The following is a 230,686-nucleotide window of genomic DNA, read 5'->3' on the forward strand; positions in this document are numbered from 1 at the left end:
GCTTCAAAATGTAAAAAATACCAACCTTCCTCCGAAAGAAAAGCTAGACCTTTTTATCGATAAACATCTCTCTATTGTTCTTAAAAACCGCGATGTAACGCACATTTACTCCAACGAATGGAAACATTTGGAAGAGCGTTTGGGTGAGTTTAAAGAGCTCAGAAAAAACTACCAACAGGAAGTGGAACAGTTTATTGCTGAAATTTACACTGCAGAAAATTGGGAACTAAAATCTCCAGCTTTTACCACAAGATTCATTCTTCACACATTAAACAACTCCTATTTTTGGTTCAAAAGAAATATAGAATCTACGGAAGAAATTAATGATGAGATTAAAGAAAAGTTGTTGTATGGCTTATTGGGAAAAACGAAGTAAAAAATTAGGCGTCATTGCGAGCAAAGCGAAGCAATCCGTTGAAAACAATTCTAATTATCTAAAAGACTCCTTAGTACCTCACAATGACAATTATTTTTTCGGTTTTGCACTCATATAAAACGTTAATTTTCCGCCATTCATCAATTCCGAATGTTTTAAGGTAAAGTTTTTAATTTCTTTTCCGTTCAAAAGTACTTTTTGTACATAAACATTCTTTGGACTTTGATTAATTGCTTCAATTTCGAAGGATTTTCCGTTTTCTAAATTCAAAACAGCACTGTCAATCGCCGGACTTCCAATTGCGTAGTCTTCAGAACCCGGAGCAACCGGATAAAAACCAAGCGAACTTAAAATATACCAAGCGCTCATTTGTCCGGCATCGTCATTTCCGCCCAATCCATCGGGAGTTGCTTTGTATTGCATTTCTAAAATCCTTCTAATCTGCGCCTGAGTTTTCCAAGGTTGTCCCGCCCAATTGTACAAATACGCAACGTGATGTGCAGGTTCGTTTCCGTGAACGTAACCTCCGATAATTCCTTCTCGCGTAATATCTTCTGTGTCGGCAAAAAACTCGTCTGGTAAATGCATTGTAAACAGTTGGTCTAATTTTGAAGCGAATTTCTTTTTACCGCCCATCAAAGCAATCAGCTCATCCGGATTTTGAGGTACAAAAAATGTGTAATTCCATGAATTTCCTTCAATAAAACCTTGTCCGTGAGTACTCAATTCATTAAAATCTTTTTTAAAAGTACCATCGGCCAATTTTGGTCGCATAAAACCAATGTTTTTATCAAAATTGTTCTTCCAATTTTCAGAACGTTTAATGAATTGATTGTAAATTTCTGTTTCACCTAAAAATTTTGCCAATTGCGCAATCGCCCAATCGTCATAAGCGTATTCCAAAGTATTAGAAACCGAAATTCCGCTTTTCTCAGCAGGAATATATCCTAAATCTATATATTGCCCAATTCCTTCGTAAGACCTTTTGTTGGCAGTTTCTACGCAGGCTTTCAAGGCTTCTTTCGCATCACCTTGATAATTTCCCTTAATGATCGCATCAGCAACTACACTTACGCTGTGATAGCCACTCATACACCAATTATCGTTCGCATAATGCGACCAAATCGGCAACATTTTCATGGAAAACTGATGGTAATGAGCCATCATCGATTGCACCATATCGCCGTTTCTTTTAGGCTGAATAATATTAAAGAAAGGATGCAACGCACGATACGTATCCCAAAGCGAAAACGTGGTATAATTGGTAAAACCTTCAGCTTTATGAGTGTTTTGGTCTAAACCTTTATACTCCCCATTCACATCCGTGTATGTTGTGGGATTGATGAACGTGTGATACATCGCAGTATAAAAGTTCGTTTTCTCTGTTTCAGAACCTTTGATGACGATTTTATTGAGCTCTTTATTCCAGTTTTCCTGGGTTTGATTTTTTACTTGGTCGAAAGATAAATTTCCAACTTCTGTTTCTAAATTCTCCAAAGCATTTGCCTGACTTACCGGTGAAATTGCCAACTTCACTTCAATTGCTTCGTTTTGATGGGTATCAAAGTCGAAATACATTTTCAAGTTTTTCCCTGCGATTTCTGGAAAGTTTTTTGTTTGGTCGAATTTTCTCCAAAAACCTCCGTAAACTTGTTTTCCATCAAAGTTTTTCTGCCCGTAAGACTTAAATGGTTTCGAAAATTTCATCGCAAAATAAATCGTTCTGGTTCTTGCCCAACCATTCGTTTGTCTGTAACCAGTGATGGTGTTTCCGTTTTCTACACGAACGTAAGTCCAAACATTTTTCCCGTCATAATTGTAAATTCCAGCCATCAAATCCAAAATAATATGCGCTTGATTAGACTCCGGAAAAGTATAACGATGCACTCCTACTCTTGTGGAAGAAGTGAGTTCTGCTAAAATATTATAATCGTCAAGCTTTACTTTGTAATAGCCAGCTTCTGCTTTTTCATTTTGATGCGAAAATCGGCTTCTGTAACCACTTTCGGGATTTGTAGCCGTTCCAGGATTCAATTGTAATTTTCCAACCGTAGGCATCACCAAAAAATCACCCAAATCTGAATGACCAGTCCCGCTGAAATGTGTAGAACTAAAACCTACAATCGTTTTATCTTCATAGCGATATCCTGCACAATATTTGTAAACCTCACCATTGTATTTCCCATTAAGTTCATAAGAAATAGAATCTGTTTCCGGACTAAGCTGCACCGCACCAAAAGGAGCCGTTGCTCCAGGATATGTGTGTCCCATTTTTTCTGTTCCGATTAACGGATTTACATATTGAATGAGCCTTTCTGATTTTTGAGCTTTTGTCTGTAAACTAAAAACTAAAAAAAAAGAAAATGCTAAAAATCCTGGTTTTTTCATGAAACTTATTCTTGAATCGTAAATTTAAAAATTATGCAGATAAATTATTTTTGGTAAATCGTAATGGTACAAGAAAGTCAAAATCTCGTTTCAACAATTAACCTTAAAAAATCATTTCTCCGAAAAACGAAAACCAATCCCATGAATATTTTCAATGGCAACATTGGTTTCATCGGCGAAAACTTTCCTCAATCTCGAGATGAAAACATCCAAACTTCTTCCCATAAAATAATCGTCGTCGCCCCAAAGTGCTTTCAGAATATCTTGTCTTTTCAGTATCACGTTTTTATGTTGAGAAAAGTAAAAAAGCAGGTCAGATTCGCGCTGAGTAAGAGTTATCACAGTTCCGGAAAAGTTTAATGTAAAATTTTTCGGGTCGAAATTATACTTTCCCACTTTATAGATTTGCGGTAAAGTTTCGGTCTTTTTAGAACGTTTTAAAAACACTTCAATCTTTAGTATCAATTCTTCAACGCTGAAAGGTTTTACCAAATAATCGTCTGCGCCAATTTTCAAACCTTTGATGCGGTCTTCTTTCAACGCTTTTGCAGATGTAAAGATGATTGGAATTTCTGTATTGAGGTTTCTAATTTGCTCGGCAAGCTCAAAACCGTTCACTTCAGGCATCATAATATCGAGAAGGCAAATATCGAAATCTTTAGTTTTAAAAGCTTCAAACGCAGATTTTCCGTCAGAAAAATGTTCTATTTCATAATAATTTTCAAGACTGTCTTGGATGAGAAATGCAATAGTCTCATCGTCTTCAGCATATAAAATTCTAGATTTCGCCATTACTTATCGTCTATTTATGGTAAGTCGGAATAAAAATAGTAGTTGTAATCCCTTTTTCCTTATTATTTTCTACTGAAATTTTCCAATGATGCTCTTTCACCACTTTTTTTACGTAAAACAATCCCAAACCAAAACCGTTTGCCTCGCTTTTATCGCTATTTACTCTGTAAAATTTATCGAAAATATACGGAATATTTTTGTGCGGAATTCCCATCCCATTATCCTCAAACTTTAAAGATAAACCTTTTGAATCTTTTGTAGTGTAAATCTTGATGTGCGGATTTTTCTCACAATATTTTATGGAATTATCGAGCAAATTATACACAACATTTGTAAAGTGAAATTCATCTGCAGAAATTGAAATATCTTCAATTTCGTTATCAATTTTCAAATTTTCATTTTTTTGAACGAAAGCAGAAACAATATCTTCAATAAAAGGTTTAAGCTCTATTTTCTGTAGGTTTAAATACAATCCGGCCGCATCGTTTTTAGCAATGTTTAGAATTTTTTCGATGTGATTGTTTAATTTTAAACCTTGTGTGGTAATAATGGAAGTATATTTCTGCAGTTTTGGATTTTGCTGAACCGTTTCTTGTTTGTTCAACGCTTCTGAAGCCAGTAAAATAGACGATAAAGGCGTTTTGAACTCGTGTGTCATATTATTGATAAAATCCCTTTGCAATTCTGAGAATTTTTTCTGTTGAATAATCGTATAAATTGAATATACATACACCAAAAGTATCACAATTAAAGCAAAAGTAAGAAGATACCAAAACCTCAACGAACTGATTAGATACGTGGTTTTATCAGGAAAACGAATCGAAAAATAATACGTTAGATTCTTATGCTTCGGGAAATTTATTTTTTTATTTTCTGTTTCCTTGCTTTCGGGAGTAATGTATTTTCCGTACAGCATTTTGTCGCTATGGCAATTGTAAACAGCGTAAACATAATTGGTATTTATTTGAAATCGTGTAAATTCTGTTTTTAAATAATGCTCTAAAACCGCGGGATGAAATTCATTGTTAATATTCACCACGTAATAATCATTCGCAATATTCTGAATAGGGCTTTGTGTATAAGAACCTTCTTTTCCAGAAAGTTTTTCTACCACTTCCAACAGCGCAATATTTACTTTTTGATTAAACTTTTTATCTTCAAGATTATATGCCTGTTTCGTCCATAAAAGCTGTGCAATTAGGATTCCGATAATGGCAACCAAGCCAAGACTGATGATGATATTAAGTTTTTTAATTTCCATTTTCAAAAGCAATATTATCCAAAATTATCGTCATTTACATCCTATTAACAACTCATTAACAAATCTTTGAAACTGATTAACAAATAATAAAAAAAACCTCATTACATTTGCTATAACAAAATACAAGTTTCACATTCTTGTTGTTTTAATATTAACATTTAAAAAATATTTATGAAAAAATTAAAAATCTCTACTCTTGTGGCAGTTTTAGCGTTCTCTGCTTTTAATGCTGAAATTCTGCCGGTTGCCAACAATGCAATCGTAAAAGTAATTGCAGATGCAATTAAATGGAAATCTGAAACGATTGATGTAGGAAACATCCCACAAGGAACTCCAAAATTAATCAAATTTGAGTTTACGAATGTTTCTAAAACTCCAATAATTATAGAAAATGTAGCGCCTTCTTGCGGATGTACTACAGCAGATTATACAAAAACTCCTATTGCTCCAGGTAAAAAAGGTTTTGTTTCTGCAAGCTACAACGCTGCAAATGCAGGAGCTTTCGTAAAAACAGTAAACGTAACTACAAGCGACAGCAAAACGCCTAAAACGCTTTCTTTCAAAGGAACAGTAGTTGCGAAATAATATTTCATATATATAAAAGTGGAAACAGTTCTGTACATCGTTGCAGAGCTGTTTTTTTTTGTTTAAAACTCCGCTTAGCAACAAAAAGTATTTATAACATTATTTATTAAAAGAAAATAAACCCCATCCTTCTAATATTTATTAATTTTAAGAAAAATAAAATATATGAATCTCTATACACAACCCATGTTGCGTGAAGATGCTTTAAAAGGAAAAGTAGCCATCGTTACCGGAGGCGGAAGCGGCCTTGGAAAAGCCATGACAAAATATTTTCTGGAATTAGGAGCTAATGTTGTTATCACTTCTAGAAATTTAGAAAAATTGCAAGGAACTGCAAAAGAATTAGAAGAACAGACTGGCGGAAAAGTACTTTGCGTCGCTTGCGATGTAAGAAATTGGGACGAAGTGGAAGCTATGAAAGAAGCAACGCTGAAAGAATTTGGTAAAATTGATATTCTCCTCAACAATGCGGCAGGGAACTTCATCTCTCCAACCGAAAGATTAACACATTCTGCTTTCGATTCAATTTTAGATATTGTTTTAAAAGGCACAAAAAACTGCACACTATCCATCGGTAAACATTGGATTGATTCTAAAACTCCAGGAACTGTTCTAAACATTGTAACTACATATTCTTGGACAGGTTCTGCCTATGTTGTTCCTTCCGCTTGTGCAAAAGCTGGTGTTTTAGCCATGACGAGAAGTTTAGCTGTAGAATGGGCAAAATACGGAATCCGTTTCAACGCCATCGCACCTGGACCGTTCCCAACAAAAGGAGCATGGGACAGATTGCTTCCGGGAGATTTGCAGGAAAAATTCGACATGAGAAAAAAAGTTCCTTTAAGAAGAGTTGGTGAACATCAGGAGTTAGCGAATCTTGCGGCTTATTTGGTTTCAGATTATTCAGCTTACATGAATGGTGAAGTTGTTACCATCGATGGTGGAGAATGGTTGCAAGGCGCAGGAGAATTTAATATGCTGGAAGATATTCCTCAAGAAATGTGGGATGCTCTGGAAGCTATGATTAAAGCTAAAAAATCGAATTAAAAACGTATTCAATAAATAAATCCCGATTTCTGTAACGATTTCGGGATTTTTTGTACTTATCTATTTTTACATTTGTAAATATTTGTTTATTTAAAACCTTTTCCTAATGAATTTTAAATTCCCAACAAAAATTTTTGTAGCTGCAGTTTTCGCAGTTTCAGCACAGTTTTCAGCACAGGAAACACCTAAAGAATCTCCAAAATACGATTACGTTGAAGCTTTCAAGCCTTTCTTTTACCCACAAACAGGTACAGAAACAAGGTCGGCAAGCGGACAACCCGGTCATGCATATTGGCAAAACTCTGCAGATTATAAGCTTGATGTAAGTTTAAACGACAAAACCAACGAACTTACAGGAACAGCAGAAATTACGTACACCAACAACAGCCCAGACCAATTGAGTTTTCTTTGGCTGCAACTAGACCAAAACCTTTTCGCTAAAGATTCTAGAGGAAATGCAGTAGTTCCCTTATCTGGAAGCAGAAACGGTGCACACGGAGAAGTTTTTGAAGGTGGTTACAAAATAAAATCTGTTTCTTACGATGGCAAACCTGTAAAATACACAATTAGCGATACGAGAATGCAGATTGATCTTCCGCAAAACCTTTCAGCGAAGGGAGGAAAAGCGAAAATTAAAGTAGAATATTCTTTCGTTTCTCCGAAATACGGATCAGATCGTATGGGAATTCAGGAAACCAAAAACGGAAACATCTACACTTTGGCACAATGGTATCCAAGAATGTGTGTTTATGACGATGTAATGGGCTGGAACACGCTTCCTTACATTGGCGCATCAGAATTTTATCTTGAGTATGGAGATATTACAGCCAACATAACAGTTCCTGCAAACCATTATGTAGTAGCTTCTGGAGAGCTTTTAAATGCAAAAGAAGTGTATTCAAAAGAAGAAAACAACCGTTGGGAACAAGCAAAAAATTCAGACAAAACTGTAATGATCAGAAATGAATCTGAAATTAAAAACGGAACGGCAACAGGAACAAAAACTTGGAAATTTAAAATTAATCAAACTCGAGATTTTGCATGGGCTTCCTCTCCTGCATTTATCTTAGACGCAGCAAGAATTAACCTTCCTAGCGGAAAAAAATCTTTAGCAATCTCTGCTTATCCTGCAGAAAGTGCGGGTAACAACGCTTGGGGAAGATCTACAGAATACACCAAAGCTTCGATAGAACATTATTCTAAGCAATGGTACGAATACACTTATCCTGCAGCAACCAACGTAGCCGGAAACGAAGGAGGAATGGAATATCCTGGAATTGTTTTCTGCCACATGGATTCTAAAGGAGAAAGTCTTTGGGGCGTTACAGACCACGAATTTGGCCACAACTGGTTTCCAATGATTGTAGGTTCAAACGAAAGACTTTTTGCTTGGATGGATGAAGGATTCAACACTTTTATTAACGACCTTTCTACACAAGCCTTCAACAACGGAGAATATTATCAAAAACAAAATGTTTCGCAAGCCGGAGCTTTCTTAATGAGTGATAGTATGGAGCCAATTATGGTAGGACCAGACAACATGAAAGAAAGAAGCATTGGTATTCTTGCGTATTATAAACCAGGAATGGGTCTTGGTATTTTGCGTGAATCTATTTTAGGTCCAGAAAAATTCGATAAAGCTTTTAGAACATATATCAAGAGATGGGCTTTCAAACATCCAACTCCTTGGGATTTCTTCCATACGATGGAAAATGTTTCGGGTGAAGAACTTAATTGGTTCTGGAGAGGCTGGTTTATGAACAAATGGAAAATTGACCAAAGCGTAAAAACAGTAAAATATGTAAACGGAGATCCTAAAAATGGTGCTCAAATTACGGTTGAAAACTTAGGACAACTCCCAATGCCTACAACGGTTCAAATTAAATTTAAAGATGGAAGCAGCGACACGGCAAAAATCCCTGTTGAAGTTTGGAAGAGAAATACAGAGTGGACATTCAAGGTAAATTCAACTAAAGAAATAGGTGAAGTAAAACTTGATCCAAACGGGCAAATTCCTGACGTGAATTTGAAAAACAATTCTTGGTCTTCTGCACAAGCTGCACCTGCTGAAAAAATTGATATTAAAGATTTTACAGGAACTTTCGGAAGCAAAGAAATCCCTTTAAAAATTACAATGATGGAAAAAGACAAGAAACTTTTTGCGCAAGCAACAGGACAAGAAGCTTTTCCGTTGGAGTATTTGGGAGACAACAAATTTAATTTTGAAATGGCAGATATTATCATTGTTTTTGCTAAAGACAAAAAATCTTTCACGATTACTCAAGGTGGGAAAGATATTAAATTTACCAAAGAATAATTTTCACAAAATATAGAAACGAAACTCCGGGAAATCCGGAGTTTTTTTTGTGCCAAATTTTAAATTTAATGTTTAAATAATTTATTTTAAATCGATGATTTCGCCACGAAGTTCTATTTTTGTGTGAAATAAGAAATATGAAATCAATCCTAACGATACTGAGTGTTCTGATCTGTGCACTTAGCTTTTCACAAGATTTAAAAGTGATGTCTTTCAACATTCGTTTATCTGTGGAGTCTGATAAAGACAACGCTTGGCCCAAAAGAAAAGACGAAGCTTTGGCTCTTTTAGAATATTATCATCCTGATTTTTTTGGTGTTCAAGAAGCACTTCCTGAGCAAATGAAAGATATAAAAACCGGACTAAAAAACTACGATTTTGTAGGTGTTGGAAGAGATGATGGAAAAGAAAAAGGCGAGTTTTCTGCAATTTTCTACGATACACAAAAACTTAAAATCGTAAAATCTGGAACTTTTTGGCTTTCTGAAACACCCGAAAAACCCTCAAAAGGTTGGGACGCTGCTCTGAACAGAATCTGTACGTACGCCATTTTCAAGGATGTAAAATCTAAGAAAGAATTTCTTGCCATGAACATTCATTTTGATCATGTTGGAAATGTTGCCAGAGTAAAATCTTCAGAATTGATTTTACAAAAAGCGAAAGAATTGAACCCGAAAAATCTTCCGCTAGTTTTAACAGGAGATTTCAACCTTACTGAAGATTCAGAACCAGTAAAAATTCTTTCTAAAAACTTAAAAGACACTTATTATCATTCTGAAAAACCGCATTACGGTCCAAAAGGAACGTTCACAGGATTTAATGTAAATGAAATTCCTCAAAATAGAATTGATTATATTTTCGTTAAAGATTTTAAGATTAAATCTCATCGCCACATAAACGACAGAAGAGAGAATCTTCTTTATCCTTCGGATCATTTCCCTGTTTTATCAGAGGTTAGTTTTTAAAATAAAAAGTTGCCGATTGGCAACTTTTTTATGATTCAGCGAAACCGTTTTTCAGGGCAAACAAAGCAAGACCTACTCTGGTTTTCAAATCAAACTTTTCACACAGAGCATCTCGATAACTTTCTACCGTTCTTGGGCTGCAACCCATTTCGAGAGCAATTTCTTTATAACTAAGTTCTGTGGTTGTATACGTTAAGAATTCCCTTTCACGCTCAGAAACCTTAATAGCTTTCTCTTCTTTTTCCTCTCCGTTGATATTTGATAAAATAATTTTCGAAGCCCAATCTGGGTAAAAAAAGCCGTCGTTCACTAATTTTGAAAGAGCAATTTCTAAATCTTTAGGATGCGTATTTTTAAGAAGATAACCTTTTGCTCCGTTTTTAATCATTTTAATCACACTTTGGTCGTCTCCCTGCATACTCAGCGCCATTACTTTTATTTGCGGATACTTTTCTGTGAGCCATTTTACGGTTTCAAATCCGTCCATAATCGGCATACTAATATCGAGAAGAATAATCTCCGGAAGCCTTCTGTTGGCTCCAAATTTATCCATCAAATCTTTGCCATTCTCTGCGCAATAAATTACCTCAAAATCTTTGAAATTATCAATAATCCCTTCAAGTGCTTTTGCAATAAGAAGGTGATCGTCTACAAGAACAATTGTTTTTTTCATGGCTATTTTTTTAAAACAATTTTAAGCGAAGTTCCAACATTTTTTTCACTTGTCAAAGCAAAATCAGCTCCGATAATCTGTGCGCGGTTTTTCATATTCACCAAACCTATACCGTTTGATTGAACTTCTTTCAAGTCAAAACCTTTACCATCGTCTTTTATTTCTAAATCCCAAACTATGTTGTCGTCAGATTTTAAAGCTATTACAATGTTTTTGCATTCAGAATGTTTCATACTGTTTTGAATAAACTCCTGAATAATTCTCAGCAGAACACTTTTGTGCTCGAATGTAAGATCTTCATCAACAAAATCATGCGAAAAAGAAACTTTACATTTCTTTAAAGTATTGGCTAAAGAAACTTCTTCTTCGATGAGATTTATAATTCCGTAATGATTAATTTTATTATTGGTAAGAGTCTTAGAGAGACTTCTCAAATCCTCAATTGAATGATTAATGATCTGCGAAACCTGTTCGATTCTGTCCGTTCCGTCTGGAACTTTATTTTCATGCAAAAGCTGTTGTGTGTACAAACTTACCAAAGTTAATTTTTGCCCAATATTATCGTGCAGTTCTCGCCCAATCTGTTTCATGGTCGACTCTTGAATTTCAAGTTGCGTTGCTAACAATTCTTTTTGATGAATTTCATTTTTAATTTGAATTTCAGCAAGATATTCTTTTTTCCTTTGCTTGTACTTTCTGATATACACCATAATCGCCACAATAAACCCCAAAAAGAATATATTGAATAAGATAACGATTAATAAGAGCTCTGATTTTTCCATGCTTCAATACTGTGTTTTCCTAAGATAAAAGAAATTGCAAATAAAATATACATTACAATCGCTGAAATTTTAAAATAAAGAAAATAAATATCAAAAAGATCGTGATACTCTACAAAAACGCTCCAAAAAGAGAACAAAGGTAAAGTCCCGATATAGAAAACAGTAACTCCCCAATTAATGTAAAACATTTTATTATTACTAAAATTGAGAATATCAGAAGAATTTACCTGTTTAATGTATTCCAAAACCACTAAATACAGTAAAAATAAAGCGCCCAAAGTGTAGTTTAAAGAAAAAACAATCTTTCTGTTGCTAAAAAAAAGCTCGTTGGGTATAAACGAAAGGATGTACAATCCCGTAAAAATAAAAAACAGTTTAGGTTTGTTCAATGATTTTACAGCATACAACCAGTAGAAAAAAATAAATTCTGCAGGTATAACGATGTAATTGAAAAACATTGCTTTATACTTAGACGGGAAAATATTTCTGTCGCCAATAGTTTCAGACAAAAAAATAAAAATAAGATAAATTGCAAAGTATACCCAATACGTTTTTTTTATTTTGTTGAAATAAACGATCGAAACGAATGCAGCAAGTGCTTCACTTCCATACATTATCTTTCCAAAAATTTCATGCAATTGCTCCATATCGATTCAAATATTAATATAATTCTCCTTGCGGCTTGTCTGGTGGCGAAAGTGTTCCGTGGTTTTGTGCAAGAACTGCCTGTGTAGACAAAGCAAATCTAGCAGTAGCAGAACTTCCTCCTAAATGAAAATCTTGGTTGTAAGTTTCACCATCTTCAGTATTTTCTCTTTTAGTAGGAATCATTACCAAAGTATGTCTTTTTTTATACTCTTCGGGAACAATTCCGTCTGGTAGATTATCGGGATAGGCCCCAAAGTACATCCTCACGCCCAAATCAGCATCTGTAAGTTCAGGATTATCTAATTTGGCTTGGTTTTCAACTTCAGCAATAAAATTTTTAAGCGTAGGAAGATCAAACCATATAGATCGAGCATCTTCAAAACCTAGATTCTCTGTCGAAAATTTAAATTGATTATCTCGATATTCTGCAATAATTGATTGTATAAAATCAATTCCTAGAGTACTTACACTCCCCTTACCTATTGAATTAAAGTCTGTTCCCATAATGCGATTAGTTTTATTATACAAATATCAAAAATATTAAGGATATCTTACATCGTATTTTCCCTAAAAGTTTCTCCGTATTTTTACGGATACTTTTTGCAGAAAAAAAAAGCCCCGAAAACGAAGAGTTTCGAGGCTTTTTTATTTTTAAAAAATTTACTTACGCATTTGCATCTGGTACAAATTGTCTTGTTGCCAATTCTTGATCAAACAGATACAAAGCTGATGGATTATCACAAACCATCTTAATTTTTGTAACATACTGAGAGGCACTTGCTTCTTCTTCCACCTGCTCATTAATGAACCATTGCATGAAAGATGTTGTAGCAAAATCGCCTTCTTCATTTGCATTTTTAACGATATTGAAGATGCTTCTTGTTACTTTCTTTTCGTGCTCTAGTGCTTTTTCGAAAATCTCTGTTGCCGTTTCAAACTGATGTGGAGGTTTTGCAATTTCACCAATGATAATTTCGCCACCAACATCGTTTAAATAATCAAACATTTTATCGGCATGCATTAATTCTTCTTTGCTTTGAACTCTGAAATAATTAGCAATCCCGTCCAAATCTCTTGCAGAAAACCAAGCCGACATTGAAAGATAATATTGAGCCGCATATTGCTCATGAGCAATCTGCTCGTTTATTAATTGTGCTATTTTTTCGCTGACCATAATTTTAAATTTATCTCCAAATTTAAGGAATAAAGCCCGCTTTCTCAAGTTTTTGAAAAAATTTAGCTTTAGATTAGTTAAAAATAGGTGTTTTTTGTTTGTCTTTTGATTTCGGCGGCGGCTTTGCCGCCGCCGAAATCAAAAGACAAATAAAAGGAGCGAGAAAAATTTTCTCGCTCCTACCACACATTAAAAAATCAAATTATGAACTCGTTATTTTGTTGGCTCTACAGCCGTTTGCATTGGTTTGTGATGTGGTCTATCGCCACCATTTTTTCTTCCCTGCATCTCTTGTCTTCGTTGCTCCATTTTAGCTTTTCTATCCGCTTGCCATTTTGTGTATTGATCCGGACTTAAAATAGATTTCATCTCATTATCCATCTCCTCTCTTTTTGCTTTCATCTCTTCCATTCTAGCCATTCTGTCCTGCTTGTTTTTTTCGAAATCGGCTCTCATTTCAGCTTTTTTCTTTTCATGAAGAGCCTGAATTTTCGTCATTTGATCTTTTGAAAGATTCAAATCTTTTTGCATTTGTGCTAAATTTTCCTGCTCTCTTTCTTGCATTTTTTGTTGCATTTCAGCTCTTTTAGCTTGCTTTTGTTCTGGAGTAGGTGTTTGCTGAGCCATTGCTAAAGTTCCAAATCCCACTAATGCTATTGATAAAATTAATCTTTTCATTTTATAAATGTTTAATTGTTTGTTTTCTATTTTTTTGATTCATATTTTATTCAAAAGTTAAAAACGAAATTCATAAAATATGTTAAATTTAATTGAGAAATATTCAATCATTTAAAAATAAAAAAAGAGAGTAGATAATAATATCCACTCTCTACACCACTCAATATAATATACGAAATCTAATTTCCTGCTAATCTCGTTCTAAAGCCACCACTTCTTTCGCTACCAGAATTTCCATTTCCAGAATTCCCAGAATTTTGTCTTTGCTCTCCTCCATTTCTAAAACCTCCATTTGAACCTGAAGACTGTTCGTTTCTTCCACCTCCATAATTTTGAGTTCTTGGCTGGCTACTTTCATTTCTAAAGCCTCCATTACTTCTTGGCTGATTTGTAGATGTCTCGTTTCTAAAACCACCGTTACTTCTTGGCTGGTTTGCAGATGTCTCATTTCGGAATCCGCCATTGTTTCTCGGTTGAGACGCAGTATCATTTCTAAAACCACCATTGTTTCTTGGCTGGCTTGTAGAAGCATTATCTCTGAATCCTCCGTTATTTCTTGGTTGGCTACCAGAATTATTATCTCTAAATCCTCCATTGTTTCTTGGCTGATTTCCTGCTGTATTATTTCTGAAACCTGTACCTCTCACTACATTTAAAGTAGGATTTGTATTTCTTCTAAATTCAACACGATTTACTCTGTACGTATTGATGTTGATGTTTCTATACTGAGGTCTGCAAGTATATCTTGGCGCATAATACGTTCTTCTGTAGTTTTGGAAATATACAATTGGTGTATATCCTTGGTAATAACTATTTTGGAACACTACAAAAATTCTTGGGCCCATAATTCTCTCTAAAGCATAGAATCTGTCGTAGTACCATCTATCTGGATTGTATCTGTAGAAGTTGTTCCATGCAGAGAAACTGGTGTATAGATTATTCAAATAAAGAATTTGGTCTATTTGCCATCTTGTTAATCTATTTTGCGCAAAGAAAACATTCCAGTTGATATTGATAATCGAATTTCTGTAATCGCTGTAATAACTTTGATAATAGTTTTGTGGATAATAATCTTGCGGATAATTATAATAATAATCGTCTGGGAAATAATTCTCGTCATCGTCATCACTATAATACCCATCAGAATAGCCTCCATTACCATACCCATTATTTCCATAACCGTTATTCCCGTATCCATAATCTGGATATTGCTGCGCCATTGTTAAAGTTGCAAAGCCCAAAGCAAATCCCAAAAATATTTTTTTCATTTCTATAATCATTAATTGGTTAATTAAAATTAGAATCTCTTAATTCTATCTTTTTGATATAGGAAAAAAAAAGAAGTTAAATCTTATGATATAACTTCTTTCTATTTCACTTTAACTAACTGACAATCAATTGTTAAATTTACAACCTCCCGCTATCTTTTACCCATTTTTTTACTTTATCATTAAAGCGTTCCTGGTTATTCAGTTCTTCCAAACCGATGTGCATTCTGTATCTCCAATAATGCGGAAACACAGCAGGATTATTAATTCTTTCATTATCAATTTTAGGATTAGAAAGATTTTGTTCCGTTGCCAAAAACTCCTGGATTGGGAAAATTGCCAACATCGCTTCGTTGTACAAATGCTGCTTCATAATAATTTCAGCTAAATACGGTTCAAGATTTTCAGGAGCTTTTCCGTACTGATTCAATTGCTGATTAAAATATTTCTGAGTAAGATTTGTATCTTCTTTCCACCATTGTCTTAGCGTAGAACTGTCGTGTGAAGAAGCTGTTACTACATTCATATATCCAGCTTTATTCGGGTTGTAAAAAGGAATATTTTCCGATGGCATTCTTTGTACTTTTAAAGCTACGATTGCCAAATCATCCATCACAGTGGGTACACAATCTGGAACAAGCCCTAAATCTTCCCCGCAAATCAACATTTCTGTTGCATTAAGAATTACAGGAAGTTTTTCCATAGCCTTTTCTGCCCACAACTGATCTTGTCTTTTAAAGAAATAATCGTGATACAAATCGTAAATCACTCTTTTTTCCCAATCCGACAAAAACTCATAAGATTCAGTTTTATACACATTAAATCTTGGATGATACACCGTTTCACCTTCTCTTTCTTCCGTTAAAAACAAAACATTTGCACATAGCGAAATCAATTGTTCCCCTATAATTGGATCGGGCTTCTTTTTAAAATAATCTGTCAATTTTCTTTGAGAATCAAATTCAGGTTTGAAAGAGTAGGTTCCGTTTTCATTTTTAATTAAATATGATAGAGCTTTCGAACTATTTTCACCAAAATACGACCATAAAATCTTATCGTTGATGAAAGGCTTACAATATCTATCAAAATCAAAAGGAAGTTGCCTTGCTTTAAATTCTCCTTCCGTAATCGGAACCGCCGGATAAAAATACCCTAAAATACCTTGAGTAGCAGAAATCGGCATTCTCCAAATTCTGAAAAAACCAAGAATATGGTCTATTCTCATCGCATCAAAATACTGTTCTAAAGCTTTAAAACGATTCTTCCACCATTGATAGCCATCTTTCTTCATCGCTTCCCAATTATACGTTGGAAACTCCCAGTTTTGCCCCAACTCAGTAAATTGATCAGGTGGTGCACCGGCTTGGAAATCCATTCCGAAAAGTTCAGGTTCTGTCCATGCTTCTACCGAATAACGATAAATTCCGATTGGCAAATCTCCTTTTACAGAAATTCCTAAACCATGCATATAATCTACTGCGTCTTTCAATTGCTTATGAAGCTGAAACTGAACCCAAGAATGCAACATTACCGCTTCAAAATCTTTATTTTTTGCTGTAAACAGTTGTGCAATTTTACCTGCGATAAATTTTTTATGTGTTTTCCAATCTCCAAAATTGGGAGTTTTATATTTATCTCTCAAGACACAAAATGCAGCATAAGGAAGGAGCCAGTCTTCATTATCTTTAATGAATTTTTTGAAGTTTCTGTCTTTAAGAATTTTCTCTTTTTCAGCTTCGTAAATTGCGGTAATAAATTTCCATTTACCTGAAATCATTTTTTCGTAATCAATCAATTCAAGAGCATTAAGAGCTTCTTTTTCTGTTTGATATTCTTTAACTAAATTCTTCGGCAAAGAATAATCCAGTTTTTCAACCGAAAGATATTGCGGATGCAAAGCGTAAACAGAAACCGCTGCATAAGGATAAGAATCTGTCCAAGAATAATTTGCCGTTGTATCGTTAATTGGAAGAATCTGAATAATTCCAAGGCCTGTTTTTTGGTTCCAATCGGCTAGTTTTTTCAAATCAGGAAATTCACCTACTCCAAACCCATCTTCGGTTCTCAACGAAAACACAGGAACCGCAACACCTGCATCATGATACATTTGATATCCTTTAAATTTAAAATAATGGTCTGAAACCACATGCAGAATATCTTTATTAGGATTTGGGTAAACCAAGCGGTTATTGCCAGTTTCTACATCAATAATTCGTTCTTGTTTTGCATCGTAAATGCAATATTTGTATTCCACAGGATAATTTTCAGGAATTTCCACAGAAATTTCCCAAACTCCAAAACCCGTTTGAGAAAGTATTAAAGCTTTTTCATAATCCCAATTCCCTAAAGAATCTGAACTTCCAAACAAAGCAATTTTCCAATCTGGATGATAGATTGGAGCTTCAATTTTAAAAAGATGGGTGTGTTTTTTTAGAATACTATTTTTCTCTGGCTTAAAACCTGTAAGTTTATTTTTAAGAATTTTATTGGTAAGATAATTTTCGGGGAAGTTTTTTTTGTTCCAAACATCGGTAATTACGAATTCTTTATAGTTGTGTGGAAAAGAAAGTTCATGCCCCACTTCTTCCTCTACAACAACTTCGCTTTCCGTATTTTTAACTAAATATTGGTATGCAATCTCTTTCGAAAAATAATCTACTTCGGCTTTCCATACTCCAAATTCTGCTGGTTCCATCGGGTAATCGTGTTTTTCATTCCCTTCACCAGAAACAGATACAAATAATTTCTCTCCCTGTTTTGTAATATATCTTACATTAAAATATAATTTCATCTGCTATATTTTTGGATAAAAATAGTGTTTTCTTACTGAAAATTAATCTAATTAGCATCAATTATTCATTAAAAAAAGCTTGTCGGCTAAAACCGACAAGCTTCCTTATATAAAATGGCAAAATTTATTTCTATTTTGTTTTTAAAATCTTTTTAGTGGTAATTACTTTTCCAGAATTATCAGAAACACTTACCAAATAAGCTCCTTGAGAAAGATTGGTAAGCTCCATTCTTTCATTAAGATTTCCGTCTTTTACAGAAAGTTTTTGGCTTAAAACATTTTTACCCGAAAGGTCAAAAATATCAACTTTTACATTTCCTTTTAGTTTGGTTTGGTTCAGATTTACGTAAATAAAGTTTTCATCAACTCTTGTTGGGTAAATTTCTGCGGCTATTACCGGAATTTCAGCTGAAGTTCTATCATTCAGAAAATATTTACTTGCTAAATCATAAATATGAAGATTTGTTTCTGCGCCTAATTGTTTTGCTTCAAGACTTTCAAAATTCACTTCATACAAAGAACTTCCTTTTGCACTTCCCACCACAATTTTTCCTTTTGAATTTACAGCCGCTCCATTCACTGAATAGTTTTCCGGCAAACCTGAAATTTTTCCTAGAAAATAAGCTTCCATCGTTTTTGGCGAAACTTTAAAGACATTTCCCGAAGCAGAAAATACATAGAAATTTCCTTCTGCATCGGCGATCATATCTCCTCCAAAACCAGTTTCTAAAGCCGTGAAAGAATTTTTACCATTAGAAGCCGCATCTTTTACAATTCCTAAATCTACAACGCTGTATTGCCCATTGTTTTTTGAAATTTGCAAAAACTGAGTTCCCGAATTATTCATTGCGTAGAAACTTCCGTCGTGCCCCAAAGTCATTCTGGTAATATGAGAATTAATATCGCAAGAAGTTACTCTCGCCACATTATTTTCAACTAAAGTAATTTGCTTCGTTTTCTGATTTAAAACATAAATATTAGACGAAAACATAGGCATATACAGCAAATTTTCTTGCGATAAATCTGTTGCTAAAGCAGCCAAATTCACTGCTTGAGAATGCACTAATGAATTTTTATCTTCTGAAATTTTTTGTCTTGAATTTTGCGAAAAAACTTCTGCAGAAGAAGCATTAGTAAAGATTTGAGTGCCTGAACTTCCATCAATATTCATCGCGCGAAAATCGTTGAATTCAATTTTCTGAGAATCTTTTCCCGCCAAAGCAAAAAAATCTTGCTGAGCAGAAACACCGATTGAACCGAAAAGCACAACCAAAGAGAATAAATGTTTTTTCATAGTTAAATATTTTATTATGACTAAGTTAAGGAAATTTTGAATTGGAAAATTATTTTTGATTAAAAAATAATTCCCGCAGACTTTATAGATGTAGACAGATATTTTTCAATCTGTAAAACCTATAAAATCTGCGGGAGATTTATTTTAGATTAAATATTTCTTAGTTTAAAACATAAGAAGTTCCGTCTCTTCCGTCTTTAAGCTCGATTCCTTCAGCCAATAATCTGTCTCTGATTTGGTCTGAAAGTTCAAAGTTCTTAGATTTTCTTGCCTGATTTCTCAATTCAATTAAAACCTGTAACGTTTGGTCTAGCTTTTCATTATTATTTTCCTCAATATTTTGAAGTCCTAAAACATCAAAAACCAAAGCATTTAAAGTAGATTTTAAATCTTCTAAATCTTCAGCAGAAATTACGTCTTTACCATCTTTTAAAGCAAAAATAAATTTCACCGCTTCAAATAAATGAGCGATTAAAACCGGAGAATTGAAATCATCCGTTAAAGCATCGTATGCTTTCGTTTTCCATTCTGAAAAATTAAATTCAGAAGTTTTTGAGTTATCTGCTTCAATTGAATTTAGAACTTTCAACGCTTCCATCAAGCGGATAAATCCTTTTTCGCTGGCAATCATCGCGTCATTAGAAATATCTAAAACACTTCTATAATGCGCCTGCAAAAAGCAAAAACGCACAATTGAAGGATGGAAAGGTTTTTCGAAGAAATCGTTTTCACCAGAAACCAATTGCATTGGCAAAATGTAGTTTCCTGTAGATTTACTCATACGTTGCGAGTTCATCGTCAACATATTGGCGTGCATCCAATAATTTACTGGTGAAGCATTATTGCAAGCTTTTCCTTGAGCAATTTCGCATTCGTGGTGAGGAAATTTAAGGTCCATTCCGCCTCCGTGAATGTCAAAAGTTTCACCTAAATATTTAGTGCTCATTGCTGTACATTCTAAATGCCATCCCGGGAAACCTTCTCCCCAAGGCGAATTCCAACGCATAATGTGAGCCGGAGAAGCTTTTTTCCACAAAGCAAAATCTTGTGGATTTTTCTTTTCACCCTGTCCGTCTAAATCTCTTGTGTTGGCAAAAAGTTCTTCGATATTACGTTTTGAAAGTTCGCCGTAGTTTAATCCTCTCGCATTGTACTCCAACACATCGAAATAAACAGAACCGTTGCTTTCGTAAGCAAAACCTTTCTCAATTAATTTTTGAGTAAGCTCAATTTGCTCTACGATATGACCAGTTGCAGTAGGTTCAATATTCGGAGGAAGAAGATTAAACAAATCCAAAACCTTATGAAAATCTACCGTATATTTTTGTACGATCTCCATGGGTTCTAGCTTTTCGAGACGTGTTTGTTTTACGAATCTGTCGTTATTTACATCGCCATCGTCGGTAAGGTGTCCTGCGTCTGTAATATTTCTAACGTAGCGAACCTTATATCCTAAATGTTTTAAACTTCTGTAAATAAAATCAAAAGAAAGGAAAGTTCTTACATTCCCCAAATGCACATTGCTGTAAACAGTGGGACCACAAACGTACATTCCGACGTTTCCTTCTAAGATTGGGGTAAATATTTGTTTTTCGCCTGCAAGCGAATTGTATATTTTTAATTGCATTATTTATAAATGATAATTGATGATTGATAAATGATTTTTTTAAATTATTTCAAGACAAAACAGCCACAACAAATAATTGTTGTGATAAAAATTTGGCTTGAAATTTTTCTAAATTTTATCATTTTAATAATCTAATTTCGCATGACTTCCCACATAATGAAGAAATTCCTGTCTTGTAATTGGGTTGGTTCTGAAAATTCCGCTCAATTCAGCTGTGATGGTTGAACTTGCGGTGTCTTTAATGCCTCTACAATTTACGCAAAGATGTTTTGCATCGATAATACAGGCTACATTTTCAGTTCCTAAAGCTTCTCTTAAAGCATCAACAATTTGCATCGTCAATCTTTCCTGAACTTGTGGTCTTTTCGCGTAATAATCAACAATTCTGTTAATTTTAGACAAACCAATCACTTCACCATTTGAAATATAGGCAACATGCGCTCTTCCAATAATCGGCAAAAAGTGATGTTCGCAGAAAGAGTAAACGGTAATATCTTTTTCCACCAACATTTGGCGGTATTTATATTTATTTGAAAAAGTAGAAATTCCGGGTTTATTCTCAGGAAGAAGACCTCCGAAAATTTCGTTTACATACATTTTTGCCACTCTTTTCGGAGAATCTTTCAGAGAATCATCGGTCATATCCAAACCAAGAGTCTCCATAATTTCCGCAAAAAGCCCTGTAATTTTCTCTATTTTTTCCTCTGGTGATTTTTCAAAAGCATCATCTCTAATAGGCGTATGTTCTTTTCCTGTGAAAATATCATCGTCGTTATCGGTAAAATCAACCATTTTTATTATTTTGCAACAAAAATACGGATAAAATCCGTTTGTCAATTTCAAATCAGCTCAAAAAAAACAGCTTTTAACCTAATGAGTGTAAATTCTATAATAACCTTTGAAAAAGTAGTACAAGAAAATCAAAAAAATGAATTTCTTGAGTTTCCCGCCAGACTTTATAAGGACGATCGGAATTACATAAGACCTTTAAACAAAGACATTGAAGATATTTTTGATGTTAAAAAAAATAAATTCTTCAAAACGGGAGAATGCGAAAGGTTTATCTTTAAAAAAGATGGAAAAACCGTAGGAAAAGTAGCTGTTTTTGTAAATCAGAAATACAAACAAGAGCAACCAACAGGCGGAATTGGTTTTTTTGACAGCATCAACAGCCAAGAAGTTGCCAATTTTATTTTCGACCATTGTAAAAACTGGCTTCAAGAAAGAGGAATGGAAGCGATGGACGGCCCTATTAATTTTGGCGAGAGAGATAAATTTTGGGGATTACTTACCGAAGGCTTTATTGAACCTTTGTATAATATGAACTATAATTTCCCTTATTATACTGAGCTTTTCGAAAATTATGGTTTTCAGGTGTACTTTAATCAGCTTTGCTTTAGCAGACCTGTTTTTGGAGAGGTTTCAAGAGTTTTTACCGTGTTTTATGAAAAACATAAGCGAAATCCTGCGATTACAGCGAAACCTATGAAAAAGAACAATCTCGACAAATTTGCGAAAGATTTTACCGAGGTTTACAATAAAGCTTGGGCATCTCATGGTGGCGGAAAACAAATGGAAGAAGCGAAGGCGAAAAAAATGTTTCAAAGTATGAAGCCTATTATCAACGATCATATTTCCTGGTTCGTCTACGAAAATGATAAACCTATTGCGATGTGGCTGAATATTCCCGACCTGAACCAATGGTTTAAACATCTCGACGGAAAGTTTGGATTGTGGCAAAAATTGAAATTTCTTTGGGTAAAAAAGTTTCATAAAAATGAAAAAATGATTGGTCTTGTTTTCGGCGTCGTTCCGGAATGGCAAAGAAAGGGAATCGATGGATACATGATTTGGGAAGGGACGCAACACCTAAGAAAACACACCGATTTTACGATGACAGAACTGCAATGGATTGGCGATTTCAACCCAAAAATGGTTAAAATTGCTGAGAATTTGAACACCACTGTTACCAGAAAATTGGCAACGTACCGCTATTTATTCGATAGAACAAAAGAGTTTAAAAGACATCCTATTTTATAGGGTTCGGGAGTTTGAGGGTTTCGGCGGCGGCTTCGCCGCCGCCGAAACCCTCAAACATTTACTACAAAAAAGCTTTGCCGTCGGCAAAGCTTTTTTGATATTTAAACAAGAAAATTAAAACAATTCTCCTGCTACTTTTTTAATATTATCACTTTTCCCCATCGAGTAAAAGTGCAGAACAGGAACTCCAAAATCCAGCAATTCTCGGCATTGATTGATTGCCCATTCAATTCCGATTTGTTTTACAGCTTCGTTGTTTTTTGCTTTTTCTACCTCAGAAATTAATTCTTCGGGTAAATCAATTTTAAAAATCTGAGGTAAAACTTTCAAATGTTTTTTGGTCGCAATCGGCTTTATTCCCGGAATAATAGGAACTGTGATTCCCATTTCGCGTGCTTTTTTCACAAATTCGATATACTTTTTATTGTCGAAAAACATTTGCGTTACAATGTAATCTGCACCTGCATCTACTTTTTGTTTCAGCCATTTCAGGTCGTAGTTCATGGATGGTGCTTCCATGTGTTTTTCGGGATAACCGGCAACACCGATGCAAAATTTGTTGTGTTCATCACAAACCTCATCTTGATTATGAAGATATTTCCCTCTTCCTAAATCATTGATTTGATGCACCAAATCCATCGCACTTGCATGACCGCCATTTGTCGGTTCAAAATATTGATGACCTTTCATTGCATCGCCTCGCAAAGCCATCACATTATCTATCCCAAGATACATACAGTCTACCAAAAGATATTCTGTTTCTTCTTTGGTAAAACCTCCGCAAAGCAAATGCGGAACCGTATCTACATTATATTTATGCTGAATTGCCGCACAAATTCCCAAAGTTCCGGGACGCATTCTTGTGATTCGGCGCTCCATTAATCCATTTCCTTTGTCGATATAAACATACTCTTCTCGAGAAGTTGTTACATCAATAAAAGGAGGTTTAAACTCCATTAAAGGGTCTATATTGGTGTATAAATCTTCAATCCCGATTCCCTTTTGTGGAGGAACAACTTCGAGTGAAAATAAGGTTTTGCCGTTGGCGTTTTTTATATGGTCGGTGATTTTCATTTATTTTTTATATAGTGAGGTTTGTTTTAATCTGATTTTCAGCGATTTTATAATCTTATTAATTATTCTTTAACTAAATTTTCGTTGGTTATTTTTAAAACTTCTCCTATCCCAATTGTTTTTGACCCTTCTATAAATTTAAACTTAAGCCCTTCATATAGTTTTTTTTCAAAAAATTGAGGTGACAACATGGTAATTTCAGCTTCAACAGTTTCACCGGGACATACCCATTCTTTATCAATAAAATTTTGTCTTCCGGAAGTTGTTATTTTTTCAAAATCAAAAGATAGTTGTGGTCTGTAACCTGATTTTGCAGTAGAAGAACGCCCACCTTCATCAAAGGTTTTAAACTTTAACAATGCTATAAAATCAAAGCCTTCATTCATATCCCATCCGCTAAATTTGGAGACAACCATTTTTTTGCTTCCTGCAGAGAAATCCCTTTTCTTTCGGAGTAGTCTTTCAATTGGTCTTCTGCAATTTTTCCTAAACCGAAATATTTTGCGTGCGGACTTCCAAAATAATATCCAGAAACCGATGCGGTTGGGAACATGGCTAAACTTTCCGTTAAATACACTCCAATATTTTCTTCCACTTTTAATAAGTCCCAAATCGCATGTTTTTCCAAATGGTCTGGACAAGCCGGATAACCCGGAGCCGGACGAATTCCTTTGTATTTTTCAGCAATTAATTCTTCGTTGGTCAAATTTTCTTGGTTGGCGTAACCCCAATATTCAGTTCTGATTTTTTTATGTAAAAACTCTGCGTAGGCTTCCGCAAAACGGTCTGCTAAAGCTTTTACCATAATCGCGTTGTAATCGTCGTTGGCTTTTTCGTATTCTTGCGCCAATTCATCTGTTCCAAAACCCGTGGTAACGCAGAATGCGCCCATATAATCGGTTTTCCCAGAGCTTTGAGGTGCAATAAAATCACTTAATGCTAAATAATCTTTTCCTTTTGAACGTTGAGCCTGTTGTCTTAAAGTGATGAATTTTACCTTTTGCTCATTATTTTCATCGAAAATTAAAATATCATCTGTTTCGGTAGAATTCGCTTTAAAAATTCCGAAAATAGCTTTTGCAGTTAATAGTTTTTCATCTAAAATTCTCTTTAAAACGACTTGCGCATCTTTGAACAATTCTTTTGCTTGCGCACCCACAACCTCATCTTCCAAAATGTTTGGATATTTACCATGCAAATCCCAACTTCTGAAAAACGGCGACCAATCGATAAAAGGAAGCAATTCGTTCAAATCCTGATTTTCAACTATGGTAATTCCTAATTGATTGGGTGTGAAGATTTCTTCGTTTTCCCAATCAATGGTAAACTTGTCTTTTCTGGCTTCTTCAAGAGAAACATATTCTTTATCGACCTGTCTGTTCAGGAATTTTTCTCTAAAATCTGAATAGTCATTTTTTAAATCCGAAACATATTCTTTATTTCTGTCGCCCAACAAAGAACTCACCACATTTACCGCTCTGGAAGCATCGTTCACGTGAACTACGGCATTTTTATATTTTAAATCGATTTTCACAGCGGTATGTGCTTTTGAAGTTGTTGCACCACCAATTAACAAAGGAAAATCTAAATTTTGTCTTTCCAATTCTGAAGCGATGTACACCATCTCGTCTAAACTTGGCGTAATCAAACCGCTTAATCCGATAACATCTACTTTTTCTTCAATTGCAGTTTGGATAATTTTTTCGGCAGGAACCATCACTCCCAAATCTACAATTTCGTAATTGTTACAACCCAAAACTACGCTCACAATGTTTTTTCCGATGTCGTGAACGTCGCCTTTTACAGTTGCCATTAATATTTTTCCGTTGGCAGGTTTTGAACCGTCTTTTTCAGCTTCAATGAAGGGTTGTAAATAAGCTACTGCTTTTTTCATTACCCTTGCCGATTTTACCACTTGCGGAAGGAACATTTTTCCGCTTCCGAAAAGATCACCTACAACGCCCATTCCTGTCATCAAATTAATTTCAATAACATGTAATGGTTTTGCAGCCTGTTGCCTTGCTTCTTCTACATCTTCTTCAATAAAACGGTCGATTCCTTTCACTAAAGCATGGGTAATTCTATCCTGCAAAGGATGATTTCTCCATTCTAAATCTTCAACTTTTTCTTTTTTTACCGATTTATGTTTTTCAGAATACTCAAGAAGTCTTTCTGTAGCATCGTCTCTCTTGTCTAAAATTACATCTTCAACGAGCTCTAAAAGTTCTTTATTAATTTCATCATAAACTTCCAACATGGCTGGATTTACGATTCCCATATTCATTCCCGCTTGAATAGCGTGATACAAGAAAACAGAGTGCATCGCTTCTCTCACGGTATCATTTCCTCTAAAAGAGAAAGAAACGTTGGAAACACCACCACTCACAGAAGCATACGGAAGATTTTGGCGTACCCATCTTGTCGCTTCAATGAAGTCGATTGCATTCCTGCGATGTTCTTCCATCCCTGTTGCAACCGGGAAAATATTTAAATCGAAAATAATATCTTCTGCAGGGAAACGAAGTTTCTCGGTAAGGATTTTATAACTTCTTTCGCAGATTTCTAATCTTCTTTCGTACGTATCGGCTTGTCCGACCTCATCAAACGCCATCACGATTACCGCTGCACCATATCTTTTGATGGCTTTTGCTTGTTTTATGAACTCTTCTTCACCCCCTTTTAAGCTGATGGAATTTACGACACATTTCCCTTGTGCGACTTGTAAACCAGCTTCAAGAATCTCCCATTTTGAGGAATCAATCATCAAAGGAATTCTTGCAATATCTGGTTCGGAAGCAATTAAATTTAAAAATTTAACCATAGAAGCCTTTCCATCGATGAGCCCATCATCGAAGTTTACATCAAGAATCTGCGCGCCACCTTCAACCTGATGACGTGCAATATCGAGCGCTTCAGAAAATTTCTCTTCTTTTATTAAACGTAAAAACTTTTTAGATCCGGCAACATTGGTTCTTTCACCAACGTTGATAAAATTTGATTCCGGAGTAATAATCAGAGGTTCAAGCCCTGATAATTTTAAATATTTCATTTTTATTTAATGTAACAATTTATCAATCTAACAGTTTATCAATATGTTAAATTGATTTGTTTTAATTTTAATATGTAAATTTTACTTAAGAAATATTCTTTTTCAAATTAATTATATATTCGTCTATTCTTCTAAAATAAAGTATGCGTTGTTCGCATTTTGTTTCAGTAAATCGACATGTTTGCCTAAAGCAGTAAACAGAGGAAATCTTTTATACCCCAGATTGTGTTCTTTGGCAAAATTTTCAATCTCCTCCGTAATTTCATTATAATACATATAACTGTAGTTCGGAAATAAATGATGGGCAACATGGAAGTTGAAATTCCCCAAAACATTTCTTACAAACCAATTATTTTCTGATAAATCGTTGGTTACTTCCAACTGATGTCTAATCCAGCTAAACGGAAGACCGTTTTTTTCGTCCAGTTTAGGAAAAGCATTATCTGGAAGCGGATGCAAAGGCAACAACACAAAAAGTGCGAAAATACTTGCTGCAATTACCTGCAAAAACCAAGCTCCCAAAGCCAAACCAATAGAAACCTTAAAGAACAAAACCGGAACAGCAATTTGGTAGAAAAAGTAAAACAGTTTATAAGCCACCATTTTTATTTTTTCTTTCACAGGAATAGCGCCTTGAGTTTTTAGAATCACTCTATTGTTATCAAAAAAATCTCTAAAATCTCGGATAAACATCCAATTGAACAAGTATAAAGGATAAACCAAAAAGAAAAATCTATGTTGATGTTTCTGAATTCCCTTCGCTTTAATCCAAGGAATTATTAAAAGTAAACCGCTCTGCTCAATATCGGTATCCCAACCGTCCACATTCGGGTAAGCGTGGTGAGATGCGATATGTCTTTTTTTCCAGATGTAAGAATTGGCTCCTACAAAATCGAAAATCTGCAAAACAATACTGTTGAGTCTTTTACTTTTAAAAATATTGTTGTGCGCAGCTTCATGAATCAGGTTAAGATAAATCAATACCAAAGAAATTCCCATGAAAATAAAACTCGTGATATAAACCCATGTTTTATCGGCATTCAGCAAAGCCAATGCATACATTCCAAAATAGATCAAAGGCAAAATAACTGCTTTGATCTGAATATAGACATCTCTGTTTTGCGGAAGCGCTTCTACTCGTTGGTTCACTCTTTTTCTTAGTTCGTTAAATAGTTTTGCGTCTTCAGGATTTTTAAGGTAAATCGGTTTTTCCATAAAATTAATGTTTTGATGTACTTAAAGATAGTATTTTATCGTCTAAATTTAAATTTTCACCAAACAAAAATCATACAAAATTGTTCACTTTTCTTGGCTTATAATTTTTCACCAATTCGGCAATCGCTTTGATGTGTTCAGGCGTTGTACCACAACATCCACCGATAATATTAATCAATCCTTTTTCGGCATATTCTTTAATCTGACTTGCCATTGCTTCCGGACTTTCATCGTACTGCCCAAAAGCATTGGGTAAACCTGCGTTGGGATAAGCAGAAACATGGAATTCTGAATTATGCGCTAAAGTTTCCAAATAAGGTGTTAATTGATTCGCTCCTAAAGCACAGTTGAAACCTACGCTCAATAAATTCAAATGAGAAACAGAAATTAAAAATGCTTCTGCAGTTTGTCCGCTCAACGTTCTACCGGAAGCATCGGTAATTGTTCCCGAAACCATAATCGGAATTTGAATTCCTCTTTCGTCTTGAATTTCGTCAATTGCAAACAAAGCGGCTTTGGCATTCAATGTATCGAAAATAGTTTCCACTAAAAGAATATCCGAACCGCCGTCTAACAACGCTTCACATTGTTGTTTGTAAGCAATTCTTAATTCATCAAACGTGATGGCTCTGTAACCAGGGTCGTTCACATCTGGGCTTAAACTTGCCGTTCTGTTTGTTGGACCAATTGACCCCGCAACAAATCTTGGTTTTGAAGGATTGGCAGCCGTAAATTCGTCGCAAACTTTTCTGGCAATTTTTGCAGATTCATAGTTTAGTTCGTACACCAACTCTTCCATGTGATAGTCTGCCATCGCAATCGTAGTTCCGGAAAATGTATTGGTTTCCAAAATATCTGCACCAGCTTCTAAGTATTTTCTATGAACTTCTTCTATTGCATGAGGTTGCGTTAAGGAAAGTAAATCGTTGTTTCCTTTCACGGGATGTTCCCAGTCTTTGAAACGCTCACCACGATAATCTTCTTCTTCGAATTTGTATCGTTGAAGCATCGTTCCCATTGCTCCGTCGAGAATTAAAATTCTTTCGGATAGTGCTTTGTATAATTGTTCTGAATTTTTCATATTGTTTAATATTTTATTTTGCAAAGCCCTGAAAGGGCTTTATCATTAGCTTTGGGTAGAACCCAATGAATAAATTCTGTTCTATGAGGGAGCCCTGAAAGGGCGACATCACTAATCCCAAACATATTCTTCCTTATATTCAACATCATATTTTTTCAAAAAAGCTCTATATTCTTCCTGAAAATTTTTCAATTCATGATGTTTTTCCTGATTTCGGATATAAGTTTTTACAACCTCTATTTCTGCAGGATTTACTGAAAATGCTCCGTATCCACTTTGCCAATAAAAATTAGAAAATTTTCCATCTTTAGTTTTAATCCATTTTGAAGATGATGATTTAATTTCTTCTAATAATTTAATTAAAGTTATCTTCTTTGAAAGTAAACATAAAATATGTACATGGTCTTTATACCCTCCAACTTGAAGAGGATTACATTCCAAATTTTTACAAACACCACCTAAATAATTAAAGAGTTCATCTTTAATATCATCTGTAATTAATGGCACTCTATTTTTTGTACTAAAAATTAAATGAACATAAATTTTACTTAAAGACTGAGACATAATTATTGTTTTAAATTTCAACTAAAATATATTGATTTCGCCCTTTCAGGGCTTCATCACTCCATTCTAACTTCACCTACGGCTTCACCGCAGGCTTTTGATTTTGCCCTTTCAGGGCAAACCAAATTTACTCCAACGCTTGTTTCAAATCTGCAATAATATCTTCCACATTTTCCAAACCTACGGAACAACGAACCAAACCTGCGGTAATGCCTACTTCGTTTCTTTCGTCATCAGAAAGCTTAGAATGCGTTGTAGAAGCGGGATGCGTAACAATTGTTCTGGTATCTCCGAGATTTGCAGAAAGTGAACACATTTTAATTTTATCTAAAAATTTTCTACCACCATCAATTCCGCCCTTGATTTCGAAAGCAACAATATTTCCGCCGGCTTTCATTTGTTTTTTAGCGATTTCATAACTTGGATGAGAAGGTAAAAACGGATATTTTACCAATTCTACATTCGGATGATTTTCTAAAAACTCGGCAACTTTTAAGGCATTTTCACAATGTTTATCTACTCTAATCGCCAAAGTTTCTAAACTTTTAGACAAAACCCAAGCGTTGAAAGGCGACATTGCAGGTCCCGTATTTCTTGCGAAAAGATAAATATCACGAATTAAATCTGCTTTCCCTACTGCTACTCCACCTAAAACACGACCTTGCCCGTCGATTAATTTGGTAGCTGAATGTACAACGATATCCGCTCCGTATTTAATAGGCTGCTGCAAATAAGGTGTTGCAAAACAGTTGTCTACAATGAATATTAAATTATGTTTCTTCGCAATTTGTCCGAAAAATTCTAAATCTAAAACCTCAATCGCAGGATTTGTCGGCGTTTCTAAATACAATATTTTTGTATTGGGCTGAATATATTTTTCAACATTTTCAGAGTCTTCTGCTTTGAAGTAAGTGGTTTCGATATTCCATTTCGGGAAATATTTGGTAAACAAAGTATGGGTAGAACCAAAAACCGACTGACAACTTACCACATGATCTCCCGCATTAAGCAAAGTTGCCAATGTAGAATAAATTGCCGCCATTCCCGTCGCAAAGGCATAACCCGCTTCTGCACCTTCCATTTTCGCAATTTTATCGGTAAACTCGGTTACATTCGGGTTTGAAAAACGGCTGTATAAATTTTTGTCTTTTTCTTCCGCAAAACTCGCTCTCATATCTTCTGCATCCTGAAAAATAAAACTGGATGTTAAATACAAAGGTGTTGAATGCTCATCAAACTGCGTTCTTTCAGTTTGAGTTCTTATCGCAAAAGTTTCAAAATTATCCATATTATTTAATTTATCAATCTAGCAATTTACCAATGTACCAATCATCATTTTCAATCTTAAAAATCATTGGTAAACTGTTATATTGTTTCATTGCTACATTGTTATATTGTTACATTAATTATTTCGTAGCGCTGATTCTTAAAATGTCTCCAAAAACTCCTCTTGCGGTAACCTGAGCTCCAGCTCCGGCTCCCATAATGACGATTGGGTTTTCGCCATAACTTTCGGTATAAATTTCAAAAATAGAATCAGAACCTTTTAGCTGTCCTAAAGCTGAATTGGCAGGAACTGAAATCAGTTTTACATCCAATTCACCTTTGTCTTTTTGTAAATCTCCATGCAAATCTCCTACATATCTTAAAACATGCTCTTCTGCTTGGTTTTCTTTGATTTTTTGATATTCATCATCCAATTCTTCCAATCTCGAAAGGAATTCTGATTTTGAAACCGAAAGCAAAGCTTCAGGAACCAAATTCTGAATGTTAATATCTTCAAACTCATTAATTAAATCTAATTCTCTTGCCAAAATCAGCAATTTTCTTGCAACGTCGTTACCAGAAAGGTCTTCTCTCGGGTCTGGTTCTGTATAGCCTTTTTCTAAAGCTTCGTTGATGATGGTTGAAAACCTCTCGTCTCTCAAAGAAAAGTTATTAAAAACATAACTTAACGTTCCTGAAAACACCCCTTTAATTCTAGTAATATTTTCTCCAGAAAGGTGAAGCAATTTAATTGTATCAATTAACGGTAAACCTGCTCCAACATTGGTTTCGTACAGATATTGTTTTTTATTTTTCTCTAAAGATTTACGCAAATTTCTGTATTGTGAAATCGATAAAGTATTATAAATTTTGTTAGAAGAAACCACATCGAAACCGTTTTCTACAAAGGCATCATAATGTTTTACAAAATCTTTGCTCGCCGTATTATCTACCATTACAAGATTCTCTAGGTGATGCTCTTTTGCATATTTTATCAATGCATCAACGTTGGAATCTACTTGAGAATAATTCATTTTTTGTCTCCAATCGCTCCCGAAACCGCCTTTATTTAAAGCCATTTTCTTTGAGTTTGCGATAGCAACAATTTTCAGTTCAAGTCTTTTTCTTGTTAAAATATCGTGCGCTGAATCTAAAATCTGTTCAATTAAAGTTCCACCCACATTTCCATGACCAATTAATGCTAAATGCACCACTTTTGGTTTACCGAAAATCTCAGTTTCAACAATATTTTTTGCAATTTCGGTCTGGCTTTCCATCACAACGATATTTACTCTTCCTGCCGATGCAATTTGATTTAACAAAAGCGGGAAAATTTTATTTCGCTGTAATTCAGATAGAATTTTACTGTAATTTTCCGATACAAAGCCGATTACGGCAACATTATTTACACTATAAATGTTGCTTACAATAGCGTTTTCTTTTTCTATTTTAAATTCTTCAGAAAGAACTCTTACCGCATCTTGCGCATCTTTTTCGTCTACCAAAACCGAGATTCCGTTTTCAATCGCTTGCTGAGAAATTACTCCCACGCTAATTCCTTCGTCATTTAATCTTTTAAAAATTCTGGAATCAATCCCGATTTGGCCAAGAAAATCTTTGCCTTCAAAATTTACCAGTGCTTTGCTTTGATAGATGTTTATTGTTTCTGTCGTCATTTTATTTCAGAATAGATTTTATGATATTATTTAATTGTTCGTACTCCATTAAAAAGGCATCGTGCCCATGAATTGATTGGATTTCGTGATAAAACACATTTTGTTTTTCCTCTTTTAGCCTTTTACAGCACATTCGAATTTCCGACGGAGGAAAGAAAAGATCTGTATCTACAGAGATAAGATGAATTTCGGCATGAATATTTTTCAAATGTTGCTCATCTGCTGAAAGATTCATCAACAAATGATTCATCAATCGATATGACTTTAAACTAAATCTTTCGTTTAAAGCTTTACCATGATAAATTAGCCAATCTTCAGACTCTAATCGTTGTTTTTCTGTATTGTATTTTGTTTGAAATCTGTCGTTTAAGGATTCCGGAGTACGATAACACAACATGGCATGAATTCTCGCTTTTTGCAAAGGCTCATCTTCTTGATTCAACAAAAATTTCTGAACCAGACATTGTGCGTGAAGCCAGTCGTGTGTTTTAAAATCACAGGCAATAGGAACGAAAATTTTGGCAAGAGAAGTTTGTTTCGCCAACATTTCCCAAGCAATTCCGCCACCTAAAGAACCTCCGATTACGGCATACAAGTTTTTAATCTGAAGAAAATCTAACCCTTTTAAAAAGATATTTGCTATATCTGAAGCGGTAAAATCTTCATAATTTTCAATAAAAAAGTTGTCGTAGCCGTTTCCGGGAATATTGAAACACAGAACCGTATAATGATTAGTATCAATTACCTGATTTTCACCGATTAATTTCTTCCACCATCCATTTTCGCCAGAAACTTCAGAATTTCCAGTTAATGCATGATTGATTAAAATAATGGGTGCTGTAAACAATTCTTTCCCGAAAAGCTGATAGCTTAACGAGATTTGATATTCTTTACCTCCATCGGTTTGATACGAAAAATTAATATGTTTAAGTTCTGTTTTCAATTCTATTATTTTAATACAATTGAAAATGCCACAGGAAATGGCTGAAAGAACTTCAGTAAGTTATCTGTCCAAAAATAAATTTGGTAGAACGTAGCACCTTCATTGCGCAATGCAAAGGGTTGCTAAGGTTTCATAGGGTCTAATCCCTCAACCTTTCTTGATAACATTTTCAATATTTGAATGAACGAGTGGTGCAAAGATATATCTTTTCTTTTAATTATTAAAATAAAAAAAATTAACATTAAATTTTCCCTTACAATAAGCTTTTCAGAGGGTTATTAAGAATTATTCAGACCTGAAAAATTGTTTTTCATGCTCAAAAAAATTAAATTCGTAGAGAAAATGAAGCTATATGAACGTCGAAAAAGATAGATTAAACAACCAAGATTGGAAAGATTGGGGTCCTTATGTGAGCAACAGACAATGGGGAAATGTACGTGAAGATTACAGTCCCGACGGTAATGCCTGGAACTTCACCAACCACAATTCTGCAGAAAGCTACGCTTATCGTTGGGGCGAAGAAGGAATCGCCGGAATTTCTGATCGTAAGCAGCTTCTGTGCTTTGCACTTTCCTTCTGGAATGGCAAAGATAAAATGGTAAAAGAGCGTTTTTTCGGTCTAAGTAATCCGCAAGGAAACCACGGTGAAGATGTAAAAGAACTTTTTTACTACCTCGATAATACGCCTACGCACAGCTACATGAAAATGCTGTACAAATATCCTATTAATGCTTTTCCTTATGATGAATTGGTCGCTGAAAACGCCAAAAGATCGAAGAAAGAACCAGAATATGAAATTATCGATACAGGAATTTTTGATAATGATGAGTATTTTGATATTTTTATTGAATATTGCAAAGCCGATCGTACCGATATTCTCGTAAAAGTAACTGTACACAACAGAAGCAAAGAAGATGCGCCTTTAACGGTTCTTCCTACAGTTTGGTTCAGAAACAACTGGAAATGGGGATACAACCAATACAAGGGACAGTTGAATGCCTATTCTGATGATTACATCAACATTCACCATGATAGTGTTGATGTAAAAAAATTGTACACCAAAACTCCGGGTGAAGCATTATTCTGCGAAAACGAAACCAATACCGAGAAAATATATGGTTCTCCAAAACAAGAAAACGCTTATTACAAAGACGGTATTAATGATTTTATCATAAAAAAAACACCAACTGTAAACCCTGAAAAAAGAGGTTCTAAAGCTACTTTTGTTATTACCAAAACAATTAAAGCAGGAGAATCTGAAGTTTTCGAATTACGATTAACCTCAGAAGTTCTAGACCAGCCTTTTGAAAATTTTGAACAGATTTTTGCTGAAAGAAAAAATGACGCCGATGAATTCTACAAAGAAATTCAGGACGAAATTGAAAGCGAAGACGAAAAAAATGTGCAAAGACAAGCGTTCGCAGGTTTACTTTGGAACAAACAATTTTACCATTACAACGTAGGAAAATGGCTGAAAGGCGACCCAAATTTTGATGCTCCAAGAAACTTTAATCATTATGTAAGAAATGCAGAATGGCATCATCTTCATAACAAAGAAGTTATTTCCATGCCTGATAAATGGGAATATCCTTGGTACGCAACTTGGGATTTGGCTTTCCATTGTGTGCCTTTTGCTCTCATTGATGCCACTTTTGCAAAAAACCAGCTCCTTTTGCTCACCAAAGAATGGTACATGCATCCCAACGGACAAATGCCTGCTTATGAATGGAACTTAAGCGATGTAAACCCACCTGTACATGCATGGTCTTGCTTTAGAGTTTTTAAAATTGATGAAAAACAAAACGGAAAACCAGACCTTCTGTTTTTAGAAAAAGTATTCCAAAAACTTCTTTTAAATTTCACTTGGTGGGTAAACCGAAAAGATAAAAACGGAAAAAACATCTTCGGTGGAGGTTTCCTTGGGCTCGATAATATCGGTGCTTTTGACCGAAATATGGAACTAAAAGATGGGCAACATCTTGAGCAAGCAGACGGAACCAGCTGGATGGCAATGTACGCTCTCAACATGATGAGAATTGCGATGGAACTTGCGCAATATTATCAAGTTTATGAAGATATGGCGATTAAATTTTTCGAACATTATCTTTATATTGCTGAAGCGATGGAAAATCTCGGCGACGGCAAAAAAGGTCTATGGAACGAAGAAGACGGCTTTTTCTACGACGTTTTACAACTTGGAAATGGCGACAGTGTTTCTTTACGACTCCGAAGTATTGTAGGTCTTATTCCGATGTTTGCGGTGGAGATTATCGATCACGATATCCTTGAAAAAATGCCTAATTTCCGTAGAAGAATGGAATGGGTTCTAAAAAACAAACCAGAACTTACCAAGCTTGTTTCGCATTGGGATGAAGAAGGGCAAGGAAGAAAACATTTAATGAGTATTTTAAGAAAAAATCGTCTCTCAAAAGTGTTAACAAGAATGCTTGATGAGAAAGAATTCTTAAGCACCTACGGAATTCGAGCTATGTCTAAAGTGTATGAAGAAAATCCTTTCGTTTTCAACGTTCACGGAAACGAAAACGTGGTGTATTACACTCCTGCAGAAAGCGACAGCCGAATGTTTGGCGGAAACAGCAACTGGAGAGGCCCAATTTGGTTTCCTATTAATTTTTTAATTGTTGAAAGTTTGCAGCGATTCCATTTTTATTACGGAAACAGCTTGAAAGTAGAATTCCCAACCGGAAGCGGTGAAAAGAAAAATCTAGACGAAATAGCCCAAAATATTAGCAACAGACTTTGTTCTATTTTCTTGAAAGATGAAGACGGAAGAAGAGCCTTCAACGGAACATACGATAAATTTAATTTTGATGAAAACTTCAAAGATTACATCACGTTCTTTGAGTATTTCCACGGAGATAATGGTCGTGGTGTCGGAGCTTCCCATCAAACTGGATGGACGGCTACTGTTGCCAAGCTTCTAAAACCAAGGTTTTAGAGTTTGAGAGTCGGAGTGTTTTAGAGTTTGTGAATTGATAAAGATTAATCAATTCCTTTACTCTAAAACGCTCAAACTCTTCAAATTTATTTCTCTACTTTTTCTCCGTTTACAAAAACTTCATAGCCAATTTCAACATTTGGTTCTAAAGTTTTAGAAACAGAACAGTATTTTTCGAAAGACAATTCTGATGCTTTCAATGCTTTTTTAGGGTCGATATTTCCTTCCAACAAAAACTTTACAGTAATCGATTTAAACGGTTTTGCATCGTCTACAGGAATTCTTTCGCCTTCAACTTCGGCTTTAAAATCTGTAATTTCTTGTCTTTGTTTTTTCAAAATAGAAACCACATCAATTCCGCTACAACCTGCAACAGCCATCAAAACGCTTTCCATAGGAGAAACTCCTTTTGCGCCTGGTTGTGAAGTATTATCTAAAAGAATTGAATTTCCCTGGCTGTTGGTGCATTCAAACAAAAAATCGTCGTTAATTCTATTGAGTGTTATTTTCATGAGTAATTTGAATAATAAGTAATAATTGCAAAATTAGTGATTTCCTTATTCATAAATCAAACCTTCCGAATCCATCTGTTTTAATTCTTCTTCGCTCATGGTTTTACGCAGTACTTTAACTGTATAAGCTCCTTTTACAATATTCTTGTCATAATACATCCAATCTGAAAGATTATCAATATTTATCTGTACAGAATCTCCCAACTTCACTCCAATATTTTCATACGGTTCGTTCTGAATTACACCCAAATATTTTCCTTTCTTAAACTCAATTTCGCCAATCCATATATGTTCGCCCGCTCCATCTGGAAGTTCAAAACGCTGTTTAATCGCAAAATTTGAAAAATTGGGATTCTTACTTAAAAGAGCCGTATGAAAATCTTTATTAAAGGTAGACTTAGCGTTTGCAATTGCTGCATTCATTTCATCGTCTTCTGTTTCTACCAAAACTAAATCATCTTGGTCACCTCTCGTAATTCGCTCTCTTTTTTCTTGACATCCCGCTGTAATAAAGCCAAATATCGCAATAATAAATATTTTTTTCATAGCCATAGATATTACAAAATCCCTCTTGCTTTAATTTCTAAATATTTGTTGATGACTTCTATGTTGAGATTTTCAGGAAGCGTGTAGACCGAAAAAATACCGTATTTTCTAAGTTCTTGAATGATTAATTTCTTTTCAAACTCAAACTTTTCGGCGATAATTTGGTCATAAATTTCCTGCGTATTTCCTGGTTCTTTTTGAATAAGTTGATGTAATTCTGAATTTTTGAAAAATACAACAACCAACAAGTGATTTTTGGCTATTCCGCGAAGATATTTTAATTGACGATTTAAACCATCTAACGTTTCAAAATTGGTAAAAAGCAACACCAAACTTCTTTGGTTCAACGAAAACTTTACATCTTGGTACAATCTGTTGAAATCACTTTCAAAAAAATCTGTTTTTACATTGTAGAGAGATTCAGAAATCTTCCTCAATTGTCCAGATTTATGGTCTGCGGCGACTTTGTTTTCGGCTTTTTTAGAGAACGTCATCATTCCGGCGCGGTCACCTTTTTTAAGAATAATATGCGACAAAGCCATCGTTGCATTAATCGAATAATCCAAAAGACTCAGCCCATTGAAAGGCATTTTCATGGTTCTGCCTTTATCAATAATCATAAAAACACGTTGCGCTTTTTCTTCCTGAAATTGGTTTACCATTAAACGATTCACTTTTGAAGTTGCCTTCCAGTTTATCGTTCGAATATCGTCTCCCGGAACATATTCTTTAATTTGCTCAAACTCGATGGTATGACCAATTTTTCTGATTTTTTTGATTCCACCTAAAAGAAATTCATTCTGAAGCGCCATCAATTCGTACTTTCTGAGATGGATAAATGACGGATAAGCCGCCAACATCGCATCTTTTTGAAACCTAAATCTTTTCGCAACAAAGCCTAAAGGCGAAGAAACGTAAACATTTAACGCTCCAAAACTGTATTCACCACGCTCTTTTGGTTCTAAAATGTATTGAAAAAAAGAGTTTTTTCTACTTTCAATCTGTTTTTTAATCAAAAAATCTCTCTTCTGAAACTGAAACGGAATTTCATCAATCACATTTACATTAATTTTGAAACTGTAATCGTTTCTAATATCAATTTTTACAGGATTTTCGTCACCATTTGAAAGTTTTTCGGGCAAAATTCTTTGGGCAGTTACGCCTTCTTTTCTGTTGAAAACAAAGAGAAATTCTACCATTGCCGCCAAAAACACCAAAAGCAGAAAAATATGCGCAACCATCATCATCCACGGAAAAAAGAATGCCAAGACATAGACAATTCCCACGGCGATAAGCGCAAGAAAAAAACGGGTATGGAGATACAGGTTTTTCATTTTTTATGTTGAAAGTTCTAGGTAAAAATTATTAAACTAAAACTTCTTTACTGAATTAATTAGTCCGTTAAGCATTGCAGAAAATCTATCTAGGAATTTCTATTCCTTCTAAAATCTGTCTGATAATTTCGTCGGCAGTAAGTCCTTCCATTTCTCTTTCCGGAGAAACGATTACACGATGTCTTAATACGGCGTAACTTGCTTCTTTAATATCTTCAGGCGTTACAAAATCTCTCCCTCGCAATGCTGCAAAAGCTTTAGAAGCCGTTAAAAGTGCCAAACTTGCTCTCGGAGATGCTCCTAAATAAAGGAATTGATTTTCTCTTGTATTCAAAATAATTTTAGCGATATACTCTATAAGCTGAGATTCTACTACAATTTCTTTCACAAGATTCTGATATCCTTTCAGTTGAGTAGCGGTAATTACTTTATTGATGCCTTCTGTTTTATCTTCAACACGACTTTCGTGCTGATGTTTGATGATAGCAATTTCTTGTTCTAAATTTGGGTAACCTACATTTATTTTAAACAAAAAACGGTCTAGCTGCGCTTCCGGAAGTCGGTACGTTCCTTCGTGCTCAATTGGGTTTTGCGTAGCAATTACGATGAAAGGTTCTTCCATTTTATATTGATAACCATCCATCGTAATCTGTCTTTCTTCCATTACTTCAAAAAGGGCAGATTGTGTTTTTGCAGGCGACCTGTTGATTTCATCAATCAAGACAAAACTGGAGAAAATAGGTCCTTTTTTAAACTCAAATTCAGAATTTTTAACATTGAAAACCGACGTTCCCAAAATATCTGAAGGCATTAAATCTGGCGTAAACTGTATTCTGCTAAAGTCTACATCAATGGTTTTCGCTAAAAGTTTTGCAGTAATGGTTTTTGCCACTCCTGGAACCCCTTCAATTAAAACATGACCGTTAGAAAGCAGTGCTGCAAGCAAATGCTCAATCATCGTTTCTTGCCCAACGATTACTTTTCCGATTTCAGACTTTACTTTTTGAAGACTGTTCTTCAAATCCATCATATCTATTCTCAGTTCGAAGTTATTTTCTTCTTTCTGCAGATTGATGCTATTTTGTTCTGTATTTTGATTCTCAATGTTTTCCATTGCTTATAATTTTTTTAGAAATTTTTCGCCCAAAAGAGCTTTATTCAAATTCTGAAGTTATTTTTATAGAAATTTATTTTTCTTGATTAGGGTGGCTCCGTAGGAGCCAAACCTTTGTAGCTGCGAATCTTCTGATAATGGGAGCTCCGGAGGAGCGACACCTTTAATCATTATAAAATTCAAAAATATACTCTTCTTTAAAATCAACTTCAAATCTTGTTAAGAAGTCTAAGTATTCTTCTTTAAAGTTTTGTTTTTGATGATGAATTTTTTGATTTAAAATATACTTAACTACTTTATCAATCTGGCTTTTTGAATACGAAAATACACCATACCCTTCTTGCCAGTTAAATTTTCCATTAAACCAATGCTCATCATTTATCATTTTTGAAGAACTTGCTTTAATATCTCTTACCAAATTAGGAATCGTAACATTCAAATCATTATACCCTATTAACAGATGGATATGATCTGGATTAGCATAAATAGCTAGTAATTTTTGCCTGTTGTTTTGAACAATTCCTGTGATATATTTTTCCAACCGTTCACGTTTTTCTTCCCTTATCAGTCGCTCTCTTCCCTTTACTGCAAAAATAAACTGAACAAAAATTTGTGAATATGTATTTGCCATCTTTTTTAACGTTACAAAGTTGTCGCTCCTACGGAGCTCCCTTAAAACCACCTCATTTTTTCTACAAAGGTTCGGCTCCTCTGGAACCTTACTTTTACTTTTTAAACTATTTTAAAATCTCATCAAGCAAACGATTCATTTTCGCTAAATCTTCTTTCATTACAGAAGCATAAGGATCTTGTGCTTTCTTAATGAGCGTTATTGCTTCGCTAATCTGTTCTTCAGATTTCCCTGTTTTCAATTGGAGCTTTTTGGCAAAATCTTCATCCAAATTTTGGGTATCAATCAACAAATCCATTCGTACTTTATGAAGAAAATATTGCGCTTTTTTCGCCATCATTTCATGAAAATCTCCTTCTTGAAGGTAAAGATTTCCGATACTTTTCACAAATTCTACCGAAGAGTTTTTCAATGGTTCAATAATGGGCACAATACGTTGTTTTCGTTTTACATTAAACATAATAAAAAGAAACATGCCTCCTAAAAGCATCCACCAAGCGTATCTCAGAGCCGGATTGTTCAAAATAAACCTCATAAAAAACTGAGATTCTCCTTCGTTTTCTTCTTGCGTAAACCAAACGGTTTCTCTGTCTGGAAGGTAAGAAAAAACATCTTGGGCATATTGCGCATTTCCTTTACGAAGCAGGTAATAATTGGTAAGAAAAAGCGGTTCGCAATGCATATAAAAATATCCTTTACCAAATTTTGCTTTAATAAAAACGGCTTGATCTGCTGCTTTTTCCGATATAACCTTGCCTAGAATTTCTACTTCAGGTTTCACATAAGTAAAGCCTCTCCCTCCTGGAAATTTATCTATTTTCACAAAACTGTTTCCAAGCTTTTTATCTGTAAGTTTTAAAACATAATTTTCTGCATACGTAAAATTAGACGTGTAAAAACCAATACTGTCTGAAATATTTTTAGGAATACGTTCGTTAATAATCATTGCGGTAGACCCATTAGAAACCTCATCCATTATTTTTTCCCAAGATTCGGGGTCTAGTTCGGTTTCTAGAACCAAAATATTATGGGGATCTTTCTTGTTTTCCTCATAAAAATTGTACGGATTATCTGCAATCTTCTTAAGTTTATTATTAAACAACAACTTAGCTTCCTGATTAAAGACGTATAAACCAAAAGGAGATTTTTTGGTGACATCAAAATTCTTGCGCCAATCTGTAGTTTCAGTTTTGTTGGCTTCCAGTAATGCAATGATGGCAAGAACAACCACAAAAATCACAGCATATAATTTGAATGTTTTATTCATTTTTTACTTTTGATTTAAGGTTTAAATTCTTGAAACTGCTCTTTAAATTTCGTATACGCATGATGATCAATGCTAAACTCACCATACCAAATGTAATCGAAAATTAAAGCCAAATCTATAAACTTGCTCTTAAGATTTCCATCTTTTATTTCGTTGCTATAATCACGGTTGGTTTTCTCTGGGTTCCACGAGATAAGCTTTTTATCACTCAGTTTTTTTAATATCAATAGAAACTGATATCGAACAGCCAATCTGTATTCTGCTGAGTTTTCAAATTTTGAAATCGTATCCACAAAATTAATTTCATGAATATTCTCTTGAAGATCTTCCTCATTAATTTCGGTTTTTGTGTTTTTCTTTCCAAAGAAACCAATGTTACTTCCTATTAAATATTTAATTAAAAAATAAATAACAAAACCTACTAAAAGAATCGCAAAAATCTTAAGCAATACTTTACCAAGACTAAAAGATGCGTCCAAATTGTTTCCAAAAAGGCTGTCTATAAATCGATTAATCTTTTTCATAAGCCTTTCTAAAAATGATTCTTGAGGCTTTACGACATCATAATTAAACTCCTCATCTTGATATTTTGCACGAAGATCTTCTTTAAACTTTTTAGGATATACTTTGTTCTCTGTTTGCGGTTTTGTTTTCAGCAATGAATCGGAAGCCACCATGCCATCAAAAGGGTTTGTATCTTCTATAATAGATTCTACCGTCTCCTCTTCTACATACGCAGAATCATTATTTTGCGCCCAAGCAAAATTCCCGAGTAAAAGCATTCCGAAAAAAAATAAAAACTTACCCATTGAGACCAATTGTATCTATTTCTTCCATCTCCAATTTTTGGTGTAAATCTCTTCTGCTGTCAAAGTAAAGCAGCCCTGAGTTGATGTAAAGAACATTCATTAAAAGACCAGAAATGATGATTGCAACCCCGTAAAGAATTACAAACACGACTCCAAAACCATTGGCAAATGGATTGTTTTCAAAATTGGCATCGGAAGGAGCAACAGCAAGCCTCATCACTAAAATCATCATCGGAATAGCTGTAAAAACACTCGTAACAATGTAGTATAAAACAAATAAAATGATGCTTGATCCCCAATATTTCCAATAGGGAGATTTTTCTCTTCCATTTGCGTATGAGAATTGCGATCTCACACTGTAACTTAAACTTTCAAAAAAGCCACGATTGGTATACATATAATCATAAACCAAAAAAGTAATGGCGTTGAAAATTGTAGGAACTAAAAACATCATTATCGGAATTCCGATAAAAATAAGAACCATAAAGTAGGAAATTGCAAACAGCACAAATGCAACCGGAATCACCAAAAGAATAAGGCCGAAATACAATCTTGCTACCTTTGCTAAATTCGTTTTAAAATCAGAAATAATTTCGTCGGCTTTTATCTTTTGTTGCCCATTTGCAATCCTTTTTATATAAAAAACGGGATACAGCAAATTGAGCATCATGAGAAAGGAATAGAGAATAAGAATGAGAATTCCTGTTCCAGCCATTAAAGCCCAATTATCATTAATATATTGATCGAAAAAGTATGATTCTCCAGAAAGATTTCCGTTAAAAATTTGCCCCAAAAATTCATTAAACCCAAAGTAAGATACCAAAACTAATAAAATCATCATCAATCCGTTGATGAGGATAAAGTTTTTAAAGTAATTACCTCCGTAATTTTTGAAGAATGCAAAACTATCGGTAATAAAATTTCCGAAGTCGCGGTTTTTATAAAATTTGATCATTAATTAGTTTTTTTTGTTTTTTCGCAACATAAGCCGGATAAACGAGGTAGTAGCCGCCTATTAAAAAAAGTGATCCGAAAATAATAAGTAGATTAAGCGATAAAGGCATATCTAGAGCATGTCTCGTAATATATCCTTCAATAATACCCGCACAAATGGTAAAAGGTACAGTACTTAAAAATATTTTAAAAGAATCTTTAAAACCTATTTTCAGAGAATTAAATCGTGAATATGTTTTAGGAAAAAGAAAAGATGCTCCTAAAATTAAACCACACATAGCCTCGATAATCATTGCAAAAATTTCAAAAGTACCGTGAAGCCAAATTCCCTTTGCACTATCTGCCAAAGCCCCATAATCGTAGAAAAAATACTGGAAAGAGCCCAACATAACACAATTGGAAAGAAAAACATACAAAGTTCCTATCCCAGCAAAAGCTCCAAATACATAAAGCTTTGCGCCAACAGCAATATTATTAAACACAATCCCGATTGTACTTCCCCATGTAGAACCACTTTGATAAACCCCTACCGCATTACCGTCTTTTATGTTTTCTATCGTCATGTTTACATATCCTTCACCTAAAATAATATTCACAAATTCTTTATCGTAAATTGCAGAGATTAAACCAATGCAAGTAAAGAGAAAGAAAAACGCAAACGCATAAGTTAAATATCTTTTGTACTGATAAACCAAAAGCGGAACTTCTGTTGCAAAATAATACAACAAACGATTTTGCTCCATTCTTTTCGTTTTATAAATCCTTTGGTAAATCTGTGAAGAAAGATGATTAAGGTAAACTACCGTATTGCTTTTAGGATAATAAGTCTGGGCAAAAGAAAGGTCGTTAATCAGGTTAATGTATAGAGACGAGAGCTCATCAGGATTTTTTTTCAATTTCCCTTGAATAATCTCTTCGATTCCCAACCATTTTTCTTTATTTTGTTTGATGAAATAAACTTCTCTCATAATTGTGAAGCTAAAATAATAAAAAATATGTCTCAAATTGCGATAAATACATCACAAAATGTAAATATAAACTTTAATTTATCAAATATTGGTGAAAGGTTTTTGGCTTTCCTTATTGATGGGGTTATTATGCTTGCTTATATATTCGCTGCGTTTTATTTTTTTATAGAAATACTCAATTTAGACCGATATCTATCCAATCTCGATTTTTGGTCGCAGCGCGCCATCGCACTCGCAATAATGTTTCCTGCAACAATCTATCCTTTGGTGATGGAAAGTATAATGGAAGGCCAAACTCCCGGCAAAAAGCTTATGAAAATTAAAGTCGTAAAAATTGATGGATACCAAGCAAGTTTCGGCGATTACCTTATTCGATGGGTTTTCAGAACGATTGATTTTACTTTCTTAGGAATTGTAGGTTTGGTTTCTGCTGTGGTCACAAAAAACAATCAAAGATTAGGTGATATTGCAGCGGGAACAACCGTGATTTCACTAAAAAATAAAATCAATATTTCGCATACAATTTTAGAAAAACTTCAAGACAATTACGTCCCAACTTTCCCGCAAGTAATTGCATTAAACGATAATGACATGAGAATCATTAAAGACAATTACTTAAAAGCTTTGAAAATTGATGACAGACAAATCATTTCCAAACTTTCTGATAAAATTAAAAATATTCTAAAGCTTGAAGTAGATCCTACTCTAATGACGGAAAGACAATTTATCGGAATTATTATCAAAGATTATAATTATTACACAGGAAAGGAAAATTAAGTATTTCCTCAAGAAAAAATTTCAACACAATCGGTTCGGTTTTTGCAAAGAATATTAAAAATAACAGACATGACTTTCACCAACAATAAAAGTGGAAACGGCGGTGTAATTACTCTTAACAACGAAATCAGTGAAATTGGAAGACTTACTTACACCATTTTTCCGGAAGACAAAAAACTAATTATCTCTTTCGTTTTGGTACACCCAGAATTTGAAGGTCGCGGAATGGGAAAATTTCTCGTAGAAGAAGCCATTAAATTTGCCCGCGAAAACCACTGGAACATCTACCCTCATTGCTCATACGCAAGGTCTGTAATGCGAAGAATGGACGATGTGCAAGACATTTTACTTGAACGTTAAAACCTCTTTTACAAGAATATCCTCAATATTATTTGGATAATCTACAGAAAAATGCTGGTCGGATGAAACCCACGCTTGTATTTCTTCTTTTTTTAAAGTTTTAGACGCTGGAATTCCCATTAATTCAAGCGCTGCAGCATTGCATTCCTGTTCGTATTGATGATGAATAGGGATTACAAAAAGTTTTTTATCTAAAAATAAAGCTTCTGCAGGAGTTTCGAAACCGGCGTTGCACAAAATACCGTCACAGCTTTCAAACGCTTTTAAATACTCGGTTTGGTCGATAGGAAAAATCTCTACATTATTTTCCTTTCGATACAATTTTGAATGTTTGGAAAAAACTTTCCATTCAACTGGAATCTGGCTTAAAACTTTCACAATATTTTCATCCGAAAAGCTGGGCAAATACACCAAATAAAATCCTTTTTTTGAGGCGTTTAATTCTCTAATTTTTTGTCTAATAACAGGCGTTTTTATCTTTGGATGATAAGATTCGAAATGAAAACCAATTTTATGTATGCTTGGAACATAATATTTCAAGATCTGCTCTCCGAAAAAATCTTTAACAGTTGGTTTGGGTGTTTCATTAAAACTCATGGAAGCTTGATGGCTCAGTTCCAAAAACGGAATTTCTTTCACCTTACAAGTCCAACCCGTTAATGGTTCGTAATCATTTATAATTAAATCATACCCAGAAAGGTCTAGCGAATAAATGGTTTTTAACGCTTTAAAGTAATTATTTTCAAAAAGAATTTTAGAATAAGAAATTCCTCCCGATTTATTGTAAAGCAAAGAAATACCTTTATGTTGATGATTAAGCGGAAAATCTGCTTTTAACTGCGACTGATGACCACTGATGAAAGTTTCTACCTCTCCATATTTTTTTAAAAGCGGAACAATTTCCTGAGCTCGTGCCATATGTCCGTTTCCTGTTCCTTGAAATGCGTAGAGGATTTTCATGTATTAAAATATTATTTGAAATGGGTATTTAATTCAATTTACCAAAATTTTAGCACTTATGTAAATTGAGTCACAATTTTCATCAATTCTTCACTATTGATATCCTGAAATTCTTCATTCTCGTCATCTTTTAACAGATGTTTATGTTCATCAAAATTAAAGATAGTCCACTCTCCGTTATGATATTCAAGCGCAGATAAATTTTCTATCCAATCGCCAGAATTTAGGTAAGTACAAGAACCTTTTTTGTTTTCAACTTTTCTAATTTGTGGTTGATGAATATGACCGCAAACAACATAATCATAATGATTATCGATGGCAAGTTCGGAGGCGGTCAATTCAAAATCGCCGATATATTTCACGGCTTTTTTCACATTGTTTTTGATTTTTTTTGAGAATGAATATTTCTCTCTGCCCATTTTTTCTAAACACCAGTTTACCAAATTATTGATGATAATGAGCAAATCGTAGCCTTTCCCACCCAATTTTGCAATCCATTTTGAGTGTTGTACCGAAGCATCAAAAACATCACCATGGAAAATCCAGGCTTTTTTACCGTCAAGTTGTAGATTGAGTTTGTTGCAGACTTTTAGTTTTCCCAATTCGAAGTCTGTGAATTTCCGGAACATCTCGTCATGATTTCCTGTGATGTAGAACACATCGGTGTTTTTTGTAGCCAAAGAAAGAAATTTCTTGATGACTTTGAGGTGAGGTTTAGGAAAATATGACTTTTTAAATTGCCAAATATCGATAATATCACCGTTTAGAACTAATGTTTTAGGTTGTATCGAATTCAAGTATCTGAGTAACTCTTTCGCCTTACATCCATAAGTTCCTAAATGTACATCCGAAATGACAACCAATTCAATGTTTCTTTTCATTTACAGAGATTTATATTCTCAGTGAACCAACGTGATCGCCAATCGATGCAGTATTCACATTTACCCATGTTGGCGAATTCACAATTTGATTCTTTTGCAAAGAAACTGATTGAAAATTAATTGTATATGAATGCTATATTATTTTTGTTGTACTCGCAAATTCATCTCATAAAATAGCCACGAATACTCGAACTTTTGATTTTCCATTATTGAGGAAATTTATTCGTGTATCCGTGGCAAAATATTTTAGCCAGAGGTTAAAATAATTTACAAAGATTCTAGCAATTCATCTGTAATTTCCATGTTGTGATAAACGTTTTGTACGTCATCATCTTCTTCAAAACGTTCAAGCATTTTCATATTTGCTTTGAACTGATCAAGGCTTACCTCCTTTGTATTATTCGGAATTCTTTGTAGCTCTGCACTTTTAGCTTCAATACCTAGCTCATCTAATTTGTGAGAAAGTGATCCAAAATCTTCAAAAGCCGTGGTAATCATCACCTCTTCTTCGTCTTTTTCTACATCTTCTGCTCCACCATCGATCATCTCCATTTCAAAATCGTCCCAATCCATCGTGATTTTAGAAAGCTCAATCGTGAAAATCCCTTTTCTATCGAAGATAAAAGCAAGCTCACCGTTTTTCCCTAAGTTTCCATCAAATTTATTGAAAACAGCTCTTACGTTGGCAACCGTTCTTGTTGTGTTATTGGTAGTACATTCAACAAAAAATGCAACGCCACCTTGTCCGTAACCTTCATATGTTACTTCTTCGTAGTTTTCAGCATCAGCACCACTTGCTTTTTTAATAGCTCTTTCAACGTTATCTTTAGGCATGTTTGCCCCTTTAGCGTTTTGGATACATCTTCTTAACGCTGGGTTAGATTCTGGATCTGTACCACCCGCTTTTACTGCCAATGCAATGTCTTTACCTATTTTAGAGAAAGTCTTGGCCATCTTATCCCATCTAGCCATTTTAGAAGCTTTTCTATATTCAAATGCTCTTCCCATTTCTGATATTAAATTTTCACAAAAATACTCAAAAGTAAAATACAAAAAAATACCCCCAGTACACTGAGGGTATTATTTATTTAGAAAAATTAATTATTTTTTCTTAGTTGACTTTTTAGCAGGAGCTTTTTTAACAACTACTGGTAAGTCTGATTTTTGCATAGCTTGCCAAGCATCTTTATCGATAGCTTTAACAACTACTTTTCTGTCAGCCATTCTTTCAGCATCAGAAGCAGTTTCAGCAACTTGAGCTTCTTGCTCTCCAAGACCTCTAGATTTCAATTGATCTCCGTTAACACCTCTAGATTCTAAAGCAGCAACTACAGAAGCAGCTCTTTGTCTAGATAGATTCAAGTTGTAAGAATCTTTACCTTTCTTATCAGTATGACCTTCTACTAAGAAGTTTCCATCAACTGAAGACTTGATAATAGTAGCAGCTTGATCTAATTTTGTTTGAGATTCTGGTCTGATAGTAGCTTTGTTGAAGTCGAATAAGATACCTTTCAATGATCCTGTAATCTCATCAGCAATAACTTCTTTAGGTTTTGGACAACCTTTGTACTCAGGAAGACCTGGAACTGAAGGACAAGCATCATCTTTATCTAAGATACCATCACCGTCTGTATCTGGCCAAGGGCATCCGTTGTTTTCTGCAGGACCTGCAACTGAAGGACAAGCATCATCTTTGTCGATAATACCATCACCGTCTGTATCTGGCCAAGGGCAACCTCCGTTTTCAACTGGACCAGCTACATCTGGACATTGATCGTCTTTATCTGGAACTCCATCACCGTCAGTATCAGGACATCCTTGGAATTCTGGTAAACCTGGTGTATCTGGACATAAATCGTCTTTATCTAGGATACCATCCTTATCTCTATCTCTGTTACCAAATCTGAAGTTCAATGAAGCACCTGCTTGCCAAAAGTTAGCTGCTGTAGATTTATCACCTGGAGTAGAAACATAATCTCCTTGAATACCTAAACCGAAGTTTTTAGTAATCCAGAAATTAACGCCCGCACCTGTTGCAACAGTAAAGTGATTAGCACTACCCATATCTGTACCATTTTCTCCTTCTCCGATTACTTCAGCAGGGTTTCCGTTAATGAAAGCTTGTCTTGGGAAAGATAGAGAAGTGTAATCATGTCTTAGATAGTTTGCACCAACTCTCAAATATGGATCAAACCAAGATTCTTCGTTCCAAAGAAGACCAGCTGCCTTAGCTTGGAAACCTAAACCTGTTTGAAGGAAAAATTCTTTCCCCATGTTGAATCTCTTATTCTCAACATTACCTACAGTAGTTTGCCAGTCGATAACTAAACCTTTACCGATGTTTCTCGCAACTGTTAATTTAGACAATGGTGGCGTAATCGAAAAATTGTTCATGTTGAACATATTTTTCGTTAAGTTATTTGCAGACCACGTGTTGCTAAAATTAGCACGTTGTGCTGTATGGTTTTCCGCGTGAGCACCAACTCCGATTAACCACGGATTGTTGGTAGTCTGAGCGAAAACAGTAGAGGCAACTGTAAGTGCCAATGCTGAAATTCCTAATTTTAGATTTTTCATAGAATTAAATGATTAAATAATTGATATTGCAAAATAAATATAATTTTTCTTTATAAACAAAGTTTTGCGGATGATTTTTAACTTTTCTTTAATATTCTATCGAGGTTTCGTTTATTTTCTCTATCTTTTATTGCCTCTCGCTTGTCGAATAGTTTTTTTCCTCTCGCCAAAGCAATTCTAATTTTTGCTTTTCCCTTGTCATTGATAAATAACTTTAGTGGCACTATGGTATTACCGGCATCTTTAAGCTTTTTTTCAAGCTTTACAAGCTCTTTTTTGTGCAACAGCAATTTTCGTTCCCTTTTTGTTTTGTGATTATAAAAAGTTCCAAGCTTATATTCATCAATCATCATATTTATTATATAAAGCTCATGCTCAATAAACTGACAAAAAGATTCCGCAATAGAAGCTTTCGAAGAACGAAGGGATTTTATCTCGGTTCCTGTAAGAATCATTCCTGCTTCAAATTCTTCAAGAATTTCATATTCAAACCTTGCTTTTCTATTTAATATATTGACTGTCTTTTCAATCTTCATACTCCAAATATTTTATATGAATATACAAATTTGAATCAATAAGCCCAACTTGTATACTATTATATTAGAAAATACCGAAATTCTTTTCGTATTTTTGCCAGCAAATTTACAAACTTATATGTTAACAGTATCTAACTTATCTTTACAATTCGGAAAGAGAGTACTTTTTGACGAAGTAAACATCATGTTTACAAAAGGTAACTGCTACGGTATTATCGGCGCAAACGGTGCAGGAAAATCTACATTCCTTAAAATATTAACAGGAAAACAAGACCCAACAACTGGCCACGTTTCTCTAGAGCCAGGAAAAAGAATGTCTGTTCTAGAACAGGATCACTTTGCTTACGACCAATACACTGTGCTTGAAGCAGTTTTAAGAGGAAACAAAAAATTATTCGAGATAAAAGAAGAGATGGATTCGCTATATGCGAAAGAAGACTTCTCTGATGAAGACGGAATTAAAGCAGGTGAACTTGGCGTAATCTACGACGAAATGGGAGGATGGACCGCAGAATCTGATGCACAAACCATGCTTTCTAATGTAGGTATTACAGACGATATGCACTGGCAAATGATGAGCGAGCTTGAAAACAAAGACAAAGTAAAAGTTCTTTTAGCTCAAGCTCTTTTCGGAAATCCAGATGTTCTTATTCTCGATGAGCCTACCAACGATTTGGATATCGAAACCATTTCTTGGCTAGAAGATTTCTTGGCAGATTACGAAAACACCGTTATTGTTGTATCTCACGACCGTCACTTCTTAGATACGGTTTGTACACATATTGGTGATTTAGATTATGCTAAATTAAACCTTTACACAGGTAACTACTCTTTCTGGTACCAAGCGTCACAATTAGCAACAAGACAAAGAGCTCAAGCAAACAAAAAAGCGGAAGAGAAGAAAAAAGAACTTCAAGACTTCATTGCAAGATTCAGCTCAAACGTTGCTAAAGCTAAACAAGCAACTGCAAGAAAGAAAATGATCGATAAATTGAATATCGACGATATTAAGCCTTCATCAAGAAGATATCCTGCCATTATTTTTGAAATGGAAAGAGAAGCAGGAGATCAAATCTTAGATGTAAAAGGTCTTGAAAAAACAAAAGACGGAGAGTTATTATTCTCTAACATCGATTTAAATCTTAAAAAAGGAGATAAAGTTGCTGTATTGTCTAAAAACTCATTGGCAATTACAGAATTCTTCGAAATTTTAGCTGGAAATGTAGAAGCTGACAAAGGAACTGTTGCTTGGGGAGTTACTACAAACCAATCTCACATGCCTTTAGACAATACAAATTTCTTCCAGGAAGATTTAAGTTTGGTTGATTGGCTGAGACAATTCACGAAAAATGATGAAGAGCGCCACGAAGAATTCGTAAGAGGATTCTTGGGAAGAATGCTTTTCTCAGGGGATGAAGCTTTAAAATCTTGTAAAGTACTTTCTGGAGGTGAAAAAATGAGATGTATGTTCTCTAGAATGATGCTTCAGAAAGCAAACGTTCTTTTATTAGACGAGCCTACAAACCACTTAGACCTAGAAAGCATCACAACGCTGAACAACTCTTTATCTAACTTCAAAGGAAACATTTTACTTTCATCTCATGACCACGAAATGCTTTCAACTGTTTGTAACAGAATTATTGAGCTAACTCCTACAGGTATTATCGATAGAGAAATGACTTACGATGAATATCTTGCTGATAAAAAAGTGAAAGAATTAAGAGAAAAAATGTACTCTTAATTTAAATCAACTTTAAAAACATAAAAAATTCCTCAAATAAGTTTTGAGGAATTTTTTTTATGGATACAAATCAATTAAAAGAATCACTACTTCATCCCAAATAAAGTAACATCTGCTCTTCCATTTAAAATACCTTTAGTATCATACCAGAACTCTACAGATTTCAATTTTCTTTTACCACCTCTCAAGTCAATAATACGACTTTCTCCTCCTTTTTGTATATTATACCTCAATTCGATATTTTCAGGACCCCTACCATCATCATAACGTACAACCATACGTCTCATATTTAAGGGAGAATCTGTTACTTTAAATTTAAGTTTACGGAAGTAATCGTAAGGACCAGAAACAACAATCACGTCATGATCTGCACTATGACCCGCATGAGTTGTCCCTAAAACCCTCCAAGAACCAACAGCTCCGCCACGAGGTCTTACCACTTTTTTGAGCCTGAACAGAAGTACAGAACATCAACATTATCAATCCAAGAAGATAAACTGAATTTTTCATAGGTTATAATTTTAGTTTTATTAAAAAAGTTAACTAATTGTACAAGTTCAAACAATTTAGAGTAAAGCTATCTTGGGAAATTATAAAATCTACCGAACAACTATATTCCAAAACATTTAGACTGAACAACTTATCTGCAAATTACAAAAGAATTCTGAAAGTTTATAAAAAAATTACAATTAAAAATTTCTCAGTAATAAAGGGTGTTTACATCAAAAAAAGAGTATGATTTTGAAAATTTCGTTCCCCTTTTTTCAACAGAAATTGAAAAATTTCAACGAAATTAAATCCACAAGATGTATTTAAAATAAAATAACCCAAAAAAGCAACTTCAAAATTCTATTCACAAAATTTTTAAACTAGGCATTTAAAACTTTTTTCCCTATTTTTGTGGAATGAGTCATAAATGGATTTTTAAACCCGAACCTGATGAAGAAATTGTTGATAGATTGAGTTCGTCGCTTGGTTTTGGCACTTTTGAATCTAAACTCCTCGTTCTGAGAGGAATTGACAATTATCAAAAGGCAAGAGAGTTCTTCAAACCTAATCTTAACGACATTCACAGTCCTTTTTTGATGGCAGATATGCAAAAAGCGGTAGAACGCATTGCCACTGCAATTGAAAACGGAGAAAAAATACTCGTGTACGGAGATTACGACGTAGACGGAACTACGGCAGTTGCTTTAATGTACCTTTACCTCAGCAAAATTGTTGAGAAAAAATACCTAGATTATTACATTCCAGACAGAAATTCTGAAGGTTACGGAATTTCAACTGAAGGAATAGACTTTGCCAAAGAAAACGGCTTCACCCTAATTATCGCTCTCGATTGTGGTATCAAAGCTTTGGATATGATTTCTTATGCTGCAGAACGCAACATCGATTTCATTATCTGCGACCACCATTTACCAGGAGACGAAATTCCTAATGCAGTGGCGGTTTTAGACCCCAAAAGAAGCGATTGTAGATATCCTTTTAAGGAACTTTCTGGCTGTGGAGTTGGTTTTAAACTTTGCCAAGGTTTAAATACAATTTATAAAATTCCGGAAGCTGAATTATTCGAGCTTACCGACCTTCTTGCCATTTCCATCGCTGCAGATATTGTATCGATGACTGGCGAAAATAGAGTTTTAGCTAAACAAGGACTAAAAGTACTTAGAAAAACCAGAAATATGGGGCTTCGTCTTTTGATTCCTGAAGAAAAACTGTCACATTTCGAGATTTCAAATATTGTTTTTGAAATTGCTCCAAAAATAAACGCCGCAGGAAGAATTTCTCACGGTAAAGCAGCTGTAGAATTAATGGTTTCAGACAATTTGAAACACGCACACCAAATCGTTTCAGACATCATGAATTTGAATGATGAAAGACGCGAACTGGATATGAACTCTACCCTTTCTGCTTTAAACCAAATTATAGAATCTCAGCAAGAGACAAAATATACTACCATCGTTTACCATCCGGAATGGAACAAAGGCGTTATCGGGATTGTAGCTTCAAGATTAATTGAAACATATTACAAACCGACTTTGGTTTTCACCGACGGAAACAATGGCGAAATGGTTGCTTCGGCGCGTTCTGTTTCAGATTTTGATGTGCACGAAGCTTTAGATATGTGCTCTGAATATTTCTTGAAATTTGGAGGCCATCACGCTGCAGCAGGACTTTCTATGGAAAAAGAAAAATTTGAGGCTTTCAAAGTAAAATTTGAAAAAATTGTTTCTGAAAAAATTAAAGAGCATCAAAAAGAACCTTCAATTACGGTAGATGCGGTGATGGAAATTGATGAAATTAATCGTGAATTCATCAACTTTCACAGAAAACTTGCACCTTTTGGACCACACAATATGAAACCGAATTTGGTTTTAAAAAACCAGAAAATCTCTGGTTATGTAAAAACGATGGGCAAAGACAACAGTCACCTAAAATTTTACATCAAGCAAGAATCGACGGGTAGAAACATCGAATGTGTTGGTTTTAAATTAGGGCAATTTGCAGAAGATTTTAGAACTAAAAACTTCGATATCGCTTTCACTCTTGAAGAAAACCATTGGAAAGGCAATGTAACGCATTATTTGAATATTAGAGATGTGAAGTTTCGTGAGAACTAAAACTTAGGTTGAGACTGAGGTTGAGGTTTAGGCTAAGGAAAAATCAAATAAAACAGATACAAATGATTACCGATTTTACAGAAATGCCTGTTTGGCAAAAATCTATGGATATTGCCGAAAAATGTTTTTTAATCTCTGAAAACCTCCCTAGAAAAGAAGATTACGCCTTAACTTCCCAGTTGCGAAGATCTGCAGAAAGCATTTCTGCAAATTTTGCGGAAGGATTTGGAAGAAGAACGAACAAAGATAAAAGCAGATTTTATGATATTGCCAAAGGATCATCTTTTGAAACCAAAAATCACTTAATTTATGGAACTAGAGTAAAATGCTTTGTACTTGATGATTATAATGAAATTAAAAATCTCATAGAAGAAGTAATACATGAACTCAATAAAATTACTAATTACCTAAATCGACAACCTTAACCTTAACCTTAACCTTAACCTTAACCTTAACCTTTGAAAAAAATCGGTCTCTTTTTCGGTTCATTTAATCCTATTCATATTGGGCATTTAATATTGGCGAATTATATTCTGGAGCATTCAGATATGGATGAGCTTTGGTTTGTGGTGAGTCCGCAAAATCCTTTCAAGGAAAAAAAATCGCTTTTGAAAGACCACAACCGTCTCGACATGGTAGAAATTGCCATTAGAAATTATCCCAAAATGCGCGCTTCAAACGTTGAATTTTCTTTACCAACGCCAAGTTACACGGTAGATACTTTAACGTATTTAAATGAAAAATATCCAGACTATTCTTTTAGTTTAATTATGGGTGAAGACAACCTGAAAAGCCTTCACAAATGGAAAAACTACGAGATTTTACTTAAAAATCATCATATTATTGTTTATCCTAGAGTTTCTAAAAATGATGCTCCAAATTCTGAAACAGTTTCTGAATTAAAAAATCATGAAAACATTTCTTTAATTGACGCGCCAATCATTGAACTTTCTGCGACTGAAATCCGAAACATGATTAAGGATAATAAAAACGTAAGACCGATGCTTCCACCAGAAGTTTTTGAGTATTTGGATGGAAGTAATTTTTATAGAGGTTAGAAGTTGGAAGTTATTCAAAAATAATTATTAGGTTTTAAAATGAAATTCATAGAAAATATTTTCTCAAAATACCCTCAAGAAAAGGTCATCAAATGGTTTAAACAAATTTGTCTGGCTGAAGCTATTTCATGGTTCCTTCTTTTTACGGCTATGATTTGGATACGTGTAGAACCACAGAATATTTTTGCCATTATTTACATTAGCACTATTGGAAGTATTCATGGTTTATTTTTTACGCTGTATCTTTTGTTTGTACCTTCAGTAAGAAAAATTTTCGATTGGGACGATGAAGATTTTGTATTTTCCCTCATTGCAGCATTTTTCCCATTTGCCACCATTTGGATTGATAAAAAACTAGCACGTTTCGATAGAGAATAAAATAAAAAAAGGACTTTTTCAAGTCCTTTTTTTTATGAATTTATTACAAATCTCGTTTCACATGACCTGTACAAGTGAAAGTTTTTGTAACTGTTGTACCAAAAGGCACATAAGTTCCACTTGCATTAAAGTCTATATAATCTCCCACCGCTCCAAAAGCAGTAACGTTTAATGTAACTGTACTGTTTGAAGAAGAGAAATATCCCCCTGTAAACTCAAATTGATGATTGGTAGGAAATGAACCTGTTGTTCCCATCATACCATTCTGAACCATATAAAAAGAATAAATATTGGGTCCCGCAGCAGAATTAGCAGTGCCAATTGTTAACTGATTAGCTGGATTATTTGGATTAGGATTCGTACCGTTAAACCATTGTGCGTTAAAATTTCCAACAACATACTTTATTGGGTCATTATCAATCTTATAAGTAATAAACTCTCCTACAGAATTACAAACCATCAAATTATTAAAACTAATCGGAGACGAAGAAGGCGTAAAGCTAATTTCTCCCGAAGTTTGTAAGTTTCCTACATCAAAAGCTTCTAAAACAAATTGTTGAACAGGCGTACATGAATAAATGTTTGTGCTGAATGTACCTGTACTACTTACCGGTACAGAAACATACTGAAAATTATTACTTCCGTTTACAACTTTTATCGTAACAAATCCGTCTGTAACATTAGCATTTGCACAGGTTTTAAGGTTTCCTTGAACAAGGTAATTTGTACCTGTTGGTGTTACGACAATATCCGGCAAAACATAAAGAGTTCCCGCCGCAACTGGCGCAACTGTAGATGTATAAACTAGTGAATTACAATTATCATATACTTTTAAAGTTAGACTTTCACATGCTGGAATAATCCCTGTCACTGTTCCATTATTGTTTGTGATACCAGAAACTTCGTACGTTTGAGAATTTCTTTTAAGGGTAACTTTAGCATTAATCAAAGGTTGTCCCGCGTTATTTTTTACTGTAACTTTTAATGTTGCCTGAGGGAACTGCGCATCACAATTCCACCAAGAAAAATGGCTTACTGTTCCTACATAGGTGTTTCCTACTTTCGTTGCAGAACCTTCTTCGTTCCACATTCCTGTACTTTCGTTGTAAGACCATAAAGGAATTGTACTAGGCGAAGTTGATGATTGCGACGCATCTACCGGAACTGTAATTTCTGCAGTGTGACCAGTTGCAATTTGAAGATTCTGACCTGCACTTCCTGTTAATTGTACATGTAACATTCCAAAAGTTTCCATCATTCTTGCGCTACCGTTTGAACTCGTTGCTAAAAATGAACCCGGCATTAACTCATTTAAAAATGTATTGGAAGGCGCTAAATGATAAAGAGAAACACTTACACTTCCGGAATAGGCATTTCCGTTGGCGTCTTTAAAGCTGCCGTCAAACTTTACTTTTGTACCGTCTGCAAGAGAAACCGTAGAAGTTGCTCCCGAAGAAACGGTAGAAGTAAGCGTTGCAGGAATCATCATAATGTTTACACGATTCATTCCATTTGTAGGAACTAAAACTCGCGAAGCATTTACAAAACCAGCTTTCGTTACTTTGATATGGGCAAAATTTTCTTGAACCGAAGCATTTTTAAAGGTAAAAAGACCTTTATAATTGGTAGTAACCGAAGTTGTCCCAATTTGTACTGTTGCACCATAAATAGGAGCACCATTTGTATCTAAAACGACACCTTGAAAGTCTTTTTGTGTCATACTTCCGAAATTATAATTGCTTACAACATTGGAAGAGCTTTCTTCGCCAATCCCTATAAAATTGTCTGTTTTACATGAAATAAGGGAAATAATTAAGAATAATAAATAATAGAGTTTTTTCATGTGTTAATAATTTAAAGTTTTAGCTAAATTAATCAATATTTCAATACAAAAACAATTTAAATCTCAAGACAAAGAATTTTAAACCAAGAAAAAAAATTACAATTGTTTGTAACAAATTAATCATTCCGGTTGTCTAATTAGAAAAAGAAGTGCAAGATGATATTTTTTAAATACTATAAATCAACGCTTTAAATATTCAAAAAATTTTATTTAAGTACTTTGTATTGCATAATACTAAAATAATAACATATCTTTGCAATGTTCAATAATAGAAAATACATACAACCTATAACCAAAACCTACCCCATTATGAAAACCTCTGTATTAATCGCCGCTATTTTCTTTTCAGGCTTAAGCTTTGCTCAGCAAAAAAAGAATGATTCTGCACAAACAAAAAATCTGGAAGCAGTTGTATTGAAGAAACAAGTTTTCAAAAAACAACCAGACAGATTTGTTTACGATGTTGCCGCTTCACCCGTAAGTAAAGGAAATACAACATTCGACCTTTTAAGACAAACACCACTTTTATCTACAACCGACGATAAAACACTAAAAATTGCAGGAAAAAATAATGCTTTAATCTACATCAACGGAAGAAAAACCAATATGGATGCTGAATCTCTCACTCAGTTTCTAAAAAATACTCCTGCAGAAAATATTCAAAAAATTGAAGTCATTACAATGCCTGGAAGCGAGTTTCAGGTAGAATCTTCAGACGGAATCATCAATATCGTTCTAAAGAAAAAAATGAGCGACGGTTTGAACGGAAACATGAGAATGGCAAACTCGCAAAATAAATACAACGGAAGTTCTGCAAGTTTCTCTGCCAATTACAGAAAAGACAAACTTGGTATTTCTGCCAATCTTAACGGTGGCGAAAACATCGATGCACAAAGATATGATTTGAAGAATGGAACAAGCCTTATCCAAAATCAATCTGTTGGAGATGTTACGGATCCTAATAAATATATTGGAGGCTACCTTAATTTCGACTACCAACTTAATGACAAAAGTAATCTCGCTTTGTCTTGGAACACTTCTGCCAACAAAAGCTACGGCTCTACCGTAGATCTTCTAAATACCTTAAATGTTTACAACGAAAACGGAACTCTGAAAAGTACAGAATACAACACTTCAAAAAACCGTGAAAACGCGAGATCTTACAACAACTCTGTAAACTTAAATTATGAATTGAAAACAGATTCTTTGGGAAGTAAGTTGAACCTCAACGCCGCTTACCTCAACTACAAAAGGTTTATGAATTCTGACAACAGAACTTTGGTGCAAGACACAAACGGAAACTTTGTACAGCCTAGACAAATGGTTTTGCAAGACCTCCCTCAATTGATTAATAATTTTTCTGCAATGGCAGATTACATTAAAAAATTTAAAAAAGATTTTACACTTTCCGTTGGAGGAAATTTCAACAAAACAAAAACCGATAACGATACCAAAAATTATTTCTACTTCTACGATGATGCAGGAAATTTAAACAACGTAAGACCAGATTTAAACTACTTTATTTACGACGAAAATATCTACGGTTTTTATCTAACAGCAGAAAAGAAATTTTCGGATAAATTTTCCGGGAAATTGGGCGCTCGCTACGAAATTACCCAAAGTACAGGAACTTCCGAAGTTCCTAACCAACCTATGCAGGTTTTTGATAGAAATTATAACAATTTGTTGCCTTATTTAAGTGTAAATTATGCTATCAATGAAAATAATAACATCTCTTACTCGTTTTCGAGCAGAATGAGAAGACCAAGTTTTTGGGAGCTGAATCCTGTTAAAAACATCCTTACAGAAGACAATTACACACAGAACAATCCTTTTGTAAAAGCATCGTCTTCTTACAACCAAGAACTTACGTACATGTTTAAAAACTCGTATTTCTTGATTTTGAATCATTCACTTTTTAAAGATGTCATTACGCAAGTTCCACTTCAAAGAGATATCGTGAGAGACGGGGTTACGTACAGACAATTGGCGTACATTAGAACCAATTTTGGCGACAAACAGGAAATGTCTGCAATGATTGGGATGCAAAAACAATTCTTCAAGAAAACATTAACCACCAATTTCAACATTGGTTTTCAACATAACATCAACGATGGTTCTCTGAATACAGACCCAACTACAGGAGCCGTTTTCGATACTTATGTAAACCAAAACAGATCGACAAGCTTAATTATTCAGACCAATAATACTTTAAGTTTAGACAAGAAAAAAACCTGGTTTTTAGGGGCTAATTTCTTCTATGTTGATAAACAGCAAATCGAATTGGGAATGCTTAAAAATTTGGCAAGTTTAGACTTAAGCATCAAGAAAAACTGGAACGACTGGACTTTTGCCCTGAATGTAAACGATGTTTTAAGAACCAACATCGTTGAAATCGAAGATTACCAAGCCAATGGAAATTATAATTACGTAATGAATGATCAATTTAGACGTGGCGGAACATTAAGTATTACCTACAACTTTGGAAACCAAAAAGTGAAAAAAGTGCGTAACATTGAAGGCGCTTCAGATTCCATTAAAAACAGAACCAGATAACTACATTCTTCATATTTATAAATTATTATTGAAAAAGCTCATCGTTTTGGTGAGCTTTTGTCTTGACAAAAACATTGCAAGATGCACTCACAAATAAGTGAGCTAAAATGTATATTTTAGCATCATGAATAAATTTACTCTATTGCTACTTTTAAGCATTACCGTTTTCCTTTCATGCGAAAAAAAAACTCTTATTGTAGATGAAAATCTGTTGTTTGTACAATCAATAGATACAGAATATGGAGATCATAATGAGCAGAAATTAGATCTATATATTCCAGAACAAAAAGATTTGGTACAAGATATTTTTTTGATAATACATGGTGGAGGTTGGAAAGCGGGGCATAGAACAGATCTTAATTATTTAACCCTGTCTTTGATGAAAAAATTTCCTAAAAGTGCATTCGCTACAATAGACTATCGGCTTGCTTCAGAAAGTCGATATGGAATTCCTAATCAACTTGAAGACATCAAAAAAGCAATCGATTATGTAAAAACTCAATTGCCTAAATCTGCAAAAATTATCCTTCTCGGAAATAGCGCAGGAGGACATTTATCTCTACTATATGGTTATCAAGCAACTCATAATGAAAACATTAAAGCAATTGTAAATATTGTTGGACCTTCTGATTTATCTGATAAAAACTTCAAAAAATATGCAGATTATTCTTTTGTTGAAAACAGATTAGTAGACCCAAAAGTTGTTCCCCAAAACATTTCAAAAGCAAACTTTGCGAATCCTATTCATTATATTAAAGAAAAAACCTGCCCCACAATATCCTTTTACGGAAGCAAAGATGGTATTATACCTTTATCTCAAAAAATCATTTTAGACTCTGCTTTAAACAAAAAAAAGGTTTTAAATGAATCTTACGAATTTTCTGGAGGTCATGTTGATTGGGAAAAAGACGATAACCTACCTTTCATTTTAGATAAGATTGATAATTTCTTAAAACGGATTCCATAAAAAACGCTTTGGAAAAGTCCAAAGCGTTTATATTTTTATCAATGTAGTTACTCAGCTTTCACTACTTCCGTTCTATCTGAAACTCCATTGGCGTTGAAAGCTTCAATTTGGAAATAATATGCATCTGTTCTGTCTGCTCCGGTGAAGAAATATTCATTTTTCCCGTAGACCATAATGCTTCCGTACAATTTATCAGGAGATTTTCCCCAGTAAATTACATAACCGTCGGCTTCAGAATTTTGTTGCCATTTCATCCAAATACTTCTTCTTTCGCCATACTTTTTAGCATCTGCTCTTAATGGAACGAAATTTTGGACTTTCTCGGGTTTTGAACCTGCTCCTTTTCCAAATACTCGGAAACCGCTTAATGCAAATTTTCCTGTTGGCATTTTTAAGTTTTCGATTTTTAAAAATCTTGCTTCCGCTGGTTTTTCTAGTTCTACATAATCGTGAGGAACGTCTTTTGTATTTTTACTTTTATCTACAATTACTTTCCATTTTTTACCGTCATTAGAACCGTAAATTTTGTATTGATGCATTTTACCTAAAGTTTTACCTTTAAATTCCACATCCTGGTCTGCATAATTAATCTGAATGGCATTAATCGTAGAAACCTCACCTAAATCTGTTTGAAACCACTCTCCTGCATTACCAGTTTTAGCGCTCCAATACGTTTTAATATCTTCATCTACCGCAAAATTAGGTTGATAACCTCCCAAAGTAGAAGAAACCTGAACCGGTTTGTTGTAATTCAGCAACATCCAGCCTGTAAACAATCCTTTGGTAAAATCTTTCCCTTGTGCAAACTGAGGCAACAAAGTAGGATAATCTCCATACGCCGTGTTGGTGTACATTACATCATCTTTGTCGAAACCTGCAGGCCAAATTCCGAGACGTCTTTCAAAATTATTTTTTGTTGAAATAAATATGGTTGAAACGTGCCACCAGTTTTTGTAATTATCTTCGAAAGTTGCGCCGTGTCCCGCTCCTCTCGCAAAACCACCTGGTTTATAAGAAAAAGGGTTGTGCTGTTGATATTCGTAGCCTTCCAAAGGATTTTTAGAGACATAAACACCATCAGAATAACCGCTAAATTCTGTTGCAGGGGCTCCGTATTGCATGTAATATTTCCCGTTATGCTTCGTTACCCAAGCTCCTTCCACAAAGGGTTGAAGGAAAACATTATCATTATACTCGCCGAATCTTTCCCAACCGTGATCTTCTGGTTTTAGTTTTAAAATCGGTTTTACAAAGCCTTCGGACTGAAGATTTTTCACCTTTACTTCTGTTCCCAAAAGTGGCCATTCGTTGCTTGAACCCCAATACAAATACAGTTTATTTTTATCTTCATCATAATGAAAAGCAGGATCCCATGCGCCAACTTTCAGAGTATCGACCGCAATTTCCCATTCATCTTTTGTAGGATTGGTAGATTTCCAAATCGGAAAATCTTGTTCCCAAGTAGAACCATAAACATACAAAGTATCTTTCATTGCCCAAACTGCAGGAGCGTTCAAGTCGTGTGTATATTTGGTATCTCGTAAGAATTTTCTTTTTACGAAAGTCCAATCCAACATATTATCACTATGCCAATATCCTTCTTGATTGGTTGAAAAAAGAAACAATTTTTTCTTAAAATTTACGATAACCGGATCTGCCGTTGCACGGTGTTTCCCTTGTTTTGAAAACACATCGAAAGGAGTGTACCCATAGTCGATATTAATAGGATTACAGTACGTTTTCTGCTGTGCTTCCACAGACAGCCCCATCAAAACCAACAATGAAAATAATAACTTTTGCATTTATATTTTATTTTGTCTAAAGCACAAATTTAGTTATCTTTTTTATGTTATGTCTTTTATTGAGAAAATATGTTGGGATTCTGGATTGGAGATTACTGTAAAATCGGTGAAAACATCTTGCTTGACACAAAAAAACTCCTGCCAAAATTTCGGCAGGAGTTGTATGTTTTAATTTTAAACTATTTTTTCGGGAGGAAAACCTCAGCAAGCATACATCTTGCGCTACCGCCACCGTTTACTTCAATCGTATTTAAATCTGAATGAATAATTTCGCAGTATTTTTCGATGTTTGAAACCTGTTCTTGGTTTAAAGATTGAAAAGCAGTTTGGCTCATCACCAAAAATTTGTCTCCTTCTTTATTTTGAACTTGAAGCATATTACCTGCAAACTGTTGCATTTGCGCCTCAGAAATTTCAATGATTTCTTTTCCTGAATTTTTGATAGTTTCAATCACATTGTTTCTTTCTGCTTCATCATCGATGCAATCCAGACAAATCACCACAAATTTATCGGCAACGCACATCATTACATTGGTATGATAAATGGGAAGCCTCTCTTCTCCCACAGTTTGATAAGAATGAAAAACAACAGGCGTAAAGCCGTATTTTGAGCAAAATTCTCTGAAAAGTTTTTCATCTAAACGTAAAGAAACCGAGCCATACGCAATTTTATTATCATGGTCGAAAATCATACTTCCTGTTCCTTCCAAGAAAAGACTTTGATTTTCTGAAAAAGACCAATCATCAATTTCAGCAACTTCAAAACCTTGGTTTTGGATGCTTTCAATAATGTCGGCTCTCCTTTCTACTCTTCGATTGGTCGCAAACATTGGGTACAAAACTACTTTCCCATCTTTATGGAAACTTACCCAGTTATTCGGAAAAATAGAATCCGGAGTATGTGGTTCTAAAGTATCTTTAATGGAAATTACATGGATTCCTTTAGCTCTCAACTTTTCAACAAAAACGTTGAATTCTGCCAAAGCTTTAGCTTGAATATCTTCTCCTTTCTGTTCTAGTTGAAAATAATTATTTTCTGCCGTCTCCGCATTGTATCCGAATGCGATGGGCTCTATCATTAATACTGTATCTGTTGTTTGCACTTTTTAAATTTAAAATTATTAACACAATAATTTAGTCTCTGATGAGCGGCATCGTCGAGCATCTCAACAAACCTCCCATTTTAGAAATTTCTCTGTAAGGAATTTCTTCAACCGTCATTCCCCAAACATCTCTTAGATGATTGTTCATTCTTGTAAAAGTTTTATCTGAAACCACCACTTCCGGCGAAATTGAGAAAATATTAGGGTTCATTTCAAACATTTCTTCTGCCGTCACATGGAAACAGTTTTCTTCTCCAAAAATGTCGATAATCAAGTTATAATCGCTTTCGTCTACAAAACCGTCTTTGTAAATGATGCATTTATCTTTCCCAACCGGGTTGAACGTACAATCGAGGTGAAGAATCCCTTCGTACGGAATTTTATCATTCTTTTTTAATTCTAAATCGATGATTCTCTTCTTAGGAAAATATTCTTTCAGAATTTCGATGGCGTATTCGTTGGTTCTTGCTGTTTTGTAGTTTCTGTAATCTTCGCTAAAGCAAGTTCCAATAAACAAAAAGTCGTTCCAAACAATTACATCACCGCCTTCAATATGTGCAGTTTCTGGAAGATTGATGATTTTTCTCCAAGCCACTTCCTCGAAAACTTCTTTATAAGCTTCCTGTTCATCGGCTCTATCGGCAATTACGTTAGAAATAATCATTTTATCATCAATCACAAAAGCCACATCTCTTGCAAATACCTGATTGTAATCTTTAATAATATCGGGACGGAAAACCTGTACATCATATTTCTTCAAAACCGCTTCAAAAGCATTCATTTCGTTGATGATATCAGATTCTTTAGGATACATATTGTGCTCAATCGTGTAATATGATTTCGCATCGTAGCTTTCTTCCAAAGTTGGAACAGCTCCCATAGAATTGGGCTGCCCTAAAACTACAGACCTTAACCTTCCAGTTTCGTTTTTAATATTTAATTTCATAAAAAATGAGAATTACGCAAATATAAACATTCGGCTGTGATGCTGAAAGTTTTTTATAGGAATGAAATACAGCCATTTTTCTACAGTTTCGAGGTTTGCATAATCTTCACTAATTTCATCTAATGAATGGTAATTTTTCAGATAGAATTAAGTAGAATCCAAGTAAATCCAATGACAAAATCTTTGTTAAATTTTGTATATGATGAAGCTTACAAAGATAATTTAAACACAATGCACACAAAATGACTTCTCCTATCCTTCATATTTTTCATATGCAGTGTCATTTCATTCAGCTAAGTTCACCATTAAGCTAAAAAATATCTATAAAAACAAAAAATCCCAAAGCAGAACTTTGGGATTTATTTTATATAAGAAATATGATATTATCTGTTTGCAATATCGATATAATCTCTTTGCTGAGCTCCTTGGTAAACCTGTCTTGGTCTTCCGATTGGATCTCCTTTTAGTCTCATTTCTTTCCATTGAGAAATCCATCCTGGAAGTCTTCCCAATGCAAACATTACGGTAAACATTTCTGTAGGAATTCCTAATGCTCTGTAGATAATTCCAGAATAGAAATCTACGTTTGGATACAATTTTCTTTGTACAAAGTAATCGTCTTCTAACGCAACTCTTTCTAACTGCATTGCAATATCCAAAGCCTTGTCTTGAATTCCTAATGCATTTAAAATATCGTCTGCAGCTTTTTTGATGATTCTAGCTCTTGGGTCGAAGTTTTTGTATACTCTGTGACCGAAGCCCATTAAACGGAAATTATCGTTCTTATCTTTAGCTTTCTCAACCCATTTCGCAACATCTCCACCGTCTTTTTCGATTAACTCAAGCATTTCGATTACCGCTTGGTTTGCACCACCGTGAAGTGGCCCCCAAAGTGCAGAAACCCCTGCAGAAATTGAAGCGAAAAGACCTGTATGAGCAGAACCTACCATTCTTACTGTAGAAGTAGAACAGTTTTGCTCGTGATCTGCGTGAAGGATCAATAATTTATCTAAAGCATTCACCACTACAGGATCCATTTCGAATTCCTGATTAGGCATTCTGAAAGCCATTTTGTAGAAGTTTTCTACATAGTTTAGGCTATTATCACCGTGGTTTAAAGGTAAACCTAAAGTTTTTCTATACGTCCAAGCACAAAGGTGAGAGAATTTTGCAATTAGCATTTCTGCAGCAACATCCATCTCTTCTTTAGAACTTACATCAACCGCCTTTGGATTGAAAGCTGTAAGCGCTGATGTTAATGATGATAAAACTCCCATAGGATGAGCAGAACGTGGGAATGCGTCGATGATTTTTTTCATCTCCTCTGCTACGAAGTTATATTTCTTAATGTTTCCTTCAAATTTAGAAAACTGATCTGTTGTAGGCAGTTCACCGTGAAGAAGAAGGTACATTACTTCAGTAAAGTTAGATTTTTCTGCGATTTGATCAATAGGATATCCTCTGTAGAACAATTCTCCTTTATCACCATCAAGATATGTAATATCGCTTAGAGTAGCTCCTGTATTTTTGTAGCCTAAATCTAAGGTAATAAGACCTGTTTGGTCTCTTAATTTTGAAATATCTATTCCTCTGTCTCCGATTGTACTATCCACGATTGGATATTCATACGAATTACCATCGTAATTCAATATAACTTTGTTGTCTGACATTATTTAATATTTTTATTTTTTTTAAATTCCTTAAAAATACACAAAAAAAATAGCAACCAAAATATTTAGTTGCTATTTTTATAATAGATATTATCTTTTTACTTTAAAAGCCTCTAAACCAGGGAATATTGCAGTTTCACCAAGTGCTTCTTCTATTCTTAGAAGCTGGTTATACTTCGCCATTCTGTCTGATCTTGATGCAGAACCTGTTTTAATTTGTCCACAATTCATAGCCACGGCAAGATCTGCAATAGTAGAATCTTCAGTTTCTCCAGATCTGTGAGACATTACAGAAGTAAATTTGTTGTGTTGAGCCATCTGTACAGCTGCCATAGTTTCAGAAAGAGAACCAATTTGGTTTACTTTTACCAAAATTGAGTTTGCAATTCCTTCTTTAACACCTCTAGAAAGTCTTTCAACATTCGTTACAAATAAATCGTCTCCTACTAATTGTACTCTGTCTCCGATTTTTTCTGTTAACATCTTCCATCCTTCCCAGTCGTTTTCTTGCATACCGTCTTCAATAGAGATAATTGGATATTTGTTTGCCAATTCTGCTAAGTAAGACACTTGTTCGCTGCTTGAAAACTGAGGTGCATCTGCAGTTTGGAATTTTCTATAATCATAAATCCCGTCTTTGTAAAATTCTGAAGCAGCGCAGTCTAATGCAATCATTACATCGTCTCCTGGCTTGTAACCTGCTTTTTCGATTGCTTGAAGCAATGTATCTAAAGCATCTTCAGTACCTGTAAACGTTGGTGCGAAACCACCTTCGTCTCCTACCGCAGTAGAAAGACCTCTTGAATGAAGAATAGATTTTAGGTTATGGAAAATTTCAGTACCTTTTCTCAATGCATGAGAGAAAGAATCAGCTTTTACAGGCATTACCATAAACTCTTGGAACGCGATTGGCGCATCTGAGTGAGAACCACCGTTGATAACGTTCATCATCGGAACCGGAAGTGTATTAGCATTTACACCACCTATATATTTGTATAAAGGCAATCTTAATTCTGTAGCAGCAGCTTTTGCAGCAGCCAAAGAAACTCCTAAAATTGCGTTTGCACCAAGATTTCCTTTATTGCTGCTTCCGTCAAGATCGATCATAATTTGGTCGATAAGGTTTTGATCAAAAACAGGAAGACCTACCAATTCCGGAGCAATTACTTCTCTTACATTTTCTACAGCTTTAGAAACGCCTTTCCCCATCCATTCAGAACCACCATCACGCAATTCTACTGCTTCATGCTCACCTGTTGATGCTCCAGAAGGAACTGCAGCACGACCCATCGCTCCGCTTTCCGTAAATACATCAACTTCAACTGTAGGATTTCCTCTTGAATCCAAAATTTGTCTCGCTTCTATGTAAGAAATGTAACTCATTTTAATTATTATTTTTTTATAGTTTAGACAAATTTACTGAAATTTTATTTTTATGAGTTACATAGGATGGATTTTATTGTGGTTTTTGGAGTTAAATTTTAGTTAATGATAAAAATACACTTATCTATTTTTGTTGATTATTATACAATTCGCTTAAAAAAAATGCTATACCTTTCATTTTCATTGAATATTTCGCGGTGGCATTTTTCTTTTATTCTACAGTACAAACTTGTAATAGCGTTTTCCTTTGTGTATGATGGTCTGAAGCCAATTTTTTTATCTAAAATTTTAATCTTATAGATTTTGTCATTTATAAATAGAAAGCCGAATTTTGTGTATATGTCACTTTTGAGGATAACCGCTCAAATTGGTCAATAACAATAGACTTTTTACTTCTCGTAAAAATTGGTACACTTGATAAATTATTTACTTGGAAATTTGGCCACCACTTTCATGTCATCTTGATAATCGATAACTTTCTTCAACGCGTTGTTGTAATTTTTTTCGTCTTCTACTATGGCAATTGAAATACTCATGATGCAAATCTTTAAGACAAAATTCTGAAGAAAACATTGGGAACTCAATTACCCGAATGGGTAATTTTAAAGTTTTGAGTTTTCGTTACGATGGTTTAGTTTTTGTTTTCTTAAATTTACTTAAAAATGCAACATAAAAGATAATATAAACATAAATTCTGCATTAAAATTAATTATGAAAAAACAAATCTTACCTCTTTTTGCCATTTCAGTAATATCCTTAAGCTGTGGCAAAAGCGGAAATAAAGATGTCTTAAAAACAGAAGACAATACAATTTTGGCGGATAACGGTAAAGTAGATGAAAATGTAAGCTACAACACCGATGTAAACGGAAAAAAGATGGTTCGCACCAACTTTCAATACAAAGCTACCGATGGAACTCCGGTGAAAGTAATCTTCGATTATGAACCTGGAACCAGCGATGTGGAAATTAGTAGCAATGGAAAAACATTTAAACTAGACAAAGTGAAGTCTGATGGTAAAATAACGCTGTATGAAAAAGGCGACATGAAAGCCACAGTAAAAGGCGATAGTATCATACTTCACCAAGCACAAAACATCATCGAATTGGTAAAAAGTAACAACTAAAATGACAAGCACAAAAAAACCGCTCAGAAAACTGAACGGTTTTTTATGTATATCTGAAAGAATATTATTCTTCAGTTTTTTCCTCTGTAGAATCAGTAGCTTCAGCTTTTGGCTCTTCTACTTTTTCTTCAACTACAGGAGCTTCAGCAACTACAGCTTCTTTCTTAGCTGTTGTAGATCTTCTGCTTCTTCTTGTAGTCTTCTTCTCTTCAGCATTAGGATTGTAAAGCTCGTTGAAGTCTACCAATTCGATAAGAGCAGTATCTGCAGCATCACCAGGTCTGAAACCAGTCTTGATGATTCTCGTATAACCACCGTTTCTTTCAGCGATTTTCGGAGCTACAGTTCTGAATAATTCAGTAACCGCTTCTTTATTTTGAAGATAAGAGAAAACTATTCTTCTATTATGTGTAGTATCTTCTTTTGCTTTAGTTAATAGAGGCTCAACATATACTCTCAAAGCTTTAGCTTTAGCTACAGTAGTGTTGATTCTTTTATGCTCAATTAGAGAACAAGCCATATTAGAAAGTAAAGCGCTTCTGTGAGAAGCTGTTCTTCCTAAGTGATTGAATTTTTTACCGTGTCTCATTATTAATTATTTATCAGCGTCTAATTTATATTTTGCAACGTCGAAACCGAAGTTAAGACCTTTTGAATGCACCAATTCTTCTAGTTCTGTCAAAGATTTTTTACCAAAATTTCTGAATTTCATCAAATCAGACTTACTGTAAGAAACAAGCTCACCAAGAGTTTCTACTTCAGCTGCTTTTAGACAGTTTAGGGCTCTTACAGAAAGATCCATATCTGCTAATTTAGACTTAAGTAATTGTCTTGTATGAAGAGTTTCTTCATCGTACTGGATAGATGCTTTCACCGCTTCAGTCTCCAAAGTGATTCTCTCATCAGAGAACAACATGAAGTGATAAATTAATATCTTAGAAGCTTCAGTTAAAGCGTTCTGAGGACTGATAGATCCATCAGTTTCAATATCTAATACAAGTTTTTCGTAGTCTGTTTTTTGCTCTACACGGTAGTTTTCAATACTATACTGTACTTTTTTAATCGGTGTAAAGATAGAATCAATAGCAATAGTACCTACAGGCGCATTGTTTGATTTGTTTTGTTCTGAAGGAACATAACCTCTACCCTTATCGATATTAAAAGTAATTTCGAAAGAAACATCAGAGTTTAGGTTACAAATTACAAGTTCAGGGTTTAGCACCTCGAAACCGCTCATTGATTTTCCTAAGTCTCCTGCTGTAATAACCGTTTGCCCCGACACTTTAGCAACTACCTGCTCATTAGCCTGGTTTTCTGCCGCAGCTTTTAATCTTACCTGTTTAAGGTTAAGAATGATTTCGGTAACGTCTTCGATTACTCCCGGAATAGTTGAAAATTCGTGCTCTACACCTTCAATTTTGATAGATGAAATAGCGTATCCTTCCAGAGAAGAAAGCAACACTCTTCTCAAAGCATTACCGATTGTAAGCCCGAAACCTGGTTCTAGAGGTCTGAATTCGAATTGACCTTTAAATTCATCAGAGTTAAGTAAAATTACTTTATCGGGTTTTATGAATTGTAAAATTGCCATATTATTGGGTTGAGCAAAAATTTGATTAAAAAATTATTTAGAGTAAAGTTCGACGATAAGCTGTTCCTTGATGTCTTCCGGAATTTGGATTCTTTCAGGAGCAGATACGAAAGTACCTTCTTTCTTCTCATCGTTGAATTGCAACCACTCATAGTTTGCTTTAGAAGCTAATGCGTTTGCAACTACTTCAAGAGATTTAGATTTTTCTCTTACTGTAATTACATCACCAGCTTTAAGCAAATAAGAAGGAATGTTTACCAATTCTCCGTTTACTGTGATATGTCTGTGAGAAACTAATTGTCTTGCAGCAGATCTTGTTTTAGCAAAACCTAATCTATAAACAACGTTATCTAATCTAGACTCGCAAAGTTGCAATAGAACTTCACCAGTAACACCTTTACTTCTGTGTGCTTTATCGAAAAGGTTAGCAAACTGTCTTTCTAAGATACCGTAAGTATATTTAGCTTTTTGTTTTTCTGCTAACTGAATTGCATATTCTGATTTTTTAGCACCTCTTCTTTTGTTAGGACCATGTTGTCCTGGCGGTTGGTTTTTTCTTTTCTCGAAGTTTTTATCATCTCCGTAGATTGCAGCACCAAACTTTCTAGCAATCTTAGTTTTAGGTCCAATATATCTTGCCATAATGGGTAAATTCTAAAAATTAAACTCTTCTTCTTTTTGGTGGTCTACATCCATTGTGTGGCATAGGAGTCACGTCAATGATTTCGCTTACTTCAATTCCTGAATTGTGGATTGATCTAATTGCAGATTCTCTACCTGCACCTGGACCTTTCACAAACACCTTTACTCTTCTTAAACCAGCTTCGTGAGCTACAGCAGAGCAATTTTCAGCTGCCATTTGAGCAGCAAAAGGAGTATTCTTTTTAGAACCTCTGAATCCCATTTTACCGGCAGAAGCCCAAGAGATTACCTCTCCGTTTTTATTTGTTAAAGAAATGATGATGTTATTGAAAGAAGCTTGAATATGAGCTTCACCAATAGCTTCAACTTTTACTTTTCTTTTTTTAACTACTTTTGTTTGTTTTGCCATAATTCCTAACGATTATTTACTAGCTTTTTTCTTGTTAGCAACAGTTTTTCTCTTTCCTTTACGTGTTCTAGAGTTGTTTTTCGTTCTCTGGCCTCTTAAAGGTAATCCAAGTCTGTGACGTATTCCTCGTTGGCATCCTATGTCCATCAATCTCTTGATGTTCAATTGCACTTCAGATCTAAGCTCTCCTTCTACTTTTACGTTTTCTGAGATGTAAGTTCTGATGGCAGCCAATTCATCGTCATTCCATTCGTTGACTTTCTTGTCTTCGCTGATACCGGCAGCTTTAAGGATTTCTGAAGATGTACTTCTTCCTACCCCGTAGATGTAAGTTAAACCGATAACGCCTCTTTTGTTTTTTGGTAAATCAATACCTGAAATTCTCGCCATAATTTAATTTTAGCCTTGTCTTTGTTTAAATTTTGGGTTTTTCTTGTTGATTACGAAAAGTACACCTTTTCTGCGTACAATTTTGCAATCAGCACTTCTTTTTTTAATTGATGCTCTAACTTTCATTTGAAAATATTTATTTTTTATATTAACAAACAAAACCGTTGGGTTTTATCTGAAATATGAATTTTTAACAAGAGCCAAATGGAGTATTGCATCCACTTGGCATTTGTATTAATATCTAAATGTAATTCTCCCCTTAGATAAATCGTAAGGAGACATTTCTAATTTTACCTTATCACCAGGTAACAGTTTAATATAGTGCATTCTCATCTTCCCTGAAATATGAGCAATAAGTACGTGCCCATTTTCCAGCTCTACACGAAACTGCGCGTTAGAAAGCGCTTCTGTAATCACGCCATCTTGTTCAATATGTTTTTGTTTTGCCATAAATTAATATCCGGTTGTTCTTGACAATTTAGACTGCATTAAACCATCATAATGATGATTCAGCAGATATGTATTGATCTGTTGAACAGTATCTAAAATTACGCCCACCATAATTAACAATGATGTACCCCCGAAAAACAGGGCAAAAGCATCTGTCTGAACAAAACTTCCATGCACAATTGCCGGAAGGACTGCAAAGATAGATAAAAATATTGAACCAGGCAAAGTAATTTTTGACAATATATCATCCAAATAATCAGCAGTTTCTTTTCCGGGTCTTACTTTTGGTACTAAACCGCCTTGTCTTTTAAGATCATCAGCCATTTGGTTTACCGGAATTGTAATTGCTGTATAGAAGAATGAAAAGATAATAATCAATAATGCAAACAATACATTGTACTGCCAGCTAAATACATTTTTAAACCCGGCAAGGAAAGTGTTAGATTCATCTACTTTAGTAAGTAAACCTGGAACAAACATCAAAGCTTGCGCAAAGATGATTGGCATTACACCAGCTGCATTTACTTTTAAAGGAATCCACTGTCTTGCCCCTTGCATAAGATTTCTATTTACACCTCCTCTAGCCTGAGCTCTACTTACATACTGAATAGGAATTTTTCTTACAGCCACTGATAATACCACAGCTAAAAGAACTACCAACATCCAGAATAGAACTTCTACTAAAATCATAATAGATCCTAAACCTCCTTTACCATTCTGAACAGCAATTTCTTGAACGAATGCTTCTGGTAATCTAGAAAGAATCCCTACCATAATTAAGATAGAGATACCGTTTCCGATACCTTTGTCGGTGATTTTTTCACCTAACCACATAGCGAACACTGAACCTGCAACCAAGATTACAATACTTGGTAACCAGAACATAATTGAATTAGGGTCTACAAAATAAGCCGACTGGAATTGTGCGTATGGTAAGAACAACTGAGTAATCGAAGTTAGATAAGAAGGTGCTTGTACAAGACAAACTCCAATGGTTAACCATCTTGTGATTTGATTCAGTGTATTTCTACCAGACTCCCCGTCTTTTTGTAGTTTCTGAAGATAAGGAATTGCCATTCCCATCAACTGAACAATGATTGAAGCAGAAATATAAGGCATAATTCCTAACGCCATTACAGAAGCGTGGCTGAATGCCCCCCCTGTAAATGACGAAAGCAAGCCAAGGAGCCCTGCTCCTTGCTTGTTTCCGCCTTGATTTTTATAATGCTCTAAGAGATCTCCTACTTCTGCAAGATTAATCGCAGGTAGAGAGATGAAAGATGCGAATCTATACACAAGGATGATAAATAAAGTAAAGAGAATTTTATCTCTTAGCTCTTTTAAGCTCCAAATATTTTTGAGGGTCTGTATAAATTCTTTCATTATTAGTATCTATTATAAGGTAATTGCTTTTCCACCTGCTTTAGAGATAAGCTCTTCAGCAGATTTAGTGAATTTGTCAGCAGAGATTGAAACCGCAGATTTCAATTCTCCTCTACCCATAATTTTCACTAATTCGTTTTTAGTAATTAATCCGTTCTCGATCATTACTTCTCTCGTGATATCACCTGTAATAGATTTGTTCTCGATTAAAGTTTGGATAGTATCAAGGTTAATTCCTCTAAACTCTTTTCTGTTTACGTTTTTGAATCCGAATTTCGGTAATCTTCTTTGTAAAGGCATCTGACCTCCTTCGAAACCGATTTTCTGAGAATAACCAGCTCTAGCTTTTTGACCTTTATGTCCTTTTGTAGAAGTACCTCCTTTTCCAGTACCTTGACCTCTACCAATTCTTTTTGAATTGAAAGTAGATCCTGCAGCTGGCTTTATATTGTTTAAATTCATTTTTTTATTGATTTAAAGATTAAATAATTTAAAGATTAAAAAAATTCCGACTAATATAGAAAGAATTTTTTAATCTTTTAATCTTTCAAATTTTTAATTATTTCTGAACTTCAAGTAAGTGACTAACTGCAGCTATCATTCCTAAGATAGAAGGAGTAGCTTCGTGTTCTACAACTTGGTGAAGTTTCTTAAATCCTAATGCTTCAAGCGTTCTCTTTTGGGTTTTTGTTCTACCAATAGCGCTTCTTACTTGCTTTACTTTAATTGTTGCCATTGTTGTCTTTATTAACCGTTAAACACTTTAGTTAGAGAAACTCCTCTCATTCTTGCGATTTCTTCTGGTCTTCTGATGTCTAACAACGCTTTGAAAGTAGCTTTTACTACGTTGTGAGGGTTAGAAGAGCCTTTAGATTTTGAAAGGATATCGTGAATACCAGCAGACTCCAATACCGCTCTTACCGCACCACCTGCGATAAGTCCTGTACCGTGAGAAGCAGGTCTTAAGAAGATATCTGCACCACCGTATCTAGCAGTAGTTTGGTGAGGAATAGTATGGTTCATTACAGGAACTTTTACTAAGTTTTTCTTAGCATCTTCTACTGCTTTAGCAATAGCAGAAGCAACTTCCTTAGATTTTCCTAAACCAAAGCCGATAGTTCCAGCTTCGTCTCCTACAACAACGATTGCAGAAAATCCGAAAGCTCTACCTCCTTTAGTTACTTTTGTTACTCTATTAACAGCTACGAGACGATCTTTAAGTTCTAATCCTCCCGGTTTTACTCTTTCTATATTATCTAGTCCTAACATATTTCCGAAATTTAATGATTAGAATTTAAGTCCTCCTTCTCTCGCACCATCAGCTAAAGCTTTTACTCTACCGTGGTATACGAATCCGTTTCTATCGAATACAATATTTTCAATTCCTGCAGCGATTGCTTTAGCAGCGATTGCTTTACCAACAGCAGCAGAAACTTCTGTTTTTGTTCCAGTAGCATCTACTCCTTTATCTCTAGAAGAAGCTGATACTAAAGTTTTACCATCTATATCGTTGATTAACTGAGCGTAAATTTCTTTATTACTTTTATATACAGATAATCTTGGCAATTCAGAAGATCCAGAGATTTTTCCTCTTACTCTTCTTTTGATTCTGATTCTTTTTTCTAATTTACTTAGTGCCATTTTCTTAAAATTTATTAAGCAGATTTACCAGCTTTACGTCTAACAATTTCTCCTACGAATCTTACACCTTTTCCTTTGTATGGTTCAGGTTTTCTGAAAGATCTGATCTTTGCAGCTACCATCCCTAGAAGTTGGTTGTCGTGAGACGTTAAAGTAATAATTGGGTTTTTACCTTTTTCAGTCAATGTATCAACTTTTACTTCACCTGGAAGTTCTAGTACAATACCGTGAGAGAATCCTAAAGCAAGCTCAAGCTTTTGACCAGCGTGAGAAGCTCTGTATCCTACCCCTACTAATTCAAGTTTCTTTTCGAAACCTTGAGATACACCAACAACCATGTTGTTGATTAACGCTCTGTATAAACCGTGAAGCGCTCTGTGTTGTTTTGCATCAGATGGTCTGTTTACTGTAAGTACACCATCATTTTGCTCAATAGTAATCCCTGCTGTAAGTTCCTGAGAAAGTTCTCCTTTAGGTCCTTTTACAGTTACTACACTGTTATTTTCAGTGATTGTAACACCCGCTGGAATTGTTATAATTGATTTACCAATTCTTGACATTTTCCTTTGATTAAAAATTAATAAACATAGCAGATTACTTCACCGCCTACTTTTTCTTCTCTAGCTTTCTTATCAGTCATTACTCCTTTAGAAGTAGAGATGATAGAAATACCCAAACCGTTTAGTACTCTTGGAAGTTCAGCTGAACCTTTGTACTGTCTTAAACCTGGTCTAGAAGCTCTTTGGATAGACTTGATAGCTGGTTTGTTGGTTTGTTTGTCGTACTTCAAAGCGATTTTGATCGTACCTTGAACAGCGTTATCTTCAAACTTGTAGTTTAAGATATACCCTTGATCAAATAAGATCTTAGTAATCTCCTTTTTGATTTTCGATGCAGGAATTTCCACCACTTTGTGGCCTGCGCTTTGTGCGTTCCTTACTCTTGTTAGGAAATCTGAAATTGGATCTGTTACCATTTTTCTATTTAAATTATTGGTTAAAGAACAATCAGTATTGCAAAGACTTGAAGAGTAAAACATCAGACTGCAGAAATCTTCGGTCTGATGTTTTTTTCTTTAGTATCTGAACAACTTAATTGTTCCGATTTGTTTATTAGTAAATAATTACCAACTTGCTTTTTTAACTCCTGGGATAAGTCCGTTGTTTGCCATTTCTCTGAAAGTTACTCTGGAAATACCGAACGTTCTCATGTATCCTCTTGGTCTACCTGTTAGTTTACATCTGTTGTGTAGTCTTACAGGAGAAGCGTTTTTAGGAAGTTTTTGCAAAGCTTCATAATCACCTGCTTCTTTAAGAGCTTTTCTTTTTTCAGCGTATTTAGCTACTGTAGCTTCTCTTTTGCGCTCACGCGCTTTCATTGATTCTTTAGCCATTTCTTAGTTCTTTTTAAATGGTAAACCGAAGTGAGTTAATAATGCTTTAGCTTCTTTATCTGTTTTCGCAGTAGTAACGAAAGTGATGTCCATCCCTTGGATTTTTTTCACTTTGTCGATTACGATCTCAGGGAAGATGATTTGTTCAGTGATCCCTAAGTTATAGTTACCTCTACCATCGAAACCTTCAGCCTTGATTCCAGAGAAATCTCTGATACGAGGCAATGCAGAAGAAGTTAGTCTATCTAAGAACTCATACATTTTATCAGCTCTAAGAGTAACTTTAGCACCTACAGGCATTCCTTTTCTCAATTTGAAAGCAGCTTCGTCTTTCTTAGAGATAGTACCAACAGCCTTTTGACCAGTGATGTTTGTAAGTTCTTCAACAGCATAATCAATGATTTTTTTGTCTGCAGTTGCATCTCCTAAACCTTGAGAAAGGATAATTTTTTCTAATTTAGGTACTTGCATTACAGATTTGTATCCGAATTCTTCCATCATAGCTGGAACAATCGTTTCTTTGTATGCTTTTTTGGGTCTTGCTATATATTCCATGTGTTATTTAAAATTATAAAGTTTCACCCGTTTTTTTGTTGATTCTCACTTTCTTATCTCCTTCGATTTTGTAACCTACTTTGATAGCTTTTCCGTCTTTACCAACTAAAGCTACGTTTGAGATATGAATAGAAGCTTCTCTTTCAACGATACCTCCTTGAGGGTTTGAAGCTGAAGGCTTAACGTGTTTTTTGATAATGTTAAGTCCTGCTACTACAACTCTTGGGTCTCTACCTTCTTTTTTGATCACTTCAATAACTTCACCAGTACTACCTTTAAGACCTTTCTTACCTGTAGTAACGATTACGTTATCTCCTCTTTTTATTTTTAACTTTGACATTTTTTTACAATTTTAAATATTAAAGTACTTCAGGAGCTAATGAAATGATTTTCATATATTCTTTGTCTCTCAACTCACGAGCAACCGGTCCGAAAACACGAGTTCCTCTCATTTCTCCTGCTGCGTTTAGCAATACACAAGCATTGTCGTCGAATTTGATGTATGAACCATCTTTTCTTCTTACTGCTTTTTTAGTTCTTACTACTACAGCTTTAGATACCTGACCTTTTTTAGCGTTTCCTGATGGTGTAGAATCTTTGATTGTAACAACGATTTTATCACCTACTGAAGCATATCTTCTTCTGGTTCCTCCCAGAACTCTGATAACCAATACCTCTTTAGCACCTGTGTTATCAGCAACTTTTAATCTTGATTCTGTTTGTAACATTATTACTTAGCTTTTTCAATGATTCTTACTAGTCTCCATCTTTTGTTCTTGCTCAAAGGTCTAGTTTCTTGGATCAAAACTGTATCACCTTCTGCGCATTCGTTGTTCTCGTCGTGTGCAGTATATTTTTTCGTTTTCAAAACGAATTTACCGTACATCGGGTGCTTTACTCTTGTAGTTTCACTAACAACAATAGTTTTTTCCATTTTATTGCTGGAAACCACTCCGATTCTTTCTTTTCTTAAATTTCTATCCATTTTAAAATGAAATTATTGTTTGTTAGTTAACTCAGTGTTTAGTCTTGCGATTGTTTTTCTCAAATCTCTGATTTGAATCGGGTTTTCAATCGGGCTGATTGCGTGAGCCAATTTCAATTTTGAATATTGAGCTTTTGCTTCAGTTAATTGTGCTTGAATATCTCCCGCGCTTAAATTTTTAATATCAGCTTTTTTCATTGTATTCAAAGATTAAAGAGGTTTAACAAAATCGTTAGCAACTACAAATTTAGTAACAACAGGTAGTTTTTGTGCAGCAAGTCTAAGAGCTTCTTTCGCTACTTCGTAAGGTACTCCACCTACTTCAAACATAATTTTACCTGGTTTTACTACAGCTACCCAATATTCCACAGCACCTTTACCTTTACCCATACGTACTTCCGCTGGTTTTTTAGTAATTGGCTTATCTGGGAAGATTTTGATCCATAGCTGTCCTTCTCTCTTCATATATCTTGTCGCAGCGATACGCGCAGCTTCAATTTGTCTTGCCGTGATCCAAGCGCCTTCTGTAGCTTTGATTCCGAAAGTTCCATAAGCAAGTTGACTACCTCTTTGGGCATTCCCCTTCATTTTCATCTTATGTACTCTACGGAACTTGGTTCTTTTTGGTTGTAACATAATTTCTAAATTTTAGATTTTAGATTTTAGATTTTAGATTTTTTTTAATTTTAAAAAAGTAACGGTAATTTAAAATTCAAAATTTCTAATCTAAAATTTTAGTTATTGTTATTATTATTGTTTTTTCTAGGTCTTCTGTTGTCTCTGTCTCCTCCTCTGTTTCCTCTTTCAGACTGACCACCTTTTTTGTTTTGTCCCACTAGTGGAGAAAGTTCTCTTTTACCGTAAACTTCACCTTTCATGATCCAAACTTTTACCCCTAGTTTTCCGTACTGAGTAAGTGCTTCACCGATGTGGTAATCGATATCTGCTCTGAAAGTAGACAATGGAATTCTTCCTTCTTTGAAAGATTCTGATCTTGCCATTTCAGCTCCGTTCAATCTACCAGAGATTTGAACTTTGATACCTTCTGCACCCATTCTCATTGTACCTGCCATAGCCATCTTTACTGCTCTTCTGTAAGAGATTCTGTTTTCGATTTGCTTAGCAATGCTATCAGCTACTAAAACTGCATCAAGCTCAGGTCTTTTGATTTCGAAGATGTTGATTTGAATATCCTTTTTAGTCAATTTCTTCAACTCTTCTTTTAATTTATCAACTTCCTGACCTCCTTTACCAATGATTAAACCTGGTCTTGCAGTAGTGATCGTAACTGTTACTAATTTTAATGTTCTTTCAATAAAAATTCTTGAAATCCCACCTTTAGATAATCTAGCTTCAAGGTATCTTCTGATTTTGTAGTCTTCTGCGATTCTGTCTCCATAATCGTTTCCACCAAACCAGTTAGAATCCCATCCTCTGATGATACCTAATCTGTTACCAATTGGATTTGTCTTCTGTCCCATACCTTGATTTAGTTTTCTTTATTACCTAAGATTAATGTAACGTGGTTTGATCTTTTTCTGATTCTATACCCTCTACCTTGTGGAGCTGGTCTTAGTCTCTTCAATTGTCTTGCACTATCCACGAATATTTCTTTAACGATAAGGTTTGCTTCCTCGATGTCTGCACCTTCGTTTTTAGTCTGCCAGTTTGCCATAGCAGAAAGAAGTAATTTCTCTAATTTGTTAGAGGCTTCTTTTTTAGAATATTTTAGGATATAAAGAGCTTTATCTACTTGCTCTCCTCTAATGATATCAGCAACTAATCTCATTTTTCTTGGAGAAGATGGGCAGTTATTTAATGAAGCTTTTACAACATCTTTGTTAGCTTCTTTTCTTGCGATTGCGCTATCTTGTTTTCTTGATCCCATGATTATCTGCTTCCTTTGTTTTTGTTACCACCATGACCTCTGAAAGATCTTGTTGGAGAAAATTCGCCTAACTTGTGACCAACCATGTTTTCTGTAACGTAAACTGGGATAAAAGATTTCCCGTTGTGTACAGCGATAGTTTGTCCTACGAAGTCCGGAGAGATCATAGATGCTCTAGACCAAGTTTTGATAACTGTCTTCTTACCAGACTCAATATTTGCCTGAACCTTCTTATCTAAAGTATGATGAATGAACGGTCCTTTCTTAAGTGATCTTGCCATAATTATTTTCTTTTAGATACGATGTAACGGTTAGACACTTTGTTTTTCTTTCTAGTTTTGTAACCTTTAGACGGCATACCGTTTCTAGATCTTGGGTGACCTCCTGAAGAACGTCCTTCACCACCACCCATTGGGTGATCTACTGGGTTCATTACAACCGCTCTTGTTCTTGGTCTTCTACCTAACCATCTGCTTCTACCAGCTTTACCTGATACAGTTAATTGGTGATCAGAGTTAGAAACTGAACCAATCATTGCCATACATTCAGTAAGGATCATTCTAGATTCTCCTGAAGGCAATTTGATGATTGCATATTTCCCGTCTCTTGATGTAAGTTGAGCTGAAGAACCTGCAGATCTTGCTAAAATTGCACCTTGACCAGGCTTCATTTCAACACAAGAAATTACAGTACCCAATGGAATGTTTTTCAATTTCATTGCGTTACCTACATTTGGCTCAACGCTTTCACCTGAAACTACTTTTTGATCTACTTTGATACCGTTTGGAGCGATGATATATCTCTTCTCTCCATCTGCGTACTCTAATAAAGCGATAAATGCAGTTCTGTTTGGATCGTATTCTACAGATTTTACAGTTGCTTCAACGTTTGCTTTGTTTCTTTTGAAGTCAATAATTCTGTATTTCTTTTTGTGTCCACCTCCGGTGTAACGCATGGTCATTTTACCTGTTTGGTTACGTCCACCTGACTTTTTAATACCAACTGTTAGAGACTTCTCTGGTTTGTTGGTAGTAATTTCCTCAAAATTGTTTACAATTCTGAATCTCTGTCCCGGGGTGATAGGTTTTAATTTTCTAACAGACATTACTATTATTTATAATTAATAATTAATTTACAGCAAAAATGTCGATAACATCACCTTCTACAAGCTTAATTACCGCCTTTTTTAATTTGTTTGTCTTTCCTACTTGAAGACCTTTCTTAGTATATTTCGCAGATACTTTAGGAGCATAAATCATTGTATTTACGTCTGCTACTTTTACACCGTAAGCCGCTTCTACAGCTTTTTTAATCTGGATCTTATTCGCCTTAGTATCTACCAAGAAAGAATAAGTACCTCTTAAATCTGTAAGGTAATTAGCCTTTTCTGAAATAACTGGTTTAATAATAACTGACATGATTTATTTCTTTAAATTTTCCTGGAATTTTTCAACTGCACCTTCGAAGAAAATGATCTCACCTGCGTTTACTAAATCGTAAGAACTGATTTCGTTGAAGTTCATTACTTTAGTTTTAGGCAAGTTTCTTGAAGATAAATATACATTTTTGTTAGCTTCAGGAAGAACGAATAAAGACTTCTTACCGTTAAGTTCCAATGCATTCAATACACTGATGAAATCTTTAGTCTTAGGAGCTGAAAAGCTCATATCTTCTAAAACTTTAATGCTGTTGTCTCTCATTTTTTGAGAAAGAACAGATTTCTTAGCTAATCTCTTAAGAGCTTTGTTCAATTTGAATCTGTAGTCTCTTGGTTTTGGACCAAATACTCTACCTCCACCTCTGAAAGTTGGAGATTTAATATCACCATATCTTGCAGAACCAGATCCTTTTTGCTTCTTAAGTTTTTTAGTAGAAGCAGTAATTTCGCTTCTTTCTTTTGCTTTATGAGTTCCTTGTCTTTGTGCAGCAAGGTACTGTTTTACTTCTAAGTAAACCGCGTGCTGATTTGGCTCAATTCCGAATACTGTTTCGTCTAGAGTTACTTTTCTTCCGGTCTCTTTTCCTGATGTATTTAATACTACTAGTTCCATTTTCTGATAATTACATAAGAATTTTTAGCTCCCGGAACAGCACCTTTTACTACTAAAAGATTTTGTTCTTGATCAACTTTTAACACTTGAAGGTTTTGTACAGTTACCTGCTTACCTCCCATTCTTCCAGCCATTCTCATCCCTTTGAATACTCTTGAAGGGTCTGAACCAGCACCGATAGAACCTGGAGCTCTAAGTCTGTTGTGCTGACCATGAGTTGCCTGCATTACACCTCCAAAGCCATGTCTTTTAACAACACCTTGGAAACCTTTACCTTTTGAAGTTCCTGTTACGTCTACATATTCACCTTCATTGAATAAGTCTACTTTTACTTCTTCTCCTACTTTTACTTCATCAACGAATTCTCTGTAGAATTCTACCAATTTAGCTTTAGGAGCAGAACCAGCCTTTTTAAAATGACCAGCTAACGCTTTACCAACGTTCTTCTCACTCTTGTCATCGAAACCTAATTGAACTGACTTATAACCGTCTTTTTCAATGGTTCTGACCTGTAAAACCGAGCATGGACCTGCTTGAATAACTGTACAAGGAATATTCTTCCCTGCTTCGTCAAACAAAGACGTCATACCGATTTTTTTACCAATAATACCTGACATTGTTTATATAATAATAAAATTTATCTTTTAATTCTCAGCATTTTAGGATGTCTCAAGCAATTTCTACTTCTGATATAGGCATACTCCGCTCCTAAAATGAGTGTGCAAATTTATGAATATTTTTCTAACTACCAAACATTTACAGCAAAATATTTTGATTTTTAATGATTTACATCTTTTTCTAGAAAACAACAGACTTTTTTTCCTTCAGACGATAAAATCCCAAAGCAGAAAGAATTTGCCTCAAGAGACAGCTAAGAAAACCATCTCCAGAAAAGATTAAAATATAAAAAAGCACTTACCTACATTGAGATAAGTGCGTTCTAATCATCACTTGAGCTATTAGAATCTACAATAATAAATCACTAACCCCGCCTAATTTACGAAAATTAGGCAATAAAAAACTATTTTAAGCGAAATAATTTAATCAAATTTATTATTTAGCGAAAAATAAATCAACAACCTTAAACTATTAGCTAAATGTTTTCGGATTAATTTCAATAAATCATACCCTGTGACAAATCTTTTTTAGTTAAAAACAAAATTGTAAATACCATCATAAAAAAATAGCACCTTACTTTATTAAATTGTTTTATATATATTTGTTTAACAGTAGAATTCACTGCAAAAACCATCAAAAACTCAATAAACCATGAAAAAAAAATACTGCAGTTTACTATTTTTTTGGGCAACAGGCTTTATGTTCGCGCAGACCATTGCTCAGAATAAAGATCAATCTACCTTCAATTCGCAGGATATTTCTAAAGCCGATTTCAAACAAGAAAACTCTACGCAGGACTCGTCTATCGTAAAAGAAAGTACAGCCATTTTTAAAACTTCAACAGACAACAAAAAAGAAACCTTATCTCAACATTATAAAATAGCAAGCGATACAACAAAACAAATCATTGCAAAATACGGCAGCAAAGGTTTTGAGCTTCAAACTAAAGACAATAAATTTTTATTACAAATACAAAGCAGGTTGCAATTTCGAGTTTCCACACCATTTGATCAAGACCCTGTAACGTACGATGATGTAGATTCTAGAAACCAACAAGCTTTGAAAATAAACCGTGCGAGATTAAAAGTTGGCGGGCACGCATTTCAACCTTGGTTAAAATATTATTGGGAGTACGAATTGGGACAATCTAACCTTCTCGACTTTCGTTTGATGGTAGAAAAATGGAAATGGCTGAGTCTAAAAGTTGGGCAATGGAAAGTTGAATATTCGCAGGAAAGAGTTATTAGCAGCGGTCAACAACAAATGGTAGAACGCTCTATTATTAACAGACCTTTTACCATCGATAGGCAGCAAGGCATTGAAATTTACGGTCATCTTGAAGGCAAAGGAATCGCCAATTTCAACTATACTTTGGCCGCACTTACCGGAACCGGTAGAGGAAATCGGGAAAACGACGACAAAAACTTAATGTATTTTGGAAGGCTGCAATGGAATTTCTTGGGAGAACCTCTAGATTTTGTTGGAGGCGACCTTGAATTCCACGAAAAACCATCTGCAAAAATTGCCCTTGCCGCAGTCACAAACCGAAGTCCTTACACAAGATTTTCACAATCTGGAGGCGGCGCATTAGAAGATTTTGAAAACAATAATCCTGGGCAATATAGAACCAACCAATACAATTTGGAATCTGCACTTATGTATAAAGGTTTTTCTTGGCAGTCAGAATGGCATCACAAACAAATTATCGACAAACTGAACAATAATGCCGAAACAAAACTTACCGGTTACTATCTTCAAGCTGGATATTTTTTCCATGGAATTTTTGATTGGTTCCCGAAAGATTTAGAATTTGCCACCAGATTTTCGAAATACAAACCCAATGTAGCCCTTTCTTTTGACAAGCAGACCGAAACTTCTTTTGCTTTCAACTGGTTTTTTAGCGGGCACAAGAACAAACTGACTGCAGAACTCACATACTTCGATTTTTATCAGGCAACACTTCCTTACAATACAGGATGGCGTTTCAGATTACAATGGGATATTTCAATTTAGATAAAACAAAGACCGGAAAAATTTCCGGTCTTTCTTTATTTTGAACTTTTACTGTTTTGTTTTTGAAGCCACTCTTCATGTTTCTTTTTAAAGACTTCATGTTTATGATCTTGGTTTCTTTGTGCCGCATCAATAGAATGCGAAATATGAATATCATCATCTTCTTCTGCAAAATCTGCCAACTGTTCATAGTATCGGTGCAATTGATCGAGTTCTTTCTCGGTTAAATCTTCAATATCAACAATTCTGTTGCTCGCTTTTTCGTTGGCCGCGATTAATTCGTTCAACTTAATTTGAATTGCTTTTGAATCTTTGTTTTGTGCTTTCTGAATTAAAAAAACCATTAGAAAAGTAATAATGGTGGTACCGGTATTAATTACCAATTGCCATGTTTCGGAATAATCGAAAAGAGGTCCGCTTACTGCCCAAACTACAACAATAAGCATTGCCATAATAAACGCAGTTGAACTTCCCGTAAACTTAGCTGCTTTATTGGCGAGACTTTCGAAAAAATCGTTTTTCATAGATGGTAAGATTTAGGTAAAGGTAATACTTTTCTTTACGCAGTTTTCGTTCCAAACTTATTTTTAAGAAGATGAATTGCCTAAAATATGTCGGATTTGCTCATAAACCTGTTCATGGGTTTCGTTGTAGGTTGAAGCATATACTACTTTATCATTTTCATCATAAATAATAACCAAAGAATATCCATAAAACCAATGTTTCGGAGCTAAATTTTGGGTGAAAAAAGTATATCGGTCTGCTTTTGTTTCTTTCTTCTTCTCAGGATTGTAAACGGAATACACAAATTTTCCTTTTGCATTTTTAAATCGGTCGTTGTCAGAAATACAAAAAACCGGAGCGAAGCAGCCAATCGATTTCAAATATTTATCTGTACTTGTGTAGGAAGATTCTCGGTAAATATCAGTCACGTAAAAAACATCAACCACTTGTTGAAACTCTTTTTCGAATTGTAAGATTTGAGGAAACTTTTCGCGACAAGGTTTACACCAATCTGTAAAAGTGTAGACCATTTTGAATTTCTTATCGCTGCTCTTCATCAAATATAAAAGCTTCGAAGCATCATCAACAAGATAAAAATTATTATTTTCTAATTGGTTTTTCGAACTCACTTTTGATGTATCTAAACGCACAATTTTTTGTTGAGCATTCATCCAACCCAAAAGGGAAAGCAAAACCAAAACTAGGAACTTTTTCATGGAAGTATTTTTACCAAAGATAGAGATTATGTTTTTCCAAAACTTTCTTATTTCACCAACACGGAGTTTGGGTTAATGAAAACGGAATCTCAAACAAAATCGCAGTTTTTTTTTAACTTAAACATTTAGCAAGATATATTTAACAAGCATCTCAAAAAGCAAACTTAAAAGAACGAAAAGCAAACTGAAAGAAAGGTCTTTTATTTTAAACCGTAAAAGAATAATCAATAAAATAAATCGGGAAACATCGACGAGTAAATCCAAAGCCACTTGTTCTTCGGAAGGAGTAATTGTTCTTTTGCATAAAAAGATTAAACCAACACTCATTTTAAAAACCTTAAAAAAGGGTTCAAGAAAAACTCTTAACATGAAAGTTAGAAAAAGATATTTTATTATCTGAAATTTCTCTAACCAAGAACGGCAAAACACATAAAAAATGGCGCATAAAACCGAAATACCAAATACATAAATAGACCAAGAAAAGCTATCAAATTGCAACTTACTTGGCAAAGCAAGCCAAAGAAATTCGAATACAATTGGTAAAGCTAAAATCCAAAAGACAAGTAAAATCCTAAATTTTGTTTCCATCATGTTTAATATGAAAACAATTTACACTTTTTTAAAATTTACCATGAAATTATATATAATAATTTTTTAAGATAAAAACTTCTACTGAGATTGCTTCGCTTCGCTCGCAATGACATAAAAAAATCCCTCTTCTTTCGAAAAGGGATTTGTTATCATAGCAAAGTTATTGCTTTTGGCTTCTGGCAAATAGCTAATGGCTATAAGCCAACTGCTAAAATCACACTTTAATTTCTACGTCAACTCCTGAAGGAAGTTCTAATTTCATTAGAGCATCAACAGTTTTAGAAGAAGAAGAGTAGATATCCATCAATCTCTTGTGAGCTGATAATTGGAACTGCTCTCTTGCTTTCTTGTTAACGTGTGGAGATCTCAACACTGTGAAGATTCTCTTGTTTGTTGGCAAAGGGATTGGCCCGTTTACAACAGCACCTGTAGCCTTTACCGTCTTTACGATTTTCTCAGCAGACTTGTCTACCAAGTTGTAATCGTAAGATTTAAGTTTTATTCTGATTCTTTGTGACATTTCTTGTACTTTAAAAATTAACCTTTTGCTTTAGCAATGATATCTTCAGCAACGTTTTGAGGAGTAGCTTGATACTTCTCTAATTCCATAGAAGATGTAGCTCTTCCTGATGAAAGTGTTCTTAGAGTAGTAACATATCCGAACATTTCAGATAATGGAACTGAACCTTTGATAACAATAGCTCCGTTCTTTTCTTCTTGTCCGCTGATTGTACCTCTTCTCTTGTTAAGGTCACCAATGATGTTACCCATATATTCTTCTGGAGTTACAACTTCCAATTTCATAATAGGCTCCATGATTACTGGTTTAGCAGCACGTCCCGCTTCTTTGAATCCTAATTTAGCAGCCATTTCGAAAGAAAGAGCATCAGAATCCACCGCGTGGAAAGATCCATCTTTAAGAGTAACTTTAATACCTTCAACTTCGAAACCAGCCAAAGGACCGTTCTTCATTGCAGCTTTAAATCCTTTTTCAATTGCAGGAACAAATTCTCTAGGAACGTTACCACCTTTGATCTCATTGATGAATTCTAAACCAACTTTACCTTCGTCTGCAGGTCCTAATTCAAATACAATATCAGCAAATTTACCTTTACCACCAGATTGCTTTTTGTAAACCTCTCTGTGTTGAGCAACTTTTGTTAAGTTTTCTTTGTATTCTACCTGAGGTTGTCCTTGGTTTACTTCAACTTTGAACTCTCTTTTCATACGGTCTACAATGATATCTAAGTGAAGCTCACCCATACCAGAGATGATCGTTTGTCCAGAAGCCTCGTCAGTTCTTACTGTAAACGTAGGATCTTCTTCAGCCAATTTAGCTAGAGCGTTACCCATTTTATCTTGGTCAGCTTTAGTTTTAGGCTCAACAGCGATACCGATTACTGGATCAGGGAAAACCATCGATTCTAGAACGATTGGGTTTTTCTCGTCACACATAGTATCACCAGTTTTGATAGATTTGAAACCTACAGCAGCACCAATATCACCAGCTTCAATATATTCTACTGGGTTTTGCTTATTAGCGTGCATCTGATAGATTCTAGAGATTCTTTCTTTATCACCTGAACGAGTGTTCAAGATATAAGAACCTGCATCTAGTCTTCCTGAATAAGCTCTGAAGAAAGCTAATCTTCCTACGAAAGGATCGGTAGCAATTTTGAAAGCTAATGCAGCGAAAGGCTCGTCTACAGATGGTTTTCTTGTGATTTCAGCGTCAGTTCTTGGGTCAGTACCTTTGATATCATCTTTATCCAATGGAGAAGGCAAGTATTTACATACTGCATCCAACATAAACTGTACTCCTTTATTTTTGAATGAAGAACCACAAGTCATTGGGATAATAGATAAATCGATAGTAGCAGCTCTCAATGCAGCATTGATTTCTTCTTCTGTAATTGAATCTGGATCTTCGAAGAATTTCTCCATCAAAGTTTCATCATATTCAGAAACAGCTTCTACTAATTTTTCTCTATATTCAAGAACTTCATCTTTCATTTCTTCAGGAATTGGAACTACCTCGAAAGTAGCACCTTGTCCAGCTTCATCCCAGATGATCGCTCTGTTTTTAATTAAGTCTACAACTCCTTTGAAATCTTCTTCAGCACCGATTGGTAAAACGATTGGAACTGCGTTTGATCCTAACATTTCTTTAACCTGGTTTACCACGTTAAGGAAGTCAGCACCTTGTCTGTCCATTTTGTTTACGAATCCCATTCTCGCTACTTTGTAGTTATCAGCAAGTCTCCAGTTTGTTTCAGACTGAGGCTCTACTCCATCTACTGCAGAGAATAAGAATACCAATCCATCCAATACTCTAAGAGATCTGTTTACTTCTACTGTGAAGTCAACGTGTCCCGGTGTATCGATAATGTTGAAGTGGTAAGGTTGAGTTTCAGGTAATTTTTTACCTTGGTCTGTTGGAAAGTTCCAAGAACAAGTAGTAGCAGCAGAAGTAATAGTAATACCTCTTTCAGCTTCCTGCTCCATCCAGTCCATTGTAGAAGCACCATCGTGAACTTCTCCAATTTTGTGGTTTACACCTGTATAGAATAAAATCCTTTCTGTAGTGGTAGTTTTACCTGCATCAATGTGCGCAGCAATACCAATATTTCTTGTAAATTTAAGATCTCTACCCATTTCAGATTAGAATTTAAAGTGTGAAAACGCTTTGTTAGCTTCCGCCATTTTGTGCGTATCTGTTTTCTTTTTGAAAGCAGCACCTTCTTCTCTTGAAGCAGCTACTACTTCATTAGCTAATTTCAAAGCCATAGACTTATCATTTCTCTTTTTAGAGTAGCTAATTAACCATTTCATTGCCATAGAAATTTTTCTATCTGCTCTGATTGGCATAGGAATCTGGAAGTTTGCTCCACCTACTCTTCTAGAACGTACTTCTACGTGAGGCATAACGTTTGTTAATGCATCTTTCCAGATTTCTAGTGCAGTTTTCTCAGTTTCTCCTTTTTTAGTATCTACGATATCTAATGCATCATAGAAAATTTTGAATGCGATTGACTTTTTACCGTCAAGCATTAAGTTGTTTACGAATCTTGTTACCAATTGATCATTAAACTTTGGATCTGGTAACAACGGTCTTTTTTTCGCTTTCGTCTTTCTCATTGTTTCTGTACCTTATTTAATGATTATTTTTTCTTTCCTTTAGCTGGTGCAGCTGGTGCTTGACCTGGTTTTGGTCTCTTAGCTCCATACTTCGATCTTCTCTGCGTTCTTCCATTTACACCTGCAGTGTCTAATGCACCTCTTACGATGTGGTAACGTACTCCCGGTAGGTCTTTCACCCTTCCGCCTCTTACCAATACTATCGAGTGCTCTTGAAGATTATGTCCTTCGCCCGGGATGTAGGCGTTAACTTCTTTACCGTTTGAAAGTCTTACCCTTGCAACTTTTCTAAGTGCAGAGTTAGGTTTCTTAGGAGTGGTAGTATATACTCTAGTACATACTCCTCGTCTTTGTGGACAAGAATCAAGGGCAGCCGATTTGCTCTTCTTGGCAAGCGTGGCTCTTCCTTTTCTTACTAATTGTTGAATAGTAGGCATATAATGCTTTTTATTTTAGGGTGCAAAAATATGAATAATTTTTTAATCCACAAGCAGTTGCAAATAAATTATTTAAATTCTTAAAAATTAATTAACAGAAACTTAGGGTTTAGATTTGATGTCGACCTTTACATTTTTATTCCAGTTAAAATTTCGAATGTTTTCTTGAAGAGTTATGAAGCCCTTTTCATCAATTGCATAAATAGAAACCGTTTTACCTGCAGCATTAAGATTCTCATCAATTGAAAGTTCCGCCACCTTTTTCCACGAATCTGGAATTTGCCCATTCAACCAATGTTCGTAGACAATCGCAAGTTGAAATTTATTTTGAGCCGTATATTTTGTAAGGAAATTTTTAAATCTTTCATCAAAAACCACCTCATTCCCATTAAAAGGAATTGTTTCTACCGAACCCAATCCTACTACATCCAAAAGCTGGATCTCTGTAAAGTAAGAAATTGCGCCAATATCATTCGCGACCACTTTTGCATCATTATAATAAGTATGTAAAAATTGGGCAGACTGTATTTGCTGTTCATAAATATTTTTGCTTCCGAAAACCAACATTTGATGCGATAAGAAAGTTTTATACATCATTAAACTAAAATTCGCCATCAACAACACTGTAAGAGCAGCAGTTTTTAGTTTAAAAAAATCATTAAATGAAAATTCTCTGGAAATTCTTTCAAAAGCAACCATTGAAAAACCTGCGATAAAATAGGCTTCATATCTAAACAAATACCTCGTCTCCGCAAACATACAATGCAAAATGAAGGTAAGCGACAAAACAATCAGCAGGAAATTTTTCGAAATTAATGCTGAAAAACCATTCTTTCCATCCTTCCACAAAAACCAAACAGTCATCAAAATCGGAAAAAAACCAATTTTATATAAACTTTTACTAAAAATCAGCTTATCCTTTATTATATATAGTATGTCTGAAAAAATATTTTCATTAAAATGAATCGCAGTCCCTTTGACAACCACAGAATTCGGAAACCAATATCCTGTTTCATTATGATTAAAAACACAAAAAGCCAAAATCGGTAAAAATCCACAGCATAAAACCAATACACTACGCTTCCAATTCTTAAGCAACGCAAAACCAAAAGCAAGCGTTACGAAGTAAAACATACTTTCAAATCTGATTAAACCTAAAAGCAACAGCGAAAAATAAAAACCAAACTTCGCCCATTTTTCATCTTTTAAATAATAAAAGCAGAAAATATTTAACAGGAAAATAAAAACCTGAAAAACATGTTCCATCCCAGAAAGAACCTGCAAATGAAGCGTTACAAAAAGCAATGTAAACATATTTGCAGCAACCACTTTCAAATTTGAGGTGAAAATTTTGGAGTAAAACTGGTTTAAAATAAAAACAATTCCGCCAGAAAAGACAACATTGAAAACCAAAGGAAGCCAATCGTGATTTCCAAAGATTTTTATTACTACAGCAATCAAAAAAGTAAACATTGGCGAAGAAGATGTAGACGAAAATTTGTATTTCGTAATTCCCCAAACATCATACAACGCAAAATTTTTCGCCATCGCCAAATGAATATACGCATCATCGAGCACATATATATAATGACAATTCGTATTTTTAAGAGACGAAAAAAAATACGCCGCACAAATTGCCAAAAAAAGCAACAGTGTTATGCAATACGTCTTGATTGGATTTTTTACAACCTGCATCAAACTTATTTATAATAAGAATAGCAAAGATAATCATCATCAATCAGCGTAAAGGTTTTTCGGCATAATATTTACATTAAAACACATCATAAATAATAAACCTATGAAAAATGCAAGCATTATCGGCCTAAAAGAAGCCGACTGCAAGAAAATCGCAGAAAAACTGAACGTCCTTTTAGCCAACTATTCTGTATTCTACCAAAACACTCGCGGTTCTCATTGGAACATTAAGGGAGAACAATTTTTCACGCTTCATCCTAAATTTGAAGAACTTTACAACAGTTTAGTTTTAAAAATTGATGAAATTGCGGAAAGAATTTTAACATTGGGCGCAACGCCAGCTCATAATTATTCGGATTATTTAACTACATCAACCATCAAAGAAAGCAAGGAAGTAACCGACGGAAATAAATCGGTTGAAATTATTCTAAACTCTTTTAAAGTAGTGATTGATTTGCAAAGAGAATTGCTTGATATTACCGATAAAGCCGGAGACGAAGGAACCAACTCACAAATGAGCGACTACATTACAGAACAAGAAAAAGAAGTTTGGATGTACAACTCTTACCTAGGAAAATAAAATTCTTTAACTTTAAAATATTAAAAAAATCACCTTACATTTAGGTGATTTTATTTTAACTCACTATATTTGCGTATATATTACACAATCATGCAAGACGTAAAACTGACCTCCATTCTCGATAACGACTTTTATAAAATTACCATGCAAAATGCGGTGGTAAAACTATTCCCTAGTCAAATTGTAAAATACGAATTCATCAACCGAGGAAAACATCAATTTCCTGAAGGTTTTGATAAAGCTTTGCGAGATGCCATAAACAAAATGGCAGAACTAAAACTCAGCAAAGACGAAAAAAAATATTTGGCACAAACCTGTCCTTACATCGACCTTCCTTACCTCGATTTTCTTGAAGGTTATCATTATGACCCGTCTGAAGTAAAAATTCATCAGCAAGGAAGCGAACTTAGCGTAACTGTTGAAGGACTTTGGTATAGAACTATTCTTTGGGAAGTGCCTTTATTAGCATTAATAAGCGAACTTCATTACGAAATGAATCATATGGAAAGAGATTCTAACGAAGTAGTGATGTCTAAAACTTTAGAAAAAGCAGAATTCTTGAACAAACTAGGCGTTACTTTTGCTGAATTTGGGACGAGAAGAAGACATTCTTATAAAGTTCAAAATCTTGTGATGGAAGCTTTAACACAGAAAAAAGATTCAACCTTCACAGGAAGCTCCAACGTTCATTTTGCAATGAAATATGGCGTAAAACCTATTGGAACTCACGCTCACGAATGGTTTATGTTTCATGCGGCAGAATATGGTTTCAAAATGGCGAATAAATTGGCGCTAGAACATTGGGTAGATGTGTACAGAGGCGATTTGGGAGTTGCACTTTCAGACACGTACACAACGGAAGTTTTCTTTCAGCAGTTTGATAAAAAATTTGCAAAACTCTTCGACGGAGTGCGTCATGACAGCGGCGACCCTTTGGAATTTGCCGACAAAACGATTGCCCACTACAAGAAAAACGGTATCAATCCTTTATTTAAATACATAATTTTTTCTGATAATTTAAATCTTGAAAAAGTAGAAGAAATTACCAATTACTGCAAAGGTAAAATCGGTGTTTCTTTCGGAATTGGAACCAATCTTACCAACGATGTTGGTTTAAAACCAATGAATATTGTAATGAAACTAATTGGTGTACAATCTATTAACCAAGAATGGATTCCTACGGTAAAACTTTCCGACGAAAAAGGAAAATATACAGGCGACCCAAAAATGATTGAATTGGCGAAAGAGTTTTTGAGGATAAATCATTAAAAAAAGCAGGAAGCTTGATGAACGAAGCTTGAAGTTTCACTTCGCAAACTTCAAAGAAAAGAAACACTTATTCGTAATTTTAACAGCTCATATCAGTTAATTTAAAAATATAAAACCATGAAAAACAAACTATTCATTGCATTAATGCTTTTCACAGCAACGTTCTCTTTTGCACAGAAAAAAGAAACTACACCAAAATACAACCAAAAATTAGCAGAATCTCTTGGCGCCGACAAATACGGAATGAAACCTTATGTAATAGTGATGCTTACACCGGGATCAACAAAAATTGAAGATAAAGCCAAAATGAGCGAACTCATGAAAGGCCATTTAGCCAACATCCATAAACTTGCAGACGAAGGAAAAATTACCGTCGCCGGTCCTTTTCTTGAAGAAAACAAAGAAAACTATAAAGGTATGTTTATCTTCAACACCAAATCTAAAGAAGAAGCCGAAGCTTGGGTAAAAACCGACCCAGCCGTAAAAGCCGGAGTTTTTAACTACGAAATTTTCTCTTGGTACGGTTCTGCAGCTTTACCAATGTATTTGAAACATCATGGCGAAATTGCGAAAGAAAATCCTTAAAAATGGGCTTTTACAGTAAATTTACAGAACAAGATTTAATTGAATCTTACAAAAATCAAATTGATTATCAAGGTAAAGCCACACAAGAGCTTCTAGATGAAATACAATCCAGAGGTACTTTGGAAGAATTCACGAAAAAAATTGATAATGAAAAAAAATACCTTGAAGAAACAAATCGTATCATACGATTGATTCATCAAAACTACATGAGTAGAGTTCCTATGGAAGAATGTATGACTTCTATAGAATCTCATCTGCTTACACGAAAAGACATTAAAATATTAACTTTAGAAAAATACTCACAAATTCAAAACAAAGAAACAAATCTAAAAGTAGATTCAGATACAATATTAAAGAGTATTCTTGGAGTAACTATTGCCCCATTTATTAGCAGTGCAATTTTAATTTTGACACTGAATCAATTCCAGCAAATTATAGTTTTTAACTACTTTTTATTGATTCCCGTTTACATCATTAATTATTTTATCATTAAGTTTTTTGTAAAAAAAACCAGGGAAAATCTCGCCGTTTTTATTGCTACTCTAGTTGCAACACTTCTTAACTGTCTATTTTTCATTCTTTTCATTACTTAAGTTACCAAATTTCTTATCTTTAAATTAAACTAAACAACCATGAAAACCATTGAAGAAGTATTAAAAAAATTAGACGATATCATTATTTGGTGCAAAGAAAACAAAAGTCCGGCTGGATATTTTGCTTGTACGTACAGAATTATGACGGCTCAAGTTTTAAAGGGAATTCAGCAGAAAAAGTTTGAAGACAACCCAAGAATGACCAAACTCGACATTGCTTTTGCCAGTCGATATCTCGATGCGTGGGAAAATTATTCTAAAGGTAAAAAATGCACCAATTCTTGGTATATGGCTTTCGAAGCAACTAAAAACAAAGACCTTTTGATTTTGCAACACATCTTTTTGGGAATGAATGCGCACATCAATTTAGATTTAGGAATTTCAGCAGCTTCGATTATGCCCAATCGAAAAATCAATCCTTTAAAAACTGATTTCGAGAGAATCAATTCGGTGATTGCATCGATTAACCAAAACGTTCAGGATTCGCTGAATAAAATCTGTTATCCAGTAGAATTAATCGACAAATTATCCAACGGAAAAGACAACGCCGTTCTCGATTTTGCCATTTCAAAAGCAAGAGACACTTCTTGGGCAACTGCGGTGATTTCTAGCAACACGCCTAATTTTTTAAAAGATTCAGTCGTCGGAATCGTAGATTATGCTGCTGCAAAAGTAGCTTCTCAAATTCTTCACCCTAAATTATTGACTTCCACACTTGCCAAAGAGTTGAAAAAATGCGAAACCAGTGACGTAGTAAAAAACATAGAAATTTTAGAGAAAACGAAGAACACCTAAACACGCATTTTAAAAAAACCAACTTTTAAACCTCATAGATTTAGAAAACCTATGAGATTTGGTTTCTTTAAAAGAAAAATTTTTTAAGAATTCTTTCTTTCGTATTTTTGAAAAATGGAACTTCTATATCTTTTCGCAGGCGTTGTTTTGGGCTTTATTGTGGCTTATTTTTTAATTAAATCTAGCTCAGTTTCGAGAAAGCAGTTTGATGAGCTCAACAATTCTTACATTCAAAATCAAGCAAATCAGGAACATTTACAACAAAAAATTCAGGAACTTAGTTTACAAGTTTCAAATGAAAAAGAAAACTATCTTCACCAAACCGACCTTTTGGATGATTTAAAAGCAGAATTTGCTAAAATTTCTGCCGAAAACACTTTTTTGAAAGCCCAAAAAGAAGAATCTAAAAAAATTCAGGAAGAAGGAAGGTTGCAGTTTGAAAATTTAGCCAATAAAATTTTAGAAGAAAAGACTGAAAAATTCACAGCTTTAAATCAAAACAACCTCAAAAATATTCTCGAACCGTTTCAGGAAAAAATTACCGACCTTAAAAATCGAGTGAACGAAGCCTACGAAAAAGAAAACAAGGAAAGATTTTCTCTTGCCGAAAAAGTAAAAGAACTCGCCTTGTTGAATCAACAAATTTCGGAAGACGCCAAAAGACTCACCAAAGCTTTAAAAGGCGAAAGCAAAACACAAGGAAATTGGGGCGAAATGATTCTGGAAAGCATACTGGAAAAATCTGGATTGGTAAAAGGAAGAGAATATTTCTTGGAACACGAACTTCGTGATGAAGACAACAAGGCGCTATTTTCAGAATTTTCGGGTAAAAAAATGCGTCCCGATGCGGTTGTAAAATATCCTGATGAAAGAAATGTAATTATTGATTCTAAAGTTTCATTAACCGCTTTTACTGAATTAGTAGACGAAACCGACGCTGAAATTTTTCAAATTAAGCAAAACCAACATTTACACTCGATTAAAAATCACATTAATCAATTAAGCCAAAAAGCGTACGACGATTACGGAAAATCTTTAGACTTCGTGATGATGTTTATTCCGAGCGAACCCGCTTATATTGCAGCGATGCAAGCCGACCAAAACTTGTGGAATTTCGCTTACGAAAGAAGGATTTTGCTTCTCAATCCGAGTAATTTAATCACTTCGCTAAAGTTGATTGCAGACCTTTGGAAAAGAGAATATCAAAACAGAAATTCGATGGAAATCGCCGAAAGAGGCGCAAAATTGTATGATAAATTTGCAGGTTTCGTAGAAAATTTAGAAAAAGTAGGAAGAAATATCGATCAGGCAAAAAATGTTTACAACGACGCCTACAAACAGCTTTACACAGGTAATGACAATTTGGTTCTTCAAACTCAGAAACTGAAAGATTTGGGCATAAAGAATAAGAAAGAGCTTCCGAATAGTTTATTGGAAGCTGGAAGTGGGATGTTGGAAGATTAGAGAATATCAATCATCTAAAAAAACTTACTTTTGCATCAAATATCATTTATCATTCATCAATTATGATTATCGAAAGTTTTCAAAACGAAAAAATAAAATACATTTCTAAACTTTTAACCGACAATCGTTTCAGAAAAAAAGCTGAAGTTTTTGTGGTGGAAGGTCAACAGGAAAACGAAAGAGCCCAGAAATATAATTTTGAACCCGTAGAATTTTATATCTGCGAAAATATTTTCAAAGGAGAAACTCCGAAGCAGAAAATCCATTTAGTGAGCGAAAAAATTTATGAAAAAATTGCATATCGTGGAAGCTCAGAAGGAATTATTGGAGTTTACAAAACAAAAGAAACTCATTTAGACACTTTTCAGCCAAAAGAAAACTCAACCATCATTATTGTTGAAGGCGTTGAAAAACCAGGAAATTTAGGTGCAATTTTGAGAAGCTGCGAAGCTTTTGGGATTGATGCCTTAATTGTTGCCGATGGTAAAACAGATTTTTACAATCCGAATGTAATCCGTTCGAGTGTGGGTTGTCTTTTTGGGATGGAAATCTTTCAGGCAGAAAATGAAGAAGTTTTTGAATTTTTGAATAGAAACCAATTCAATATTTACACAACGATAATGGACGAAAGTTCGGAAGACTTGTATAAAAGAGATTTTACTCAACGATCTGCGGTGTTATTTGGAACGGAGCACTCTGGTTTAAGTGATTTTTGGTACGGGAGAGGAAAAAACACTTTAATTCCTATGAGTGGAAGTATTGACTCGTTAAACCTAAGTAATGCGGTTGCAATTACCTGTTACGAATCTTTGAAACAGAAAAAATCGTAAGAAAACTTTCATTTTTGAACATAAAAAAACCGCTTCGCTTGGCGAAACGGTTATTTTTTTGCTTAATCGTAACTGATTAGTGAGCAGCAGCAGTTGAATCAACAGCAGCTTTAGCTGAATCAGCAGTAGCTTTTACTGAATCAGTAGCAGCAGCAGCAGTAGAATCGATAGCAGCAACAGCAGAATCTGCAGTAGCTTCAACAGAATCTTTAGCTCCTTCTGTAGATTCACCTTTTTTACAAGCAACTAATGAAATAGCAGCGATAGCAGCTACGAATAATGACTTTTTCATAATAAATTAAATTTAATTTGTTAATATTGTTTTTTAAAATCTCTTCTCTGTTCGATCATTTGAACAAGACAAAGGTATAGCAGATATATTTTTTGCATGAGAAAAATAATTGTAATAACTTTGTAAAACAGTTTTACAATTAAACAATATTGAAAATCAATACTTTAAATATATTTTTAAAAATTGACTGATCTAGATTTACTACACTTTGAGCAGCTAAAAAAGTCTGTGCAGGCTCAATATCTTACTGAATACACCCCATCCTTCGATGAAATTTCGAAATGGAAGGGTATAGACATTATATATTTCCAAGAAGATTTAAGAAAAAAGGCAAAAGGGAACATTAGCGAAAAATCTTTTTACACTTATTTTAAAACTTCTCCAGTAACTAAACTTCCTAGAATTGATATGCTCAATTTATTGAGTATTTATGCGGGTTTCGACTCTTGGTATGATTTCAAGAAACAACATCTTTTTGCTGGAGAATTACTTACCGACGACCAGGAAATTCAAGACGAAGATTTAAAAGAATTAGAAAAAACAGTTTCTGCATCTTTAAATTTAGCGGACACCACACAAAAAGCAAAAATCATCTCTCAAAATGAGATAGTTTCAACCGATTTACAAAAATCAAATACTGAAAATCAAACAATTACGGAAAATGCTAAAATTTTAGAGAATACAACTATTGCAACTCATAATCCACCGAAAAAAAATCACCAAAGAGCAATTTGGATTGCAGTAAGTTCTGTTTTTGTGATTTTGTTGGGGCTTTTAGGATTTAAAGATGAAATTTTTCAAAAAACTTACAAATATCACTTTACCGATGCCGATAGAAATTTAAAAGTTCAAAGCGACATCGAGATTAAGGTAATAAAAGAAAACGAGTCGCCAATTTTATACAGAATAAAACCTGGAGAATCTTTTGTATATTCATCAAAAGACAAAACATTAAAAATGCAGATAAGTTCGGCGGTGTATGAAAATCTAGAAGTAAACAGAAATCTCGAAAATGCACCAGAGGTTGAAACGATCGAGCTTAAGCCAGACGATTATAAAATGGCGCTTTATTATTTCTCTATTAAAGACATTAAAGGCGCTAATTCGGAACAGCTTATTAAGCAAAAAAGAAAGCAATTAGAAAACTTAATCAGCAATTCTGCGGTGATTACTCAGGTGTACGACAACGACATTTATGGGTTAGAAACCTTAGATAAGGATGACTACATTACTTTAATGACCACTCCTACCACATCTCTTAAGAACTTAAATGTTATCGAAATGAAAAAAGATAACACCGGAAAAATAGTATCCATAAAATTTAAAATCTCAAACAATGAAAATAACCAGTAACTTTTTGTTTTTGACGATTATGATCGGTATCACTCTTCTTGCCTGCAAAAAGAATGAAGAAACCGCCGCAATAAGCGACCTAGATAAATTGAGAAACACTGAAAACATCTCTGTAAAAATGGATAGCACACAAGCTATCAATGCAATAACTTTGCAGAAAGTTCAGGATGTACTCGACCTCTCTACTTTATATCTTTCGGGGAATAAAAAAACAGAAATAGATCAAGCTATCTACTCGAAAATAGAAAAATATTTTGAGAAGTCTGATTCTGCAACGTTTAAAGATCTTTTTAAAGAACTCGAAAGCCTGCAGGTAAAGAAAATTAAGGTAAGCAACATCAATGTTTTTCAGCACATTAAAGAAAAAGACACACTTGATTTTGCCAAATTCAACGTAGAATATTTTGGTGCAAAAAACAAGTCAATTGGTGTTTTCGAGAAAAATGCACAATATACTTTGGTATCAAAACCGGATCAAAATAAAGGTGAATTTAAATTTTACTTCGTAAAATTCTACTCAGAAGCACCTGAAAAAGACAGTACATCGGTAGGCGTTACCAAATAGTCTAGCGGAATATCTTTTTCCCAGACGTCATCAATATCCACATCGGGGTTAAAATAATTAACTCCGATTTTCTTGGTATTCGGCGAAACTGTTTCAAAAAAACCATCATAAAAGCCTTTTCCATAACCTACTCTATTCCCCTTTTTGTCGCAATACAATAGCGGTGCGATAACAAAATCGAAATCGATAACACCAGAATCTTCGTTAGAAACAGGTTCTACAATATTCCATAAATTTTCTTCAAACTTTGTATTTCTAAAAATTTCGACTGAAATTAACTCTTCACCCACCATTTTTGGAACAAATACACGAATGTGATGCATCAAAAAATAATCAATAAAAACCTGAGTATCAACCTCTTTAAACTTTTCTATTGGAATAAAAATATGTACTTTCTGACCAGAAATCGGTTGAAAAAAAGCAAGAAAGCGATTGAAAATATCTTTTGATAACAAGAAAGCCTCATCTTTCGACAAGGCCATTCTTTTTTTTTTATAGATTGCTCTAAGCTCTTTTTTTGTAAGTGAAAGACTCATAATTAAATCATTTTTACTGATATAATATTTACCGGACAAGCTTTTGCGGCTTTTTCACAAGGTTCAAAAGCATCGTGCTGCGGTATTTTGATGGTAAAAAAACCTTTCTTATCCATCGATTTCAATAACACAGATTTGCCATCTTTCTTAGACATTCTAAAAAATTCCGGAGCAAATTCCGCGCAATAATTACAGCCGATACATTTATCTCTTTGAAGGGTTACAATGACCATTTTTGTGAAGATACTAAGAAAAAACAAGTTTTTACACTCTGCTTTCTGTTAAAATTACGCTTGAACTATTTTATACAATCTATCTGAAGGTCTTACTCTAAAATCAGTTTTAAAAGTAATTACATCCGCTTTGGAAGCTTTCTGTGCTTCAGGTTTTTGATCAACCATCATGGTTTCAACCAACATTTCTTGCGAACCGGTTGTTGGCCCTTGAATTAAAACACGATCTCCAACCGTTAAATCATACGCTTCAATAATAAATTCAGCAACGTTTGATTTTGGATAAAAATGACGCCCTTTCCCGATGTAAACTTTCTTTTGAGTTGCACTAGAACCAGAATTATCCGACCACTCGCCTAATTCCTGACCCAAATAATAACCGCTCCAAAAACCTCGATTATACACCGTTTCCAACTGCGACATCCATTCTTCAACTTTTTCAGGGGAGAAAGTTCCTTCCGCAATAGAATCTATCGCTTCTCTGTATGCTTTCACAACTGTTGCAACATATTCAGGAGCTCTTCCGCGGCCTTCAATTTTTAAAACTTGTACACCTGCGTCTACAATTTGGTTAAGAAAACCGATAGTACAAAGATCTTTTGGCGACATCATGTACTCGTTATCGATTTCGATTTCAAAACCAGTTTCCTGATCGATTACGGTATATTTTTTTCTGCAATTTTGCTTACACGCGCCTCTGTTTGCCGATGAATTTGAGGAATGTAAACTCAAATAACATTTCCCAGAAACCGCCATGCAAAGCGCACCATGTCCAAAGATTTCGATTTCAACTAAATTTCCGGAAGGACCTTTAATTTCTTCTTTGGCAATTTGATCACAGATTTTTTTAATCTGAGTAATGCTCAACTCTCTACTCATCACCATTGTATCAGCAAAAAGTGCATAAAACTTCAATGTTTCTATATTGGTGATGTTAATTTGGGTAGAAATATGAACTTCCATCCCAATCTGTCTCGCATACGAAATCACCGCTTGATCCATCGCAATTACGGCTGTGATATGAGCTGCTTTTGCTTTATCTAAAACGATTTTTATGATAGAAAGGTCGTGATCGTAAATAATTGTATTCAGAGTAAGATACGTTCTCACGCCTTTTTCAGAACATCTTTTAGCAATTTCAGGAAGATCATCGATGGTAAAATTCATCGATGCTCTCGCTCTCATATTAAGCTGTTCAACTCCAAAGTAAATTGAATCTGCACCATTATCTAAAGCCGCCTGCATTGATGTAAAATCTCCAGCAGGAGCCATCAATTCTATTCTTCCGCTTTTCGTCATCTTAGTCTTCTAAAATTTTATATAATTTGTCTGACAAACGAATTCTAAACGGCAACTCAAACGTAATTTGTTCACCTACTTTTGCAGTGTTGCTAAATTCTCCGTTTACAAAAATCTGAGTGATAGTTACTTCCTGTTCTCCCGTTGTAGGACCAGAAATCAAAATTTTATCCCCTACAGAAAGTTCTCCGTTTTCAATTAAAAATTGTGCAATTTTAGATTTAGAATAGTAATGTTCGGCTTTTCCGATTAAAGTTTTCTTTACTTTAATTTTTTGGCGAATATCTTTTGTTTCAGCTTTTGCTAAAGGTTGGGTTGATAAATCTCCAGAATGTTTGAATTTCAAAGCTTCAGATTTTCCTTTTCTGAACACTTTATTTCCAACTTGCAAACCTTTTCTCAGTTTCACTTGCTCATCGTAAGGTAAATGAATGGTTTCCTGACATTCTGTAGAACAGCAGTTTTCCATCGCCGCTTTACATTCATCACACTGAATAAACAGCAAATGACAAGCATCGTTCGCACAATTCGTATGATTATCACAAGGTTTACCACATTGGTGACATTGCGAAATAATATCGTCCGTAATTCTTTCTCCTAAACGATGATCGAACACGAAATTTTTTCCGATGAACTTACTTTCAATGTTTTCTTCTTTGATTTGACGGGTATACTCAATAATACCGCCTTCCAACTGGAAAACATTTTTAAAACCTTGATGTTTGAAGTAAGCACTCGCTTTTTCGCAACGAATACCTCCTGTACAATACATCAAAAGGTTTTTATCTTCTTTGAAATCTTGCAATTGCTCATTAATAATTGGCAAACTTTCTCTGAAGTTTTCAACATCGGGTGTAATTGCTCCTTCAAAATGCCCAACTTCGCTTTCGTAATGGTTTCTAAAATCTACTACAATCGTGTTGGGATCGCTCAACATATCGTTGAATTCTTGAGCTTTAAGGTGAATTCCTTTATTGGTAACATCAAAAGTCTCATCATTCAAACCGTCTGCAACGATTTTGTGTCTTACTTTGATGGTTAATTTTAAAAATGAGTGATTATCTTGCTCTACAGCGACATTCAGACGTATGCCTTTCATGAAATCGTAAGCTTCCAGCGTATCACGAAATGCCTCAAAATGATCTGCAGGAACGCTCATTTGAGCATTAATTCCTTCGTGAGCAACATAGATACGACCAAGTGCATCAAGTGCGTTCCAGGCTATAAATAAATCGTCGCGAAACTTTTTTGGATCTTCAATTTTGGCGTACGCATAGAAAGATAGAGTAAGGCGCTCTTGTCCGGCCTCATCAATTAATCGAGCTCTTTCTTCTGCGCTTAAGGTGTTGTACAGTTGCATGCTATAAACGTTTTAAGTGAGAAAAATTTTTGCAAAGGTAAACATTTTATAATATTTTTAAAATATGCTTTTTTTATGACTTTTGATCGTACCTTTATTTAACTTTTTGTCGCATTTTCATCTATAACTATGACAAATTGACTTTAAACTATTTTTAAGTTTTGTTAAACATTCAATTAAATTATGACATAAACTATAAAATGATATAACTCTCGTTAAATTTTAGTTAAAAGTGAAACACTTAAGATAAAATAAATACTTATTTAGCATTAAATTTGTTCAGATAAAAAACAACACAATAATTATAAATTAAAGAAGATATACAATGAAGAGTACATTAAAAAAACTATTACCTTTTGCAGTCGTGGGAGTAATCTCAGGAGCTACAACAGTTGGTGTACAACAATATTTTAATGATGGCACTGGCGTGAATGACCAATCTTATTTTACAAAATCTGGTAACTCATCTTTTGTGGGAATGAATACTGCCGCTGTTGGTGACGACTTTACTAAAGCAGCAAAAACAACAGTTCCTGCAGTGGTAACCATTAAAAACTACCAAAACAGATCTGCAAGCAGAGCTTCAGAACAAGATATGTTTGATTTTTTCTTCGGAGATCCATTTGGAGGAAGAGGACAAAACAGACAAAGACAACAGCAACAAACACCAGAAAATATGCCTTCTGGAATGGGTTCTGGGGTAATTATTTCGCCTGATGGTTATATTATTTCTAACAACCACGTTGTAGCAGGAGCAAATAAATTGGAAGTTGTCTTGAGCAACAAAAAATCTTACATCGCAACTTTGGTAGGGACCGACCCAAATACAGATATTTCTCTTTTAAAAATTGAAGAAAAGGGTCTTCCTTATTTAAATTTTGCTAATTCTGACAACATCGAAGTAGGACAATGGGTTTTAGCGGTAGGAAATCCTCTAGGATTAAACTCTACTGTTACGGCAGGAATTGTTTCCGCTAAAGGAAGAGGAATTGGGATCTTGAGTTCTCAAGGAAAAGCATCTAACCCGATTGAAAGCTTCATTCAGACTGATGCGGCGATTAACCCCGGAAATTCTGGAGGAGCTTTAGTAAATGCTGTAGGAGAACTTATCGGGATCAACTCTGCGATTCAGTCTACGACAGGATATTATCAAGGATATGGTTTTGCCGTACCAGCAAATTTGGCGAGAAAAATTGTTGAAGACATTAAGAAATTCGGTATTGTACAAAGAGGTTTCTTAGGTGTAATGACATTAGATTTATCTAACGATCAACTCGTAGCAGCTTACAATAAAGAGCAAAAAACCAACCTTAAATCTGGAAACGGAATGTATGTAACTGGTTTCTCTGAAAACAGTGGCGCAGAAGATGGTGGTATTAAAAAAGGAGATATCATTACTAAAATTGATACATATCCAATTACAGATTTTGCCGATCTTTCAGCTGCCGTTGGAAGCAAAAGACCAGGAGACAGAGTATTGGTAACCTATTCTAGAAATGGTAAAGAATACTCAACAACGGTAACTCTTAGAGATCAAAAAGGAGGAACTTCTACCAGAACAAAAGCAGATTTAAGCGTAAGCGAAAAAATTGGTTCAGATTTTAAAGAGCTTAGCGAAAGATTTAAAACAGATTATGGTTTGAATAGCGGAGTTATCGCAAGCAACGTAATTGAAGGTGGAGAAATGGCTAAAATTGGCATCGTAGACAATTATATCGTTATCGAAATCAACGGTAAACCAGTAAACTCACAAAATGATGTAGAAAAAATTCTAAACAACTATAAAGGAAACGTACAAGTGAAATTTGTAGATGAATACGGAAGAATCTACACGAAAGGATTTAAAATGCCCTAATTTTCATTAGATTTAAATAGAAATCGCCTCAATTGAATTGAGGCGATTTTTTTATGCTTTTTTAAGTTTTTTCTTATTCCTTTCGTAGATAACTGAAACAATTTTTCCGCCAATCCAGGAAAAAGGAAAAAAAGTAAGGAAAATACTTATCTTATAAAAAGTGGGATGATAAGGATATATAATAACATCTAGCATCGCAATAAACAACATAATGAAGCCAATTAAAATAGCATAAGCCACTTTTGCATACTTCACGATCATTGCAGAAATTACACCGCCAACTGTAGTACCCAAACCAGAAATAAAGAGTAAGAAAACAAAGAAACCATCGTCTCCTTTCATGCTCTCTAAAAATTTTCGCCAATGCTCAAACGGAGCAAAAGCTTCGAAAGTAACCCATTGGGGAAACGCTCTTATACCAAGAGTAATAATAAGACCCGCAATTGCAAGTCCCACTAATACCGCCAATGTATTTCTTAAAAAGTTCATTTTTTAACCTTGATGCGCGATCATTGAGATTTCAATATCAACATTTTTTGGAAGACAAGAAACCTGAACCGTTTCTCTTGCCGGGAAGCTTTCAGCATCTAAATACGAAGCATAAATATCATTCATCACAGCAAAATCGTCCATACTTTTAAGGAAAATAGTAGCTTTTACCACGTTTTTGAAAGTCATACCCGCTTCCGTAAGAATTGCTTCTAAGTTTTTCATTACCTGATGCGTTTCTTTCTCAATTCCTTCTACAAGCTTTCCAGTTGCAGGATCTACTGGGATTTGACCAGAAATATACAATACGCCATTGGCAAGATTTGCCTGCGAATAAGGACCGATTGCTGCAGGAGCATTTTCAGTGTTGATAATTGTTTTCATTATTTAGATTTATTATTTCAATTGATTTTAAAGAATATGTCTTACTTTAAAACCTTTAATTTTTAACCTTTAATTGGCTGCAAATATAAAGTTTCTATTTCAATTAAAATATGATTTTAGAACGGCGAATTTGGCTGCGTGAAACTTCTGTCTTTATACTTCAGTGCATCACTTAAGATATTTGCTCTAATACCGATGAAGAAATCATACACTTTATATTTCCCAAAAGGAACCCAGTTGAAATTGATAGAAAAACTTCGTTGATCTCTGGCAAAACCAATTCTTGTGTAAGCTAGTTTGCCGGTAATCATATCGTAGTGGGTGCTTCCATTAATCGTCCAAAAGGGGGTAAGTTTCATATTTCCATCAAGACCTACGGAAGCAATCTTTGTTGGTGTTCTTGATAAAGTTTTGGTGTAGGCATAACTTGCGTTAATATTCAAACTCCATGATTGGTCGAAATGAGCATAATTATCATCATCAAAGTAATAATTTTCGTTTCGTATTTCTCCTTTCTTATCGTAGAGTTTTTTATAGTCTTTTTTCTCTCCTTTTTTATTAAAAATATCGCTCGTTAAAGGATAAGACATCTGCATATTAAAACCTTGTACACTGAAGGTGCCGAAATCTTCTGTTCTAATCCCAGTATCTTGTCCTGGTAAGTACAAAATTTTGTAAGGCTCTATTGCTAAACTCGTATTAAGACTTAATTTACTATTAAAAAGAGAAGTTTGCCCATTTACCGTAATTACAGAAAAAGGGTGAGATTCTGCAAGGAAGTTGTAGTTTCCGGAAACGTTTAAAGATTCAAAAATCTTAACTTTCTTCACTCCGGTAGAATCGCTTTTAGATTTTACTTTCATCTCGATATTGTTCGAAATATTATATCCTAAAGCTCCTGTTTCTCCAGAAGACGGACTTCCGACAATACCCTTATCAAAAATAGAATACGGGGTTAAAGCGCCAGTCGCATCGTAATAATTTTTATAATAACCGAAACCAGCAGAACCAAAATTAGGAGCATAAGAAAAGCTTAAGCTTGGCATCATCATATGACGAATAGCCTCTACAACCCCTCCTTTTTTAAAGTTTGCTTGTCCATAAAGAGTAGTCTGCAAAGAAGCGCTGGTACTAAAAGTAGAATATCCTGCTACTTTTTTATTGATTTGCTCTACAGTTGCATTTTCAACAGGGTCATAATATTTAGTTAATGTTTTTGTCGTTAAAGCATTATCGATAGTAGCACCCAAGCTAAAAGTAAAATATTTTGCGATGGTTGTATTAGTTCCTAGAGTAATATTGTTTTTAACACCAGTTTGCAGTTTGTCCCACATGGCCTGGGTAAACAATTCTCCTTCTCCTGTGCTTACTGAATTGGTAAGGTTAATCCCTGTGTTTACGGTAATATTCTCCAGTAAACCTTGTCTAACCCCTGTTTTAGATCCAAATAAATAAAACTGATTAATCGCCACATTCATTTGAGGAAGACGAAGATCTGCTAAACCAGTTGCAAAATTCTGATTGTAAGAAGCTGTACCGGTAATAGAAATTGGTAAAGTCAAAAATCTTTTGGTAAGCGTAAGAGTAGAGTTCTGCTGAGTTTTAAGAACACTCTCGTTCAAAATATAGCTATTATTAACTGTATTATTGTAAAAAGTTTGACTGGTAACGTCTACCGATGCAGAAAAAGTTAGAAAAGGATTCGCTTTAGTATCCTGAGTGTGCCTCCATGCGATTCTGTAAGTTCCCGTTTTACTGTAATCATCCAATCCTTTTATTCCCCGAACTGTGGTTCCTACATCTGCAGAAAAGTTCCCACTGTAACGATATTTTTTTATATAGTTCATTTCGGGGCGCAAGTTCCAGCTTCCTTTGGTATAAATATCCGCCAGAATCTTCAAGTCGAAATGCTCTCCAATGGGTTGATAATATCCTAAACCGTTCAAGAAAAACCCTACATCTTCTCTTTCTCCAAAACTCGGAATCAAAATTCCCGCAGAACGCTTGTCGGAGAATGGCAAAATAGCGAAAGGCAAAACCAAAGGTGTAGGAACATCCTCAATGTACATTTGGCCAGGCCCTACTATTAAAGTAGAACTGCTTTTCCCTTTTTTCATCTTTATATAAGATGCCAAAATATGATAATCGGGTCTTGTATCTTTTTTATCGATATAATATTTATCTGTTGTAAACTCTGCATGTCTCATCACAAAAACAGAGTCATTGTACTTTTTAGTTCTTATTGCAACAATTAAACCTTCACTTTCTTCTGTTCTTGCGTTATACGCCATCGCCTGCTTTGTCTTGGTGTTGTAATTGAAGCTTTCTACTTCATACTTTTTCCCACCCTGATTTACTTGTACAAGCTCTTTATATTTTCCTAGAGAATCTAGTTTACCACGTGCATAGACTAGGTTTTTTTCCTCATCAATGGAGATATAATCTGCATCAATCTGCATATCTTGATACTTTACCTGCGCATTTTGGTTAAGGTAAATCATTTTATTAGGGAAATCTCTTCTTCTGAAATCTGCTTTTGTACGTAAAACATCTTCCAAAGATTCTTTTGGAAGGGCTATCGTATCCTTTTTTTTGATGGTATCATTCGCTACAACAGTAGGAATATTCTTTATCTCACTATTTTTATCCAATTTTTCCGGCGTTTTTTGTGCTAAAAAATTGTTAAAAATTAGGATAATTAGAATTTGTAATATATTTTTGAAGACGGTTTTGTCCAATTTTTGCTATGTATAATTTGGTTCAAAATTAATATAATTTTTAAAACTGAAAGATGTACCAATCAAATTTTAAAATAATTTTAGCATTTCTTTTTTTAGTTTTCTCCAATATTGCTTTTTCTCAAAAAAAATTCACCATCGTACTTGATGCTGGACATGGAGGAAGCGACCATGGAGCGAACCGTACCTATAGTGACATTGGTCACATTGCTGAAAAGGACGTCACATTGGCGATCACCCTAAAATTAGGAGCCAGATTAGAAAAGAATAAAGATTTCAAAATCATCTACACTCGTAAGATTGATGAATATCCATCTTTATCAGACCGAACCAATCTTGCCAATAAAAGCAAAGCAGATCTTTTCATCTCTATTCACTGTAACTCTTCCGCGAGACCAACTGCTTACGGAACGGAAACATTTGTACAAGGACCAAACCAAAACGACGAAAACCTTGAAGTGGCAAAACGTGAAAACGACGTGATTTATTTAGATGAAAAGGATAAACAAACCTTCGGTTCTTATAATCCCAACTCGCCTGAATCTTTAATTGCCTTAAAACTTCAGCAAAGCAAATATCTAGAAGCCAGTACGCTTTTGGGTGGTTTGGTAGAAGATAATTTCGTAAATAAAGATAAAAGATTTTCTCGAGGCGTATTCCAAAAAAACCTTCACGTACTTAGAATGAATGCAATGCCTTCCGTTTTAATTGAAACAGGTTTTATTAACCATCCTGAAGAAAGTCACTATTTAGCATCAGATAAAGGACAGGAAGAAATTGCAGAAAGTATCTATAATGCAATTATCGATTATAAAAAAGCATACGACAGAAAAACCGGAAACCTTTCTAAGAAACAGGAGCCAGAAAAACCAGCAGAAGTTCCACTGAAAAACGACTTCAGAATTTTGTTGATGACCACCCAAACAAAATATAACGACGGAGATCCTGCTTTAAGAGGTTTAAACTATATTTTACCTATTAAGGAAGGAGGTACTTACAAATATTACTATAGCGTAACCAACATGGCCTCTATTAGAGATCAAAACATTAAAACTGCAAAAGATGCCGGATTCAAAAATGCATATGCAGTAGGTTTTATGCCAGATCAAAAACTAAGTACAGGATATTACAATATCGAAGTATATGTTGGTAAAGACAAACTGAGCAGCAATTCTCCTATTCTTTTAAATTTAAAAGATGTTGAAAGAAATAAGGTAAACGGTGTCTTTTACTACACTTATGGAAAAGTTTACACCTTGGAAGACGCTGTAAAACTTCAGAAAGACCTTGAAGCAAAGGGAATTAAAAATACTACAATACAAAAAATGTATAAATAGTAGAAAAATTTTGAAATGTAAAAGATAATTTATATTTTTGCATCCTCAAAATTTGGCCTATTCGTCTAGTGGTTAGGACTCAAGGTTTTCATCCTTGCAACAGGAGTTCGATTCTCCTATAGGCTACAAAATTTCAGACCATGCCGGATTTTAAAATACAGGAAGCCATGCTTCTTTTTAAGAAAATCCAGTCAGACCCAAAAAGTTATGATTTAAAAATCTATGAAGATGGGATATCAGGCAGTGATGAAAAAATAAGTTTCAGACTAAAAAGGGAACGCGAAAGAATAAATTTTGAAGTTACAATTGATGATTTAACTTTCACGAATACCACTGGTGACTGGACGAACGCTATGATTATGCTTACGAGCACAATCAAAAAATTTGAAAGAGAAAACGATAATTTAAAAATAGAACTCGCAAGAGAAAAGCTTAAAAAATATTTATCTGAAGAAAATTAAAAATTTTTGAAAATAAATTTGGCAGATAAAAAAATATGTTTTACTTTTGCACTCACATTTGAACGATATGGCAAATCATAAATCAGCACTTAAGAGAATCAGACAAAACGAAGTAAGAAGACTTCGTAACAGATACTACCACAAGACAGCAAGAACTGCAATGAAAGTCTTGAGAAATGAAGAAGATAAAGCAGCTGCATCTGAGCAATTGCCGAAAGTTATCTCTTTATTGGATAAATTAGCTAAGAAAAACATTATTCACAAGAATAAGGCTGCTAATTTGAAAAGCAAATTAACTAAGCACGTTAACAAGTTAGCGTAAAAATAGTTGGCCCGTTCGTCTATCGGTTAGGACCTCAGATTTTCATTCTGGTAAGAGGGGTTCGATTCCCCTACGGGCTACTTAATTTAAGAGTTGATACTTATAAAAACAAAATCTAACACATAATCTTCGGATTATGGAAGATAGAGGGCCCGTTCGTCTATCGGTTAGGACCTCAGATTTTCATTCTGGTAAGAGGGGTTCGATTCCCCTACGGGCTACAAAACCATTGATTTATTTCAATGGTTTTTTTTGTTTTTACTTTTAAAATAAGCCCTGCAAAGATTCAAAATCTTAACAAGGCTTTACATTTAATTATATACCGAAATTAAGGAATAGAGAGAATCTCGACTCGGCTTCGATGTCGCCACTTGCCAATTGGCTGTATGCAGGAAGCATTAATTCGCTGCCTAAAATTACCTTTTTGTAAGACCACTCAAAACCTAGCTTTCCGTATAAAGCACTTCCAGCGGTTTTAGGTAAATCTTCACCAAACTGTTTATTTCTGTCGTAAACTTCTCCTTGAAAACCAAACTTTCCAGAGAAGAGCATCTTTTCTGTTGAAACCAATTGATAAAATGCAGAAGCTGCGTAATTCCATTGGTTTCCGAAACGGTAATGTTTTTGATTTTCAGTTTTCACAGTGTAATCCGTATTTATTAAAACTGCGACTTTATTTTTTTGAAATTTATAATTTAGCACAGTCTGAAAATCCCAACTACCAGTTCCTAATTGAAAACTTGGGTTTACTCCAGAAGCACCTTTCTCATCAAACTTTCCTAAAGGAATTTTCATTCCTACACCACCGTTCAATTGATGTGTTTTATTTTTAGAATTAAACAACTGGTAAATTCCCATTAGATTAAAATCACCAATTCCGCTAATCGTAACATCTCCTTGAAGCGTTTTCTTTTCATGAAAATGAAACGGCAAACTTCCATAAACACTTAATTTTCCAACCACAGGAATTCTAGCCCAAACTTGAACTGTATTAAAATACTGGTCTTGCGTAATCGCATTCACGAAAGGATTTTCTTTCGCTTTGTAATGCTGTGCAAAATATTTAATTCCCACAAATTGCGGGTTGAGCAAAGACTCAAAACCAGACGAACCATTTCCAGCAGCACAACCACAAGCATCACAAAAAAAATCTTCTTTCTGATTATGAAACTGGGGAAAAACATCTCTTTTTATCAACAGACTGTCGTGTGAAATTTCAGCGTGGGCAAAATTAAAAAATAAAACTCCCGCTGAAGTCATCAATATCTTCTTCATTATCTATACATTTTATTCTGCAAACCTTTTGTCTGCAATGAAACTTGGATCACTTAAGGTTTTAAGAAAAGTGATAATTAAACTTTTTTCCTGGCTCGACAAAGGAATTCCAATATGCCCGTTTTGTTTTAAAGCAGTATCCAAATTGGGTTGATTTTCCACGCTTTCTGAATAAAAATTCATAACAGCTTCTAAGGTGTACAATCTTCCGTCATGCATATAAGGAGACGTGTATTCTACATTTCGCAGACTTGGAACTCGAAATTTCATATTATCATTCCAATCCAGCGTTACTCGATATCTTCCTCTATCATCAAACTGAGCATTGTAATACTGTCCTGTATTTCGATAACTTTCGTCAGTAAAAAGTTCTCCCGAATGGCAAGTTGAACATTTACTTTGGAACAAAGCCATCCCTTGATTTTCTTCTGTGCTAAAAGTTTCTAAACCTTTTTTCATTTTATCATATTTAGAATTAGCAGAAACCATCGTGTACATAAACTGAGAAATCGCCTTCAAAACCCTTTCGCCGGAAATATTATCGTCGCCAAAAGCAGCTTTAAACATTTTTTTATAATTCGCATCTGCATTCAACTTTCCAACGACTTCTGAAAGCGAGCTATCCATTTCAAAATCTGTTGTGATGGGAACCAAAGATCTTTCATCTAAATTATGACTCACACCGTCCCAGGTAAAATTTTTCATAAATGCTAAGTTTTGAATCGGGGGTGCATTTCGAATTCCCAATCGATCATCAATTCCATGACTTACGGTATGACCATGATGCGTAAAAGCATATTCCTGAATATGGCAAAATCCGCACGAAATTGTGTTATTTCTAGAAAGTTTACCTTCATAAAACAACTTCTTTCCTAATGCAACGCCATTAATCGTGACAGGATTTCCTGTAATATCAAACGTAATATCCGGAAAGCCGTTTGGCTTTTCCAGATTATACAGCTCATCTTTTTGAATTGGTTCAATAACCTCTTCAGAACATGAAGAAAAAAGAGAGCTCAAAACAAAAAGAATAGCAAAAGTTTTAGACGAAAAGCGTTTTTGCTTAGTAAAAAAATTCCTAATCATTGTGCACATGGTCTACTTTAAACATCTGCGCCAAATTATTTGTAACCTGTACCAAATGCGTACTTGAACCCATCGCATTATCATTGGTTGAATCTAATGACAAAGAAGTTGCACCGCTTAAATATTGATTAAAATCTGCCAAAATATGAATAGAAGGAACAATATTTCCGTTTACTCGTGCTGTCGTTGGAAAATCGAGTGTAATTTCCCGATACAAATCTGGAGTATTATTGGCAGCAACATCCCCCATATTTCCGGTGTGATTCATGAATTCGGTTGTAGGAGAACTTGTTCCGTATTTTCCTTCAAGCTTTACGAAAACATAACCGGCTGCCCAAGACCAAGACATTCCTGCAGATTTTGCTTTTTCCCAGAAAATACCTTGTCCGTTTTGACCAATTAAATACGCAGACTGACTAATTCCTAAACCTAGTTTTATCTTTTTATAATTATTTTTTGGAATTTCATTCAGGTTGATGCGAACGAGCCCTGCTTCTGCCTGAGCTTGGTCTATAATAAAAGCACCTTTGTCTGGGTCGTTGTAATGATATTGAAATTCTGCGCCATTTTCGTCGATAAGACTAATGTTGCTAATTACATATTTTAAGGTTGAAAACTGATGTTTTTGCCCATTAACAGAAGTTTGCGTGGTTTGATTAAGTACGATATCTCCTAAACTGTTGAATCCATTTTCGAATTTGACTTCTAAACTTCCGGTCGTGTTGTTTTCCGAAGAATCGTCGTCGTTTCGGCAAGATAGAAGAGTGAATAAAGTAAAGACAAGAGTGAATAGTGATATAAATTTATAGATTTTCATAAGTAAATTTTAATTTTTGAAATCGTTTAGATTTTTCAGTGATACAAATAGAATTCTACCTCCATCGCGATAGGGATGGAAGCGGTTATCCTTTTTTTGGATTCTGACGTAAGGAAGAATCTAAAAAAAGATATGAGCGTACAGGCCGACCCGAGTTGCAGGAAAAGCTTCGGAGAGGGAATCGCCCAAAAAGAAATATAAAATCTAAAAAACCGGTGGTCTGAAAATCGTTTTTAAAAAGAGAAAAGTGTACACTTTCTCATACAAAAACCCAGAATGGGACGCTATTGAAAGGCAAGCGGTATGTAGAGCGGTAATGTCGGGAAGAACGTAAATATCGAGTAATTTCTGCCCTGTATTTTTTGTTTTGGATGAATTGGTTGCGTCGTTATGGGAAGATTTCACCAATTCTTTGGCGATGTAGCATTTTCCTTTACAATCGAACGTTTTTACTTTTTTGTTGATGCAAAGTTCTTCGCTAATGTAACGATAGTTTACGGCATAATCTACCCACGGCATCAATGGTCTGAACACCGTAAAAAAGGTAAGAAAAATGGCGACAACGTAATTCATATAGAAAAAAACTGCAGGGAAAAATCCCTGCAGGATTGGTATTTTAATGGTCTTCTGCAGTACACAAACCGATTACGGCGTGGAAAGTATCGTGCAAATCGCTTAAAGATTTTGTGATGTTTGCATCAGAATCTTTCTTTTTGATTTGCTTCTCTAAACTTTGGCTGTCTTTTGATAGTTTTGAGATTAATTCTTTTACACCTTTTCTGTTGAATTCTGCTGGAATTGGAGAAGTTTGTAAAGCTTTTGCGCTTGCAACCAATTCACCAATTCTGGTTTTGATAGGCTGTAAATTTCCTTCTTCCGCAGGATGAAATGTTTGCGCCATTACTGTATTGAAGCTTTTCATGGCTGTCCAATCGTCAAATTTTCCTTTTTTGGCTTTGGTTGCTTCTTCGTAACGTCTGCTGATTTCTTTCCAGTTTGTAACGTTCCAAATAGCCGTAAGATAATCTGCTCTTTTGTTTTGATATTTTAAATAATAGGCATGTTCCCAAACATCAATTCCGAAAATAGGAGTACCTTTTTCTTCCACAACATCCATTAAAGGATTGTCTTGATTTGGTGTTGAAGAAACAAACAATTTTCCGTTTTTATCAACAGAAAGCCACGCCCAACCTGAACCAAAACGGTCTGCTCCCGCTTTGCTCATCTTTTCTTTGAAAGCTTGCATGCTTCCAAATGTTTCGTTAATTGCTTTGGCTAATTTTTCTGAAGGTTGTGTATTTTTTTCAGGAGTAAGAACCGTCCAAAACAACTCGTGGTTGAAATGACCTCCTGCATTGTTTCTGATAGCCGGACTTACCGTAGAAACCTGCGATAAAATTTCTACTAAATTTTGCTTTTCTTGTGGAGTTCCCGCAATGGCTTTGTTTAAATTATTTGCATATCCTGCTGCATGTTTTGAATAATGAATCTCCATCGTTTGTGCATCTATATTGCCTTCTAGCGCATTATATGCATAAGGAAGAGGTGTTTGTTTGAACTGCGCAAAAGCAAATTGTGCTGCGAAAACTGCTGTGATAGCAGCGATTTTATAAATTTTCATAATTTTTAATTATTTCTGATGGAAGTTTGAAGCGTGAAGACGGAAGTAAATAACAGACTGCAAAAATTCCAGCTTTTAACTTCTAACTTCTATTGTTATTTCAATAATTTTTTAATGTCTTCAATTAGATATTCTCTGTCGGGATGATATTTTCCGTTGAGTTTAGGATTGGTTCCTTCTTTATCTTCGTAATTGAGTCCAGAATAATAAAGAATCGGTTTATTATTCGCATCAAATCGGCAACGAATGTTTCCCTCTTTATCGACCAAAGCAATCATTCCGCTGTGGTTAAGATTTTCGCTTTCGTCTTCTTGATTTCCCACGTAAATATCAAATTCATCTGCTAATTTCCCGATATATGCGCGGTTTCCTGTCAAGAAATGCCAATTCGGAGATTTCACCCCAATTCTTTTGGCGTGCTGTTTTAATATTTCAGGAGTATCATTTTGTGGGTCGATACTAATCGAAATAATTCCAAAATTGGGGTCATTAATTTCGTCCTCAATCGCTCTCATATTGGTATTCATGACCGGACAAATTGTAGGACAAGTACTGAAGAAAAACTCAACGAGATATACTTTTCCTAACATATCTTTATTGTTAATTTTTTTGTTATTCTGATCCGTCAGTTCAAAATCAGGCACTTTCATTACCGTAAAAAGATTGTTTTTAAAGTAGCTCATCCCAAAACCAATTCCCAAGAACAAAAGAATAATAACTACAATTGGAAGAATTATTTTTCTTTTGGAAGAATTCTGCGATTTAGTTTTTGACATATTTTTCAGGATTTTTTTTGAATTCGTCTCTACAATACGAACTGCAAAAACCGTAGGTTTTCCCTTTGTAAAGTGCCGTATTTTTCATATCGCTTTCCGTTGGCATTTCGCAAATAGGGTCTATTGCGTTTGCAAATTTCACTTTTTGTGTGGTTGTTTTAGCCGTTGTATTTTTCTTTTTATGCTTTACTTTTGGAGTTTCTTGCGCGCACGCCAATAATGAAACAGACAATAATGCTGTTAAAAAAAGTTTTGATTTCATTTTATCTCAATTGAAATTAATTAAATGTAGTAACCCGTTAAAAACCAACCATTCATATAATAAAATGGTTACAGTTTTTTATTAAAACCAAACTCATCATCAAGTTAAAAAACAAGACAATCTACTGATTTTAAATCACATAAAGATTTAGTTTAAGAAAAATTTAAACCAACGGAGGATGGAATATTCTGGAAAAATATTCAGAAGAAAATAGATTGATATAATCTGATTTTAAGCCTTCATTTTGAATGGAAAGCCCATTATCTTTAGAACAAAACAGTATTTCTTTAGCTAAAAAAACGTCTACACTTACAATTTTCACCAACTTTGAGCTGTTGCATTGCTTCTCTGTTTTTTCAATTTCTTTGCTAACGAAACATTTTCCTTTACAGGTAGAATCTCTTACATCTTTTTTCTCACAAAGGTTTTTAACGATGTAATCATAATTTATGGCGTAATTAATCATCGGCAAAACTGGGCGAATCGCGATGGTAAAAACAATAAAAAATGAAATGAAAAACTTCAAGTGTAAAAATTCTTTAGTACAAATATATGACACAAATTTCAGTTGGAGGTTAATTTATGATGAATATCAGTTGGTATTGCTTCCCACAGATTACACGGATTTACACAGATTTTTTAAAAGTATTACATAAAAACAACAAATCGTACGAATTAAGTTTTCTATATAAACACTATCATCTGGGAAAATCTGCGTGATCTGTGGGAAATAAGTTTTGGCTAAAGCCAAAAAATTTTGAAACAAAGAGAGCGGACTAAAGTCCGCTCCTATTGATATTAATTTCGAAAAATTATGCAAAGTGTGGTAAACTTCCCTCTCCAAACTTCATTCTTCCTGCTTTTCAAAACTTCATTCTTTGAATTCTCACTGCATTTAAAATCGCCAACAAAGCTACTCCTACATCAGCAAAAACCGCTTCCCACATGGTTGCTAAACCTCCTGCTCCAAGAATCAAGACAACTGCTTTTACTCCAAAAGCGAGAATAATATTTTGCCAAACTATTTTTTTCGTTTGCTTTCCAATATTAATTGCCATCGGAATTTTTATCGGTTGGTCGTCTTGAATAACAACATCCGCCGTTTCGATGGTTGCATCGCTTCCTAAACCTCCCATCGCAATTCCAACATCGCTTAAAGCTACGACTGGAGCATCATTAATACCGTCTCCCACAAAAGCAACGGATTGATTTTTGGCTTTAATTTCTTTTACTTTTGCTACTTTATCTTCGGGAAGTAAATCTCCAAAAGCATTTTCAATCGCTAAATTTTCTGCAACATATTTTACGACGGATGATTTGTCGCCGCTCAACATGGTGGTTTTTACATGGAGTGATTTTAGTTTTTGAATTGTTTCTTTAGCATCCGATTTAATAGAATCTGCAATCGTAAGATAGCCAACAAATTTTTGGTCGTAAGAAACCGCAATTAATGTATACACCACATCTTCGATGTTTTTGTTGTAAGAAATATTGAAATGCTTCATCAATTTAATATTCCCAACTAATAATTGCTTTCCGTTTATTTCCGCTTTTAAACCTTTTCCGGGAATTTCTTCAATGTTTTCTAATGAAATAGAATGGTCTATTTCTCCCACAAAATCATGAATTGCCGTTGCAATGGGGTGCGTAGTTTTGCTTTCTAAAGCATTAATCCATTTTAAAATTTCATCTTTATCAAAATCTTTATTGAAACTAACTTCCTGAACTTTAAAAACACCTTCCGTCATCGTACCGGTTTTATCCATCACCACATTCTGAACATCGGCAAGTATGTCTAAAAAATTACTTCCTTTGATCAAAATTCCGTTTCTGCTTCCGGCTCCAATTCCGCCAAAATATCCAAGCGGAATGGAAATCACCAAAGCACAAGGACAAGAAATTACAAGGAAAATTAATGCTCGATACAGCCAAGTTTTAAATACATAATCTTCTACAAAAAAGTAAGGTAAAAACGTAATTCCGAGGGCTAAAAACACAACAATTGGAGTGTAAATTTTAGCAAATTTTCTGATGAATAACTCAGTTGGCGCTTTTTGAGCGGTAGCATTTTGTACCAATTCTAAAATCTTGCTCAATTTGCTGTCTTTATATGATGCGGTAACTTTTACCTCAGAAATTGAGTTTAAATTAATCATTCCCGCTAAAACTTTCTCACCTTTTATTTTGGTATCGGGTTTACTTTCTCCAGTAAGAGCAGCTGTATTAAAAGAGGCTTTCTCACTCAACAATTCTCCATCTAAACCTAACTTTTCGCCAGATTTCAACTGAATCATTTCTCCAATTTCAACCGATTTTGCTTTTACCAAAACTGGTTTTCCATCTTTTAAAATAGTAACTTCATCGGGACGTTGGTCTAAAAGAGATTTTATATTCTTTTTCGCTTTTGTAACCGCCATAGCCTGAAAGACTTCGCCTACTGAATAAAAAAGCATTACTGCAACACCTTCCGGATATTCGCCAATGGCAAATGCTCCGACGGTGGCAATTCCCATCAAGAAAAATTCAGAAAAAATATCTCCTTTGGTCATACTTACCCAAGCTTCTTTCAAAACAGGAACTCCTACAGGAATATATGCAATGGCATAAAATAGCAAGCGAATCCAACGATGAAACCATTCATTTGCTATAAAATGGTCTAAAGAAATTCCCACCAACAACAAAACAAAAGAAATAATCGCCGGAAGAAACATCCGGAAAATAGATTGGTCGTGAGTATCATGAGAATGGTCGTGATCGTGACCTTCGTGATTGTGGTACTGTTCTTTTTTAGGTTTTGAACTGCAACATTCTTCCATAGCTTGAATTTTTATTCAAAATTAAACGCAAAATTGATGCAATACTATTGCAAACTTTCCAAGCAATTTTCACAAATTCCTTTGGCAAAAAGCCTTATTTCATCAATCCTAAAATGAGTCTGCAGATTTTCAGGAAAAGAAATATCTTCTCTGCAAGTAGTCTTTTTACAGATTTTACAATAAAAGTGAAGATGCCAATCTTTGTGTGTTTTTTCATCACATTCATCGTGGCAAAGCTTATATTTTGTTGTTGTGTTTTCTTGAATACTGTGCACAATTCCTTTTTCTTCAAAGGTTTTTAAGGTACGATAAATGGTGGTTCTGTCGGCGTTTTCGAAATGACTTTCAATATCAGATAAAGACAACGCTACTTCTTGAGAGCTTAAAAAATCATAGACAAGAATTCTCATGCTTGTCGGTTTTGTATTTTTATCGATGAGTTTGCTTTCGATATCTTGCTTCATGATTTAAATTTCTGAAATGGAGCTTTAATTTAGTGAAAAGATTTTGGAACGATAGTAAATTCATTTATAATAAATATCATTATTTTTACTTTATGAAAATCTTAATCGTAAACGGCCCCAATTTGAATCTTCTCGGAACTCGTGAACCAGAAATCTACGGAACGGTTTCTATGGAAGATTATTTGGAAACTTTAAAGACCGAATTTGGGAATCACGACATTCAATATTACCAATCGAATATTGAAGGCGAAATCATCAACAGACTTCAGGAGGATAATTTTGATGCCTTGGTCATCAATCCGGGAGCTTTTACGCATTATTCTTATGCGATTTCAGATTGTTTGAAAAATATTCAAAAACCGAAGGTGGAAGTTCATATCAGTAATATTTACAAACGTGAAGAATTCAGACAAAAATCTGTAACAGCTTCACAAACCGATGCGGTTTTGTCTGGCTTTGGAATGGAGGGATATCGATTGGCGGTTTTGAGTTTGAAGTGAATTTTCCACAATATAAATACTATTTTCTCTCGCAAATTTTGCAGATCAAACGGATTTATTTCTAAAAAAATAAAAAGCCCCATCTTTCGATGGGGCTTCATTTCACTATTTCTCAATCGTCTGTTCCTGAAGTTGAGGACCAGAAGCAATAAGCATTTTGCCTTCTTCAGTATCACAATACTGCTCGAAGTTTTTGATATATTTTGCAGCAAGATCTCTTGCTTTTTCTTCCCATTCTGCAGCAGTACTATATGTATCACGAGGATCCAAAATACCTTCTGAAACGTTTGGTAATGCTTTAGGAATTTCAAGATTCATAATAGGAACTGTTGTGGTTTCAGCTTTATCAATTGAACCATCGATGATGGCATCGATAATTGCTCTTGTATCTTTCAAAGAAATTCTTTTTCCTGTACCGTTCCAACCTGTATTTACCAAGTACGCTTTTGCACCGTGCTCTTTCATTTTCCCGATTAATGTCTTAGAATACATTGTTGGGTGTAATGTAAGGAAAGCTTCACCAAAAGCTGGAGAGAATGATGGTTCTGGTTCTGTAATCCCTCTTTCTGTACCTGCTAATTTTGAAGTATATCCGCAAAGGAAATGGTATTGCGCTTGGTTTTCATCTAAAATTGAAACCGGTGGCAAAACTCCAAACGCATCGGCAGAAAGATAAACAATCTTCTTCGCGTGACCTGCTTTTGAAGGTAAAACGATTTTACTGATATGATAAATTGGGTAAGAAACCCTTGTATTTTCTGTAACAGAACCATCGCTGTAGTCACAAACGCCATCATGTACCACAACATTCTCCAAAAGTGCATCTCTTCTGATAGCTCTATAAATATCTGGCTCTTTCTCTTCAGATAAATCGATTACTTTTGCATAGCAACCACCTTCGTAGTTGAAAACACCATTGTTGTCCCAACCGTGTTCGTCATCACCAATTAAATATCTTTTTGGATCTGCAGACAAAGTAGTTTTTCCTGTTCCTGAAAGACCGAAGAACAAGGCTACATCACCATCTTCACCTACATTTGCAGAGCAATGCATCGATGCCATTCCTTTTAACGGAAGGTAGTAGTTCATCATAGCAAACATTCCCTTTTTCATCTCACCACCGTACCAAGTACCTCCAATAATTTGAAGTTTCTCTGTAAGGTTGAACATGATAAAGTTTTCAGAGTTTAATCCCTGTGCTTCCCAATTAGGATTAGTTGTTTTTGAACCGTTGATCACTGTAAAATCTGGTTCACCATAATTTTCTAGCTCGAAATGAGAAGGACGAATAAACATATTCGTAACGAAATGTGCTTGCCAAGCTACTTCTACAATAAATCTTACTTTAAGTCTAGTATCTGCATTAGTTCCGCAGAACGTATCGACTACATAGATTTTTTTAGCAGTCGAAAGTTGATCTAGTACCAATCCTTTACAAGAATCAAAAATCTCTGGAGTAGTTGCTAAATTTACTTTACCATCCCAAAAAATTGTGTCTTTCGTAATATCATCCTGAACGATGTACCTGTCTTTTGGCGATCTTCCTGTAAAAACTCCTGTTTTTACAGACACGGCACCAGATTCTGTGAGTTCAGCTTTTTCAAAACCCTGGTTTTCAGACGAAACTTCAGCCTGATACAATTCTTCATACGAAGGATTGTAGCTTAATTGATAATTCCCTTTAATCCCTAATTTTTCTAAATCCTGGATGATTTTGGCGTTTTTCATTTTACTTATATTTTCTTTTTGTTTTTTACTTAATATTAAATTAATATTAAAGTGGTTTAAATATAAAACTATAAGCGAAACTGGCAAATAAAAAATAATTTATATAAAATACTGATTTTTAAATAATTAAATCACCCCATTCAAAAATAGTGGTAAAACCTTTGCCCGAAAAATAGTCCTGAAACCCCTCAAATTTTGAAGACATCACAAAATCTCCACCCCAAGCTCCTAAACTTTTCACAAAAGTTGGGCAATCGTTGAAATACAGCGACTTAACTGTCGGAATCTCAACAAATTTAGAAATTCTTTGCTCATGTAACATCATTAATTGAGAAAAATTTTCCAATTCATCACATATTAAAATTTTCTTTGTAAGATTGGAAAAACCACTCACCATTTCTTGAGATTTATTTTTACTCTTGTAATGATTAATTCCTTCTCGGCTGTCTTGCTTTTGGTTGAGATGAATAAAAATAAGCTGGTCTTTAAATGAAGGGCTATAATCTACCTTCTCAAAATGAATCTCTGGTTTGTTTTGATACAGCACTGCAGATTTAGCATGCGCAACGGCAATATCGTAACCGCTTCCGCCTAAACTTAATGTATTGAGCTGAAAAGGATTAATTTCCGCCCATTCTGCGAGGTTGTTCATCAATGTAGAACTACTTCCCAGACCGTAATCTGCAGGAAATTGAAGGTTGGTTTTTAAGGAATACGAATCGTTGGTTTTAAATTTAGTTTCAGAAAGATTCTGAACATTTTTGAGAGTTTTAAGAATAAACTCTGCGCTTGTTGTAATATTGGTTTCTAAAACCTGCCATGTTTTATAATCGATAACAGCTTTTAGCCAAGGTTTATTTTGATGATAAGCTTCCCAGAAAATAAGAGATTTCCCATCTTGCTGTTCTTCAAAAAAAAACTCTTGTCCTAGTTTGGTGGGTACCGCTAAGACAAGAGCTCCGTCTACAGCGAAATATTCTGAAGTAAGCATTAGCTTTCCTGGTGAATAAATTTCGCCCATTATTTTAAAATTAAATTGCTGAAGCAGAAGTTACCTCGCTATCAATTTTTTTGATTAATCCTTGAAGCGTTTTTCCAGGACCAACTTCTACGAAGTTTGTAGCTCCGTCTTTGATCATATTTTGTACAGATTGCGTCCATTTTACAGGACCTGTAAGTTGCGCAATAAGGTTTGCTTTAATTTGATCTGGATCTGTAACAGCTGTCGTCGTAATATTTTGGTATACGGGAATGGTCGCTTTTCTGAATTTAGTATTTTCAATTGCAGAAGCCAATCTTTCTTGCGCTGGTTGCATTAATGGTGAGTGGAATGCTCCGTTTACAGGCAATAATAATGCTCTTTTTGCGCCCGCTTCTTTTAGCTTTACGCAAGCTTCTTCTACTGCAGGAGTTTCTCCTGAAATCACAAGCTGACCAGGACAGTTGTAATTGGCAGGAACTACAATACCACTAATTGTAGCACAAATTTCTTCTACTTTAGCATCATCAAGACCTAAAATAGCAGCCATTGAACTTGGGTTTGCATCACAAGCAGCTTGCATTGCTTTTGCTCTTTCAGAAACCAATTTCAAACCATCATCAAAAGATAGAACTCCGTTGGCAACTAATGCCGAAAATTCTCCTAAAGAGTGACCAGCAACCATTTCTGCGCCTAAACCATTTACGGCTTTCAAAGCTGCGACAGAATGTATAAAAATTGAAGGTTGCGTAACTTCAGTTTTCTTAAGATCTTCATCTGTCCCGTGGAACATAATTGAAAGAATATCGAATCCTAAAATTTCATTGGCAGATTCCATCATATCTTTAATGTCTTTACGGGAATCGTACAGTTCTTTTCCCATACCGACAAACTGAGAACCCTGCCCAGGAAATACAAGTGCTTTCATGTATTTAATTGAATATTTAATTTAAGTTTAGTTTTTCTTTATCACTAAGGAACAAGCCTGATTACTCTGAAGCCTTTATTAATATATGCTCCATTTGCTTTCACTCTTTCAAACTCAAATTTGGTAGCCAACTGAGTTTGTACTTTATTCATTTGTTTAAAGATTTCTCCTTTTTTGTTTTCTCTTGTAAGCATATCATTTACTACATCGAATCCGATTACGGCATATTTGCCTGGAGTTTTGCAGTATTTAGCTTTATATGCATCTAAAATTTCTTTTTCAAAGCTTCCTTCTGTATTGATTTTTCTATCCATCAAATACACCAAACTTGCTTGGCTTAGTTCGTCTACTTTTTTATCAAAACTAGGAACAGCATACATACTAAAGGCTTTCAAACCTTGAACTTCCTTAGAAAGAGAAATTATTTTATTTGAAAATGCTTCTCCTACTGTATCATTATCATTCGCTAGAACAGCAATTACCGGTGCAGATTGCCCCGTCATCATATTTTGATCTAACTGAATTTCTGATGGCGAATTTACAATAACAACGTTTGCATTTTTCAAAGCTTTCTCAAAACCGGCTTTTAGGTAATTCGCATTGTCTTTTTTAGCATCTGCAACTACGTAAATTTTCTGGTTAGAATATACCGCTTTTACTTCATCCACAATCTTATCTGCATAGGTTTGATCGCTGGTTTCTAGAATTATTAAATTACTGTAACCATGCAACTCTGCAGAGTTGGCAAAAGGCGCCACAACAGGGATTTTCTGTGTTTTTGTAAAATCTAATAAATCTATCACATTCGATTTGAAGAATGGCCCAATAACAAGATCTGTATTATTCGGATTCAACTGCGTAAGAGAATTTCTAAATGATGCTTCGTTTCCAGAATCTACGATTTTCACATCCAATTTTTGTCCGTTTCTAGCATTTCTTTCAATCGCCAGTTTAGCTCCGGTAAGGAAGTCTAAAGCCATAGATCTGTATTGAGAATCGTTTGTACTATAGCCAAAAGGCAACATCAGCACAACATTTAGAGCATCTCCTGTTTTTTTGCTATATGCAGGATCCAGTTTTTTAACCTTCAAAACCATTCCGGTTTTAAGACCTTTTGATAAATCAGGATTTAGAGCAATAAGCTCATCAATACTGATTCCGTATTTATTTACAATAGAAAAAACCGTATCTCCGGCTTCAACTGTGTATGTTACATATTCTTCCTCTTGCAACGAAGCAGAATTTCTCTCGTTACCAGAATCTATTTTTGTTTTATTACCCGAATTTGGAGTCGCTACTGGTTGTTCTGTAACCACTACAGCCTGAGTTCCTCCGTACTTTTTTATGCTGCTTAACGGAAGTGTGATTTCATCACCAATCTTCATGTGATCATCAAGCTCAGGATTCAATTTACGAAGTTCAGCTTCAGTGATTTTATACTGTTTTGTGATCCCGTAAATAGTTTGCTTCGGTTGAAGAATAATTTTTCCTAGCGCTACTGTTTTATTTTCTGTAACAGGGGCTTTTGTTTGAGAAGCCGATTTAACCGTTAAAACTTGTCCTATAGAAATAGAACCACTTTTGGCGCTTGGGTTCAATCTGTAAAGTTCATCAACAGAAATATTGTATTTCTTTGAAATATTATACGGCGTATCGCCCTTCACCACAGTATGTGTTTTTTGTGCAGAAAGTCCTACAAACGCTACTAAAACAGATAAAACAAATAACTTTTTAATCATTATGTGACCTTAAATAGTTTACAAAAATACTCCTTTAAAATTAAATGGCAACAATTATCAGTTGGGATTGTTCCACATTCATTTCTTTGAAGCAAGTCTCAAGCCACTCATTCCCATGGTCTGCAAAAAATACACTAAAATTATAAACCCTTTCTTGCCAAATCTTTGCAGGATTAATTTCTATAAAAAGATTTTCAAGTCTATCCAACAATTCGCCTTGCTTTGTTTTTTCTGCTTTCAATAATCTTTTCTTTAATCTTAGAAATGATTTTAGCTGTCTTACCTCTTCTCCTTTCACCATATTTCCGAAAGATTTCTCAGTTTTTTCGGATAGGTTTTTAAGGTTTTCAAAATGGATTTTCAAGAAATTTTCTTGGGCTTCCAAGGAAGACAAAATTTCATTATTATCCAAAATTTTGCGATTGGTAATCTTGGTGAAATTTCCAAAGAAATCTTCAATATCTAAATTTAGTTTACCAACTTTATTCAGTATTTTTTCTTCCAAAAACAGCATAGAATTTCTCGGAATCAAAATTGGGAAAGGAATTTGAAGCGATGTAAAATAATCTTTCAGTTCCAACCAATACATAATTTCTGCGTTTCCGCCGATGTAAGCCAAGTTGGGAAGAATTTTTTCCTGATACACAGGTCGCATCAAAGCATTCGGACTGAATTTTTCCGGTGCACTTTTCAATTCATTGATGATTTCTTCTTTAGAAAAAGAAATTTCAGTGTCATTTACTAAAAATCTTTCCTGGAAAGGATCTATTCTGTTTCTCGTTTCCGAAAGGTAAAATAAGTTTATCTCACGCGGATTTACCTGTACTTTTCCGTAATTTTTGGTTAAAAAATCAACCTTTTCTTTTGCACTTTCCGACAACGAAGATTGAAGAATTTCTTCTTCAAAAATTTCAATCATTTGCTGTTTTAAGGCTTTTGCATCCCCATCAACAATCAACAAGCCGTAGTTTGAGAACAATCTGTTGACTAAAATACGAATCGCTTCCGTTAACGTTTTTCCAGCTTGATACGATTCTTTCAGCATCAAAACAAGTTCGGTTCCGAAAACACAATCTTTAAATTCAGTTTCAAATTCAGAAATAAAATGCGTGTCCGAAAGTTGAATTTTACCAACGACACCTCCACTATTTTCGTTGATTTCGTAGAAATTATTCTTCGTTTTAAAATGATTAATCTCCGCAAAATCGTGGTCTTCAGAAGCCATCCAATAGACAGGAACAAAGTTTTGCTCAGGAAATTGCTCCTTCAAAAGAAGGCAGGTTTTTACCGTTTGCAAAATTTTGTAAATGAAAAAAGCCGGCCCTGTAAACAAATTAAGTTGATGCCCAGTTGTAATGGTAAAGGTTTGCGGATCTTTCAGACTTTCCAGATTTTTTTGCTGACGTTCTGAAAGCGTAATGCCCGAAAGCTGCCTTTGCAATTCATGAAACAAAATCGTTCTTTGCTCTTCTGAGAAAGACATTTTTTTGTCTTGAATTTTCTGTTGGAAGTTTTCCTTTGAAAAAGTATCCGCTTCAAACCCCTCGATTTGTTTACCGATAAAGTCTTTGATAAGCTGCGGAATGCTTTCTATATTTTTAAAATCTAATGCTTTTATTGTTTTCAACTTTGTTGTTTTTAGTTGAACAAATACCAAACGATTCCGATATTTAATCTGAAATCATACACAGGATAATGCGGGAAAGCATAGGCTGTGTTTGGGCTAATTAAGTTTCCGATTTGTTGACCTTCGATGAAGAAAAACATTTTTTTCACCTTCATATTAAAGTAAACGTCCGCAATTGGCTTTCCACCAATCGCAAAAGAATTTGCTCCAGGAAGAATATATTCATTTAAAATCGGGAAATATTCTCTTGAAGAAAATTTGCTGAAATAATACACTTTCACACCTGTTTGTACTTCTGCAGCGCCTTTAAATGCTTTGGATTGGAAGAAAATATTTCCTCTTCCGATAAAATTTGGCAAAGGAAGCAATTCACTGTTAGACAACACATCTTGAAACTGCATTCTTGTATTTAAGTGAAATTTACCAAAACTAAATGTAGCATCGCCACCAATCTGAGAAATATTTACAGAACCATTGCTTTGTAACGGCTGTGCATCTGAGTTGAAATACGCATAATTATCGATTCTGTAATAGTTGGCAAAAAGCTGTGTTTTGAACCATTTTAAATTTACACTTCCACCAACATCCATGATCACTTGATTTTTAGGATCCTGAAGGAAATAATTATATTTTCTGTAAATTGACGTATTTGCTAAATAGTTAAATGACGGTGTGGCACTTTGGAAATTGATGTGTGCATCTACAAAATAATCTTTAATAGGCTCAAATTTGAGCGTATTGGTCGTTTTAAGGTAACTTCCAAATTCGCTTCCGTTAGAAAATTCTAAGAAAGATTTTACCGCCACTTTATCAAAAAGGTTGATTTGCAAATTTCCGACAGCCCCAACTCTGCTTTCTTTAATTTCACCTGGAACCGAAACTGTGGAGATTGTATTCTCATTCAACCCAAATTTTAGCATTTGATATCTTACACCTGCATCAAGTTTAAATTTTTCATTATCGAAAACCAAACTTACGGTATTACTGAAGTTGTCTGAATATTTTTTAGTGGAAGGCAGAAAGCCGCTCACCAATTCGCTGGAAGCGTCGTACCAATAATCGTCTGCTGCAGCCTGTGTATAATAGTACTTATTGCCTTGATGTGATAAAGTATGTCTTATTCTAAAAGGAAATTTTTCTGAGTTAAAAGGCGTAAACTGATGACTTAGATAATATCTTCTGTAAGAAAACTGCGAACTGGTGCCATCAAGATTTACCTGAGCATTCCATTTATTACGATAGTTTGAATCGCCTGCTTGAAAAAGATTGTCTTCTACGATACCTCCATTTTCCTGATTGTTTACGTTCTGATGAAGATAGTGCGCAAACAATTCATAGTTTCCTTTTTTAGAAGTATAATGTCCTGAAAAAATGGTATTGTTATTAGAAGCGAGATTATTTCTGTAAATTCCCTGAGAACGCAATCCGCTATATTCAAGTGCAAAATTGAATCTTTTCCCGATATTCTGAGTATAAGTTGATCGCAATGCGGCTCCATTTTTCATAGCATTATGATAAATGAAACTTGCAGTAGGTGTTTTTACATCATAGTAAAGGACATCATCTGCATTCAAAATATTGTATCCTTTGTTTGTTGGCAACAGTGATAAGTTCTGTTCAGCCATTGTTTCATAAGACAGCGGATTAAAGCCTGCCCCAATATTAGAAAACTGAACTCTCCCAAAATTATCTCTATTGTTGTATTGAGAAAAGATATATGTTTTATCAAAGGTAAGAACTGTATCGAACACCTTTTTAGTCGCAAACTGCTTCTGAATAAGATAATCGTTGATCGTTGGTTTAAAAATCTCTAAAGAATCTTTTTTTCCTGAATCTACAATAATGGTATCATTCGACTTTTTCCCTAAAGAATCTGTGATGATTTGAGCCTTGCCAAAAGCTCCGATAAAAAATATAATAAGAAATATGTATTTCATTGAGTTCAAATTAATCAAATCGTTTAAACAGATTTGCTTGGCAAAAATAAGAAATAAAGCCCAATAAAAAACCCTGCTCATAAAAGCAGGGTTTGTATAAAAAATAATTCAAAAATATGATATAAAAAATATAATTCATTTTTTAAATAATTATTAACTATAGTAATAAAAATTTATTTTAAACAAAATATATTACAAATAACTCATATTAGAAATGAGGATTATTTAAAATCTCTTCTTGAGGGATTTTTAAATACATTCTCTCATCATCATATTGGAAAGTTTGCCCAGCTAAGAATAAGTGGTTTGATCCTCTGGTGACAGCACCTTTATTTCTTTTCATAGCGAAGTAAGACTTACCTTCGCCCCAAAATTCTAAACGAGTGTTCTTATAAATTTCATTTTGAAGTGCTACTCCACTCAATGCATCAATATAAGATACGTCTGTAATCCTATTTTGCAAATAAGCTTTAAGAATAGTTTTCGCCTCTGTTTCTTGATTAGATTTTGCTAAAGACTCAGCGGCTAATAAATGAAACTCATCAACTCTCATATAGATATAATCTGTAATAACTTGTCTTTGTCCCATACTAACTCTTCCTGGATCAAAAAATTTGTTACCTGGATAATTAGTTGCAGTACCAACAAATTGATTACGTCTTGCATCATCTGTTCTCATACTATTATACAATCCTAGATCAATTCCTTTACGGTCTCCAACCCCAGCATAGCTATAAGTAAATACATCTACTTGACCCCACCAGCTAATCAGATCTAAACCATTAACAACTGCAAGATCCATTCCCCACATCCAACTTGGAGTATCTAATGAGTTGAAACCTCCACCTGAAGCAGTAGAACCTGCAGTATGAACCATTCTAATTGCCTGTTGCTTAGTCGTAATAGGAAACCCATAATTATTCATAACCTCTTTAGAAGTGGTCGCTGCCAATGCATATTGTTCTGTTGCTGCATAAGCGTAAGCTAACATTCCTTTTGCAACTGCTTGGTTGACCATCCCTTTATTTTCTCTCTGAAAGCCGTTTAAATACTGTACTGCCTTTGTTAAATCATCAATAATCTGATCGTAGACTTGCTTTTGTGTAGATTTGGGAGCAGCCGGTAATTGAGATTTTAAATACATAGGGATTGCAGCTTCCGATGGATTATAATTCTTAGTATATAATTGCATCAAATTAAAATAAGCATGAGCTCTTAACGCCTTAGCTTGGCCCATTGCAGACTTTTCAGAATCTGTTGTTGGAACATAATCAGTCCCACCCAAACCATCGATTACATCGTTTGTTGCGGCTATTACTCTATAATAATATCTCCAAGGTTTATAATTTTCTGTTCGAGTAAAATCTACTTGTGAAGCAAAATTAGCAAGATTAGAATACCACCCATAATTAAGACCTTCTAACACCATATCTTGAGACATCAAATCTCTATAAATATCGTAACCTTTTTGTCCAAAATCATCATGATTAGTTGTTCCTCCTGTACCTGTATTTATCATCATTAGATAAATACCATTAAGTTTTACTTGAAGTGGAGCATCTCCAATTGTTTCAGTAGGAGCACTTTCAAGAAACTCGTCTTGACAAGATATAGTAAGAGTTGCTAGTGCTAAACCTGATAATAATAATATCTTTTTCATTTCTAATTAAATTAAAAGTTAATTTTAGCTCCAAATGTTATCGTAGATAATGGAGCATACGCATATGTGCTAGATGCACCTGTCTCGCTTGCACTAGGATTGAATCCTTTTCTTTTTGTCGTAATCCAAAGATTATCACCACTCACAAATAAATTTAATCCACTTAATCCAATAGCTTTAATATAGTTTTGAGGAAGCGAGTATCCAAGTCTTACATTGTTTAAAGCTAAGAAATCAGATTTAACCAAGAACCTACTTGATCTTGCATTTGTATTTACATCTGCTGTGTAATTAGAAGACATCCTTGGAACATCAGTTACATCCCCAGGATTTTGCCATCTAGATAAAATATCTTTGTGCCAGTTATTATTTCCAACCTGTGAGTTATTCATTAATCCCGCATAAAGACCATCATAAGAATAACCTCCAATACTATAGAGGAATTGAATTCCAAATGTGAAAGATTTATATCCAAAATCAAAATTAAACGCACCTCTTAAGTCAGGAATTGCTGATTTATCTAAAAATTTCTGTGTCGCTTGAGAATACACTTCTGTAACACCTTGTCTTATATCCGCATTTGGATTCAAAGTCTGATATTCGTACAGAGAAGCAATTTGCTCTCCTGCATCAAATGCACCATTCCCATTATTATCAACATAATTCACATACCACTGAGCTGCACCTGTAGCAGAATTAACACCTGCATACTCTCTCATATAATAATCATATTGAGATCTTCCAGCAGCTCTTCCATAACCTGCTTCTGACAAATCCAATAATTTATCTTTCCCTGCAGCAACATCATAAGGCATTTTTGTAATTTCATTATGTAGATACTCACCATTAAAGCCAAAATCTAGATAGAAATCTTTTTTATCAATAATATGTGTTTTAACCGTAAATTCAATCCCTTGATTAATTAATACACCATCATTTACTCTAATTATAGCATTTCCTGTAGAAGGAGCTAATCTGTTATCAAAAATCAAATTATTAGTAGCCTTTCTATAATAGTCTACTTCAAGCTCTATTATATTTCTTTTAAACAAACCTAATTCAATACCTGTTTGGAAAATATTAGCTTTTTCCCAAGTTAAGTCTGGATAACCATTTCTATCAAAAGTAGCTCCCGGAAGTCCCATGAAGTTACCTGGGTTATATACATTATATCCTGCATAAAATCCTACACCACCTTGATCACCAACGGTACCGTAACTAGCTTTTAGTTTTAAGTTTTTGATAAATTTATTATCTGCTAAGAAATTCTCTTTAGAAACTAACCATCCTAAACCAGCAGAAGCAAAAGTATCCCACTTATCTGTTAAGAATCTTGAAGAACCATCACGTCTAATTGTTCCATTAAAGAAGTATTTGCCTTGGTAATCGTAGGTAACATTTCCAAAGTAACTTTCCAAAGCATAATTATTGATATAAGAACTCGATTGAGATTCTCCAATCCCCATGTTCAATTCAGGAATCATATCAATAATATTAGGTCTACCAGCTGAAAGGTATTTTTGCTCCCAACTATTACTTTCGTGTGCAGCAAATGCCTGAACATTGTGATCTCCAAATCTTTTATTAAATCTTAACAATTGCAACCAGTTGTAGGCCATCAATTCAGTTTTTGATTTAAAAATATATCCATTTTGGCTAGCCGCACTACCATAGAATGGGTTTGTAAGTTGATCGTTACTATTGTTATAATATTGCCCCCCTAATCTTGTTTCAAAGCTTAAAAACTTAGTGATGTCAGCCTTTAAAAACATGTTTGCATTTATTTCATGTTTCAAAAACTTGTTCTGGTTGTAAGTAGCATCTGCAATAGAGTTTGTTAAAGCACCGAATCCTCTTCCAGCAACCTCACCATAATCGTACTGATACCCTCCAAAGTATGGATCAGCTACTTTATTTCCATTAGCATCTCTTAAAAATAAAGGATAGATTGATGGAATATTATCTACAAACCAAAATATACTTCCTGAATCACTTGTTTGCCCATTACGATTAGCCTTTGAATAAGCGTATCCTAAATTGAATTCTCCCTTCAACCAAGGTCTCGCTTGGTGAGTTAAATTCAATCTACCATTATATCTTTCAAAATCCGAATTGATTGAATAGCCTTCATCATCCAAATATCCAATGTTGGTATAGTAAGTTGTTTTTCCAGTGCCACCACTAATGCTCAAGTTATTTTCAGTTCTTGAAGATGTCTGAAATGCATAATCTTCCCAATTTTCAGGATCATAAATTCGACTAGAACCAGGCCTTACCATTCCTGTATTTGGATCAATTAATTGAGTTGCCGGTGTACCCCAAATATTGTAATTTGCATTAATCCCCGCTGTTCCAAATAGGTTTGAATTAGCATAAGCAGTAGGATTAGCATTACCCAACAAACGCCCTCTATTTCGAAGTGCCTGCCAACTTAATGAAGCATACTCTTCCGGAGATTTGATGGTTTCATATCTTGGAAGCAACGCCATGTTAAAACCAACTTTTGACTCTAGCTGAATAATTGACTTATTAGCACGTCCTTTTTTTGTATTAATTACAACAACTCCATTTGCACCTCTTGCACCGTAAATAGATGTAGCTGTTGCATCTTTAAGAATAATTGTATTTTCAATATCTTCTGGATTAATTGAACTAACATTACCCGTAAAAGGCACACCATCCAATACATATAAAGGACTTCTATTACCATTTACAGAACCAAAACCACGAATTCTAATAGTAGCATCAGTACCTGGCTGCCCAGAAGTATTAATCACCCTAACTCCAGCTGCCTCACCAGCCAAAGCTTGGCTAACAGACGAAACATTTTTCGCATCAATCGCCTTAGAATCTACCTTTGAAGCAGTTCCAACATAACTTTCTTTTGGCACTGTGCTATATCCGACCAAAACAACTTCTTCGATCTCAGACTCTTTAGCAGCAGTGTCTTTGGGCTTCTGCTGTGCAACAACCGTTTGCCCCAGAAAGAACAATACACCCGCAGTTAGCACCTTTAATTTCACATTCATATTAACAAAATTTTAATATTTAACGTGACAAATATGTTAAAAATAATTAATATAGCAAATAACAAATCTAAAACAAATGCATAATTTCTACTCTATTTCAATTATCATCACTCTACATATTTATTAATACAACAATTTAGACAATCATAAATAGCTCATTAATACAAAAGTTCCACGTAGTATCCTGAATTTAACAGTTTTTAACTAATCTTAAAAATATTATTTAGAAACGTTATAAATTAACATAAAGTGTTTAAAAAAGCCACTCTCAAGTTGAGAGTGGCTTTTAATTTTATGCTATAAATAACTCTATTTCAGCTTTTTCTTTACCGCTACTTCTTCGTAAACTTCAAGAATGTCGCCTTGTTCAATATCGTTATAACCTTTCAAGTTAAGACCACATTCGTACCCTTTGGTTACTTCTTTTACGTCGTCTTTGAAACGTTTTAAACTTTCTAGTTCTCCATCGAATTTCACAATTCCATCTCTTAATAGACGAATCTTAGAGTTTCTGGTTACTTTTCCTGTAAGAACCATACAACCTGCAATTGATCCTACTTTAGAAATCTTGAATACTTCACGGATTTCTACGTTACCAATTACCTGCTCTTGAATTTCAGGAGAAAGCATTCCTTCCATTGCTTCTTTAACCTCGTCAATTGCTTTATAGATTACAGAATAGGTTCTGATTTCAATTTCTTCACGATCTGCAAGTTCTTTTGCATTTGCACCCGCTCTTACGTTGAATCCGATGATAATTGCATCAGAAGCCGCCGCTAAGTTGATATCAGACTCAGTGATCTGACCTACACCTGAGTGAAGAATCTTCACGCTGATTTCTTCTGTAGAAAGTCTTTGCAACTGATCAGAAAGTGCTTCAACAGAACCATCTACGTCACCTTTAAGGATAATGTTCAACTCTTTAAATTCACCTAGAGCGATACGTCTACCCAATTCTTCAAGTGTTGTATGTTTTTTAGTTCTGATAGACAATTCTCTCTGTAACTGCTCTCTCTTATTTGCGATAGCTTTACCTTCACTTTCGTCAGAATATACTCTGAATTTATCACCTGCAGTAGGCGCTCCGTCTAAACCTAAAATGGTTGCCGGAATTGAAGGACCTGCTTCTTTAAGATTTTTACCTCTCTCATCAAGCAAAGCTTTTACTTTACCGTGGTTTTTACCTGCTACAACATAATCTCCAACCTTTAAAGTTCCCGTTTGTACCAACATTGTTGCTACATAACCTCTACCTTTATCTAGAGAAGCTTCAATAACAACTCCGTTTGCAGTACGATCTGGATTGGCTTTCAATTCAAGCATTTCTGCCTGAAGCAACACTTTTTCCAATAAAAGATCTACATTGTTACCAAATTTAGCAGAGATTTCTTGAGCCTGAATATTTCCACCCCACTCTTCAACTAAAACCGAAGGATTTAAACCTGAAAGCTGTTGACGAATATTATCCGGGTTTGCATTTGGCTTATCTACTTTGTTGATGGCAATAATCATTGGTACACCTGCAGCTTGCGCGTGAGCAATTGCTTCCTTCGTTTGAGGCATCACATCATCATCGGCAGCAATTACGATAATTGCAATATCTGTAATTTGAGCCCCTCTCGCTCTCATCGCGGTAAACGCTTCGTGACCTGGAGTATCTAAGAATGTAATTCTTTGACCATTTTCCAACTTCACATTATAAGCTCCAATGTGCTGTGTAATACCTCCAGACTCACCAGCAATTACGTTTGTTTTTCTGATGTAATCTAGTAATGAAGTTTTACCGTGGTCTACGTGACCCATTACCGTTACAACAGGTGCTCTTGGCAACAAGCTGTCTTCCGTATCGATATCATCTTCAGAATCTGTATCTTCAAGATCAGCATCAGAGAATTCAATTTTATATCCAAATTCATCTGCTACCAACAATAAAGTATCTGCTTCCAATCTTTGGTTCATGGTAACCATAACTCCTAAAGAGAAACATGCAGAAATTACCTCAGTTGGAGAAACATTCATTAAACTAGCCAATTCACCAACTGTGATGAATTCAGTTACTTTTAATGTTCTGTCTGCAGCGTCCATCTCTTGTTGACGCTCGTCTTGCTCTCTACGGAAAGTTCTCTTATCTTTTCTGTGCTTAGCAGATTTAGATTTACCTCCTTTATTAGTAAGCTTTTCAAGGGTTTCCTTGATTTGATTTTTAACTTGCTCGTCTGTTAGCTCTACAGGCATAGTTCTTTGACCGCCTCTGTTTCCACCTTGGCCACCTCTGTTGAAGCCACCTCTGTTTCCACCTTGGCCGCCTTGTCCTGGAGGTCTGTTTCCTTGGTTGTTTCCAAAACGGTTTCCACCCTGTCCTTGACCTTGTCCTCCTGGACGATTTCCACCTTGACCACCTTGACCTTGTGGGCGATTTCCTTGTCCACCTTGCCCTTGAGGACGGTTTCCACCTTGTTGGTTGTTATTACCACCTTGCTGGTTTCCACCTTGTTGGTTATTACCACCTGGCTTTTCAATTCTCTTACGCTTTTTCTTAGCACCTGGTCCTGGTTTAGAAGCAAATTGCGTTAAGTCGATTTTTTCACCTACAATTTTCGGTCCGTCTAGTTTTTGGTAAACGGTTTCTATTTTTTGTGGTTCCTGAGATTCAGGCTCTACTACAGGAGCAGGCTTTACCTCTTCAGGTTTATTTACAACAACAGGTTTTACCTCTTCTTTTGCAACCACAGGCTTCGGAGTTTCCTTTACAGGAGTTGGAGCTGGCTTTTCTTCCGCTTTCTTTTCTTCCTGTTTTGGCTGGTCTCTTTTCACTGGTCTATTTTTAGATTCAATCTGAGAAAGATCAATTTTATCAAGAACTTTAAATTCTTGTTTTTCCGGAGCTGCTTTTTGCTCTGGTTGCTCTTTTGGTTTTTCCGGTTCTACTACTTGTTGTGGCTCCGGAGTAACCACTTCTGGCTCAGGCTTTTTACCTTCCAGATCTATTTTACCTAAAATTTTAGTTTCAGGTCTGTTTGATTTAGCTCTTATTACTTCAGGTGTTTTCTTTTCCTCAATCTCCAGTTTTTCTTCTGGAACTTTGGTGATTACCACCTCATGGGAAGCTTTTCTTTGCTCGCCATCTTTGGCAAACTCAGCTTCCAATGCAGAATATGCCGCTTCTTCTAGTTGAGCGTTAGGATTGCTTTCAACCTCAATACCCTTCGACTGTAAAAATTCTACTAATCTGGACATTGAAATGTTGAATTCCTTTACCGCTTTATTTAATCTAATTTTTGGCATCTAATATTTTTACTGTTTTTTTAATTTTTAAAATTAAAGTATCTTTTTACTTTTTATTAAGATTTACACTTTTGAATTAGTCTTCAAATTCTTCTTTAAGAATTTTCTTCACTTCTTCAATAGTTTCCTCTTCAAGATCTACCATGTTCAGCAATGTGCTTGTTTCTTTATCCAAAACAGACTTTGCAGTTGTAAGACCTACTTTCTTGAATTCCTGAAGAATCCATCCTTCGATATCGTCTTCAAATTCTGTTAATTCTACATCATCATCTTCGCTGGCTTCTCTATAAACATCAATTTCGAAACCACTTAGCCATGAAGCGAGTCTGATGTTTTGCCCTTGCTTACCGATTACTTTAGAAATCTCTTCAACTGGAGTGTACACTAAAGCGTAATTAGTCTCTTCGTTGATGTCAATTTTATTGATGGTAACATTTCCTAAAGCTCTCTTCACCAATAATTCTGGAGTTTTAGCCCACTGAATAACATCGATGTTTTCGTTTCTCAACTCTCTTACAACGCCATGAATTCTAGATCCTTTTACACCCACACAAGCTCCTACAGGATCAATTCTATCATCGTAAGCATCTACAGCGATTTTCGCCTTTTCACCAGGAATTCTCACTACTTTTTTCAAGATAATAGTACCGTCTTGAATTTCTGGAATTTCAAGCTCAAGCAATTTCTCTAAGAATTTAGGAGCCGTTCTTGAAATGATAATCTGAGGCTTAGAACCTTTAAAATCAACACTTTCTACGATTGCTCTAATGTTTTCACCTTTCTTAAAGAAGTCTGAAGGAATTTGGTTTTCTTTTGGAAGAATAAACTCGTTGCCTTCATCATCCAAAAGGATAACGTGCTTGTGGCGAATGTGATGAATTTCTCCAACCACAATCTCTCCGATACGGTCTCTAAACTGATCGTACAACATGGCATTGTTGTGCTCCTGAAGTTTTGTAGCCAAAATCTGCTTCAAAGTAAGAATGTTTCTTCTTCCTAACTGCGCAACAGGAATTTCCATTGTAAAATCTTCACCCACTTCGAAAGTTGGGTCGATTTTTTTAGCTTCAGAAATTTCAATTTCCAAATCATCATCTTCAGACATTTCGTCTTCAACGATTGTTTTGTTTAAGAAAATCTGAAAATCTCCTTTATCAGGGTTTACGATTACATCGAAATGATCGTCAGAATCGTATCTTTTTCTTAAAAGAGTCTTCAATGAATCTTCAATAATTGCCATGAGATCAATTTTACTGATCCCTTTTTCGTCTTTAAAATCACCAAAGGATTCAATCAACGCTATATTATCCATATCTATTATTATAATTGATAAATAATGGGAGATACATGATTTTTTCAATCAAATACCAACCATTTTTAGTTAAAACTTAATTACTACCAGTGCTTTTTTGATGTCGCTGTACAAAATTTCTTTTTCCTCTACTACATCTACTTTACCTTTACCGATGTCTTTCGGTTTTCTGTAGCGAAGAATTAAAGTAATTTTCTCTTCATCTACTTTTGCTAATTCTCCTTCAATTTTCTCAGAATTCTCGAACATCACTTCAATTTCTCTGCCGATGTTTTTCTGAAACTGTCTTGGTGTAGCCAAAGGCTCACTTAATCCTGCAGACATCACCTGAAGGCTAAAATCGTGTTCCTCACGATCCATATTAAATTCTATGGCGCGGCTCGCATCCAGACAATCCTGAACAGAAACCCCATTGTCACCATCAAGAATAACGGTAATGTCGTCTCCTGCAGAAATCTTTAAATCAATTAAAAAAAGATCCTCTCTTGTGGCGAGAAACTCATTTAATAATTCTTCTATTCTTTTTTTAAACTCCATAATATTTTTCCACTGATTTACTGTACGAAAAAAGGCTTTCTTTAAGAAGCCTTTCCATTTTTTCCGTAAATCTTCTGCAAATATAAGACAATTTTTAAGAAAATCCAAATAAGTCTAATTATCAGAAAGATATGATATTAAAGGAATCATTAAGTTTTATTCATAAACGAAGATTAAACCAAACAACAAAACATTTTAACTATTGAATAATCAGATATTTATACCTAAATTTACTAAAACTAAAATCAATAACTATGGCTCTTAACGCATATTTAAAATTAAAAGGACAAAAACAAGGAGAAATAAAAGGCTCTGTTGTAAAAAAAGGAAAAGAAAAAAGAATTGAAGTGATTGCCGTAAACCACCAAATCTCTACACCAAGAGACAGCCGTTCAGGTTTGGCAAGTGGAAAGAGAGTTCACCAACCTTTTATTATTACAAAACCCATCGATAAATCTACCCCATTACTCTACAGTGCATTGGCAAACAATGAAATGATTACAGAATTTGATCTTCAATTTTGGACTGCACAAAACTTACCAAAAACAACAACAGGAACAGAATACCAACATTACACAATAAAACTAACAAATGCCTTTATTTCAGAAATAAAATTTACGATGCCCAATAACAATCTCCCAGAGCTTGCAACACTTCCCGAATACGAAGAAATATCTTTCGTTTACCAAAAAATAGAATGGATTTGGAACGACGGAGCTGTTACTGCAACAGACACCACATCTTAAATGTTTTTAATAAGTAAAACCAACATCTTGTTAAATTAAAAAGACTGTGCAACAATTTTTAGTATTTTTGTCCCAAATTTTTAAAAACATACAATTTTGAATATTACCATTGTAGGAACAGGATACGTAGGATTGGTGACCGGAACTACACTTGCAGAACTTGGAAACTCGGTATACTGTGTAGATATCGATGCAAAAAAAGTAGAGGGAATGAAGCAAGGAATCGTACCTATCTACGAGCCCAACCTTGAAGAAATGTTCCTTAGAAACATACAAGCAGAACGCCTTTTCTTTACAACACAACTTAAAGAAGCTTTAGATAAAAGTGATGTTATTTACTTAGCACTTCCAACCCCTCCCGGAGAAGATGGTTCTGCAGATTTATCTTATGTTTTGAAAGTTGCCAACGACATTGGTGAACTGATGACAGATTATAAAGTAATCGTCAACAAAAGCACTGTACCTGTAGGAACTGCTGATAAAGTGAGAGAAGTGATTGCTTCAAAAACAGATATTCCTTTTGATGTAGTATCAAATCCAGAGTTTTTACGTGAAGGTTTTGCCGTGGAGGATTCTATGAACCCAGCGAGAGTTGTGGTAGGATCAAGCTCCGAGAAGGCGAAAGACATCATGGCTCAAATTTATCAGCCATTCACTAATACAGGGATTCCTATTATTTTCATGGATGAAAAATCTTCTGAACTTACAAAATATGCAGCTAATTCATTTTTAGCGGTAAAAATTACATTCATGAACGAAATCGCAAACTACTGCGAAAAAGTAGGTGCAGATGTAGACAAAGTAAGGCTTGGAATGGGTAGCGACGACAGAATTGGCCACCGTTTTTTATTCCCAGGAATTGGATACGGAGGAAGCTGCTTCCCGAAAGACGTTAAAGCTTTAATTAAATCTGGTAAAGACGAAGATTTCAATTTCCAAATTCTTGAAGCTACAGAAAATGTAAATATTTCTCAGAAAGTAATTTTAGTTTCAGAAATAGAAAAATACTTCAACGGAGACCTTTCCGGGAAGACAATTGCTGTTTGGGGACTTGCTTTCAAGGCAAATACAGACGATATTAGAGAAGCTTCATCTTTAGACAACATTCAACTTCTATTATCCAAAGGCGCTAAAGTAGTTGCGTACGACCTTATCGCGGAAGAAAATGTAAGAAAAATTTTAGGCGACCAAATTTCTTATGCTAAAACGATGTACGACGCTGTTGAAAATGCAGATGCATTATTTATTGCTACAGAATGGCCAGAGTTTAAAAACCCTAACTTTACCCTTTTAGGAAAAAAATTAAAAAACAAAGCCATCTTCGACGGAAGAAATATGTTCCCATTAGAAGTACCGGAGCAGAACGGATTCTTCTACAAATCTATCGGTAGAAAAACGATAGGATAAATTTTAAAATAACGCCAAAAGCAATTTACCATTCGCTAATAGCATAGAAAATGAAAAACATCATCATCACCGGAGGTGCCGGTTTTATTGGATCACACGTCGTAAGAGAGTTTGTAAAAAACAATCCAAACACCACCATCATTAATCTTGATGCGCTTACCTACGCCGGAAATCTTGAAAATTTAAAAGATATTGAAAACGAACCCAACTACGTTTTCGAAAAAGCGGATATTACAAAACCTGAAGAACTAAGAAAGGTTTTTGAAAAATACAATCCAGACGCAGTAGTACATTTGGCTGCAGAATCTCATGTGGATAGAAGTATTACCGATCCAATGGCGTTCATCAACACCAATGTAAACGGTACTGCCAATCTTCTAAATCTTTGTAAAGAATTCTGGACGTTAAACCCAGATCATACCCACGGAAGATTTCCAAACGAAAAAAGAACCAACCTTTTCTATCATGTTTCAACCGATGAAGTATACGGAAGTTTAGGCGAAACTGGTTTTTTCCTGGAAACAACTTCGTACGACCCACAATCACCATATTCTGCGTCGAAAGCGGCTTCTGATCACTTGGTTAGATCTTACGGAAATACGTACGGAATGCCTTTTATCGTTTCCAACTGCTCAAACAATTACGGTCCGAATCACTTCCCAGAAAAGTTGATTCCGCTTTGTATTTCTAATATTATTAATGAGCAACCGATTCCTATTTATGGAGACGGGAAATACACAAGAGATTGGCTTTTTGTAATTGATCACGCGAAAGCAATTCATCAAATCTTTAACGAAGCTAAAACTGGAGAAACGTACAACATTGGAGGTTTCAACGAATGGCAAAACATTGATTTGGTGAAAGAATTGATTAAGCAAATGGATGAAAAACTAGGAAAACCAGCTGGTTATTCTGAAAAACTCATCACTTTTGTAAAAGACAGACCTGGTCACGACAAAAGATACGCTATTGATGCCACAAAACTGAATCAAGATTTAGGTTGGAAACCGTCTGTAACTTTTGAAGAAGGTTTAGGAAAAACAATCGATTGGTTTTTGGAAAACAAAGAATGGTTAGAAAATGTAACTTCTGGAGATTACCAAAAATATTACGAAAAACAATATAACTAAAATGAGATTATTTTTTTTCGTAATATTTGCTTTAAGTTCAGTAGTTTTAAAGTCACAAGCTCCTCTACCCGCTAGATATAATTTAAAAGATTACAATAAAGAATTAATAGAAGATTACTTGAAGGAATCCAATTATATTAAACATTTAGAGAGGCTAGGAATGGAATATTATGTAACTTATTCTTTATCCAAAAAACGGCATGTAGATTATGATAAACGAGATGCTGTAATTGAAAAAATTATTGATAAAGATTTTCGAGATTTTGTAATTTTAACTTTTTCTTCCATACCCGAAGAGAATTTAAAAGCGATTACAGCGATTTACAAAAAATCAAAAGGTAAAATTGACACTTACGATGAATTTATTCTTATCAACTCTTCCGTTTTAGAAACCCTTTATCATTAAATTAAAGAAGAAATAGAAATAGAAAAACAAAATTAAGATGAAAGGAATCATATTAGCCGGAGGTTCAGGAACGAGACTTTACCCTCTTACGATTGCCGTAAGCAAGCAACTGATGCCGGTTTACGACAAACCTATGATTTATTATCCACTGTCGACTTTACTTTTGGCAGGGATCAAAGATATTCTCATCATCACCACACCGCATGATCAGGAAGGTTTTATTAAACTTTTAGGAGACGGCTCACAGATTGGTTGTAATATCGAATATGTTGTACAGCCAAGTCCGGATGGTTTAGCACAAGCTTTTATCCTTGGTGAAAACTTTATTGGAAATGATGCTGCAGCCTTAGTTTTGGGAGATAATATTTTTTACGGTTCTGAAATGGGAACTTTATTAAAAAATAAAACCAATCCAGAAGGAGGTGTTGTTTTTGCATATCATGTTTCAGACCCAGAAAGATACGGTGTTGTAGAATTTGATGACCAACTTAAAGCAATTTCTATTGAAGAAAAACCACTACAGCCAAAATCTAATTATGCAGTTCCAGGATTGTATTTTTATGATAATGAAGTGGTAGAAATTGCCAAAAACATACAGCCTTCCCCAAGAGGCGAACTTGAAATTACAGACGTAAATAACGTGTACCTCAGCAAAGGAAAGCTAGAAGTTGGCGTTTTAGACCGCGGAACAGCTTGGCTTGATACAGGAACGTTTGATTCTTTACACGACGCATCAGAGTTTGTGCGTGTTATTGAAAAAAGACAGGATTTCAAAATCGGATGTATTGAAGAAATCGCTTGGAGAAATGGCTTCATCAACGAAGAACAGATGCTAGAAGCCGCAGCAAAATACGGAAAAAGCGGTTACGGAGCTTACCTTAAAAAACTGGTTACGAAGTAACAAACTTACCATAAAATATAAAGCTATTGGCGAAAGTCAGTAGCTTTTTTGTTTAAAATTATTAATATCTTAGCTACTCTTTTCATTATATGTAAAGAATTATTCATCACCCAAGAAAGCCAAAATCAATAAATTATTATAAATTTGCAAACAAAAAGCCCACAAATGAATGAACCACAGCAAAAGTGGACAGAAACTATTGAGTCTAATCACTCGATATTTCAACTTAATTTAAAAGAAGTTTGGCGATATCGAGATTTGGTCTTCATGTTTGTAAAAAGAGATTTCGTATCCTCATTCAAACAGACCATTTTAGGACCTCTTTGGTTTTTTATCAATCCCATTTTAACGACCATTGTTTTCACGCTTGTATTTGGCAATATTGCCAAACTACCCACAGATGGTATCCCTCCCATCTTATTTTACCTCGCAGGAAATACGCTTTGGGGATACTTCAGCACCACCATGTTGAGTGTTTCTAACATTTTTACTGGCAATGCCGGTATTTTTGGTAAAGTTTACTTCCCAAGATTGGTAACGCCTATTTCTACCATTATTTCAAGTTTTATGCGACTTGCCATCCAACTTGTTTTATTTTGGGTTGTTTTGGCATTTTACATTTATAATGGCGAAGTTACGCCCAATTCTTGGGCATTATTCTTCCCCGTACTAATTATTTTTTTAGCATTATTTTCTCTAGGGTTAGGAATGATTTTTTCCTCTCTCACCACAAAATACAGAGATTTGTCTCTCCTTTTGGGATTCGGTGTTACTCTTTACATGTGGTTTACGCCTGTAATTTTGCCCACTTCACTTGTTAAAAGACAATTGGGAAGCTACGGCTTTATCGCAGATCTAAACCCTTTAACACCTATTTTCGAGTGCTTCAAATACGGTTTTATAGGATCCGGAGATTTCAACTTAACTAATCTTATGTTAAGTTTTGCCTTTATTATCATTGTTCTAATGATAGGAATCGTTATCTTTAATAAATCAGAAAAATCTTTTATCGACACGGTTTGATATGAGTAATAAGTAATTGGCAATGAGTAATAGATAATGAATAGATTGAATTCTTCATTAATAAAATTCTTAACGGATAGGTTTTGAATCTCATCCTTTGAATCATTCAATTTTGAATCTTAAATAAAAACACATGTTAGCTTTAAAAGCAGAAAATATATCGAAACAATACAGACTCGGTCAGGTTGGAACGGGAACCCTCACCCACGATCTTAACCGTTTTTGGCACAAAGTAAGAGGTAAAGAAGACCCTTACTTAAAAATTGGTGAAGCCAACGACAGAACTTCAAAAGGAGGATCTGATTATGTTTGGTCTCTTCGCGACATCAATTTTGAGATTGAACAAGGCGATGCAGTAGGAATTATCGGCAGAAACGGCGCCGGAAAATCTACCCTTCTCAAGCTTCTCAGTAAAGTAACCAAACCTACGACAGGAAATATCTATACCAACGGAAGAATTGCCTCTCTTTTGGAAGTAGGAACCGGTTTTCACCCAGAAATGACGGGTCGTGAAAACATTTTCCTTAATGGAGCCATTTTGGGAATGACCAAAAAAGAAATCACCAGAAAATTTGATGAAATTGTAGATTTTTCAGGAGTAGAAAGATACATCGACACTCCGGTAAAAAGATATTCTTCGGGAATGTACGTAAGATTGGCTTTCGCAGTTGCCGCGCATCTGGAATCTGAAATCCTTATCGTAGACGAAGTTCTCGCCGTAGGCGACGCCGAATTCCAAAAAAAATGCCTCGGCAAAATGGGCGATGTAACAAAAGGCGAAGGGAGAACGATTTTGTTTGTGAGCCATAATATTGCAGCAGTAAACACTCTGTGTAACAAAGGGATTCTTCTTGAAAATGGTAAAGTTATTCACCAAGGAATTATAAAAGACACTATAGATAAGTACATATTTAGAGGTTCTTCCGATACTGGAAAATTTATCAATGAAATTAAGACAAACACCATTACAGAAATAAAAGTTATTGATCAGAACCTAAAAGAAAATAATAGCTTTAATTTCAATGATGAAGTTTCTATACTTTTTAAAATACATCTTCGGAAAGAAAGCCAGTACAAAAGTTTTATTGCTTTTAGAGTAAACGACCAACGAGAAAGAGCTGTGTTTTCAACTCAAGTTGATTTGAGAGATTTTGATTCTAATTCAGAAGAAATAATAATATTATGCAAAATTCCTCGAGGTATCTTAGTTCCTAATACATATAAACTAACTGTAGCATTAAGAGAGCCTAAAGGTCATATCTTCTTTGCGGAGGAAGAAATTGTAAATTTCACAATTCAAGAAACTGGATCATCCATGCAAAATTATGATGGTCAAGACTATGGGTGCGTTTTCTTGGATTGTAAATGGAAACAAATTTAAATTTATTAAAACACTATACATGGGAATAATTAACTTTTCAATACCTAAAGATATTGTAATAAAAATAGTAAATAATATTCAAGTAGAAAACTTCATTGAAACAGGCACATTTATGGGAGGAACAGCATTTTGGGCAGCCTCTTATTTTACAAATGTATATACAATTGAAATTGACGAAGAAATAAGTAAAAAGACTGCATCAAATCCAGAATGTCCTAAAAATGTAAATTTCATTGTAGGAGATAGCAAATACGCATTAAATGAGCTAATGCCCAAAATTGAAGGAAGATCATTCTTCTGGCTTGATGGACACTGGTGTACTGGAGGAGGAGGTAAAGATGCTGAATGCCCTCTAATAGATGAGCTAAAAGCTTTAAAAAATTTAAAAGACCCTATCATTTTTATTGATGATGCCAGATGTTTTTTGGGTCCCCTCCCTAAACCGCATAGATCAGAAGACTGGCCATTGATTGATGAGATCTTCAGTACTTTAAAAGAACTATTTCCTAATCATTTTACAACAATTCAAGACGATGTTATCATGTGTGTTCCCACCGATGTTAGATCTATTATTAATGAAGATTGGCAAGAAAAATTTAGTCTAAGATTTAATCCTCCCAAACCTGTTACAAACAATATTAAAAAATCAAAATGGGAGATTTTTAAATCTTTATTTAAATAAATTCACTAAATAATATCTCGTTTAAATAGATTTAATTATCAATATCTGCTAAACTGTAAACACTATTATGATTAAAAGAATTCTAAGGAAAATACACCAGATAATTAATGGAGGAAATACATCTACAAATAAACCTCAATTAGCAAAAACTGATCCAAATGCAAGATTCCAAAAAGAACATGCGTGGTTAAAAGAATATCACTTTAACACAATACTTGATGTTGGAGCCAATACAGGACAATTTGCAAAAAAAATCAGAAACCTATTCCCCACATCAACTATTATTTCTTTTGAACCTATTTTAGAGGTTTACTCAAAACTTGTAGAAAATTTTAAGGGAGATTCAAACTTTCAATCATTTAACTTCGCATTAGGCGACTCCGAAGGAAAAACAACTTTTAATTTAAATGAATTTTCCGACAGCTCTTCTATGCTAAAACTTAGTGAGCATAAGCAACATTTCGACTTTGCTCGTCAAGAAACTGAAATCAGTATTAATATTAAAAGATTAGATGAAGTTCTTAATGTAGAAAACCTACAAAAGCCTTACCTCGTAAAGCTTGATGTACAAGGCTTTGAAGACAAAGTTATTGATGGTGGAAAAAAAATTATAGAAGAGGCAGCTATGATTATTACAGAGGTTTCTTTTTATGATTTATATGAAGGGCAGCCAAAGTTTAATACGATTTATGAAAAAATACTTGCTTTAGGATTTGAATATGTAGGAAATTATGAACAATTAAACTCTCCTGTAAATAACAAAGTTTTACAAGCAGATGCAATTTTTATAAAAAAGATGTAAAGTTTCTTCATCTTTTAAAAACAACAAGAATTTTAATTTTTAAGTAAGGAAACTTCTTCAAAACATGCCATTAATTTCAATCATCATACCCACCTACAATTCTGAAAAAACAATTTCAGAAAGCATCAAAAGTATTTTAGAACAATCTTTTTACGATTACGAAATTCTTATAATGGATGGTATTTCTGATGATCATACTTTAAACATTATAAAGGAATTTAATGATCTAAGAATTAGGATTTTCTCCGAAAAAGATTCAGGAGTTTATGATGCGATGAATAAAGGCATTGAAAAAGCAGAAAGCAAATGGATTTATTTTTTAGGGAGTGATGATACGTTATTTTCTCCCAATACTTTATTAAACGTAATTCATCATATTAATGATAACAACGAGGAAATTGATTTTTATTATGGATGTATTCATTCTGAAAAATATGGTGAAAAGTATGATGGTGTCTTTACTCGAGAAAAAATACTTTCAAAAAACATTGGACATCAAGCCATTTTCTTTAATAAAAATATATTTTCAAAACTAGGAACCTATAATCTCAAATATAAAATATTAGCAGATTACGACTTTAACCTTAGAGCAATTTTAAATAAAAACATCCGTACAAAATATATTGATGAAATTATTGCTAATTATAATACTGGTGGATTAAGTGACCGTATAATCGACATCGATTTTCGAAATGATAAAACAAAAATTATCCTTGAACATGGGTTTAAAACTTTACCTTTAAAAAAACTCAAAAATTTCACAAACAAAAAAGGCTATTGCATTTTGCTAATCAAAAGAGCACTATTATGAAATTAAGACCTATTGCTATACACCTCCCTCAGTTTCATCCTATTCCAGAAAATGACGAATGGTGGGGAAAAGGCTTTACAGAATGGACAAACGTTACAAAAGCAAAACCTTTATTTGAAGGACATCATCAACCTCAACTTCCTTCAGATCTTGGTTTTTATGACTTAAGGCTTGCCGAATCTAGACTTGCACAAGAAAAATTAGCGAAAGAATACGGTATATACGGATTTTGTTATTATCACTATTGGTTTAACGGAAAACTTCTACTTGAAAAACCTTTAGAAGAAAAACTAAAGAGTAGCAAAGAGGATCTTCCTTTTATGTTATGCTGGGCCAATGAAAACTGGACTCGTGTTTGGGATGGGGGAGATCAAAATATTTTAATGCAGCAAGATTATGGCAATACTGAAGACCACATCAAGCACATCCAATATCTTATCCCTTTTTTTAAAGATAAAAGATATATAAAGATTAATGGAAAAGCTATTTTTTCTGTTTACCGAACTACAAACATCCCTGATTTTGATACTATTGCTTCGCTTTGGAAAAAAGAAGCGTTGAAACATGGTGTTGAACTTTATATCGCAAGAATAGAAAGCTTTGGTGAAAACAAAGCAGAATATACAACCCAGAACATTGATGCAAGCATAGAATTTCAACCACATTCTGGAATAAAAACTATCAGCGATATTCAAAGTGAAAAAGCCAGAATTGAAAAGCAAAACTTTAGATCTTTACGAGATGAGATTAGTGCTAAAACCATTAAACAAAGCTTTAAACATTGGCAAAAAAAATTATTACCCATCCAAAATACAGAAAACCAAACATCAGGTAAAATAATAGATTATGTAGACTTCATAACAGCAGATATAGAATATCACAAAACCAAACAACAAACCCATAAAGTATACAGTTGTGTATGCCCTGGTTTTGATAACAGTGCTAGAAAAGCTAAAAATTATTTCATTTTAAAAAATTCTACGCCAACATTATTTAAGAAATGGCTGCAGGAAAAAGTTCAATTATTTACTCCGTATAGTGAAGAAGAAAATCTATTTTTTATTAACGCCTGGAATGAATGGGCAGAAGGAAACTATCTTGAACCTAGTAGAAAATGGGGAAGAGCATATCTGGAAGTAATTAAAGACATTTTTCAGTAATTTTTCAGTAATTTTTCAGTAATAATACTAACTTTTTCAACCGATGAAAGTCTCTGTAGCACTCTGTACCTATAACGGAGAACAATATATTGCTGAACAGCTTGATTCTATTTTGAATCAAACTGTGATTCCTGATGAAATCATAATTTGTGATGACATTTCAAGTGATGAAACGCTGAAAATCATTACTCAGTACCAAGAAAAACACTCCCAAATTAAGATTTTCTTGAATGACAATAACTTGGGATTCATTAAAAACTTTGAGAAAGCCATTCAGCTATGTACACAAGATATTATCATTATTAGTGACCAAGACGATACTTGGGAACATAATAAAGTTGAAGAAATTATAAAATATTTTGAGGAAAACGCACAATATGATGGTGTATTTCATGATTTAAGATTAATTGGTGAAGAAGTTGGCTCTACCCATTATTTAGCCTGGAAAAACATTGATTATCAAAGCATCATCAATTCCATTCAAAATAATGTTCTTTTTCTTGATTTGATGAAAAAAGGAAGTTTTATTTTGGGTTGTGCTTTAGCGATAAGACAGAAAAGTCTAGAAAAGCATCAACTTAAAAATTTTACTTTTGCCCACGATTATTATATCGCATTAAAACTAAGTTCTCAAGATAAATTAGGCTTTATTCCAAAGGCTTTATCAACCTATCGTCTTCACGAAAAACAAGTGTATGGACTTCGATACCAACCGAACAAAAACAAGGAAACACTTTCTAAAAATGATGAATATTTTAGAGCTCATGTATGGTCTAATTTAAAAGTTGTTGAAAAATATCAGGAACTCAACCCTCACCAAGATGTAAAACAAACAAAATATTATTCAAATTTCATACTTGAAAGAAACTCGTACCTAAAACGTTTAAATTTTTTTGAAAGAAAAATTTATATCGCAAAATGCATTAAGCATAAATACCTAGACTTGAAAACTATTGATTTAATAATCTTATAAAATGGAAGTAAGCATCTGTATTACCACCTACAACCACGCCAAATATGTAAGGCAATGCTTGGAAAGTGTTTTGAATCAAGATTTTTCAGAAAATTTTGAGGTTATTATCTGCAACGACAATTCTTCAGACGAAACAGAAAAAGAAATCTTATACGTACAAAACAATCACCTAAAAGGAAATTGTATTCGATATTTTTATCACAAACCCAATTTAGGCTATGTGAAAAACACATTGTTTTCATTTGAAAAAGCAAAAGGAAAATATATATCTGTACTGGATGGTGATGATTATTTTATTGACGCTGCAAAACTTCAAAAACAGTATGATTTTTTAGAGAAAAACAAAGACTTTTCGGCAGTTGGAGGTGATTCTTTGGTTATTTATGAAGATACAGACAAGAAAGAACATCATTTCTCTGGTCATTTAGGACAGGTGCTTTCATCAAAAGATCTTACAGATCCTGTGATTTTTCAAACCTCTACTTTCTTCTTTAGAAAGGAGATTCTGAAAAATGGTTTTCCCAATGATATTTTATCGGCAGACCGATGTCTTTACCTTTTGGCAGGCTGTTTCGGAAAAGTAAAAGTGCTTCCAGATGTTCTTAGTACCTATCGACAATTTTCTGCGAGTCTTTCTAAAAATGTAAAGTATGAAACGATGAAAAAAGATTTCAAAATTATTCCTTACATCCAAAAAAACAGTGAAAAATATAAAACAGCGGCACTAAAAAGATATTTTTATTATACACTTATGTCTTATTCTACAGTTTTAACAAAACATCAATTTTATAAGGCTGCTTTAGGATATTCTTTTTATAATATTTGCTCAAAATTTACATTAAATCCTTTAAAACTATATTCCATACTAAAATGGACTAAGCATACAGTAACACAAAAATACAGTTATAAGAAGGAAAACCATAACTTTGTATAACACCTAAAAAAAAACAAAAATGATAATAGGATCCGGGCTTATCGCCAGTTCTTTAAAAAAAATTGACACTCCCAACCAACTGTTTTTTGCAGCTGGTGTTTCTAATTCCCTCGAAACAAAAGCATCAGAATTTGAGAGAGAATTTTCTCTTTTAAAAGATACTATCGAAAAAATCGATGATATTCCTTTCATCTACTTTTCTACTTTAAGTATTAACGATCAAACTAAACAAAATAGTCCTTATGTTTTGCACAAACAGAACATGGAAAAACATATTCAAGAACATTGCTCAAAATATTTAATTCTACGAATTGGAAATATCGTAGGACGAGGGGGAAATCCTAACACGCTGATCAACTTTTTGAAAGCTCAAATAGAAAATGAAAAGCAAATTCAAATTCACAGCAAAGCCAAAAGATTTCTTGTGGATATTGATGATATTGCGATTTTTTTGCAATCTGTGCCTCATCTTCAAAATACAATTATCAATTTCTCTTATCCGCAACAATATGCGATAAGTGATATTTTAAATTCTGTGGAAGAAGTTTTATCGAAAAAAGCGGTATACCGCGTAATAGAAGATGGTGATTTTTATGATGTTCCTTTTGATAAAGAGGTGCTTCATTATTTCAGCTCCCATTCGCCACAAATTTATCTTCAGAAAATACTTGAAAAACATATTTTATGAAAGTAAATGTAATTATCGTGACCTACAATGCCATGAAATGGGCAGAAAAATGTTTTGAAAGCTTAAGAAAATCTTCAGTTTCATTACATTGCATTGTTGTGGATAATGGCTCCACAGACGGAACGCAAGATTACATTAAAAACAATTTCCCTGAAGTAGAATTTATCCAGTCTTCCGATAATTTAGGTTTTGGAAAAGCAAATAATATCGGTATTGAAAAGGCATATAAAAATGGGGCTGATTTTTTTTACCTCATGAACCAGGACGCTTGGATTTTTGAAGATTCTATTGAAAAACTATTAAATGTTTATCATTGCCACCCTAAAAAAGATGAAATTGGGATTCTAAGCCCAATGCATCTGGATGGAACGGAAAAGCATTTAGATATTTTTCTGGATAAATATATCGCGACCAATTTTGAAAAAACGAGACTTATTTCAGATTTATATCTTCACAGTTTAAAGGAGTATTACGAGATTAGCTTTATCAATGCTGCACACTGGCTTCTTCCAAAACATACCATTGAAAAAGTGGGTGGTTTCAACCCTTATTTTTTTCATTATGGAGAAGACAATGAGTACGTAAACAGAGTTCATTATCATCAGAAAAAAGTTTTGCTTGTTCCCTCAAGTAAAGTCGTTCATGATGGTAAGCAAACTCTAAACAAAGTAGATGCAAACCTATTTGAAGATCTTGGTATAGAAGCGAAAATAATAAATCCGAATCTTACCGACTCTTTACGAAGAGAAAAAAACTCGTTAAAACAAGCAATAATAAAAAGTCTTGCAACTCAAAATTTTGGCAATTACAAAAAGTTTGTTCAGAAATATAAAAAAATTAAAAAAGAAGAGAAAAAATTACAAGAAATATCTTTAATTGTTAAAAAAAGGGGATTAATTTTCCTTAACATAAAATAAAACACAATATTCTTTAAAATTACACTAAATAACGTTTTTATAACATAATATGTTAATTAAAAGCTATTTTTGTAATACACAATACAAATTAATTTATTACCCCTCATTATGATCAGCATAGTAAGTCCTGTTTATCGTGCAGAAAAAATTTTACCTTTATTGGTCTCCGAAATTTCAAAAGTATTAGAAAAAATCGGGGAAAAATATGAAATCATTTTGGTTGATGATAGAAGTCCCGATGATTCTTGGGAAGTAATAAAAAGACTTGCAGAAACAAATGAAAGGCTTAAAATTTATAGGCTAAGTAGAAACTTTGGCCAACATGCCACTATTATGGCCGGTTTAAGTAAAGCAAATGGAGACTGGATAGTTGTGATGGATTGCGACATGCAGGATCAACCTATTGAAATAGAAAAGCTTTATAAAAAAGCAAAAGAAGGTTATGATATTGTTCTTGCTAGAAGGGAAATTAGATATGATTCAACATTAAAAAAGCTGAGCTCCAAAATCTTTTATAAAATCTTCAATTTCCTAGCTGGAATTGAAATCAATAATGAGATTGCCAATTTTGGCATCTACCACAAAAAAGTTATTGAATCTGTTCTCAAAATTAATGATAAGATCAAATTCTTTCCCCTATTTGTTAATTGGGTTGGCTATAAATCTACAACCTTATGTGTTAAGCACAGCTCTAGAGAAGAAGGGAAATCTTCATATAGTTTTACAAAGTTACTATCACTTGCTTTTAATGTTATAATATCCTTTTCGGATAAACCTTTGAAAATATTTGTAGGATTTGGCTCTATTATTTCAGCTTTAGCAATATTCGTTGGTATATTTTTTCTTGAGCGGTATATGAGTGGCAAAATTACTGAACCTGGATTCAGTTCATTAATTCTTTCTATTTGGTTTTTATCTGGTGTAATTATAAGCTGTATAGGAATAGTTGGGGTTTATCTTGCAAAAGCATTTAATCAAACAAAAAATCGACCTATATTTATATTTGACGAATATGATGAATATTAATCACTTAGAGTGGGATAGCAATTTTTTTAATAAAAAAATTGGAGAAATAACTATTTCTAATGAAGATGTATTGAACATCAATGAAGATTATGATTTAATTGTCACTAAGCAATTATCCGACTTTAATATCGAACTACCTCTCTATCAGAAAACATACCAAGAAACAAAAGTAATTTTTTCCAAGGTTCTTAGGCCTTTTAATTACAAGTATAATTCTAACGTTAAAGATACCGACTTAGAACCAAAAAGTCTAACATTCTTTAAAGCTCTAGCCTACGAAAGTGGAAAAAAAAGCAGATTTCTTTTAGACAAAAATTTTGGCGAAAAAAAATTTAAAAATTTATATAATCAATGGATAATAAACAGTCTAAATAAACAATTTGCAATAAAAGTTTTTTTCATTGAGAATGAAAATAACGCGACTGCTTTTATAACTCTGCAAAAATGTAATAACATCGGAAAAATAGGATTACTTGCAACACATCCTGATTTTCAAGGCAAAGGACTTGGTAAAACATTATTACAACATGTAGAAAATTATTGTATGCTAAACGACATACAGCATTTGGAAATCCCTACGCAAAAAGAGAATATCCAAGCATGCAATTTTTATAAAAGTCAGAAATACGAAATAAAAGATGAATTAATACTAAAACATTTTTGGAAAAATGATTCCTTTTAATAAACCATACCTTACTGGTAAAGAAACAAAATATATCGAAGAAGCCGTAGCTACCGGAAAAATTTCAGGGAATGGGATTTTTACACAAAAATGCCAGAAGTTTTTTGAAGATAAATACGGTTTTAAAAAAGCTCTGCTTACTACATCTTGTACTGACGCTTTGGAAATGTGTGCTATTCTTGCAGATATACAATCCGGAGATGAAGTAATCGTTCCAAGTTACACTTTCGTTTCCTCTGCACTAGCTTTTGTAAGACAAAATGCGCATATCGTTTTTGCCGATTCGTATACAGATAATCCCAATATTGATGCGGATAAAATTGAGAGTTTAATTACAGATAAAACCAAAGCAATTGTCATCGTACATTATGCGGGAATTGCCTGTGATATGGAAAAAATTCTTGAAGTCGCAGAAAAACACAAAATCATTCTGATTGAAGATGCAGCACAAGCCATAGATAGTTATTACACCTTCAAAGATGGAACAAGAAAAGCATTGGGAAGTATTGGGCATTTGGGAGCATTTTCTTTTCATGAAACTAAAAATATTATTGCCGGAGAAGGCGGAATGTTAACAATTAATGATGAAAGATTCGTCAACAGAGCCGAAATTATTTGGGAAAAAGGAACAAACCGTTCTATGTTTTTTCGTGGGGAAATTAATAAGTATGGTTGGGTAGATACAGGATCTTCATTCCTTCCAAGCGAAATTATTTCGGCGTTTCTTTGGGCTCAGCTAGAAAATATTGATCTTATTCAGGAGAAAAGACTGGCAATCTGGAACAGATATCATGAAGGTTTAAAGAATAATGAAAATATTTCTTTACCCTTAATTCCAGGCTATGCAACTAATAATGCACATATGTTTTATATCGTTTGCAAAGATCTGCATTCCCGAACTCAACTTATTAAAAAATTAAAAGAAAACCACATCTTAGCTGTATTTCATTACCTTTCTTTACATAAAAGTGAATTTTATGCTAAAAAACACAGCAATGGAGAACTCCCGAATTCCGATTATTTTGAAGATTGTCTTTTAAGACTTCCTTTGTATTTTGAACTAAACGAAGCGGAGCAACAAAAAATAATAAACACCATCAACGAGTTTTAAATTTATATTTTTAAAGATGAAAAAAATAAATAAAGAATTATTTAAAGACAATTTTCAGGAAAATAATGGAAAATACATTTTCGTTCCGGTTCAGGAAGAAGTGGTGACAGACTTTCTTGATAAAATAAAATATAAATTAAAAAAATTCGGAAAGCTATACAATTTGCTTATAGAGTGTATTAGTCCAGTATATCCTCAACCTCTTTTTGATATTCGAAAAATCATTAAAAATGAAATCAAAGGAAAGAATGTTGTAGCCCTTAATTTAGGTAGCGGCAGTTCAGATTTTGGTGAAGATTTATTGAATGTAGATTTACTTCCTTATGAAAATGTAGACATTATCTGTGATATAGAGAATATTCCTTTTAAAGACAATTCAGTAGATTACATCATTAATATTGCGGTTTTAGAGCACGTTCCCAACCCCCAAAAAGTAATCTCAGAAATTCACAGAATTCTAAAACCCGGAGGTAAAATCTATTGTTTTATTCCCTTCATGCAACCTTTTCACGCTTCACCATATGATTTTCAAAGGTTTACTTATGAAGGAATGAAACACCAGTTCAGAGAATTTGAAATTTTGAAACTTACATCAATTGGCCCTACTTCCGGAATGCTTTGGGTGGTACAGGAATGGTTTGCTTTGGTTTTTTCTTTCGGAATTAAACCTCTTCATACGATATTATATCTTTTGTTTATGGTTCTTACCTTTCCGATAAAGTTTTTGGATGTAATATTTCAGTTTTATCCGATGAGTAAAAATGTAGCTTCTGGATTTAGTATTTGGGCACAAAAAAAATAAATTATGATAAAAACTCAACACAAATATGAAAATATAGTAAGCTGGATTTTTGTTATTGGTGCACTTTTCACGGGCTTTATTGTTTATTCAAATCTTAATAAAGGTTTCATTTTCAATGATGAAGCTTTTTACCTCTTTTTTTATAAAGACCACAAAAGTTTACCTACTATTGATTCTACCAATTTTTACAGGATTTTCAGATTTCTTTTTACCGAAAACATCTATAAATTTAGAATAATAACGTATGGATTATTAAATATTTCCACGTTTATATTTTACTTTTTGGCAAATAAATATTATAAATTAAAAGTCAATCCTTTTTTTATTGGTATTCTCGGAATTGCCATTAATTTTTTTACATGGGGAATGAGTAATATTGTAATACATCAATACATTGGAAATACAATATTAATTAATATCTCATTATCATTACTTTTTATTTATCTAATTTATAAAAAATTACTTCCATTAATAATTTCAGGATTTTCTCTTGGAATACTTTTATTCAACGGAATTCCGCATACATTGGTCGTCATTCCTTTTGGTGCTTTTCTATTGATTAATTTTTGGAAAAAAGATAAACGTCCGATCTTCTATATAGTTGCGGGAGGTTTGTTGGGGATAGTCTTTTACTTTACTTGTATCGAAAATTTTTCAAAATTTGTTTCCCAATTGGAATGGATCAAATATTATAAAGAATTTCATACCAAACAACATCCCAAAAGATTTTTTGGATTTTGGATTTTAAAAATTTTAGGATTTATTTTTGTCCCTGCAACTATTTTAATTGGGTATCTTCATAAATTTTCAAAGAATAAAATTCAGCACCTCAATTATATTTTAATTGTTGTAGCTGCAATTTTTGTTATTTCAAATATTTTCTACCCGATAATTTTCATCAATTATGTTCTTTTAGCATTATTAATTTATAGGTATTTTCTTGAAACTATTAGTCTGGAAAAGAAAACAATGTTGGTTTTATTTTCACTGATCCCTTTTGCCCTTTCCTTTGGCTCTGGAGCTTATTTTGAAGCGAGAGGAAATCTGTATGACATATACTATTATATTGCTTTAGTAGCCATAATTTTATCATTGTATAAAATTCGATTTTATTCAATTTTTATTTCTCTTTTCATTTTCCAATGTCTTATTTTCCCCGCTAGATTACATGATAAAGGCTGGAAAGACTTTGTTTTTACAGAACAAACCGAAAAAGTAGAGATTAACGGTTATGATTTGTATCTAGATAAAGGCAGGAAAAAAGATATTGAAGATCTGAGACCATATCTTCAAAACCAAAAAAATGTAATTTACTCGAGCAATCATTTAATGGGATACTTATACATATTAGATGCTGCGCCGCCAATATATTATTACTTTACTTTAAAAGATTATATAGCATTTATTATTAAAAAAAGTGGTAAAACTCCGGATGACTACATTTACATAGAAAGCGATGATTATCCTTTCTACCCCAAAGAAATTGTACCTTTAAAATTTGTAAAGCATCCAGAAAATTATAAGGTTGTAAAAGCAGGAAGATTTACTTTATACCTTCCTTCTGAACATATAAAAAATTAATAAAATGTGCGGAATAGCCGGAATTATATCTCCCAATGCAAAAAACTACACTCGTGAGTTGCAAAAAATGACCGATGCCATAGCGTATCGAGGTCCCGATTCTGCACATCATGAGTTTTTTGATCATGCTGTACTTGGCCATCGTCGTCTTTCCATTATTGATCTTTCTGAAAACGGAAAACAACCCATGTTTTCGAATACCAAAAACGAATGTATTGTTCTGAATGGAGAAATTTATGGTTATCAAAATCTAAAAACAAAATACTCTGATTATCCATACAAAGGAAGTTCTGATACAGAAGTTATTTTGGCGATGTACCAAAAAAAACAAAACAGCCTTATTGAAGAACTTCCCGGAATGTTTGCTTTTGCCATTTGGGACGAAAAAAAACAGGAGCTTTTCTGCGCGAGAGACCGTTTTGGGGAAAAACCTTTTTACTATGCAATAGGAAAAAATGGAGAATTCATTTTTGCATCAGAAATAAAAGCAATCCTTGCTTCAAATTTGATTAAACCAGAAATCGATAAATCACAGATTGCCTATTATCTAAAAAACGGATACATTCATCCGCACAAAACGATTTACAAAAACATTTTCAACCTAAAACCTGCGCACACACTAATCCTAAGAAATGGGAAGATCGAAATAAAATCTTATTGGAAAATCCCTACCCAAACCTCCAATTTATCTTTGGATGAAAGCGTAGAAAAATTCAAACATTTGCTAGACAATGCAGTCCAGAAACAATTAGTTGCCGATGTACCCGTTGGTTCTTTCCTTTCCGGAGGGTTAGATTCTAGCACCATCGTTGCGGTGGCTTCAATGTATAAAAAAAATCTAAAAACCTTAGTGTACGGGTACGAATCGGGTGATTTAAACGAAATGCCTTATGCACAAGCTATTGCAGACAAATACAAAACCGATCATCATATTTTATTTGATAAAAAACAAAAAATTTCTGAAACACTTCAGGAAGTTTATTCTTATATGGATGAACCTTTGATGGATTCTTCTTTATTGCCAACTCACCTTATCTTTAAAGAAGCCTCTAAAAATCTTAAAGTTGTTCTTTCCGGAGATGTTGGGGATGAGTTATTCGGAGGTTATACTTTCTATAAATATAATATTGATTTATCTCAAAAAGGGTTTTACCCAGAATACCTGTCTAAAATGTTTCTATTGGCTAATAAATTCAAAAACATGGGCTCAGAAAGACTCCATAGATCTGAATATAAGGACACCATAGATTTCCATCAAAATAAGGTTAGAAATTACTTTAGTCGTTCAGAAATAAAAGAATTGGGTCTTTCGGAAGAAATACCGGGTCAGGATTTTAGCTTTACTCCCAATGGAAGAGATTTCAATGATTTAATGAGAATCGATTTAGAGAAATATGTACCAGGAAATATGCTCTTAAAAGGAGATAGAACTTCTATGTACAACTCGGTAGAGGTAAGAATTCCTTTTTTAGATATTGATTTTGCGGAATTCTGTATTCAGCTTCCGTGGCAATACAAGGTAAATAAATCTGAAGATAAAATCATTCTCAGAAAAGCATACTCCAAAGCATGGACCGAAGAAATTGCCAATCGCGGTAAAAACGGTTTTGCTGCTTCTGTAAATGAATGGTTTAAAGAAAACGAGCTTAAAGAATTAAGCGACAGCTTACTCAAAAACCCAAACAGTTATATTTTTAATTTTTTAAACTTCGATAAAGTTCAGAAAAAACTTAATTACCAACTCCAACATTGGAGTTTGTTGGTTTTAGCTTTATGGTTTGAAAACAATAAAACCCATATACAATAGATGCGAATAGGTTTAGCAGAAAACGGTTATCCCATTAAAAGGAACATTTTAAATAAGGTTCCCGGTTACAGCTATATTATTTTAAGAAAAAATAATAATCTTTTCCATACACTTTCTACGCTAAAAAACTTGATTTTACGAAAGAAAATTAATTTTGAGGGAAAATATTATTTTTATCAAAAGCCTAAAATTGATGTTTTACATCTTTATAACGACATCAACTATTCTTCACAGAAATGGGTAGCTTCTTTCGAGACTTTGGTTCCCAGATTTGCAGAAACCAAAAATGATCATCAGAAAACAGAACCTTCTCATCAAATAAATAAAAAAACAGAGAATGCTTTCAAAAAAATAGCTTCAGAAAATTGTTTGGGAATTATTTCTATAAGCAAAGCTTCCGCAAATATTCAGCTAGAACTTTTAAAGCATTATCCTGATTTTGAAAACATTGTAAAGAAAAAACTTTTCATCGTTCACCCGTCACAACATATTATTGAAAGAAATCATGAGGAGATTTATAGAAATACTAAAACTTTGAACCTGATCTTTGTAGGAAATCAATTCCATCTGAAAGGCGGCGTTGAAATGATAGAGGTTTTAGATAATTTAAAAAAAAGGTATAATTTCCAACTTATTTTAATTTCTTCTTTCAAAACCGATCATTACGTTACAAAAGTTAGCGAACAAGAAGCACTGAGAACAAAAGAAATTTTGAAAACAAAAGATTGGATTGATATTTATGAAAACATTCCCAACGAAAAAGTTTTAGAACTCATCAAAACGTCTCATCTTGGTCTTTTGCCCACTTGGAGCGACACCTATGGTTTTTCGGTTTTAGAAATGCAGGCAGCAGGAGTTCCTGTAATAACTACAGATATCAGAGCGCTTCCGGAAATTAACAATGAAGAATGTGGATGGCTTATCCATCTTCCTCAAAACAGATTAAAGCAAGCTTTATATTTTACTGATGAACAAAAAGAAATTTTAAAATCTACTTTAAAATTACAGCTTGAAAACATCTTAGAATCTATATTAAAAAATCCTTCACAGCTTGTTCAAAAATCAAAAAATTCGGTACAACGAATAGAAAAAGAACACAACCCAGTCGATGTTGCTCAAAAATTGAAAAAAATCTATAATAAAGGATAAGTCGTAAAAAAACATTTAGAAAAACAAAAAAGCACGATCAAAAAAACAAGTTGTTTTATTATGTTTAAAAGCTATTATTTAAAAACACAAAGAGATCATTTTGCACTAAAATTCATATATTTTTTAGCACTCTGCTTGTTTTTGTATAAATCGAGAATATTTTTTTTAGAACCACGAATTTGGGCTGAAGAAGGAACTGTTTATGTGAAAGACGCTTTTTTGCACGGATTTAGATCTTTATGGAGTACACACCAAGGTTATTATTCTGTTATTCCGAATGTAACGGTTTATGTGAGTACTCTTTTCAATTATAAATACATCCCCTATTTTACATTATTTGTTTCTTTAGGATTTTGGGGACTACTATTTTTTCTAATAAAAAAAATGGCAGATCCTGTTTACAAAATTTTATTATTTATAAGCCTCTTTGTAATTTTAAATCAGTATCAACAATTGTTTCTCAACACAATAAATTTACAATTTATTACCCCTTTGTTGTTATTGGTATTCTTACAGCATAATCTTAACAATATGAGTGCAAAAAAACATTTGCTACTTCTCTGCGTTATCTTTTTTGCTCTATTAAACGGAGTTTTAGGCATTATAATGTTGCCATACCTTGTTTATAAGCTTATTGTTTCAAAATTGTATAAAACGCTTATTTTTTGCTTATTTTGTACTTGTTTATACGCATTTATTTACCTTAGTTTTAAAAGTAACGGTGGCGATCTTTCTCTTGGTAATCGTATTATGTGTAACTTTAATCTGAAATACGAGTACTGGAAAATAAATCAAGTTTCTTTTATTAAAATGCATTATTACATCATTCTTCCCTTTTTATCACTATTATTTCTAATAAAGAAAAAATGGGAAATTGCCCTTATATTAATGACTGTTTTTGTGAATTTTTGCTTCATCGATATAACGAAACTATGTAATTTGCAGATCACAGAAAGATATAGAGCCTATTTGTATGCCTCTTCCCTGATATTTTTTTTCTACTTAGCGCAAAAATATTTATCGGAAAAATTATTATACCTTCCTACATTAATTATTATTATTTTCTGTTCAAAAGCGTTTTTTCAAACCGAACATTCGTACTGCAGAGAATGTGCACAATGGTCTACGGAATACCAGAATTTGCTTAATAAAGAAAATACAAAAATCCATCCCAAAGGTTGGGAAATTAATTTAAAAGAATAATGCTATACTCCATGAATATCTCTGTAATCATACCCGTATATAACGCAGAAGCTTTTTTGGAAAAAGCTGTAAACTCCGCTCTTGCTTTTAATGAAGTAAAAGAGGTTTTACTTATTGAAGACCTTTCTACAGACCAATCCTTGGAAGTATGCAAATCTCTGGTAAAAAAAGACTCACGAGTAAAACTGCTCCAACATCCAGACAAAGGAAACCACGGAGCGGGCGCAAGTAGAAATTTAGGTTTATCAAATGCTACACAAGATTTTATCGCCTTTCTAGACGCGGATGATTATTATTTACCCAACCGTTTTGATGCCGAGAAAACAATCTTTAAGGATCCAAAAATTGAGGGAGTATTTGGAGCTTTAGGAATAGAATATTTATCCGAAAAAGGGAAAAAAGAATTCAAAGAAAAATTTAAAGACAGCCCCCTCACAACTGTAAATTTTCCAGCAGAAGGTAAAGACGTTATTAGAGGATTGCTTGGTCTTACTGAGAAAAAATTCGGGCATTTTTTTCATCTAAATACTTTAACCATTAAAAAATCTGCTCTCGATCGCTGTAAGTTAACATTCAACTCGAATTTGAGAGTACATCAGGATTCAGATTTCATTTTTAAACTTTCCTATTATTGCTATCTAAAATCTGGAATTATCACACAAGCTGTTGCAATGCGTGGCGTACACGATGATAACAGAATTACGAAAATAAAACTGTATTCCTTTCAATACTATAAAAATAATGCGGCTTTACACCAATCACTATATTACTGGAGCCGTAGTGAAAATATTGAAAAACCTTTTGCCAAAAAAATTAAATTGACATATCTTACTTTTAAAATAGGAACGCAAAACGGAATTCGAAAATGGATTTCTTTTGCAGCGGCAACCATAATGAATCCTCAAATATTAAAAACCAGATATAGATTCCACGCATTAAATACACATCGTGATTAATCAAAAATTAAATCTTATTTTAATAAGTAGACAGTTATAATTACCTAAAAACTAAAATCTTTCCAAAAAAAGTCCCGGATTAAAGTTATAAAAAATATCGTTCTGGAAAACATTAAGACTCCATGCCAAATTTAAACAAAAACACAATGATCATTTTAAAGAAAAAAATAACTTCTATATTCTATTATATACAATGGGTTTATAAAACCAGAGAGCAGAGAAAAGCATTTTCAAAATACAAAGTATTAAGTATTGAAAAAACAGTTAAAGAAATAATTGAAAATAAAAAATCAATAAGTAGATATGGCGATGGAGAATTTAGATTAATGCTTCCAGAATTTGTTTTACATCTTCAAGAAAACAGTGAGCCTATTCGAGAAAGACTGAAAGAGGTATTAATGTCTGACCTAGAAAATCATTTAGTTTGCATACCGGAACCCCTTTACTCAGTAACTAATTTCAAAATCTCCACAAAATACTGGTGGAAAAACTTTATAAATAAATATGGCACTCGAATAAATCCATATTTAAAAACAGATAAAACATATGGAAACTCTTTTATCTCCCGTTTCTACCTAGAGTACAAAAATAATACAGATAGAAGGAAAAGAGCCATTACAAAATCCTTAAAGAGCATTTGGGACAAACAATCTTTATTGATTGTTGAAGGAGAATTTTCAAGACTAGGTGTTGGAAACAATTTATTTGATAATGCTGCTTCTATTGAAAGAATTATTTGTCCCGCTGAACATGCTTTTAGAATATACTCGGTAATTTTAGAAACTATTAAAAAATTAGGTAAAGACAAGTTAATTATTATTGCATTAGGACCTACTGCAACCATATTAGCCTATGATCTCGCAAGAGAAGATTATTGGGCTCTTGATCTGGGGCATATAGACATTGAATACATGTGGTCTTTAATGGGCGCTCAAGAAAAATCACCCATAAAAGGAAGAATAGTTTATGAGGTTAAAGAACAAGAATCATTCGACATTGATGACAAAAGTAAAAAAAAGTACGAGCAAAGCATTATTATGAAGATAAAAAATCCGTCTGTATCTTTTCAATAATATAAAAATAGCTCAGTAATTCAAAAGGTAAACTAAAGAAATAAATTTAGAAAATACATAATAAATTAATCTGAAAAAACTGCATATATAAATAAAACACAGTATGATTAAAAAAAAAGCAAACCAAGCAGTTGTATTAATAAAAGATTATATTGCTTACTTTAAGATAAAAAACAAAAACCTTGTAGAAAATGAAAAAAACCTGTATGTAAACTTTGAAAACCCTCAACTTTATCATCGTTTTTTTTACCTACTCCTTAAGTTTTATAAAATTAATGGCTATAATATTTACTATCCTTTAAACTTTTCGAAATTCAGAAATCTTCGAAATAAAGATCAATATTTGGCTTTAATTGTTAAAGAAAAAAAATTTTTATCGTTGAATAAAAGGGTTCCTGAAAACTGTATTGAGCTTAATGATGAAATGTTTAGTCCTGATTACTTTTCTCATTATTTTGAAAAAGACAATATTAGAGAGGATTCTTTTCATGTTCCAATGAGCTTTCACCCCTTAATGTATCATCGAAACATTTGGAATATAAAAATATCATCTCCAAAAGAAAGATACAATGCACTTTTATGCTACGGAAATTTTGATGTAAAAGCATATTCAGAAATCAAAAAAACATATTTCAAAGTTGCTTCTAGAATAGAATTAATAGAATTTTTCAGCCAAAAATTAGGATTTGCCCATGCGAGTACAAAAGAAGAAATTACTTTGGGTTTTAAGAATTGGGATAAAAAATATGTTTTTATCACAAAAGACCAATTTCAAATTAAAATGAACGATGTGAGAGAGATTCTTTCTTACTTTAATTTTTACCTATGTTGTCCAGGTGTAGTTATGCCTCTCTGCCACAATATTGTTGAAGCTATGTCTGTTGGTACCATTCCAATTATTGAAAAAGAATATGCGGAGGTGATGTATCCTAATTTAGAGCATAAAAAAAATGCGATTATTTTTAATGATCTTAATGACCTCGAAAAAACACTGGCTGAAATTTTCAATCTTCCCCAGATAGACATTGAGTTGATTAGACGCAATGTTCTTTTGTACTATGAAAAATTTTTAAGTCCTCAAGGAATGATTAAAAACCTCAACCACAGCATTATAGAAAATAAAAAGATTTACCTTCAAGCCGAGCATAGAAGTGTAAAATTTAAAGATTCAAATTTGTAAACGATAAATCATTATTTTTTTTAAAAATAAACAAAAAATTGTCGTAAATTCATATCATAAAACTTCGTATGAAAGGGCATGTGCATTTAGAACAGATTATAATGCATGAATTTCCGTATCGATAAAAATAAAAACTAAAAACTAAACAACTGATAACCTGAATGAATCTAAAAAAACTTGGAATCATAACGCCTAGTCACACACTACCATATCTTTAGATACCAGCAAATTTCCTTTTTATTTCAACATGCTTCTCCATTAATAGTAAGCATAAAAAAAAATGACATTTAGGAAAACTCTACTTATTTTGATGTGACAATAGCGAATCGGGTTGTAAACCAAACCATGATCACACTAAAAATTAAACAAGCAAAAACTTTATGTAAAGATTTTCTTGCATACAGAAAACATCAAAACAAGACACCAAACACAAGCAATAAAGACGTATTAATCAACTTTAAAAAACCACAACTTTATCATCGTTTTTTCTATACTTTATTAAAATTTTATTCTCTTGCGGGGTATAATGTACACTTCCCCATGAGCTTTTCTACGTATAGAAATTTGAGAAATAAAGATCGGTATCTTGCTTTACTCGTAGAAGACGAAAATACCATTTTAATTAACCCTCAAAACTTACCTGAAAAATATATTGAAATAAATGATGACATGTTTAGTGAAGAATATTTTAAAAGCTATTTTGAAGAAGGTAATGAAGTAGAAAACAGCTTCCATGTTCCCATGAGTTTTCATCCCAATATGTATCATTTAGGATTTTGGAATTCTGCCGTTCAATACAAAGAAAAAAGACATAACGCTCTTTTTTGCTTCGGTAATTTTGATGAAACAGAATATCAACAGATAAAAAACACGCATTTTAAGTCTTTGTCTCGCACAGAGTTACATTCTTTCTTCAAAAAACAGCCCGGCTACATTACTTTAAATCACAAAAAGGAGTTAGAAGAAGAAAGTACTGATTTTACCGAAAAGTTTGTTTTTGCCCTTAAAGAAGATTATCACATCAAAATGCAAGATTTACGATCGCATTTATCTATGTTCGATTTTTTTCTTTGCTGTTCTGGCGTGGTAAAACCCATTTGCCATAACGTGATTGAAGCCATGTCTGTTGGAAGTATACCCGTAATTGAAAAAGAATATGCAGAAGTTCTGTATCCAAATTTGGAGCATAAAAAAAATGCCATTATATTTGAAAATCTTACCCATCTCAAAACAATTTTGACCGAAGAATTATTTCACCTACCTCAAGAAGAAATTGTACAAATAAGAAATAATGTTTTTGAATATTACGAGAATTTTCTCAGTCCAAAAGGAATGATTAAAAACCTAAATAATCACCTCCAACAAAAGCACAAAATATTTTTACAGGCAGGTCCGAGAAGTGTAAAATTTAAAGCACAAAAAGATGAAAATTTTAGAAAAAGCGTTTAACATTGTAGCTAAAGAAGGTATCTATAACTACATTCGGCGTAAACTAAACATTAGCTATTTAGACAGCAAAACGGTATACACGATTTCGTATAGAAACCGAAAAACAAAGATTATTTTAAACAGAGCTTTTGGCTTTGTAGACATGAAAATCTTTGAAGATGGCATCTATGAAAAAGACATTGTTGATGATATATTTAATGTTTTACAAGAAGATAAAGTTCTCGTAGACATAGGAGCCAACATTGGGCAACACAGCTTGCTTCTTAGCCAATATTGCAAACATGTATATGCCTTTGAGCCAATTCCGGCTGTTTTTAATCAATTTAATGAAAGTATCAACAAAAATCTGTTTAAAAATATTACCTCCTTCAACATGGGGATTGGTGATAAAAAAGAAAGTAAATCTTTTAATTACGTTAGAAATCATGCAGGTACAAGTTCGTTCGTAAAAAGAGATCCCAATAAAGATACTGAAATTATTACCGTAAAAACAGACACTTTAGACAACATTCTTTCAGACATTAAGGTAGATGTTATCAAAATTGATGTTGAAGGCTACGAAGCTATTGTGATTCTGGGCAACAAAGATTTTATTATTAAAAACAAACCTATTATATTTTTAGAATTCAGTCCGCACTGGATTTTGAGAGAAGGTACTTACGCTCCCGAAGCACTTTATAATTTTTTCTACGAAAACAAATTTGAAGTTTTTAGTAGAAATTCAAACAAAATAATCTCGCCGGAAGAGCTCAATATTAAGGATCAGGATAATTGGATTATAAAACCTGTTTTATAAAAATTAAATAGCAAATGAAGATTTCTGTCGTTACACCTGTTTACAATGCCGAAAAATATATTATAAAAGCCGTAGAATCTGCGTTACAATTTGATGAAGTATATGAAATAATTCTTGTTGAAGATCAATCTCCCGATAACGCACTCGAAGTTTGCAAAAAATTGGCTGAACAATATGGCAGAGTAAAACTTTATCAACATCCAGACAAAAAAAATCATGGAGCTGGTGCAAGTAGAAATTTAGGAATTGAAAAATCTACCGGAGATTTTATTGCGTTTTTAGATGCAGATGATTATTATCTTCCCAATCGTTTTGATGCAGAAAAAGAACTGTTCAAAAATCCAGAAGTAGATGCTGTTTACGGCGCATTAGGCGTTTATTATTATTCTGAAAAAGCAAAACAACAGTACTATCACATCTACCAAGACAAGCTGGACACAGTATATAAAAAAACAAATCCAAAAGATGTTTGTCCTGGACAAATGAATCTTCGCGGAAGTTTTGGTTTAATTCATTTAGACACTTTAACACTTCGCAAATCTGCTCTTTCAAAAGCAGATAAAATGTTTGATTCTTCTCTCAGATTACATCAAGATACCGAGTTTACTACGCGACTTTCTTATTACTTAGATTTTTATACGGGGATTAATGAAAAAGCGATCGCAATAAGAGGCATTCATGAGAACAACAGAATTACTCAAGTAGAAACCAAAAAAATTAACCCCGCCACAACAAAAGTATTATTTTGGAAAAAACTAAGGGAATGGTCTGAGAAAGAACCTAATTTACCTTCAGAATACAAAATCCATATCAAAAGAATGCATAGAAGTTTTGAAATTGCTAACGCTCCTTTTTTCAAAAAGTGGGGTATGATTTCCAAATATCTTTTTACCGACTACAAGAGCATTAGATCTGGCTTATATAATATTAACTTTAGAGAAAATTTGTTTTAGGAAACTAGTAATTTTTAAGAATATCATTTCCTAAAGCTCTTGAAAACTGATCCATTGATTTTGAAACCAAATGAACCTCATCACCAAACTGATAATCATTGGCAAAATCATTGTAATTTATATAGTGTATTTTCCGCTTAGCGCTAAGATCTTTCATTCTGTCGTCAAAATCTGGATACGCTTTTTTCTCAATCTCGTAAGGCGTTTTATTTACAGGCATCCTTACAAGAATTACTTTGCCATGTTGTTGTAGAAAGCTTATGGTTTGAGATAAATACTCAAGTCTTTTTTCAGAAATTTTTAAATTTTTTATTCTTTCTTGCAACTCTTTCATTTTTACTTTATTCTCTTCTATCCTTTGCTGTGCGGGGATAGATTTAAGCATTTTAATATCTATTTTGCCGTTTTCGAGAATATTCGCTTCTGCTATTTTGTTTTTTTCCGGCAATATTTTACTATTCAGCTCGTGAGTGAGAGAGAAATTATAGTTTTCAATCAAATATTCAATATTGGGGTTCATAGAAACTTGTGAAGTTTGGGCTACAGACTTATCATTTTCTATATAAAAACGAGGCTCATCTGGTGTATCTCTATTCACCATTAAAGCTGTAGGTTCTACAGTTACAATAAAAAACCCATCCTTAGAGTTATTGATTACTTTTTTCTTGATAGATTCTAAATATTTTGGCCCATAAGGAGAATGCGCCCAAGTAAATGCATAGTTATAAAATTTCACTTTAGGAAACTTTTTATTCACCAAACTATCCAAAATCTGAGGATTCATAGAAGCAGCTCGCGAGCTTCCCAAAATCAAAGAATTTTGCTGCGGCGAAGTAAATCTTTTATAGAAATCATCAGTCTTTTGGTTGATAAGATAAACCGAATAACAGATGACCAAAAACGGAACCACCGAAAAAGCTAAAAGCCTTACAATAGATTTTTTCATGATTAAAACTGTGCGTAAATGAAGCCTTTAGGAGCGATATAAAATAGAAATATTAAAAACACAAGTACGTAATAAAATCCCCACCTCATCAAAAAATGTTTCTTCGCAAAAAGTTCTTTAATTGCAAATTCTTTGTCTCTAAAAATCCATTCAACAACCATCATAAAAATGAGCAGCAAGAAAACCTCTTTCTGAATAGGAAAATTGGGCTTTTGAAAGAATGACAATGAAAATATTTCTTTGTAATAATGAACCGCCATCTCCATATCTTTCACAAAAAACAGCACCATCAAAAGAGAAAACATCACGAAAGTGACGGGTATGTTTTTGATTTCCTCAAGTGTGGGAATAATATTATTGGTGCTTTTAACCTTCTTATTCATCTTCCCTTTCCAAATAAGAGGAATAAACATTACACCACTTACCAAGCCATGTACAATGTAATGCCATTCTGCACCATGCCAAAAACCAACCACGAGAAAATTGATAATAATTGCCATAATAAGACCATATTTATCGTAATCTCGAAAATTAATAGAAAGTGGCGTAAAGACATGCTCGGTGAGCCAAGATGTTAAAGAAATATGCCATCTTCTCCAGTAATCTGCTACATTTTGCGCAAATAGTGGATAATTAAAATTAGCTTGAACTCTAATTCCTAGCAATTTTGAAATACCAATCGCCATATCTGAATACCCAGAAAAATCTGCATAAAGCTGAATAAAATACAAAACGGCACCTATAAACAAAGTACTTCCGTTCAAAGTTTGGTAACTTGCAAATAATGGCTCTGTGATTGTTGCAATATTCTCAGCAACCACAAGCTTTTTAAAAAGCCCCCATAATATTTGCTTTAAGCCATCAGAAAATCCTTCTGAAGAAAAATCTCTTTTATTTTTAATATTATTTAAAAAAGGACTAGCCTTATCTATTGGTCCTGCAATAATACATGGGAAAAAAGCAATGAAAACAGAATAATTTAGTAAACCAGGAATTTCTTTAAGCTTATTATTTTTAATATCAAGCAAGTAGCCCAACATTCTGAAAGAGTAAAAGCTAATCCCGATGGGAAGAAGAATTTTCAGCAATCCGATTTGGCTGCGCAACCCAATAAGTTTAAAAAAATCATTAAAATTTTCTATAAAAAAATTAAAATACTTAAAGTATAAAAGCTGAATAAGCACAAAAAAAACGCCTAATCGCAACCACCTGGTTTTACCTGAGCTCTCGGCGGCTTTTATTTTATTTCCGATAAAATAAGTAACAATGGTCGAAAAGATGAGAAGAAACATAAATTCCCAACTCCAACTCATATAGAAGACATAACTTCCCAATAATAAAAATATATTCTGAAGCTTTGATGTTTTACCTACAAGATAGTAGACAAAAAATAAAATAATAAAGAAGAAAATAAAACTATAGGAATTGAGAAGCATATGTGAAAAACTTATTTGTTTTTGATAGATTCCATCATCTCTCCTACATTATTCCAACTCTGAATTTCTGATGAAGTAAAACGAATTTTAAATGCTTTTTCTACAGCAACAATTAATTGAATATGACTAAGAGAATCCCACTCTTCGATATCTTCGGCAGTGGTTTCTTCGTTTAAACTAATTTCTTCGTTGTCTAATTCTTCTCTGAAAATATCGTTTAGTTTGGCTAAAATTTCTGTATTATCCATTTGTGTATTATTTTTTATTATTAATGTAAACTTTTTTGTCTTCGTAAGATGAAACATCCAAAATCCAATGATTATCCTGCTTTGCAAATCCTAGATTCTCGTAATGATCTTTCACCATTTGATTTTTTGCTGTTGGAATATATTCTCCAACAATATATCTAAATCTATTCTTTTTGGCAGTATCTACAATCGTATTCAAGGTAAAATCTTCCATACCTCTTTTCAGCACCCTGCAACTCATCAACCAAGTATCGATAAATAACGTTTCATGGTCTTTCTTTTCCAGCACAATTACACAGATCAATCCATTATCACCATATTTATCTTCTAAGGTAAATGAAAGTGTAAAATGATTCTCAGAAACCATAAGATTATCCACATCTTGTTCTGTATAGCGTATCGTTCTTAAATTAAATTGATTAGAACGCTGCGTAAGCTGAGAAACTCTTGGTTTTGAAAAATTATCAAACGAGCGCACATCCGAGATCATATTCATACTTTTCAGAAAGTCTTCCACATTTGTAAAACTTTCGAGTGCACTGGCTCTTTGTGCTTCCACTTGATATTGCTTGGTTCTTTCAGCATCATTTTCAGAAACGCTTGCTGTTTCAAAAAGATTTAAACTGTATAAATACTCCAAATATTCCGCAGGATCTTCAGGAAGTTCCGGGACACAGACATCTGGAAGGTTTTCTCTCACCAAATTTCTTTCAAAAGGATTATCATCTAAAAAAACCATAGAATCAAAACCTATATTCAGAATACTTTGAATTCTTCTGATGTTGTCTGCTTTATTTTCCCAATTAGCCACAAAAACAGCAATATCCTCCATCTTCAAAACCATATCTGGATGTTTTTCGAAAGGCTCTTTTGCTTTATCTTCGTCGTTTTTGCTGCAAACAGCTACAATAACTCCTCTTTTCTGAAGAGCTTTTATCCAATATTGAAATTCTGAAAATGCTTTTCCAATTCCTAAACTTCCGATTTGGATTTTCTCTAAACCATCATCACCTATTATACCACCCCAAGTTGTATTGTCTAAATCTAGAATCACACATTTTTTAAATTTCCCTTCAATAGAAGAAATAACCCCTATCAAATGATGAGCAACAATAGGCAATGCGTCTATTGAAAGCACCATTTCTGTATTGATATAGATATTGGGTGAAAACATAAAATCTCTCCCCCATTTATTTTGAATTGAAGCCAAATCTGCAATAAAAAGATTATTTTTCTTTATTGCCAATTCTGAAAGAAGATAGTTCAGTTTGTTTTGCTGAAACACAAAAGAATGCTCTACCTTGTGAGAAAAGTTTCCGAAAACTTGGTTATCGATACCTGCAAAATTGCAGTAAATTACCTTGCTTTTCGTTCTGCTCTGAATAGTTTCATACAGTTCTTCAACCGTATTAATTTTATTTTGAGCAAAGTTTATTTGATTGTCGTAAGATTTATAATATTGGTTTAGCAACTTGTGCGATGCTTCAAATACAATTGTATAATCCGGATTAAACTCATAATATTCTGAAGAAGGATCTAGTATTTGTCGGGAAATCTGTCCAAAATCTGCTTCAAAAACATCAATATCCAACCCTTCTTTTGCTGCTGTTCCTTTCAGAGCAACATTCAAAAACTGAGTGGCTGTGTCGCCCAATAAGGCAACTTTTATTTTTTTTGATTTTACAATTTCAGATTTCGCAAGTTTCTTTAGGTCTGAGAATTTGCTGTACATAAAAACTGCTATTTAATAAAAACTCCAATAAATTTGCCTTCGTACTCCACCACTGTTGTTGCAATGTTTTTCCTTTCACAAAAATCTTGATACGCAGAATTATCGCCAATATCATCACTAATAAACACACCCCCTTTTCTTAAATGGTTATAAAGCTCCTCGTACGCCCACATTCTCCCATTGTAACTTTTATCAGAATCGTAATGAACAACATCAAAAACATCATTATCACCGAAAATCTTAGGTAAAGATTCTTTGTCGGCAAAACGATAGAGTTTCCAATATTCTTTAAGATTTTGAGGCACTACACAGCCAACATATTTATCTCCATCTTGAGCTAAATAAGGCATATCTGAACTGTATAAAGTTCCTTTTCTATTCGAAAGAGATAGTAATGACGCAAGGGAAGACCACCCGTAAGCAACGCCAGTCTCAATTACGTGTTTGGCATTTGTAAACTCACAAGCATAAAAAATTAGCTCCAAAGCTCCAGGACCTCCCATTTTAATAGGACAGTCTTTTTCTTCTTTGGAAGCATGATTTAAAATACTTTCATACTCTTTTCTAAAACCCAAATTACTTAGTCCAAAAAGTGCAGAAATAGCCTCTTCTTGGGATATCGCTTTAGAAGAAGCCCAAAAATTGGTTTTTTCTTTTCCTTTAAAAGCACCACCTCTGTTAATGGTATTTTTTAAAATCTTTCTACCCAATTCAGGATAAAGATCTGGTCTTTTAAGATAGCCTATAAAAGTTTTGAGAACTCTTGTTACTTCGCTCACTGTGTTTATTTTAGTTAGCAAAAATAAGACTTTTATCTGATTTATTATTTTTCAGAATGGTTATCTTTGTATAAAATTTATTATCGAACCCCCTCTACCATGAAATTTTCTATTCTTATTGCCAACTACAACAATGGTAAATTCTTCAAAGACTGCTATGATTCTATTTTGGCACAGGAATATAAAAACTGGGAAACTATAATCGTAGACGACAAATCTACTGATGATTCTGTAGAAGTTATCAAAAAAATTATCGGTACAGATGGACGGTTTAAATTTTATGAAAACAACAGCAATTACGGTGTTGGAGTAACAAAGGCTAAACTTATTGAACTTGCCAATGGAGAAGTCTGCGGATACCTGGATCCCGATGATATTATAAAACCTAAAGCTTTGAAAAGCGCAGTCGAGACATTGCAAAAAGATCCAAAAATTGTTCTTACCTATTCCAGACTTGCTAAATGTGATGAAAACCTGAATATTCTGAACGAATTTAAATCTGCAATGCAAGTTCCCAATGGTAGCAAAACTTTTTTTAACTTCCCTATCCAAATTGCGCCATTTGTAAGCTTTAGAAAAGATGTATACATGCAGACAAAAAAGATGAATCCAGAACTTCAAATCGCAGAAGATCAAGATTTATATTATAAAATGTATGAAATGGGGAAGGTAAAATTTATCAATCAAACAGATTATCTGTATCGTGCTCATGCAGGAGGAATTTCTCAAAATGAAAACAAAAAGAAATCTTACCGATATTATGCACGTGCCATTTGGGAAGCGATGAAGAGAAGAGATATCACCCATATTAACGGAAAACCTGTTCCAGATAGCTACGAAAAAACGGATGAAATTTTTGCACTTCTTGAGTACCAAAATAAAATTCCGTATCGTATAAAAAAGAAAATTACTGTTATTCTGCAAAAACTTTTCGGATAATGATAGAAAAAAAAATAAAGGTTCTCTTCAGACATCGTTCTATGGAAATGGGCGGCGTTGAAAAGGTAGTTTTAAGCATGCTTCAAAACCTGGATAAAAAGAAGTTTGATTTTACCATATGCCTAAACATCAACCAAGGAGAACTTCGAGATTCATTTCCTTCAGATATTAGAAAAGTTTACATTGCAAAAGGAAAAGAAGATTTATCAAAAAATAGATTTGTTCGTAATCTACAACTTGTGAAGCGAAAATTACTTCTCGAGAAAGCAGAAAAAGATCCCAAAATTGCAGACAGTTTATTGAACGAAAAATACGATGTAGAAATCGCAACTACCTATTCTATCTACAAAACCGTTCTCAACTCCACCAATAAAAACTCTAAAAAAATTGCCTGGCTTCATTCTGACTTAACACTTGAAGGTTTTGATCCTTATCGCGAAGAGATTTTCAAAAACATGCAGCAGTTTGATTATATCATTTACGGATCACAGCAATGTAAAGATTCCCTGGAAGAAAAATTTCCTGAGGTAAACTTCCCACCGGGAGAGGTTGTACTGAATGCGATTCCTATTAAAGAAATAAAAGAAAAATCCTCAGAATTCATTCCGCAAAGGGAAGAAATCCCTACATTTATATCTGTAGGAAGACTGCATTTTAGGAAAGGATATAAAACTCTTTTAGAAGTTCATAAAAAACTTCTTGATGATGGTTTTGCCCATAAAATTGAAATTATTGGCGACGGTGAAGATTACGAAGAGCTTTTATCAAGAAGTAAAGAATTGAATGTAGAGAAGTCTTTCATGCTTTTAGGCACAAAACTAAACCCTTATCCTTTTGTAAAAAACAGCGACTTTTACATTATGCCCTCAGAAAGCGAAGGTTGGCCATTAATAATTGCCGAAACTCTTATTTTGAAAAAACCAATTCTGGCAACCAACGTAGGCGGAATACCTGAAATGATCGATCATGACAAGACAGGTTATCTCGTAGAATATTCTCAGGAAGGATTGTATGAAGGGATGAAAAAATTTCTTACCGATAAAGAATTAATAAAAAAAATAGAGAAAAACCTTGAGAATATTGAAGAAAAATTCGACAGCAAAAAAATCTTTACCGCAGTAGAAAAAATTATTCTTAAGACTTTAGCTTAGCCAACATAAAAACAACACAAATAAAAATGAATCTTTTTATAGAAAATTTATACCAATCTTTTTTGGTAAACAGCGACAATGTTTGTCTTTCTATCGAGAATAAAGATTATACATATAGTCAGGTTTTAACATACTCTCAGCAGATTAGAAATCAGATAGAGAAATTCCCCTCAAACAATATCGGAATTTATTTAACGGATGATGTTTTTATGTATGCTTCAATTCTGGCCATTTGGATGGAAGGCAAAACCTATGTTCCCATTCATCCAGATTTTCCTATTAGTAAAAACTTAAATGTCATAAACCAAGCCGAGATAGAAGCTCTGCTTTCGTCTGTAAAAATCGAAGAAGATTTTAATATAAACATTATAGACTCCACAGAAAATTTTGGAATAGAAACCTTACAACCCAAAAATTCTCCAATAGAAAATAACGCATACATTTTATTTACTTCCGGAAGTACAGGAAATCCCAAAGGAGTACCCATAACGTTTTCAAATCTCTATTATTTTGCAGAGGCATTCCACACAACCTTTGGTGAACTTAATTCCCAAGACAGCGTTCTGCAAATGTTTGAGCTTACTTTCGATTTATCTGTAATGAGCTATTTAATCCCTTGGTTAAATGGTGCAAAAGTAGTTTCACTTCATAAAAAAGAAACAAAATCTCTACAAATTTTAGATCTTTTGGAAGCCAACGAAATCACAGTGGCATTAATGGTTCCAAGTATTTTGAATTTAATCATTCCGTATTTAGATGATGAGATAAAAAACACCAGCCTCAGACTAAATCTTTTCTGCGGCGAAGCACTACTTTCAAAACAGATAGAAAACTGGAGATCTTTTGTACCCAATGCAGAATTATATAACGTGTATGGCCCTACAGAAAATACCATCTTCTGCACCTATTATAAAATTGAAGAAAAAATAAAAGAGAAAAACGGAATCATAAGCATCGGCCAATCAATTCCAAACAGCGAAATGAGCTTTCTTGAAGAAAATGAAAACGAAGGTGAACTCCTGCTTTCTGGAAAACTTTTAACCAAAGCTTACTGGAAAAACGAAAACAAAACCAAGGAGGCATTTATTTACCAAAACGATAAAGTTTTCTACAGAACTGGAGATTGGTGCATAAAAGATAATGAAGGTGATTTTTATTATACTGCAAGAATAGATTTTCAGGCTAAAATAAACGGATTCCGTGTAGAATTAGCAGAGATTGAATACTTTGCCAATCAAAAACTCAATAATGCAATTAGTGTTGCGGTTTTACATAAAGATACGGCAGGAAATGATGTTTTAATTCTTTTCATAAATGATTTGATGGCAGAAGAAACAATTGTTTTAACTCATCTCAAAAATCATCTTCCTGATTATTGTATTCCTTCAAAAATTATAAAAATTAAAGACTTTCCGGTAAATACATCAGGTAAAATAGACAGAAACCAACTAAAAAGCACATTACAATGATTATACGAAAAGCAAATAAAACCGATATCCCTTTTATTGTAAATGCGATCATGGAAATCGAAAATTTCGAAGACCAAAACACTTTTAATAATTTGTTTGGAACAGATACAGAAACCACGAAAAAATATCTCGCTGCTTTTCTTGAGGATGATGAAAATTTTGATACAGAATTTTCCCTAAACACCTATTCTATAGCTGAATACGATGGAGAAAGAGCAGCATGCTGTAGTATTTTTTTTACCGACAATGAATACTATCAAAACAAAAGCGAGCTCTTCCCAATACATCTTGAAAAAAAACATCTCGAGCATTTTTTTAGCAATGCTAAAACACTTCCTGAAACCAAGAAAATTTCAACCAATAAATATTTTTTAGAATACCTGTTTGTTGCGCCAGAATTTAGAAGTAAAGGGATTTCTAAACCTCTCATCGAGCATCTTGTAAACCAAACAGATAGAATGTACTTAATCCCTTTAGAAAATAACGAATTTGCGATAGACTACTACCGAAGACTCGGCTTTCAAGACGACGAAAATGTAAAGAGATTTGCTATTCACACGCCAGAAAATCCAATTTATCCGTACAGCCACAAAATTATGCTGTACAGAGATAATAAACCTTCTGTTTAAGAAAACTTTTCTGCTCCGATTACGTCTACAAGGTCGTTCACAGAATTAATACTTCTAAAACCTCGTGGATTAATCTTAACATCGAAACTCTTTTCTACCAAGTCTAAAATAACAACAGCAGATAAAGAACCATAATTTTCAAGTTCTTTAAAGTTTGTTGAAGGATTAATTACCGTTTCCTCTTTAAGCTCTGCACGTATTAACTCGCAAAAATCTTCTATCGTCATACTTGTATTTTTGAGAGGCAAATTTATAAATTATATTTAACTTTGTTTGCATGATGATGATTTATAAAATTTTAAACAAACTCTACACATCCTCTCAAGATTTTCAGCAGAAAATTTACACAAAAATATGCGTAAGCAACGGCCTAAAACTTGGTAAAAATGTCGTGATTAGAAACAGTGTATCTTTTGGTTCTGAACCCTTTTTGGTAGAAATTGGCGACGAAACCAGAATTGGTGAAGGAGCAACCTTTGTAACGCATTCTGGCTTTACTGTAAATCTTAGAAAACTTGAAGGTTATGAAACGATAAGAAACTTTGGCCACATAAAAATTGGAAAAAACTGTGCAATTGGAAATGGTTCTGTGATTCTTCAAAATGTAGAAATCGGAGACAACTGCGTTTTAGGAGCCAATTCTGTGCTATCCGACTCTATGCCAAATAATACGGTCTACGGAGGAAATCCCGCAAAATACATTTGTGAAATCGAAGATTATGGAGACATCCTCAAAAAAAATTCTATCGACTACCCTATTGAACTCGAAAAAGACAAAAAGCAATTAAACAATTGGCTTAAAAATAATTTGCCTAAAAAATTCAAAGCCGCAGAATAATGGCCACCCAAAAAAAAATACTTATCAGAATAGGCTCACTGAGGCACGGTGGTGCAGAAAAAGTATTGGTTACATTTCTTAAAAACCTTCCAAAAGACAAATACGAAATCGATTTGTTGCTCAATTTATATTCCGGAAAATATCTTTCTGAAGTTCCAGATTGGATTAACGTAATCTATCTGAATAAGGGAGAAATGATTACCACCAACAGAATCCAAGATTTACCAGAAAAGGCGTTTAGAGTTGTATATCAAAAGGTTTTGAAGAAATTTCCAAAGCTTTTATACCGTAAAAAACTGAAAAACAAAATCTATGATATTGAATTTGCCGCTATTCATGGAATGCGAGACGAAATTTTAAATTCGCCGCTGAAATCTTCCAAAAAAATCGTGTGGATTCACAATGACCTTTCTGAAGTGAAAGGCTATTCTGAAGATGAAATTAAAAAATTCTTTGGCTTCGACAAGATTTTAGTGATTTCAGAGAAAATAAAAACTCTTTTTCAAAATTTAGCTCAAAATGAAGCGGAAAAATATAAAATTGAGAGAATTTACAATCCTTTAGACACAGATGAAATTCTCAGCAAAGCAGAAAAAGCTGTGAAAAATTATCATTTTGATACCACTGTTCCTACTTTTATTTCTGTTGGAACTGTGTTTCCGCAAAAAGGATTCGACAGACTTTTAAAAGTTCATAAAAAACTTTTAGATGAAGGTTTAAAACATAAAATCCTTATCGTTGGAGACGGTTATGATTTTGACAATATTAAAGCTTTAAAACATTCTTTAAATATAGATGAAACCGCAACCATGCTCGGTTTTACAGACAATCCCTATCCTTATTTTAAAAATGCTGATTTTTATATTCTTAGCTCGAGATACGAAGGCTTTCCGACGGTTTTATTTGAGGCCATCACTTTAAAAAAGAAAATCATTGCAACTGATGTTTCGGGAGTAAAAGAAATGCTAAACGATGGCAAATACGGCATCATTACAGAAAATTCGGAAGACGGAATTTACCTAGGAATGAAAAAAGCCATTTCCGAAAAAACAGCTTTCAACGACATTTCTATACAACTTGAACATGCTGAAATGCCTTTCACTTTGCAAAATTCTGTAGACAAAATAATGTCTACAATAGATGAGTTGTAGAAAAATTTCAGTTCTCTTTAGAAATTAAGTTTTAAAATCAGTCAGATTGTTTATTTTTGTGTATGGCAGAGCATTACTCAACGATACAGAAAGACTTTTATCGCGAAAGCGGAAAATGGCTTTCAGGAATACAGATTTGTGCAAAATGCATTAACCCGAATTTACATTTTATGTACGTTCTTAGAAAAGCGCAACGCTACAAAAAAACGCCTATCTTAGGAATTTGGTGGCGATTTGTTCTAAGACATTACCAAATAAAATATGGTTTTCAGATTTACCCTGAAACCGAAATTGGAGAAGGTCTTTATTTGGGGCATTGGGGAAGTTTAGTGATTAATCCAAGAGCAAAAATTGGTAAAAACTGCAATATTGCACAAGGCGTTACCATTGGGCAACAAAACAGAGGAAAAAACGAAGGTTATCCCGAAATTGGCAACGAAGTTTGGATTGGTCCGAATGCCGTTTTGGTAGGCAAAATTAAAATCGGAAACAATGTTTTGGTAGCACCGAACGCTTATATAAACTTTGATGTTCCAGATAATGCGATAGTAGCGGGAAATCCGGCAAAGATTTATCCTAACGAAACCGCCACCTTGGGATACATCAACAACAAAGTGTAAATATTAAACAGTGTTAAAAAAGATAACACACTAAAACAAAAAAACTAGTTTTGTATAAATATCGATTAAACCTATCGTAAATAGAAAATAATTTAAACGAAACAAATAATTATAAACCTTAAATACTATTTTTATGTCACAATCGTACGAAGTTATTTTCGAAAACAACAGAAAGTGGGTAGAATCTAAAATTAGCGAAGACCCGGAGTTTTTTCATGAATTAGCAAAAACTCAAACACCTGAATATCTTTACATAGGATGCTCAGATAGTAGAGCAACTGCTGAAGAAATTATGGGAGCAAAACCGGGCGAAGTTTTTGTACACAGAAACATTGCCAATGTTGTAAACACCTTGGATATGAGCTCGGCTTCTGTAGTAGAATACGCCGTTACTCATCTAAAGGTAAAACACATTATTGTATGTGGACATTACAACTGTGGTGGTGTAAAAGCAGCGATGACTTCTCAAGATTTAGGAATTTTAAATCCTTGGTTAAGAAACATCAGAGATGTGTACAGAATTCACCGTGCCGAGCTAGACGCTATTGAAGACGAAGCAAAGAAGTATGACAGGCTTGTAGAGCTAAATGTACTTGAACAGTGCATTAACGTCATCAAAATGGCTTGCGTACAAAAAAGGTATATTAAAGAAGAATTCCCTGTGGTACACGGATGGGTTTTCGATTTAAGAACAGGAAAAATTATCGATCTTAAAATTGATTTCGAAAAAGAACTCAAAGACATCCAAAAGATCTATAATCTTACTGAAGATTCTTGGACAATGACAAGAAAAACGCCTTAATTTTTTTTATGAGAATGAAAATCTGGAGTATCATCACACTACTGTTCGTTTTGAACTTTACAGCATTGCCAAGCATTGCTGCAGTTCTGAAATGGGACTTGGTAAAAACCAACGTGGTGGTAAACGAAGAAGAAACACATTCTCACTACTCTTCTTTTCTTTCTGTTGTAGAAAAGACGCTTCCAAAAACTTTAAATGTCTACGACTATCTGAAGTTTTTCGAGCCCGATTCTGAACGCACAACATTTGTGCAGACCGATGACCGCATTCATCTGTCGCCTCACCTCAACATATTTTCTCCGCCTCCGGAGGCATAGATAAACATGCAACCTGCAGTGTATTACAGTCTAGATAATACACTGCATCTGCTTTTTACGAACCGCTCATTAGATGCGGTTATTTATCTATAGTACTATATTTTTCAAAAAAATTTTTTCAGTCATGAAAAAAAACAACAGTTTATCAGGAGGGATTAAAGAAAATCTACCTTCCGGTTTAGTGGTATTCCTCGTTGCATTGCCACTATGTTTAGGAATTGCATTAGCTTCAGGAGCACCGCCATTATCAGGAATTATTTCTGGTATTGTGGGTGGTATTATAATCGGTACCATTAGTAATTCTAACATTTCGGTTTCAGGACCAGCTGCAGGATTAACGGCAATTGTTCTGAAAGCAATTACAGATCTAGGAGCTTTCGAACTTTTTCTTTGTGCGGGGATGATAGCGGGAATAATTCAGCTTATCTTAGGATTCGTAAGAGCAGGAAGTATTTCGAATTACTTTCCCAATAATGTAATTGAAGGAATGCTTGCCGCTATTGGTATCATTATCATTTTAAAACAAATTCCGCATGCAGTAGGCTTCGATAAAGACTATGAAGGAAACGAAACTCTTTTTGATAACGGAATCAATTTAAAGTACTTTGAAGAAGCTTCTCACGCCATTCATCCAGGTGCATTAATCATCACTATAGTTTCTATAGCAATTCTACTTATTTGGGATAAAGTTCCGGCCCTGAAAAAGCTTAAAATGCTTCCCGGAGCATTAGCCGCAGTAGTCGCGGGAATTGTAATGAACGAACTTTTTAAATTTTTAGGAAGCAGTTTGGCAGTAGAATCTCAGCATTTGGTATCACTTCCCGTCCCTCAAAGCTTGGAAGATTTTAAAAACCTCATTACTTTCCCTGATCTTGGTGGTTTTACCAATTATCAAGTTTGGGTTGCAGGAGCCACCATCGCCATCGTTGCTTCTATTGAAACTTTACTTTGTATAGAAGCTTCAGACCGCCTAGATATGCAGAAAAGAATTACAGATACCAATCTTGAGCTGAAGGCGCAAGGAATAGGTAATTTGGTAAGTTCTCTAATTGGAGGACTTCCTATGACTTCTGTTGTGGTAAGAAGCTCTGCTAATGCAAACGCAGGGGCAACATCAAAAATATCTACCATTATTCATGGGTTGCTTTTACTTATTTGCGTACTAACGATTCCTGTTATTCTTAACAAAATTCCTTTTGCCACACTTGCCGCTGTATTGATTTTGATTGGATACAAATTGGCTAAACCTGCTACTTTTAAACACTTTTGGACACTGGGTAAATTTCAGTTTATTCCATTTCTTGCGACGGTTGTAGCGGTAGTTTTTACCGATCTTTTGAAAGGTGTAGGAATTGGTCTTGCGATTTCAATTTTCTATATATTACAAGGAAATATGAAGCGTGCCTATTACCTAAGTAAAGAAAAACTAGACAATGCTGATGAAATTACAATGAAATTGGCAGAAGAGGTTTCGTTTTTAAATAAAGCCGCCATTAAAAAGACTTTGAAAAACATTAAACCCAATAGTAAAATTACGTTTGATGCAAGAGAAACAGCTTACATTGCCACAGATGTTCTGGAAATGATACAGGAGTTTGCCAATGTGAGAGCGGTTGAAGATGATATTGAAGTAGAATTACTTGGTTTTAAAACATCATATAAAGATTACGAAACCAACGAAAATTCGCATATTGTCATTACACATACAAGAGCAATATAAATTAAAAAGACCATTTTCAGATTGTGAAAATGGTCTTTTTTTCTATTTTCCATTGAAAGCAGACATTGTATTATTTAGGCCTGCAAAAACGAAAGATAAAGAAGCTTTCGCAGATTTCTCTATTCTTTCGTCTAGTTTTTCAGATTCTTCTTCATTCCAAGTTCCCAAAACATAATCTACCTGTCTTCCTTCTGAGAAATCTGCAGAAATCCCAAACCTTAACCTTGCGTAGTTTTGTGTTTGAAGAACTTCGTTAATATTTTTTAAACCGTTATGCCCCGCATCTGAGCCTTTTCCTTTCATTCTTAAAGTCCCAAAAGGAAGCGCCAAATCATCAGTAACAATTAAAACGTTTTCTAAAGGTATATTTTCTTTCTGCATCCAATATTTCACAGCATTTCCTGAAAGGTTCATATATGTATCCGGTTTTAAAACAAATACTTTTCTCCCTTTATGTTTTCCTTCAGCCATCCACCCAAAATTTGTGGTATTAAATGAGGATTCTAATGTTTCAGCTATTTTATCAGCTACTTTAAAACCGACATTATGGCGTGTATTTTCATATTCGGCGCCTTTATTTCCCAACCCTACAATAAGGTATTTCATTCTATTATTTTTTGCAAAAATAAATTTTTTAGAAATAAAAAGCCCCATCTTTTTTTAAAGACGGGGCTTATATCATTATACCAATACTTACATTGGTTTATAAAAATAGTAAATTCCAAATCCTTGTGTCATATAAGTTTGAGGATCGTAAGCATAATTTGTTGTATAAACAACCGGTGTTGGAATTGGCACCATCATATCTGTAATGGTAAGTCTTTTGGGGTTGTTGATAGAAAAGGTGTGGCTTTTCTCATCATTTACTCTTGTAGATAAGATTGATGAAATCTTATAAGCTGATGGTAACAAAGTATGTGGGTTAATTTTGTCATCATAAGTAAAATACTCATACTTATAATTCTCATCGGGTGTTTGGAAAACATTTGCGATAATAGTTCCGTACACTCTATTTACCACAGAGACGTTATCTCCAGCATACGTGTAGTTGGTAATAGAATAATCTGTATAATCAAATACATTTCCAGTAATCTCTTCCCCATCTCTCATGGTAATTTTGCTCAACTTATCTGTTCCTGTAGCATACTCAAGGTTATACATTTTTTTGTATTTCTTATTTACTACCCACGGAAGAACAAGAGTTCCACCAGGACCTGAAGTTTTCTTGTAAAGCGTTCTATTCTCCGTAATAATTGTAAGTCTTCCACCCGCTCCATAAGTAAGCAATTGTGTGTAAGCTACACTATCATCATCAAGATTACCATCTTTATCTTCATCTAAAAATCCGTAAAAAGAAATCTTACTTACTTTATCTCCACTCCATAAAAGATCGGTCACAGAGCGTGTGTGCTTTCCTTTTGTGAACACTTTATTTACCAAGAGCCCATTGTAACGATACTCTGCAATTGTATCTGCATTGGTAACTTCTCTAAACAAAGCTCTAGGTCCGGTAAGACCAGTATTATTATTAATGTCTAATAGAGGGTTCCCCTCTTCGTCTACCAAATCCTTGCAAGAATGAATAGAAGAAAGCCCTGCAATAAGGAGAATAAAATAGAAAAGTTGTTTCATTTTCAATAGAGATTACTTATTTTCCCACAAATATAATTTTTTTTTACATAAAAATCATATTTTTATTAATATATACGCAAAACTAATAATAGTTTATTCCTACAACGCCTTATAAATATACTTTTGTGTTTGCGTTTGATCTGAAACTGGATAATTCTGAGAATCATACAAATAGGTATACGAACCTGAAATTGGAGTAGGCCCCTGATTAATCACATTGAAACTTGTCACATTATTTGCCGACAAAGTACTCAAGTTCTGAGGATGAAGTAGTCCCCAAGTAACGAAAAATGATTTTGGTAAAGTCGTGTAAGGGTTAATTTTACTATCATATCCCGTAAATTCATAAGTAACTGTTATTGCAGTAGACATGTCTGGAACACCTGTAGAACTTGTAATTCCTGTTACTGTCTCTATTTTTGTCATATTATCTCCAGTATGAGTAATAATATAATTTGTAAAGTGAGTATAGCTACCTGCCATTTTTTTCTTTTCTAGAATTTGTGTCATTTTACCTGCTCCATCATAAACATAAGTGTACTCACTATCAAACGACTGCACACTTCCCAGCATTCTATGGCATGTAGTATAGTTTATCTTTCCGTTGGAATCATAAGTTAAGTCAAATTCATAAAGCATTGCATTTGACGGAATAGTACCATTAACTTCTTGCTGATATTTTACCTTAGTAATCTGCCCTGAAGTGTAAGTAACTTTACCAACCAAAAAAGAATTTGCTGTAGCTGCATCTCTAAAAATTGCTTTTTCTAAAGTTGTACCTGTCGTAACAAACTCTTGTTCTGTAAAGCCATTTGCGGTTATTTTATTTAAAATTCTGGGGCCAGTTATTACAGTACTACCCCCAGAATTATTCGGGTTGTTAGGATTGTTTTTAGCGTTATTAATTGGGTCATCAGTTGTGTTATCACATGAAAACATAAAACCCATGAGTATAAGTAATACTCCTTTTAAGAATTTGTGTCTGGTCATAAGTTTTTTATTAATTAAATGCAAACAAATATAATAGAATTTCGCAATTAATTAATAAAAATTAAATTTTAACAAAAAAAACCTAAAACAATGTTTTAGATTTTTTTTGTTAAAATGATTACTCATCTACATATTAATGAATGCAGAGGTTAAATTCCTAAAATTGATTTCAATAAACCATTTACCTCATCTACATTTTTCACTTTATCTTTCCGCATCATCAATTGGCTTCCTTCTTTGCCAGATTTCTCTTTTAATTGTGCTTGTGAAGGGTTTTGTGTAAGATAGGTAATAATGTTTCTAAACTTATCGGTTTGATAAAACTTGTCCTGCGGATTGGAAGGGAAATAGCCTAAGAAAATTCCGTTTTTCATGACAATTTTTTCGAAACCAATTTCTGCAGCCAACCATTTTAAAGCAACACTTTTCAAAAGATTAATTACTTCTTTTGGCAATGCTCCGAAACGGTCATTTAGTTCTGCTTCAAATTTTTGAAGGTCGGTTTCATTATCAATTTCTGCCAATTTTTGGTATAAAGAAAGCCTTTCTTCTGTACTGGAAACGTAAGAATCCGGCAACATCAATTCGAGGTCGGTTTCAATATTAACTTCTTTTACCGTTTTGAATAATTTCTGACGTTCTTCTTCATTTTCAAATAAATTACCAAATTCTGCATCGTCTTTTAGCTCTTCTAAAGCTTCCTGCATCATTTTTTGATACGTTTCGAAACCCATTTCGTTGATGAAACCACTTTGCTCACCTCCCAACAAATCTCCTGCACCACGAATTTCTAAGTCTTTCATCGCAATTTGGAAACCACTTCCCAAATCAGAAAACTGCTCAATTGCCTCCAATCTTTTTCGTGCATCCGAACTCATCATGTCTAAAGGTGGCGTAATGAGATAGCAAAAAGCCTTTCTATTACTTCGACCAACACGACCTCTCATCTGGTGCAAATCTGCCATTCCGAATCGTTGTGCATCGTTGATGAAAATTGTATTTGCATTCGGAACATCCACCCCACTTTCTACAATGGTTGTAGCTACAAGAACATCATATTTTCCCTCCATAAAATCGAGAACGTTTTGCTCCAGCTGTTTTCCATCCATTTGACCGTGTCCTGTAATTACTCTCGCATCGGGAACCAATCTTTGAATAAGCCCTGCAATATCTTTTAAATTTTCAACTCTGTTGTTGATAAAATATACTTGTCCGTCTCTTTGAAGTTCGTAGGAAACAGCATCTCGAATCAATTCTTCATCAAAACCAACCATTTGCGTCTCTACAGGCTGCCTGTTTGGCGGTGGTGTTTTAATGACTGATAAATCTCTCGCCGCCATTAGCGAAAACTGCAGCGTTCTCGGAATTGGCGTTGCTGTTAAGGTTAATGTATCGACATTCGATTTGAATAATTTCAGTTTATCTTTTACCGCCACTCCAAATTTATGTTCTTCGTCGATAATTAATAATCCTAAATCTTTAAATTTCACTTTATCTGAAACCAATTGATGTGTTCCAATTACGATATCAACTTTGCCATTTTTCAAGCCTTCTAACGTTTCATTTTTTTGCTTTGCAGTTCTGAAACGGTTCAAATAAGAAATATTTACAGGAAAATCCTTCAATCTTTCTTTAAAACTTCTATAATGTTGAAACGCCAAAATCGTTGTAGGAACCAAAACCGCCACTTGTTTTCCATCGGTTGCCGCTTTAAAAGCTGCACGAATTGCAACTTCAGTTTTACCAAAACCTACATCGCCGCACACCAATCTATCCATCACCGTTTCAGCTTCCATATCTTTTTTCACGTCGATGGTTGCTTTTTCCTGGTCTGGAGTATCTTCGTAAATAAAGCTGGCTTCCAATTCATTTTGAAGATAAGAATCTGGCGAATACGGGAATCCTTTTGCCGTTTTTCTTTGAGCGTACAATTTTATTAAATCGAAAGCAATCTGTTTTACTTTCGCTTTCGTTTTCTGTTTTAAAGATTTCCAAGCGGGAGAACCCAATTTGCTCAGCACAATTTCTCGACCATCGGGACCGTTGTATTTCGAGATTTTGTGTAATGAATGAATACTTACGTACAACAAATCACCATTTTTATACGTCAGTTTGAAGCATTCCTGAACCTTTCCGTCATTATTTACTTTTACCAATCCCATGAATTTTCCGATTCCGTGGTCGATGTGAGCGATGTAATCTCCCACTTTTAGCGACATTAAATCTTTCAATGTCAACTGTTCAGATTTGGCAAAAGTATTTTTGGTTTTATAGCGTTGGTAACGGTCAAAAATCTGATGGTCTGTGTACACCAAAACTTTATTTAAAGCATCTACAAACCCTTCATGAAGTTCAGATTTAAAACTTTTAAACCTAATTTCTCTCTTTTCAGAATCGGTACGCCCAACTTCTTCAAAAATAGATTCAAGTCTTTCTTTTTGTTTTTCGGTAGAAAAAGAAATCCACATTTCAAAACCATCGGCTTCTTTCTCTTCTAAATCTTCGATAAGCAATTCGAAATTTTTATGAAAAGCAGGCTGCACCGTTTGGTTGAACTCAATTAAAGTAGTTTCAAGACCATTTAATAAGATAGAAGAAAAATCTACTGTGCGGAATTTCTTGTATTCAAAATGAAAATCTTCATTCGAAATGAATAATTCTGCAGGTCTTCTATGCGCAATATCTTTGCTCAGCGTTTCATATTTTTCTAACGCTTTTTCGTAGAAATTTTTGAGTTTTAATTTTCCTGCTTCAAGGTTTTTAGAAATGATGAATGCTTCTTTGGGTAAAATTTCTAGCAGAGAAACTTTATTTCCAGAAGCCGAAAAATTCATGTTAGAAACCAACTGAAAACTCTCTACTTTTGCCACCGAAAGTTGGGTTTCAATATCAAAAGTTTTAATACTTTCTACCTCATTTCCGAAGAAAGTAAGACGGTAAGGTTTTTCATTTGAGTAAGAAAAAACATCTACAATCCCTCCACGAACAGAAAATTCGCCCGGTTCCGAAACAAAATCTGTTTGATGAAACTGATAATGATTCAGCAATTCATCCACAAAATCAAAATCGAGTTGGTCGCCAGATTTTATATGATGAGAAATCGCCTTGAAATCTTCTTTTTTCAAAACTCTTTCCGATAAAGCTCCGGCGTAGGCGACAATCATTTTAGGATATCTTCCTGCATTAATTTTATTTAAAACTTCGGTGCGGAGAACGAGATTAGCGTTTTGCGTTTTCTCAACTTGATAAGGTTCAAGATGAGTTGCCGGAAAATAAAGCACCTTTTCTTTTCCCAAAAGGTCTTCCATCTCGGTATTCACATACAGCGCATCTTCTTTATCGTCTACAATATAGAGCACCGTTTTTTTGTGCGTAAGAAACAATTCTGCGGCAAACAAAGAAGTTGCAGAACCCGCAAAACCTTTTACAGAAACATGATTTTCTGTTTCAAGAGCGGCAAAAATCTCTTTCCCAAATTCGTTTTTAAGAAGAGAGGGGAGTAGCGTTTCGTTTATATTTTTTAGCTGCATACAGTATATTTTTTTGAAAGATTGCCTTGCAACGCTCGCAAAGGCAAACGACAAAAGCGATTTCGGGAGTTTTCCGAAACCGCAGGTTTATTTTTGCAAAGATAGGTTTTAATTTTGGATGACAATTTAATTACCATTAAGCACCATCACTTCTTTAAAATTTAAATCAAAAGAAAAAATTCACAGATATATCGGGAAAATACCTAAAAATTAAATCATTTCCAATTCGTAATTTAGCATTATAAAAAACTAACGTTCAATTATTTAAATAAGAATTGAATTTTAAAACTAAACGCTATGGAAGAAAAAAACTCAAACTGGTTTTCTAGTTTGCCCGGTTTACTCACCGCGGGAGCAACCTTTATTACGGCACTTGGAGGTTTAATTGTAATTCTTCAAGCTAAAAATTCTGACGACAAAAAACCAATCAGCCCCGATTCTGAAATAAAAAAAACAGAAGTTGTTGAAGAAAAAAAATCGTCGGTTACGCAAAACATTATCATGAGAGGGAATGTAGGTAAACTTTCAGCGGTTTTCAACTTAAAGAAAAATGAAAACAGCTCCGAAGTTTCTGGCACTTATTATTATCCTGCAAGAGCCAGAATTAGAAAAGCACGTATTTATCAACTTTCTGGAAAAATGACAGATGAACAAATTGAAATGACTGAATATACCGATCATGTAAAAACAGCCACCATCAATGTTCACAAAACAGCCAACAATTGTTACGACGGACAAATGCAAAATACCAACGGAAATATACTTCCTGTAAATATTTGCATAGAACCTTAAGAATTACATTGTTCATTAAAAAAAATATAAGCTACCACACCCATCATAAAGAATTCAAAAAGCTCTTAAACTTTCGTTAAAAATAATCGATTATAATTTGTTTCGGCATAACGTTTGAAAACACAATCCGCATAACCAAACAATTTATTATTATGAAAAATTTAATGAAAATCTTAGGAGCATTTACGCTGGTACTATTTACGGCATTTACTTTAGCCTCTTGTAGTAGAGACGATGATCCTGCAGACAATGATTTCTTTGCGGGAACTTACAAAGGAAGTATTTCTTATAACGACGGAAGCACTAATACCAGTACAAACGAAGGAAGTGTTTTTGTAACAAAAATTGCAAGCGGAACAAAATATAATTTTTCTTTCAGTAATGGGATTCCTGATTTGAACGGATTAGAATTCCAAAAAACAGGAGATAATTCATTAGTAATGGTAGGTTCTAATGCATTAGTTTATGTAAGAATAGACAATAACGAACTAAAAATCGCTTACAACAAAGACGGAAAAACCTGGACCGCAAACTGTACACGATAATTGAACATATTTGCATTATTGAAAACCTGCTTTCAAGATGAAAGCAGGTTTTCAATTTTTATTTAAAGAATGATAAACTTTAGTTAAGTTTCGTTAAAAAATATTTTGAAAATACTTTTTTGCTACCTTTGATATAGAATAAAACATTTACAGAATGAAAAAAATTATCGCAGCACTATCCCTAATGATTGGGATGGGAATCGCCAATGCACAGCAAGTAGCTCCAGCAACAAAAGCAGTTACAAAAACTGCAACTAAAACAGCCACAAAAACCGCTACAAATGCAGTAAAACCAGCAACTAAATCAGTTGAAAAAACCACAAAAGACATTTCTAAAACAGCTACAAAAACAACAAAAACCGTTGATAAAACAGTAGACAAAACGGTAAAAAGCGCAGAAAAAGACGTAACAAAAACAGCTACTAAGCTGAAAAAAGATGGAACTCCCGATATGAGATACAAAGAAAACCAAACTTTGAAAAAAGACGGAACTCCAGACAAAAGATACAAAGTAAACCAATAAAACGATTATAACTTATTAGTTCATATTCAAATTTTGATACAAACCGGAAATTGTTCCGGTTTTTTTGTTGATGGAAAATCGCTCAAAATGTTTTCATAATTTATAAATTTGAACCATGCTAAATTTTCTAAAGAAGAACATTGCTTTAGCTTGGGCGAAACGCCATGTTTCACAGACTGAAAGCTTCAAAAAAAACGCTCCGAAACTGCAAGAAGAATTGCTGCTTTCGATAGTAAAAACTGCCGAGAAAACACTTTTTGGGAGAAGTCATGACTTTGAAAACATTAAAACCATAAAAGATTTTCAGGAACGAGTAAAAATAAGCGATTACGAAGATTTAAAACCTTACATTGAAAAAGTAAAAAAAGGACAGCGCAATATTCTTTGGACAGACACTCCCGAATATTTTGCGAAAACCTCCGGAACAACTTCTGGAGCCAAATACATCCCGATTTCTAAAGAAGGAATGCCTTTTCAAGTGAAGGGCGCGCAAAGTGCCTTGTTCCATTATATTGCTAAAAAAAACAATGCAGATTTTGTAAACGGAAAAATGATTTTCCTACAAGGAAGCCCTGAATTGGAAGAAGTTTTTGGCATCAAAACAGGAAGACTTTCAGGAATTGTGGCGCATCACATCCCCAATTACCTTCAAAAAAACAGATTACCAAGCTGGGAAACCAATATGATTGAAGACTGGGAAACCAAAGTGGATAAAATTGTAGAAGAAACCGAGAAAGAAAACATGACACTTATTTCTGGAATTCCGCCTTGGTTAGTGATGTATTTTGAAAAATTAACGGAAAAACATGGTAAAAAAATAAAGCAAATCTTCCCGAACCTTCAATTGATCGTAACCGGAGGCGTAAACTACGAACCGTATAAAGATAAAATGGAGTTTCTTCTTGGTGGAAAAGTAGACATTGTACAAACTTTTCCTGCTTCCGAAGGTTTTTTTGCCTTTCAGGATGATTACACTCAAGAAGGGCTTTTACTTTTACCCAATCACGGAATTTTTTATGAATTTATTCCGCTTGAAAACTATGGAAAACCAAATGCGCCTCGTCTTACATTAAACGAAATTGAACTCCATAAAGATTACGCGATGATTCTTACCACCAATTCAGGTTTGTGGGCGTATTCTATTGGCGATGTGGTGAGATTCATTAGCAAAAATCCGTATAAAATTTTGGTGAGCGGAAGAACAAAACACTACACTTCCGCCTTTGGAGAACACGTAATCGCTTTTGAAGTTGAAGAAGCACTGAAAGCTACATTACAGAAATTTCCTGCAAAAATTACCGAGTTCCATCTCGCCCCGCAAGTAACGGCAGAAAACGAACTTCCTTATCATGAATGGTTTATTGAATTTGAGGAAGAACCACAAGATTTAGCAAAATTTAAAGAAGAATTAGACCACCAACTTCGAAGTAGAAATACCTATTATGATGATTTAATTAGTGGAAATATTTTGCAGCAGCTTAAAATTTCAACTTTAAAGAAAAATGCATTTAATGAATATGCTAAATCGCAAGGAAAATTGGGCGGACAAAACAAAACCCCTCGTCTTGCAAATGACAGAAAGCTTGCTGACCTTTTAGAAATTTATAAAATATAAATTTTAAAATTTCGGTTAAAACCATTCAAAACGGCAACAAATAAAAAGAAACAAGTATAAAATTGATTCATTTTTATGCTAAATCTTATAAAAAACTTAAGATTTTCTTCTTAAGAAAAACATATATTCAAAAAAAATTATAAATTTGGAAAACTAAAAAATTATAATGAGAGCATCTGTACTATTAAAATCTTCATTACTTACTGCCCTATTCATGATATCATCATGTGCAACCACCACTTACTCGGAAGATATTTCTAAAAACAATTATTCTAACCTACAAGCAGGAAGACTTTATATTGTAAATAAAAAAGATGGGTCTGAAAAGCAAACCATTCTTTTCAGAAATATAGACGGCGATAATATTATTGGTACAAAAGGGAAAAAAGACAGTACAGAAGTTGTAATCCCAAAAAGCAATATTGAATCTGTAAAAGATAAAACTAAGGCTAAAGTAACAACAGGAGCGATCGTAATTGGCGCTGCTGCAACAGCTGCAATCGTGATAAGCTCTATGAGAGCAGACAAAGACGAATAAGCTTAATTTTACCTTAAAATAATGATTACAAGTAGCTCTAAATAAATTTTTAGGGCTATTTTTGTATATGATTTCACTTTCTCCGCTACAAACATTAAAAAATGTAGAGTTCAGAAATCTTCTTACCGGAAGATTTTTTATTGTTTTAGCATTCAGAATGCTTGCAACTTTATTGGGATGGTGGGTGTATCAACTCACAAAAGACCCCTTTTCTATTGGCCTTATTGGTCTTTGCGAAGTAATCCCTGCAGTAAGCTGCGCTTTGTACGCGGGGCACGTTATAGATACGAACGAAAAGAAAAAACTACTTCTCATCTGTAGCTATGCGTATGTATTTCTTATTGGCTTGTTGCTAATCCCAGCATTTTTTAGTCAAAACCTACACTTTTCAAATCATCAGATTACCTATTTTATTTACGGTGTTATTTTTTTCACAGGAATTGCGAGAGCTTTTATTGGCCCCATTGTTCCCTCTATGATTCCTAAAATCGTAAAGCAAATTAATCTTCCCAATGCAATTACGCTAAACCAAGCAACCTTCCTCATCTCATCTGTTTTCGGACATGCAGCTGGAGGATTTTTAATTGAGTTTTACGGTATAAAATGGACTGTTTTGATAGTTGTTGTATTGATTGTGATTTCCACAATATTCTTTTGGCAGCTCAACCAACAATTTTCTGAACATAAAAAAGAAAATGTTAAAGTAATGGAGAGTATTCGCGAAGGCGTATCTTTTATTTATAAAACCAAAGAAATACTAGGAGCTTTGTATTTAGACATGTTTGCGGTGCTTTTCGGAGGTGCTGTTGCCATGATTCCTGTTTTTGCGACAGATATTTTAAAATCCGGAGCAGACGGTCTAGGCTTACTAAATGCCGCGTCAGACATTGGTTCTATGATAATTATAACCATTCTTGCTTTAGTGCCATTAAAGAAAAACCAAGGAAAAATTTTATTGTTTGCCGTTGCCGGATTTGGCCTTTGCATTATAGGTTTTGGCCTTTCAAATTATTATTGGCTATCTTTTATGTTTCTTGTACTTAGCGGAATACTTGATGGAATCTCTGTTGTAATCCGCGGAACGATCGTTCAATTAAAAACTCCAGATCATATCAGAGGAAGAGTTTTAAGTGTGAATTCAATTTTCATCATGTCGAGTAACGAAATGGGGCAATTTGAAAGCGGCTTAGCCGCAAAAATTTTAGGAACGGTAAAATCGGTTGTCGTTGGCGGAAGTCTTACCATCCTTATTACTTTACTCGTTGGAAGCACCAATCCAAAATTACGAAAAATGCAATATTAACACAGATTCATTAATTTAATTAAATTATAATTAAAAAAAAGATTTATGTTTAATAAATTATTATATTTGTTATAAATTTTCTAATATGAAAAAAACTCTATTAATTTTATTCATATTTCTGTCACATTTTTTCTTTGCGCAGTCTGATTGCCCGACTGCGATTACTTTGTGCGGAAATTCAAACATTTCTTATACACCTTCCGGACCAGGAAATATTTTAGAAGATCTTGGCGGATGCCTTTCAACCGATGAACACTACTCTGTATGGTACACTTTTACTATCGGAACAGGAGGGACTTTAGGCTTTACCATTACTTCCAACAACGCTCCAGATGATTACGATTTTGGGGTATACGGTCCTAATAAAACTTGTGCCAATTTTGGAGCTCCCATTAGATGCAATTACGCAGGTTCAAATCCTGCAGGAGTTACAGGTCTTGCACTAACTCCTCCTTATACAGGATGGTGGAGCCAATATTTAGATGTTTTACCCGGAGAAACTTATTATTTAGTAGTAGACAATTTCTCAAAAACTTCAAATGGTTTTACATTAACATGGACTGGTACTGCTTCACTTGCCTCTCCATTCAATACAACTCTGGTTCCTAATCCTTTCCAAGCTCCAGGACTTACAAATCCTAGCGGGGGACCTAATGAAGTAATTATTTGTACAAATCCTGCCATTTTTGACTTCAGTACTTTATCGACAGGAATCATTAACGGAAATCCAAACTTCGGCGTAAAATATTTCCGTAACACGAATGATATGCTAAGTAATACAAATGCTATCACCACGCCGATTCTTGTAAATACAACAGATACTTACTATTACAGCATTCAGTATACAAATCCAAACAACCCGAATGACCCTGTAAATAAATGTTTTATAAATGGTTCTTTCAAATTTAAAGATGGTACGATCACTTTAGCAGATCAAACCCTTACAGAATGTAACAACAACAACGAAGGAACTGCAGTCTTTAATCTTACTGATGCAATTGTAACGACGGATCCTACTATCACATTGAAATATTACCCTTCAATGTATGATTTGAATAATAACATTAACGAGATTACGAACCCTTATCAGTATTTATCTGCAGGAGGATCTGCATTTGTAAAAGGAACGTCGCCATTCGGATGTACGGATGTTGCAGAAATAAAACTTGCATTTTTCCCAGTAGTGGTAGTTCAAGAAGCTACTTTAAGATCCTGCTTTATTGAAGGAAATTACTCTATGGGAACTTTCAACTTAACCCTTGCAACAGTTACACTACAAACAGGAACGACTAAAAAATACTATCCATCTCCAACAGATGCCATCAATCAAACCAATGAAATTTTAACTCCCGACAATTATACAGCGCCAAGCGGAGTTGTATATGTAAGAGTAATGAATGGAAATGGCTGTTTCACCGTTGCAAAAATAACTTTAACAGTATTCTCTCCAGTATATTCAACAGTTTTGGTTGATAAAGTAATCTGCATGGAAGATAAGACAACTTTGGACGCTGGTGCTGGTTTCGCTGGTTATGAGTGGAGCAATGGTAAAACTACCCAAACCATCTCTGATGTAGGAGTAGGAACTTATTGGGTAAAACTTAAAACAGGAGATTGCTGGTCTATTCAAACGGTAAAAATCTACCCATCTGAACAGCCTGTTCTGTCTAACATAGAGATCTCTAATAATAATGTAACTGTTTTTGCCACAGGCGGAACTCCTGCTTACAGCTATTCTTTAGATAATATCAACTGGCAAGAATCTAACGTGTTCCCGAATCTTACAAGAGGCGATCACACGCTGTATGTAAAAGACGCATACGATTGCGAGCCAATAATTGTTGACTTTGTGGTTCCAAATATTATTAACGTAATTACTCCAAACGGTGATGGAGTGAATGATGTGATTGATTACTCAGCCTTATCTAACAAGAAAAACTTAGTACTAAATATCTACGATCGATATGGAACTAAAATTCACCAAGCTGATAAAAACAATCAATACAAATGGGACGGAACAATTGCAGGTAAAAAAGTTCCAACAGGAACTTACTGGTATTCGGTAACATGGAATGAAAACAACAAAAACAGCACACCTATTAAATTCTCAGGATGGGTAATGGTAAAAAACAGAGAATAATTACAAATAAAGAAACAAAAGCCGCATTATATTGCGGCTTTTTCTTTTTTACATGCTCATTCCGAGCACTTTTTGTAAATTTTTAATTAACTTTGGTAAAATTTACTGGAAAAAATGAAAAAATTACTACTTCTATTTATTTTATTTACTTCACAACTATATTTTTCGCAATTAGATTGTAATAATGCAATCCCAATTTGTGGAAACCTAGACATCGCATATACGCCAAGCGGACATGGAACCCAAGAACTTCCTACAACAAACGTACCTTCATCTTTATGTTTAAAAAGCGGTGAACACTTTTCAGTTTGGTATAAATTTAAAATTGCAACATCTGGAACTTTAGATTTTGTTATTGACGCAAATGTAAATTCAGATGACTATGACTTTGCAGTTTATGGACCAAACCCAACCTGCACAGCAACATCTCTTTTATCACCAATTAGATGTAACTACGCAGGCTCTAACGCAGCCACAGGAACCACTGGACTTTCTACCCCAACAAATACATACTTTGACGCAACCCTTAATGTAATTGCGGGAGAAGAATATATACTTTTGGTTGACAATTTTTTGAGTACAGCAAATGGGTTTTCATTGACATTTAGCGGAACCGCTACGCTATTAACTCCATTTGACAATCAGTATGGGCACACATACCAACCATATCCATTTGTAGCACCACAACAACCAATTAAAATCTGTGGAATGCCAACAACTTACAATTTCAACACTCTTTCTGCAGGCATTATTAATGGAAACCCTAATTTTATTGTTAAATATTATTACAACTCATCAAATGCTTTAGATGACACAAATGCTATTACCGCACCAATTGCAGTTGATCCAGCAGTTACATATTTTTATGCAATTAGTTATGTTGACCCTGTAAATCCAACCAATTTCATGAATCAATGTAGAGAATTTGGCACCGTAAACTTCGTTGATAGATCATTTACACTCAGCAATGCAAAACTTACGGAATGTAACAATAATAATATTGGAACCGCCGTATTTAATCTAACTTCCGCTGCAATAAACCCTGCTTCCATTACGAATTTAACATACAAATATTATCCATCATTAAACGATCTCAATAACGGTACAAACCAGATTCAAAATCCGGCGAACTACACTTCAGCAGAAAAAATAGTTTATGTAAAAGCACAAAACCAATATGATTGTACATATATTACACAAATTCAACTAAGTTTTTACCCTACAATAGTTTTAACTCAGGCTACTTTAGAATCTTGCTACATTGAAACAGCGACAACTACCGCTTTATTCGATCTTACATCAGCTAGCGTCACCAACATGACTGGTATTACAAAGAAGTTTTACAAAACCCTTGCGGATGCTACAAACAACGTAAATGCAATCCCAAATCCTGCAATTTACATTACAGAAAGCACTGAAGTTTATGTAAGAGTAACAGATCAAAATGGATGTTGGGCTATTACAAAGATTACTTTAGTAGTACTACCCCCAGTAAAATCTTCTGTTTTAAAAGACAAAACAATTTGTTCAGAAGACAGAACCACACTAGATGCGGGACCAGGCTTTGCAAGCTACGAATGGAGCACTGGTGCAACAACTCAATCCATAACGGGAGTAAGTGTAGGAGCTTATTGGGTAAAACTTCAAACAGGAAATTGTTACACCATGCAATTGGTAAATGTGTACCCAAGTGATCAACCTGTTATCTCTGCTTTAGACATTACAAACAATACGATTACGGTAACTGCCAATGGAGGAAACCCCGCTTACCAATATTCGATTAATGGTACCAAGTGGCAAACTTCAAATGTTTTCACAGATTTACCAAGAGGAGAAAACACAATTTATGTAAAAGACTCTTACGATTGTACTCCTGTTCAGGTAACCATCACCGTTCCGAACTTGGTAAATGCAATTACACCCAACGGAGACAATGTAAATGATATAGTAGATTATACCGCTTTAGCATATAAGAAAAATCTAGTATTTACCGTATATAACCGCTATGGCAACAAAGTATATGAAGCAGACAAAATCAGAAATTACAAGTGGGACGGAACCTCTGGAAACAAAAAACTTCCTACAGGAACGTACTGGTATACCATCACTTGGAACGAAAACGACAAAAACAATACACAAACAAAATACACCGGCTGGATTTTGGTAAAAAACAGAGAATAGAAAATTTTAAAATAATTGATAAAAACACTTTCAAAAATTTGAAAGTGTTTTTTTTATCAACAATCCAAACACCGATTCGTAAAGGCGTTATGAAAATTATCATCCCAAATTGTGAATTACTAATTCTCATTTGTTTTCTAAAAAATTTATCTTTGCATCATGGCGCATAAAGAAACATTATCATCACTTACCCAAGGCAACTTTGCAAGAGAACTTTCTATTTCCGATGGAAAGATGCCTCCTAATGCTGTAGATTTCGAGCGTTTAGTAATCGGTACTTTTTTAATTGATAAAAAAGGACTAGACCACTCTATCGACCTATTAACTCCAGAAGTTTTCTATGATCCAAGACACCAGGTAATTTTCAGAACAATCTTAAAATTGTATGAAGGAAACCATCCTGTAGACATCATGACCATTATTCAGGATCTTAAAAAAGAAGAAAAACTGAATCTTGCAGGAGGAGATCACTACATCATTGAACTTACAATGGGGGTAAGCTCTAGTGCGCACATTGAATATCACGTAAGAGTTATTCTAGAAAAATATATTCTACGAAGCCTCATTAATGTATCTGCCAATGTAATCGATTCTTCATACAAAGAATCGACAGACGTTTTTGAACTTTTAGACAAAGCCGAACAATCTTTCTTTGAAATCACCAACGGAACCATCAAAAAAGGATTCGACACTGCAAACTCTTTGGTAAAACAAGCCATTGAAACCATTAAATCTTTAAAAGACAAGCAAGGTCTTTCTGGTGTTCCATCAGGTTTTAGAGATGTTGATAAAGAAACCGGAGGTTGGCAAAACTCCGACCTTATTATTATTGCCGCGCGTCCCGCAATGGGAAAAACCGCTTTCCTACTTTCGATGGCGAGAAATATTGCAGTAGGACACAAGATTCCGATGGCATTATTCTCTCTCGAGATGGCATCTGTGCAGTTGATTACAAGAATGATCGCTTCAGAAACTAGAATTTCTTCAGAAAAATTAAGAAAAGGAACTTTAGATGATGACGAATGGCAAAGACTTTTCTCCAACGTTTCTGAACTAGAAAATGCACCTTTATATATTGATGAAACTCCATCGCTTTCCATCTTCGACTTCCGAGCGAAATGCAGAAGATTGGTAATGCAACATGGTGTAAGACTCATCATGGTCGATTATCTTCAGCTAATGACAGCCGGTGGAGGCGGAAAAGGAGGCGGAAACCGTGAACAAGAAATCTCTATGATTTCAAGATCATTAAAAGCGATCGCTAAAGAATTGAACGTTCCCGTAATTGCACTTTCGCAGCTTTCGAGAAGTGTGGAAACACGACCAGGAAAAAGACCACAACTTTCCGATTTGAGGGAATCTGGAGCAATTGAGCAGGATGCCGACATTGTGTCTTTCATCTTCAGGCCAGAATATTATAAAATTACAACTTGGGACAATGATGAAGAAGGAGCAGAAACCTCAACAGAAAACCAAGCAGAACTTATCATCGCAAAACACAGAAATGGCGCAACTGCCGATGTACGTTTATCTTTCTTGAAACACTTTGCGAAATTTGGTGACATTGAAGCGGCATTTGATAACAACTTTGGAGGAGGTTTCAATCCTGAGCCTAGTGGTTTTGATAAAATTAAAACAACCATTCAGCCAGGTGCAGCATTTGATTTGCCTGATAATTCTAAACTTTCAGGATCATCAATGAACGATTTTGATGATGAAGATGATTTTCCTTTCTAAAACAAAAAAATAAAATTGAGTTTATATTTTAAACTCAATTTTTAATATAAAGCCAACAAAAAATTTTGAGAATCGATATCTATACAGACGGAGCCTGCAGCGGAAACCCCGGTAGAGGTGGTTACGGAATTTTAATGCGCGTTCCTGAAAAAAATTTTCAAAAAACATTCTCTAAAGGTTTCAGAAAAACTACCAACAATAGAATGGAACTTTTGGCTGTAATTGTCGCTCTAGAAAAACTGAAATCAGACCAAAATGAGATTCATGTTTTTACCGACAGCAAATATGTTTCTGATGCCGTAAACCAAAACTGGATTGCAGGTTGGATTAAAAGAGGATGGAAAAATGTAAAAAACCCAGATCTTTGGAAAAGATTCATCCCTCTTTACCAAACACATCATCCAAAATTTCATTGGATAAAAGGACACGCCGGTCATTTCGAAAACGAACTCTGCGACAAACTCGCTGTAGCAGCGGCTGCATCTGAAAATCTTGAGACAGACACTTACTTTGAAAGCACTCAAAATACAGGGTTATTCTAATTTTTAAAAATCTATTGATTTACAGATTATTAGATAAAATATCTATTTTTAAGTATTTTAGAAAAAACACCTATCAGCAACTTATCATTATTTAATTCATTCTCAAATCTATTATTCATTGAAAATATACAACGCCTTTTAATAATTTTAATAAAAACCAGATAATATTCCCGCTTAGAATTAATATCTTTACGCATTAAAATATATAAAAGGAATATTCATGATTAAAAATCTATTATCTTATATAGCACTTTTTTTTCTTTTTATAGATGCTAGTATTAATGCACAAACGTATCAACTTATCGGAAATCCAGTGGTAACTACCGGTTGGTCTTTAATCCCAAGTGGTATTGTAAATACAGATTTCATTCAGTTAACGACAGATACAACCGGGCAAGTGGGCGGAATAAAACTTAACGACCCTATCAATCTTAAATATTGCGATAAATGGAGGGTAGAGTTTGATTTTCGCATTGACGGAAACGGAACGACATCGTACGGACACGGCGATGGTCTAGCTTTTTGGTATCTAAACAACCCTCCTTCATCTTTTACAACAGGTGGTGGTTTAGGAATCCCAGCCAATTCAAATGGTTTAATGGTAGGATTTGATATTTTCAACAACACTACTGAAGCTCAAATGAGTAAAATCCATGTTTTGTACGGAACAAACAGTGGCACTTGGACCAATATTGAATTCAACAACACCACAGGAAGTACCTATCATACTGCAGATCTTATAAACACACAACCATTTGTAGGCTCTACTTATAAACATGTAGAAGTAACAGGACAAGTAAACGCAACCAATCCTAACAACTGGAATATTGTGATAAAACTAGACAACGTAACAGTTGTAAACCAAACATTTGCTCCGTCTGGAGGAGCAATTGGTATGACTAATGGATATTTTGGATTCTCAGCTGCAACAGGAGCCGCAACAGCAAGACATTCTATTAAAAATGTGAAAATTTACACTGAGAAAGTTCCTTTTTTACAAAATAACATAACCCAATCTAATTGCCCGAACCCTACAACAGGATATGGAACAGTAAATTTAACCTCTTTCAATAGTCAGTTGGTTGCTAATCCTTCAAATTATACTTTCACCTATTATCTGTTAGGAAGCTCAATACCAATTGCAAACCCTACAAACTACCAATACAACACAGCAACAACAATTGCTGTTTATGTAAAGGATAATTCTGGTATTTTGTGTGATAATCCTGATGGACAAATATTGCTAACATTAGGAGCATTTACCACAACCAACACAACCCTTACCGAGTGTAATAATAATTACTCAAGCACAGCAACTTTCAACCTTACATTAGCAGGCGTTACATCTACCCCAGGAGCAACTAAGAAATACTACAAAACATTGGCAGATTTGAACGCTGGAGTAAATGAAATTACCAATCCTACAGCGTATGTTTCCGCACCTGGAACAGTGTATGTAAAAGTAACAACTCCACAAGGCTGTACAGGGAACGCAATCATCACATTAGCATTCTACACTTTACCAAATGCCACTGATGCGAATCTGCAAACTTGTTTTTATGATAAAACAGGAACTATAGGTATCTTCGACCTTACTTCCGCCAGTGTTTCTAGCGGAACGGGGATTACAAAAATTTACTATTCTACATTAAGCGATGCTTTAAACAACACAAACCCTATCGCAAACCCAGCAATATTTATTTCTAGCGATGCTACCGTGTATGTAAAAATTACCGATACCAATGCATGTTGGGTAATCAAAAAAATTACTTTAACACTTATACGCCCAACAAAATCACCTGTTTTAAAAGACAAAATCATTTGTATGGAAGACAGAACGACACTAGATGCAGGACCTGGTTTCGTAAGCTACTTATGGAGTACAGGAGCAACGACACAATCAATCAGTGGCGTACCTGTTGGTGAATACTGGGTAAGACTTCAAACAGGAACTTGTTACACGATTCAAGAAGTAAATGTAAAAGCTGCAACAAACCCTGTTATTTCCAGCTTAGATATTAAAAACAATACGATTACTGTAAATGTTTCAGGAGGTACACCTGCTTACAAATATTCGTTAAATGGTACAACTTGGCAAGACTCTAACGTATTCACAAATTTACCAAGAGGTGAAAATAAAGTTTACATCAAAGACTCTTATGATTGCGAGCCAATTGAAGTACAAGTTACTGTTCCGAATTTGATTAATGCAATTACACCCAACGGAGACAACGTAAACGACGTGATAGACTACACTGCTTTAGCATATAAGAAAAATCTTGTTTTCACAGTTTACGACAGATATGGAAACTTGAAATATGAGGCAAACAAAATAAGAAACTTCAAATGGGACGGAACTTCCGGCAACAAAAAGCTTCCTACAGGAACTTACTGGTACACCATCTCTTGGAATGAAGACGATAAAAACAACACACAAACCGTTTACAACGGATGGGTGCTCGTGAAGAACAGGGAGTAATCCCTAAAAAAGTCACCTCTTACTATCTAAGAGGTGACTTTTCATAAAAGCAAAAAGAATTTGAAATACAGTTTTAGTATACACATTAGATACTTTGGCTACCTTTTCACAACTTTTAACCAAACAAAAAACTATATTTTTACTTTATTAAAATCTAATAATTAAATGATTAAAAATCTATTATCTTATATAGCACTTTTTCTTGTCTTTATAAGTGCTAGTTTACACTCTCAAACATATCAGCTTATCGGAAATCCAGTCGTAACAACCGGTTGGTCTTTAATCCCGAGCGGTATTGTTAACACAGACTTTGTACAATTAACAACAGATACAACCGGGCAAGTAGGTGGTATAAAGCTAAACGATCCTATTAATCTCAAATATTGTGACAAATGGAGGGTAGAATTTGACTTCCGTATTGACGGATCAGGCACCACTGGTTATGGCCACGGTGATGGTCTTGCTTTTTGGTATTTGAACAATCCACCATCTTCTTTTACAACTGGAGGAGGCCTTGGTATTCCTGTAAATTCTAATGGTTTGATGGTAGGTTTTGACATCTTCAACAACACAACTGAGGCTCAAATGAGCAAAGTACACGTTTTATACGGAACCAACAGTGGAGCAGGAACCAACATCGAGTTCAACAATACTGCTGGAAGCACTTATCATACTCCAGACCTTATTGCCACACAACCATTTGTAGGCGCTACTTATAAACATGTAGAAGTAACAGGACAAGTAAGCACAACTAATCCTAACAACTGGGTTATTGAGATAAAAATTGACAACGTTTCTGTCGTAAACCAAACATTTGCACCTTCTGGTGGAGCAATTGGTATGACTACAGGATATTTTGGCTTTTCCGCAGCAACGGGCGCGGCAACCGCAAGACATTCAATTAAAAATGTAAAAATATACACTCAAAAGGTTCCTATTTTACAAAATACAGTTACTCAATCTAACTGCCCTAATCCATCTACAGGTTTTGCTACGGTAAACCTAACAGCTTTCAATAGCCAGTTTGTGGCAAACCCTGCCAATTATTCTTTCACATATTATGTATTAGGAAACCCAACTCCAATTGCCAATCCTACAAACTTCCAATATAACGCAAACACAACAATTACAGTTTTTGTAAAAGATAACTCTGGGCTTTTATGCGATAATCCTGATGGGCAAATACAACTCTCGTTAGGCGCATATACCGCAACCAATGCAACTCTTACCGAGTGCAATAATAATTATGCAAGTACAGCAACTTTCAACCTTACGTTAGCAGGCGTTACATCTACACCGGGAGCAACTAAGAAATACTACAAAACATTGGCAGATTTGAATGCTGGAGTAAATGAAATTACCAATCCTACAGCGTATGTTTCTGCTCCTGGAACTGTTTATGTAAAAGTAACAACTCCGCAAGGATGTACAGGAAATGCAATTATTACATTGGCTTTCTATACATTGCCTGCAGCAACAGATGCAGCACTTCAAGCTTGTTTTGCTGACGAAACTGGAACGTTTGGTTTCTTCAATCTTACCTCAGCCAACGTTTCTAGTGGAACGGGGATTACAAAAATTTTCTACCCTTCGTTAAATGACGCTTTGGCAAACACCAACCCAATTGCAAACCCAACCCTATACACTTCTAACGATGCAACAGTTTACGTAAGAATTACCGACACCAATGCATGTTGGGTAATTAAGAAAATTACACTCACCGTAATTAGACCAACAAAATCTACTGTCTTGAAAGATAAAACAATTTGTATTGAAGATAGAACTTCACTAGACGCAGGACCTGGTTTTGCAAGCTATTTGTGGAGCACAGGTGCAACAACGCAGTCAATTAGCGGCGTGCCGGTTGGAGAATATTGGGTGATATTACAAACAGGAAACTGTTACACTACGCAAGAAGTATTCGTAAAACCTGCAGGAAACCCGGTAATTTCTAGTTTAGATATTAAAAACAATACGATTACTGTAAATGTTTCAGGAGGTACACCTGCTTACAAATATTCGTTAAATGGTACAACTTGGCAAGATTCTAACGTATTCGCAAACTTACCAAGAGGTGAAAATAAAGTTTACGTAAAAGACTCTTATGATTGCGAACCAATTGAAGTACAAGTTACTGTTCCGAATTTGATTAATGCAATTACACCCAACGGAGACAACGTAAACGATGTGATAGACTACACGGATTTAGCATATAAGAAAAATCTTGTTTTCACGGTTTACGACAGATACGGAAATCTTAAATTCGAAGCTAACAAAATTAGAAACTTCAAATGGGACGGAACTTCCGGCAACAAAAAACTTCCAACGGGAACTTACTGGTACACCATCTCTTGGAATGAAAACGATAAAAACAACACACAAACCGTTTACAACGGATGGGTGCTTGTAAAAAACAGGGAGTAGTCCCACAGAAAAACACCTCTCATATGTAAGGGGTGTTTTTTTATTCATATCCGAAAAAATAAAAGTAATATTTAGCATACACATCAGATACTTACTTGCCCTTACAAAACCCTTTACACACATAAAAACCTATATTTTTACCAAATCAAAATCTAATAATTAAATGAAAAAAACTCTATTAGTATTTTTTAGCATTGCGTTTGGGTTCTTTTTAAACAACGCAAAAGCACAGACTTATCAACTTACTGGCAATCCTGTTGTAACTACAGGTTGGGATTTAGTTTCATCTGCTACGGTAAGCACAGATTTTATAAGACTTACACCAGACCAAACCAGCCAGTTTGGAGCTATTAAACTTTCAGATCCTATCAATCTAAAATTTTGTGATAAATGGAAAGTAGAATTCGATTTTAGAATCGACGGAAATGGAACAACTTCTTACGGAAGAGGAGATGGTTTAACGTTTTGGTATCTCTCTAATCCTCCGACAGGATTTACTTCTGGTGGCGGACTTGGAATTCCAGCAAACGCCAATGGATTAATGGTAGCTTTCGATATCTTCAACAATTCTACAGAAGGACAAATGAGTAAAGTACATGTTTTGTACGGAACCAATAACCTTCCCGCAGCCAATCCTAACATCGAATACAACACAACTGCAGGTAGCACTTTTCATTCAAACGACTTAAATCCTACCCAACCTTTTGTAGGACCAGTTTACAAACACGTTGAAGTAAACGGACAGGTTGATCCAAGCAATGTAAACAACTGGATTATTCAAATCAAAATTGACGGCGTAGTCATTACCAACCAATCTTTTGCCCCTACTGGAGGAGCCATAGGAATGACGACGGGCTACTTCGGGTTTTCTGCTGCAACAGGAGCCGCAAGTGCAAGACAATCGATTAAAGATGTAAAAATCTATGTAGACAAAGTTCCAATCACCACCAATACCATTACTCCTTATGTTTGTTTAAACCCAAGTACTGGAACTGGAAGTATAGATTTAACCTCTTACATTACACAGTTTGTAAGCAATCCTTCAAACTACAACATCAGTTATTTTGTAACCGGAAGTAGCACTCCAATTGCCAATCCTACAAATTTTCAATACACAGGAAATACTACCGTTACCGTAGTGGTTGCAGATCCTTCTTCAACACTTTGCGATAATGGAGACGGAAGAATTGTTTTAAACCCTCAACCTTTCGAAGCGGTAGATGCAACACTTACCGAATGTAATAACAACAATGCGGGTGTTGGAATTTTCAACTTAGCCGATGCAGCGGTAACAACTGTTCCTGGTGTTACAAAACATTATTATCCTACTTTAGCGGCTTTAAATGCAGGCACAAACGAAATCACAAACTGGCCAGCTTATCCTGCGGCTGCAGGAGCTACTGTTTATGTAAAGGTAATCACTCCTCAAGGTTGTGTAGATAATGCTAAAATTACTTTAAATCATTATCCAACAGTAATAGTGAATGATGCAGCGTTAAGAACATGTCCTATTGCAACAAATCCACTAACAGGAGAATTTAATTTACCTCTTGCAAACGTAACTTTACAAACAGGCACAACTAAAAAATACTATCCATCTCTTACAGATGCGATTAATGAAACCAACGAGATCATCAACACAGCACCATACATTGCTCCTACAGGAGTTGTCTATGTGCGAGTAATGAATAGCAGCGGTTGTTATGCTGTTGCAAAAATTACCTTAGAAGTATTTGCTCAAAAATTCTCTAGCGTCCTTCAAGACAAGGTAATTTGTTTTGAAGATAAGACAACTTTAGATGCCGGTACAGGTTTCGATGGATATGAATGGAGCACTGGAGCAACCACTCAATCTATTAGTGGAATTGGAATTGGAACTTATTGGGTAAAACTAAAATCAGGTGATTGCTGGACAACTCAAACCGTAAAAATTTATCCTTCAGACCAACCCGTAATCAATTATTTTGAAATTTCAAATAATACAATAATTGTACATGCAGTAGGCGGAACTCCTGCATATCAATACTCTTTAGACAACATCAACTGGCAAGATTCTAATGTATTTAAAAACATTTCAAGAGGTGAATACACTGTTTACCTGAGAGACGCTTACCAGTGCGAACCAATGCAAGTAATAATTACCGTTCCTAATTTAATTAACGTAATTACTCCAAACGCAGATGGATTAAATGACTACATCGATTATTCAGCTTTAGCAAACAAGCAAAATCTGGTGTTCAACATCTACGATCGTTATGGTGCTAAAATTCATCAAGGTGACAAAACCAACCAATATCGTTGGGACGGAACCATCGGCGGAAGAAAAGTACCTACAGGAAGCTACTGGTATTCTGTAACCTGGACTGAGAATAACAAAAACAAAACCCCTGTGAAATTCTCCGGATGGATCATGGTGAAAAATAGAGAATAAATTTTTTTTCATACTTAATTAGTGAAGTCGTTCCCGTAAAAAGGAACGGCTTTTTTATTTAAACAATTTCCAAATAGATATTTCGTTTAAAAAGCCATTTTTTCGCATTCTATTAGTAAATTTGTTTTATGAATTATTTGGAGGCTTTAAACAGAAGATATTCTGTTAAGAAATTCAACCCAGAAATGCGCATTCCACAGGATGTGCTTTTAAATATTCTGGAATCTGGTAAACTTGCCGCAAGCTCTTTAGGTTTGCAGCCTTACAAAATATTCGTGGTAGAAAGTGACGATTTAAAACAAAAACTAATCCCCGCTTTTTACAATCCCTCACAAATTTCTACCTGCTCACATTTGGTAGTTATTGTTTCTAAAAAAGTGATTGAAGAAAATTACATTCAAGGATACTTTAAACACATTTCTGAAGTAAGAGAAGTTCCTCTGGAAAATCTTGATCTTTTCAAAAAAAGCATTCATCAACATGTAGATGTAAAATCTGATGATGAAATTTTCAACTGGGCAGAAAAACAATCTTACATCGTTTTGGCAAATCTTATGTACGCAGCTGCGATAGAAAATATTGACACTTGCCCAATGGAAGGTTTTAAACCTAATGCAATTGAAGAAATCCTCGATATCGATTCTGAAAAAGAAAAAGTAACCGTAACCCTTGCTTTAGGATACCGTTCTGAAGAAGACCATTTTCAACATCTTAAAAAAGTAAGAAAGCCCAACGATAAATTATTTAAATTTTTATAATTATTTTAGACGACCGTCTTTTAACGCAACAATATGATAAAAGCAGATGTATTAGTGATTGGATCCGGAATTTCTGGATTATCGTATGCCATAAAAATTTCTGAACAGCTTCCTGATGCTAAAATCATCATCGTTACAAAATCCGACGAAGATGAAAGTAATACAAAATATGCACAAGGCGGTCTTGCGGTAGTTACCGACTCTAAAAACGACAACTTCGATAAACATATTGAAGACACTATGCGCGCCGGCGATGGCGAAAACAAGCGTGACGTCGTAGAAATGGTCGTGAAAGAAGCGCCTGCAAGATTCAATGAAATTGTAGAATGGGGCGCAAATTTCGACAAGAAAAATGGCGAATTTGCTTTAGGAAGAGAAGGAGGTCACACCGAAAACAGAATTGTACATCACAAAGATATTACCGGTTTTGAAATCGAAAGAGCTCTTCTTCAAACAGCGAAAAACAGCCCAAATATTGAAATCCTAGACCATCATTACGTAATCGACATCATTACGCAGCACCACGTTTCAGGAAAAAAACTGGTAGAAGGCGAAATTAATTGTTACGGAGCTTATATTTTAGATGAAAGACTTAAAACCATTAAAAAAATTACTTCTAAAATTACTTTAGTTGCAACTGGAGGAGCCGGTCATGTCTACAAAAACACCACCAATCCTGTCATTGCAACTGGAGACGGAATTGCTTTTGTGGCACGTGCCAAAGGAAAAGTGAGCAATATGCAGTACTACCAATTTCATCCAACAGCTTTGTACAGCAAGATTGATGGAATGCTTTTCTTAATTTCTGAAGCCGTAAGAGGTGATGGTGCAAAACTGAGAACTAAAAAAGGAGAAAAATTCATGCATAAATACGATGAAAGAGAAGAATTGGCTTCTAGAGACATCGTTGCAAGAGCCATTGATGCCGAAATGAAAACCACCGGAGACGAGTTCGTTGGTCTTGATTGCAGAGAAATGGATCATCAAAAATTCTTAGATCACTTCCCCAATATTTATAAAAAATGTAAAGATGAAGGCGTAGATCCTTTTACCCAGCTTATTCCGGTAGTTCCAGCCTGTCATTATTTAATGGGCGGAATTGATATTGATAAAGACGGGCAATCTTCCATCAAAAACCTATTTGCTGTTGGCGAATGCACCAATTCTGGACTTCATGGCGCGAATAGATTAGCCTCAAATTCATTATTAGAAGGACTTGTTTTTGGGCATAACGCCGCCATGAAAACTGTAGAACTTCTAAACGAAAACAATTTTGATTTCGACGATTTGAAAGCCATCCCAGAATGGGACGAAGAAGGCATGAAAATAATGGACGAGATGGTTATCATCTCCTACCTTAGAAAGCAACTTCAAGAAATGATGAGCGACCTTGTCGGGATTGTAAGAAGTAATCGCAGACTTAAAATGGCTTTACAAAAACATCAGGAAATTGCTGCTGCGGTAGACGAAATATACCACTACTCTATTCTTTCACCTCAACTTTCTGAGCTGAGAAACTTAACCACTGTTGCTCACCTCATCATTACTCAATCTATAGAAATGACTCAAAATAAAGGAGCATTTTTTAATAAGGATTTGGTTCAAGCTTAATTTAAACTCATGAAAAGACCTAGCTACGCAAACGATAAAGTTTTAAAACAATTTATTAAAACTGCTTTAGAAGAAGATATTCAAGACGGGGATCACTCTACGCTTTCTACAATTCCGAAGGATTTAGAACAGAGTGCCAAACTTTTGGTGAAACAAGACTGCATTTTGGCAGGTGTTGAGTTGGCTGAAATTATCTTCCATACTTTCGATAAAAATTTAAAAATTGAAGTTTTCATTAAAGACGGAGAAACTGCAAAAGTTGGCGACGTTGCTTTTACCGTTACAGGAAGCGCAAGATCAATTCTTTCAACCGAAAGATTGGTGCTAAACTGTATGCAAAGAATGAGCGGCATTGCTACTTTAACCCACGATTGGGATTCTCGTTTGGTAGGCACGAAAACAAAACTTTTAGACACTAGAAAAACCACTCCAAACTTCAGACTGTGCGAAAAATGGGCAGTCGCAATTGGCGGTGGAACCAACCACAGATACGGTTTGTATGACATGATAATGCTGAAAGACAACCACATCGACTATAACGGAAGCATTACCAACGCCGTGAAAATGGCAAAAGACTACGTAAAAACTCAAAAGAAAAAATTGAAAATTGAAGTTGAAACTCGTAATCTTGAAGAAGTACAAGAAGCCATCAACGCAAAAGTAGACCGCATCATGCTAGACAATATGGACGTTAAAACCATGACAAAAGCAGTACAATTAGTTAACAATTCTTGCGAAACGGAAGCTTCCGGAGGGATTACAAGAGATCAGCTAAAAGACGTTGCAGCAACAGGAGTTACCTACATCTCAGCCGGCGCTCTTACGCACTCTGCCGAAAACATTGATTTAAGTTTAAAAGCCATTAAGTAACTTTGTGTTTTTAGCAAAAAGCAAGCAATTTTGTTAAAAATTAAATAATATGATTTTTTTCACGTCAAAATTCAAAAAACATATATCACCCTGATAAACAAAGCATTACATAGTATTTGGATTGAGTAAAAATTAACATTGCGTTAACAATGGTTACGAATAATTTTATGAATTTTGCATCAAATTAATTCTAACTATTACTTACGATTATGAAATTAATCAACAAATCGACGCTTACCGCTTTGATTACTTTATCGACGGCAAGTGTTTATTACTCTCAACAGGTAAAAGATACCTTACAAGATGGCAAATCAAGAGATATCGAAACTGTTGTAATCGCTGGTGTTGCAGATATCGCTAAAGACAGAAAAACTCCGGTAGCTGTTTCTACGATTAAAGAAGCTCAAATCCAAGAAAGAATTGGTAACCAAGAACTTCCAGAGCTATTAAACACAACTCCTTCTGTATATGCAACTAAATCTGGTGGAGGTTTTGGTGACTCAAAAATCAATATCCGAGGATTTGCTCAAGAAAACATCGCAGTAATGGTAAACGGTGTTCCTGTAAATGATATGGAATCTGGTGCTGTTTACTGGTCTAACTGGGCTGGTCTTTCTGATGTAACTTCTGCAATGCAGGTACAAAGAGGTTTAGGTTCTTCTAAATTAGCTATCGCTTCTGTAGGAGGTACAATGAACTATATTACTAGAGCTGCAGATAAAAAACAAGCAGGTAAAGTATCATTAGGTGTAGGTAATGAAGGGTATTTAAAAACTGTATTTTCTTACAACACAGGTAAGTCAGCTAAAGGATGGTCTTCATCATTTTTAATGGGTAGAACTGCTGGAGCAATGTACGCTAACGGAACAGATTTTGAAGGCTACAACTATTATTTTGCTTTAGGATACCAACCGAGCAAAAAGCACGATTTCCAATTTACAATTACTGGTGCGCCACAGTGGCACAACCAAAGATCTACTTCTACAACAATCCAAAACTATATCAAATACAATGCTGATCAGGACGGAACTCCTAACAGAAGATATAACGCAGATTGGGGATATGACAGCAATGGTGAACAATTATCTAACAGAGTAAATTATTACCACAAACCTGTATTGTCTCTTAACTGGGATTGGAATATTAGTGAGAAATCTAAACTTAATTCTGTTCTATATGCTTCTTTTGGTAGAGGTGGAGGTACTGGTGATTTAGGTAGAGTTCAAAACAAATCCTTTTCAGGATTCGTTACACCAGAAGGACAAATCGATTATAACGCTATCTTCACTGCCAATGCTGCTGTAAATGTAAACAGTGCTGCACCGCAAAGTACTTTAGTAAGAAGATCTTCTATTAATTCTCACAACTGGTACGGAGCTATCATTAGCTTCAACCACAAGATTAACGATAATATCAACTTTACTATTGGTACAGATAATAGATATTACTACGGATATCACTATCAAATCCTTTCTCACCTTTACGGAGCTTCAGGTTATAAGGACAACAAAAACAATAACTACTTTACATCTCCTGGAAACGTTTACACGGTAACACCAAGAGTAATTTCAAATGTTTTTGATCCAAGACCAACCGCCAATCCTTTTGGAGGAAAACTTAACAACGGAGAAGACAAAGTTGCTTACGACAACGATGGTGAAGTACTATGGTACGGTGGATTTGGGCAAATTGAATACTCTAACGACAAGCTTTCTGCTTTTGTTTCAGGAGCTCTTTCTAACCAATCTTTCCAAAGAATCGATCATTTCATCATTGATGGGGTAACATTATTAAACGGGCAACAAGCAGGATACATTAACTCTCCTTCTACAACAGTTGCACAACCTACAGCTACAAACCCTGTATTAAATACAAAAACAGGATTTAAAGATCTTTTAGGATATAACATTAAAGCTGGAGCTAACTATAATATCAATGAAAACCACAATGTATACGCAAACATTGGTTATTATTCTAAGCAACCTTTTTTAAATGCAGTTTACCCGAACAATAAAAACCTATTGAATCCCAATTTAACGAACGAAAAAATCTTCGGTCTTGAAGCAGGATACGGTTTCCGTTCTAGTATCTTTGATGCTACTCTTAACGTTTATAGAACTGAGTGGAAGGACAGATTCCAGAGAAGAACAAACCTTACTGTAACATATGAGGATCCATCGAATCCTGGTACAATGATTACTACTAACACAGCATATTCTAACATCCAAGGTATCACTGAAATCCATCAAGGTATTGAGCTTGAATTGACAGCTAAACCTCACAGAATGGTAGATGTATTTGGTATGCTTTCATTAAATGATTATCACTATAAGGGTAACGCCCAAGGAAATACATTTACAGAAAGTAATGAACTTATTGGTTCAAACTCACAAACTCTTTATTTAGATGGTGTAAAAGTAGGAAGTGCTGCACAAACTACAGTTGCAGGAGGATTCAACTTTAAACCAATTGATTGGTTCTCATTTGATGCTACATACAGAGGAGTAAAAGATCTTTATGCTAACTTAAATGTATTAAACTTCTCAAATGAAACTTCTCAAAGTAGAGGTGCATTAGAATTACCTTCATTCGGATTAGTAGATTTAGGAGTAACTTTCAAAGTAAAACTAAACAATCCTCGTCAATTCTTTACAATAAGAGGAAATGTATATAACTTACTAGATAAGACATATATTGCAGAATCTAACTCTAATATTCATGCAAATCTTAGCTTAGATGAGTATATAGCTGTTAACAGACCTGTACAATCTACTCCGTTAACAACGGCTCAGCTTACAACGCTTACGAATAACTACAATTCTTACAAAGCTGCAGGAAACTGGAATGGAATTAGCCAGCAAAACCAAGTATATTTCGGATACGGAAGAACATGGTCTGCAACATTATCATTCAACTTCTAATAAATTCAATTTATTACATACAAGACCCGGCAATTCTGCCGGGTTTTTTTGTTATCTTTGTCACTGAAAAATTTGAAACAAAACTAACGATGGATTTTTACAAAATTTTACTGCACTCTCATAAGGGATTTGCTTATTTAGAATTACTTTTCGCGGCACTATTCCTGGTTGCTTTATTAGCTACAATGTTTGGCTTCAGCGGGAAAGTAAACAAGTTCTTAAAGAAAACAACCCTTTTCACGATGATTTTCTTCCACATTCAGTTTACGATTGGGGCAATTATGCTATTCGTTTCACCAGGTGTGAAAGCAGCCATTTCATCAGGAACATTAATGAGTGATGCATATGCAAGATTTCAATATGTAGAACATCCATTTTCTATGTTGATTGCGGCAGTTTTAATGACCATCATCAACAAAAAACTAAAAACTGCAGACACAATTTCTGTTGCCATTGTAGCAATGGGAGTAGTTGCAGTTGCATTATTCGGATATGCGTTTCCTTGGGCTAGAGTCTTCGGAGCATAAATTATATTAACTTAAATAATTTTTTAATCACTAAAATGAAAGTAGCTGTAGTAGGTTCAACAGGAATGGTTGGACAAGTTATGCTTAAAGTTCTCGAAGAGAGAAACTTCCCTGTCACAGAATTAATTCCGGTAGCATCGGAGAAATCAATTGGCAAAAAGGTGAAGTATAAACAGGAAGAATTTACGATTGTAAGCATGAAAGACGCTATAGCTGCCAAACCGGATATCGCTATCTTCTCTGCTGGTGGTGGAACTTCTTTAGAATTTGCCCCTCTTTTTGCAGAAGTTGGTACAACAGTAATCGATAATTCTTCTGCTTGGAGAATGGATCCTACTAAGAAATTGGTCGTTCCTGAAATCAACGCAGATGTTTTAACTCCGGAAGATAAAATTATTGCTAATCCAAACTGTTCTACCATTCAGTTGGTAATGGTTTTAGGGCCTTTAAATAAAAAATACGACCTAAAAAGAGTAATCGTTTCTACCTACCAATCGGTAACAGGAACTGGTAAAGCCGCTGTAGATCAATTAAACGGAGAAATCTCTGGTGATGATTCTATTGCTAAAGTGTATCCTTATCAAATCTTCAAAAATGCACTTCCACATTGTGATGTTTTTGCGGATGACGATTACACGAAGGAAGAAATTAAATTAATGAAAGAACCTAAGAAAATTTTAGGTGATGATACATTTAATTTAACAGCAACTGCAGTAAGAGTTCCGGTACAAGGAGGTCATTCTGAAAGCGTAAACATCGAATTTGAAAACGAATTCGACCTAGACGAAGTAAGAAAAATCTTAGCTGAAACTCCAGGAGTTGTAGTGATGGATAACGTACAAAACAACGAATATCCAATGCCGCTTTACTCTGAAGGTAAAGACGAGGTTTTCGTAGGAAGAATCAGAAGAGACCCTTCTCAACCAAAAACGTTGAACTGTTGGATTGTCGCAGACAACCTCCGAAAAGGGGCTGCAACCAACGCGGTTCAGATTGCAGAATATCTGGTTGAAAAAAACTTAGTATAAGCTAACAAAAAAGAAAAAGAGTCTCAAACGAGATTCTTTTTTTTTCCACTTTAAAGCTACGGAGTAGCAAAATAAAAAAGCAATTTCATACATTTTATGCCTTCAAAAAATCAGACATACAACAGCCAAATTGGTTTCCAAAAGATGATTGCATCATTTGGAGTATTCCTTTTCATTGCTAAAATTATCGCATGGAAACTCACCGATTCCGACTCTGTATTCTCCGATGCCATGGAAAGCATTGTGAATATCATTAGTGCATTTATGGGGCTTTATTCGCTTTATCTTGCGGCAAAACCAAGAGATGAAGAACATCCTTACGGACATGGAAAAGTAGAATTCGTAACCTCCGGAATTGAAGGTGCCTTGATTGCTATTGCAGGTATCATGATTATCTACGAAAGTGCTTTAAGCCTTGTTGTACCGAAAATCATCAACAAAGTAGATTGGGGAATGGCGATTATTGCCGGAACCGCTCTCATCAATTATTTTTTAGGATATATCTCTATTAAAAAAGGAAAGAAGGTAAACTCGGCTGTCCTTATTTCATCAGGAAAACATTTGCAGTCGGATACCATTACTACTTTTGGAGTTGTGATAAGTTTGGTAATTGTTTATTTTACCAAAATATATTGGATAGATTCTGTTGTTGCTTTAGCATTTGGGTTGTACATTATTTTTGTTGGTTATAAAATAATCCGAAAAGCGCTTAGCGGAATTATGGATGAACAAGACCCAGCTCTTCTTCGTCAAATTGTAAAGATTTTAGAAGCCAACAGACAAACCGAATGGATAGACATTCACAACATGAAAATCCAGCAATTTGGAGCTTCACTTCACATCGACGCCCATATTACACTTCCTTATTATTACAGCCTTCGTGAAGCGCATAAAGAGATGGAAAAGGTAATTATTCTTCTCGCATCTCACACCAAAAGAAATGTGGAATTTAATTTTCATATGGATGATTGTAAAACTTTTTCTTGCCCAGTTTGCCAAATTAAAGATTGCCCTGCAAGAGAACGTAACTTTATAAAAAGAGTGACTTGGACACCGGAAAACGTAACCAATGTCGATAAGCATACAGCAGAATTTTTTTAATTTTTTCACAAAAAAAGCAACTTTATTACAGGCTGCTTTTCAACATCTGTTTTCTGTAATAAAACAAAGGAATAATGAGCAAAAGAATTAAAGGCTGAATGACAAATCTTCTGATGTAAAAAGAGAAAAGATACCCTACTTCGAATCTATCGTTTATACAAAAAAGATAGGCAGGAAAAGTAATCAGAAAAACTATTGAAATTAAAATTGCCGCCTGAAAAGTCCATTCTTTATTTTTAAAAATGAAATGGATAATCATCACTGAAAAAAATAGATTGAGCGCAAATCTAAAAAGATGACTTGCCATTAATTTTCCCCAAACAAAATCAGGAAACTTGGCATTTTTAGTCGCCTCATGAAAGTATTCTAAAAAAGGGTCGTAAAAGAGCGTATCCTCAAAAACACGCACCGCAACAATTCCGAAAATTCCTAAAAGAATAAAAAACCAACTGAGAACTTTCATTTTTTTAACGCAAAAAATTTAATCCAAACCAACCACAAAACGACTACCGTTCCGTAAATAATTGCAGGGAAAATATAATCGTGTCCCCACTTGCTGTATTGCGGATAATCTCTCATAACGATGTTCAAACCAACAATTCTAAGAACATTCATCACATACAAAATAGCAAAACCACCAAGCGCAAACAGAAACGTTTTTGAACCTTTAAAAAAAGCAAAAACAAACGCTAGAAAAAGGATAATTACCGAAAGCGCGTTGCAACCTTCAACCATTCTTGTAACGTATTTTCCGTTGACGTGGAACCACACCTGCTCATTCGGAATATCATCATAAAACAGCGTTTTGTAGCCTAAAGCATTCTGAATATATTTCACCTGATTGGCGGTCATTCTTGAATAAGGGTCTAAACCTGAATTTTGAAATTGATTCAAATAAAACTGATACGCAAAAATCAACACCAAATAAATAATGATGAAGCGCAACAAAATCCCGAGTACAGGTTTAAAGTCCTTAAGCATAGCACAAAGATAAAATATTCAGTTGTAAATCATTATATTTGTTTCCGTATTATGACTCAGGAAAACGCAAAAGAATTTTTCGAAAAACACTTCGGTCAACCATCGTCCGAATTTGTAACCTTGGCGCAAAGCGGTTCTTCAAGGGTGAATTACAAGGCTTCTAACAGCACCGGAAACTACATTATTACCTACAACGAAAATCTTAGAGAAAATGAAGCTTTTCTTTATTTTTCAAAGATTTTTCAGGATTTAAAACTTAATACACCGCAAATATTTGCAGTTTCGGAAGACCGAAAAATCTACATTCAGGAATTTTTAGGGCAAAAAACTTTGTCTGAAGTGATTGCCGAAGAAGCTCAGTCTGAACATGTAACGGAGCTCGTTAAGCAAACTTTAAAAAAACTTTTTGAGCTTCAACAAAAAACAGCTCATTGCATAGATTACAAGCAAACGTTTGAATACGAAAGCTATGATGAGCTCCCAATAATGCACGATTTGTATTATTTTAAAAACTTCACAGCAGACTTTTTAGATTTAGAATATCATAAATCTTCTTTATTAAAAGAGTTTAAAAACATCGTTCAGCTTGTAGAAAATTTAGAACCAAAAGGTTTGATGATTCGTGATTTTCAAGCGAGAAATATTATGGTAAATGAAGAAAACCAAGTTTCATTTATTGATTATCAAGCTGCGATGAGAGGACCTTTCATGTACGATGTTATTTCTTTTTTGTTTCAGGCGAAAGCCAATTTCTCTGAAGATTTCAAAAACGAAATGCTTACATTCTACACAGAACTATTTGATGATGAAGAAATTAAATCTAAACTAAAAAACTCGGTAAAGCTACTTCAGTTGATGAGATACTTACAAGTTCTCGGTGCTTATGGTTTGAGAGGTTTGGTACAAAGAAAAGCGCACTTCATCGCAAGTATCGAAAAAGGAATACAAAACATTACTGAATTTGCCTCCAATTGGGAAGAAATACAAAACTATTCGGAGCTACAAAATGTAATTGCACAACTTAATTCTGAGGAAACAAAGCTTAAAATTGAAAGGATAATAAACCATTAAGATTCAATTAAGAAGTTAAGAATATTAAGCATGATGACTAAAAAGGAAGTAACACAATTATCCTATGAAATTACTGGATTGGCAATAAAAGTTCACAAGAATCTTGGTCCAGGTTTACTAGAAAGTATTTATGAAGAATGCCTAAAAATTGAACTTATAAATAATGGATACGATGTAAAGCAACAATTATACGTCCCGATTAATTATGAAGGAGTTGAAATAAAAACAAAACTTGTAGTAGATTTATTGGTAAATGATTGTATAATTATAGAGTTAAAAGCCATCGAAGAGATTTTGCCAATTCATGAAGCACAACTTTTAACTTATATGAAAGTACTGAAAAAACCACAAGGCTTATTAATTAACTTTTACACTAATAATATTACAAAATCACTAAGACCATTTATAAACGAGTATTTTAAAGCGCTCCCAGACTAAAGTTTTGATTTGTCAAAACCCTTAATAACTCTTAACAACTTAATTGAATCTTAATGGTTTAATTTAACTATAAATAAATTATAAAACATGCTAAACATAGACATTCACAGTTTTTCTTATAAAAAAGGAGGGATTCCTAAAGACAACACCGGTAATGGAGGCGGTTTCACCTTCGATTGCAGAGGAATTTTAAACCCAGGAAGAATCGAAGAGTATAAAACCCAAACCGGAAATGACATTGGCGTACAAGAATACCTTGAAACCCAAACCGAAATGCCGAAATTTTTAGAACTCATCAAAAATTTAGTTTCTATTAACATCGACAATTATATCAGCAGAAATTTCGAAGACCTGCAAATCAGTTTTGGTTGTACAGGAGGGCAACACAGATCGGTCTATTCTGCCATAAAAATCGCTGAGTTCATCAAAGAAAAATACGGAGACAAAGTAGCAGTAAAGATTAACCACGACGAACAACACCACCTTAATCATTAATAATGAGTGATGGGTAATGAGTAATCTGACTTGCGAAAATTACTCGTTACCTATTATTTACTACTTTTAAATTGCTTATTACTCATAAAAAATGAAGGCTTTAATTTTTGCAGCAGGAAAAGGAACCCGTCTGAAACCTTTCACAGATCATCATCCAAAAGCTTTGGCAAAGGTGAATGAAGTGCCACTTTTAGAAAGAAATATAAAATATCTCCAAAGTTTCGGAATCAACGATTTTGTGATCAACGTACATCATTTTGGAAGTCAGATTGTAGATTTTTTGAAGATCAACAATAATTTTAATGCTAAAATTGAAATTTCTGATGAGTCTGAAGAACTCTTGGAAACCGGTGGCGGATTGGTTTTTGCGAGACGATTTTTGGATCATGGTGAAGATTTTATCATCATGAATGCAGACATTCTTACAGAAATCAACATCAATGATTTAGTAGAATATCATAAAAGAATGAAAGATTTTGCTACTTTAGCAGTATCAGATCGTGAAAGTTCTAGAAAACTCCTTTTCAATGACGATTTTGTATTGAGAGGATGGCTGAATGTACAGACCGGAGAACAGCGACTTGCAGAGTTCAACAAAGGATTTAAAGCATTTGCTTTCAGCGGAGTACACTGCATTAACCCTGTCATTTTTAACAAGATTAAAAGAACAGGAAAGTTCTCTGTAATGGAAGAATATCTCGATCTGATGCAGACAGAACATATTCATGGTTTTTTGCACCAAAGCATCTTAATTGATGTAGGCAGACCACAATCTGTGCTGGAAGCAGAGAAATATTTTAAATAACACGAAATGCAAAACGAAGATCAATTGAGGCACGAAAATCTGGCAAATCATCAGCTGGACATTAATGAAAAAAAACTTCATAATAGCTTGAAGGCTAAAACTTGGGACGAGACGATTACCAAAGATAGCTGGATGGTTTTTAAAGTAATGGCAGAATTTGTTGACGGCTACGAAAAGCTGGCGAAGATTGGTCCTTGTGTTTCAATTTTCGGTTCTGCAAGACTGAAACCTCAGTCGAAATATTATAAAATGGCGGTAGAAATTGCTGAAAAAATTACAGCAATTGGCTTCGGAATTATTACCGGAGGCGGACCCGGAATTATGGAAGCCGGTAACAGAGGCGCATACAACGCGCACGGAAAATCTATCGGCCTAAATATTGAGCTTCCCTTTGAGCAACACTTCAACCCCTATATCGACAAAATGTATTCGATGGATTTCGACTACTTCTTTGTAAGAAAGGTAATGTTTGTAAAATATTCCCAAGGTTTTATTGTAATGCCGGGAGGATTTGGTACATTAGACGAGCTTACAGAAGCAATGACGCTTATTCAAACTAAAAAAATAGGAAGATTCCCTATTGTTTTGGTAGGTTCAGAGTTTTGGGGCGGACTTTTAGATTGGTTTAAAGATACTCTTCTGAAAGAAAAAATGATTTCTGAACCAGATTTAGAACTGTACCGAGTGGTAGATACCGCAGATGAGGCTGTAGAACATATTAAATCTTTCTACGACAAGTATTCTGTAAGCGTAAACTTCTGATTGGCATGTATTTTGACCATTTTAATTAAACCATAAATGATTGAAAAATCTACTCACTAAAATGAAAAAATTTTTATACATAACAGGGATTTTTGCAATCCTTTCTCTTATGAGTTTTGCTGTTTTTGATTTTTACTCATCAATGACCAAAGCAGATTATGTTGAAGGAAGCAAAACGTTAAAATTTACTACTAAAATTAATACCGGTCATATTTCTGATGCAATTAAAATTAATAGAAATACCGCAGGATTTGAAGCTGAAGTAAAAAAATATGTAAATAATAACTTCGATGTGTACGTAAACGGAGCTCCTAAAAACTTAACTTTTACAGGAAGTCAAGTAAGTGGAGAAACGGTATGGGTTTATTTTGAAGCGAATGGAATTTCAGAAATTAACTCATTAAAAATTAAAAATACTATTCTTTTAGGAGCATTTCCGAAACAGATAAACCTTGTAAACATTGCCTATAAAGGAAGTCAGAAAACAATGAATTTCCAACGAGGAAAAGAGGTAAATGAAGTTGATTTCTAAAGAATAACAACATTATATCTTTTACAGCCACTGACGTTTCAGTGGCTTTTTTGTGCTTATTAAAGGAAATAATATATAAAAAAAGAGAGATCATTCGTATGAATGATCTCTCTTTTTTTAATAATCAAGAATATTATAAAGCTTGAATGTTATCTAATTGAATTGTTGTAGAAGCGCCACTTGCATTCCCTGAATATTCAAAAACTACAAATCCATTTCCTGTAAGTGCAGCTGGAATATTGTAAGTTCCTGCAGGAGCCAATACGCCATATCCAGAAGCAGGTACTTGAGGAATCGTAAAGTTTGAAGTAATATCAGTAAGTGTAGCTGCAGAAATATCTCCTAATGCTGTATAGTTGGTTGTAGTATAAACTTTCAACACATTCGCATTCCAGAATCCTACGTTTACATCAAATTTAAACTGGCTTGCTGCTGTAAAATCTATTGGAACGATAAAATAGGTGATGTAACTACCAGAACCTGCGTTTGCAGAAAGCTGGATATACTTGTTCCCACTAAATGTTTTTAATTGCCAGTATCTATTCCCTACCAAAGCATCGTTTACATATTTAGGGTATACTTCAAGGTTTGTACCTGTATAGCTTTCAAAGTTTTCTATAAATGCTCCAGAATATGTAATAGCTGTTCCTCCTTTTGGTGGTGCAGAGTCTACTCTAGTTCCTGTAAATTTAAGATCATTTGTATTTCTGATCAGCATTTGCCATGATGTATTGTATCTGCTTACAACGAAAGTCGCAGATCCGTTTCCTGTAGGAAGTTTTTTAGATCCTTCAGAGAAGTATCCAGAATTTCTAATTACTACAGAGTTACCAGAAGGGTCTTCAATAGTTCTGTCTGTATCTACCCCTGCTCCATTTACATAGTCTATAAATGTTTTAGGAGTTGGGTAAAGATCACCTGTCGTAAATTGTGCAGATGGTACTTTTACCAACATATTAATGTATTGCTCGTTTTTAGCAGCATTAATGTCGGTTAATTCAATTGGTTTAAGTGTTACCACTTCTAAACCGTTTCCATTACAAACACCTGCAACGTATCTACTTAATAAAGAAGCAGGTACTCTACCAATATTATACGTAGGATCAACAGAACCAATTTTTACAGTACCTCTATCTAAACCTAATCTTAAACCCTTTGCATTAATTCTAATGTGAGCTCCAACTGGGAAATCTGCATAGTTGCTTGATCTGTCTACCTCAATTTGAAGACCAGCGGTTGGATTTTCAGGTTTATCCTGGAAAGAGATTGTTTTATAGAAGTTCCCGTTTTCGTCTGAAGAAACAACATAACCGTCGAAAATTTTATCTTCAGTAATAAGTAAATAACCAGAAGAAGGAGCTAAAGCTTTAAATGCAGCTAAAGTTGTATTGGTTGTAGGAAATTTATTTTCACAATTAATTGGAGGTGTCTCCCACTCGTCTTTCTGAGTACAAGAAGTAATAGCAATTGCCGATAAAGCAACACCAGTTACAAAACTTAAGTATTTTTTTATATTCATTGTCGTAATTTTTTAAGGATAAAAAGTGTATTAGAATCTAAACTGTAAATTTACAAAATATGATCTCCCTTGTGTGTACCAATATTTTGGTGCAAACAAAGTGTATTCTCTGCTATAATCTTCAACAAATGTGTTGTATTTAGCATTTCTTACCTGCTCAAATCCTCCGGTAATATATTTAGTATTATCGAATACATTATTTACTGAGGCAGAAATTAGCACATAATACTTACCAATAAGCCAAGACTTCCCTGCATTAACATTAAAGAAATGAGCAGAAGGTAATTTATTTGGCTGAAGTACAGCTCTTAAATCTGCTTCTGTAAGCCCGTAGAATGGCGTTGCAGAAGTATTATTTTGTACAAAAGACTCGGTACGTACCAATGCAGCAGGGTCAAGATAATTATCATCAAGATAATTCCAATTGGCACCAACCCACCAATATTTTGGAGAATTGTATCTGAAACCTAATGAATATGCTTGTTGAGGAGTACCTCCTTGTCTATAGTTTTTAATATAGGCTTTACCTAGATTTGTGTAAGATAAACCGTTGGCAAAAGCTCCCACTGCATCTGATGCGTAGTACGTGGTTGGATCATTTTGATACGTGTACTGCCCATAACTTGCAACTCCTTGTAACGATAGAGTAGGAAGAATTTTTACATCCACACCAAGTTCAGCTCCCATATTTCTTCTCTTAACATCCGTCATCACCTGAGTTACAAAAGCACTTTGTACATTGGTTGCATTACCGTCTACATCAACACCGTCCAAAGGAAGTCCATCTGCAAAGAATCTCTGCACTGTTGTTTCGTTTTCAGTATTTACCAAAAATCCTGTAAGTCTCATCTTAAGGAATGGGGTAGAAATTACGTAGCTTAAATCATTTGCACTAACAACTGTACTTTTGATATTAGGAGCTACAGAACCGTTTACTCTTGGGTTAAAATATAAATCTTCTAAGAACGGAGCTTGGTTATAATACGCACCATTATAAACAAAGAAGTTTCTTCCGTTTAGTCTATAAATAGCTTGTGCTTTTAAACCAAAATTCCAAAAATTATAATCTGTCCCTTTTCCTAAAGAATTATCATATAAATAATGTTTGAAAAGACCTTCTCTGTTTGAAGTAGAATATCCTGCCAAAGCAGAAACAAACACATCAAACTTACCTGTTGAGAATTTATAACCCGGATTTACTTTAACCTCCTGTCTTCTAAAAATATAATCGTAGGTCATTTTATCGCCTACTTTTTTAGTTACGTTTTCTTCACCTTCGTTAAAAAGGCCAGATTTTCCTGGTTGATTTGTTGCTGCGAATGGATCTCTGTTTAAAACAAAGTCTGCTCCTAGTAAATCATTTACCTCTCTATACTGCTCAGAACGATAATTCTGATAAGAAACATTTAAGATAAATTTAGAATTATCATTAAAGTTATGAGTAAGGTGAGTAGAAGCATTAAAGATCTTATCATCGCTTACGTCATTTACAAGATAATACAAAGCTCTTTTCCCAGTCTGTCCGTAATAAGTTCCTGCGGGTTGCGCCATATTCCTTCTGTAGAGTCTGTCCCAGTTAATCTGAGTTACATTAGGATCTCCATTTTGCCAAGCTGCTAAAGAAGTTTGGAAAGCATCTTGTGCCGTAGTTTGTGAACCATCTGGGTTAATCACAGAAGCATCAGGATTCAAAGAATCATAATAACTTGGTAAGTTTCTATAATAGGTTGGCGAAGGATTTTGAACATTTTGCCAATCTAAACGCGATCCTTTATCTTTTCCGAATTGATATGATACGGAAGTCCAAAGATTTGTTTTAGCATTAATTTTCCAGAAATCTTGAAGCTGAAGAATAGGTTGAAAGCCTCTTCTTACTCTTTCACTTCTCTGCTCTCCATTTTGGTAACCCCAATACGAGTTGTAGTGTACACCTCTGTAATCATACACTTCTTGAGTGCTTGGTGATGCAGTAGACCTTCTGTAAGGAGCCCCAATAAAGTTGAAAGTCATCGTATGGCTATCATTAAACTTTTTTTCGATTCCTAGATAAGCACCATAAGCATCGTAAAATGTTCCTTCCTGAATACCTTCTTCTGCCCATCTTCTAGCTCCCATTACAGTAAAAGCCCATCCTTTTTTACTCATACCAGAAGTATATCTTAAAGAAAAACGGTTTCTGTAATTTCTGTTGGTAATAGAATAGGTTCCTTGGAAGCCTTTTCTATACTCGCTAGCTTTGGTATTTTTGTAAATTACCGAAGAATTTCCACCAAAAGCATACTCAGAAGGAGCATGGTTTTGTGAAATTTCAGGATATCTTGTAATTTCGTTTAAACCACCCCAGTTTCCAAAATCTACACTTCCATTGTCAGATTTTACCATAGAAACACCATTCAGCATATTCTCCCCCATTCTTCCATCAATTCCTCTCGGCCTAAACCAATAAAAACCAAGGTCGAAAGAAGCAATTCTACTGAAGACATCTTGTGATGATTGTAAAAGACCTACTGTAGAGGCTTGGCTGCTAGAATCTTCATCGTCATCACTATCTAGAATAGTAAGACCTTGATCTGCACCAGTAAGAGCTGAACCCAGTACTAATACCCCTAAATCTTTTTTCTTCTCGTCGCTGGTTACATCAAAATCTACAACTTTCGTTTCATAGTTTGGCTTGGTAATGACCATCTGATAATGACCAGGCTGAAGATCTACAAGCTGGAAATACCCAACTTTATCTGCCGTCACATCACTTTCGCTCCCTTTCAGATCTACTTCTGCTTTTTCTACAGGTTTGCCATCTCCATCTTTTAGATATGCAAAAACTGTGGTCTGTGCATAATAATAAGATGCGGGCAACAATGTAAATAAAGAGACTAATGATAGCTTTTTAAACATGTATATATTTTTTTAATACTTTCTTTGTTAATTCTCAATAAGTTAAAAAACTTTTGGGGGCACAAATTTAAACAAATTAATTATTCAAAAAAGATTTTAATATTACTTTTTCTTAATATTGTTAAAGTTTTATATTATCTTGTATGTTCTTCTGCAAAACATCGTTATAAATTTACAAATATTTAAAATGCAATGTTTTAAAATTTTTAACTTTGCACATTAATTAAACGTAATATTTCTGAAAATGAAAAAATCATTCAGCATACTGATGCTTGCATTGGCTACCTTCAGTTTTGCGCAGCAAGGTAAACTTAGAAAAGTTGCCACTGTAGGTTTCCTAAACGTAGAAAACCTTTGGGATACTATTAAATCTGCAGATTATATCGATGGAACAAAAGATATTAAAAACCCCGCATTCCATAGAAGTATTCCTTTAGACAGCGTAAAATTTCTTGAAGCTGAAAAATATGAAGGTGTTTGGAGCGATAGCGAACTAAAAGGTAAAAAAGCCATCAGATTCCAAAGTGGTGCCGATGAATTCACTCCTACAAGCGCCAAAAACTATAATACTAAAGTTTATAAACAGAAATTGGCCAACGAAGCGAAAGTTATTTCTGAAATGGGCGCTCAATATACCAAAACAGCTCCTGTCGTTGTTGGTCTTATAGAAGTAGAAAACAGAAAAGTAATAGAAGATCTTGTAAAAGAACCTGCCTTAGCAAAATATGACTATGGTATCGTACACTACAACTCCTATGATTATAGAGGGATCGATGTAGCATTAATCTATCAAAAAAGAAGATTTACAGTAACCAATTCGGTAAAAAAAGAACTTAAAGTTTTCAACGAAGAAGGCAAAAGAGAATATACCAGAGATATTCTTGTTGTAAGCGGTCTTTTAGACAACGAAAAAGTAGCCTTCTTTATGAATCACTGGCCTTCAAGGAGAGGCGGTGAAGCAATATCTCTTCCAAAACGTATTGCAGCCGCTCAATTACTAAAAAAACAAATGGATAGTGTAAGATTGGCAGACCCATCGGTAAAACTTTTCGCAATGGGAGACTTTAACGATGATCCTGTAAGTTCAAGCTTGAAAAACCATTTAAAAGCGCAAGCAGATGCAAAAGATTTAAGCGAAACAACGCCGTACCTTAACTTAATGTACCCTTTATACAAAAAAGGAGTTGCTTCTTTAGCATATCAAGACGCCGGCAACCTTTTCGACCAAATTATTGTTTCTAAAAACGTAACATCAAAAGAAGTGGGAAAAGATTATTCAATCTACAAAGCAGAAATCTTTGCACCGCCATATCTCGTAAATAAAGAAGGTAATTATCGCGGCTATCCTTTCCGCTCATGGAACGGAGATCAGTTTACAGGAGGCTATAGCGATCACTTCCCAGCCTTTGTAGTCCTTCAAAAAGAACCTTAAATTAAATTGAAAAAGCACCTTGAAGGGTGCTTTTTTTATTTGTAATACTGCAATGTCAGAAATTAATTATTCTCTTACTATTGGATAGTATCACGCGACAAAAAGTATAAAAAATAATTTATCGCCCAAAAGCAATAAAATTAATTTCATTTTCCTCCACGAAACAAATTAATGTGATTTCCATTAAAAAACTAAAAACCATTCTAAAACTCTTTCTAAGAAGCTTATACCCGCTATCCGCTCATACTCCTCGTTCCTAGCTTTTCCGAAGC

General features: G+C 34.4%; 220 protein-coding genes, 3 tRNA genes, 1 pseudogene and 1 riboswitch (1 of these 225 running past the window's edge). Of the genes and pseudogenes, 102 read left to right on the top strand and 122 right to left on the bottom strand.

All coding sequences use genetic code 11. The annotated features are described in order from the left end of the window. On the top strand, positions 1-376 hold the 3' portion of the coding sequence (locus tag AC2A1D_RS14055; protein WP_484044221.1) for a TetR/AcrR family transcriptional regulator. It extends 200 nt beyond the left edge of the window; only the last 376 of its 576 coding nucleotides appear in the window; the start codon falls outside the window, past its left edge; the stop codon is at positions 374-376. Positions 377-466: 90 nt separating this feature from the next. Here the strand turns inward: AC2A1D_RS14055 and AC2A1D_RS14060 are convergent, their stop codons facing one another. From AC2A1D_RS14060 to AC2A1D_RS14070, 3 genes are all read right to left on the bottom strand, one after another. Beyond that, positions 467-2,764, bottom strand: coding sequence for a GH92 family glycosyl hydrolase (locus AC2A1D_RS14060; RefSeq protein ID WP_484044222.1), 2,298 nt, complete (start codon positions 2,762-2,764; stop codon positions 467-469). 111 nt (positions 2,765-2,875) lie between these two features. Then, on the bottom strand, positions 2,876-3,556 hold the full coding sequence (locus AC2A1D_RS14065) for a response regulator transcription factor (RefSeq protein WP_484044223.1): 681 nt from the start codon (positions 3,554-3,556) through the stop codon (positions 2,876-2,878). Positions 3,557-3,566: 10 nt separating this feature from the next. Next, positions 3,567-4,817, bottom strand: a complete 1,251-nt coding sequence (locus AC2A1D_RS14070; protein ID WP_484044224.1) for a sensor histidine kinase — start codon at positions 4,815-4,817, stop codon at positions 3,567-3,569. Between the two features lie 171 nt (positions 4,818-4,988). Between AC2A1D_RS14070 and AC2A1D_RS14075 the strand changes: the two genes are divergently transcribed. The 4 genes from AC2A1D_RS14075 to AC2A1D_RS14090 all read left to right on the top strand — a co-directional run bounded on the left by AC2A1D_RS14075 (position 4,989) and on the right by AC2A1D_RS14090 (position 9,731). Continuing rightward, entirely contained in the window at positions 4,989-5,402 is a 414-nt protein-coding gene (locus AC2A1D_RS14075; RefSeq protein WP_484044225.1) for a DUF1573 domain-containing protein, read from the top strand. A gap of 165 nt (positions 5,403-5,567) precedes the next feature. Then, on the top strand, positions 5,568-6,449 hold the full coding sequence (locus AC2A1D_RS14080) for an SDR family oxidoreductase (protein WP_484044226.1): 882 nt from the start codon (positions 5,568-5,570) through the stop codon (positions 6,447-6,449). A gap of 106 nt (positions 6,450-6,555) precedes the next feature. Beyond that, complete coding sequence (locus AC2A1D_RS14085; RefSeq protein WP_484044227.1) at positions 6,556-8,766, top strand: M1 family metallopeptidase; 2,211 nt, start codon at positions 6,556-6,558, stop codon at positions 8,764-8,766. A gap of 137 nt (positions 8,767-8,903) precedes the next feature. Continuing rightward, the gene (locus AC2A1D_RS14090; protein WP_484044228.1) at positions 8,904-9,731 is read left to right on the top strand and encodes an endonuclease/exonuclease/phosphatase family protein; all 828 of its coding nucleotides are present in this window, start codon (positions 8,904-8,906) and stop codon (positions 9,729-9,731) included. Between the two features lie 28 nt (positions 9,732-9,759). Here AC2A1D_RS14090 and AC2A1D_RS14095 read toward each other — a convergent pair whose 3' ends face one another. The 11 genes from AC2A1D_RS14095 to folE all read right to left on the bottom strand — a co-directional run bounded on the left by AC2A1D_RS14095 (position 9,760) and on the right by folE (position 21,458). Beyond that, the gene (locus AC2A1D_RS14095; RefSeq protein ID WP_484044229.1) at positions 9,760-10,404 is read right to left on the bottom strand and encodes a response regulator; all 645 of its coding nucleotides are present in this window, start codon (positions 10,402-10,404) and stop codon (positions 9,760-9,762) included. Positions 10,405-10,406: 2 nt separating this feature from the next. Next, positions 10,407-11,186: a sensor histidine kinase gene (locus AC2A1D_RS14100; RefSeq protein WP_484044230.1), complete on the bottom strand. Its 780-nt coding sequence runs from the start codon at positions 11,184-11,186 to the stop codon at positions 10,407-10,409. Further along, positions 11,162-11,833: a hypothetical protein gene (locus AC2A1D_RS14105; protein ID WP_484044231.1), complete on the bottom strand. Its 672-nt coding sequence runs from the start codon at positions 11,831-11,833 to the stop codon at positions 11,162-11,164. The genes AC2A1D_RS14100 and AC2A1D_RS14105 overlap by 25 nt, the downstream gene beginning before the upstream one ends. A gap of 13 nt (positions 11,834-11,846) precedes the next feature. Further along, a complete protein-coding gene (locus tag AC2A1D_RS14110; RefSeq protein WP_484044232.1) occupies positions 11,847-12,338 on the bottom strand; it encodes a hypothetical protein in 492 nt (163 codons plus the stop codon). A 160-nt stretch (positions 12,339-12,498) separates the two neighbouring features. Then, positions 12,499-13,008 (bottom strand): ferritin, encoded by a 510-nt coding sequence (locus AC2A1D_RS14115; protein ID WP_484044233.1) that lies wholly within the window; start codon positions 13,006-13,008, stop codon positions 12,499-12,501. Between the two features lie 213 nt (positions 13,009-13,221). After that, positions 13,222-13,686: a hypothetical protein gene (locus tag AC2A1D_RS14120; protein WP_484044234.1), complete on the bottom strand. Its 465-nt coding sequence runs from the start codon at positions 13,684-13,686 to the stop codon at positions 13,222-13,224. 179 nt (positions 13,687-13,865) lie between these two features. After that, positions 13,866-14,954: a hypothetical protein gene (locus tag AC2A1D_RS14125; RefSeq protein WP_484044235.1), complete on the bottom strand. Its 1,089-nt coding sequence runs from the start codon at positions 14,952-14,954 to the stop codon at positions 13,866-13,868. A 139-nt stretch (positions 14,955-15,093) separates the two neighbouring features. Next, a complete protein-coding gene (locus AC2A1D_RS14130) occupies positions 15,094-17,745 on the bottom strand; it encodes a 4-alpha-glucanotransferase (protein WP_484044236.1) in 2,652 nt (883 codons plus the stop codon). Positions 17,746-17,875: 130 nt separating this feature from the next. Next, complete coding sequence (locus AC2A1D_RS14135) at positions 17,876-19,039, bottom strand: T9SS type A sorting domain-containing protein (protein ID WP_484044237.1); 1,164 nt, start codon at positions 19,037-19,039, stop codon at positions 17,876-17,878. Between the two features lie 160 nt (positions 19,040-19,199). Then, a complete protein-coding gene (cysS, locus tag AC2A1D_RS14140; protein ID WP_484044238.1) occupies positions 19,200-20,666 on the bottom strand; it encodes a cysteine--tRNA ligase in 1,467 nt (488 codons plus the stop codon). Positions 20,667-20,789: 123 nt separating this feature from the next. Then, positions 20,790-21,458 (bottom strand): GTP cyclohydrolase I FolE, encoded by a 669-nt coding sequence (gene folE, locus AC2A1D_RS14145; protein WP_484044239.1) that lies wholly within the window; start codon positions 21,456-21,458, stop codon positions 20,790-20,792. Between the two features lie 81 nt (positions 21,459-21,539). On the opposite strand from folE, the gene AC2A1D_RS14150 reads away from it, so the two are divergent. Beyond that, positions 21,540-22,706: a hypothetical protein gene (locus tag AC2A1D_RS14150; protein WP_484044240.1), complete on the top strand. Its 1,167-nt coding sequence runs from the start codon at positions 21,540-21,542 to the stop codon at positions 22,704-22,706. Positions 22,707-22,820: 114 nt separating this feature from the next. Here the strand turns inward: AC2A1D_RS14150 and metF are convergent, their stop codons facing one another. The 9 genes from metF to AC2A1D_RS14195 form a co-directional block, all read right to left on the bottom strand. Further along, positions 22,821-23,780, bottom strand: coding sequence for a methylenetetrahydrofolate reductase [NAD(P)H] (gene metF, locus AC2A1D_RS14155; RefSeq protein WP_484044241.1), 960 nt, complete (start codon positions 23,778-23,780; stop codon positions 22,821-22,823). A 62-nt stretch (positions 23,781-23,842) separates the two neighbouring features. Beyond that, positions 23,843-24,166: an EF-Tu C-terminal domain-related protein gene (locus tag AC2A1D_RS14160; protein WP_484044242.1), complete on the bottom strand. Its 324-nt coding sequence runs from the start codon at positions 24,164-24,166 to the stop codon at positions 23,843-23,845. Continuing rightward, positions 24,163-26,829 (bottom strand): methionine synthase, encoded by a 2,667-nt coding sequence (metH, locus tag AC2A1D_RS14165; RefSeq protein ID WP_484044243.1) that lies wholly within the window; start codon positions 26,827-26,829, stop codon positions 24,163-24,165. Before metH ends, AC2A1D_RS14160 begins: the two co-directional genes overlap by 4 nt. A gap of 123 nt (positions 26,830-26,952) precedes the next feature. Then, positions 26,953-28,044 carry a fatty acid desaturase family protein gene (locus AC2A1D_RS14170; protein WP_484044244.1) on the bottom strand — a complete coding sequence of 364 codons (1,092 nt, stop codon included), beginning with the start codon at positions 28,042-28,044 and terminating at the stop codon, positions 26,953-26,955. Positions 28,045-28,114: 70 nt separating this feature from the next. After that, entirely contained in the window at positions 28,115-29,125 is a 1,011-nt protein-coding gene (locus tag AC2A1D_RS14175; protein ID WP_484044245.1) for a homocysteine S-methyltransferase family protein, read from the bottom strand. 111 nt (positions 29,126-29,236) lie between these two features. Continuing rightward, positions 29,237-29,689 (bottom strand): IS200/IS605 family transposase, encoded by a 453-nt coding sequence (gene tnpA / locus AC2A1D_RS14180; RefSeq protein ID WP_484044246.1) that lies wholly within the window; start codon positions 29,687-29,689, stop codon positions 29,237-29,239. A 127-nt stretch (positions 29,690-29,816) separates the two neighbouring features. Next, entirely contained in the window at positions 29,817-30,977 is a 1,161-nt protein-coding gene (locus tag AC2A1D_RS14185) for an O-succinylhomoserine sulfhydrylase (protein ID WP_484044247.1), read from the bottom strand. Positions 30,978-31,095: 118 nt separating this feature from the next. Continuing rightward, entirely contained in the window at positions 31,096-32,631 is a 1,536-nt protein-coding gene (locus tag AC2A1D_RS14190) for an ACT domain-containing protein (protein WP_484044248.1), read from the bottom strand. A gap of 1 nt (position 32,632) precedes the next feature. After that, a complete protein-coding gene (locus tag AC2A1D_RS14195; protein WP_484044249.1) occupies positions 32,633-33,574 on the bottom strand; it encodes an alpha/beta fold hydrolase in 942 nt (313 codons plus the stop codon). A gap of 57 nt (positions 33,575-33,631) precedes the next feature. Further along, positions 33,632-33,741: riboswitch (SAM riboswitch) on the bottom strand. A 185-nt stretch (positions 33,742-33,926) separates the two neighbouring features. On the opposite strand from AC2A1D_RS14195, the gene AC2A1D_RS14200 reads away from it, so the two are divergent. Further along, positions 33,927-36,533 carry an MGH1-like glycoside hydrolase domain-containing protein gene (locus AC2A1D_RS14200; protein ID WP_484044250.1) on the top strand — a complete coding sequence of 869 codons (2,607 nt, stop codon included), beginning with the start codon at positions 33,927-33,929 and terminating at the stop codon, positions 36,531-36,533. Between the two features lie 86 nt (positions 36,534-36,619). Here AC2A1D_RS14200 and AC2A1D_RS14205 read toward each other — a convergent pair whose 3' ends face one another. The 9 genes from AC2A1D_RS14205 to AC2A1D_RS14245 form a co-directional block, all read right to left on the bottom strand. Next, positions 36,620-37,045: an OsmC family protein gene (locus AC2A1D_RS14205; protein ID WP_484044251.1), complete on the bottom strand. Its 426-nt coding sequence runs from the start codon at positions 37,043-37,045 to the stop codon at positions 36,620-36,622. A 45-nt stretch (positions 37,046-37,090) separates the two neighbouring features. Beyond that, positions 37,091-37,591 (bottom strand): YegJ family protein, encoded by a 501-nt coding sequence (locus AC2A1D_RS14210; RefSeq protein ID WP_484044252.1) that lies wholly within the window; start codon positions 37,589-37,591, stop codon positions 37,091-37,093. Positions 37,592-37,602: 11 nt separating this feature from the next. After that, on the bottom strand, positions 37,603-38,925 hold the full coding sequence (locus AC2A1D_RS14215) for a DUF58 domain-containing protein (RefSeq protein WP_484044253.1): 1,323 nt from the start codon (positions 38,923-38,925) through the stop codon (positions 37,603-37,605). An 85-nt stretch (positions 38,926-39,010) separates the two neighbouring features. After that, entirely contained in the window at positions 39,011-40,039 is a 1,029-nt protein-coding gene (locus tag AC2A1D_RS14220) for an AAA family ATPase (protein WP_484044254.1), read from the bottom strand. Between the two features lie 163 nt (positions 40,040-40,202). Next, entirely contained in the window at positions 40,203-40,670 is a 468-nt protein-coding gene (gene tnpA, locus AC2A1D_RS14225) for an IS200/IS605 family transposase (protein ID WP_484044255.1), read from the bottom strand. A 106-nt stretch (positions 40,671-40,776) separates the two neighbouring features. Continuing rightward, positions 40,777-41,937, bottom strand: a complete 1,161-nt coding sequence (locus AC2A1D_RS14230) for a hypothetical protein (RefSeq protein ID WP_484044256.1) — start codon at positions 41,935-41,937, stop codon at positions 40,777-40,779. 14 nt (positions 41,938-41,951) lie between these two features. Further along, positions 41,952-42,746, bottom strand: coding sequence for a DUF4129 domain-containing protein (locus tag AC2A1D_RS14235; protein ID WP_484044257.1), 795 nt, complete (start codon positions 42,744-42,746; stop codon positions 41,952-41,954). Next, positions 42,739-43,701 (bottom strand): DUF4013 domain-containing protein, encoded by a 963-nt coding sequence (locus tag AC2A1D_RS14240; RefSeq protein ID WP_484044258.1) that lies wholly within the window; start codon positions 43,699-43,701, stop codon positions 42,739-42,741. The genes AC2A1D_RS14235 and AC2A1D_RS14240 overlap by 8 nt, the downstream gene beginning before the upstream one ends. After that, positions 43,685-44,668 (bottom strand): stage II sporulation protein M, encoded by a 984-nt coding sequence (locus tag AC2A1D_RS14245; RefSeq protein ID WP_484044259.1) that lies wholly within the window; start codon positions 44,666-44,668, stop codon positions 43,685-43,687. Before AC2A1D_RS14245 ends, AC2A1D_RS14240 begins: the two co-directional genes overlap by 17 nt. 27 nt (positions 44,669-44,695) lie before the next feature. Here AC2A1D_RS14245 and AC2A1D_RS14250 point away from each other — a divergent pair, with 27 nt between their 5' ends. Further along, positions 44,696-45,445 (top strand): RDD family protein, encoded by a 750-nt coding sequence (locus tag AC2A1D_RS14250; RefSeq protein ID WP_484044260.1) that lies wholly within the window; start codon positions 44,696-44,698, stop codon positions 45,443-45,445. A gap of 69 nt (positions 45,446-45,514) precedes the next feature. Further along, on the top strand, positions 45,515-45,805 hold the full coding sequence (locus tag AC2A1D_RS14255) for a GNAT family N-acetyltransferase (RefSeq protein WP_484044261.1): 291 nt from the start codon (positions 45,515-45,517) through the stop codon (positions 45,803-45,805). On the opposite strand, the gene AC2A1D_RS14260 is transcribed toward AC2A1D_RS14255, so the two are convergent. The 5 genes from AC2A1D_RS14260 to smpB all read right to left on the bottom strand — a co-directional run bounded on the left by AC2A1D_RS14260 (position 45,791) and on the right by smpB (position 50,759). Beyond that, positions 45,791-46,765 carry a glycosyltransferase family protein gene (locus AC2A1D_RS14260; protein WP_484044262.1) on the bottom strand — a complete coding sequence of 325 codons (975 nt, stop codon included), beginning with the start codon at positions 46,763-46,765 and terminating at the stop codon, positions 45,791-45,793. The two genes, AC2A1D_RS14255 and AC2A1D_RS14260, sit on opposite strands and share 15 nt — an antisense overlap. Positions 46,766-46,821: 56 nt before the next feature. Next, positions 46,822-47,646 (bottom strand): UDP-2,3-diacylglucosamine diphosphatase, encoded by an 825-nt coding sequence (locus AC2A1D_RS14265; protein WP_484044263.1) that lies wholly within the window; start codon positions 47,644-47,646, stop codon positions 46,822-46,824. A 267-nt stretch (positions 47,647-47,913) separates the two neighbouring features. Then, positions 47,914-48,654 carry a YebC/PmpR family DNA-binding transcriptional regulator gene (locus AC2A1D_RS14270; protein ID WP_484044264.1) on the bottom strand — a complete coding sequence of 247 codons (741 nt, stop codon included), beginning with the start codon at positions 48,652-48,654 and terminating at the stop codon, positions 47,914-47,916. Between the two features lie 93 nt (positions 48,655-48,747). After that, positions 48,748-50,223: an OmpA family protein gene (locus AC2A1D_RS14275; RefSeq protein WP_484044265.1), complete on the bottom strand. Its 1,476-nt coding sequence runs from the start codon at positions 50,221-50,223 to the stop codon at positions 48,748-48,750. A gap of 77 nt (positions 50,224-50,300) precedes the next feature. After that, positions 50,301-50,759, bottom strand: coding sequence for an SsrA-binding protein SmpB (smpB, locus tag AC2A1D_RS14280; protein WP_484044266.1), 459 nt, complete (start codon positions 50,757-50,759; stop codon positions 50,301-50,303). Positions 50,760-50,877: 118 nt separating this feature from the next. Here smpB and AC2A1D_RS14285 point away from each other — a divergent pair, with 118 nt between their 5' ends. Beyond that, positions 50,878-52,500, top strand: coding sequence for an ABC-F family ATP-binding cassette domain-containing protein (locus AC2A1D_RS14285; protein ID WP_484044267.1), 1,623 nt, complete (start codon positions 50,878-50,880; stop codon positions 52,498-52,500). Positions 52,501-52,586: 86 nt separating this feature from the next. Here AC2A1D_RS14285 and AC2A1D_RS14290 read toward each other — a convergent pair whose 3' ends face one another. Then, a complete protein-coding gene (locus tag AC2A1D_RS14290; RefSeq protein ID WP_484044268.1) occupies positions 52,587-52,940 on the bottom strand; it encodes a DUF2541 family protein in 354 nt (117 codons plus the stop codon). Positions 52,941-53,405: 465 nt separating this feature from the next. On the opposite strand from AC2A1D_RS14290, the gene recJ reads away from it, so the two are divergent. The 4 genes from recJ to AC2A1D_RS14310 all read left to right on the top strand — a co-directional run bounded on the left by recJ (position 53,406) and on the right by AC2A1D_RS14310 (position 56,557). Beyond that, complete coding sequence (gene recJ, locus AC2A1D_RS14295; protein WP_484044269.1) at positions 53,406-55,121, top strand: single-stranded-DNA-specific exonuclease RecJ; 1,716 nt, start codon at positions 53,406-53,408, stop codon at positions 55,119-55,121. A 62-nt stretch (positions 55,122-55,183) separates the two neighbouring features. After that, entirely contained in the window at positions 55,184-55,546 is a 363-nt protein-coding gene (locus tag AC2A1D_RS14300) for a four helix bundle protein (protein ID WP_484044270.1), read from the top strand. Between the two features lie 33 nt (positions 55,547-55,579). Beyond that, positions 55,580-56,179 (top strand): nicotinate (nicotinamide) nucleotide adenylyltransferase, encoded by a 600-nt coding sequence (nadD, locus tag AC2A1D_RS14305; protein WP_484044271.1) that lies wholly within the window; start codon positions 55,580-55,582, stop codon positions 56,177-56,179. 39 nt (positions 56,180-56,218) lie between these two features. Then, complete coding sequence (locus AC2A1D_RS14310) at positions 56,219-56,557, top strand: DUF3817 domain-containing protein (protein ID WP_484044272.1); 339 nt, start codon at positions 56,219-56,221, stop codon at positions 56,555-56,557. 43 nt (positions 56,558-56,600) lie between these two features. Here AC2A1D_RS14310 and AC2A1D_RS14315 read toward each other — a convergent pair whose 3' ends face one another. Beyond that, positions 56,601-58,400 carry a carboxypeptidase-like regulatory domain-containing protein gene (locus AC2A1D_RS14315; RefSeq protein ID WP_484044273.1) on the bottom strand — a complete coding sequence of 600 codons (1,800 nt, stop codon included), beginning with the start codon at positions 58,398-58,400 and terminating at the stop codon, positions 56,601-56,603. Positions 58,401-58,709: 309 nt separating this feature from the next. Here AC2A1D_RS14315 and AC2A1D_RS14320 point away from each other — a divergent pair, with 309 nt between their 5' ends. Then, positions 58,710-60,956 carry a TonB-dependent receptor domain-containing protein gene (locus AC2A1D_RS14320; protein ID WP_484044274.1) on the top strand — a complete coding sequence of 749 codons (2,247 nt, stop codon included), beginning with the start codon at positions 58,710-58,712 and terminating at the stop codon, positions 60,954-60,956. A 124-nt stretch (positions 60,957-61,080) separates the two neighbouring features. Then, on the top strand, positions 61,081-61,923 hold the full coding sequence (locus AC2A1D_RS14325; protein WP_484044275.1) for an alpha/beta hydrolase fold domain-containing protein: 843 nt from the start codon (positions 61,081-61,083) through the stop codon (positions 61,921-61,923). Positions 61,924-61,970: 47 nt separating this feature from the next. On the opposite strand, the gene AC2A1D_RS14330 is transcribed toward AC2A1D_RS14325, so the two are convergent. The 5 genes from AC2A1D_RS14330 to eno all read right to left on the bottom strand — a co-directional run bounded on the left by AC2A1D_RS14330 (position 61,971) and on the right by eno (position 68,827). Continuing rightward, positions 61,971-63,725, bottom strand: coding sequence for a discoidin domain-containing protein (locus AC2A1D_RS14330; RefSeq protein WP_484044276.1), 1,755 nt, complete (start codon positions 63,723-63,725; stop codon positions 61,971-61,973). Positions 63,726-63,904: 179 nt separating this feature from the next. Beyond that, positions 63,905-64,828: a citrulline utilization hydrolase CtlX gene (gene ctlX, locus AC2A1D_RS14335; protein WP_484044277.1), complete on the bottom strand. Its 924-nt coding sequence runs from the start codon at positions 64,826-64,828 to the stop codon at positions 63,905-63,907. 31 nt (positions 64,829-64,859) lie between these two features. Next, on the bottom strand, positions 64,860-65,774 hold the full coding sequence (locus AC2A1D_RS14340) for a dimethylarginine dimethylaminohydrolase family protein (protein WP_484044278.1): 915 nt from the start codon (positions 65,772-65,774) through the stop codon (positions 64,860-64,862). A gap of 383 nt (positions 65,775-66,157) precedes the next feature. Then, complete coding sequence (locus AC2A1D_RS14345; RefSeq protein WP_484044279.1) at positions 66,158-67,444, bottom strand: citrate synthase; 1,287 nt, start codon at positions 67,442-67,444, stop codon at positions 66,158-66,160. A 90-nt stretch (positions 67,445-67,534) separates the two neighbouring features. Then, positions 67,535-68,827 (bottom strand): phosphopyruvate hydratase, encoded by a 1,293-nt coding sequence (gene eno / locus AC2A1D_RS14350; protein ID WP_484044280.1) that lies wholly within the window; start codon positions 68,825-68,827, stop codon positions 67,535-67,537. A gap of 711 nt (positions 68,828-69,538) precedes the next feature. Here eno and AC2A1D_RS14355 point away from each other — a divergent pair. Further along, positions 69,539-69,952, top strand: coding sequence for a hypothetical protein (locus AC2A1D_RS14355; protein WP_484044281.1), 414 nt, complete (start codon positions 69,539-69,541; stop codon positions 69,950-69,952). A gap of 64 nt (positions 69,953-70,016) precedes the next feature. On the opposite strand, the gene rplQ is transcribed toward AC2A1D_RS14355, so the two are convergent. The 28 genes from rplQ to rplC all read right to left on the bottom strand — a co-directional run bounded on the left by rplQ (position 70,017) and on the right by rplC (position 83,947). Beyond that, complete coding sequence (rplQ, locus tag AC2A1D_RS14360) at positions 70,017-70,541, bottom strand: 50S ribosomal protein L17 (RefSeq protein ID WP_484044282.1); 525 nt, start codon at positions 70,539-70,541, stop codon at positions 70,017-70,019. Between the two features lie 6 nt (positions 70,542-70,547). After that, positions 70,548-71,543, bottom strand: coding sequence for a DNA-directed RNA polymerase subunit alpha (locus tag AC2A1D_RS14365; RefSeq protein ID WP_484044283.1), 996 nt, complete (start codon positions 71,541-71,543; stop codon positions 70,548-70,550). A gap of 33 nt (positions 71,544-71,576) precedes the next feature. Continuing rightward, positions 71,577-72,185, bottom strand: coding sequence for a 30S ribosomal protein S4 (gene rpsD, locus AC2A1D_RS14370; RefSeq protein WP_484044284.1), 609 nt, complete (start codon positions 72,183-72,185; stop codon positions 71,577-71,579). Positions 72,186-72,204: 19 nt separating this feature from the next. Then, the gene (gene rpsK, locus AC2A1D_RS14375; RefSeq protein ID WP_002983263.1) at positions 72,205-72,594 is read right to left on the bottom strand and encodes a 30S ribosomal protein S11; all 390 of its coding nucleotides are present in this window, start codon (positions 72,592-72,594) and stop codon (positions 72,205-72,207) included. A 12-nt stretch (positions 72,595-72,606) separates the two neighbouring features. Beyond that, positions 72,607-72,984: a 30S ribosomal protein S13 gene (gene rpsM, locus AC2A1D_RS14380; RefSeq protein WP_007839478.1), complete on the bottom strand. Its 378-nt coding sequence runs from the start codon at positions 72,982-72,984 to the stop codon at positions 72,607-72,609. A 9-nt stretch (positions 72,985-72,993) separates the two neighbouring features. Beyond that, a complete protein-coding gene (gene rpmJ, locus AC2A1D_RS14385; protein WP_007839480.1) occupies positions 72,994-73,110 on the bottom strand; it encodes a 50S ribosomal protein L36 in 117 nt (38 codons plus the stop codon). Positions 73,111-73,218: 108 nt separating this feature from the next. Beyond that, positions 73,219-73,434, bottom strand: a complete 216-nt coding sequence (gene infA, locus AC2A1D_RS14390; protein WP_029297754.1) for a translation initiation factor IF-1 — start codon at positions 73,432-73,434, stop codon at positions 73,219-73,221. A gap of 3 nt (positions 73,435-73,437) precedes the next feature. Beyond that, complete coding sequence (gene secY, locus AC2A1D_RS14395) at positions 73,438-74,817, bottom strand: preprotein translocase subunit SecY (protein ID WP_484044285.1); 1,380 nt, start codon at positions 74,815-74,817, stop codon at positions 73,438-73,440. Between the two features lie 12 nt (positions 74,818-74,829). After that, positions 74,830-75,279: a 50S ribosomal protein L15 gene (gene rplO / locus AC2A1D_RS14400; protein WP_042721506.1), complete on the bottom strand. Its 450-nt coding sequence runs from the start codon at positions 75,277-75,279 to the stop codon at positions 74,830-74,832. Between the two features lie 97 nt (positions 75,280-75,376). After that, on the bottom strand, positions 75,377-75,553 hold the full coding sequence (rpmD, locus tag AC2A1D_RS14405; protein ID WP_007839493.1) for a 50S ribosomal protein L30: 177 nt from the start codon (positions 75,551-75,553) through the stop codon (positions 75,377-75,379). 11 nt (positions 75,554-75,564) lie between these two features. Continuing rightward, positions 75,565-76,086: a 30S ribosomal protein S5 gene (rpsE, locus tag AC2A1D_RS14410; RefSeq protein WP_034678028.1), complete on the bottom strand. Its 522-nt coding sequence runs from the start codon at positions 76,084-76,086 to the stop codon at positions 75,565-75,567. An 18-nt stretch (positions 76,087-76,104) separates the two neighbouring features. Next, positions 76,105-76,458, bottom strand: coding sequence for a 50S ribosomal protein L18 (gene rplR / locus AC2A1D_RS14415; RefSeq protein ID WP_484044286.1), 354 nt, complete (start codon positions 76,456-76,458; stop codon positions 76,105-76,107). A gap of 14 nt (positions 76,459-76,472) precedes the next feature. Next, positions 76,473-77,018, bottom strand: coding sequence for a 50S ribosomal protein L6 (gene rplF, locus AC2A1D_RS14420; RefSeq protein ID WP_484044287.1), 546 nt, complete (start codon positions 77,016-77,018; stop codon positions 76,473-76,475). A gap of 17 nt (positions 77,019-77,035) precedes the next feature. Continuing rightward, positions 77,036-77,434, bottom strand: a complete 399-nt coding sequence (rpsH, locus tag AC2A1D_RS14425; RefSeq protein ID WP_089745113.1) for a 30S ribosomal protein S8 — start codon at positions 77,432-77,434, stop codon at positions 77,036-77,038. Positions 77,435-77,581: 147 nt separating this feature from the next. After that, a complete protein-coding gene (gene rpsN, locus AC2A1D_RS14430) occupies positions 77,582-77,851 on the bottom strand; it encodes a 30S ribosomal protein S14 (protein ID WP_027383308.1) in 270 nt (89 codons plus the stop codon). A 3-nt stretch (positions 77,852-77,854) separates the two neighbouring features. Continuing rightward, complete coding sequence (gene rplE / locus AC2A1D_RS14435; RefSeq protein ID WP_089745114.1) at positions 77,855-78,406, bottom strand: 50S ribosomal protein L5; 552 nt, start codon at positions 78,404-78,406, stop codon at positions 77,855-77,857. A 13-nt stretch (positions 78,407-78,419) separates the two neighbouring features. After that, positions 78,420-78,746, bottom strand: coding sequence for a 50S ribosomal protein L24 (gene rplX / locus AC2A1D_RS14440; RefSeq protein ID WP_100377197.1), 327 nt, complete (start codon positions 78,744-78,746; stop codon positions 78,420-78,422). A 19-nt stretch (positions 78,747-78,765) separates the two neighbouring features. Next, on the bottom strand, positions 78,766-79,134 hold the full coding sequence (gene rplN / locus AC2A1D_RS14445) for a 50S ribosomal protein L14 (protein ID WP_002983226.1): 369 nt from the start codon (positions 79,132-79,134) through the stop codon (positions 78,766-78,768). 2 nt (positions 79,135-79,136) lie between these two features. Then, positions 79,137-79,391 (bottom strand): 30S ribosomal protein S17, encoded by a 255-nt coding sequence (gene rpsQ, locus AC2A1D_RS14450; RefSeq protein WP_029297775.1) that lies wholly within the window; start codon positions 79,389-79,391, stop codon positions 79,137-79,139. A gap of 12 nt (positions 79,392-79,403) precedes the next feature. Further along, positions 79,404-79,589 (bottom strand): 50S ribosomal protein L29, encoded by a 186-nt coding sequence (rpmC, locus tag AC2A1D_RS14455; protein ID WP_027381309.1) that lies wholly within the window; start codon positions 79,587-79,589, stop codon positions 79,404-79,406. A 12-nt stretch (positions 79,590-79,601) separates the two neighbouring features. Then, positions 79,602-80,027, bottom strand: a complete 426-nt coding sequence (gene rplP / locus AC2A1D_RS14460) for a 50S ribosomal protein L16 (RefSeq protein WP_047096817.1) — start codon at positions 80,025-80,027, stop codon at positions 79,602-79,604. 98 nt (positions 80,028-80,125) lie between these two features. Next, positions 80,126-80,872, bottom strand: a complete 747-nt coding sequence (gene rpsC / locus AC2A1D_RS14465; protein ID WP_484044288.1) for a 30S ribosomal protein S3 — start codon at positions 80,870-80,872, stop codon at positions 80,126-80,128. An 8-nt stretch (positions 80,873-80,880) separates the two neighbouring features. Further along, positions 80,881-81,279, bottom strand: coding sequence for a 50S ribosomal protein L22 (gene rplV / locus AC2A1D_RS14470; RefSeq protein ID WP_039364058.1), 399 nt, complete (start codon positions 81,277-81,279; stop codon positions 80,881-80,883). A 2-nt stretch (positions 81,280-81,281) separates the two neighbouring features. Continuing rightward, on the bottom strand, positions 81,282-81,560 hold the full coding sequence (rpsS, locus tag AC2A1D_RS14475) for a 30S ribosomal protein S19 (protein WP_002983209.1): 279 nt from the start codon (positions 81,558-81,560) through the stop codon (positions 81,282-81,284). Between the two features lie 2 nt (positions 81,561-81,562). Further along, positions 81,563-82,384 (bottom strand): 50S ribosomal protein L2, encoded by an 822-nt coding sequence (gene rplB, locus AC2A1D_RS14480; protein ID WP_034678013.1) that lies wholly within the window; start codon positions 82,382-82,384, stop codon positions 81,563-81,565. Positions 82,385-82,406: 22 nt separating this feature from the next. Continuing rightward, entirely contained in the window at positions 82,407-82,697 is a 291-nt protein-coding gene (gene rplW, locus AC2A1D_RS14485) for a 50S ribosomal protein L23 (RefSeq protein WP_484044289.1), read from the bottom strand. 3 nt (positions 82,698-82,700) lie between these two features. Continuing rightward, entirely contained in the window at positions 82,701-83,330 is a 630-nt protein-coding gene (rplD, locus tag AC2A1D_RS14490) for a 50S ribosomal protein L4 (RefSeq protein ID WP_484044290.1), read from the bottom strand. After that, the gene (gene rplC, locus AC2A1D_RS14495; RefSeq protein WP_484044291.1) at positions 83,321-83,947 is read right to left on the bottom strand and encodes a 50S ribosomal protein L3; all 627 of its coding nucleotides are present in this window, start codon (positions 83,945-83,947) and stop codon (positions 83,321-83,323) included. Before rplC ends, rplD begins: the two co-directional genes overlap by 10 nt. A 112-nt stretch (positions 83,948-84,059) precedes the next feature. Between rplC and AC2A1D_RS14500 the strand changes: the two genes are divergently transcribed. After that, positions 84,060-84,230 carry a hypothetical protein gene (locus tag AC2A1D_RS14500; RefSeq protein WP_484044292.1) on the top strand — a complete coding sequence of 57 codons (171 nt, stop codon included), beginning with the start codon at positions 84,060-84,062 and terminating at the stop codon, positions 84,228-84,230. Positions 84,231-84,599: 369 nt separating this feature from the next. Further along, on the top strand, positions 84,600-85,961 hold the full coding sequence (locus AC2A1D_RS14505) for an OprO/OprP family phosphate-selective porin (protein WP_484044293.1): 1,362 nt from the start codon (positions 84,600-84,602) through the stop codon (positions 85,959-85,961). 35 nt (positions 85,962-85,996) lie between these two features. Here AC2A1D_RS14505 and AC2A1D_RS14510 read toward each other — a convergent pair whose 3' ends face one another. The 7 genes from AC2A1D_RS14510 to AC2A1D_RS14540 form a co-directional block, all read right to left on the bottom strand. Then, on the bottom strand, positions 85,997-86,485 hold the full coding sequence (locus tag AC2A1D_RS14510) for a low affinity iron permease family protein (protein WP_484044294.1): 489 nt from the start codon (positions 86,483-86,485) through the stop codon (positions 85,997-85,999). 63 nt (positions 86,486-86,548) lie between these two features. Next, the gene (locus AC2A1D_RS14515; RefSeq protein ID WP_484044295.1) at positions 86,549-87,181 is read right to left on the bottom strand and encodes a hypothetical protein; all 633 of its coding nucleotides are present in this window, start codon (positions 87,179-87,181) and stop codon (positions 86,549-86,551) included. A gap of 805 nt (positions 87,182-87,986) precedes the next feature. Beyond that, positions 87,987-88,292: a 30S ribosomal protein S10 gene (gene rpsJ, locus AC2A1D_RS14520; RefSeq protein ID WP_002661363.1), complete on the bottom strand. Its 306-nt coding sequence runs from the start codon at positions 88,290-88,292 to the stop codon at positions 87,987-87,989. Positions 88,293-88,309: 17 nt separating this feature from the next. Next, positions 88,310-90,427 (bottom strand): elongation factor G, encoded by a 2,118-nt coding sequence (fusA, locus tag AC2A1D_RS14525; protein WP_484044296.1) that lies wholly within the window; start codon positions 90,425-90,427, stop codon positions 88,310-88,312. 6 nt (positions 90,428-90,433) lie between these two features. Next, on the bottom strand, positions 90,434-90,910 hold the full coding sequence (rpsG, locus tag AC2A1D_RS14530; protein ID WP_484044297.1) for a 30S ribosomal protein S7: 477 nt from the start codon (positions 90,908-90,910) through the stop codon (positions 90,434-90,436). Between the two features lie 23 nt (positions 90,911-90,933). Beyond that, positions 90,934-91,347 carry a 30S ribosomal protein S12 gene (gene rpsL / locus AC2A1D_RS14535; RefSeq protein ID WP_027381287.1) on the bottom strand — a complete coding sequence of 138 codons (414 nt, stop codon included), beginning with the start codon at positions 91,345-91,347 and terminating at the stop codon, positions 90,934-90,936. Between the two features lie 102 nt (positions 91,348-91,449). Beyond that, positions 91,450-92,895, bottom strand: coding sequence for a hypothetical protein (locus tag AC2A1D_RS14540; RefSeq protein ID WP_484044298.1), 1,446 nt, complete (start codon positions 92,893-92,895; stop codon positions 91,450-91,452). 250 nt (positions 92,896-93,145) lie between these two features. On the opposite strand from AC2A1D_RS14540, the gene AC2A1D_RS14545 reads away from it, so the two are divergent. From AC2A1D_RS14545 to AC2A1D_RS14575, 7 genes are all read left to right on the top strand, one after another. Then, positions 93,146-93,622, top strand: a complete 477-nt coding sequence (locus AC2A1D_RS14545) for a Dps family protein (RefSeq protein WP_484044299.1) — start codon at positions 93,146-93,148, stop codon at positions 93,620-93,622. 90 nt (positions 93,623-93,712) lie between these two features. Further along, positions 93,713-94,891: a nicotinate phosphoribosyltransferase gene (pncB, locus tag AC2A1D_RS14550; protein WP_484044300.1), complete on the top strand. Its 1,179-nt coding sequence runs from the start codon at positions 93,713-93,715 to the stop codon at positions 94,889-94,891. Positions 94,892-95,008: 117 nt separating this feature from the next. Further along, positions 95,009-95,476: a YciI family protein gene (locus AC2A1D_RS14555; protein WP_484044301.1), complete on the top strand. Its 468-nt coding sequence runs from the start codon at positions 95,009-95,011 to the stop codon at positions 95,474-95,476. Positions 95,477-95,478: 2 nt separating this feature from the next. Continuing rightward, complete coding sequence (locus tag AC2A1D_RS14560; protein WP_484044302.1) at positions 95,479-96,069, top strand: hypothetical protein; 591 nt, start codon at positions 95,479-95,481, stop codon at positions 96,067-96,069. Between the two features lie 39 nt (positions 96,070-96,108). Then, entirely contained in the window at positions 96,109-96,864 is a 756-nt protein-coding gene (locus AC2A1D_RS14565) for a DUF5995 family protein (protein WP_484044303.1), read from the top strand. A 114-nt stretch (positions 96,865-96,978) separates the two neighbouring features. Further along, on the top strand, positions 96,979-98,328 hold the full coding sequence (locus tag AC2A1D_RS14570) for a DNA recombination protein RmuC (protein WP_484044304.1): 1,350 nt from the start codon (positions 96,979-96,981) through the stop codon (positions 98,326-98,328). A gap of 62 nt (positions 98,329-98,390) precedes the next feature. Further along, positions 98,391-99,158 carry a TrmH family RNA methyltransferase gene (locus tag AC2A1D_RS14575; protein WP_484044305.1) on the top strand — a complete coding sequence of 256 codons (768 nt, stop codon included), beginning with the start codon at positions 98,391-98,393 and terminating at the stop codon, positions 99,156-99,158. Between the two features lie 76 nt (positions 99,159-99,234). Here the strand turns inward: AC2A1D_RS14575 and AC2A1D_RS14580 are convergent, their stop codons facing one another. Continuing rightward, positions 99,235-99,450, bottom strand: coding sequence for a hypothetical protein (locus tag AC2A1D_RS14580; RefSeq protein WP_484044306.1), 216 nt, complete (start codon positions 99,448-99,450; stop codon positions 99,235-99,237). Positions 99,451-99,633: 183 nt separating this feature from the next. Between AC2A1D_RS14580 and AC2A1D_RS14585 the strand changes: the two genes are divergently transcribed. Beyond that, positions 99,634-100,803, top strand: coding sequence for a hypothetical protein (locus AC2A1D_RS14585; RefSeq protein WP_484044307.1), 1,170 nt, complete (start codon positions 99,634-99,636; stop codon positions 100,801-100,803). Next, positions 100,787-101,368 (top strand): hypothetical protein, encoded by a 582-nt coding sequence (locus AC2A1D_RS14590; protein ID WP_484044308.1) that lies wholly within the window; start codon positions 100,787-100,789, stop codon positions 101,366-101,368. The genes AC2A1D_RS14585 and AC2A1D_RS14590 overlap by 17 nt, the downstream gene beginning before the upstream one ends. On the opposite strand, the gene AC2A1D_RS14595 is transcribed toward AC2A1D_RS14590, so the two are convergent. The 4 genes from AC2A1D_RS14595 to trhO are packed head-to-tail and all read right to left on the bottom strand — an operon-like array spanning position 101,317 to position 104,796. Next, positions 101,317-101,904 carry a 5-formyltetrahydrofolate cyclo-ligase gene (locus AC2A1D_RS14595; protein ID WP_484044309.1) on the bottom strand — a complete coding sequence of 196 codons (588 nt, stop codon included), beginning with the start codon at positions 101,902-101,904 and terminating at the stop codon, positions 101,317-101,319. The two genes, AC2A1D_RS14590 and AC2A1D_RS14595, sit on opposite strands and share 52 nt — an antisense overlap. Positions 101,905-101,906: 2 nt before the next feature. Then, the gene (locus AC2A1D_RS14600; RefSeq protein ID WP_484044310.1) at positions 101,907-102,137 is read right to left on the bottom strand and encodes a ferredoxin; all 231 of its coding nucleotides are present in this window, start codon (positions 102,135-102,137) and stop codon (positions 101,907-101,909) included. 54 nt (positions 102,138-102,191) lie between these two features. Then, positions 102,192-103,436 carry a peptidase U32 family protein gene (locus tag AC2A1D_RS14605; protein WP_484044311.1) on the bottom strand — a complete coding sequence of 415 codons (1,245 nt, stop codon included), beginning with the start codon at positions 103,434-103,436 and terminating at the stop codon, positions 102,192-102,194. A gap of 1 nt (position 103,437) precedes the next feature. Further along, positions 103,438-104,796: an oxygen-dependent tRNA uridine(34) hydroxylase TrhO gene (gene trhO / locus AC2A1D_RS14610; RefSeq protein WP_484044312.1), complete on the bottom strand. Its 1,359-nt coding sequence runs from the start codon at positions 104,794-104,796 to the stop codon at positions 103,438-103,440. 325 nt (positions 104,797-105,121) lie between these two features. Here trhO and AC2A1D_RS14615 point away from each other — a divergent pair, with 325 nt between their 5' ends. Then, on the top strand, positions 105,122-106,651 hold the full coding sequence (locus tag AC2A1D_RS14615; RefSeq protein WP_484044313.1) for a trypsin-like peptidase domain-containing protein: 1,530 nt from the start codon (positions 105,122-105,124) through the stop codon (positions 106,649-106,651). Between the two features lie 51 nt (positions 106,652-106,702). On the opposite strand, the gene AC2A1D_RS14620 is transcribed toward AC2A1D_RS14615, so the two are convergent. From AC2A1D_RS14620 to AC2A1D_RS14630, 3 genes are all read right to left on the bottom strand, one after another. Beyond that, positions 106,703-107,140 carry a hypothetical protein gene (locus AC2A1D_RS14620; protein ID WP_484044314.1) on the bottom strand — a complete coding sequence of 146 codons (438 nt, stop codon included), beginning with the start codon at positions 107,138-107,140 and terminating at the stop codon, positions 106,703-106,705. A 3-nt stretch (positions 107,141-107,143) separates the two neighbouring features. Beyond that, positions 107,144-107,524, bottom strand: a complete 381-nt coding sequence (locus AC2A1D_RS14625; protein ID WP_484044315.1) for a RidA family protein — start codon at positions 107,522-107,524, stop codon at positions 107,144-107,146. A gap of 116 nt (positions 107,525-107,640) precedes the next feature. Beyond that, on the bottom strand, positions 107,641-110,262 hold the full coding sequence (locus AC2A1D_RS14630; RefSeq protein ID WP_484044316.1) for a putative LPS assembly protein LptD: 2,622 nt from the start codon (positions 110,260-110,262) through the stop codon (positions 107,641-107,643). Between the two features lie 53 nt (positions 110,263-110,315). On the opposite strand from AC2A1D_RS14630, the gene AC2A1D_RS14635 reads away from it, so the two are divergent. The 6 genes from AC2A1D_RS14635 (at position 110,316) to AC2A1D_RS14660 (ending at position 112,603) form a co-directional block, all read left to right on the top strand. Next, the gene (locus tag AC2A1D_RS14635) at positions 110,316-111,599 is read left to right on the top strand and encodes an N-acetylmuramoyl-L-alanine amidase family protein (protein WP_484044317.1); all 1,284 of its coding nucleotides are present in this window, start codon (positions 110,316-110,318) and stop codon (positions 111,597-111,599) included. 54 nt (positions 111,600-111,653) lie between these two features. Next, positions 111,654-111,725, top strand: a tRNA-Glu gene (locus tag AC2A1D_RS14640). 14 nt (positions 111,726-111,739) lie between these two features. After that, positions 111,740-112,060: a hypothetical protein gene (locus AC2A1D_RS14645; RefSeq protein ID WP_484044318.1), complete on the top strand. Its 321-nt coding sequence runs from the start codon at positions 111,740-111,742 to the stop codon at positions 112,058-112,060. A gap of 67 nt (positions 112,061-112,127) precedes the next feature. Further along, the gene (gene rpsT, locus AC2A1D_RS14650; protein WP_484044319.1) at positions 112,128-112,382 is read left to right on the top strand and encodes a 30S ribosomal protein S20; all 255 of its coding nucleotides are present in this window, start codon (positions 112,128-112,130) and stop codon (positions 112,380-112,382) included. Between the two features lie 8 nt (positions 112,383-112,390). After that, a tRNA-Glu gene (locus AC2A1D_RS14655) sits at positions 112,391-112,462 on the top strand. A 69-nt stretch (positions 112,463-112,531) separates the two neighbouring features. Further along, positions 112,532-112,603: transfer RNA gene (locus AC2A1D_RS14660), tRNA-Glu, on the top strand. Between the two features lie 94 nt (positions 112,604-112,697). Here AC2A1D_RS14660 and AC2A1D_RS14665 read toward each other — a convergent pair. The 10 genes and pseudogenes from AC2A1D_RS14665 to AC2A1D_RS14710 all read right to left on the bottom strand — a co-directional run bounded on the left by AC2A1D_RS14665 (position 112,698) and on the right by AC2A1D_RS14710 (position 121,499). Next, positions 112,698-113,657, bottom strand: a complete 960-nt coding sequence (locus tag AC2A1D_RS14665) for a transporter (RefSeq protein ID WP_484044320.1) — start codon at positions 113,655-113,657, stop codon at positions 112,698-112,700. Positions 113,658-113,669: 12 nt separating this feature from the next. After that, positions 113,670-114,743, bottom strand: a complete 1,074-nt coding sequence (locus AC2A1D_RS14670; RefSeq protein ID WP_484044321.1) for a cytochrome-c peroxidase — start codon at positions 114,741-114,743, stop codon at positions 113,670-113,672. Then, on the bottom strand, positions 114,736-115,560 hold the full coding sequence (locus AC2A1D_RS14675; RefSeq protein WP_484044322.1) for an MbnP family protein: 825 nt from the start codon (positions 115,558-115,560) through the stop codon (positions 114,736-114,738). The genes AC2A1D_RS14670 and AC2A1D_RS14675 overlap by 8 nt, the downstream gene beginning before the upstream one ends. A 204-nt stretch (positions 115,561-115,764) precedes the next feature. Then, complete coding sequence (locus AC2A1D_RS14680; RefSeq protein ID WP_484044323.1) at positions 115,765-116,133, bottom strand: hypothetical protein; 369 nt, start codon at positions 116,131-116,133, stop codon at positions 115,765-115,767. Between the two features lie 376 nt (positions 116,134-116,509). Continuing rightward, positions 116,510-117,181 (bottom strand): annotated as a pseudogene (locus tag AC2A1D_RS14685) (superoxide dismutase); the annotation flags it as partial. A 95-nt stretch (positions 117,182-117,276) separates the two neighbouring features. Beyond that, complete coding sequence (locus AC2A1D_RS14690) at positions 117,277-117,966, bottom strand: SCO family protein (RefSeq protein ID WP_484044421.1); 690 nt, start codon at positions 117,964-117,966, stop codon at positions 117,277-117,279. Then, positions 117,944-118,219 carry a YHS domain-containing protein gene (locus tag AC2A1D_RS14695; RefSeq protein WP_484044324.1) on the bottom strand — a complete coding sequence of 92 codons (276 nt, stop codon included), beginning with the start codon at positions 118,217-118,219 and terminating at the stop codon, positions 117,944-117,946. The genes AC2A1D_RS14690 and AC2A1D_RS14695 overlap by 23 nt, the downstream gene beginning before the upstream one ends. 163 nt (positions 118,220-118,382) lie before the next feature. Further along, the gene (locus AC2A1D_RS14700) at positions 118,383-118,745 is read right to left on the bottom strand and encodes a hypothetical protein (protein WP_484044325.1); all 363 of its coding nucleotides are present in this window, start codon (positions 118,743-118,745) and stop codon (positions 118,383-118,385) included. A gap of 337 nt (positions 118,746-119,082) precedes the next feature. Continuing rightward, a complete protein-coding gene (locus tag AC2A1D_RS14705) occupies positions 119,083-121,035 on the bottom strand; it encodes a heavy metal translocating P-type ATPase (protein WP_484044326.1) in 1,953 nt (650 codons plus the stop codon). Between the two features lie 44 nt (positions 121,036-121,079). Next, complete coding sequence (locus tag AC2A1D_RS14710; protein WP_484044327.1) at positions 121,080-121,499, bottom strand: Fur family transcriptional regulator; 420 nt, start codon at positions 121,497-121,499, stop codon at positions 121,080-121,082. Between the two features lie 92 nt (positions 121,500-121,591). On the opposite strand from AC2A1D_RS14710, the gene AC2A1D_RS14715 reads away from it, so the two are divergent. Further along, on the top strand, positions 121,592-121,999 hold the full coding sequence (locus AC2A1D_RS14715; RefSeq protein WP_484044328.1) for a type II 3-dehydroquinate dehydratase: 408 nt from the start codon (positions 121,592-121,594) through the stop codon (positions 121,997-121,999). Between the two features lie 105 nt (positions 122,000-122,104). Here the strand turns inward: AC2A1D_RS14715 and pckA are convergent, their stop codons facing one another. The 11 genes from pckA to rimP all read right to left on the bottom strand — a co-directional run bounded on the left by pckA (position 122,105) and on the right by rimP (position 140,760). Then, positions 122,105-123,727 (bottom strand): phosphoenolpyruvate carboxykinase (ATP), encoded by a 1,623-nt coding sequence (gene pckA, locus AC2A1D_RS14720; protein WP_484044329.1) that lies wholly within the window; start codon positions 123,725-123,727, stop codon positions 122,105-122,107. A 118-nt stretch (positions 123,728-123,845) separates the two neighbouring features. After that, positions 123,846-124,748 carry a GYDIA family GHMP kinase gene (locus AC2A1D_RS14725; protein WP_484044330.1) on the bottom strand — a complete coding sequence of 301 codons (903 nt, stop codon included), beginning with the start codon at positions 124,746-124,748 and terminating at the stop codon, positions 123,846-123,848. 10 nt (positions 124,749-124,758) lie between these two features. Further along, positions 124,759-125,634, bottom strand: coding sequence for an ACP S-malonyltransferase (gene fabD, locus AC2A1D_RS14730; RefSeq protein ID WP_484044331.1), 876 nt, complete (start codon positions 125,632-125,634; stop codon positions 124,759-124,761). A 44-nt stretch (positions 125,635-125,678) separates the two neighbouring features. Continuing rightward, a complete protein-coding gene (locus AC2A1D_RS14735; RefSeq protein WP_484044332.1) occupies positions 125,679-127,373 on the bottom strand; it encodes an amino acid ABC transporter substrate-binding protein in 1,695 nt (564 codons plus the stop codon). 40 nt (positions 127,374-127,413) lie between these two features. Next, positions 127,414-129,000: a bacillithiol biosynthesis cysteine-adding enzyme BshC gene (gene bshC / locus AC2A1D_RS14740; protein ID WP_484044333.1), complete on the bottom strand. Its 1,587-nt coding sequence runs from the start codon at positions 128,998-129,000 to the stop codon at positions 127,414-127,416. 11 nt (positions 129,001-129,011) lie between these two features. Continuing rightward, the gene (locus tag AC2A1D_RS14745) at positions 129,012-130,937 is read right to left on the bottom strand and encodes a putative porin (RefSeq protein WP_484044334.1); all 1,926 of its coding nucleotides are present in this window, start codon (positions 130,935-130,937) and stop codon (positions 129,012-129,014) included. A gap of 208 nt (positions 130,938-131,145) precedes the next feature. Beyond that, positions 131,146-132,597, bottom strand: a complete 1,452-nt coding sequence (locus tag AC2A1D_RS14750) for a RagB/SusD family nutrient uptake outer membrane protein (RefSeq protein WP_484044335.1) — start codon at positions 132,595-132,597, stop codon at positions 131,146-131,148. An 11-nt stretch (positions 132,598-132,608) separates the two neighbouring features. Next, on the bottom strand, positions 132,609-135,608 hold the full coding sequence (locus tag AC2A1D_RS14755; RefSeq protein ID WP_484044336.1) for a SusC/RagA family TonB-linked outer membrane protein: 3,000 nt from the start codon (positions 135,606-135,608) through the stop codon (positions 132,609-132,611). A 327-nt stretch (positions 135,609-135,935) separates the two neighbouring features. Next, positions 135,936-138,911 (bottom strand): translation initiation factor IF-2, encoded by a 2,976-nt coding sequence (gene infB / locus AC2A1D_RS14760; RefSeq protein WP_484044337.1) that lies wholly within the window; start codon positions 138,909-138,911, stop codon positions 135,936-135,938. Positions 138,912-138,987: 76 nt separating this feature from the next. After that, on the bottom strand, positions 138,988-140,223 hold the full coding sequence (nusA, locus tag AC2A1D_RS14765) for a transcription termination factor NusA (protein WP_484044338.1): 1,236 nt from the start codon (positions 140,221-140,223) through the stop codon (positions 138,988-138,990). Positions 140,224-140,292: 69 nt separating this feature from the next. Then, complete coding sequence (rimP, locus tag AC2A1D_RS14770; protein WP_484044339.1) at positions 140,293-140,760, bottom strand: ribosome assembly cofactor RimP; 468 nt, start codon at positions 140,758-140,760, stop codon at positions 140,293-140,295. A gap of 254 nt (positions 140,761-141,014) precedes the next feature. Here rimP and tssD point away from each other — a divergent pair, with 254 nt between their 5' ends. The 29 genes from tssD (at position 141,015) to AC2A1D_RS14915 (ending at position 170,489) form a co-directional block, all read left to right on the top strand. Further along, positions 141,015-141,506, top strand: a complete 492-nt coding sequence (gene tssD, locus AC2A1D_RS14775; protein WP_484044340.1) for a type VI secretion system tube protein TssD — start codon at positions 141,015-141,017, stop codon at positions 141,504-141,506. A gap of 96 nt (positions 141,507-141,602) precedes the next feature. Further along, positions 141,603-142,913: a UDP-glucose dehydrogenase family protein gene (locus tag AC2A1D_RS14780; RefSeq protein ID WP_484044341.1), complete on the top strand. Its 1,311-nt coding sequence runs from the start codon at positions 141,603-141,605 to the stop codon at positions 142,911-142,913. A 50-nt stretch (positions 142,914-142,963) separates the two neighbouring features. Then, positions 142,964-144,043 carry a dTDP-glucose 4,6-dehydratase gene (rfbB, locus tag AC2A1D_RS14785; RefSeq protein ID WP_484044342.1) on the top strand — a complete coding sequence of 360 codons (1,080 nt, stop codon included), beginning with the start codon at positions 142,964-142,966 and terminating at the stop codon, positions 144,041-144,043. A 1-nt stretch (position 144,044) separates the two neighbouring features. Beyond that, complete coding sequence (locus tag AC2A1D_RS14790; RefSeq protein ID WP_484044343.1) at positions 144,045-144,449, top strand: hypothetical protein; 405 nt, start codon at positions 144,045-144,047, stop codon at positions 144,447-144,449. Between the two features lie 37 nt (positions 144,450-144,486). Continuing rightward, on the top strand, positions 144,487-145,350 hold the full coding sequence (gene rfbA, locus AC2A1D_RS14795) for a glucose-1-phosphate thymidylyltransferase RfbA (protein WP_484044344.1): 864 nt from the start codon (positions 144,487-144,489) through the stop codon (positions 145,348-145,350). A gap of 165 nt (positions 145,351-145,515) precedes the next feature. Further along, entirely contained in the window at positions 145,516-146,373 is an 858-nt protein-coding gene (locus AC2A1D_RS14800; RefSeq protein ID WP_484044345.1) for an ABC transporter permease, read from the top strand. A gap of 133 nt (positions 146,374-146,506) precedes the next feature. Further along, positions 146,507-147,754 (top strand): ABC transporter ATP-binding protein, encoded by a 1,248-nt coding sequence (locus tag AC2A1D_RS14805; RefSeq protein WP_484044346.1) that lies wholly within the window; start codon positions 146,507-146,509, stop codon positions 147,752-147,754. A 19-nt stretch (positions 147,755-147,773) separates the two neighbouring features. After that, positions 147,774-148,436: a class I SAM-dependent methyltransferase gene (locus AC2A1D_RS14810; RefSeq protein WP_484044347.1), complete on the top strand. Its 663-nt coding sequence runs from the start codon at positions 147,774-147,776 to the stop codon at positions 148,434-148,436. Between the two features lie 67 nt (positions 148,437-148,503). Continuing rightward, positions 148,504-149,238, top strand: coding sequence for an FkbM family methyltransferase (locus AC2A1D_RS14815; RefSeq protein WP_484044348.1), 735 nt, complete (start codon positions 148,504-148,506; stop codon positions 149,236-149,238). A 64-nt stretch (positions 149,239-149,302) separates the two neighbouring features. Continuing rightward, the gene (locus AC2A1D_RS14820) at positions 149,303-150,049 is read left to right on the top strand and encodes a glycosyltransferase family 2 protein (RefSeq protein WP_484044349.1); all 747 of its coding nucleotides are present in this window, start codon (positions 149,303-149,305) and stop codon (positions 150,047-150,049) included. Beyond that, entirely contained in the window at positions 150,046-151,209 is a 1,164-nt protein-coding gene (locus AC2A1D_RS14825) for a glycosyltransferase WbsX family protein (protein ID WP_484044350.1), read from the top strand. Before AC2A1D_RS14820 ends, AC2A1D_RS14825 begins: the two co-directional genes overlap by 4 nt. A gap of 43 nt (positions 151,210-151,252) precedes the next feature. Continuing rightward, positions 151,253-152,182 (top strand): glycosyltransferase, encoded by a 930-nt coding sequence (locus AC2A1D_RS14830; RefSeq protein WP_484044351.1) that lies wholly within the window; start codon positions 151,253-151,255, stop codon positions 152,180-152,182. A gap of 1 nt (position 152,183) precedes the next feature. After that, positions 152,184-153,116, top strand: a complete 933-nt coding sequence (locus tag AC2A1D_RS14835; RefSeq protein WP_484044352.1) for a glycosyltransferase family 2 protein — start codon at positions 152,184-152,186, stop codon at positions 153,114-153,116. A gap of 19 nt (positions 153,117-153,135) precedes the next feature. Then, positions 153,136-153,804 (top strand): NAD-dependent epimerase/dehydratase family protein, encoded by a 669-nt coding sequence (locus AC2A1D_RS14840; RefSeq protein ID WP_484044353.1) that lies wholly within the window; start codon positions 153,136-153,138, stop codon positions 153,802-153,804. Next, entirely contained in the window at positions 153,801-154,721 is a 921-nt protein-coding gene (locus tag AC2A1D_RS14845; RefSeq protein WP_484044354.1) for a glycosyltransferase family 2 protein, read from the top strand. Before AC2A1D_RS14840 ends, AC2A1D_RS14845 begins: the two co-directional genes overlap by 4 nt. Before the next feature lie 108 nt (positions 154,722-154,829). Continuing rightward, the gene (locus AC2A1D_RS14850; protein ID WP_484044355.1) at positions 154,830-155,747 is read left to right on the top strand and encodes a glycosyltransferase family 2 protein; all 918 of its coding nucleotides are present in this window, start codon (positions 154,830-154,832) and stop codon (positions 155,745-155,747) included. Next, positions 155,734-156,429, top strand: a complete 696-nt coding sequence (locus AC2A1D_RS14855; protein WP_484044356.1) for a GNAT family N-acetyltransferase — start codon at positions 155,734-155,736, stop codon at positions 156,427-156,429. Before AC2A1D_RS14850 ends, AC2A1D_RS14855 begins: the two co-directional genes overlap by 14 nt. Beyond that, positions 156,416-157,540, top strand: coding sequence for a dTDP-4-amino-4,6-dideoxygalactose transaminase (rffA, locus tag AC2A1D_RS14860; protein WP_484044357.1), 1,125 nt, complete (start codon positions 156,416-156,418; stop codon positions 157,538-157,540). Before AC2A1D_RS14855 ends, rffA begins: the two co-directional genes overlap by 14 nt. A gap of 16 nt (positions 157,541-157,556) precedes the next feature. After that, positions 157,557-158,342 (top strand): class I SAM-dependent methyltransferase, encoded by a 786-nt coding sequence (locus AC2A1D_RS14865; protein WP_484044358.1) that lies wholly within the window; start codon positions 157,557-157,559, stop codon positions 158,340-158,342. A gap of 3 nt (positions 158,343-158,345) precedes the next feature. After that, positions 158,346-159,923 (top strand): hypothetical protein, encoded by a 1,578-nt coding sequence (locus AC2A1D_RS14870; RefSeq protein WP_484044359.1) that lies wholly within the window; start codon positions 158,346-158,348, stop codon positions 159,921-159,923. Between the two features lie 4 nt (positions 159,924-159,927). Continuing rightward, on the top strand, positions 159,928-161,730 hold the full coding sequence (gene asnB, locus AC2A1D_RS14875; RefSeq protein ID WP_484044360.1) for an asparagine synthase (glutamine-hydrolyzing): 1,803 nt from the start codon (positions 159,928-159,930) through the stop codon (positions 161,728-161,730). Then, complete coding sequence (locus AC2A1D_RS14880; protein WP_484044361.1) at positions 161,731-162,879, top strand: glycosyltransferase family 4 protein; 1,149 nt, start codon at positions 161,731-161,733, stop codon at positions 162,877-162,879. Positions 162,880-162,939: 60 nt separating this feature from the next. Then, positions 162,940-164,082: a hypothetical protein gene (locus tag AC2A1D_RS14885; RefSeq protein WP_484044362.1), complete on the top strand. Its 1,143-nt coding sequence runs from the start codon at positions 162,940-162,942 to the stop codon at positions 164,080-164,082. 11 nt (positions 164,083-164,093) lie between these two features. Further along, the gene (locus AC2A1D_RS14890) at positions 164,094-165,038 is read left to right on the top strand and encodes a glycosyltransferase family 2 protein (RefSeq protein WP_484044363.1); all 945 of its coding nucleotides are present in this window, start codon (positions 164,094-164,096) and stop codon (positions 165,036-165,038) included. 122 nt (positions 165,039-165,160) lie between these two features. After that, positions 165,161-166,111, top strand: coding sequence for a GT-D fold domain-containing glycosyltransferase (locus AC2A1D_RS14895; RefSeq protein WP_484044364.1), 951 nt, complete (start codon positions 165,161-165,163; stop codon positions 166,109-166,111). 103 nt (positions 166,112-166,214) lie between these two features. Further along, positions 166,215-167,291 (top strand): hypothetical protein, encoded by a 1,077-nt coding sequence (locus tag AC2A1D_RS14900; RefSeq protein WP_484044365.1) that lies wholly within the window; start codon positions 166,215-166,217, stop codon positions 167,289-167,291. A 345-nt stretch (positions 167,292-167,636) separates the two neighbouring features. Continuing rightward, complete coding sequence (locus tag AC2A1D_RS14905; protein ID WP_484044366.1) at positions 167,637-168,740, top strand: hypothetical protein; 1,104 nt, start codon at positions 167,637-167,639, stop codon at positions 168,738-168,740. After that, a complete protein-coding gene (locus AC2A1D_RS14910; RefSeq protein ID WP_484044367.1) occupies positions 168,715-169,536 on the top strand; it encodes an FkbM family methyltransferase in 822 nt (273 codons plus the stop codon). The genes AC2A1D_RS14905 and AC2A1D_RS14910 overlap by 26 nt, the downstream gene beginning before the upstream one ends. Positions 169,537-169,550: 14 nt before the next feature. Further along, the gene (locus tag AC2A1D_RS14915) at positions 169,551-170,489 is read left to right on the top strand and encodes a glycosyltransferase family 2 protein (RefSeq protein WP_484044368.1); all 939 of its coding nucleotides are present in this window, start codon (positions 169,551-169,553) and stop codon (positions 170,487-170,489) included. A gap of 4 nt (positions 170,490-170,493) precedes the next feature. Here AC2A1D_RS14915 and AC2A1D_RS14920 read toward each other — a convergent pair whose 3' ends face one another. The 5 genes from AC2A1D_RS14920 to AC2A1D_RS14940 form a co-directional block, all read right to left on the bottom strand. Continuing rightward, positions 170,494-171,435 (bottom strand): hypothetical protein, encoded by a 942-nt coding sequence (locus AC2A1D_RS14920; protein ID WP_484044369.1) that lies wholly within the window; start codon positions 171,433-171,435, stop codon positions 170,494-170,496. Between the two features lie 2 nt (positions 171,436-171,437). Further along, positions 171,438-172,541, bottom strand: a complete 1,104-nt coding sequence (locus AC2A1D_RS14925) for an MBOAT family O-acyltransferase (RefSeq protein ID WP_484044370.1) — start codon at positions 172,539-172,541, stop codon at positions 171,438-171,440. 341 nt (positions 172,542-172,882) lie between these two features. Next, positions 172,883-173,119 (bottom strand): acyl carrier protein, encoded by a 237-nt coding sequence (locus AC2A1D_RS14930; protein WP_484044371.1) that lies wholly within the window; start codon positions 173,117-173,119, stop codon positions 172,883-172,885. Between the two features lie 7 nt (positions 173,120-173,126). Beyond that, positions 173,127-174,851 carry an HAD-IIIC family phosphatase gene (locus AC2A1D_RS14935; protein WP_484044372.1) on the bottom strand — a complete coding sequence of 575 codons (1,725 nt, stop codon included), beginning with the start codon at positions 174,849-174,851 and terminating at the stop codon, positions 173,127-173,129. A gap of 8 nt (positions 174,852-174,859) precedes the next feature. Continuing rightward, on the bottom strand, positions 174,860-175,630 hold the full coding sequence (locus AC2A1D_RS14940; protein ID WP_484044373.1) for a class I SAM-dependent methyltransferase: 771 nt from the start codon (positions 175,628-175,630) through the stop codon (positions 174,860-174,862). A gap of 99 nt (positions 175,631-175,729) precedes the next feature. On the opposite strand from AC2A1D_RS14940, the gene AC2A1D_RS14945 reads away from it, so the two are divergent. From AC2A1D_RS14945 to AC2A1D_RS14960, 4 genes are read left to right on the top strand one after another with little or no spacing between them, the layout of a single operon-like run. After that, a complete protein-coding gene (locus tag AC2A1D_RS14945) occupies positions 175,730-176,569 on the top strand; it encodes a glycosyltransferase family 2 protein (RefSeq protein WP_484044374.1) in 840 nt (279 codons plus the stop codon). Continuing rightward, the gene (locus AC2A1D_RS14950) at positions 176,569-177,720 is read left to right on the top strand and encodes a glycosyltransferase (protein WP_484044375.1); all 1,152 of its coding nucleotides are present in this window, start codon (positions 176,569-176,571) and stop codon (positions 177,718-177,720) included. Before AC2A1D_RS14945 ends, AC2A1D_RS14950 begins: the two co-directional genes overlap by 1 nt. Positions 177,721-177,746: 26 nt before the next feature. Continuing rightward, a complete protein-coding gene (locus AC2A1D_RS14955) occupies positions 177,747-179,189 on the top strand; it encodes an AMP-binding protein (RefSeq protein ID WP_484044376.1) in 1,443 nt (480 codons plus the stop codon). Then, positions 179,186-179,818: a GNAT family N-acetyltransferase gene (locus AC2A1D_RS14960; RefSeq protein ID WP_484044377.1), complete on the top strand. Its 633-nt coding sequence runs from the start codon at positions 179,186-179,188 to the stop codon at positions 179,816-179,818. The genes AC2A1D_RS14955 and AC2A1D_RS14960 overlap by 4 nt, the downstream gene beginning before the upstream one ends. Here the strand turns inward: AC2A1D_RS14960 and AC2A1D_RS14965 are convergent. Continuing rightward, entirely contained in the window at positions 179,815-180,045 is a 231-nt protein-coding gene (locus AC2A1D_RS14965) for an acyl carrier protein (RefSeq protein ID WP_484044378.1), read from the bottom strand. The genes AC2A1D_RS14960 and AC2A1D_RS14965 overlap by 4 nt on opposite strands. A gap of 50 nt (positions 180,046-180,095) precedes the next feature. Here AC2A1D_RS14965 and AC2A1D_RS14970 point away from each other — a divergent pair, with 50 nt between their 5' ends. From AC2A1D_RS14970 to AC2A1D_RS14995, 6 genes are all read left to right on the top strand, one after another. Next, on the top strand, positions 180,096-180,656 hold the full coding sequence (locus tag AC2A1D_RS14970) for an acyltransferase (RefSeq protein ID WP_484044379.1): 561 nt from the start codon (positions 180,096-180,098) through the stop codon (positions 180,654-180,656). Beyond that, positions 180,656-181,807, top strand: a complete 1,152-nt coding sequence (locus AC2A1D_RS14975) for a glycosyltransferase (protein WP_484044380.1) — start codon at positions 180,656-180,658, stop codon at positions 181,805-181,807. Before AC2A1D_RS14970 ends, AC2A1D_RS14975 begins: the two co-directional genes overlap by 1 nt. Before the next feature lie 62 nt (positions 181,808-181,869). Then, positions 181,870-182,427 carry a serine acetyltransferase gene (locus AC2A1D_RS14980; protein WP_484044381.1) on the top strand — a complete coding sequence of 186 codons (558 nt, stop codon included), beginning with the start codon at positions 181,870-181,872 and terminating at the stop codon, positions 182,425-182,427. Positions 182,428-182,560: 133 nt separating this feature from the next. Beyond that, positions 182,561-183,229 (top strand): carbonic anhydrase, encoded by a 669-nt coding sequence (locus tag AC2A1D_RS14985; protein WP_484044382.1) that lies wholly within the window; start codon positions 182,561-182,563, stop codon positions 183,227-183,229. Positions 183,230-183,237: 8 nt separating this feature from the next. After that, positions 183,238-183,546, top strand: a complete 309-nt coding sequence (locus AC2A1D_RS14990; RefSeq protein WP_484044383.1) for a hypothetical protein — start codon at positions 183,238-183,240, stop codon at positions 183,544-183,546. A 124-nt stretch (positions 183,547-183,670) separates the two neighbouring features. Next, positions 183,671-185,266, top strand: a complete 1,596-nt coding sequence (locus tag AC2A1D_RS14995) for a SulP family inorganic anion transporter (protein ID WP_484044384.1) — start codon at positions 183,671-183,673, stop codon at positions 185,264-185,266. A 42-nt stretch (positions 185,267-185,308) separates the two neighbouring features. Here the strand turns inward: AC2A1D_RS14995 and pth are convergent, their stop codons facing one another. The 4 genes from pth to mfd all read right to left on the bottom strand — a co-directional run bounded on the left by pth (position 185,309) and on the right by mfd (position 191,418). After that, positions 185,309-185,872 (bottom strand): aminoacyl-tRNA hydrolase, encoded by a 564-nt coding sequence (gene pth / locus AC2A1D_RS15000; RefSeq protein ID WP_484044385.1) that lies wholly within the window; start codon positions 185,870-185,872, stop codon positions 185,309-185,311. Between the two features lie 87 nt (positions 185,873-185,959). Beyond that, on the bottom strand, positions 185,960-186,898 hold the full coding sequence (locus AC2A1D_RS15005; protein ID WP_484044386.1) for a hypothetical protein: 939 nt from the start codon (positions 186,896-186,898) through the stop codon (positions 185,960-185,962). Positions 186,899-186,997: 99 nt separating this feature from the next. After that, entirely contained in the window at positions 186,998-187,888 is an 891-nt protein-coding gene (locus AC2A1D_RS15010; protein ID WP_484044387.1) for a hypothetical protein, read from the bottom strand. Positions 187,889-188,037: 149 nt separating this feature from the next. Further along, positions 188,038-191,418 carry a transcription-repair coupling factor gene (mfd, locus tag AC2A1D_RS15015; RefSeq protein WP_484044388.1) on the bottom strand — a complete coding sequence of 1,127 codons (3,381 nt, stop codon included), beginning with the start codon at positions 191,416-191,418 and terminating at the stop codon, positions 188,038-188,040. A gap of 297 nt (positions 191,419-191,715) precedes the next feature. On the opposite strand from mfd, the gene AC2A1D_RS15020 reads away from it, so the two are divergent. The 20 genes from AC2A1D_RS15020 to AC2A1D_RS15115 all read left to right on the top strand — a co-directional run bounded on the left by AC2A1D_RS15020 (position 191,716) and on the right by AC2A1D_RS15115 (position 219,484). Continuing rightward, positions 191,716-192,210 (top strand): hypothetical protein, encoded by a 495-nt coding sequence (locus tag AC2A1D_RS15020; RefSeq protein WP_484044389.1) that lies wholly within the window; start codon positions 191,716-191,718, stop codon positions 192,208-192,210. A 152-nt stretch (positions 192,211-192,362) separates the two neighbouring features. Then, positions 192,363-192,755 (top strand): hypothetical protein, encoded by a 393-nt coding sequence (locus AC2A1D_RS15025; RefSeq protein WP_484044390.1) that lies wholly within the window; start codon positions 192,363-192,365, stop codon positions 192,753-192,755. A gap of 154 nt (positions 192,756-192,909) precedes the next feature. Further along, the gene (locus AC2A1D_RS15030; RefSeq protein WP_484044391.1) at positions 192,910-193,278 is read left to right on the top strand and encodes a hypothetical protein; all 369 of its coding nucleotides are present in this window, start codon (positions 192,910-192,912) and stop codon (positions 193,276-193,278) included. A gap of 115 nt (positions 193,279-193,393) precedes the next feature. Next, positions 193,394-194,893 (top strand): GH3 auxin-responsive promoter family protein, encoded by a 1,500-nt coding sequence (locus AC2A1D_RS15035; RefSeq protein ID WP_484044392.1) that lies wholly within the window; start codon positions 193,394-193,396, stop codon positions 194,891-194,893. A gap of 166 nt (positions 194,894-195,059) precedes the next feature. Continuing rightward, a complete protein-coding gene (locus tag AC2A1D_RS15040) occupies positions 195,060-195,431 on the top strand; it encodes a hypothetical protein (protein ID WP_484044393.1) in 372 nt (123 codons plus the stop codon). 67 nt (positions 195,432-195,498) lie between these two features. Next, a complete protein-coding gene (locus AC2A1D_RS15045; protein ID WP_484044394.1) occupies positions 195,499-196,734 on the top strand; it encodes an MFS transporter in 1,236 nt (411 codons plus the stop codon). 85 nt (positions 196,735-196,819) lie between these two features. Then, positions 196,820-198,874, top strand: a complete 2,055-nt coding sequence (locus AC2A1D_RS15050; protein WP_484044395.1) for a T9SS type B sorting domain-containing protein — start codon at positions 196,820-196,822, stop codon at positions 198,872-198,874. A gap of 114 nt (positions 198,875-198,988) precedes the next feature. Next, positions 198,989-201,055 carry a T9SS type B sorting domain-containing protein gene (locus tag AC2A1D_RS15055; protein ID WP_484044396.1) on the top strand — a complete coding sequence of 689 codons (2,067 nt, stop codon included), beginning with the start codon at positions 198,989-198,991 and terminating at the stop codon, positions 201,053-201,055. Positions 201,056-201,214: 159 nt separating this feature from the next. After that, positions 201,215-202,792, top strand: coding sequence for a replicative DNA helicase (gene dnaB, locus AC2A1D_RS15060; RefSeq protein ID WP_484044397.1), 1,578 nt, complete (start codon positions 201,215-201,217; stop codon positions 202,790-202,792). Positions 202,793-202,857: 65 nt separating this feature from the next. Beyond that, positions 202,858-203,334, top strand: a complete 477-nt coding sequence (gene rnhA / locus AC2A1D_RS15065; RefSeq protein ID WP_484044398.1) for a ribonuclease HI — start codon at positions 202,858-202,860, stop codon at positions 203,332-203,334. 220 nt (positions 203,335-203,554) lie between these two features. Beyond that, a complete protein-coding gene (locus AC2A1D_RS15070; protein WP_484044399.1) occupies positions 203,555-205,813 on the top strand; it encodes a T9SS type B sorting domain-containing protein in 2,259 nt (752 codons plus the stop codon). Positions 205,814-205,978: 165 nt separating this feature from the next. After that, a complete protein-coding gene (locus AC2A1D_RS15075) occupies positions 205,979-208,237 on the top strand; it encodes a T9SS type B sorting domain-containing protein (protein WP_484044400.1) in 2,259 nt (752 codons plus the stop codon). A gap of 163 nt (positions 208,238-208,400) precedes the next feature. After that, positions 208,401-210,668, top strand: coding sequence for a T9SS type B sorting domain-containing protein (locus AC2A1D_RS15080; RefSeq protein WP_484044401.1), 2,268 nt, complete (start codon positions 208,401-208,403; stop codon positions 210,666-210,668). Between the two features lie 128 nt (positions 210,669-210,796). Continuing rightward, complete coding sequence (locus tag AC2A1D_RS15085; RefSeq protein WP_484044402.1) at positions 210,797-211,426, top strand: NAD(P)H-dependent oxidoreductase; 630 nt, start codon at positions 210,797-210,799, stop codon at positions 211,424-211,426. Positions 211,427-211,459: 33 nt separating this feature from the next. After that, complete coding sequence (gene nadB / locus AC2A1D_RS15090) at positions 211,460-213,037, top strand: L-aspartate oxidase (RefSeq protein WP_484044403.1); 1,578 nt, start codon at positions 211,460-211,462, stop codon at positions 213,035-213,037. 9 nt (positions 213,038-213,046) lie between these two features. Continuing rightward, positions 213,047-213,907 carry a carboxylating nicotinate-nucleotide diphosphorylase gene (gene nadC / locus AC2A1D_RS15095; RefSeq protein WP_484044404.1) on the top strand — a complete coding sequence of 287 codons (861 nt, stop codon included), beginning with the start codon at positions 213,047-213,049 and terminating at the stop codon, positions 213,905-213,907. Between the two features lie 209 nt (positions 213,908-214,116). Further along, positions 214,117-216,828: a TonB-dependent receptor gene (locus tag AC2A1D_RS15100; RefSeq protein WP_484044405.1), complete on the top strand. Its 2,712-nt coding sequence runs from the start codon at positions 214,117-214,119 to the stop codon at positions 216,826-216,828. Between the two features lie 89 nt (positions 216,829-216,917). Further along, positions 216,918-217,355: a hypothetical protein gene (locus tag AC2A1D_RS15105; protein ID WP_484044406.1), complete on the top strand. Its 438-nt coding sequence runs from the start codon at positions 216,918-216,920 to the stop codon at positions 217,353-217,355. A 35-nt stretch (positions 217,356-217,390) separates the two neighbouring features. After that, entirely contained in the window at positions 217,391-218,383 is a 993-nt protein-coding gene (locus AC2A1D_RS15110) for an aspartate-semialdehyde dehydrogenase (RefSeq protein ID WP_484044407.1), read from the top strand. 96 nt (positions 218,384-218,479) lie between these two features. Beyond that, a complete protein-coding gene (locus AC2A1D_RS15115) occupies positions 218,480-219,484 on the top strand; it encodes a cation diffusion facilitator family transporter (protein ID WP_484044408.1) in 1,005 nt (334 codons plus the stop codon). A 25-nt stretch (positions 219,485-219,509) separates the two neighbouring features. Here AC2A1D_RS15115 and AC2A1D_RS15120 read toward each other — a convergent pair whose 3' ends face one another. Together AC2A1D_RS15120 and xrtF are read right to left on the bottom strand one after the other, a co-directional pair. Further along, positions 219,510-219,947, bottom strand: a complete 438-nt coding sequence (locus AC2A1D_RS15120; protein WP_484044409.1) for an exosortase F system-associated membrane protein — start codon at positions 219,945-219,947, stop codon at positions 219,510-219,512. After that, positions 219,944-220,465 (bottom strand): exosortase family protein XrtF, encoded by a 522-nt coding sequence (gene xrtF / locus AC2A1D_RS15125; protein WP_484044410.1) that lies wholly within the window; start codon positions 220,463-220,465, stop codon positions 219,944-219,946. The genes AC2A1D_RS15120 and xrtF overlap by 4 nt, the downstream gene beginning before the upstream one ends. Before the next feature lie 51 nt (positions 220,466-220,516). Between xrtF and AC2A1D_RS15130 the strand changes: the two genes are divergently transcribed. The 6 genes from AC2A1D_RS15130 (at position 220,517) to AC2A1D_RS15155 (ending at position 224,568) form a co-directional block, all read left to right on the top strand. Continuing rightward, positions 220,517-221,536 (top strand): aminoglycoside phosphotransferase family protein, encoded by a 1,020-nt coding sequence (locus AC2A1D_RS15130; RefSeq protein WP_484044411.1) that lies wholly within the window; start codon positions 220,517-220,519, stop codon positions 221,534-221,536. 33 nt (positions 221,537-221,569) lie between these two features. Further along, the gene (locus AC2A1D_RS15135; RefSeq protein ID WP_484044422.1) at positions 221,570-221,974 is read left to right on the top strand and encodes a GxxExxY protein; all 405 of its coding nucleotides are present in this window, start codon (positions 221,570-221,572) and stop codon (positions 221,972-221,974) included. 87 nt (positions 221,975-222,061) lie between these two features. Continuing rightward, positions 222,062-222,469 carry a RapZ C-terminal domain-containing protein gene (locus AC2A1D_RS15140; protein WP_484044412.1) on the top strand — a complete coding sequence of 136 codons (408 nt, stop codon included), beginning with the start codon at positions 222,062-222,064 and terminating at the stop codon, positions 222,467-222,469. 91 nt (positions 222,470-222,560) lie between these two features. After that, positions 222,561-223,274: a nucleotidyltransferase family protein gene (locus AC2A1D_RS15145; RefSeq protein ID WP_484044413.1), complete on the top strand. Its 714-nt coding sequence runs from the start codon at positions 222,561-222,563 to the stop codon at positions 223,272-223,274. Between the two features lie 6 nt (positions 223,275-223,280). Beyond that, positions 223,281-224,036 (top strand): LOG family protein, encoded by a 756-nt coding sequence (locus AC2A1D_RS15150; protein WP_484044414.1) that lies wholly within the window; start codon positions 223,281-223,283, stop codon positions 224,034-224,036. 61 nt (positions 224,037-224,097) lie between these two features. Beyond that, entirely contained in the window at positions 224,098-224,568 is a 471-nt protein-coding gene (locus tag AC2A1D_RS15155) for a DUF6702 family protein (RefSeq protein ID WP_484044415.1), read from the top strand. 133 nt (positions 224,569-224,701) lie between these two features. Here the strand turns inward: AC2A1D_RS15155 and AC2A1D_RS15160 are convergent, their stop codons facing one another. Both AC2A1D_RS15160 and AC2A1D_RS15165 read right to left on the bottom strand, forming a co-directional pair. Beyond that, on the bottom strand, positions 224,702-226,087 hold the full coding sequence (locus AC2A1D_RS15160; protein ID WP_484044416.1) for a M949_1556 family lipoprotein: 1,386 nt from the start codon (positions 226,085-226,087) through the stop codon (positions 224,702-224,704). Positions 226,088-226,117: 30 nt separating this feature from the next. Further along, positions 226,118-228,982, bottom strand: a complete 2,865-nt coding sequence (locus AC2A1D_RS15165) for a carboxypeptidase regulatory-like domain-containing protein (RefSeq protein WP_484044417.1) — start codon at positions 228,980-228,982, stop codon at positions 226,118-226,120. A gap of 244 nt (positions 228,983-229,226) precedes the next feature. On the opposite strand from AC2A1D_RS15165, the gene AC2A1D_RS15170 reads away from it, so the two are divergent. Then, positions 229,227-230,414: an endonuclease/exonuclease/phosphatase family protein gene (locus tag AC2A1D_RS15170; RefSeq protein ID WP_484044418.1), complete on the top strand. Its 1,188-nt coding sequence runs from the start codon at positions 229,227-229,229 to the stop codon at positions 230,412-230,414. Positions 230,415-230,686 lie beyond the last annotated feature (272 nt).

Source organism: Chryseobacterium sp. HNCC26DJ239 (assembly GCF_057180445.1).

Bases quoted from the DNA above. Each gene is read 5' to 3' on its own strand.
- AC2A1D_RS14060 (WP_484044222.1), bottom strand. From the start codon at position 2,764: ATGAAAAAACCAGGATTTTTAGCATTTTCTTTTTTTTTAGTTTTTAGT.
- AC2A1D_RS14065 (WP_484044223.1), bottom strand. From the start codon at position 3,556: ATGGCGAAATCTAGAATTTTATATGCTGAAGACGATGAGACTATTGCA.
- AC2A1D_RS14070 (WP_484044224.1), bottom strand. From the start codon at position 4,817: ATGGAAATTAAAAAACTTAATATCATCATCAGTCTTGGCTTGGTTGCC.
- AC2A1D_RS14075 (WP_484044225.1), top strand. From the start codon at position 4,989: ATGAAAAAATTAAAAATCTCTACTCTTGTGGCAGTTTTAGCGTTCTCT.
- AC2A1D_RS14080 (WP_484044226.1), top strand. From the start codon at position 5,568: ATGAATCTCTATACACAACCCATGTTGCGTGAAGATGCTTTAAAAGGA.
- AC2A1D_RS14085 (WP_484044227.1), top strand. From the start codon at position 6,556: ATGAATTTTAAATTCCCAACAAAAATTTTTGTAGCTGCAGTTTTCGCA.
- AC2A1D_RS14090 (WP_484044228.1), top strand. From the start codon at position 8,904: ATGAAATCAATCCTAACGATACTGAGTGTTCTGATCTGTGCACTTAGC.
- AC2A1D_RS14095 (WP_484044229.1), bottom strand. From the start codon at position 10,404: ATGAAAAAAACAATTGTTCTTGTAGACGATCACCTTCTTATTGCAAAA.
- AC2A1D_RS14100 (WP_484044230.1), bottom strand. From the start codon at position 11,186: ATGGAAAAATCAGAGCTCTTATTAATCGTTATCTTATTCAATATATTC.
- AC2A1D_RS14105 (WP_484044231.1), bottom strand. From the start codon at position 11,833: ATGGAGCAATTGCATGAAATTTTTGGAAAGATAATGTATGGAAGTGAA.
- AC2A1D_RS14110 (WP_484044232.1), bottom strand. From the start codon at position 12,338: ATGGGAACAGACTTTAATTCAATAGGTAAGGGGAGTGTAAGTACTCTA.
- AC2A1D_RS14115 (WP_484044233.1), bottom strand. From the start codon at position 13,008: ATGGTCAGCGAAAAAATAGCACAATTAATAAACGAGCAGATTGCTCAT.
- AC2A1D_RS14120 (WP_484044234.1), bottom strand. From the start codon at position 13,686: ATGAAAAGATTAATTTTATCAATAGCATTAGTGGGATTTGGAACTTTA.
- AC2A1D_RS14125 (WP_484044235.1), bottom strand. From the start codon at position 14,954: ATGAAAAAAATATTTTTGGGATTTGCTTTGGGCTTTGCAACTTTAACA.
- AC2A1D_RS14130 (WP_484044236.1), bottom strand. From the start codon at position 17,745: ATGAAATTATATTTTAATGTAAGATATATTACAAAACAGGGAGAGAAA.
- AC2A1D_RS14135 (WP_484044237.1), bottom strand. From the start codon at position 19,039: ATGAAAAAACATTTATTCTCTTTGGTTGTGCTTTTCGGTTCAATCGGT.
- cysS (WP_484044238.1), bottom strand. From the start codon at position 20,666: ATGCAATTAAAAATATACAATTCGCTTGCAGGCGAAAAACAAATATTT.
- folE (WP_484044239.1), bottom strand. From the start codon at position 21,458: ATGGTTGATTTTACCGATAACGACGATGATATTTTCACAGGAAAAGAA.
- AC2A1D_RS14150 (WP_484044240.1), top strand. From the start codon at position 21,540: ATGAGTGTAAATTCTATAATAACCTTTGAAAAAGTAGTACAAGAAAAT.
- metF (WP_484044241.1), bottom strand. From the start codon at position 23,780: ATGAAAATCACCGACCATATAAAAAACGCCAACGGCAAAACCTTATTT.
- AC2A1D_RS14160 (WP_484044242.1), bottom strand. From the start codon at position 24,166: ATGAATGAAGGCTTTGATTTTATAGCATTGTTAAAGTTTAAAACCTTT.
- metH (WP_484044243.1), bottom strand. From the start codon at position 26,829: ATGAAATATTTAAAATTATCAGGGCTTGAACCTCTGATTATTACTCCG.
- AC2A1D_RS14170 (WP_484044244.1), bottom strand. From the start codon at position 28,044: ATGGAAAAACCGATTTACCTTAAAAATCCTGAAGACGCAAAACTATTT.
- AC2A1D_RS14175 (WP_484044245.1), bottom strand. From the start codon at position 29,125: ATGAAAAATTCAGAACAATTATACAAAGCACTATCCGAAAGAATTTTA.
- tnpA (WP_484044246.1), bottom strand. From the start codon at position 29,689: ATGTCTCAGTCTTTAAGTAAAATTTATGTTCATTTAATTTTTAGTACA.
- AC2A1D_RS14185 (WP_484044247.1), bottom strand. From the start codon at position 30,977: ATGGATAATTTTGAAACTTTTGCGATAAGAACTCAAACTGAAAGAACG.
- AC2A1D_RS14190 (WP_484044248.1), bottom strand. From the start codon at position 32,631: ATGACGACAGAAACAATAAACATCTATCAAAGCAAAGCACTGGTAAAT.
- AC2A1D_RS14200 (WP_484044250.1), top strand. From the start codon at position 33,927: ATGAACGTCGAAAAAGATAGATTAAACAACCAAGATTGGAAAGATTGG.
- AC2A1D_RS14205 (WP_484044251.1), bottom strand. From the start codon at position 37,045: ATGAAAATAACACTCAATAGAATTAACGACGATTTTTTGTTTGAATGC.
- AC2A1D_RS14210 (WP_484044252.1), bottom strand. From the start codon at position 37,591: ATGAAAAAAATATTTATTATTGCGATATTTGGCTTTATTACAGCGGGA.
- AC2A1D_RS14215 (WP_484044253.1), bottom strand. From the start codon at position 38,925: ATGAAAAACCTGTATCTCCATACCCGTTTTTTTCTTGCGCTTATCGCC.
- AC2A1D_RS14220 (WP_484044254.1), bottom strand. From the start codon at position 40,039: ATGGAAAACATTGAGAATCAAAATACAGAACAAAATAGCATCAATCTG.
- tnpA (WP_484044255.1), bottom strand. From the start codon at position 40,670: ATGGCAAATACATATTCACAAATTTTTGTTCAGTTTATTTTTGCAGTA.
- AC2A1D_RS14230 (WP_484044256.1), bottom strand. From the start codon at position 41,937: ATGAATAAAACATTCAAATTATATGCTGTGATTTTTGTGGTTGTTCTT.
- AC2A1D_RS14235 (WP_484044257.1), bottom strand. From the start codon at position 42,746: ATGGGTAAGTTTTTATTTTTTTTCGGAATGCTTTTACTCGGGAATTTT.
- AC2A1D_RS14240 (WP_484044258.1), bottom strand. From the start codon at position 43,701: ATGATCAAATTTTATAAAAACCGCGACTTCGGAAATTTTATTACCGAT.
- AC2A1D_RS14245 (WP_484044259.1), bottom strand. From the start codon at position 44,668: ATGAGAGAAGTTTATTTCATCAAACAAAATAAAGAAAAATGGTTGGGA.
- AC2A1D_RS14250 (WP_484044260.1), top strand. From the start codon at position 44,696: ATGTCTCAAATTGCGATAAATACATCACAAAATGTAAATATAAACTTT.
- AC2A1D_RS14255 (WP_484044261.1), top strand. From the start codon at position 45,515: ATGACTTTCACCAACAATAAAAGTGGAAACGGCGGTGTAATTACTCTT.
- AC2A1D_RS14260 (WP_484044262.1), bottom strand. From the start codon at position 46,765: ATGAAAATCCTCTACGCATTTCAAGGAACAGGAAACGGACATATGGCA.
- AC2A1D_RS14265 (WP_484044263.1), bottom strand. From the start codon at position 47,646: ATGAAAAGAAACATTGAATTGGTTGTCATTTCGGATGTACATTTAGGA.
- AC2A1D_RS14270 (WP_484044264.1), bottom strand. From the start codon at position 48,654: ATGGGAAGAGCATTTGAATATAGAAAAGCTTCTAAAATGGCTAGATGG.
- AC2A1D_RS14275 (WP_484044265.1), bottom strand. From the start codon at position 50,223: ATGAAAAATCTAAAATTAGGAATTTCAGCATTGGCACTTACAGTTGCC.
- smpB (WP_484044266.1), bottom strand. From the start codon at position 50,759: ATGAAGATTGAAAAGACAGTCAATATATTAAATAGAAAAGCAAGGTTT.
- AC2A1D_RS14285 (WP_484044267.1), top strand. From the start codon at position 50,878: ATGTTAACAGTATCTAACTTATCTTTACAATTCGGAAAGAGAGTACTT.
- recJ (WP_484044269.1), top strand. From the start codon at position 53,406: ATGAGTCATAAATGGATTTTTAAACCCGAACCTGATGAAGAAATTGTT.
- AC2A1D_RS14300 (WP_484044270.1), top strand. From the start codon at position 55,184: ATGATTACCGATTTTACAGAAATGCCTGTTTGGCAAAAATCTATGGAT.
- AC2A1D_RS14310 (WP_484044272.1), top strand. From the start codon at position 56,219: ATGAAATTCATAGAAAATATTTTCTCAAAATACCCTCAAGAAAAGGTC.
- AC2A1D_RS14315 (WP_484044273.1), bottom strand. From the start codon at position 58,400: ATGAAAAAACTCTATTATTTATTATTCTTAATTATTTCCCTTATTTCA.
- AC2A1D_RS14320 (WP_484044274.1), top strand. From the start codon at position 58,710: ATGAAAACCTCTGTATTAATCGCCGCTATTTTCTTTTCAGGCTTAAGC.
- AC2A1D_RS14325 (WP_484044275.1), top strand. From the start codon at position 61,081: ATGAATAAATTTACTCTATTGCTACTTTTAAGCATTACCGTTTTCCTT.
- AC2A1D_RS14330 (WP_484044276.1), bottom strand. From the start codon at position 63,725: ATGCAAAAGTTATTATTTTCATTGTTGGTTTTGATGGGGCTGTCTGTG.
- AC2A1D_RS14340 (WP_484044278.1), bottom strand. From the start codon at position 65,774: ATGAAATTAAATATTAAAAACGAAACTGGAAGGTTAAGGTCTGTAGTT.
- AC2A1D_RS14345 (WP_484044279.1), bottom strand. From the start codon at position 67,444: ATGTCAGACAACAAAGTTATATTGAATTACGATGGTAATTCGTATGAA.
- eno (WP_484044280.1), bottom strand. From the start codon at position 68,827: ATGAGTTACATTTCTTACATAGAAGCGAGACAAATTTTGGATTCAAGA.
- AC2A1D_RS14355 (WP_484044281.1), top strand. From the start codon at position 69,539: ATGAAAAAACAAATCTTACCTCTTTTTGCCATTTCAGTAATATCCTTA.
- rplQ (WP_484044282.1), bottom strand. From the start codon at position 70,541: ATGAGACACGGTAAAAAATTCAATCACTTAGGAAGAACAGCTTCTCAC.
- AC2A1D_RS14365 (WP_484044283.1), bottom strand. From the start codon at position 71,543: ATGGCAATTTTACAATTCATAAAACCCGATAAAGTAATTTTACTTAAC.
- rpsD (WP_484044284.1), bottom strand. From the start codon at position 72,185: ATGGCAAGATATATTGGACCTAAAACTAAGATTGCTAGAAAGTTTGGT.
- rpsK (WP_002983263.1), bottom strand. From the start codon at position 72,594: ATGGCAAAACAAACAAAAGTAGTTAAAAAAAGAAAAGTAAAAGTTGAA.
- rpsM (WP_007839478.1), bottom strand. From the start codon at position 72,984: ATGGCGAGAATTTCAGGTATTGATTTACCAAAAAACAAAAGAGGCGTT.
- rpmJ (WP_007839480.1), bottom strand. From the start codon at position 73,110: ATGAAAGTTAGAGCATCAATTAAAAAAAGAAGTGCTGATTGCAAAATT.
- infA (WP_029297754.1), bottom strand. From the start codon at position 73,434: ATGGCAAAACAAAAACATATTGAACAAGATGGCGTGATTACAGAAGCG.
- secY (WP_484044285.1), bottom strand. From the start codon at position 74,817: ATGAAAGAATTTATACAGACCCTCAAAAATATTTGGAGCTTAAAAGAG.
- rplO (WP_042721506.1), bottom strand. From the start codon at position 75,279: ATGAATTTAAACAATATAAAGCCAGCTGCAGGATCTACTTTCAATTCA.
- rpmD (WP_007839493.1), bottom strand. From the start codon at position 75,553: ATGGCAACAATTAAAGTAAAGCAAGTAAGAAGCGCTATTGGTAGAACA.
- rpsE (WP_034678028.1), bottom strand. From the start codon at position 76,086: ATGTTAGGACTAGATAATATAGAAAGAGTAAAACCGGGAGGATTAGAA.
- rplR (WP_484044286.1), bottom strand. From the start codon at position 76,458: ATGGCACTAAGTAAATTAGAAAAAAGAATCAGAATCAAAAGAAGAGTA.
- rplF (WP_484044287.1), bottom strand. From the start codon at position 77,018: ATGTCAAGAATTGGTAAATCAATTATAACAATTCCAGCGGGTGTTACA.
- rpsH (WP_089745113.1), bottom strand. From the start codon at position 77,434: ATGGTAACAGATCCAATTTCAGATTTCCTAACAAGAGTAAGGAACGCA.
- rpsN (WP_027383308.1), bottom strand. From the start codon at position 77,851: ATGGCTAAAGAATCAATGAAAGCGCGTGAGCGCAAAAGAGAAGCTACA.
- rplE (WP_089745114.1), bottom strand. From the start codon at position 78,406: ATGGAATATATAGCAAGACCCAAAAAAGCATACAAAGAAACGATTGTT.
- rplX (WP_100377197.1), bottom strand. From the start codon at position 78,746: ATGTCAAAGTTAAAAATAAAAAGAGGAGATAACGTAATCGTTACTACA.
- rplN (WP_002983226.1), bottom strand. From the start codon at position 79,134: ATGTTACAAACAGAATCAAGATTAAAAGTTGCTGATAACACAGGTGCT.
- rpsQ (WP_029297775.1), bottom strand. From the start codon at position 79,391: ATGGATAGAAATTTAAGAAAAGAAAGAATCGGAGTGGTTTCCAGCAAT.
- rpmC (WP_027381309.1), bottom strand. From the start codon at position 79,589: ATGAAAAAAGCTGATATTAAAAATTTAAGCGCGGGAGATATTCAAGCA.
- rplP (WP_047096817.1), bottom strand. From the start codon at position 80,027: ATGTTACAACCAAAAAGAACCAAGTTCCGTAGAGTACATAAGATGAAA.
- rpsC (WP_484044288.1), bottom strand. From the start codon at position 80,872: ATGGGACAGAAGACAAATCCAATTGGTAACAGATTAGGTATCATCAGA.
- rplV (WP_039364058.1), bottom strand. From the start codon at position 81,279: ATGGGATCAAGAAAACAAGATAGCGCAATCGCAAGAAAAGAAGCTAAC.
- rpsS (WP_002983209.1), bottom strand. From the start codon at position 81,560: ATGGCAAGATCACTTAAGAAAGGACCGTTCATTCATCATACTTTAGAT.
- rplB (WP_034678013.1), bottom strand. From the start codon at position 82,384: ATGTCTGTTAGAAAATTAAAACCTATCACCCCGGGACAGAGATTCAGA.
- rplW (WP_484044289.1), bottom strand. From the start codon at position 82,697: ATGTCAGTTATTATTAAACCAGTTATTTCAGAAAAGGCTAATTACCTT.
- rplD (WP_484044290.1), bottom strand. From the start codon at position 83,330: ATGGAACTAGTAGTATTAAATACATCAGGAAAAGAGACCGGAAGAAAA.
- rplC (WP_484044291.1), bottom strand. From the start codon at position 83,947: ATGTCAGGTATTATTGGTAAAAAAATCGGTATGACGTCTTTGTTTGAC.
- AC2A1D_RS14500 (WP_484044292.1), top strand. From the start codon at position 84,060: ATGAATATTTTTCTAACTACCAAACATTTACAGCAAAATATTTTGATT.
- AC2A1D_RS14505 (WP_484044293.1), top strand. From the start codon at position 84,600: ATGAAAAAAAAATACTGCAGTTTACTATTTTTTTGGGCAACAGGCTTT.
- AC2A1D_RS14510 (WP_484044294.1), bottom strand. From the start codon at position 86,485: ATGAAAAACGATTTTTTCGAAAGTCTCGCCAATAAAGCAGCTAAGTTT.
- AC2A1D_RS14515 (WP_484044295.1), bottom strand. From the start codon at position 87,181: ATGAAAAAGTTCCTAGTTTTGGTTTTGCTTTCCCTTTTGGGTTGGATG.
- rpsJ (WP_002661363.1), bottom strand. From the start codon at position 88,292: ATGTCACAAAGAATCAGAATAAAACTTAAATCTTACGATTACAACTTG.
- fusA (WP_484044296.1), bottom strand. From the start codon at position 90,427: ATGGGTAGAGATCTTAAATTTACAAGAAATATTGGTATTGCTGCGCAC.
- rpsG (WP_484044297.1), bottom strand. From the start codon at position 90,910: ATGAGAAAGACGAAAGCGAAAAAAAGACCGTTGTTACCAGATCCAAAG.
- rpsL (WP_027381287.1), bottom strand. From the start codon at position 91,347: ATGCCTACTATTCAACAATTAGTAAGAAAAGGAAGAGCCACGCTTGCC.
- AC2A1D_RS14540 (WP_484044298.1), bottom strand. From the start codon at position 92,895: ATGGCGAAAAATTTTGCGTTGTATGATGTTTGGGGAATTACGAAATAC.
- AC2A1D_RS14545 (WP_484044299.1), top strand. From the start codon at position 93,146: ATGAAAAATGCAAGCATTATCGGCCTAAAAGAAGCCGACTGCAAGAAA.
- pncB (WP_484044300.1), top strand. From the start codon at position 93,713: ATGCAAGACGTAAAACTGACCTCCATTCTCGATAACGACTTTTATAAA.
- AC2A1D_RS14555 (WP_484044301.1), top strand. From the start codon at position 95,009: ATGAAAAACAAACTATTCATTGCATTAATGCTTTTCACAGCAACGTTC.
- AC2A1D_RS14560 (WP_484044302.1), top strand. From the start codon at position 95,479: ATGGGCTTTTACAGTAAATTTACAGAACAAGATTTAATTGAATCTTAC.
- AC2A1D_RS14565 (WP_484044303.1), top strand. From the start codon at position 96,109: ATGAAAACCATTGAAGAAGTATTAAAAAAATTAGACGATATCATTATT.
- AC2A1D_RS14570 (WP_484044304.1), top strand. From the start codon at position 96,979: ATGGAACTTCTATATCTTTTCGCAGGCGTTGTTTTGGGCTTTATTGTG.
- AC2A1D_RS14575 (WP_484044305.1), top strand. From the start codon at position 98,391: ATGATTATCGAAAGTTTTCAAAACGAAAAAATAAAATACATTTCTAAA.
- AC2A1D_RS14580 (WP_484044306.1), bottom strand. From the start codon at position 99,450: ATGAAAAAGTCATTATTCGTAGCTGCTATCGCTGCTATTTCATTAGTT.
- AC2A1D_RS14590 (WP_484044308.1), top strand. From the start codon at position 100,787: ATGAAAATAACCAGTAACTTTTTGTTTTTGACGATTATGATCGGTATC.
- AC2A1D_RS14595 (WP_484044309.1), bottom strand. From the start codon at position 101,904: ATGAGTCTTTCACTTACAAAAAAAGAGCTTAGAGCAATCTATAAAAAA.
- AC2A1D_RS14600 (WP_484044310.1), bottom strand. From the start codon at position 102,137: ATGGTCATTGTAACCCTTCAAAGAGATAAATGTATCGGCTGTAATTAT.
- AC2A1D_RS14605 (WP_484044311.1), bottom strand. From the start codon at position 103,436: ATGACGAAAAGCGGAAGAATAGAATTGATGGCTCCTGCTGGAGATTTT.
- trhO (WP_484044312.1), bottom strand. From the start codon at position 104,796: ATGCAACTGTACAACACCTTAAGCGCAGAAGAAAGAGCTCGATTAATT.
- AC2A1D_RS14615 (WP_484044313.1), top strand. From the start codon at position 105,122: ATGAAGAGTACATTAAAAAAACTATTACCTTTTGCAGTCGTGGGAGTA.
- AC2A1D_RS14620 (WP_484044314.1), bottom strand. From the start codon at position 107,140: ATGAACTTTTTAAGAAATACATTGGCGGTATTAGTGGGACTTGCAATT.
- AC2A1D_RS14625 (WP_484044315.1), bottom strand. From the start codon at position 107,524: ATGAAAACAATTATCAACACTGAAAATGCTCCTGCAGCAATCGGTCCT.
- AC2A1D_RS14635 (WP_484044317.1), top strand. From the start codon at position 110,316: ATGTACCAATCAAATTTTAAAATAATTTTAGCATTTCTTTTTTTAGTT.
- AC2A1D_RS14645 (WP_484044318.1), top strand. From the start codon at position 111,740: ATGCCGGATTTTAAAATACAGGAAGCCATGCTTCTTTTTAAGAAAATC.
- rpsT (WP_484044319.1), top strand. From the start codon at position 112,128: ATGGCAAATCATAAATCAGCACTTAAGAGAATCAGACAAAACGAAGTA.
- AC2A1D_RS14665 (WP_484044320.1), bottom strand. From the start codon at position 113,657: ATGAAGAAGATATTGATGACTTCAGCGGGAGTTTTATTTTTTAATTTT.
- AC2A1D_RS14670 (WP_484044321.1), bottom strand. From the start codon at position 114,743: ATGATTAGGAATTTTTTTACTAAGCAAAAACGCTTTTCGTCTAAAACT.
- AC2A1D_RS14675 (WP_484044322.1), bottom strand. From the start codon at position 115,560: ATGAAAATCTATAAATTTATATCACTATTCACTCTTGTCTTTACTTTA.
- AC2A1D_RS14680 (WP_484044323.1), bottom strand. From the start codon at position 116,133: ATGAATTACGTTGTCGCCATTTTTCTTACCTTTTTTACGGTGTTCAGA.
- AC2A1D_RS14695 (WP_484044324.1), bottom strand. From the start codon at position 118,219: ATGAAATCAAAACTTTTTTTAACAGCATTATTGTCTGTTTCATTATTG.
- AC2A1D_RS14705 (WP_484044326.1), bottom strand. From the start codon at position 121,035: ATGGAAGAATGTTGCAGTTCAAAACCTAAAAAAGAACAGTACCACAAT.
- AC2A1D_RS14710 (WP_484044327.1), bottom strand. From the start codon at position 121,499: ATGAAGCAAGATATCGAAAGCAAACTCATCGATAAAAATACAAAACCG.
- AC2A1D_RS14715 (WP_484044328.1), top strand. From the start codon at position 121,592: ATGAAAATCTTAATCGTAAACGGCCCCAATTTGAATCTTCTCGGAACT.
- pckA (WP_484044329.1), bottom strand. From the start codon at position 123,727: ATGAAAAACGCCAAAATCATCCAGGATTTAGAAAAATTAGGGATTAAA.
- AC2A1D_RS14725 (WP_484044330.1), bottom strand. From the start codon at position 124,748: ATGGGCGAAATTTATTCACCAGGAAAGCTAATGCTTACTTCAGAATAT.
- fabD (WP_484044331.1), bottom strand. From the start codon at position 125,634: ATGAAAGCACTTGTATTTCCTGGGCAGGGTTCTCAGTTTGTCGGTATG.
- AC2A1D_RS14735 (WP_484044332.1), bottom strand. From the start codon at position 127,373: ATGATTAAAAAGTTATTTGTTTTATCTGTTTTAGTAGCGTTTGTAGGA.
- AC2A1D_RS14745 (WP_484044334.1), bottom strand. From the start codon at position 130,937: ATGAAATACATATTTCTTATTATATTTTTTATCGGAGCTTTTGGCAAG.
- AC2A1D_RS14750 (WP_484044335.1), bottom strand. From the start codon at position 132,597: ATGAAAAAGATATTATTATTATCAGGTTTAGCACTAGCAACTCTTACT.
- infB (WP_484044337.1), bottom strand. From the start codon at position 138,911: ATGCCAAAAATTAGATTAAATAAAGCGGTAAAGGAATTCAACATTTCA.
- nusA (WP_484044338.1), bottom strand. From the start codon at position 140,223: ATGGATAATATAGCGTTGATTGAATCCTTTGGTGATTTTAAAGACGAA.
- rimP (WP_484044339.1), bottom strand. From the start codon at position 140,760: ATGGAGTTTAAAAAAAGAATAGAAGAATTATTAAATGAGTTTCTCGCC.
- tssD (WP_484044340.1), top strand. From the start codon at position 141,015: ATGGCTCTTAACGCATATTTAAAATTAAAAGGACAAAAACAAGGAGAA.
- rfbB (WP_484044342.1), top strand. From the start codon at position 142,964: ATGAAAAACATCATCATCACCGGAGGTGCCGGTTTTATTGGATCACAC.
- AC2A1D_RS14790 (WP_484044343.1), top strand. From the start codon at position 144,045: ATGAGATTATTTTTTTTCGTAATATTTGCTTTAAGTTCAGTAGTTTTA.
- rfbA (WP_484044344.1), top strand. From the start codon at position 144,487: ATGAAAGGAATCATATTAGCCGGAGGTTCAGGAACGAGACTTTACCCT.
- AC2A1D_RS14800 (WP_484044345.1), top strand. From the start codon at position 145,516: ATGAATGAACCACAGCAAAAGTGGACAGAAACTATTGAGTCTAATCAC.
- AC2A1D_RS14805 (WP_484044346.1), top strand. From the start codon at position 146,507: ATGTTAGCTTTAAAAGCAGAAAATATATCGAAACAATACAGACTCGGT.
- AC2A1D_RS14810 (WP_484044347.1), top strand. From the start codon at position 147,774: ATGGGAATAATTAACTTTTCAATACCTAAAGATATTGTAATAAAAATA.
- AC2A1D_RS14815 (WP_484044348.1), top strand. From the start codon at position 148,504: ATGATTAAAAGAATTCTAAGGAAAATACACCAGATAATTAATGGAGGA.
- AC2A1D_RS14820 (WP_484044349.1), top strand. From the start codon at position 149,303: ATGCCATTAATTTCAATCATCATACCCACCTACAATTCTGAAAAAACA.
- AC2A1D_RS14825 (WP_484044350.1), top strand. From the start codon at position 150,046: ATGAAATTAAGACCTATTGCTATACACCTCCCTCAGTTTCATCCTATT.
- AC2A1D_RS14830 (WP_484044351.1), top strand. From the start codon at position 151,253: ATGAAAGTCTCTGTAGCACTCTGTACCTATAACGGAGAACAATATATT.
- AC2A1D_RS14835 (WP_484044352.1), top strand. From the start codon at position 152,184: ATGGAAGTAAGCATCTGTATTACCACCTACAACCACGCCAAATATGTA.
- AC2A1D_RS14840 (WP_484044353.1), top strand. From the start codon at position 153,136: ATGATAATAGGATCCGGGCTTATCGCCAGTTCTTTAAAAAAAATTGAC.
- AC2A1D_RS14845 (WP_484044354.1), top strand. From the start codon at position 153,801: ATGAAAGTAAATGTAATTATCGTGACCTACAATGCCATGAAATGGGCA.
- AC2A1D_RS14850 (WP_484044355.1), top strand. From the start codon at position 154,830: ATGATCAGCATAGTAAGTCCTGTTTATCGTGCAGAAAAAATTTTACCT.
- AC2A1D_RS14855 (WP_484044356.1), top strand. From the start codon at position 155,734: ATGATGAATATTAATCACTTAGAGTGGGATAGCAATTTTTTTAATAAA.
- rffA (WP_484044357.1), top strand. From the start codon at position 156,416: ATGATTCCTTTTAATAAACCATACCTTACTGGTAAAGAAACAAAATAT.
- AC2A1D_RS14865 (WP_484044358.1), top strand. From the start codon at position 157,557: ATGAAAAAAATAAATAAAGAATTATTTAAAGACAATTTTCAGGAAAAT.
- AC2A1D_RS14870 (WP_484044359.1), top strand. From the start codon at position 158,346: ATGATAAAAACTCAACACAAATATGAAAATATAGTAAGCTGGATTTTT.
- asnB (WP_484044360.1), top strand. From the start codon at position 159,928: ATGTGCGGAATAGCCGGAATTATATCTCCCAATGCAAAAAACTACACT.
- AC2A1D_RS14880 (WP_484044361.1), top strand. From the start codon at position 161,731: ATGCGAATAGGTTTAGCAGAAAACGGTTATCCCATTAAAAGGAACATT.
- AC2A1D_RS14885 (WP_484044362.1), top strand. From the start codon at position 162,940: ATGTTTAAAAGCTATTATTTAAAAACACAAAGAGATCATTTTGCACTA.
- AC2A1D_RS14890 (WP_484044363.1), top strand. From the start codon at position 164,094: ATGAATATCTCTGTAATCATACCCGTATATAACGCAGAAGCTTTTTTG.
- AC2A1D_RS14895 (WP_484044364.1), top strand. From the start codon at position 165,161: ATGCCAAATTTAAACAAAAACACAATGATCATTTTAAAGAAAAAAATA.
- AC2A1D_RS14900 (WP_484044365.1), top strand. From the start codon at position 166,215: ATGATTAAAAAAAAAGCAAACCAAGCAGTTGTATTAATAAAAGATTAT.
- AC2A1D_RS14905 (WP_484044366.1), top strand. From the start codon at position 167,637: ATGATCACACTAAAAATTAAACAAGCAAAAACTTTATGTAAAGATTTT.
- AC2A1D_RS14910 (WP_484044367.1), top strand. From the start codon at position 168,715: ATGAAAATTTTAGAAAAAGCGTTTAACATTGTAGCTAAAGAAGGTATC.
- AC2A1D_RS14915 (WP_484044368.1), top strand. From the start codon at position 169,551: ATGAAGATTTCTGTCGTTACACCTGTTTACAATGCCGAAAAATATATT.
- AC2A1D_RS14920 (WP_484044369.1), bottom strand. From the start codon at position 171,435: ATGAAAAAATCTATTGTAAGGCTTTTAGCTTTTTCGGTGGTTCCGTTT.
- AC2A1D_RS14930 (WP_484044371.1), bottom strand. From the start codon at position 173,119: ATGGATAATACAGAAATTTTAGCCAAACTAAACGATATTTTCAGAGAA.
- AC2A1D_RS14935 (WP_484044372.1), bottom strand. From the start codon at position 174,851: ATGTACAGCAAATTCTCAGACCTAAAGAAACTTGCGAAATCTGAAATT.
- AC2A1D_RS14945 (WP_484044374.1), top strand. From the start codon at position 175,730: ATGAAATTTTCTATTCTTATTGCCAACTACAACAATGGTAAATTCTTC.
- AC2A1D_RS14950 (WP_484044375.1), top strand. From the start codon at position 176,569: ATGATAGAAAAAAAAATAAAGGTTCTCTTCAGACATCGTTCTATGGAA.
- AC2A1D_RS14955 (WP_484044376.1), top strand. From the start codon at position 177,747: ATGAATCTTTTTATAGAAAATTTATACCAATCTTTTTTGGTAAACAGC.
- AC2A1D_RS14960 (WP_484044377.1), top strand. From the start codon at position 179,186: ATGATTATACGAAAAGCAAATAAAACCGATATCCCTTTTATTGTAAAT.
- AC2A1D_RS14965 (WP_484044378.1), bottom strand. From the start codon at position 180,045: ATGACGATAGAAGATTTTTGCGAGTTAATACGTGCAGAGCTTAAAGAG.
- AC2A1D_RS14970 (WP_484044379.1), top strand. From the start codon at position 180,096: ATGATGATGATTTATAAAATTTTAAACAAACTCTACACATCCTCTCAA.
- AC2A1D_RS14975 (WP_484044380.1), top strand. From the start codon at position 180,656: ATGGCCACCCAAAAAAAAATACTTATCAGAATAGGCTCACTGAGGCAC.
- AC2A1D_RS14980 (WP_484044381.1), top strand. From the start codon at position 181,870: ATGGCAGAGCATTACTCAACGATACAGAAAGACTTTTATCGCGAAAGC.
- AC2A1D_RS14985 (WP_484044382.1), top strand. From the start codon at position 182,561: ATGTCACAATCGTACGAAGTTATTTTCGAAAACAACAGAAAGTGGGTA.
- AC2A1D_RS14990 (WP_484044383.1), top strand. From the start codon at position 183,238: ATGAGAATGAAAATCTGGAGTATCATCACACTACTGTTCGTTTTGAAC.
- AC2A1D_RS14995 (WP_484044384.1), top strand. From the start codon at position 183,671: ATGAAAAAAAACAACAGTTTATCAGGAGGGATTAAAGAAAATCTACCT.
- pth (WP_484044385.1), bottom strand. From the start codon at position 185,872: ATGAAATACCTTATTGTAGGGTTGGGAAATAAAGGCGCCGAATATGAA.
- AC2A1D_RS15005 (WP_484044386.1), bottom strand. From the start codon at position 186,898: ATGAAACAACTTTTCTATTTTATTCTCCTTATTGCAGGGCTTTCTTCT.
- AC2A1D_RS15010 (WP_484044387.1), bottom strand. From the start codon at position 187,888: ATGACCAGACACAAATTCTTAAAAGGAGTATTACTTATACTCATGGGT.
- mfd (WP_484044388.1), bottom strand. From the start codon at position 191,418: ATGCAGCTAAAAAATATAAACGAAACGCTACTCCCCTCTCTTCTTAAA.
- AC2A1D_RS15020 (WP_484044389.1), top strand. From the start codon at position 191,716: ATGGAAGAAAAAAACTCAAACTGGTTTTCTAGTTTGCCCGGTTTACTC.
- AC2A1D_RS15025 (WP_484044390.1), top strand. From the start codon at position 192,363: ATGAAAAATTTAATGAAAATCTTAGGAGCATTTACGCTGGTACTATTT.
- AC2A1D_RS15030 (WP_484044391.1), top strand. From the start codon at position 192,910: ATGAAAAAAATTATCGCAGCACTATCCCTAATGATTGGGATGGGAATC.
- AC2A1D_RS15035 (WP_484044392.1), top strand. From the start codon at position 193,394: ATGCTAAATTTTCTAAAGAAGAACATTGCTTTAGCTTGGGCGAAACGC.
- AC2A1D_RS15040 (WP_484044393.1), top strand. From the start codon at position 195,060: ATGAGAGCATCTGTACTATTAAAATCTTCATTACTTACTGCCCTATTC.
- AC2A1D_RS15045 (WP_484044394.1), top strand. From the start codon at position 195,499: ATGATTTCACTTTCTCCGCTACAAACATTAAAAAATGTAGAGTTCAGA.
- AC2A1D_RS15050 (WP_484044395.1), top strand. From the start codon at position 196,820: ATGAAAAAAACTCTATTAATTTTATTCATATTTCTGTCACATTTTTTC.
- AC2A1D_RS15055 (WP_484044396.1), top strand. From the start codon at position 198,989: ATGAAAAAATTACTACTTCTATTTATTTTATTTACTTCACAACTATAT.
- dnaB (WP_484044397.1), top strand. From the start codon at position 201,215: ATGGCGCATAAAGAAACATTATCATCACTTACCCAAGGCAACTTTGCA.
- AC2A1D_RS15070 (WP_484044399.1), top strand. From the start codon at position 203,555: ATGATTAAAAATCTATTATCTTATATAGCACTTTTTTTTCTTTTTATA.
- AC2A1D_RS15075 (WP_484044400.1), top strand. From the start codon at position 205,979: ATGATTAAAAATCTATTATCTTATATAGCACTTTTTCTTGTCTTTATA.
- AC2A1D_RS15080 (WP_484044401.1), top strand. From the start codon at position 208,401: ATGAAAAAAACTCTATTAGTATTTTTTAGCATTGCGTTTGGGTTCTTT.
- AC2A1D_RS15085 (WP_484044402.1), top strand. From the start codon at position 210,797: ATGAATTATTTGGAGGCTTTAAACAGAAGATATTCTGTTAAGAAATTC.
- nadB (WP_484044403.1), top strand. From the start codon at position 211,460: ATGATAAAAGCAGATGTATTAGTGATTGGATCCGGAATTTCTGGATTA.
- nadC (WP_484044404.1), top strand. From the start codon at position 213,047: ATGAAAAGACCTAGCTACGCAAACGATAAAGTTTTAAAACAATTTATT.
- AC2A1D_RS15100 (WP_484044405.1), top strand. From the start codon at position 214,117: ATGAAATTAATCAACAAATCGACGCTTACCGCTTTGATTACTTTATCG.
- AC2A1D_RS15105 (WP_484044406.1), top strand. From the start codon at position 216,918: ATGGATTTTTACAAAATTTTACTGCACTCTCATAAGGGATTTGCTTAT.
- AC2A1D_RS15110 (WP_484044407.1), top strand. From the start codon at position 217,391: ATGAAAGTAGCTGTAGTAGGTTCAACAGGAATGGTTGGACAAGTTATG.
- AC2A1D_RS15115 (WP_484044408.1), top strand. From the start codon at position 218,480: ATGCCTTCAAAAAATCAGACATACAACAGCCAAATTGGTTTCCAAAAG.
- AC2A1D_RS15120 (WP_484044409.1), bottom strand. From the start codon at position 219,947: ATGAAAGTTCTCAGTTGGTTTTTTATTCTTTTAGGAATTTTCGGAATT.
- xrtF (WP_484044410.1), bottom strand. From the start codon at position 220,465: ATGCTTAAGGACTTTAAACCTGTACTCGGGATTTTGTTGCGCTTCATC.
- AC2A1D_RS15130 (WP_484044411.1), top strand. From the start codon at position 220,517: ATGACTCAGGAAAACGCAAAAGAATTTTTCGAAAAACACTTCGGTCAA.
- AC2A1D_RS15135 (WP_484044422.1), top strand. From the start codon at position 221,570: ATGACTAAAAAGGAAGTAACACAATTATCCTATGAAATTACTGGATTG.
- AC2A1D_RS15140 (WP_484044412.1), top strand. From the start codon at position 222,062: ATGCTAAACATAGACATTCACAGTTTTTCTTATAAAAAAGGAGGGATT.
- AC2A1D_RS15145 (WP_484044413.1), top strand. From the start codon at position 222,561: ATGAAGGCTTTAATTTTTGCAGCAGGAAAAGGAACCCGTCTGAAACCT.
- AC2A1D_RS15150 (WP_484044414.1), top strand. From the start codon at position 223,281: ATGCAAAACGAAGATCAATTGAGGCACGAAAATCTGGCAAATCATCAG.
- AC2A1D_RS15155 (WP_484044415.1), top strand. From the start codon at position 224,098: ATGAAAAAATTTTTATACATAACAGGGATTTTTGCAATCCTTTCTCTT.
- AC2A1D_RS15160 (WP_484044416.1), bottom strand. From the start codon at position 226,087: ATGAATATAAAAAAATACTTAAGTTTTGTAACTGGTGTTGCTTTATCG.
- AC2A1D_RS15165 (WP_484044417.1), bottom strand. From the start codon at position 228,982: ATGTTTAAAAAGCTATCATTAGTCTCTTTATTTACATTGTTGCCCGCA.
- AC2A1D_RS15170 (WP_484044418.1), top strand. From the start codon at position 229,227: ATGAAAAAATCATTCAGCATACTGATGCTTGCATTGGCTACCTTCAGT.